At 48.7% G+C, this 230,686-nt stretch carries 134 protein-coding genes and 1 tRNA gene (2 of these 135 only partly in view); 52 read left to right on the top strand and 83 right to left on the bottom strand.

Annotated features, from left to right (window positions below; translation table 11 throughout):
• From ICL07_RS02000 to ICL07_RS02025, 6 genes are all read right to left on the bottom strand, one after another.
• Positions 1–1,193: the 5' portion of an early set domain-containing protein gene (locus ICL07_RS02000; RefSeq protein WP_188086274.1), read on the bottom strand. 751 nt of this gene lie to the left of the window's left edge; only the first 1,193 of its 1,944 coding nucleotides appear in the window; it begins with the start codon at positions 1,191–1,193; the stop codon falls past the left edge of the window.
• A gap of 9 nt (positions 1,194–1,202) precedes the next feature.
• On the bottom strand, positions 1,203–2,879 hold the full coding sequence (locus ICL07_RS02005) for an FAD-dependent oxidoreductase (protein WP_188086275.1): 1,677 nt from the start codon (positions 2,877–2,879) through the stop codon (positions 1,203–1,205).
• 11 nt (positions 2,880–2,890) lie between these two features.
• Positions 2,891–3,715: a sialate O-acetylesterase gene (locus ICL07_RS02010; RefSeq protein ID WP_188086276.1), complete on the bottom strand. Its 825-nt coding sequence runs from the start codon at positions 3,713–3,715 to the stop codon at positions 2,891–2,893.
• Positions 3,678–5,171 carry a RagB/SusD family nutrient uptake outer membrane protein gene (locus ICL07_RS02015; protein ID WP_188086277.1) on the bottom strand — a complete coding sequence of 498 codons (1,494 nt, stop codon included), beginning with the start codon at positions 5,169–5,171 and terminating at the stop codon, positions 3,678–3,680. The genes ICL07_RS02010 and ICL07_RS02015 overlap by 38 nt, the downstream gene beginning before the upstream one ends.
• A gap of 30 nt (positions 5,172–5,201) precedes the next feature.
• Entirely contained in the window at positions 5,202–8,198 is a 2,997-nt protein-coding gene (locus tag ICL07_RS02020) for a SusC/RagA family TonB-linked outer membrane protein (RefSeq protein WP_246484958.1), read from the bottom strand.
• Between the two features lie 281 nt (positions 8,199–8,479).
• Positions 8,480–9,328, bottom strand: coding sequence for a YwqG family protein (locus ICL07_RS02025; protein WP_188086279.1), 849 nt, complete (start codon positions 9,326–9,328; stop codon positions 8,480–8,482).
• 285 nt (positions 9,329–9,613) lie between these two features.
• Between ICL07_RS02025 and ICL07_RS02030 the strand changes: the two genes are divergently transcribed.
• Entirely contained in the window at positions 9,614–9,784 is a 171-nt protein-coding gene (locus ICL07_RS02030; protein WP_188086280.1) for a hypothetical protein, read from the top strand.
• 184 nt (positions 9,785–9,968) lie between these two features.
• Here the strand turns inward: ICL07_RS02030 and ICL07_RS02035 are convergent, their stop codons facing one another.
• Positions 9,969–11,975, bottom strand: coding sequence for a hypothetical protein (locus ICL07_RS02035; RefSeq protein WP_188086281.1), 2,007 nt, complete (start codon positions 11,973–11,975; stop codon positions 9,969–9,971).
• A gap of 131 nt (positions 11,976–12,106) precedes the next feature.
• Positions 12,107–12,493 (bottom strand): VOC family protein, encoded by a 387-nt coding sequence (locus tag ICL07_RS02040; RefSeq protein ID WP_188086282.1) that lies wholly within the window; start codon positions 12,491–12,493, stop codon positions 12,107–12,109.
• A 241-nt stretch (positions 12,494–12,734) separates the two neighbouring features.
• On the opposite strand from ICL07_RS02040, the gene ICL07_RS02045 reads away from it, so the two are divergent.
• Complete coding sequence (locus tag ICL07_RS02045) at positions 12,735–13,139, top strand: hypothetical protein (RefSeq protein ID WP_188086283.1); 405 nt, start codon at positions 12,735–12,737, stop codon at positions 13,137–13,139.
• Positions 13,140–13,208: 69 nt separating this feature from the next.
• Here ICL07_RS02045 and ICL07_RS02050 read toward each other — a convergent pair whose 3' ends face one another.
• Genes ICL07_RS02050 through ICL07_RS02060 form a run of 3 tightly spaced genes read right to left on the bottom strand, consistent with a single transcriptional unit; the run spans position 13,209 to position 22,029 of the window.
• Positions 13,209–13,847 carry a hypothetical protein gene (locus ICL07_RS02050; RefSeq protein WP_188086284.1) on the bottom strand — a complete coding sequence of 213 codons (639 nt, stop codon included), beginning with the start codon at positions 13,845–13,847 and terminating at the stop codon, positions 13,209–13,211.
• 17 nt (positions 13,848–13,864) lie between these two features.
• Positions 13,865–18,196, bottom strand: coding sequence for a DUF6443 domain-containing protein (locus ICL07_RS02055; protein ID WP_188086285.1), 4,332 nt, complete (start codon positions 18,194–18,196; stop codon positions 13,865–13,867).
• Positions 18,197–18,201: 5 nt separating this feature from the next.
• Positions 18,202–22,029, bottom strand: a complete 3,828-nt coding sequence (locus ICL07_RS02060) for a DUF5977 domain-containing protein (protein ID WP_188086286.1) — start codon at positions 22,027–22,029, stop codon at positions 18,202–18,204.
• Between the two features lie 387 nt (positions 22,030–22,416).
• Here ICL07_RS02060 and ICL07_RS02065 point away from each other — a divergent pair, with 387 nt between their 5' ends.
• From ICL07_RS02065 to ICL07_RS02085, 5 genes are all read left to right on the top strand, one after another.
• A complete protein-coding gene (locus ICL07_RS02065) occupies positions 22,417–24,471 on the top strand; it encodes a TonB-dependent receptor (protein WP_188086287.1) in 2,055 nt (684 codons plus the stop codon).
• A gap of 299 nt (positions 24,472–24,770) precedes the next feature.
• Complete coding sequence (locus tag ICL07_RS02070) at positions 24,771–26,354, top strand: ATP-binding cassette domain-containing protein (RefSeq protein ID WP_188086288.1); 1,584 nt, start codon at positions 24,771–24,773, stop codon at positions 26,352–26,354.
• A 5-nt stretch (positions 26,355–26,359) separates the two neighbouring features.
• Positions 26,360–26,953, top strand: a complete 594-nt coding sequence (locus ICL07_RS02075; RefSeq protein WP_188086289.1) for a TetR/AcrR family transcriptional regulator — start codon at positions 26,360–26,362, stop codon at positions 26,951–26,953.
• 358 nt (positions 26,954–27,311) lie between these two features.
• Positions 27,312–34,358, top strand: coding sequence for a T9SS type B sorting domain-containing protein (locus ICL07_RS02080; RefSeq protein ID WP_188086290.1), 7,047 nt, complete (start codon positions 27,312–27,314; stop codon positions 34,356–34,358).
• A gap of 5 nt (positions 34,359–34,363) precedes the next feature.
• Positions 34,364–35,272, top strand: a complete 909-nt coding sequence (locus tag ICL07_RS02085; RefSeq protein WP_188086291.1) for a PorP/SprF family type IX secretion system membrane protein — start codon at positions 34,364–34,366, stop codon at positions 35,270–35,272.
• A gap of 85 nt (positions 35,273–35,357) precedes the next feature.
• On the opposite strand, the gene ICL07_RS02090 is transcribed toward ICL07_RS02085, so the two are convergent.
• The 14 genes from ICL07_RS02090 to ICL07_RS02155 form a co-directional block, all read right to left on the bottom strand.
• On the bottom strand, positions 35,358–36,899 hold the full coding sequence (locus tag ICL07_RS02090) for a S8 family serine peptidase (protein ID WP_188086292.1): 1,542 nt from the start codon (positions 36,897–36,899) through the stop codon (positions 35,358–35,360).
• Positions 36,900–36,990: 91 nt separating this feature from the next.
• Positions 36,991–38,739 carry an ABC transporter ATP-binding protein gene (locus tag ICL07_RS02095; protein WP_188086293.1) on the bottom strand — a complete coding sequence of 583 codons (1,749 nt, stop codon included), beginning with the start codon at positions 38,737–38,739 and terminating at the stop codon, positions 36,991–36,993.
• A gap of 28 nt (positions 38,740–38,767) precedes the next feature.
• On the bottom strand, positions 38,768–53,863 hold the full coding sequence (locus ICL07_RS02100) for a non-ribosomal peptide synthetase (protein ID WP_188086294.1): 15,096 nt from the start codon (positions 53,861–53,863) through the stop codon (positions 38,768–38,770).
• 47 nt (positions 53,864–53,910) lie between these two features.
• Complete coding sequence (locus ICL07_RS02105) at positions 53,911–63,708, bottom strand: non-ribosomal peptide synthetase (protein WP_188086295.1); 9,798 nt, start codon at positions 63,706–63,708, stop codon at positions 53,911–53,913.
• A gap of 36 nt (positions 63,709–63,744) precedes the next feature.
• Positions 63,745–76,659, bottom strand: a complete 12,915-nt coding sequence (locus tag ICL07_RS02110) for a non-ribosomal peptide synthetase (RefSeq protein WP_188086296.1) — start codon at positions 76,657–76,659, stop codon at positions 63,745–63,747.
• Positions 76,660–76,687: 28 nt separating this feature from the next.
• Positions 76,688–94,387, bottom strand: a complete 17,700-nt coding sequence (locus ICL07_RS02115) for a non-ribosomal peptide synthetase/type I polyketide synthase (protein ID WP_188086297.1) — start codon at positions 94,385–94,387, stop codon at positions 76,688–76,690.
• Between the two features lie 153 nt (positions 94,388–94,540).
• Positions 94,541–96,166 carry an MBL fold metallo-hydrolase gene (locus ICL07_RS02120; RefSeq protein ID WP_188086298.1) on the bottom strand — a complete coding sequence of 542 codons (1,626 nt, stop codon included), beginning with the start codon at positions 96,164–96,166 and terminating at the stop codon, positions 94,541–94,543.
• Between the two features lie 270 nt (positions 96,167–96,436).
• Positions 96,437–97,723, bottom strand: a complete 1,287-nt coding sequence (gene ectB, locus ICL07_RS02125) for a diaminobutyrate--2-oxoglutarate transaminase (protein ID WP_223151727.1) — start codon at positions 97,721–97,723, stop codon at positions 96,437–96,439.
• A gap of 360 nt (positions 97,724–98,083) precedes the next feature.
• Positions 98,084–98,392 (bottom strand): RNA-binding protein, encoded by a 309-nt coding sequence (locus tag ICL07_RS02130; RefSeq protein ID WP_188086299.1) that lies wholly within the window; start codon positions 98,390–98,392, stop codon positions 98,084–98,086.
• Positions 98,393–98,922: 530 nt separating this feature from the next.
• Positions 98,923–101,478: an alpha/beta hydrolase family protein gene (locus ICL07_RS02135; RefSeq protein ID WP_188086300.1), complete on the bottom strand. Its 2,556-nt coding sequence runs from the start codon at positions 101,476–101,478 to the stop codon at positions 98,923–98,925.
• Entirely contained in the window at positions 101,468–102,844 is a 1,377-nt protein-coding gene (locus ICL07_RS02140; RefSeq protein ID WP_188086301.1) for a RagB/SusD family nutrient uptake outer membrane protein, read from the bottom strand. Before ICL07_RS02140 ends, ICL07_RS02135 begins: the two co-directional genes overlap by 11 nt.
• 17 nt (positions 102,845–102,861) lie before the next feature.
• Positions 102,862–106,206 carry a SusC/RagA family TonB-linked outer membrane protein gene (locus ICL07_RS02145; RefSeq protein WP_223151728.1) on the bottom strand — a complete coding sequence of 1,115 codons (3,345 nt, stop codon included), beginning with the start codon at positions 106,204–106,206 and terminating at the stop codon, positions 102,862–102,864.
• Between the two features lie 117 nt (positions 106,207–106,323).
• Positions 106,324–107,439 (bottom strand): FecR domain-containing protein, encoded by a 1,116-nt coding sequence (locus ICL07_RS02150; protein WP_188086302.1) that lies wholly within the window; start codon positions 107,437–107,439, stop codon positions 106,324–106,326.
• Positions 107,440–107,511: 72 nt separating this feature from the next.
• A complete protein-coding gene (locus ICL07_RS02155) occupies positions 107,512–108,099 on the bottom strand; it encodes an RNA polymerase sigma factor (RefSeq protein ID WP_188086303.1) in 588 nt (195 codons plus the stop codon).
• 145 nt (positions 108,100–108,244) lie between these two features.
• Between ICL07_RS02155 and ICL07_RS02160 the strand changes: the two genes are divergently transcribed.
• The 5 genes from ICL07_RS02160 to ICL07_RS02180 all read left to right on the top strand — a co-directional run bounded on the left by ICL07_RS02160 (position 108,245) and on the right by ICL07_RS02180 (position 113,080).
• Positions 108,245–109,093, top strand: coding sequence for a chromate resistance protein ChrB domain-containing protein (locus tag ICL07_RS02160; RefSeq protein ID WP_188086304.1), 849 nt, complete (start codon positions 108,245–108,247; stop codon positions 109,091–109,093).
• Between the two features lie 86 nt (positions 109,094–109,179).
• Positions 109,180–110,142: a DUF1259 domain-containing protein gene (locus ICL07_RS02165; RefSeq protein ID WP_246484959.1), complete on the top strand. Its 963-nt coding sequence runs from the start codon at positions 109,180–109,182 to the stop codon at positions 110,140–110,142.
• A 99-nt stretch (positions 110,143–110,241) separates the two neighbouring features.
• Positions 110,242–111,420 carry a chromate transporter gene (locus ICL07_RS02170; RefSeq protein WP_188086305.1) on the top strand — a complete coding sequence of 393 codons (1,179 nt, stop codon included), beginning with the start codon at positions 110,242–110,244 and terminating at the stop codon, positions 111,418–111,420.
• Between the two features lie 163 nt (positions 111,421–111,583).
• Positions 111,584–112,651 (top strand): ACR3 family arsenite efflux transporter, encoded by a 1,068-nt coding sequence (gene arsB, locus ICL07_RS02175; RefSeq protein ID WP_188086306.1) that lies wholly within the window; start codon positions 111,584–111,586, stop codon positions 112,649–112,651.
• Between the two features lie 15 nt (positions 112,652–112,666).
• Positions 112,667–113,080, top strand: a complete 414-nt coding sequence (locus tag ICL07_RS02180) for an arsenate reductase ArsC (protein ID WP_188086307.1) — start codon at positions 112,667–112,669, stop codon at positions 113,078–113,080.
• 128 nt (positions 113,081–113,208) lie between these two features.
• Here the strand turns inward: ICL07_RS02180 and ICL07_RS02185 are convergent, their stop codons facing one another.
• On the bottom strand, positions 113,209–113,814 hold the full coding sequence (locus tag ICL07_RS02185; protein ID WP_484484275.1) for a DUF8184 family protein: 606 nt from the start codon (positions 113,812–113,814) through the stop codon (positions 113,209–113,211).
• Between the two features lie 252 nt (positions 113,815–114,066).
• Between ICL07_RS02185 and ICL07_RS02190 the strand changes: the two genes are divergently transcribed.
• Complete coding sequence (locus ICL07_RS02190) at positions 114,067–114,420, top strand: hypothetical protein (protein WP_188086309.1); 354 nt, start codon at positions 114,067–114,069, stop codon at positions 114,418–114,420.
• Between the two features lie 64 nt (positions 114,421–114,484).
• Here the strand turns inward: ICL07_RS02190 and ICL07_RS02195 are convergent.
• Together ICL07_RS02195 and ICL07_RS02200 are read right to left on the bottom strand one after the other, a co-directional pair.
• Positions 114,485–114,568 (bottom strand) — tRNA-Leu (locus ICL07_RS02195).
• 96 nt (positions 114,569–114,664) lie between these two features.
• Positions 114,665–115,069, bottom strand: a complete 405-nt coding sequence (locus ICL07_RS02200; RefSeq protein ID WP_188086310.1) for a carbohydrate-binding protein — start codon at positions 115,067–115,069, stop codon at positions 114,665–114,667.
• Positions 115,070–115,205: 136 nt separating this feature from the next.
• On the opposite strand from ICL07_RS02200, the gene ICL07_RS02205 reads away from it, so the two are divergent.
• Positions 115,206–115,832 (top strand): TetR/AcrR family transcriptional regulator, encoded by a 627-nt coding sequence (locus ICL07_RS02205; RefSeq protein ID WP_188086311.1) that lies wholly within the window; start codon positions 115,206–115,208, stop codon positions 115,830–115,832.
• Between the two features lie 103 nt (positions 115,833–115,935).
• Entirely contained in the window at positions 115,936–116,988 is a 1,053-nt protein-coding gene (locus ICL07_RS02210) for a baeRF3 domain-containing protein (protein ID WP_188086312.1), read from the top strand.
• A gap of 51 nt (positions 116,989–117,039) precedes the next feature.
• On the opposite strand, the gene ICL07_RS02215 is transcribed toward ICL07_RS02210, so the two are convergent.
• Both ICL07_RS02215 and ICL07_RS02220 read right to left on the bottom strand, forming a co-directional pair.
• Positions 117,040–118,107, bottom strand: a complete 1,068-nt coding sequence (locus ICL07_RS02215) for a glycoside hydrolase family 76 protein (RefSeq protein ID WP_188086313.1) — start codon at positions 118,105–118,107, stop codon at positions 117,040–117,042.
• A gap of 41 nt (positions 118,108–118,148) precedes the next feature.
• On the bottom strand, positions 118,149–119,036 hold the full coding sequence (locus ICL07_RS02220) for a LysR family transcriptional regulator (RefSeq protein WP_188086314.1): 888 nt from the start codon (positions 119,034–119,036) through the stop codon (positions 118,149–118,151).
• A gap of 111 nt (positions 119,037–119,147) precedes the next feature.
• On the opposite strand from ICL07_RS02220, the gene ICL07_RS02225 reads away from it, so the two are divergent.
• The 3 genes from ICL07_RS02225 (at position 119,148) to ICL07_RS02235 (ending at position 122,703) form a co-directional block, all read left to right on the top strand.
• The gene (locus ICL07_RS02225) at positions 119,148–120,413 is read left to right on the top strand and encodes a serine hydrolase domain-containing protein (RefSeq protein WP_188086315.1); all 1,266 of its coding nucleotides are present in this window, start codon (positions 119,148–119,150) and stop codon (positions 120,411–120,413) included.
• 348 nt (positions 120,414–120,761) lie between these two features.
• Positions 120,762–121,883 (top strand): lipid II:glycine glycyltransferase FemX, encoded by a 1,122-nt coding sequence (locus ICL07_RS02230; protein WP_188086316.1) that lies wholly within the window; start codon positions 120,762–120,764, stop codon positions 121,881–121,883.
• Positions 121,884–121,950: 67 nt separating this feature from the next.
• A complete protein-coding gene (locus tag ICL07_RS02235) occupies positions 121,951–122,703 on the top strand; it encodes an XRE family transcriptional regulator (RefSeq protein ID WP_188086317.1) in 753 nt (250 codons plus the stop codon).
• Positions 122,704–122,864: 161 nt separating this feature from the next.
• On the opposite strand, the gene ICL07_RS02240 is transcribed toward ICL07_RS02235, so the two are convergent.
• The 7 genes from ICL07_RS02240 to ICL07_RS02270 form a co-directional block, all read right to left on the bottom strand.
• Positions 122,865–123,389 (bottom strand): DUF4402 domain-containing protein, encoded by a 525-nt coding sequence (locus tag ICL07_RS02240; RefSeq protein ID WP_188086318.1) that lies wholly within the window; start codon positions 123,387–123,389, stop codon positions 122,865–122,867.
• 70 nt (positions 123,390–123,459) lie between these two features.
• On the bottom strand, positions 123,460–126,093 hold the full coding sequence (locus ICL07_RS02245) for a carboxypeptidase-like regulatory domain-containing protein (RefSeq protein WP_188086319.1): 2,634 nt from the start codon (positions 126,091–126,093) through the stop codon (positions 123,460–123,462).
• Positions 126,094–126,123: 30 nt separating this feature from the next.
• Complete coding sequence (locus ICL07_RS02250; protein WP_188086320.1) at positions 126,124–126,606, bottom strand: DUF4402 domain-containing protein; 483 nt, start codon at positions 126,604–126,606, stop codon at positions 126,124–126,126.
• Positions 126,607–126,648: 42 nt separating this feature from the next.
• Positions 126,649–127,515 (bottom strand): fimbrial biogenesis chaperone, encoded by an 867-nt coding sequence (locus tag ICL07_RS02255; RefSeq protein WP_188086321.1) that lies wholly within the window; start codon positions 127,513–127,515, stop codon positions 126,649–126,651.
• Positions 127,516–127,626: 111 nt separating this feature from the next.
• Entirely contained in the window at positions 127,627–128,151 is a 525-nt protein-coding gene (locus ICL07_RS02260) for a DUF4402 domain-containing protein (RefSeq protein WP_188086322.1), read from the bottom strand.
• Between the two features lie 457 nt (positions 128,152–128,608).
• Complete coding sequence (locus ICL07_RS02265; protein WP_188086323.1) at positions 128,609–129,004, bottom strand: hypothetical protein; 396 nt, start codon at positions 129,002–129,004, stop codon at positions 128,609–128,611.
• A 40-nt stretch (positions 129,005–129,044) separates the two neighbouring features.
• Entirely contained in the window at positions 129,045–129,800 is a 756-nt protein-coding gene (locus tag ICL07_RS02270; RefSeq protein WP_188086324.1) for a hypothetical protein, read from the bottom strand.
• A 122-nt stretch (positions 129,801–129,922) separates the two neighbouring features.
• Between ICL07_RS02270 and ICL07_RS02275 the strand changes: the two genes are divergently transcribed.
• From ICL07_RS02275 to ICL07_RS02285, 3 genes are read left to right on the top strand one after another with little or no spacing between them, the layout of a single operon-like run.
• A complete protein-coding gene (locus tag ICL07_RS02275; RefSeq protein ID WP_188086325.1) occupies positions 129,923–130,264 on the top strand; it encodes an ArsR/SmtB family transcription factor in 342 nt (113 codons plus the stop codon).
• Positions 130,251–130,751: an SRPBCC domain-containing protein gene (locus ICL07_RS02280; protein WP_188086326.1), complete on the top strand. Its 501-nt coding sequence runs from the start codon at positions 130,251–130,253 to the stop codon at positions 130,749–130,751. Before ICL07_RS02275 ends, ICL07_RS02280 begins: the two co-directional genes overlap by 14 nt.
• 24 nt (positions 130,752–130,775) lie before the next feature.
• Positions 130,776–131,633 (top strand): alpha/beta fold hydrolase, encoded by an 858-nt coding sequence (locus tag ICL07_RS02285; RefSeq protein ID WP_188086327.1) that lies wholly within the window; start codon positions 130,776–130,778, stop codon positions 131,631–131,633.
• Between the two features lie 145 nt (positions 131,634–131,778).
• Here ICL07_RS02285 and ICL07_RS02290 read toward each other — a convergent pair whose 3' ends face one another.
• The 7 genes from ICL07_RS02290 to ICL07_RS02320 form a co-directional block, all read right to left on the bottom strand.
• Positions 131,779–132,285: an SRPBCC family protein gene (locus tag ICL07_RS02290; protein WP_188086328.1), complete on the bottom strand. Its 507-nt coding sequence runs from the start codon at positions 132,283–132,285 to the stop codon at positions 131,779–131,781.
• Positions 132,286–132,311: 26 nt separating this feature from the next.
• Complete coding sequence (locus ICL07_RS02295; protein WP_246484960.1) at positions 132,312–133,478, bottom strand: peroxiredoxin family protein; 1,167 nt, start codon at positions 133,476–133,478, stop codon at positions 132,312–132,314.
• 17 nt (positions 133,479–133,495) lie between these two features.
• Positions 133,496–134,698 carry a TlpA disulfide reductase family protein gene (locus tag ICL07_RS02300; RefSeq protein WP_188086329.1) on the bottom strand — a complete coding sequence of 401 codons (1,203 nt, stop codon included), beginning with the start codon at positions 134,696–134,698 and terminating at the stop codon, positions 133,496–133,498.
• A 23-nt stretch (positions 134,699–134,721) separates the two neighbouring features.
• On the bottom strand, positions 134,722–136,095 hold the full coding sequence (locus ICL07_RS02305) for a RagB/SusD family nutrient uptake outer membrane protein (protein WP_188086330.1): 1,374 nt from the start codon (positions 136,093–136,095) through the stop codon (positions 134,722–134,724).
• A 10-nt stretch (positions 136,096–136,105) separates the two neighbouring features.
• Positions 136,106–139,615 (bottom strand): SusC/RagA family TonB-linked outer membrane protein, encoded by a 3,510-nt coding sequence (locus ICL07_RS02310; RefSeq protein ID WP_188086331.1) that lies wholly within the window; start codon positions 139,613–139,615, stop codon positions 136,106–136,108.
• Positions 139,616–139,791: 176 nt separating this feature from the next.
• Positions 139,792–140,757, bottom strand: coding sequence for a FecR domain-containing protein (locus ICL07_RS02315; RefSeq protein ID WP_188086332.1), 966 nt, complete (start codon positions 140,755–140,757; stop codon positions 139,792–139,794).
• 78 nt (positions 140,758–140,835) lie between these two features.
• Positions 140,836–141,384: an RNA polymerase sigma factor gene (locus tag ICL07_RS02320; RefSeq protein ID WP_188086333.1), complete on the bottom strand. Its 549-nt coding sequence runs from the start codon at positions 141,382–141,384 to the stop codon at positions 140,836–140,838.
• A 103-nt stretch (positions 141,385–141,487) separates the two neighbouring features.
• On the opposite strand from ICL07_RS02320, the gene ICL07_RS02325 reads away from it, so the two are divergent.
• Positions 141,488–142,255 (top strand): APH(3') family aminoglycoside O-phosphotransferase, encoded by a 768-nt coding sequence (locus tag ICL07_RS02325; RefSeq protein ID WP_188086334.1) that lies wholly within the window; start codon positions 141,488–141,490, stop codon positions 142,253–142,255.
• A gap of 156 nt (positions 142,256–142,411) precedes the next feature.
• On the opposite strand, the gene ICL07_RS02330 is transcribed toward ICL07_RS02325, so the two are convergent.
• The 4 genes from ICL07_RS02330 to ICL07_RS02345 form a co-directional block, all read right to left on the bottom strand.
• Positions 142,412–142,942 carry an ORF6N domain-containing protein gene (locus ICL07_RS02330; protein ID WP_188086335.1) on the bottom strand — a complete coding sequence of 177 codons (531 nt, stop codon included), beginning with the start codon at positions 142,940–142,942 and terminating at the stop codon, positions 142,412–142,414.
• Between the two features lie 139 nt (positions 142,943–143,081).
• Positions 143,082–143,582, bottom strand: coding sequence for a DinB family protein (locus ICL07_RS02335; protein WP_188086336.1), 501 nt, complete (start codon positions 143,580–143,582; stop codon positions 143,082–143,084).
• A gap of 2 nt (positions 143,583–143,584) precedes the next feature.
• Positions 143,585–144,025: a PaaI family thioesterase gene (locus tag ICL07_RS02340; protein WP_188086337.1), complete on the bottom strand. Its 441-nt coding sequence runs from the start codon at positions 144,023–144,025 to the stop codon at positions 143,585–143,587.
• A gap of 10 nt (positions 144,026–144,035) precedes the next feature.
• Positions 144,036–144,731: a DUF2461 domain-containing protein gene (locus ICL07_RS02345; RefSeq protein WP_188086338.1), complete on the bottom strand. Its 696-nt coding sequence runs from the start codon at positions 144,729–144,731 to the stop codon at positions 144,036–144,038.
• Positions 144,732–144,946: 215 nt separating this feature from the next.
• Between ICL07_RS02345 and ICL07_RS02350 the strand changes: the two genes are divergently transcribed.
• From ICL07_RS02350 to ICL07_RS02370, 5 genes are all read left to right on the top strand, one after another.
• Complete coding sequence (locus ICL07_RS02350; protein WP_188086339.1) at positions 144,947–145,510, top strand: RNA polymerase sigma-70 factor; 564 nt, start codon at positions 144,947–144,949, stop codon at positions 145,508–145,510.
• Between the two features lie 66 nt (positions 145,511–145,576).
• Entirely contained in the window at positions 145,577–146,689 is a 1,113-nt protein-coding gene (locus tag ICL07_RS02355; RefSeq protein ID WP_188086340.1) for a FecR family protein, read from the top strand.
• A 218-nt stretch (positions 146,690–146,907) separates the two neighbouring features.
• The gene (locus ICL07_RS02360; RefSeq protein WP_188086341.1) at positions 146,908–150,363 is read left to right on the top strand and encodes a TonB-dependent receptor; all 3,456 of its coding nucleotides are present in this window, start codon (positions 146,908–146,910) and stop codon (positions 150,361–150,363) included.
• An 18-nt stretch (positions 150,364–150,381) separates the two neighbouring features.
• Entirely contained in the window at positions 150,382–151,872 is a 1,491-nt protein-coding gene (locus ICL07_RS02365) for a RagB/SusD family nutrient uptake outer membrane protein (protein ID WP_188086342.1), read from the top strand.
• A 5-nt stretch (positions 151,873–151,877) separates the two neighbouring features.
• A complete protein-coding gene (locus ICL07_RS02370) occupies positions 151,878–153,461 on the top strand; it encodes a fibronectin type III domain-containing protein (RefSeq protein WP_188086343.1) in 1,584 nt (527 codons plus the stop codon).
• Positions 153,462–153,511: 50 nt separating this feature from the next.
• Here ICL07_RS02370 and ICL07_RS02375 read toward each other — a convergent pair whose 3' ends face one another.
• On the bottom strand, positions 153,512–154,528 hold the full coding sequence (locus tag ICL07_RS02375; protein WP_188086344.1) for a zinc-dependent alcohol dehydrogenase family protein: 1,017 nt from the start codon (positions 154,526–154,528) through the stop codon (positions 153,512–153,514).
• Positions 154,529–154,661: 133 nt separating this feature from the next.
• Between ICL07_RS02375 and ICL07_RS02380 the strand changes: the two genes are divergently transcribed.
• The gene (locus tag ICL07_RS02380) at positions 154,662–155,513 is read left to right on the top strand and encodes a helix-turn-helix domain-containing protein (protein WP_188086345.1); all 852 of its coding nucleotides are present in this window, start codon (positions 154,662–154,664) and stop codon (positions 155,511–155,513) included.
• A gap of 2 nt (positions 155,514–155,515) precedes the next feature.
• On the opposite strand, the gene ICL07_RS02385 is transcribed toward ICL07_RS02380, so the two are convergent.
• Positions 155,516–156,055, bottom strand: a complete 540-nt coding sequence (locus ICL07_RS02385; RefSeq protein ID WP_188086346.1) for a GNAT family N-acetyltransferase — start codon at positions 156,053–156,055, stop codon at positions 155,516–155,518.
• 82 nt (positions 156,056–156,137) lie between these two features.
• The gene (locus tag ICL07_RS02390; protein WP_188086347.1) at positions 156,138–156,668 is read right to left on the bottom strand and encodes a DinB family protein; all 531 of its coding nucleotides are present in this window, start codon (positions 156,666–156,668) and stop codon (positions 156,138–156,140) included.
• Positions 156,669–156,737: 69 nt separating this feature from the next.
• On the opposite strand from ICL07_RS02390, the gene ICL07_RS02395 reads away from it, so the two are divergent.
• From ICL07_RS02395 to ICL07_RS02405, 3 genes are all read left to right on the top strand, one after another.
• A complete protein-coding gene (locus ICL07_RS02395) occupies positions 156,738–157,202 on the top strand; it encodes a hotdog fold thioesterase (RefSeq protein WP_188086348.1) in 465 nt (154 codons plus the stop codon).
• A gap of 148 nt (positions 157,203–157,350) precedes the next feature.
• Entirely contained in the window at positions 157,351–157,554 is a 204-nt protein-coding gene (locus ICL07_RS02400) for a CsbD family protein (RefSeq protein WP_188086349.1), read from the top strand.
• A gap of 329 nt (positions 157,555–157,883) precedes the next feature.
• Positions 157,884–158,399 (top strand): CinA family protein, encoded by a 516-nt coding sequence (locus tag ICL07_RS02405; RefSeq protein WP_188086350.1) that lies wholly within the window; start codon positions 157,884–157,886, stop codon positions 158,397–158,399.
• Here ICL07_RS02405 and ICL07_RS02410 read toward each other — a convergent pair.
• Together ICL07_RS02410 and ICL07_RS02415 are read right to left on the bottom strand one after the other, a co-directional pair.
• Entirely contained in the window at positions 158,392–159,309 is a 918-nt protein-coding gene (locus ICL07_RS02410; protein ID WP_188086351.1) for a PorP/SprF family type IX secretion system membrane protein, read from the bottom strand. The two genes, ICL07_RS02405 and ICL07_RS02410, sit on opposite strands and share 8 nt — an antisense overlap.
• A 17-nt stretch (positions 159,310–159,326) precedes the next feature.
• On the bottom strand, positions 159,327–165,446 hold the full coding sequence (locus tag ICL07_RS02415; RefSeq protein ID WP_188086352.1) for an Ig-like domain-containing protein: 6,120 nt from the start codon (positions 165,444–165,446) through the stop codon (positions 159,327–159,329).
• A gap of 668 nt (positions 165,447–166,114) precedes the next feature.
• Between ICL07_RS02415 and ICL07_RS02420 the strand changes: the two genes are divergently transcribed.
• Both ICL07_RS02420 and ICL07_RS02425 read left to right on the top strand, forming a co-directional pair.
• The gene (locus ICL07_RS02420; RefSeq protein WP_188086353.1) at positions 166,115–167,869 is read left to right on the top strand and encodes a hybrid sensor histidine kinase/response regulator; all 1,755 of its coding nucleotides are present in this window, start codon (positions 166,115–166,117) and stop codon (positions 167,867–167,869) included.
• Positions 167,870–167,940: 71 nt separating this feature from the next.
• Positions 167,941–168,924: a terpene synthase family protein gene (locus ICL07_RS02425; protein WP_188086354.1), complete on the top strand. Its 984-nt coding sequence runs from the start codon at positions 167,941–167,943 to the stop codon at positions 168,922–168,924.
• Here ICL07_RS02425 and ICL07_RS02430 read toward each other — a convergent pair.
• Entirely contained in the window at positions 168,910–170,070 is a 1,161-nt protein-coding gene (locus ICL07_RS02430; RefSeq protein ID WP_188086355.1) for a cytochrome P450, read from the bottom strand. The two genes, ICL07_RS02425 and ICL07_RS02430, sit on opposite strands and share 15 nt — an antisense overlap.
• Before the next feature lie 212 nt (positions 170,071–170,282).
• Between ICL07_RS02430 and ICL07_RS02435 the strand changes: the two genes are divergently transcribed.
• Entirely contained in the window at positions 170,283–172,079 is a 1,797-nt protein-coding gene (locus tag ICL07_RS02435) for a hybrid sensor histidine kinase/response regulator (RefSeq protein WP_188086356.1), read from the top strand.
• Between the two features lie 2 nt (positions 172,080–172,081).
• On the opposite strand, the gene ICL07_RS02440 is transcribed toward ICL07_RS02435, so the two are convergent.
• The 4 genes from ICL07_RS02440 to ICL07_RS02455 all read right to left on the bottom strand — a co-directional run bounded on the left by ICL07_RS02440 (position 172,082) and on the right by ICL07_RS02455 (position 175,663).
• Complete coding sequence (locus tag ICL07_RS02440) at positions 172,082–173,029, bottom strand: terpene synthase family protein (RefSeq protein WP_188086357.1); 948 nt, start codon at positions 173,027–173,029, stop codon at positions 172,082–172,084.
• A gap of 406 nt (positions 173,030–173,435) precedes the next feature.
• Positions 173,436–173,585, bottom strand: coding sequence for a hypothetical protein (locus ICL07_RS02445; protein WP_188086358.1), 150 nt, complete (start codon positions 173,583–173,585; stop codon positions 173,436–173,438).
• Positions 173,586–173,880: 295 nt separating this feature from the next.
• Positions 173,881–174,642 carry a LytR/AlgR family response regulator transcription factor gene (locus ICL07_RS02450; protein ID WP_188086359.1) on the bottom strand — a complete coding sequence of 254 codons (762 nt, stop codon included), beginning with the start codon at positions 174,640–174,642 and terminating at the stop codon, positions 173,881–173,883.
• Entirely contained in the window at positions 174,623–175,663 is a 1,041-nt protein-coding gene (locus tag ICL07_RS02455) for a sensor histidine kinase (protein ID WP_246484961.1), read from the bottom strand. The genes ICL07_RS02450 and ICL07_RS02455 overlap by 20 nt, the downstream gene beginning before the upstream one ends.
• 275 nt (positions 175,664–175,938) lie before the next feature.
• Here ICL07_RS02455 and ICL07_RS02460 point away from each other — a divergent pair, with 275 nt between their 5' ends.
• The 5 genes from ICL07_RS02460 (at position 175,939) to ICL07_RS02480 (ending at position 179,811) form a co-directional block, all read left to right on the top strand.
• Positions 175,939–176,370, top strand: a complete 432-nt coding sequence (locus tag ICL07_RS02460; RefSeq protein WP_188086360.1) for an organic hydroperoxide resistance protein — start codon at positions 175,939–175,941, stop codon at positions 176,368–176,370.
• Positions 176,371–176,409: 39 nt separating this feature from the next.
• Entirely contained in the window at positions 176,410–177,183 is a 774-nt protein-coding gene (locus ICL07_RS02465; RefSeq protein WP_188086361.1) for a DUF1223 domain-containing protein, read from the top strand.
• 17 nt (positions 177,184–177,200) lie between these two features.
• Positions 177,201–178,151 carry a heme-binding domain-containing protein gene (locus ICL07_RS02470; protein ID WP_188086362.1) on the top strand — a complete coding sequence of 317 codons (951 nt, stop codon included), beginning with the start codon at positions 177,201–177,203 and terminating at the stop codon, positions 178,149–178,151.
• Positions 178,148–178,576, top strand: coding sequence for a hypothetical protein (locus tag ICL07_RS02475; RefSeq protein WP_188086363.1), 429 nt, complete (start codon positions 178,148–178,150; stop codon positions 178,574–178,576). Before ICL07_RS02470 ends, ICL07_RS02475 begins: the two co-directional genes overlap by 4 nt.
• Positions 178,577–178,665: 89 nt before the next feature.
• On the top strand, positions 178,666–179,811 hold the full coding sequence (locus tag ICL07_RS02480; RefSeq protein ID WP_188086364.1) for a hypothetical protein: 1,146 nt from the start codon (positions 178,666–178,668) through the stop codon (positions 179,809–179,811).
• Positions 179,812–179,866: 55 nt separating this feature from the next.
• Here ICL07_RS02480 and ICL07_RS02485 read toward each other — a convergent pair whose 3' ends face one another.
• The 17 genes from ICL07_RS02485 to ICL07_RS02565 form a co-directional block, all read right to left on the bottom strand.
• Positions 179,867–181,378, bottom strand: coding sequence for a pyridoxal phosphate-dependent decarboxylase family protein (locus ICL07_RS02485; RefSeq protein ID WP_188086365.1), 1,512 nt, complete (start codon positions 181,376–181,378; stop codon positions 179,867–179,869).
• Between the two features lie 21 nt (positions 181,379–181,399).
• Entirely contained in the window at positions 181,400–182,515 is a 1,116-nt protein-coding gene (locus ICL07_RS02490; RefSeq protein WP_188086366.1) for a Fe(II)-2OG oxygenase family protein, read from the bottom strand.
• 29 nt (positions 182,516–182,544) lie between these two features.
• On the bottom strand, positions 182,545–184,425 hold the full coding sequence (locus ICL07_RS02495) for an IucA/IucC family protein (protein ID WP_246484962.1): 1,881 nt from the start codon (positions 184,423–184,425) through the stop codon (positions 182,545–182,547).
• A 2-nt stretch (positions 184,426–184,427) separates the two neighbouring features.
• A complete protein-coding gene (locus tag ICL07_RS02500; RefSeq protein ID WP_188086367.1) occupies positions 184,428–185,003 on the bottom strand; it encodes a GNAT family N-acetyltransferase in 576 nt (191 codons plus the stop codon).
• Positions 185,000–186,181, bottom strand: coding sequence for an MFS transporter (locus tag ICL07_RS02505; protein WP_223151729.1), 1,182 nt, complete (start codon positions 186,179–186,181; stop codon positions 185,000–185,002). Before ICL07_RS02505 ends, ICL07_RS02500 begins: the two co-directional genes overlap by 4 nt.
• A 1-nt stretch (position 186,182) precedes the next feature.
• Positions 186,183–187,496 carry a lysine N(6)-hydroxylase/L-ornithine N(5)-oxygenase family protein gene (locus ICL07_RS02510; protein ID WP_188086368.1) on the bottom strand — a complete coding sequence of 438 codons (1,314 nt, stop codon included), beginning with the start codon at positions 187,494–187,496 and terminating at the stop codon, positions 186,183–186,185.
• Between the two features lie 208 nt (positions 187,497–187,704).
• Positions 187,705–188,364 (bottom strand): response regulator transcription factor, encoded by a 660-nt coding sequence (locus tag ICL07_RS02515; RefSeq protein ID WP_188086369.1) that lies wholly within the window; start codon positions 188,362–188,364, stop codon positions 187,705–187,707.
• Positions 188,365–188,473: 109 nt separating this feature from the next.
• The gene (locus tag ICL07_RS32770) at positions 188,474–188,611 is read right to left on the bottom strand and encodes a PepSY domain-containing protein (protein WP_188086370.1); all 138 of its coding nucleotides are present in this window, start codon (positions 188,609–188,611) and stop codon (positions 188,474–188,476) included.
• A gap of 5 nt (positions 188,612–188,616) precedes the next feature.
• The gene (locus ICL07_RS02525; protein ID WP_188086371.1) at positions 188,617–189,321 is read right to left on the bottom strand and encodes a hypothetical protein; all 705 of its coding nucleotides are present in this window, start codon (positions 189,319–189,321) and stop codon (positions 188,617–188,619) included.
• Between the two features lie 18 nt (positions 189,322–189,339).
• Positions 189,340–191,748 carry a TonB-dependent receptor gene (locus ICL07_RS02530; protein ID WP_188086372.1) on the bottom strand — a complete coding sequence of 803 codons (2,409 nt, stop codon included), beginning with the start codon at positions 191,746–191,748 and terminating at the stop codon, positions 189,340–189,342.
• A 340-nt stretch (positions 191,749–192,088) separates the two neighbouring features.
• Positions 192,089–193,021: a DUF5007 domain-containing protein gene (locus ICL07_RS02535; RefSeq protein WP_188086373.1), complete on the bottom strand. Its 933-nt coding sequence runs from the start codon at positions 193,019–193,021 to the stop codon at positions 192,089–192,091.
• Positions 193,022–193,038: 17 nt separating this feature from the next.
• Positions 193,039–193,710 (bottom strand): fasciclin domain-containing protein, encoded by a 672-nt coding sequence (locus ICL07_RS02540; protein WP_188086374.1) that lies wholly within the window; start codon positions 193,708–193,710, stop codon positions 193,039–193,041.
• Between the two features lie 8 nt (positions 193,711–193,718).
• Entirely contained in the window at positions 193,719–195,185 is a 1,467-nt protein-coding gene (locus ICL07_RS02545) for a RagB/SusD family nutrient uptake outer membrane protein (RefSeq protein ID WP_188086375.1), read from the bottom strand.
• Between the two features lie 4 nt (positions 195,186–195,189).
• Positions 195,190–198,723 carry a SusC/RagA family TonB-linked outer membrane protein gene (locus ICL07_RS02550; protein ID WP_188086376.1) on the bottom strand — a complete coding sequence of 1,178 codons (3,534 nt, stop codon included), beginning with the start codon at positions 198,721–198,723 and terminating at the stop codon, positions 195,190–195,192.
• Positions 198,724–198,769: 46 nt separating this feature from the next.
• Positions 198,770–199,951, bottom strand: a complete 1,182-nt coding sequence (locus ICL07_RS02555; RefSeq protein WP_188086377.1) for a FecR family protein — start codon at positions 199,949–199,951, stop codon at positions 198,770–198,772.
• Positions 199,952–200,029: 78 nt separating this feature from the next.
• Positions 200,030–200,614 (bottom strand): RNA polymerase sigma factor, encoded by a 585-nt coding sequence (locus tag ICL07_RS02560; RefSeq protein WP_188086378.1) that lies wholly within the window; start codon positions 200,612–200,614, stop codon positions 200,030–200,032.
• A 135-nt stretch (positions 200,615–200,749) separates the two neighbouring features.
• Positions 200,750–201,406, bottom strand: coding sequence for an ATP-binding cassette domain-containing protein (locus tag ICL07_RS02565; protein ID WP_188086379.1), 657 nt, complete (start codon positions 201,404–201,406; stop codon positions 200,750–200,752).
• 567 nt (positions 201,407–201,973) lie between these two features.
• Between ICL07_RS02565 and ICL07_RS02570 the strand changes: the two genes are divergently transcribed.
• The 6 genes from ICL07_RS02570 (at position 201,974) to ICL07_RS02595 (ending at position 211,885) form a co-directional block, all read left to right on the top strand.
• Positions 201,974–202,555, top strand: coding sequence for an RNA polymerase sigma factor (locus tag ICL07_RS02570; protein WP_188086380.1), 582 nt, complete (start codon positions 201,974–201,976; stop codon positions 202,553–202,555).
• 92 nt (positions 202,556–202,647) lie between these two features.
• Positions 202,648–203,586 carry a FecR family protein gene (locus ICL07_RS02575; RefSeq protein WP_188086381.1) on the top strand — a complete coding sequence of 313 codons (939 nt, stop codon included), beginning with the start codon at positions 202,648–202,650 and terminating at the stop codon, positions 203,584–203,586.
• A 163-nt stretch (positions 203,587–203,749) separates the two neighbouring features.
• Positions 203,750–207,055 (top strand): TonB-dependent receptor, encoded by a 3,306-nt coding sequence (locus tag ICL07_RS02580; protein WP_188086382.1) that lies wholly within the window; start codon positions 203,750–203,752, stop codon positions 207,053–207,055.
• A gap of 18 nt (positions 207,056–207,073) precedes the next feature.
• Positions 207,074–208,618 carry a RagB/SusD family nutrient uptake outer membrane protein gene (locus tag ICL07_RS02585; RefSeq protein WP_188086383.1) on the top strand — a complete coding sequence of 515 codons (1,545 nt, stop codon included), beginning with the start codon at positions 207,074–207,076 and terminating at the stop codon, positions 208,616–208,618.
• Positions 208,619–208,635: 17 nt separating this feature from the next.
• Positions 208,636–209,487 carry a glycerophosphodiester phosphodiesterase family protein gene (locus ICL07_RS02590; protein ID WP_188086384.1) on the top strand — a complete coding sequence of 284 codons (852 nt, stop codon included), beginning with the start codon at positions 208,636–208,638 and terminating at the stop codon, positions 209,485–209,487.
• A 112-nt stretch (positions 209,488–209,599) separates the two neighbouring features.
• Entirely contained in the window at positions 209,600–211,885 is a 2,286-nt protein-coding gene (locus ICL07_RS02595) for a hypothetical protein (protein WP_188086385.1), read from the top strand.
• Here the strand turns inward: ICL07_RS02595 and ICL07_RS02600 are convergent.
• On the bottom strand, positions 211,882–212,904 hold the full coding sequence (locus ICL07_RS02600) for an LLM class flavin-dependent oxidoreductase (protein ID WP_188086386.1): 1,023 nt from the start codon (positions 212,902–212,904) through the stop codon (positions 211,882–211,884). The two genes, ICL07_RS02595 and ICL07_RS02600, sit on opposite strands and share 4 nt — an antisense overlap.
• A gap of 63 nt (positions 212,905–212,967) precedes the next feature.
• Positions 212,968–213,984 carry a DUF3667 domain-containing protein gene (locus ICL07_RS02605; protein WP_188086387.1) on the bottom strand — a complete coding sequence of 339 codons (1,017 nt, stop codon included), beginning with the start codon at positions 213,982–213,984 and terminating at the stop codon, positions 212,968–212,970.
• 221 nt (positions 213,985–214,205) lie between these two features.
• Between ICL07_RS02605 and ICL07_RS02610 the strand changes: the two genes are divergently transcribed.
• The 7 genes from ICL07_RS02610 (at position 214,206) to ICL07_RS02640 (ending at position 224,509) form a co-directional block, all read left to right on the top strand.
• On the top strand, positions 214,206–214,751 hold the full coding sequence (locus ICL07_RS02610) for a BON domain-containing protein (protein ID WP_223151730.1): 546 nt from the start codon (positions 214,206–214,208) through the stop codon (positions 214,749–214,751).
• Between the two features lie 27 nt (positions 214,752–214,778).
• Positions 214,779–215,198, top strand: a complete 420-nt coding sequence (locus tag ICL07_RS02615) for an SH3 domain-containing protein (protein WP_188086388.1) — start codon at positions 214,779–214,781, stop codon at positions 215,196–215,198.
• Between the two features lie 363 nt (positions 215,199–215,561).
• Positions 215,562–216,155, top strand: a complete 594-nt coding sequence (locus tag ICL07_RS02620) for an RNA polymerase sigma-70 factor (RefSeq protein ID WP_223151731.1) — start codon at positions 215,562–215,564, stop codon at positions 216,153–216,155.
• 72 nt (positions 216,156–216,227) lie between these two features.
• Positions 216,228–217,394 (top strand): FecR domain-containing protein, encoded by a 1,167-nt coding sequence (locus ICL07_RS02625; protein WP_188086389.1) that lies wholly within the window; start codon positions 216,228–216,230, stop codon positions 217,392–217,394.
• Positions 217,395–217,594: 200 nt separating this feature from the next.
• Complete coding sequence (locus tag ICL07_RS02630) at positions 217,595–221,011, top strand: TonB-dependent receptor (protein ID WP_188086390.1); 3,417 nt, start codon at positions 217,595–217,597, stop codon at positions 221,009–221,011.
• Between the two features lie 15 nt (positions 221,012–221,026).
• Complete coding sequence (locus tag ICL07_RS02635) at positions 221,027–222,715, top strand: RagB/SusD family nutrient uptake outer membrane protein (protein WP_188086391.1); 1,689 nt, start codon at positions 221,027–221,029, stop codon at positions 222,713–222,715.
• Between the two features lie 36 nt (positions 222,716–222,751).
• Entirely contained in the window at positions 222,752–224,509 is a 1,758-nt protein-coding gene (locus ICL07_RS02640; protein WP_188086392.1) for a DUF5018 domain-containing protein, read from the top strand.
• Positions 224,510–224,624: 115 nt separating this feature from the next.
• Here the strand turns inward: ICL07_RS02640 and ICL07_RS02645 are convergent, their stop codons facing one another.
• The 6 genes from ICL07_RS02645 to ICL07_RS02670 all read right to left on the bottom strand — a co-directional run.
• Positions 224,625–225,524 carry a glycosyltransferase family 2 protein gene (locus tag ICL07_RS02645; RefSeq protein ID WP_188086393.1) on the bottom strand — a complete coding sequence of 300 codons (900 nt, stop codon included), beginning with the start codon at positions 225,522–225,524 and terminating at the stop codon, positions 224,625–224,627.
• Positions 225,525–225,639: 115 nt separating this feature from the next.
• Positions 225,640–226,344, bottom strand: coding sequence for a LytR/AlgR family response regulator transcription factor (locus ICL07_RS02650; RefSeq protein WP_188086394.1), 705 nt, complete (start codon positions 226,342–226,344; stop codon positions 225,640–225,642).
• On the bottom strand, positions 226,345–227,388 hold the full coding sequence (locus ICL07_RS02655; RefSeq protein WP_188086395.1) for a sensor histidine kinase: 1,044 nt from the start codon (positions 227,386–227,388) through the stop codon (positions 226,345–226,347). It lies immediately after the preceding gene.
• A gap of 65 nt (positions 227,389–227,453) precedes the next feature.
• Complete coding sequence (locus tag ICL07_RS02660; RefSeq protein WP_188086396.1) at positions 227,454–227,873, bottom strand: lipocalin-like domain-containing protein; 420 nt, start codon at positions 227,871–227,873, stop codon at positions 227,454–227,456.
• Positions 227,874–228,003: 130 nt separating this feature from the next.
• Complete coding sequence (locus ICL07_RS02665; protein ID WP_188086397.1) at positions 228,004–229,053, bottom strand: glycosyltransferase family A protein; 1,050 nt, start codon at positions 229,051–229,053, stop codon at positions 228,004–228,006.
• Between the two features lie 74 nt (positions 229,054–229,127).
• Positions 229,128–230,686, bottom strand: the 3' end of a protein-coding gene (locus ICL07_RS02670) for a condensation domain-containing protein (protein WP_188086398.1). It continues 5,572 nt past the right edge of the window; only the last 1,559 of its 7,131 coding nucleotides appear in the window; the start codon falls outside the window, past its right edge; its stop codon occupies positions 229,128–229,130.

Below are 230,686 nucleotides of genomic sequence, written 5' to 3' on the forward strand. Positions count from 1 at the left end.
TGTTGCAGCCCGGCAGGTGCGCGGTCTTTGTAACGCAGCAGGTAAACAGCGATGCCGGACATCAGCATATGCTCGCTCATGCGCTGTCCTTTCGTTACCAGGGGGTCTTCGAAATTCAGCGAATCCACGATCCAGGCCACCTGTTTGTTGACCGCCTGCATATAAATAGCCGTATCGGCCCACCCTTCCCGTTTAGCCACTTCATACATCAGGAGATTGGGCAACACGGAAAATCCCGGCGCATGGCGGCCTTTGGAGCTACCTACTTCCCGCTGTACATCCAGCAGGCCCACCTTCGCCCAATTGCTGCGGGTGAACTGCCAGGCCTGCTGATACATCTCCTTTGAGAACCAGGTGTCCACATACGGGTACGCATATAGGAAAAATGCAAATTGTGCGAGCGTTTGCGGATGCAGTTGCCGGGGCAGCGGATCTCCGCTGGGGTCTTTCGTTTCCGGGTTCACCAGGTAATAACCGATACCCCAATGCAGGTTCATAAGCACATCCGGCACCTGGCTGCGCAGTGGTTTATCTATCGTTGTAAAATATTTACGGGCAGATGCGAGCGCAGTTTCATCGAGCCGGCCGGGAACCAGTTTGAAGCCAGGGTCCATCACCATTTTTTTCAGGCTATCGTAGGAAACGGTGGCCGGCATGGCGTTGTAGGCTGCGGGGTTGGACAGGTACATCCATACCAGGGAAGGCGCCTCGTAGGAATAGTAGGTACCATCCCGCCAGGGACAGCCACCATAGGCAGAATGATGCGTGCCTGTCACGCTGCGGCTATCATTCATGAACCATACAGAAGGCGCCAGTCCTTCTTTTTCTATCAGGAAAGGGGCAATCCGGAAAGGATAGGATACTCCCTCCGGTAAATTTCCGCCTTTAACATGGATCACATAGGACCGCTGCGGATCTGCCGGCCGGAAACCGGTAAAGTCACCGGTTCCTTTAAAGGTCTTTCCCTTATAGAGCGGCGTATTGACCCCTTCCGCGGTAATATAAAAATCTACACTGCCTTCCAGGGCAGTGGGTACGGTAAAACGTTTAGGCGCCCGGGTACTGTAGCCGGTCTGGTTGACGCATACCCAGTGCGCAGCGGGACGAAACCCGGCATCCTGCGCATCAGCCGGCGATACGGCGATTAATAACGTGGAAACGGCCAGCAATGCTGACCTGAGTTTTTGTATCATGTTTACTGATTAAATATCTGAAATAAGCTGTTTGTCTTTCAATAAACGTGCGCGCAGCAGGTCATACGGCACCTCTTGCACAGTCGTATGGAGGTCTATCGCCAGACTCGCCGCAGTAGCGGCAGACTGTCCCAGCACCATAAAAACCGGCTCCATCCGCACAGACCCATAGGCTGCGTGGGTAACGGAAACGCATATGGGTACCAGCAGGTTCCCGCATTCACCCCGCTTGGGTATGATAGCCCGATAGCTGATACCAAAAGGCGCCGGTATATGCACAAACATCCCACCCTCACTGGTGACGAAGCCTTTGGGCGATACAAACAGTTTTATCGCATGGGAATCCATATGATATGAACCCAGTCCCACCGGATCGGCCGCCACCTCCTTGCCCAACGCCGTATGCTCCGTAATCACCACATCGCTGATCATACGGCGTGCCTCGCGTATGTATAGCTGAAAAGGCCAATGCCCCGTATCGGTAAACTCATCTTTCGCTAAGCCCCAGGGCGCATATTGGCGACGCACCGCTTCCGGAATACGGGGATGATGCTGTAAGGTCCATATCAGTCCGCGTTGCCATTGTTCGTGCAGACGAGCCATCCGCTCCCGGGTAGCATAGTCTGCTTCCGGATAGGCCCAGTTCATACCTACAAAATCTGTGGAAATATAGCCGTTGTTGTTAGTATCGGTTTTACCGTTGGGCAGCAGGTCCAGCTTCAGGAAACTGCCTCCGAATGCGGTTTTAAAAAACTCCCCTTCCATGCCGCCCGCTTCAATAAAGCGGAAAAGGAGTTCATATTGTTCTTCGTGATAACCAGCTGGTTTTTCAATAAACACGCGGTTTTCAGGCACTTTCGTCAGGCATAGCCGGTAGTTGTAAGCCTGTACCCCTTTGTCGCCCTCGCCTACCTTTCCTCCCCAATCGGGGTATACACGGGGAAGCAAACCACTGGCAGGATCTCCCTTTACCCTATAAGGATCGATCCCTTCCGGGAAGCGGCCCGGCAGCGGTAAAGGACGGATACCGTTGTTCTTTTCCCCATACCGGCTGTTGGGCTCCCGGCCCACGGTATAGGATACTCCGGCAGCCGCCATCAGATCTCCCTCATAAGTAGCGTCGATAAACATCTTTGCCCGGAACATACGCCCCGATTCCATCCGGATACGGGTGATGTTTCGTTCCTTCATCTCCACTCCACTCCTGCAATTCAGTCTTTCGTTCCGCACGATAGTCACCTTTGCTTCCGCAGCCATCTGATCAAACAGGTGTTCAGCCACAGATGGCTCCACAATCCACATGGTTTGATCATCCGGTGCCAGGGGCGGATGTTGTTCGGCCATAGGGTGCTTTTGCTCCCATTTCCAGGCTTTATCTGCCTGGTAATGTTGCCAAACCCGGTGAAAATACTCGCGTGATAGTCCTCCTATCGTATGCGGATCACCTACATCCACCCAGCCAAGGCCGCCGCTGGTGAGGCCGCCCAGGTGTTTGCCCGGCTCAATCAACGCCACCTTTTTACCCATACGGGCAGCCTGGATGGCTGCCATTACGCCGCCACTGGTGCCGCCGTAAACAACGATGTCATAGTCGTCCGGGTTGATGGAAGACGTAAATGGAAAGACGGCACCCATTGCCAGGATGCCTGTCTTCCGTATAAAATTGCGTCTGTTGAGTTCATCCATTGGTAAAGCTGTTATTTTATCTCTTTCGCTATTACCCGCCCTATATCATTTAAGCCTTCCTGGTTGTAATGTATATCGTCCGTCATCCATTTTTTGGTGGGAAACGAAGGCGTATCACGGTATACGATCATCACTGCCGGCAATTTCCGGGCCACCGCCTGTTGTGCTTTTCTTACCTCCTCAAACCCCGCTACCGGATGGCCGGAGTAGTTGCCCGTCTGTACAATAAAAAACGGCACCTTATTTCCCAGTGAAGCGCGAAACCGCTGAATCAGGCCAATTAATGCGGACTGGTATTCCGCCGTTGTCAAGTTCCCGCTGTTGATGGCGTTGGCATCTCTTTCTCCCTGTAACCAGATAATACCTTTGAGTACGCCCTTACTTTTTTGCAGTACGGCGGTAGTTTTGCCGACTGCCGCTTCAAACAGCGAGCCGGTGGTATCCCAGGTGTCCATGGCGCCCAGCCTGGCTTTCGGGTGACAACTGGCCCCGCCCCTGGCCGCCGGCACGATTATCACGGTATCGCCTGTACGCTGATGCCATGCCGCTGCAAAGGCCGGCCATACACTGCCGGTGCCGGCTTGTTCCAACTGCCGGTAAGACTCGCCAACCGGATCTTTCAGTGATACTAATGTATCTGTTTTCCATTTATATTCATATGCCGTACCGGACTCACAGATGAGCGATCGTGCCTGGTCGCCTTTGCCCACAGCATTACTTTGCCCTGCCGCCAGGAACACGCTGCGGTGCTGCGCGCCGGCGTGTAAAGACGCCATACAACACCCGATCAGCAGCCACTTACCAGCCCGCATTCTGCTGCAGTTTATCGTTGGCATTGACCTCCGTTTGCGGAATCGGGAAATACCGGTTTCTCGCCTGCGGATTTCTTACCGGGAATACATCATTCACCGCACGCGGTATTACCTGGCGGTAGGTATCTGTACGGGATAAGTCATACCAGCGGTCGCCTTCGGCATACAATTCCCAGCTCCGCTCCTGTAAAACAGCGGCAATAAAGGCATCTGCCGCCAGTCCTGCCGTGAGGTTACCCAGCCCGGCACGATTGCGCACTTTATTGATATACGTATAGGCGTCACCGGTAGCACCGTTTAAACGGGCTTCTGCTTCGGCAGCAATCAGGTATACATCTGCCATCCGTAATATTTGAATATTGGTAGCATGAGCGCCGCCAACAGAATTGGGATCTGCGTATTTCCTTACCAGCACCGCTTTTTTGGTGACAGGCGTAATAGATGCCTGAGGGACCACCGATCCCTGTTTATTCACATAATTGGTATCCATCAGCTGGCGGCGTTTATCTCCCGGATCAAAAGAATCAAAAAACGCCTGGTAGGCAAAAGCAGAACCGAAAGAAGAATTACCATAAGCCGGCGCGGCACTGTTAGGAGGCCCGTACAGGCTCATCATCTGGGAAGTACGGCCATTGGCGACTGATTCCGCTTCATAGGCCCAGAGGTTTTCTTTCCGGGCAACGTCTTCTTTGGCTACATTAAACACATCGGTCACATCGTCCATCAGTCCCACACCGGTGGTACTGGTGATTACTTTCTGTGCCTGTTGCAAGGCCACTGACCAGTTCTCACCATACAACGCCGCTTTGGCGTATAAGGCCTGTGCCGCCTGTTTGCTGGGGCGACCTTTTACAAGCGAAGCGCTGTAGTCAGGAAGCCCTGCGATAGCTGCTTCCAGGTCGGCGTAAATTTGTTTATACACATCTGCTTTAGGGCTCTTGCCTACATAAGCATCTTCAATTGTTTGGCTGGGCTTAGTCCTGATCACGATATCACCAAAATTTTTGGTGAGGAACCAATGAAAAAAGGCACGCATAAAGTAAGCCTCCGCCAGTATTTCCTGCTTACGTTTCTCATTGGTCATTTTGGTATTCGGTACTTTCAGCAGTACCCAGTTAGCATTTTCTATACCGGCATAGGCATTGGACCATATATCGACGGGCGATTCCATGGTACGGCTAAAACTCACGGCTGCACTATATTCCGGGTCATAACTGAAGAGCGTGTAGGTATCCCTTCCCACCACCGGCCGGGGATATACCTGGTCGGCGCTAAAATCGGGCACAATCAACGTGGATGGCCCGGAGTACATATCCGCCAGTTTAGTGTATACGGCAGCCAGCGCAGCTTCCGCGTCTTCCGCTGTCTGGTAGAATTTTTCTGTGTAGATAGATGAATACGGCGTTTCATCCAGTTTGCTGCAAGATGCACCTGATACTGCCAGCAATCCTATAATACTATATCGAAAGAAACATTTCATGATTGACGAGATTTTTTAAGGATGAAAACATCATAACGACACCTGTACCCCTACGAGGAAAGAACGCGCGGTGGGATACACCAGGTTGTCCACCCCTATCTGTTTGTTGGAATTGCCGAACGTATTTACTTCCGGATCAAAGCCGGTATAGTTGGTGATGGTAAACAGGTTGTTGGCGCTCACATACACCCTGGCGCCGGAAAGGCTTTTCATCTTTGGCAAACGGTAACCGAGGGTGATATTTTTACAACGCAGGAAAGAACCATCTTCCATAAAACGGTCGGTGAGCGGTAACCGGCCTCCCTGGAAACCGCTTGCATATTCATTGGAAGGATTGGTAGGCGACCAGCGGTCGACCAGTGCGGCATACAGATTCCTGCTGCCCAATGGGTTTTCAAAGGAATAACGTACCAGGTTGTACACTTTATTACCCTGTATACCGGAGAAGAAGGCGCTGAAATCAAACTGTTTATAACTCAGATTGGTAGAGAACCCATAAGTGAAAGAAGGGTTGGCGTCTCCCACAATTGTCTGATCAGCGGCACTGATAATTTTATCATTATTAAGATCCCTTACCTTCACCCCGCCGATACGGCTACCAGAGCCATCCAATACGGTTTCACCGGTTTGATAGATACCATCAAACACATATGTTTTAAATAAACCCAGTGGCTTGCCGACCTGCATCACCTGGTAGTTGCTGACCGCATATTCAGTGAGACCGCCCGCCAATCCGGTGAGTTTATTCCGGTTGACAGAGATATTACCGGCTACCGACCATCTCAGGGGGCCATCCAATACAATCGCATCTATAGCCAGTTCTACGCCTTTGTTTTCCATGCTGGCGAAGTTACCGGTGATCTCACCGTATCCTGATGAAGCAGGCAGACTTCTCACAAACAGCAGGTCGTCTGTTTTCTTTTGATAGATATCAGCCGTCACATTTACCCGGTCTCTCCATAAGCCCAGATCAACGCCGAAGTTGGCCTGTACAGAGCGTTCCCATTTCAGGTCCTTATTCGCGATGCCGGTAGGCCTGATACCCGTCACCGGTCCGTGGTTGAAATAATATTGGCCCGAAGTACCCTGCAGGGACAGTGATTTATATGCATCGATAGCGCCGGCATTACCCGTAAGACCGTAGCTGAAACGGAATTTAAGGTTACTGACAGCTTCCCAGTTTTTCACAAAAGGTTCTTCCGAAGCCCGCCATGCAACTGCCGCTGCGGGGAAAAATCCGTATTTGTTGTTAGCGCCGAACTTCGTAGAGCCGTCGACACGAGCGATCAGGTCCAGCAGGTATTTATCCCGGAAGCTGTAGTTGATACGTCCCATATAGGAATCCAGCCGGTCTTTGGAGCGGCTGCTGCTCACATTCCTTTCTGTAGCCAGTTGCAGCGCTTCATTCAGCGTAGCATCGTTGGGGAACTTACTGGCTTCAATGGTATTGGAATTCGCCAAATTGGACTGAGTAGCGAATACGCCTGTGGCCTTGAGGTAATGTTCTTTACTGAAACGTGTTTCATAGGTAAGGATACTTTCATGCAGCAATACCACGTTACGGCCGTTTACTTTTTTGGCGCTGCCGCCACCGGCTGCCAGATCGCCACTGGCGATAATGGCGCGGGGTGAATAATAATCGTTCAGCGAAGCAGATAAGACAGGGTTGAAATTAGCGCGATAGGTCAGGCCTTTCAGCGGTGTAATTTCCGCGTACAGGTTTCCCAGTGTCCGGTTAATCTGGTCCCTGTTCAGGATCATGGCCATGCCCAGCGGGTTTACGGCTTCGCGGTAACGGCTGTTCATCTGATCACCGAAAGGCCACACGGTTCCATCTTTCGTATAGGGTTGCAAGGTAGGCGGCGCTGCCATAGCAGCCCCGAGGATACTCTGGCTCACCGCGCCCCCATCGATGCTGGAAGATCCGGTAGGGACGGTATTATTCACCACATAACTGGTCAAGATACTTGCACCCACTTTGGCCAGGTTGCTGATACGGTGATCAAAATTCAGGCGGAAAGAATAGCGTTTGAAACCAGAGCTGATTACCACCCCCTGTTGGTCGAAATAGTTAGCAGCCATGGCGAACTGTGTTTTTTCGTTGCCACCGGAGGCAGTCACCTGGTGGTTCTGCATCGGCGCATCGCGGAAGATAAGGTCCTGCCAGTTGACGCCTCCCCCCAGCGAAGCAGGATCGTCGTATACTTTTGATTTAAACACTTCATTTTCCAATGCCGCAAATTCCGATGCATTCAGCATCTTCATTCTTTTGGTAGTACGTTGTACCCCATAATAACCGTCGTAACTCACCGTTGTTTTACCCGGCTTGCCGCGTTTGGTGGTGATGAGCACCACCCCGTTGGCGCCGCGGGCGCCATATATCGCCGTAGAGGAAGCGTCTTTCAGCACCGCTACGGATTCAATATCCCCCGGGTTGATAATGGATAAAGCGCTGAGATCATTCACCCCGCCCGAGTTGGACAGTTGCACACCATCCACTACATATAATGGCTCTGAGGTACCATTAATAGAGTTGACCCCCCTGATACGCATACTGATGTTACCGCCGGGAGCCGCAGAGTTTTGTGTGATCTGCACACCCGCTACCCTGCCCTGCAGGCCTTGTACCACGTTGGAGATAGGCGTTTGTTTGAGGTCCGCCGTTTTTACAGAAGTGATACTGCCCGCCACATTGGCTTTCTGTTGGGTACCGTATCCTACTACCACTACTTCATCCAGGTCTTTATTACCTGTTTGCAGTACCACATTGATTACATTTCTGCCATTCACGGCTACTTCCTGTGTAGTATAACCGGTGAATGTAAATACCAGGGTAGCATCTGGTTGTTTTAACAACAGGGAATATATTCCGTCGGGTGTTGATACGGCGCCGCCGGTAGTTCCCTTTACCCGTACAGTTACGCCAGGCAGTGCCTCGCCGCTGCCGGCGCCGGTTATCCTGCCTTTTACCGTTAACTGCTGTGCCCAAACCAACACGGGGAGCATGACAATTGGGAAAATTCCCATGATTCTGAGAAGATGTTTATTCATAACTGTAGATCTTGGTATTAAACCCGGCCCAAATACCGGAATGCTGTTGGTGCTGGAATTGCCCCGAATTTTGCCAAAGAATCTGACGCAGCAAAATATTTCAGGCGCTATTTTTCATGGGAACGGTCCCATCTTTTTGGGACTGTTCCCAAAAAGATGTCTTTCTACCAGATATGGGGTAAATGCGGGCATCAAAAAAGAAAAGGGCCTGCAAGTTTTACACTTACAGACCCTTTTTATAGCGTGGATCGTATATGTTACATATCCTGCAACACACACCAACAGTTATCAAAATTCTTTTTCTCCAGATCCTGTTTCCTGATCCAGAAATATAAGCGGCCCATGTCTGCCCACATCATGTTAGCATGTTCCTGGTTGCTGTCTACCTGGAGTAATAACTGCCAATCGCCGGCGTTGGCTCTCAGTTCGTCATAGGCAGGATCTTCAAACATGCTAAAGTCGCCCGTATAATCTTCATGCGTTACGATCTGGCAAAACATTTCCATCTCGCTTTGGAGATTGTCTGCATGACCTAATGTTTTATTGGTTTCCTCATCTTTCCATACCTGTTCTCCGTACACATCTCTTTCTTCGCTGCTGAGGAAAGAGAAGGCTTTGCTCCATTTAAACGGCATGGATACCTGCGTTTCAAATGACAGTGCGCAAGGAGAAAAACAGGCTTCGTCGCTCAGTGATTCGGGGAAATCGGGGAAGCTTAGTTCAGCGGCGGTCCCATCGAAATAAATCACCCGGAACAGGTGCTTCTCTTCTTTGGAATATCCCCCCATACTTTGATTCGCATCGAAAAAGAAAAACAGATACCCGGTATCAGGGAGGATGTGATAGGTATCGAAAGGCTTGATTTCCGGCAGATGGAGTTGAGCGATAAACGACAGATAGTCGCCTTTATTATCAACGGGCCAGGCTATATGTTCCGGCAGATCGGGGGTACCTCCTATCCTGGAGCTGCCCGCCGGTACATCGTTATAGTCCTGGATCGGGGTGAGATGATACCGGATAGTATCTTTCATAAGGGCGTCCATCTGAGGCTTATGCTTATCCAGATTGCTGGCTGTCAGGGCGTTGTAAAACAACTGTTTATTCATGGTATAGTAATAAATCCGGTTAAAGATAAATGCTTTCGTCTTTTTTGGCTGGATAATTTTCTTTGTACTTTTTTTTATTATCCAGTTTGTTATTTTGAAATGTACCACAGCAGATTTTTTGCTGATATAATCTTTCCGATTTCCACTCCATATGTTTATCCAGTGGGGGGTTACATATTTTTTTCTCTCAACAGAATTTGATATATTCAATGGTATGAAGACGGATATTCCGTTTTAACATTTTCCTGCTACGTTATGTATTTTTCAACCATCAAAGTTTAATCCATGAAAAAGAAAACAATGCAAAAACTGAAGTTGGAGAAAATCAGGATCGCTGCGCTGCATCCCGCACAAGTGAAAACCCCTGCTGGCCGTACGGGTGAAACCTTCTTCTGCCCATCGCATCCGGGCAATTGTTATACGGATGAATGCCCTCCCACTTCGCAGATTATTTAACGAGGAATTTTTAACAAAGAGGGCGTCTTATTTATGATGTGCCCCCAAAAGTGTCTAACTTTTTGGGGGCACTTCTTTACTGTTGAGATGCCCTCTTATATTTTGGACATATTCCCCTTGGGTATAGTATGTCAGAAAAAGGAAGACCATATTTTTCCGGCCTTCCTCTTTTTATTCCACATGGTTACTCAATAATAGTGTAGCTATTGCCGACGGTAAACCTTGATCTTACATCTCCCATCAACAGGAGACTAACCCTGAGGGAGCCATCTCCGCCGTCGGTATAGCCGGCGCCGGTAGGCTGGAATACCTGAATCAATGATTTATCATCGGCTACTACCAGGCAAGGGAAATCAGGAGGCCGGTTGCCGGTCAGTTTGAACTGCCAGACCGTATTTGCTCCGGCTAGTCCCATGTTCTGCGTGCCGGTTACCTCAAACAGTCGCCGTAGCCTGTGTGTGATATAGCTGGCAGTAAGGTAACATCCTTTTAGAGTATCCGGGAAAGCCAGGAAATCAATCAGCGGACCGCCCGTTGGGTCCAGTAACGACAACAGCGGGCGCAGGGCGGTTCCATTGGCTACAATAGTGGCTTCACGCATGTTTAGCCGTACCCTGGTAAAAACGCCATCGGTTGATTTGGATTTCCAGTTTACCAGGCTGGTAGTAGCCGTAGGGGAAGTAACGCTAATGATGGTATTCGCTCCTATCAGCAAGCCTACATCCGGTGTATCTGCTGTAGCGGCGCCCCATCCATCGGAAGTGGCAATAAAATCGGTCACGGTTATCCTGCTGTTGTACAACCGGATTCCTCCATATATACCTTTGGTGTTGATGATCAGGTGTTGTGCGTTGCCGGTCACGATACAATTTCGTACTTCTGCATTAACGGCAATTGAGGTTTTCAGAATACCGAATACGGAGGATTCCCTGTATTCCTGTCTTACACCTGTAGGTTGTACCCTGTTGCTTGTAATGGTGATATTACAGTTTTGCAGGGTAAGGTTAACAGGTCCATAACTTTCTTCCCCGGTCAATACAGCCGACAATCCGATGTTGGTTGCGGTAATGCCGTCTACAACCGCCGTGGCAGCGTTGGCCGTGGAAGAAAACAGGTAAAGTACGGTGGCACAGTCGGCTACCATGCTATCATGTACAAACAATGAAGAAGCCCCGCAGGAAAAAGCATTGCCCAGGAAAAGGGCAGAACCGTTGGCCCACATGTTGGCATAGTATCCACCATTTACATAAGCGAAAACATCTATATCTTCAATCACCACGCCACCTTTCGCACAGTAGGTAGCAGAGCCTGTTCCCAGGTTTTCGGCATAGGCGGTACAGTTATTCAGATATACTTTAAAATCGGGGAAACCTGCCAATGCGGCGTCGCCACACCAGGCGTCTGCCGCGTAGGCAGCGTATCCCACGGAAGCCGGATTGGAGTGGCAATTTGATAATACTACTTCACTGGAAGAACTGACGTATAATGATCCGGTACTACCCGCCAGATAACAGCGGCAGTTGTTTGCGTAAATATGGGATGACCGGATGATGACCAGGGCATGACCACCATTTTGTGCCAGGAATTCCCTCCTTGCTTCCTTATCCAGGGCAACAGAAGCATCCGCATCTCCATAATGTTGTCCCTTCGCATAGAAAACCAGATCGTCCAGGTGTATATTGGAACAACCGTCTATCGCGAAAGTAGCAGGGAAGCGGCATTTAGCGGCAGCTTCACCAGGGTTGGCAGCGTATAGCCGTCCGTTTTTCAGCGTAATGTTTGTTTTCCCGCTTAACCGGATGGTTTTATCCAGGGAAATAGCATCGCCGGATGTAACGCCGGTAACCGTATTGTACACAGCGATCTTCTTCTGTTGAAAATCCAATACAGACCCATCCGGAAGCCATTTGAAAAGATCTGATACAAGGCTGGTCTCGTCGGTACCATCTCCTTTCAAACCAAACCAGGCCGCGAAGAGATCACCGCTGTACAGCCGTTTCCATCTGCCGGTGACAGCACTGCCTTTTACAATGGTGCCATTGTTATCATTTTCTGTGGAGGCCGCATCCCAATAAAAATCACCGCCGCCCCTATCACCTGGTGCATAATATCCCAACAACATACAGGTTTCATTTGGCAGTGGAGTGCCGGCATAGGCTCGCAGCGCCGCGAGCGATACAAAGGTCGTCATAGCATATATTTGAGGTTATTGCAACAATGCCTGCTAAAAATAATGTTGCACAACGCAATAGATATACGCAACGATACCGGCATAAAAAAGGCGCTTTAGAAGCGCCCTGTTTAACCTTTGACAAATCTTTACTACATCAGAAATATATTAAACTTATGTCCATCCGGATCAGTAAATACAAAGCCATAGAAACCGGGGCCGAATTCTTCCGGTTGGGTAACGAGCGTTCCTCCGGCCTGTTTGACCGCTATTGCCCATTCATCCACCTCCTGCCTGCTATCTGCAGAAAGTGTAAACACTATTTCATTCGCCTCTTTTGCTTCGATGATAGATCCATGCACGCCGGCTTCCAGCGCATCTTTCAGAAAGAAATGGATGATAAAGTTATCATCTCCAAAGAAAAAACTGGTCAGCTGCTCCTTTGCGCCGTTATGTTTAAATCCAAGTTGCTGGTAGAATTTAGTTGTTCGGTCTAAATCCGCTACGCCGAAATTGGCCCAGATTTTTTTTGCATTCATACAGGAAAGTTTTTATAGTGAATCATTTTACATGCATTTCAAAGATAGGATGTTCATTTATGAGAAAGGGTGGTATTTTGCGAACTTTCATGGGGGTATTTCTGACATCTGTCAACTGATCTCCGGATGACGGGTTCCAAGCGAACTCCGCTTAATTTCTTCATAAAATAACATCCTGTTTCCCGAAAAAAAACTAACTTAAACAGATCATCTAAACCCTTATTTTTTAAAAATTTTGACCATGAAAAAAGCACTCGTATTCAGTGGCCTGACTACCCTATTTTTTGTACATAGCGACCTTGCTACTGCCACAGAGAAAACCCCCAACCCCGTTTTTATCACTGCCGACAACATCACGACCACCTTTAGCGTCCGGATAACCCTGGTAGATATTCATGGAGCGCCAGTTAACGGCAGTACCGGTCTCCGTGGCTACTGGGCCCAAAATGTGGCTACCGGCGAGTATTTTTATCCGGGAGGCCAGGAAGATGAAGATAAATTTGAGAACCTTCCGGCAGGTACTTATACCTTCGGGGCCTATGCCGGTAACTGGGATGGCGCGGTATCTAAGACCGTAATGCTGAGCAGCGGAGATGTAGGTAGTGATGGGTATATTGCGGTGGCGTTGACGTATTGGGTGGAGTAGGTATGATATTAATAAAAAGACCGGTCGGAGGCCGGTCTTTTTATGTGCTTTTTATTTGCGTTATAAATATTAAATTTCAATCGGAGTTCGTTCCCTTAAGACAAAATCATCTGCTATAATGAAAGAGTTATTCAGAAACAAAATTTTTGGATGCTGAAAACCATCGGTATACTTGATACCATCCCATAATACTGGATCGGATATATTTGCCTGCGAGCAACTAATTCCTTCCTGCTCAAGACACCTGGCATATATATTCATTAATTTCTGAGGGCCTCTTCCAAACAGTCCGAATGGAGGCAAAAAATCACTCCGGTCTAGAAATGCTGTATTCAGATAGGCATCCAACGGCAATAAATCTCCATAGAGTTCTCTATGAACTCTATATAGTTTCCAAAAAAGCGTAGATGAATCTCCTTTTACATCTTTAAAGTACAATGACGATTGCAAATCATTGTACTTCCATAATAAGGGATGCTCTTTCACCAAATCAATATCAGAAAAACTGGTATCGCTCAGTTTAATTTCCTTGCATTGAGTCAAATCAAATATTACTCTTTCTGATCTGATCTGTTCCCCTTCGTCAAGACTAATATTTAAAGCTAAAAAGGGTTGACTAACATGAACATTTAGTGAAGAAACCTTGATATCCACTTCCTCGGGATCAAAATTCTTCTGAATATATTGGATAAAGTCCTCCAGTAACATATTGAAAATTTATAGTCTTAAAATTTTAACCACGGTAGAAATCTATTATTTCTTGGAAACTCATTACCTGTTGGAATACGAGCTCCTCCTGGAAGTTTTTTACCTTGGGCATCCTTCTTTTGATTCATATGTGGTGTTGGGAGCTTATTATGGTCGGTACCAGGGGTTCCTTCTTTCGTTCCTCCATCGAATCTTTTTTTGTTATCAAATCTATTTGGATTTCTAGGATTTTCCTTCCATTCCTCATATTTATAAACATTTCCATCCTTATCTCTTTGAAAGGTCGTATGGTCACCAGCTGCCCCTTGATCTGGTTCGAGTTTATTTGTTGACCTACCGACCTTTTTTTTATCGCCTCCCGGCCCATTTTCCTGCGGTGCAGCATTTGTTGGTTGATTTGAGCGAGGTGCGGACGCCCCATCTTTGGGTGCTTCTCCACTTTGAGCCTCCATTAATCTAGACCGTTGCATAGGAGAATAAGGGCCAAATGGTGAGCCTGGCATATAATCTACCCCGCCCAAGTCAGCACCTCTTAATTTATCAACCACCTTTGTCACCACGACGGTAATTCCTAAAGCAGCCCCAAGAGCACCCAAAGCTTCTCCGATTACAGGCAAAGCAGGCACCAAACATGCAGGGCATTTTCCATCGGGATCACTATATCGGATTGGATTATTATAGGAAAACTGATATGGCGTCAGCATTTCCTGTTTCCCCTCTTCAACCCATGGATCTATTTGTAAAAATCTTCCAACCTGCTGATCATATGTCCTGGCATTGAAGTCATATAATTCTAACCCTGCCCCATCTCCGAACTCGCCAGATTGTAATTCATTTCCATTGTATTTCTTGCGATTTTCTGGATAATCCAACCCCTTCAACACATTGGAACTAATCCCCGCCATCGTTAACCCAAACGGGTAATAATGCGTCACTTCCAGCAGCGGACCAGTGGCTTGTGTCACCACCAGGTTATCAAAGAACACATCCTGCGGGGTTTCATTACTGGTATAAACATACAGGAAACCGCTTTTAGTTACCGGTACCTTGTCTGTTGCCAGTGTCTGCAACTGGTCAGGTTCTTTTTTTACCTGTTTTACCCCGCTGTTATTGTCTACTAAGTTAAATTGTTCATCAAAGAATACAAAATTCAGATAAGCGCTGGGATTATCCGGCTTGGATTCTTTATTTTTTAGCTGCTGATAATGCTGATTATAAAATTCCGCATTAAACGACGTGGTATTTTCAGCTACGTCAAAACCATGCTGACCACCGCCTGAAGTACTGCCACGGAAAGCCTGCGCCAGGCTGGCAATCATGTCTTCCACCGGCGGAGGTGTATTATTTACCGGTTCCTGTGATTTATAAAATGCCTTTACACCAATCTGAATAGTATCGCCGGCCATCACTTTGAGTACCAGTGAAGGACCGATCTTATTCCCCCCGGCCTTTGCATTCAGTTTAGCGACGGAAGTATTTTCTCCGGTGCTGCCATCCTGTGGATAGCCGGCAGGTTTAGCTGCCCTGGTTTCATTGATATTACTGAACAATGCTGTTTCCTGTGGCGCCCGGGCGTTTTCCATTGTGGCCGTGTATACTGAGAGGTCCGTCTGTTCCGTGAGTACCACCCGGACATTCCCCAGGTGATCTTTTTCAAAGTAGTCATAGAAATACGCTGCGGGTTGACCAGCTTTGAACACCGGACGCACGCGCCCTTCTTCATGTGCCAGGAACTGCAAGGTATCATTCTTAAACTCCCCGGCAGCCATATAGTCGGTAACGGTGGTCTTTACGGGGGATTGTGTATTATCTGCAACTGTCTTGCGTAGCTTAGTCCCGGTAGCGTCATATTGATAGGATATGGTCCCTTTCCCGGTGATGGTGATCTGCTCTGGCAGATTCAGATGATTGTACTGTATACTGGCAATACCTTTGTTACGGTCCTGCATCAGGTTACCGTTGGCATCGTAGGTATAATCGGTATTCTCATCGGATACCGGCTCTTTAAAATCACCCAGGGTACTATTAGGGTTATTGACACGATCTGTTACAAACCGGAGTTTATTACTATTGGCCACATAGCCGTATTTAAGATCATCCACGGTAACAGATGCAGTTCCCGCCAGCCCTTCCTGCTTCATGAACAGGATATTGCCGTTTTCATCGTACTGCAGGTTACGAACGGAGAAGTTCACCTGGTCATTGGTCCAACTGCTGCTGCCGGCATTCTGTTGATTAAAATCCGCCTGGGTCAGGCGGTTAACCCGATCGTAACCGAAATCATACTTTCTGGAGATGTTATCATTTTTGCTTCGCCATATTGTTCCGGAGATATTGCCGTTGAATGCCGGTCCGGCATAAGCAGTGCCATCGATGACAGACGCAGACTGATCATAGCCCAACTCGTAGCCAAAATAGTTACCAGTAGCCTGCTTTACATAATCTCTGTTGGCGCCGAGCTGCCATCCCCGGATATTGTAATCGTAGTGTATATTGTCCAGGTTGTTGCCAAGGGTTTTATCAGTCAGCTGTCCCAGGGCGTTGTATTTGTTATCAGCGATGACTTTCAGCGTACCGGCATCGTTGAGCTGTTTGGCGACAGTCAATAGACGGTTGGTGTGGTCATAGGTATTGACCGTGAGCATACGCACATCCGGCGTGGTACCGCTGCGTGGGTTACGCTGCCTTACATAGGTACTGAGCACTTTACCGGAAAAATCATACAACGTACTGGCCACATCGCGACCATTGTTGTTATTTTCTGACACTGTTTGTATCGCACGGCCTTTCTCATCATAATAAGTGGTAGTAGTGAGATACTGGTCAGTACCGAGTACCAACTTTTTGATGCCTGTTACTTTGCCTGTTACAACGGTGGCAGGAGTAGTCACCTGTTCTGCTGTGCTACTGCTACCGGCATTTAACTTCGACAAGTCACCGGTTTCGGCAGGTAAAACCCCGGCATAACTATAATCATCATAAAAAGTATAAGTCAGTGCCTGCAATGCAGCTGCCGGGATACCGGGGAGCGGATTACTTACCGTAATGGTCTGCGATCCGGTGCTCAGGGAAGGGTCTATTTCCGCGACCACATCAGCACTATTACCGGTATCAAATCCATCTTCCAGGGTAACACTGTTGCGAGCCTGGTAAGCATTACGGTTATCATAGCTGGCAACTACCAGGTTATCCGGCCCCGGAAACGAGCGGGTAATGGTACCCTGGGTACCGGAAACGGTATTCATCGCGGCCTGCAGTGTAGCCCTGTTGTCGCCGGAAGTATAGAGAGCGGTCATCACAGGCCTGTTCTGACCATCATAAAAGTTGGCCATCCATTTACCCTGGGCTGCGAGATTACCATCCTGGCTAAACACCATCCTGTCCCGGACATCATACACCATGTTCATAGCAGCGGCGCCGGGTATTTTTTTGGTGATCATCCGCTGCCGCTCGTCGTATTCATATACAAAACAAAGCTCCGACACGATATCTGTCTGGCCCGAAAAGGACCAGCCTGTGGCTGCCAATGCTGCTACCGCCTTCGGCGGGATAACATAACGCAGGTTATTATAGTCGTCATATACGTAGTAAGTCGATAACCAGTCTGCATGAGGATTTGCCGGGTTACCAGCCAGCTGCATCCTTTTCAGCACCACTTTCCCTTCCCTATCGGTAAAGGTAATCGTCTGGTTCCCCTGCTCGTCTGCAGTGATATTTTTGAAAAGTTCACCGGCTTGATAGGTGGCTGCCACCGGTGTACCACCGGCACTGGCAGCTATAGTCCAGCGTTTTACATCATCAGCAGTGTTGTTGACAGCATAGGTGTTTTGTCCGGTATGACCATTGCCCGGTTGCCAGGTACGGCCTGGCGCCCCCTGCTGCAATAAACGGTTAAACGGAGAAAACTCCAACTGTTGCTGCTCAAAAGGCCGGTCATCCTTTGCTACGTTTGGTAAGGCGGTATTAGCCGGACTGTAAAAATTGAGCTGATCAGCAAAAGCGCCGGTACGAAAACTACCATAACCGGTGCTGTTCATATCTGTATAAGGCAGCACTTTTTTGACTGTCCGCCCGTAGTTATCATATTCCGTAGGTGTGATGATGTCTTTTTTTTCCGGACTGCCCTGTATGGCAATCACCTGCACCGGTCTTCCCAGGCCGTCGAAATAGGTAACGGTCCTATTGCCGCTTTCCGCAGGCAGCGCATTGACCTGTGCCTGGGTACCTACCCCTGGTACGTTGACAATCGTTTTGCCGACGAAGTTTTGCCCGGGACTTAACTGGCCTACCGTTTTAACAGCGATCAGCAGCAAAAAAAAGGCTATGGTGATGGTATAATTTTTTTTCATGGTAATCAGAGGCTAACACAGTTAATAGGGGATAATTTAGTGTATATCTGGCTCGTGGAGCCGTCGCTAAACTGGTATTGATAGGTGCAACGATACTTTCCATTCTCCGGTACGCTGGACAGGTAATACATGTTACCGGTTTCACAAACGCCATTGATGAATCGTTTTCCTTCAGCAGCACAGGAACAGGTACCATAAGTATTGGCTGCCGCCTGACCATTGGTATTGATATCATCCAATGCCAGCTGATCTGCCGCAGCCTGACTCACAGGGCTGGACCATTTCCGGGCCTCAACCTCGTATTTATATACCATCCCCTGACCGTTTTCCGGAGGGCAATCGTTCTTAAAGAAATTTCCGGACTGATAACCATTATAAAACAAACACTCTCCATGTGCATTGGCATAGGTCTGTCCCCTGGCGTTGATTTCAGCATTGGCCAATGCATCAGCATCCGCCTGGCCTACCGCCGAGGTGTGCGTACCATATTTCACCCTATAGTTTACGGTAGTTGGTTCTCCTAGCGTACAATCATTTTTAACAAATCCCCTGGAGACCTCCGCATTGTAAAACAACGTCTGTGCAGCAGGCGTCATCGGTGTTCCCGGTCCATAGTTATAAGTGTAGTTCTGTACAATATTCCCCTTATCATCCCTGACATTCAGCAACCTATTCAACGCATCATACTCGTAGCAGGTGGTAATGTTGTCCGGAGTGGTACTGCTGCTAATGCCCACGCCGGGCTCATAGGTATATGTTGTGGCCTGTGCATCCGCCGGGTATATCTGCACATCGTCTATCCATGCATCTGTACCGGATAACCGGAAAACACCGGCAATACCGGAGGTTCGATGCAGATAGAAAGTCCAGCCATTACGGGTGATACCAGTGGTTGACAAAGGTACACTAGTCGTACCCTCCTGTGTAACGGTCAACGGTCCGGTTTTAGACCAATAGCTTACTACCATCGGTTTGGTGACGCTGGCGCCAAGGTTGCATTGGAGGTACCCGGTAACCGGAATTTTCAGGGAGTACCTGCCGGTATGACCGCTATTCAAATCAAATACACCACCACTATTGGTCCAGTTTCCGCCATACATGCTCATTTGTTCAAAGCCTGTGTAGGCGATTTCCTCAAAAAGTGCATTATTAACTACCATCACAGGATACCGGTCAGGATACTCCCTGGCGAAGGCTTGCGGCGCATCGTTGTCTTTGCGTTGTTCCACGATCTGTCCAAAGGAATACTTATAACTGGCCAATGGTTTATACCGGCTGTCTGTTACCAGATTGTTGCCGCCCCAGGAAGAAGTCACCCAGGTATCAGGCGCTCCGGCAGCCTCCAGGCGAAAAGTACTAACTGGCTGGTATTGATCGTAATAGGTCAACAATCCACTGATGAGCCGTTTGTTACTACCATCCGTTTGCTGACGGTATTGGATACTCTCTATCTCTGTCCCATACATACCAGCGCTGGTCAACGCGGCAATACCCGCTGTGCTGCCATTGACGCCGATATAATCGCCGGCATATTTTTTCACGGTTACCACTTCTTCGTTATTGGTGGTCAAGTCATTGATCTGTGTCGGGAAAGTATGTTTATCGCTGCCATAGGTCATTTTACGAATGCTGGTCAGGTAATTGCCCGTCATGAGATCGAATGTTTTTTCCGTCTGTTGTACCAGCTGTTTCTGTTGCGCCCAGATTGTATAACCGTCGGAATACAGGATGTTTGTAAAAGTACGGACCTCCAAACAGTCACCCATGGATTTCCATACTCCTCTCCCTTCGTAAGTGAACATGCCATTGGCATCCTGTTTCTTACACCATTGGGTCAGATTGTCCTGTGCGGCTTTCAGCTTTACCCTTACTTGCGGTACATTACCTATGATCTGGTACGTATAGGTATTGGAGAGTTCACTCAATAACCGGTCATTGTTGTCATAGACCGATTTTTTTTCCAAATCTCCATTCCCCACATGATCATCAAACTGATCAATACTGCCTATATGATATTGATACACTGTTTTACCCAGCGGCTGGTAATTATTAAAATCGTATTGATATTCTGTTACCCGGCTATAGCCAATATGCGAGCCTTGTACAGCCCCCATTCCGTACACAGAATTGGCGGAAACGGTATAGTTAACAGTACTCTGCTCTTCTGATCCGCCAATCACAATAGGTGGTGGCCAGCGGTGCATGGAGGTAGTAACATCATAACGGGGGAAATTATTATCGCTCTTGCCGCTTGTTTTGCCGTTCTCCAACTGGTACTCATATCGTTTCACCGTTCCTTTTTTGCTGGCATAGGAATAATCGGTGATCTCCCGGATACGGATACCTCCTACATCGCGGGTAGAGGAGTCCTGCAGCAGCGCATCATGTTGTTCATAGGCAAATTCCGTATAGCCGCCAGTGGGATAGGTAATCCGGGATAATACTCCTGAAATCGACCCACTGAAATTAGGATTTCTGAGCGCGCCATCACCGACAGATCTTCCATTGGGGAAAGTGATAGCAGGTACCAGGCTGGAGTTACCATAACCATTATAAAAGCCCCAATGGTCCAGCCCAGCTGTAGACCGCTCCGGTGGGCTTCCCATCTCGTTGTAGGTAAACAAATACGGCGGAGGGGGTGTTTCACTGGCTGGCCACTGTAATACTTGTGCCAGCGTATCCAGGTGCATCCGTTTTTGGGAGGAAGTGCTGCCAGGCCCCCCAAAGAACCCATATCCCAGACTATATTGTTTCTGCAGCTTACCCTCGTAGATTTTGATGCTTTTCAGCTGCTTGTCCAGTGGAAAATTGGAGTCCGGACGGTTAGACACCGATTCCAGCTCTACACTCCCCACCCTGTCTCCGGCCCTGGAGTAGACAACACTCTTGAGAAATTTACGTTTGGCCCAAACGAAAGGCGGTGAAGTGGTGACAGCACTTCCCTGTTCGGAGTAGTCTGATCCTGACGGGCGTTTGTGTGTGGTAATCATACTTAGCGTGACAGACCTGTTTTGGGAAATCTCCTCTGAAATAGCACCTTCTATTGTGGACTCATAGGTAAAATCAATACGTTCCACATTATTAACAGATACCATACTGGTAAGATACCAGCTGGAATTATAACTATAGCTTCTACGGGGAGGCGCTTCTTCTTGTATATCATCCATTAACTGCATCCTGGTCTGTTCCGGGCTGGCAAAACGATAGGTAGTGCCATTTTCATCAGTGATAACAAATTCATCTGGATGGTTATAGGTGATGGTCAGGTTGTCCCGTTCTTTTTTCACAATGCTTTTATCCGGTAGTACCATGAATTTCCCGGATTTCCCGGCAAAATTATAATAGTACATATCTGGTTGCAGATCCCGGATTTCCATCTTCATCTGTTTGAGAAAATCCTGATAGGCAAATACATCGGAGCTGGGAGGCAACACGAGAGGGCCATTATCGTAATAGTTTTCGTTAATGTCAGGATTCCCCATTACCCCGCGGGTAATCACCCCGCCGGCATTCAACGACCAGCCCATGCCTACCCAGGGAGCCACCTCTCCGGGTTTGAACCCACCGTTATTGTAACTGAGGGAGATCGGCAAAGACAACATCTGCCCTTTAAATTCATGCAACGGGATACTGATCTGGGGAGTACCGGTAAACAAACTAACAGGCACATTACCATATTTCCCCAACTGGGCCGCCTCCGGCGCTACCGGCAGGGATTGCCGTGCCTTAAATTCCAATCGGGCCACTTCTGTTGGCAAAGATGTCTGCCGGGCACTCAGCTGGCCAATACCAGCCAACAAAACAAAGACGGGAACAAGAATCTTCTTTTTCATAGATATACCACAGTAAAAACAGAAAGAAAGCATAGCCACACAGGGCTGCAAATTTCACAAACGGGCTAATTTACCAGCGATGATATCAGGGATATGATCAACGGCATAGCAGGGAGTGTATAATTGATAAATGGTTACTCAGAACAAATAGTTAACAAAAAGCATCCAACACATCTGGTCGTTCTGCATGACTCTAAAGTAATCATAATTTCGGAAAAACAACCAACTATTAAAAACAGCCGCGCTTACCCCAACCTCCCCGGTATTTTTCCGCTTTTGATTATCCGCCTTCCCCTATTGCGATTACCTTTGCGGCCATATAGAACAAAGCAGACAGGGATAATGGCATATTCCGGTCACTTTTTAGCGTAACATTAATTTTATTTCATGAGATCAGGCTATATCCCGGTGCTTTTAGCATTGACGGTCGCCACCCATGCTTTCGGACAGGATAGTTCCAGACCAAAGCGTCTTACCGATACCACCAGCCAGCTGAAGGACGTTATCATTACAGCCAGCCGCGTAGCAGAACAGGTCAACGAAGTACCGTCATCCGTGACATTCATTTCGAGGAAGGAACTGGCTAAACAGGCGCAAATCAACAGCAATCTGCCCTATATCCTGATGCAGAAAATACCCGGAATATCTCCCAGCGAAGAAGGACAGAATAACTTTATCGGGAAATTGAGAGGCAGAAACTTCCTGGTACTCATTGATGGCATTCCGCAATCCACCCCATTACGAAATGGCGGGCGTGACCTTAAAACCATTGATGCCGGCGCCATAGATCATATTGAAGTTATCAACGGCGCTTCTTCCATGTATGGCAATGGCGGCGCCGGCGGCATCATCAACTATATTACCATCAAGCCGGAGAAAAACGTTCCCTTCAGCTCTTCTACCTACTTCAATAATAGCCTGAATCTTATCAAAGCCGATGAAACTTACGGCTACAATCTCTCGCAGGTATTCAAGGGAGGCACAGGGAAATTTGACTACGTCGTTCAGGGCAAAATGGCACATTCCGGTGTGGTAAGGTCTTCTGACGGTGTGGTAGTCAGTCCTTTTTACGGACTGGGAGAAACGAAGACCTATAATGCCCTCGTAAAACTCGGATATGATTTCTCTGCCCGTCATCGTATTGAAGTAATGGGGAATTATTACAATAGCATCCAGGACAGCAAATACATTGGCACCAAAGGCAACTTCGGTGTTTCTCCGGCCATCGGTGTCAGGGGTGACACCAATATCCTGGGAGGTACTCCCTATAATAAGACCCTGAATGTAAAATATACGGGGACCTATGGTAAAACAGCCGCCAACGTTGCGGTGTATTACAACGATATCAACTCCGTATTTGAAGCTTATAATCAAATATATTCCGATCACCGGGGCGGACGATTCAATTTCTCCACTCCTTTTGCATTACCAGCCAGCAACAGTGTGCAATTGATTTACGGTATCGACTTCCTGAAAGACCATACCATACAGAAAGATATGGCAGATAAGCTGGTCACCCCCGATATGAATATGAACAGCATAGCGCCTTACCTGCAATCCAAATTCATATTGGCTAAACACTGGATATTCAAAGCCGGAGCGCGTTATGAGAACCTGTTGTTTAAAGTCAGCGACTTTACCAAAGGCAACCAGCTTATCCCAGGTGCTACCAATACCTATAATGCTTTGGTGTTCAATACCGGCCTGCGATATAATCAGTTCTCCGCTATTCAGCCATTTGCCAGCTTCTCCCAGGGCTTTTCTATTGGAGATATCGGACTGGTGCTGAGGAACGGGGTTTCATTAAATGCCATTAATGTTGCGCCTGTGAAAGTGAACAATTTTGAGCTGGGGGTCAATGGAGATATACAGCGATTCCATTACGAGGTAACCGGCTATTACAGCACCAGTAAAAAAGGAGCCACCTTCAAGGAAATCACACCGGGGAACTTCGACCTTGTTCAGTTACCGCAACGCATATACGGAATAGAAGCGGTACTGGGATACAAGGCCGCCGATTGGCTAAGCCTGGGTGGGATACTGGGTTATATGGATGGAAAAGAAGATACCAAAAACGACGGCTCCTATGATGGGAAAGTAGACAACTCGACCATTTCACCTGTTAAAATCGGCGGAAATATCAACGTCAAACTCACTCCTCAATGGGACTTTTCCGTTCAGATGACAAAAATCGGCAGCCGCGATGTATTCCCCCAGGCGGTATGGAATTACGGGAAATATCCCGTCTCCGGTTATACCCTGTTTGATATGTATACCGCCTATCGATTCCGTTATGTAACATTGACCTTTGCCATCAATAACCTCTTTAACGCCAACTATTACCCTACCCATTCCGAAGTCCGCGGAGCAACCACAGAAGGGCGCTATTACGTTAAAGGCACCGGAACCGTCGCTAACCTGGGCGTAGTGATCAATTTATAATATTGTTGTGTTTGAGGAGATGATCGCTGGCAGATCATCTCCTCAAACTTTTTTCCGTTTTTGAACACCAACCTTCCTTATTTTTTCGTATATCCGCGGTTCAACCAAAAGAAAACAACCCCGGCGTTAAACTGATAACCTGCTCGTTCCAGGGTGGCAAAACATTTACATACAGTTATTTAAAAATTCATAATAAACTAATTGTCAATATATTAAAACCATTATTTTAATTTGACAATTTTGTCTAACAAAAAAAAATAATTAATACCATCTTTGTTTACTTAAAATCAAGGAATCCCGTGGGCTTAATTATAAAATCACTGCATTATGTTCATCCGGATAATACGGAGCTATTCCATGACCTGAACTTTATTCTAAACGACGGAGAAAAGGCCGCACTGGTAGGCATAAACGGCGCTGGTAAATCAACGCTGCTCCGTCTCCTTTCCCGGCAACTGGAATTAACATCGGGGGAAATTATCCATTCGGAGATACCCTGGTATGTACCCCAGCATCTGGGTGAGTATGACGGCTGCTCTGTTGCCCAGGTATTGGGCGCAGACAAAAAGCTTCGTGCATTGCAGGCTATTCTGAACGGAGATACGGATGCCCTGCACTTTACAGCCCTGGATGATGACTGGGAAATCGAAAACAAAGTTAAGCAGGTACTGGAGAAATGGGACCTGGGTAAGATAGATGAAAACCGGTTGCTGGGGAGCTTAAGCGGCGGTCAGAAAACGAAAGTTTTTCTTGCGGCCATGGATATGAACAGCCCCGATCTTATTTTGCTGGATGAGCCTTCCAATCATCTGGACATCAAAACCAGGATGAAACTGTATGCAATGATCCGGCAAAAAAAATCCACTATGCTGATCGTGAGTCATGACAGGACCTTGTTGAATCTCATGAACAAAACGCTGGAGCTGAGTGAAAAGGGAATAGAAACATTTGGGGGAAATTTCGACTTTTATCAGCAGAAAAAACAAGAGCAAGTCAGCGCCTTACGCGCCCGGCTAAACGAACAATCCAAAACGTTAAAGATATCTGAGAAAAAAGCCTCCGATATGGCCGGCCATCGGGCACAGCAGGAATCCAGGTCGGCAGCCATGAGCGGATCCATACCCCGTATTATCGCCGGTGGCTTAAAAAACAAGGCAGAACGCAGTACCGCGAGGATGTTGAACGCACACGAAGAAAAGATAGCCTCATTACTGCATAATATGGAAGAGACTAAAGCACAAATCCAGGAGTACGAAGTGCTTAAAATTGATATCACAAACCCCGAACCGAATCCGGGAAGTTTACTGATTGATATGGCTAATATTAACTTTAAGTACAGTGATCGCCTCTTATGGAATAATCTTAGCTTCCAACTTAAATCCGGTGAGCGGGTACAAATCCAGGGTGAGAATGGCAGCGGAAAAACCACCTTGCTCAAAATTATCACACGGGAGCTGCCGCCCGTTGAAGGCAGTTATCATAGTGCTGCATTTTCGTACTTTTATCTTGACCAGGACTATTCCATGATAAACCCGAAACGCAGTGTTTATGAACAAATTGAGGAATACAATAAACGCGGGCTGGACGAGCAGGAATTAAAAGAAATCTTGGTTCGTTGCCAGTTTACCCCGGCGGATTTCGATAAAAGATGTGCCGGGTTAAGTGGCGGAGAGCGCATGAAATTATCGCTGGCTTGTTTGTTGGTGAGTAACCAGGCGCCGGATTTACTGATCCTGGATGAACCCACCAATAACCTTGACATTAAGAGCCTGGAAGTGCTGACCCTGGCTGTAAAAAATTTCCGGGGTACCTTGCTGGTGATTTCGCATGACGATTATTTTATCGATGAAATCGGGATTGATTATCGTATCAGTTTAACTTAACACATATGCCTTTAAAAAATACAGGGACCGAACAGCTTATAAAAGACACGGCTAAACGTTTACTTTTCGCAGAAGGGAAACTGCATGCCACAACGCAGGAAATAGCCGATGCCGCCGGGGTTAACAGAACCGCCCTTCATTATTATTTCCGTTCGAGAGACCTGTTGATAGCCGCTATATTCCAGGATGCCATGCAGGACCTGAGCCGGCGCCTGGCCGAATGTATGACTGCCGACCTACCTTTTAAAGCCAAAACGGAAAATATTATTGCGGTTTTTCTCAAAGATATGATGGCCTTTCCCTATCAGGAAACCTTTTTGGTAACGGAGATCAATACACTCGGCAAACAACTGATCAACAACATCGAATCAGGTCCTGTAAAGTCCTATTTAAAAGAAGCTGCGGATGAAATGAAGAAAGGAACCATTGAACAAATGAACCCTGTTCATTTCCTGATGAACTTATTTTCTCTTTTGTCGTATCCCTTAATCATGGCTCCCCTTTACCAAAAGCTATTCCAGTTATCTGACAAGAATTTCAAGGCGTTGATAGCCGAGCGCGGCCAACTTATTATTGGCTTGTTATTTAGAGAACAATAAAGAAACCACTATTCTTATCTAGTAAAAGAAATAATCCCTGTCTTTTCGTATATCCGACAGGGTATGTCATACGGGGTTTTTCCCGGGGACCATTGAATAATTAAAAATATCTCTATCTTAGTACCCGATTACAGTATCGGCCCAATAGAATTTGCTGCCACCTTATACGTACAAGAAGACGGGTCGGACCAATACCTAATTACCAAAATCTTATTCATATCTATATAGAAGACCCTCGTTCGAACACACTTTTTTCAACACTACCACTGATTACCTATCCTCATCGGTAGTCCTACCTTTATTGTTATATATCCTTTATCCATGCATAAACAACAGTCAGTAACGCATAAATATATTTATGGAGGAATTTTACATTAAACCCAAATACCGTTGGGACATGCGGCGTATTGTCCAGGTGTACCGCCATTACTTGTTGTTATTAGTGATTACAGGCTTTTCTCAATGCCTGATGGCGCAGACTGGTAGTGCGAACGTACTCTCCGTTATGTCAACCGCTCTTGGCGATTTCAGCTATAACAGTATTAAGGCAATGCATCACAGGGGTATGAGCGATCATACTACGCTCCACCTCCAGGCGCCGCTCAACGTAGGACCTATCATTGCTAACCTCGGTGGCGACATGGTTTCCTACACAGAACAGGCAGCCCCTGTACACCTGGATTTAGCCGGCAATGCACAGGTCATTGATGCTGACTCTCCTAACTTTGAAGGTGGCAGCATCTCTGTTAGCATTGCCAATGGTTATACAACCGGTGACATCCTATCTGTACAAAATACCAGTCGCATATCAGTGAGTGGCAGCACGCTTAACTATAACAACGCTCCCATTGGCGTCATCTCCGGCGGAACGGCAGGTCAGGATTTGGTGATCACTTTCAACTCAACTTTTGTTACACCGGCTATTGCTGCAGAGATCATCACGACCATTGCCTACAGTTCTTCCTCCGATGATCCCACCAGAACGAGTCCCATGCGTCTTATACAGTTCACGGCAGCAGATGGCGATGGTGGCACCAGTGTTCCTTCCGTCGTAACTATAACTGTTGCAGCAGTCAATGACTCACCGGTCATCACCTTCTCATCATCCACCCGTAGTGGCGACGAGGACAGCCAGATATCGCTAACCGGTGCAGGTACCTTTACCGTAAACGACGAGGACAACGGCCCCAGTGACCTCACCATCAGTTTTGATGTAACAGCAGGCTTTCTCCAAACAACCATTCCTACCGGCAGCGGTATCAGCACAATAACCGGCAACAACACCAAATCACTGGCTATTACAGGTTCGACAAGCGCTATTAATAACTGGCTGAGCCAGCCTGACGCGATCACCTACAGAGCGCCAATCGACTTTAACGGCAGCCAGACCGTACAACTGACTCTGAGTGATAATGGCGCTACAGGCGGAGCTTCCACTCCCGATACAAAAAATCTTACTGTCAACGTTGCTGCGGTCAACGATCCCCCTGCACTCAGCTCCAATCCCAGCGTACTGACGGGCACCGAAGATGTACCCCTCTTCATTAATACCTATATAGCCAGGGATGTGGACAATGATGGCGGTGATGAAACACTGACCCTCACCAACACCGCTTCAGGTAAGTTTACTGCCGTCGACGGTGGTAACGTAGTCGTAACCGGTAGTAACACCACTGCATTGACACTGACTGGTTCCATTACAGCGCTGAATACCTTTATTGCAGGTAATAAAATAACCTTTACCCCTGCGCCAAACTACACCAGCCTGGCAGTAATCAAGGGGGTATTAAAGGATAATGGCCATACCGGCTCGGGCGGTATCCTGTCAACATCTCCGGTTGATCTCACCATCAACTTCTTACCGGTCAACGATGCCCCAACGGTCACCATCAATACAAACCCGCTCGGCGTGAATGAGGATAAGCCGATCTTTATTAACAATATCACGCTGGCAGATATTGATATCGCGAATACCGATGGCATTCTGACACTCAAAACAGATCATGGTACCTTCTCTGCTGCTGCCTCGTATCCGACGTTGCCTGTTACTATTGTATCCGGTAACAATACGAATACCCTGGTGTTAAGTGGCAAATTGTTTGAACTTAATCAGTATGCCGGCAAGAGTACCTTCGGGAATAAAATCACATTACTTCCGCAACTCAATTATAACGGTGCGGCTACCGTCACAGTCACCTTTGACGATAATGGCGGTAACGGTGCCGGCACCCACCTTACAGATACCAAAACCATTACGGTGAATTATACCGCTGTAAACGATGCGCCGAGCATTACCTACACCGCCAGCCTCGTTGGTACGGAAGATCAGCCGCTGACATTATCCGGCGTCACTTTCGCCGATGTGGATGCCGGCAGCGCGCCCGTAAAAGTCACGTACTCCGTTCCTTCCGGTACCATTGCAGGTGAAAGCGGAGGTGGTGTAACGGTAACGGGTAAAGGTACCGCCACACTGGTAATGGTAGGCAGCATCACAGACGTCAATACCTATATCAGCACAGGAAACCTGGTATACACGCCGGCTGCCAACAACACGGCAGACGTAGGCTTAACGATCAACGTCAACGACCAGGGCAACACCGGTATAGACCCGGGTACCAGTGGAGATGCCAGCAGCGAAAGCGCGCAGATTACCCAAACGCTGAGGTTTGCCGCTGTTAATGATGCACCCACCCTGTCTGTCCCCACATCAATCGACGTAACAGAAGACGTAACGACCATCATCAGGGGCATCACCGTAGCGGACGTAGATGCGGACCCCAATGACGTACGACTTACCTTCAAACTGCCCGCCGGTACAGGCACGCTCAATGCAGCGGTTTCAGGCACCGTCTCAGTAGGTACGGCGCCGAACTCCGTCAGCCTGACGGGTAAGCTGGCGGATATCAATAGTTATATTGCAGGTAACAATCTTACCTATTCACCCTTCCTGAATCTCAACGGCGATATAAACCTGGACGTTGAACTGAACGATCTGGGCAACACCGGCGCTGAAGGCTCTGAAGGCGCCAAAGCGGCCAACGCCACTATCGTATTACACATCCTCGCCGTAAACGATGCTGGTGCAGCACCCATTGTCCCGGTTTCTCCATTTACGGTACGGGAAGATGAACCCACCGCTATCACTCCGCTGGCCTTTGCAGATGCGGATGCCGGCAATGGCATCGTAGCGGTGACCATATCCGTACCCAACGGCTCCGGTACCATCAGCGCTACAGATGCTGGTGGCGTAAGTGTCAGCGGCAGCGGTACCAGCGCAGCTACGCTGTCCGGCACCATCACTGATATCAATGCCTTCTGCGCTGGCGGCCTTGTGTTCTACACTACAGCACTCAACAGCACAGGTACTGTTACCTGCAACGTGAGCTATAACGACAATGGTAATACAGGTACAGGTGGTTATATGATAAGCGGTTCAACGTTTAATATCATTATCACCCCGGTAAACGATGCGCCGGTCATCTCCGCTCCTGCTACTATCAGCGTGGATATGAACAGCACCCTGGTATTTAATATACCCAACAACATCAGCACCAGCGACGTAGACAACATCAGCGCTCCCATGCGCGTGAAACTGACGGCTACCAATGGTACGATGACATTGACCCCATTAGGAGGTATTACCTTTGTTTCCGGTGGGCCGGGTACCAATGTAACCTCCATGGAAATAGAAGGTACCCCTGCTAATGTCAACGCTGCTTTGTCAACGCTGACCTATAGACCCAATGGCAACTATTATGGCGCAGCTACCATCACCGTAGTGGCCGATGACCAGGGTAATACCGGTACAGGTGGTGCACTGGAAGATACAAAGGTGATTAATATCAACGTGAATCCCACCTTCCCGATACTCACCAATGTAACTTCCAACGCCCCCAACGGTTTCTATAAACCAGGCGACAACATTGATATCCAGGTAACCTTCCATATACCAGTAACGGTTACCGGCACACCACAACTCACGTTGGAAACGGGCGCTACTGATCGTACCATTAATTATGTAAGTGGCACCGGCACCAATACCATCACTTTCAGATACACCGTGCAGCCAGGAGATCAGTCAAGCGATCTGGATTATATTTCAACCACCGCACTCTCCCTGAATGGTGGCGCTATTAAGAGCGCTTCAGGCTTCGACGCACAGCTTACGCTGCCTGCGCCTGGCACCGCCGGTTCACTGGGCGCCAACAAAGCCATCATCGTCGATGGTATCATACCCACTGTATTGGGCGTAGCTGTTCCTGGCAACAAAACATATGTAGCGGGTGAAGTATTAACCTTCAGGATCACTACTTCTGAAATAGTAGCCATTGCGGGTAGTCCAACGCTCACCCTCAAAATTGGCGACAAGAACGTCAACGCTAATCTTTTAAGCGGCAATGGCGCTAATGTGCTTGTCTTTAGTTATACCGTAGTACCAGGTGACCTGGATAGCGACGGCATCCAGGTGATAGCACTGGCACTCAACAGCAGTGTCATCAAAGATGGAGCGGGTAATGATCTGGACCTCACCCTTAACAACGTAGCGCCTGCCATCAACGTAAAAGTAGATGCGGCAGCTCCAACAGTGACCAGTGTGACCGTTCCCCCCAACGCTACCTACGTATCAGGTCAGGCATTAAACTTCACCGTAAATACGGATGAAAATGTAATCGTAATAGGGCAACCCAGACTTACTTTGAAAATCGGCAGTAGGAATGTTGATGCAGTATTCATCGGTGGAACCGGCACCAGTGCTCTCACATTCAGCTATCTTGCCGGCACGGGTGATCTCGATACAGATGGCATCGATGTAGTAGCCCTGACATTGAATAACGGCACCATCAAAGATGCAGCAGGTAATAACCTGGTACTCACGCTCAACAACGTAGGGATAACGACCGACGTAAAAGTGGATGCTGTCAGCCCCGGAGTTATCAGCGTAGACGTTCCGGCCAGCAAGACTTACAAAGCAGGCGAAGCGCTCATCTTCACCGTTCACTTTTCCGAACCGGTACTGGTAACCGGTACACCTTACTTTCTTATAACGATAGGCGCCATCAACAGAGCCGTCGTCTATAGCGGCGGCAGCGGTACTGCTGATCTCACCTTCAGCTATACCACCGTCAATGGCGACGAGGACTACGACGGTATAGCCGTCGACTTTCTCATTTTACCGGGCACCGGCTTCATCCACGATGCCGCTGCCAACCGTGCTGACCCATCACTCCGTGGTGTTGGTAGCACCGCCAATGTGAAAGTAGATGCTGTTATTCCTACGGTAACATCCGTCAACGTTCCTGCCGTCAAAACCTATATTAGCGGCCAGGTATTGAACTTCTCTGTCAATATCTCTGAAAATGTAACTGTAACGGCAACGCCTATACTCTTACTGAAAATAGGCAATGCTATCGTTAATGCCGCCTACACCGGTGGTGGTGGCACCAACCAGCTCAACTTCGCGTACACCATTATGGACGACGACCTTGATATGGATGGCATCGAAATAACAGGTCTTTCCTTCAACGGTGGCAACATCACAGACGCAGCAGGTAATGCACTGCCACTTACGCTCAACAATGTTGGCAACACCAGCGCCGTACTCGTGGATGCCGTAATACCGGTAGTCACCAGTGTAGCCGTTCCGGTTGCTAAGATTTATACCGCAGGTGAAATACTCACGCTGACTGTCCACTATAACAAACCAGTACTGGTAACCGGTTCACCTGTCATTAATACCACTATAGGCGCTGCTACCAGGGCATTTACCTACAACGGTGGTACAGGTACCAGTGACCTCACCTTTAGTTATACTGTAGCAGCAGGCGACCTGGATAGAGATGGTATCACCATCCCGGGCAACATCACCCTGGGAACGGCTACTATTAAAGATGCCGCTACCAATAACGCAGTCCTTACACTCAACGGCATTGGCAACACCAGTGCGGTACTGGTAGACGCTGTACCACCTGTGGTTACGCCCGGCCAGTCCTTCAGCGTGAATGAGAATAGCGCTGCCGGTACTGTGGTAGGCGCCGTAACAGGCTCCGATCCCGGATCTACAGGTACTCTTCAGCAATGGAGCATCGTGGACAATGTAAACCCTGACGGTGACGCCAACCCTGCATTCGCCATCAATCCCGCTACCGGCGTGATCACGGTAAATGATGCCGGCGACCTGGATTATGAAAAGAATACCACTTTCATCATCCGCGTGAATGTGAGCGATGGTGCCAACACCAGCGCGACCGAAAACGTGGTCATCAACCTTAATAACCTGCCAGAACCACCGACCAGCATCAGTTTCGCAGCAAACACACTGACTGAAAACGGCGCAGCCGGCGATGTTGCAGGTTCCCTGTCTTCCACTTCCGATGAACCGGGTGCCACCTTCACCTATACGCTGACAGCCGGTGCCGGTAGTGAAGACAATAACGCTTTCACGATCGCGGGTACACAGGTATTAGCCAGCCAGGCATTTAACTATGAAGCAAAATCCAGCTATAACATCCGGGTACGTTCTACCGCACAAAATGGTGAGTTCCTGGAGAAAACCTTTGTAATCAGCATTACCGATGTAAACGAAGCGCCCACATTGGATGCCATCAGCCCGGTTACCTATTGCGCCACCGCCAACGAAATAGCTATCCCGCTGACCAATGTGACCGCCGGCCCTGAAACAGCACAGACGGTAACAGTTACAGCGACCAACACCAACAATGCGCTGTTCTCTTCTTTTGCGCTGACAGGTAATACCCTGGGTTTCAAATTCGCGCCTGGCGCCAACGGCACCGCTACGGTTACTGTTACCGTGAAAGACAATGGCGGCACCGCCAACGGCGGTACAGACCAGGTGCAGCAAACATTCGATATCTCCGTAACCAGTCTCTCTGCACCGGTTATTACCAGCAATAAAGGCGTACTGGTATCAAAAGGTGAAACGGTATTACTCACCGCCACCGGTGGTACCACCTACACCTGGACGGCGGATATGCCCGCCAGTATCATCAGTGGGGAACATACCCCTGTTGCTACGGTAAGACCACAGCAGAAAGTAGTGTACACCGTTACCGCCGCTAACGCTGCCGGATGTACGGCGCAACAGTCCATCACCATCGAGGTGAAAGACGACTACAAAGTCGACGCTACCAACATCATGTCACCCAATGGAGACGGTATCAACGATCGTTTCGTGATTAAAAACATCGACAGTTATCCCAATAATGAACTGAAGATTTTTGATCGCAGCGGACGCATGATCTATACGAAACGCAGCTATCAGAACGAATGGGACGCGACATTAAATGGCAGGCCACTGGAGGAGGGCACGTATTACTATATACTCGACTTCGGCCCTGGTTTACCTAAGGTGAAAGGCTTTATTACCATCATCAGAGATAAATTCTAATCAGGATGAAAAAGGTATTTTATATACTCCTGCTACTGGCAGGAACACAAAGTGTAAAAGCGCAACAGTGGGGTAACGCCACCACTTCTCAGGTGGACCCGCTGGGACCACAATATTTTCAAAATCAGTACCTGGGCAACCCCGCTTTTGCAGGGATTGACACCGGGCTTCACCTCAATGCCGCTTACAGAAAGCAGTTCAGGGATGATCCCGGCGTACCGGTTACCATGGCCGTTACCGCCGATTACGCCGCCGGTAAAAGAGTGGGCGTAGGTATGTCTTTTTATAATGACAAAGCCGGCCTGCTTTCCAACACCCGCGTAGCTGCTACCTATGCGTACCATTTGCCCCTTACGGCAGCTGGTACGCAACAGCTCCACTTCGGGCTGTCGGTTGGTTTCCGTACGGAATACATCGACCGGAAAGGCGTTAATGGCGATGCCACCGACCCTTCTATCGGCCGTTTTAACCGTCGGGATAATTACTTCGATGGAGACTTCGGTATCGCCTATACGGGTAACGGATGGAACCTCCAGGCAGCTTTGCCCAATATGGTCGGTTACTTTAAATCGGATAACAAAACCCAGGTCAACAGCGCTACATTTTATACGGCTGCCGGTTACAAAATCGCCATCGGCTCACAGCTCACTTCCATCGAACCCAAGGTATGTTTCCGTGGTGTGCGGGGCTTTGATAATATCGTAGACATGGGGGCTAATATCGCCTTTCTTGATAACCAGGCAAACCTGTACGGTATGTACCATACCTCCGGGAACTTCACAGTGGGCGCCGGTTACGAGATCGCCCGTACGGTGGGTATCCTGCTCAGCTACTCTTCCCAGACAGCGGGCCTGAGTAACTATCTCTCCGGTAATTTTACATTGGGTATCAGAGCAGACCTGTTCAACAAATAACACCATTATCAAAACAAAACGGGTGTCTCCTTGTGGAGACACCCGTTTTGTTTTTTTCCATCAACCAATAATCACGAACCAATGACTAGTTACCAACAGCGGTGGCAACATTTACGTAGCCCCATCCAAATTTAGGATCCCTGCCGGGATAATTGCTGGAAGCACGTTTTAATCTCGCTACGATACTGTCTTTCGGATAGCTGGGATATTTACTCCATACCAGTGCCGCAATACCTGCCGCACTCGCTGTTGCCACGGAAGAACCACCTACTGTATTGGGGTCGTTACCGGTAGCAGCAGTCGTCAGCGGATTTCTTTTAGTACCATTTTTTTCCATGATAACGGTAAAGGCTACCTGTGTACCGCTATGGCAGTCTTCACAAGCAGTATTAGGCGTTTCTGTAACACCTGTCACCGCCAGCACAGAAGGCAGATAAGCCGGATAAATTACGCCCAGCAACGGCCCAAAGAAGGAATTGGTCGTACCGGCAGCGCAGAATAACAGTTTGCCTTTGTTGCTGGCATAGTTCACCGCATCCGTAATCTGACCGGCTTCAAAGATGGTACCCATGCTCATGCTGATGATTTTCACAGAAGCATTATCACCACCCAACACATAAGCATCTGAAATACCCTGTGTTGATTCAGAAGAAGCGATCACCACATTATCTGCAGCGTGTACCGTGATCAGGTTACAGTTGTAGGCAATACCGGCACTGCTGCCGCTTACGCCTCTGGGCGCAGCGATAACGCCGGCCATTTTGGTACCGTGTCCGCATACATCTGCGGGTGTTCCACCAGGATAGGTGGCAATTTTTTCTATGGTTCTACCGCTGGAAACACCCTGGTTAAAAGCGCTGCCCAGGTTAGCCTGGTCAGGGCTAACACCTGTATCAATCAGCATCACCTTTACATTGGCGCCGGTAGATTGGGTCCATGCCTGCGGAATGCTCTGCAGTGCATAGTTCCAGGACTGTTTGGCAGCCGGTGTGATATTGATATAATCCACCCCTGCTACCAGGGATTTAGGCAGATTAGCATCACAGCCGAAAGTAAACAGATCGGATTCTGTAGACGCACCTGAGCGGCCTTTCGGCGACTCGGCGTCATACATGTATTTGGCGTAGCTGGAAGGCTCCGCATAACGTACCAGTCCGGACGCACGCAGTGCCTTTACGGTAGCGAGGTGGCTGGCTTTTACATAAAACACGGGCAGTTTGGAAGCCTCATAGGTAATGAGGGATTTTACCGCTGCACCAGTAACCTTTTCATTTTCGAGGATCAGGTTTAAAACATTTTGTCTCGCGGCTGTCCACGCATCGCTGTGGATGTCTATTTTATCGATGATGGCATCCAGGTTGCCTGTACCGGCAGCCTGGTAACCAACAGCCAAAATACTATCCCCCTGTACCAGGGCGCTCCACAGTGCGTTATCGTTTACCATTTTCCAGTTGAAACGGCTATTTTGACGAAGTTGTTCATTCACCAATGCATTGATAGCAGATTTTGGCATTACTTCTTTCGGGTTTTCCTGGGCGCCGCCAGGATTCAAAACCGTTTCCTGTCTGTTACAGGAAACTACGACAGCCACGAGGACAACGGCTGCCAATAAGTTGGAGATTTTCATGAATAAAATTTAAGGTAAACAAATTTTTAAGTGAATTAATCAGTGGTTCTTCAATTATGGCGTTAATGGAAATAAGTTGAGGGAAATATGATTATTGCGTGAACTGCATCTCACACAAATTCCGGTACAAACCTTCATCGATATTGACGAGTTCATGATGTGTACCCTCTTCTACAATACTACCCTTATCGATGACGATGATTTTATCGGCCTGCCGGATAGTAGCCAGCCGGTGTGCTATCACAATCGAGGTGCGGCCTTCCATTAATTTATTCAGCGCATCCTGTACCAGTTTTTCAGACTCCGCGTCCAGCGCAGAAGTGGCCTCATCCAGGATGAGGATACGCGGTTGTTTTAATACGGCCCGGGCAATGGCGATACGCTGACGCTGACCACCGGAGAGTTGCATCCCCCTTTCGCCAACGATGGTGTTCAGGCCCAGCGGGAGGCGTTCTATAAACTCCCAGGCATTGGCTTTCTGCGCAGCCTCGATGATTTCCTCTTCTGTAGCGTCTTCCCTGCCATAGGCTATATTCTCCAGGATGGTGCCGCCAAACAGAAACACATCCTGCGGTACGGTAGCCATTTGGGAACGCAGCGCCGACAAAGGAAACTGATGAATATCCTTGTTATCAAAGCTGATATGACCGCCGGTAGTATCGTACAGGCGTAACAGTAAGGAGACGATCGTACTCTTACCGGCTCCGCTGGGGCCTACCAGCGCTATTGTCTGATTTGCCCTCACCTGAAAGGATATCTTCCGCAGCACCGGCAGACTTTCCCTGCCGGGATAACTAAAGGACACGTTACTGAACCGGATATTTCCGTGCAGGGCATCTTCCGGGGCAATAGCAGTAACAGGCGATAGTGGCTCCGCCGGTTCATCCAGGATGGCAAAAAGATTTTCGGTAGCACCGATACTTTTTTGCAGGGAAGCATATATTTCTGTCAGGCTGCCGATAGAACTGCCTATGAAAACAGAATACAACACAAAGGAGAAAAGTTTGCCGGTATCCAGCCCGATAACGGCCCCTCTCCAGATAACCGCCACCAGTGCGCCGAAAATACCCATGATGATAAAAGACGACAGAGCCGCCCGGTATTTCCCGTTTTGAATGCCGATATTGGCTGCTTCATCCGTCCTTTCCCGGTACCGTTTCATCTCCCTGAATTCATTCGCAAAAGCTTTCACACTGAAGATTCCCTGTAAGGTTTCTTCCACAACGGTACTGGAAGAGGCCACCTGGTCCTGTACCTTTTGGGAGAAATGCCGGATAGAACGCCCGAAAACAACGGCGACGATCACCATGACCGGCAATATAGCCAGCATGAAGATGGTGAGGTTGATAGAAGTAAGCATCAGGAAGACAAGCCCGCCGACGATGGTCAGCAGCTGGCGGATAAATTCCGCCAGCGTGGTCGTAAAAGTTTCCTGCAACAGCATGACATCTGAAGATATCCTGCTGTTAAGCTCCCCTACCCGCCGGGTAAGAAAAAAATGCATCGGCAGCTGAATCAGGTGATTGTAAATCGTTTGCCGCAAAGAGGCCAGCGCCTTTTCCGCCGCCTTGACAAAAAGTACTGTCCTGAAAAAGGAGGCGGCAGACTGAACTGTCAACAGTCCTATCAATACGAGTCCTGTTATATGGATAGCCCGCATATTATCCTGCTTGCTGGCATCGATTAACCGGCCGAGCATCTCGGGGAATGCCAGTCCGGCCAGACTTGAAATGACCAGACATAACAGCCCCGCTGCGATGGTAGCCCAATACGGCTGCAGGTATTTAAACAGCTGCAGCGACCGGGAGATGTCTTTTTTATGATGATTGATTGCGGTCATGGATTAAGATTGATGATATAAAAGGGTTTCAGCTTAATTTTTCCTTCAGGTAGGCTGCCAGCACCAGGACGTTTTCACCTTCAATCATGGAACCGTGGTGTCCAGGAACGGTAGTTCCGGTTACCTGTGTTCCATAGGCAGACCATCCCAAATGTTCATCTGCTCCACTCCACTGGTTAGCGGCAGCCTTGACAACTGTCAGCGGCGTATGGACTTTTTCAGTGACGGTATAATCCATGGATAAATTATAACGATGTACATCCGTAAGTCTTAACACAAATTCTATATAATCATTACTCATCTTATCCTTAATGAATTCCAGCACAAAAGGAATTACCTCTTTGGGGTCTACTGTTTCCAGCGCTTTACCCAACTGGGCTACCCATTCCGGATGCGGTACGGAGATGATATTGTATTGTTCAAATATCCAGACCAGTGATTCAAATACTTCTCCGCCGATCAGTTCCTGTTGATGTACCTGTCGTCTCACCTCGGCCGTAGTATCCAGTATAGCCGCGAGCGTTACCTGTTCTCCCTGCGCTTCCAGCTGACGGGCCATTTCATGAACGATGTAGCCACCGAAAGAGTGTCCCATGAACCGGTAGGGACCTTCCGGCTGCACCTGTTTCATCCAGGTGATATTCTGCGCGGCTATATCGGCGAAGTTGTCTAATGGCGTTTCACCTTCAAAGATGCCCTGCATATACAAGCCATATACGGCGCAGGTATCATTGAGTGCAGCTGCCAGCTGTTCGTAGGCGTCGCAGAGGCCGATAGCACCGGGGAACAGGAAAACAGGGTATTCCTGCGGACCTTTGTTCATCAATACAATATGCTGGCTGGCCTTCGCGTCTGAAGCCGCGCCACTACCTGTGCTACGTTGCCATTTTCGTCTTTCTTCCAGCACGGCAGCGAGGGCCGCCACGGTAGGATAAGCAAAGATCTCCCGGTTGGTTATTTCTACCTGCAATACTTTTCTGATGGTCCATACCACCCGTACGACCAGTAATGAGTGTCCACCCAACTCAAAGAAATCATCGTATATACCTACCCGTTGTACCGCCAGCAATTCCTGCCATATATTCACGAGGGCCTGTTCCATCTCATTTCGTGGTGCGGCATACTTTCCACCCAGCAGTTCATCGGCGGCAGGATCAGGCAAAGCCCGTTTATTCACTTTACCGTTGATGGTCAGCGGCATGGATTCCATCTCAATGAGTATGGATGGAACCATGTATTCAGGCAACCTGCCTTTCAGGAATGCCATGATTTCGTCCCGGTCAAAAGTGGTTTCCGGTACCACATACCCAACGAGGCGTTTCATGCCGTTACTGTCAGACTTCGCCAGCACGACGGATTTTTGCACCAGCGGACACTGTTGCAGGATGCTTTCCACCTCGCCCAGTTCAATGCGATAACCGCGGATTTTTACCTGGTCATCCAGACGGCCCAGGTATTCAATATTGCCATCCGGCAGCCAGCGGCCTATATCTCCGGTTCTATAGTAGCGGCCGCCCGGCACTTTGCTGAAAGGATCCGGCAGGAATTTCTGTGCCGTCAGTTCCGGTTTGTTCAGGAACCCTTTGGCTACCTGCGCTCCTCCTATACATATCTCTCCCTGCACTCCTTTTCCGCACAGTTCACCGTTGGTATCGAGAATATAAATACTGGCATTGCAGATCGGTTTACCTACCGGTGGCAGGAAACGGGTATCAAAATCACGGTCCTCCACCAGATAGGAAGTACCCACATGCACCTCCGTAGGGCCGTAGTGGTTATATAGTACCGCACCGGTGTTACGCAATAAAGTCCTGATATCAGCATCCAGCCGCAACTGCTCCCCTGCCGTGTATATCGCCTTCAGCGAAGCCGGATACAGCGAGGCTATTTGGGCATATTCCGCGAGATTTTTCAATACCACATAAGGCAGGAACAGGTAGTGTATCTGTTGCCGGTCGATTAATCGCAGCAAAGCATCCGCGTCTCTTCGTATGTCTTCATTTATCAGGCAGATCGTGTTACCAAAGCATATTGCGCTGAATATTTCCTGGAAGCTCACATCAAAGTTCAGGCTGGCGAACTGCAGGATACGTTTGGGTTCACTGGTATCGAACTGTGTCTGTTGCCATTGCAGCAGGTTAATCACCGCTCCAGCCAGCATTTCAACCCCCTTCGGATTACCGGTGGTACCGGAGGTATAGATGATATACATCAGCGGAGAAGGTGCTGTTATCAACGGCGCTTTCCCCTGGCTTCCCTGTACTATCTGCGGCCAGTGCGTATCTATTTCAACAAAATCAGCTGCGGTATAGAAGCTCATTCTCTCTGCTCCCGTCCTGGTGGTAACCACTACCGACGCGCCGGTATCCTCCAGGATATAACGCAACCGGGCCTCCGGAAATGTTGCATCAATGGGTACATAGGTGCCGCCTGCCTTCAGGATGCCCAGTACCGCCACTACCATGTTCGGCGAACGCTCTACGCTGACAGGTACCCGTGATCCGGTGGTAACACCTTTACTATGCAGGTAATGCGCCAGCTGATCGGAACGCTGGTCCAGCTCCCGGTAGATAACCGTTTCTTCTCCGGCCATCACGGCGATGGCATCCGGACATAACGCTGCCCGCCGGGTAAAGAACGCAGGCAAGGATGGGATAGGATCAAAGGCCACTGCCGTATCATTGTAAGTATACAACAGCTCCTCCCGTTCCGCAGCTGTCAGCATGGAAAGCTTACCGATGGGCGTTTCCGGCGCGGCGACAATGGCGCCGAGCAGCTGTACAAAATGGGTGGTCAGCTGCCGGATGGTTTCAGGCACAAACAAATCAGCACAATACAATACGGTGCCCATCAGACCTTCCTCCCCTTCTTCCAGGCTTACCATCAAATCAAACTGCGCTGTTACGCGGGCTACGCCCTGTTGCTCCATCGGTACTTCACCGAGATTAAAGGACTGTACCTCCGGTGTGTTCTGTAAGATGAACATGACCTGGAACAGTGGATGACGACTTAGATCACGCTCTTTCACCACTTCTTCCACCACTTTCTCAAATGGTACTTCCTGATGTTCATAAGCACCCAATGTCGTTTCCCGTACCTGTTGCAGGAATGTCAGGAAAGAAGGATTATTGCCCAGGTCGGAACGCAGTGCCAGGGTGTTGATGAAGATGCCGATAAGCCCTTCCGTTTCCTGCTGGGTCCTGCCGGCAATGGGACTACCCACACAAATATCATCCTGACCGCTGTAGCGGTGTAATAACACATTATAGGCCGCCAGTAATGTCATGAAGAGGGTTACGCCTTCCTGCCTGGACAACGCGTGTAACCTGGCGGTTAAATCGGGCGGAATCAGGAAGCGGCTCGTAGCACCACGCAGGCTTTGCACCGGTGGCCGCGCAAAGTCAAGCGGCAGCTGCAGCGACTCCACGCCGGTAAGCTTGTTCTTCCAGTATTCGGTTTTTCGCTGTAATACCTCACCGGACAGGTATTTTCGCTGCCAGATAGCAAAATCGGCGTATTGCACCGGCATGTCCGGAAGATCATAGGCACGCTGACGTATATACGAATCGTATAGTTCTCCCAGTTCCCGTATAATGATGCTGACAGACCAGCCGTCAGAAACAATATGATGCCATACCACCACCAGCAGGTGTTCTTCCTCATTTAAAGCAATCAGGTGGGCCCGCAGCATATGATCAGCTGAAAGATTAAATGGCTTACTGATCAGGGATTGCACCAGTCCTTCCAGGGCGTCCCTGTCGTTGTCGTACTGTGCTCCATCCATCAACTGTAACTCCCAGCGGTCTTTATCTCCTATATGTTGATAAGCGACCCCTTCTTCCTGTATGATCACCGTACGTAGCACCTCATGACGGTTGATCAGGGTTTGGAAGGCAAAGGTCAGTGCAGCTGTATCCGGTGCGGATTTCAGCTGCAGTACCAATGGCACATGATAATGGGTACTGCCTTCAAACTGATCGATAAACCAGAAGCGTTCCTGACTGAAAGACAATGGAATGTGTGTATTGTCTGTTCTGGGTACAATCACCGGTATGGTAGACACTACGCTGTCCTGTATTTTCCGGGCCAGCTGCCGCAACGTCGGACTATCAAAGACATCACCGATCTGGATGGCGGCCTGCATTTCCTTTTTGATGGCAGACATGAGTCTGACTGCCAGCAGGGAATGCCCTCCCAGCTCAAAGAAATTATCGTGTATCCCTACCCGTTCTACTCCCAGCAATTGTTCCCATATAGCCGCCAGGTGTTGTTCCATACTGTTACGTGGCGCTACGTAAGTATCTGCATTCAGCAGCGCGGTATCATACGCAGGCAGGGCACGTTTATCTACTTTACCATTGGTGGTTAAGGGCAGCTGTTCCAATTCTACCAACACAGAAGGTACCATGTATTCCGGCAGGCGTTCATGGAGATAGGCGTTGATGGCTTCTTTCTCAAATACACCGGCAGGTACGATGTAGGCTATCAGGGAGCTGAAGGCGCCTTGTTCATCTTTAGCGGCAATAACCACCGCCTGTTTTACCTGTTCGCTGGTTAATAATACATTCTCAATTTCACCTGGTTCTATCCTGTAGCCACGTATCTTCACCTGGTCATCCGTGCGGCCCATGTAAACGATACTACCGTCCGGCAACCATCTACCCACATCTCCGGTACGATACAAACGGGTAGTCGTCCTGTTATCAAAGGAATGCTCCACAAATCTTTCGGTCGTCAGTTCCGGCCGGTCCAGGTATCCCCGGGAAAGCCCCGCCCCGCCAACATAAATCTCTCCCGGCACACCAATGGGGCATAAGTGACGCTGTTCATCGAGGATATAGGCCTGACGGTTACTCAGCGGCCGCCCGATAGGAATGGTGTGTTTCAGGGACTGATCATCTACCTGGTAGGTCAGCGAGAATGTAGTATTTTCCGTAGGACCGTAACCGTTAATAATCGTCAGGTCCGGGTAAGTTTTGTGTATTCTTTCGATATGTTGCTCAGAGAGTTTTTCTCCACCGGCCAGGATAGTATCCAATCCTTCAAACACCGTAATGTCGGTATCTGTCAGCTGATTGAGCCAGCTGGCGGTAAACCACATCTTTGTTACTTTCCGGTTACTGATTTCCGCTTTCAACAAAGTGTGGTCCAGCAATGTATGCAGCGGGCAAAGCACCAACAGTCCTCCATTGAGCAACATGCCCCAGTATTCCAGGGTGCTGGCATCGAAGGAAGGGGAACCGGTGGACAGCATGATATCAGCAGGTGTCAGGGAGATATAATCAGTTCCTTTCACCAGGCTGACAACGTTCTGGTGGGTAACCATCACCCCTTTAGGTCTGCCGGTAGAACCGGAGGTATAGATGACATAGGCGAGACTGTTGTATTGTATGTTGATGTCTGGCGCGGCGGTTGACTCATCATATAAAATGGTGGCCGCTTCATCCATATGGATGATTTCCAGGTCAGGCTTGGTGGATCGTAAAACAGCGCCGGCAGCGGTGTCGCTGATAGCGATAGCAGCATGGGTATCCGCCAGCATCAGGGCTATACGTTCCTCCGGATAGTCTGCATCCACCGGTACATAAGCTGCCCCGGCTTTCAGAATACCTAATATAGCAACGATCAGCTCAGGAGAGCGGTCCAGGCAAACAGGCACCATCTCTTCTTCCCGCACGCCTTTACGACGCAGGTAGTTGGCCAGCCTGTTGGCGCGTTGTTCCAATTCCTGGTAGGTCAATGTTTGTTCCCCGAAAACCAATGCCGGCGCCGTGGGAGTCAGTTTCGCCTGTTCGGAGAACAACGCCGGGATTGTTTTATCCTGCGGATAAGGTTTGGCAGTGTCGTTGAAGGCATGCTGCAGTTGGGCCTGTTCTTCTACCGACAACAGTGGCAGGTCCCGAATAGCAGCTGCAGGATTAGTGGTGGCGGCTTCCAGCAATTGTTTGAAATGCCGCATCATCCGGTCGATTGTTTCATCGGTAAACAGGTCGGCACAGAATACCACAAATCCGTTCAGTCCCTGCGGACCTTCCTGTAAGTAAACGGTCAGGTCAAATTTAGCCGCCACTTCTTCGGTACCCAGTGCAGACATCTGCACAGTTCCCATCTCCAGGGAATCCGCTTCCGGCATATTCTGCAATACAAACATTACCTGGAACAATGGATGACGGCTCATATCACGGTCTTTCACCACCAGTTCCACTATTTTTTCAAAAGGCACTTCCTGGTGTTCGTAAGCACTTAAAGTGGTTTGTTTCACTTGTTGCAACAGCGACACAAAAGACGGGTTATCGCTGAGATCCGCACGCAAGGCCAGGGTATTGATAAAGAAGCCTATCAGCCCCTCTGTTTCCTGTTGTGTTCTGCCCGCGATGGGTGTGCCGACACAGATATCATCGGCGCCGGTATAGCGGTACATCAGGATATTAAATACCGACAGGCAGGTCATAAACAAGGTAGCTCCTTCCTGCTGCGAGAGTTGTTGCAGGCGGTCCGACAAGGCTTTATCCAGTTCAAAGTGCCGGGTACGCCCGCGAATACTTTGTACCGCCGGCCTGCTATAATCGGTGGGTAACTGTAACGCTTCTACGTTGCTCAGTTGGGTTTTCCAGTAATCTGTTTTAGCGCCGAGCACTTCCGGTGTCAGATGGCTGCGTTGCCAGATGGCATAGTCGGCATATTGAATGGGCAGGGCCGGCAGCTGTACCGGGCGACCGGTAGAGAAAGCGGCATACCCTTCTTCCAGCTCGCTGACGAGAATACCGGTAGACCAGCCGTCGGAGGCAATATGATGCAGGGTTAATACCAGTACCTGTTCGGTATCACTGAATACCAGCAGGTGCGCGCGCAGCATATGGTCCCGTTGCAGGTCGAAAGGCAGGTCTATCAGTGATTTCACATAGGTATGGAAGGCAGGTGTATCCAGCGCGAAAGGCAGGTCTGTCAATATATTCAGCTGCCATTGATCTTTTTCCATGATCCGTTGCCATACATTTCCATCTTCCTGTACCATCACCGTACGCAGTATTTCATGCCGGTTCACTACCAGTTGCAATGCCTTTGACAAAGCCACATGGTCCAGCGTTCCGCTAAGCCGCAGTATATGCGGCGTATGGTAATGGGTACTACCTTCCAGCTGATCGATGAACCACAAACGTTCCTGGCTATACGATAAAGGTATATGCGCCGGTCTGGTGGCCGCCACCAGTTGCGGAGCGGTATTTTTCACGCCGCTGCCGGTGATTTTGGCAGCCAGTGCTTCGATGGTAGGATAGTCAAATACATCGCCGATTTTGATTTCCACATTCAGCTGTTTACGGACAGCGGACACCACGCGGATAGCCAGCAGGGAGTGACCTCCCAGGGCAAAGAAATCGTCGTGGACGCCTACTGATTCCACTTCCAGCAAGGCAGACCATATAGCGGCCAACGCTTGTTCCGTTTGAGTTACCGGCGCTGCTGTAATGCCCTCCTGTACTTCTCTTTCAGGGTCTGGCAATGATTTTCTGTCCACCTTACCATTGGCCAGCAAGGGGAATTTATCCATTACCACCAGCGCGGAAGGCACCATATAATCCGGCAGCACTTTTTTCAGTCCGGCTGTCAGCGCGGTAATATCTGTTTGTTCCGGCGAGATGATCACGTATCCCACCAGTCTGCGGTTACCACTGTCATCACCACGGGCCACTACCACTGCCTGCTGTACACCTTCCTGCTGCAATAACCCTCTTTCCACTTCTCCCAACTCCACGCGATAGCCGCGGATTTTCACCTGGTCGTCGGCTCTTCCGGCAAACAATATATTACCATCCGGCAACACCCTAACGACGTCGCCTGTACGGTATAAGATGCTGCCGTCGCCGGTAAACGGGTCCTCTACAAAGCGGCTGACTGTAAGCGCTTCGTTATTCAGATAACCGGCAGCCACCCCATCTCCCCCAATATATAGTTCACCTGCAACACCCACCGGACTTAGCTTTCCGGATTCGTTCAATACATATACGCGGGTATTTGAGAACGGTTTACCTACCGGAATATAATGACCATACGATACAATATCATCTACCACATGCAGCAGTTTTCCGATAGTCGTTTCCGTTGGGCCATAGTGATTCACGATCATGCCCTCCCAGCCGGATGCCCTGATATTGTGGATGATAGCTGTTTCCAGCGCTTCCCCGCCAAATATCAGCAACTTCTCCGGCAGCAATAATGTTCCGCCGGCAGACAATGCCTTCCAGTGGGACGCCACTATCTTGATACAATCTATCGGATGCGAAGAGAAATAACGGTTCAGTGATTCCCCATCGCTGATCATGTCTTTGGAGAATACATGGAGTGGACCACCGCTGAGCAATGACGGGAACAATACCGTGTTACCCAGATCCGTTGCGATGCTGGACAGCAGCGCAAATGACCGGCTGTCGGCAATTGGCAGGGCGGATTGCAGGCCAAAAATATAATCCAGCAGGTTCCGGTGCGTGACCAGCACGCCTTTAGGGTTACCGGTACTGCCGGAAGTATAAATAACATATACCGGATCTTGCGGGGCAGGCGCCGGCAATGGCGCCATAATATCCATGCTGCAGATCACCGGCATATCCTCGTCCAGCGCGATAATCAACCTACCTCCCGGCAAACGGCCTTTACCGGCCGCGCTGCTCACCACCACGGCGGCAGCCGTGTCGGCCAGGATAAAGGCGACACGGTCAGCCGGAAAATCAGGATCAATAGGCACATAAGCGGCGCCGGCTTTAAGGATACCTAATATCCCCACCACCATGAGGGCCGATCTTTCTATGTAAAGCGGTACCAGCGAACCTGATTTCACGCCCAGCAAGCGCAGATAATGCCCCAACTGCGTGGCGCGTTCATCCAGTTCGCGGTAGGTGAACTGAGTATCTTCAAACACCACGGCTACAGCATCCGGTGTGCGAAGCGCCTGGGCTGCAAACAGCACCGGGAATGTTTTGTCGTGCGGATAAGGTACCTGGTTGAAAGGCAATAACAACGCATGTTCTGCCGGAGTGAGCAGGTTAATATCCTGCAACTTTGTTACCTGCTGATCGATGAGCTGCAGCAGCACCTGCTTAAAGTGAGTGGCTATTTGCGCTGCATAAAAAGGATCGAGCAGATCGCTGTTATAACTAAATAGCAGGCTGGTTTCTCTACCGATACCAATGATGATAGTCAATGGGTAGTTGGTATGCGGATGGACTTCCACTGCTGTTACTTTCAGCTGCCATTCCCTGGAAGCTACTACTTCCCCTACCGGAAAGTTCTGGAAAGTGATGGAAGTGTCGAATAAATCGCCACCTGCCGGTGTCGATTGTAAAATTTCGTTCAATCCTGTATACTGGAATTCCCGGCTTTGCAATTGTGTGGTTTGCAGTTGCCGTAACCAATCGCCTGGTTCCCTGTCGGTCGCCACTTTCGCGTGAAGCGGCAGCGTATTGATATACAGCCCTACGCGTTGTTCCACGCCTGGCAGGTCTTCCGGCCTACCGGAAACAGTAACGCCAAAGGCTATATCCTTACGGCCGGTATAGGTCGATAACAGGAAACTCCAGATGCCCTGCATCAGGGTATTCGGCGTAATATGCTGTTGCTGTGTCCAGGTATTTATTTTTTGAGTGATGGATTCATCCAGGATGATTTTTTCTTCCCGGTAGGCGCCCACTCCTTTCGTACGGGCTGCGGTGGCGCTTACAAACGGCAGCAGGCAGCCCTCTTCCATATCCTGCAGGTAGCGTTGCCAGTAGGTAGCGGCAGCTTCTTTATCCTGTTGTTCCAGGTAACGGATATAATCTTCGTAGCGGTCTTCTGCTGCTTCCGGCAGCGTTTTGCCCGCCAGCAGCGCTTCGTAGGTTTCGAGCAGTTCACCAATGAGCACCGGCTGGGACCAGCCATCCAGCAGGATGTGATGCACTGTCCACAATAAACGGTAATGCTCTTCCGACAAACGTATCAGGGCGATTCTCATGAGAGGAGCTGCGGTAAAGTCGAATCCACGACGCAGGTCTTCCTGTTCATATTCCCGGAAAGCCTGCTCCTGCTCAATGCTGCTCATACCCCGGTAGTCCAGTTCCGTCACCGGCAGCAATGCTTCCTTGTAAATACACTGCACCGGTATATTAAACTCATCTGCATGGAAGGCGCTTCTCAAAATACTATGACGGCCTAACAGCTGCTGCCAGGCCTGTTTAAAGGCTTCCGACTGCAGGTTTTCCAGCTCACAGTTCATTTGCTCCACGTAAGTGCCGGCTTGTTCATTGTATAAACCGAGAAACAGCATCCCTTCCTGCAAGCCACTAAGGCGGCAGAGATTTGACAGCTGCGCTTTGCGTGGCGCGCCGTTGTAAGGCGCTTCCAGGAAGCGTTCCAGCGCCTCATACGATACTTCAGCGCTCAGTCCATAATCCGCCGGCGTATAGACGGCAGCAGGCCGCGCTACGCAATGCCGGATCAGTTGCTCCAGGTGGGATAAACAGGACTGTGCCAGTTTTTCAATGGTGCTTTCATCAAAATGCTGACGGCTGAAAGCCCAGTTAAATACCAGCTGTCCGCCTTCCGCCATACTATTGACCACTATCTTGTCATGAACGGGGAACTCCGCGCCCATGGGTATGCCTGTTGATTCGGGAGCGCCGGTGAACAAGCCTTCCCTGGATACGGTGTTGTCCAGCTGACCAAGGTAGTTGAACACTACATCCCAGGGCTGCTGCTGTTGCAGGAAATCCGCTTTGCTGATGTATTTGAGCACACCATACCCCAGTCCTTTGTCAGCCACTTTGCGCAGTTGCTCTTTGACAGATATGATCCGCCTTCCGTAATCTGTTGTATCCGGCAGCTCCAGCAGTACCGGGTACATATTGGTAAACCATCCAACGGTACGGCTGGTATCTACCTCTTTGGCGATCGCTTCGCGGCCGTGGCCCTCGAGGCCTATACGTACTTTGTTGTGCCCGTTCCACTCGGAGAGGGTCAGCGCCAGTGCGGCCAGCAGCAGGTCATTGATTTCAGTATGATAGGATGCTGCACTATCCTGCAACAGTTGCCTGGTTAGGGTAGTTTCCAATGCGGCACTGTACAGTTGCACATCCGCTACGGTAGTCTTTCCGGTATGCGGCCTGTCTGTTTTCAGCGGCAGATGATCTGCAGTTACCTGCCGCCAGTAAGCCTCTTGTCCCAGCAAACTACGGCGACGGGCATACGCAGTCAGCGCCCCGTACCACTGGCGGTAGGAACTGGTTTTAGGTCCCAGTACCTCTTCCGCTTTTTTCGCCGGATCATTATTCAGCAGTAATTGCAGATCTTCCAGGAGGATACGCCAGGAAACACCATCCACCACCAGGTGGTGAATGGTCAGCAACAATCTGTTGCCGGATACGGAGCCTGGTGTCAGTATCAGTACCGGGCAGATCATTCGGCCGGCCAGCACATCCGGCTTTTTCTGAAAACTTTCGCAGACAGCGGTGATACTGGTAGCTACCTGCTGCAGGTCCACTACCTGTAATGCTCCGCTGGCGGAGCCATATTCCTGTTTCCAGCCGGTGTCTGTATGTGTGTAGGTGAAACGTAATGCGTCATGATACTGCACCAGTTTTCTGATAGCGGTATCCAACACGGCAGCATCTACCTTTTTATCGATGCCCAGCAACACGCTCTGGTTAAAGTGTGCACTGGTATTATCTTCCACCAGATCAAAATACCATTGCTGTACCGGCAGCAACCCGCTTTCTCCGGACAATATGCCCTGTTCTCCCGTGGCAGCACTCTCCTTTCGCCCCTGCAATACAGCGGCCAGGCGTTCAATGGTTTGATGCGTGAAAAGATCCCGTGGCTGCAACACATAGCCGGAGCGCCGGATACGGGCGACCACCTGGATAGAGACAATGGAATCGCCCCCCAGTTCAAAGAAGTTATCGTATATGCCTACCTGTTGTATGCCGAGTAAGTCCTGCCAGATATCAGCCAGCGTACGCTCTGTTTCATTGGAAGGCGCCACGTGCCGGCGGCGGACTACCGCCGTATCATCCGGGGCAGGCAAGGCTTTTTTGTCTACCTTGCCATTTACGTTCAGCGGCAGCTCCTTCAGCTCCATCAATAGCGACGGCACCATATAATCCGGCAGCCTCTCCCGCAGGTAGGCGACTATTTTTTCTCTTTCAAATACACCTTCCGGTACGATGTATCCTATCAGTTTATTATGATGACTGTTCTGTTCCTTTTTGGCTATCACCACCGCCTGACTCACCCAGGCACAATCTTTCAATACGTTTTCTATCTCTCCCGGTTCTATGCGATAGCCGCGCACTTTCACCTGGTCATCCATGCGGCCTACATATACAATGGTACCGTTTGCCTGCCAGTGTACCAGGTCGCCGGTTTTATACCAGCGGCCGGGGTATTTATCCAGGGTAATGAATTTTTCAGCCGTCAGTGCATCATTGTTAACATAACCTATCGCTACACCGGCACCGCCTATATGCAATTCCCCGCTTACCCCGATGGGTACCGGTTGCCCTTGCTGATCCAATACCAGCAACTGCGTATTAGCCAACGGCGTGCCTATCGGGATAGTGCGTTTGCCCGCAGCGTCCCGGATAGGATAACTGGTGGCATATACCACAGTTTCAGTAGGACCGTACATGTGCACCATCACATCCGGACCAAGCTGTGACAGGGCGCGGCTTACATGCGGCACGGATACCAGCTCTCCGCCAAACAGCAGCCTGCGCAGCGATTGCAACCCTTCCAGCCTGCTATCCGTAAAATTATTGAACAACGCCGTCGTCATAAAACAGAAGGTGATCTGCTCCCGTTCCATAATGGCAGCCAGCTCATATACATCGGATGCTGCCGCATCCGGGATCATGAACAGCGAAGCGCCTTTCAGCAGCGTGCCGTATATATCGTAGGTAGCACCATCGAAGGCATAATTGGACCATTGCAATACTTTATCTTCCGGCAAAATGGCAATAGCACCGGGTTCATACACCAGCTTCACAATGTTCCGGTGGTTCACCGCAATACCTTTGGGTTTGCCGGTAGAACCCGAAGTATACATAATGTACACCGCATTACCGGGATTTACATCTACCATCAATCCATCGGCGGGGAAACTCCAGGCATTCGTTATCGGTAAACCTATAGCAGCAGGAAGTTCCAGCGCATTAAACAACGAACTGTCCGTATACAATACCTGCTGAATACCTGCGTCTTCCAATATGGCTTTTACCCTTTCCGCCGGATAGTCGATGTGAATGGGAACATAAGTGCCGCCGCTTTTCAGGATACCCCAGATGGCAACAATCATGTCCAGACCACGGTAGGATAACAGCCCTATGGCATCGCCGTGTTTGTTTCCGTTGTCCTTGAGATAATGCGCCACCTGGTTGGAGCGGTTATCCAGCTCCTGGTAAGTGAGATGCACACCCTCGTAGCTCACCGCCACCGCTGCCGGCGTTTTTTTCACCTGTTCTTCCAAAAGAGCCAGCACCGTTTTATTCGGATAGCCGGTAACGTTAGCGTTGAAAACCTCCAGCTGGCGCTGTTCTTCCCGGCTAACAACGGACAACCGGCTCACCGGCTGGGAAGGTGTTTGTACAATCGCTTCCAGCAATTGCTGATAATTAGCGACCATACGGGATATGGTGGCTGCACTGAATACATCCACCCCATATTCTATCACACCGGTGAGGCCATCCGCGCTTTCCCTCAGATTCAGGGTAAGGTCCAGTTTAGCCGTATCATGTTTGATTTCTTCCGGAATCAGTTCAATGTCATTCAATTCAAGACTACCTGCATCGGGGATATTCTGCAACGAAAACATTACCTGGAATACAGGCGTGCTGCTCATATCACGGGTTTTCACCACTGCTTCCACTATTTTTTCAAATGGCACATCCTGGTGTTCATAAGCAGACAAAGTGGTTTCTTTTACCTGTTGCAACAATTGCAGAAAAGACGGATCTGCGGACAAGTCGCTGCGTAGTGCGAGGGTATTGATGAAGAAGCCCACCAGACCGTTTATTTCGTGCTGCGTTCTGCCGGCCACCGGACTACCTACACAGATATCATGCTGACCGCTGTAGCGGTATAACAATACCTTGAACGCTGCCAGCAACGTCATAAACAACGTGGCATCCTGTTGTTGGGCCAGTGCTTTGAGTGCCGCCGCCAGTTTTCCATCCAGGTTAAATTCCAGTACCGCGCCGCGGATACTTTGTATAGCCGGGCGTTTGAAGTCGGCCGGTAATTGCAGGGTGGCCACACCGCCCAGTTGTTTTTTCCAGTAGTCCAGCTTTCTGTCCAGCACTTCGCCGGAGAGATAGTCCCGCTGCCAAAGCGCAAAATCGGCGTATTGTACCGGCAGTGGCGCCAGATCGGCCGCACGGCCTTCAGTCACCGCCCGGTAAAAAGCGGCCAGCTCCTGCACCAGGATACCCAGCGACCAGCCATCGGAGGCGATGTGGTGCATGGTAACCACCAGTACATATTCTTCTTCCGACAAAGTCAGCAGGTGTGCACGCAGCATATGGTCCGCAGACAAATCAAACGGTATGTCCGTCAGTGATTTGATGTGCTCCTGTAAGGCAGCGTGATGGTCCCGGAGATGTTGCACATCTTCCTGAATAAGCTCCCATCTGTCTTTCGGCTGTACCTGCTGATAAGCCACCCCGTCATTTTGCAGGATGACGGTGCGCAAAATTTCATGGCGGTTCACAACCAGCTGCAAAGCTTCGGCTAACGCGGGGCGGTTCAGGCGCCCCTTCAGCCGCAGCACTGCCGGAAGATGATATTGCACGCTACCTTCCAGCTGATCGATGAACCACAGGCGTTCCTGGTTAAAGGACAACGGTATAGTTGTAACAGCCTGACTATCTCTTGCCGTTATTTTTTTACGTCGGGCGGTAGTGGTTTTATGCTGGGTATACTTTTGAAAATATTCAACGAGGTTATCTTTATTCGCTTTCAGTTCAGCCAGCAGGGAGTTATTAACCGTCTTCTTCTTATCGGTTTTTACAATCAGTTTATCATTATCGAAAGATACATTAACCCCGTTATCATTTGCTTTTTCCAGCAGGTCAATAATATCTACCAGGTTAAATCCGGGCATGTTAAAGGAATTTAAGGATGAAAAAGAGTTTTCATAACAACAGCGCTTTACAGTTCTATGATGTCTGCATCATCATCTTCGGGCTGTTGTTGCAGCTGATGTAGTTTGATATATTTCGCAAGGGCTTCCACGGTCACCAGCTGGAAGATAGTCCTCACCGACAGTTCCACACCAAATACTTCGCTGACTTCCGCGATCAGTCGCATGGCCAGCAGTGAATGGCCACCCAGCGTAAAGAAGTTATCGTATGTGCCTATCCGTGATACACCCAGCAGCTCCTGCCAGATATCGACCAGCAGCTGTTCCGTTTCATTACGGGGAGCGACGTAGTCTTCTGCCGTCAGCGCTGTAGTGTCCGGAACAGGCAAGGCCTGTTTATCTATCTTTCCGTTGGTAGTGAGCGGAATCGCTTCCAGCTCAATCAGCAGCGATGGCGTCATATAGTCCGGTAATCTGGAAGACAGGTAGGTGAGTAATTCCTGTCTGTCGAATTTGTTACGGGGTACTACATAACCAATCAAACGGTACTGGTCTGTTACAGCGTTTTTCTGTGCTACCACTACTGCCTGGCTGACGGCATCATGGCCTTGCAGTACATTTTCAATCTCTCCCAGCTCTATACGATAACCACGGATTTTCACCTGATCATCGATGCGGCCTATGTATTCCAGGTTACCGTCAGGCTGCCATTTCACAAGGTCGCCGGTTTTGTAGCGTCTGGCGCCGTCCTGCTGGCTGAAAGTATCGGGTACAAATTTCTCCGCTGTCAGTTCCCGGCGATTGAGATAACCACGGGCCACCTGAATACCGCCAATATGCAGTTCCCCTATGCCGCCCGGCGGTACAATATTGCCGGACTTATCCAGCACATAGAGCCGGGTATTGGCGACCGGTTTGCCGATGGGCACTATTTCAATGTCCGCCCCGGTTTTAGGCGCCTGCCAGTAGGTCACGTCGATAGCGGCTTCCGTAGGTCCGTATAAGTTATACAGTTCCGGAACCGGCAGTTTCGTACGGAAAGTATTTACCTGCTGCGGTTTCAGGGCTTCGCCGCTGCATATCACACGGCGTAATGCTATATGTTCACCGGCCGTAACCTGTTCCAGGAAAAGGTCCAGCATGGAAGGCACAAAGTGGATAGTGGTAATACCTTCCTGCGCGATGATATTTTTCAGATAGGCCGGTTCTTTTTGTCCGCCCGGAGCGGCCAGTACTAACCGCGCTCCGACCAGCGAAGGCCATATCAGTTCCCATACAGAGACGTCGAAACAGAAGGTCGTTTTTTGCAAAACAGCGTCTTCGGCAGTAAGCGCAAAATACTCCTGCGCCCATAGCAGCCTGTTCACTACGCCGGCATGTTCATTCATCACACCTTTAGGAACACCGGTAGAACCGGAAGTATAAATCACATAAGCCAGTTGCTGCGGTTGTACGACTGTTTTCACCGGGGAGATAGGTTCTCCCGCGATCTGTGTCCATTCCGCATCGAGGAGGATGGTTTGCCGGGTACCGGTCGTGCCGTTGATGACAGCAGTATGCGCGGAAGTGCTGAGCAGCAGGTCGGCATTGATATCGGCGAGCATGAAGCGTATTCTTTCTGCCGGATATTCAGGATCAATCGGCACATAAGCACCGCCGGCTTTGAGGATGCCCCATATACCGATCACCATTTCAAAGGAACGATCGAGGCAGATGGGGACTAACGTCTCCGTACCTACGCCATGACGTACCAGGTAATGGGCCAGTTGGTTGGACCGTTCGTCCAATTCACGGTAACTGAGTTTATTACCTTCAAACACCAGTGCCACCGCATCCGGCGTGCGGGCTACCTGTTCCGCCAACAGTGTTGTCAGGGTTTTATTAGCCGGGTAATTTCTATAGGTGCTGTTAAAGCTATATAACAACTGCTGTGTTTCATCCTGGGAAAGCAGCGACAGCTGATGTATGTTCGTAGCAGGCGCTTGCACAATGGCTTCCAGCAACCGGCTGAAATGACGGGTCATCCTGCCGATCGTAGCGGCGTCAAACAAGTCGGCACAGTATACGATGCTACCGCTGAGTCCTTCCCCATCTTCCTGTACAGACAACGACAGGTCAAACTGAGCGAAGCTGTGTGCCACTTCTTCGGATTCGATGCTGACACTGCCCAGCTGCAAGGCTGCGGATTCCGGCAAATTCTGCAACACAAACATCACCTGGAACAGCGGTGTTCTGCTCAGGTCGCGCACTTTCATCACCCGCTCTACAATTTTTTCAAAGGGCACATCCTGGTTATCATAGGCGGTGAGCGTCGTTTCTTTTACGGTTTGCAGTAAATCAGTGAAGGACAGGTTATCACGCAGCTGACTGCGCAAGGCCAGGGTGTTGATGAAGAAACCTACCAGGCCTTCCAGCTCCTGCTGTGTTCTGCCGGCAACCGGGGTACCTATGCAAATATCTTCCTGCCCGCTGTAACGGTAGAGTAATACTTTAAACGCCGCCAGCAATGTCATAAACAAGGTAGTACCCTGCTGCTGCGACAATGTTTTCAACCGGGCCGATAATGTTTTGTCCAGCTTAAAATCAAAGCTGTCGCCCCGTACCGGCTGTACCGGCGGACGTTTATGGTCCGTTGGCAATTGCAGCGGCGTAGTAGCTGAGAGTTGCTGCTCCCAGTACGATAACTGTGTATCCAGTACTTCACCGGAGAGATAGTTCCGCTGCCAGAGCGCATAATCCGCATACTGCACGGGCAATGGCGGCAGTACAGCGGTATTGCCGGACACCAGTGCATTATACAATGCTACCAGTTCCCCCACAATAATTCCGGTAGACCATCCGTCTGCCGCAATATGATGCTGTGTTATCTGCAGGATATACTCTTCTTTATCCAGTACCAGCAAATGCGCTCTCAGCATATGATCGGCCGTCAGGCTAAACGGCACTTCAAAGAGGGCGTTGATGAGTTCCTTCAGCTTCGCCTCATTTTTATGCGCCGGCGCTACCAACCTTACATCCAGCTGCCAGGTATCCGGCGCCAGCACCAGTTGATAGGGTTTTCCTTTTTCTTCACGGATTACTGTTCTCAATACTTCATGCCTGTTGACGATCTGTTGAAAAGCATATTCCAGGGCGGATATATCCAGTGCGCCTTTCAACTTCAACACCGCTGGTATGTGGTATTGTATACTTCCCTCCAGGCGGTCAATGAACCAAAGTCTTTCCTGGCTGAATGAAAGCGGAATATGCGCAGGTCTTTCTATCACGGTAACCGCAGGGCGGGTGTTTTTGTCCTGTTGATGTAAACGTGCCGCCAGACTGGCTATGGTAGGATGCAGGAACAAATCGCGGATAGATAGTTCTGCCGCCAGCCTGTTTCTCAGTATAGAGATCAATCGGGTGGCAGATAAGGAGTGTCCGCCGCGCTCAAAGAAATTATCGTGTATGCCTACCTGTTCTACTCCCAGCAACTCTTTCCAGATGTCTGCCAGTTGCTGTTCGGATTCATTCCGGGGCGCCACGTATAAGCTGGCCAGCAGGGCCGCTTCATCCGGATCGGGTAAGGCTTTTTTATCGATTTTACCGTTGATGGTCAGCGGCAGATGATCCAGTTCCACCAGCAACGATGGTACCATATATTCCGGCAGCCGCTCTCTCAGGTAGGCCAGTATAGCATTTTTATCAAAGGTACCCTGCGGCACCACATATCCTACCAGTCGGCCATTGCCATTGCGATCGGGGCGGTTGAGTACAATCGCTTTGCTCACCGCTTCATATTCCAGTAAGGCGCTTTCAATCTCTCCCAGCTCAATACGGAAACCGCGGATCTTCACCTGGTCGTCGATACGGCCCAGGTATTCTATGGTACCATCCGGCAGCCAGCGACCGAGGTCACCGGTGCGGTAAAGCCTGTTGCCCGGAATAAACGGATCAGCAATAAACTTCCCGGCCGATAATGCCGGTCTGTTGAGATATTCCCTGGCTACGCCCATACCGCCTACATATAGCTCTCCTGCCACACCGACAGGTGTCAACGCCTGATATTTGTTCAGGATATAGGCGTATAAGGTAGGAATAGGTTTACCGATTACGCTGGTGCTGCTGTCCAGCTGATCATCCGTCAACTCCTGGAAGGTAACGTGCACGGTGGTTTCCGTGATACCATACATGTTAATCAGGCGGCAATCGGGGTATAATTGTCTCCACGGTTTAATACGGGAAGGATTCAACGCTTCGCCGCCAAAGACGACGATACGGATAGCGGTCGGATGTTGCCGGGCGGTCAGGTAATCCTGCAAGGCATAGAATGCCGACGGCGTCTGATTGAGGATGGTCACACCTTCCCTTATCAGCAGCTCTCCGAATTGCGCGGTATCTTTGGTCACCTCTTTCGGTACTACTACCAACCGTCCACCGTAGAACAAGGCTCCATATATCTCCCATACAGAAAAATCAAAAGAGAAGGAATGGAACATGGTCCATACATCCGCTTCCGTAAAATCAAACAAGGGAGCATCTGTTTTAAACAGGCGGACCACATTCACATGTTCTATCAGCACGCCTTTGGGTTTACCGGTAGAACCGGATGTATAAATCACATATGCCAGATGATGCGGATCGATGGTGATATCCAACGCTGCTGCGGATTCCCGGCTGATCATATCCCAGTCGGTATCCAGTGCCACCACATTCAGTCCCGCAGCGGCCTGATGACAAACTTCCGCACATTGACTGCTGCTGACAACGATTGTGGCCGCTGTATCTTCGAGGATATAACGGATACGGTCCAACGGATAGGAAGGATCTACCGGTACATAAGCTGCACCAGCTTTTAAGATACCCAATATTGCCACGATCATGTCCACACTCCTGTCAATACAAACCGGCACCAGCATTTCGGCTGTGACACCCTGTTGCCGCAGGTAGCGGGCCAGCTGGGAAGAACGTTCGTGTAACTCTCCGTACGTCAACGTCTGTTTTTCGTATACGACCGCAATGTTCAGCGGCGTACGGTTGGCCTGTTCGGTAAACAGGTCCACAATATTTTTCTGTTTCGGATACCCCACCGCCGGAGCCGGCATCAGTTGCTTCAGTTCAGCCGCTGTGTGGATAGCGTTCCTGTTGACCGGCGCTTCATATTGTTCCAGGTAGCCGGTCAGCACTGCATCAAAATAATGTTGCAGCGCTTCCAGGGAATCGCCGGACTTAAATTTACGTTTGAGGGAGTTGTTCACCACCAGCACGTCTCCGCTGATGCTGAGGTTGCAGGTCAGGTAAGTGTTCACCACACCATAACTCAGCACATTGTTCAATTCATGCGGACCTTCTTCTGCCAGTCCTTCTTCCATGTTTTTATACACATGGAAGTTGGTAAAGTTAAAGAGCACATCGAAGAAGGGGTTGCCTTCCAGGAATTGTTCACCGGTGATTTTAATGATTTCAGGCAGACTCACCCTGTCCCGTTTTTTCATTTCCACCAGTTTGTTTTCTATTTGTCTGAAGTAGGTTTTCCAGGTGAAGGCCAGTTTATCCTGCTGAAAACGGAAAGGCAGTGAATTCAGGAAACAGCCAATTACTTTTTCACCATCTTCTTTCGCCGGCCTGTTATTCGTTACCAGTCCAACCGTCACCTCATCTTCATGCGTCAGCATATTCAGGGCGAACAACATCGCACCAAAAAGCAAACCTTTTACAGTGAGCCCGTCTTCTTTGGTCCGTTGTTGCAACAATGCCAGATAAGCCGGTTCATAGGTTGTTACCAGCCTTTTATCTTCTGCTTCCTGGGTGAAGATGTTGAGCCGCTTGTATTCTGCCAGCTCCTGCTGCCAGAATTCGCGGTTCTCTGCGTTTCTTTTTTCGATGATCTGTTCAATCACATAGTCCCTGTAGGAGCATTTAAGCGGCTCCAATGGCGGCACCTCCTCTCCTGCTTTGAGTCTCAGGTAAAGGTTATTCAGTTCCGTATTAAAGGACGCATCGCTCCAGCCATCAATGATAGCGTGATGGCACTGGAAAAGGAAGGCAGAATGCTCTTTCAGATTAAACACCGTGGCACGCCAGGTAGGCGCCTTGTCCATTTGCAGCGGGCGTGTACGTTCTTCTTTCAGGTAGTTATCAATACGGATTTTTGCTTCTTCATCACTCAGGGTCCCGTAATCCAGGTATTCCACCTTCACAGGTATTTCCTTATGTACCAGCTGTAAACCTTCTTTATGGGAGTGCAGATCAAATGTCGTTCTCAGGATAGCGTGTTTTTGCGACAGCATGGAAAGCGCTTTCTCCATCACGACCGGGTCCAGTCCCTTTGCCAGCAGGTGTCCCATCTGATCATGATAGATACCCAGCTCGGGGTTTATCTGGGAAGCGTATACCATTCCGCTCTGTATATCACTCATCGGGTAAACATCTTCTATGAGTGCGGCATCTTCACGGCTGCTCAGCACTTGTTCCTTCAGGGCGGCGATTTCTTTTTCCAATTCCTGCACGGCAGTATCCACCGGTTCAGCAACTTCCCGGTTATCCAGCATACGGGCGATTTGCTCTACCGTAGGCGTACCGTATACTTCAAACAGTTTCACCTCCTGGTCAAATGCCTCCCGGATGCGGGTCACCAGTGTGATCACCATAATGGAGTCGCCACCGAGTTTAAAGAAATCATCATATACACCTACCCCTGACACTTCCAGCACCTCTTCAAAAATCTCCGCCACTTTCTTTTCTACAGGATTGCGGGGTTCCACATGGGTACCCGTTTGCAGCCCCATCACATCCGGGTCCGGCAGGGCTTTTCTGTCTACCTTACCGCCGGGTGTCATGGGCATTTGTTTCAGTTCCACCATCAGCGATGGCAGCATATATTCAGGCAACAGTGTTTTACCATAAGCCAGGATACCTTCCGGATCGTAGGCTCCTGCCGGTACGACGTAGGCCACCAGCCGTTTGTTGTTGTCTTCTCCTTTGGCTACGACAGCAATGCGGTCTACCAGGTCGGACTGTTGCAGGATATTTTCTATCTCTCCCAGTTCTATACGGAAGCCGCGGACTTTCACCTGGTCATCTGCTCTGCCCAGGTATTCGATATTACCGTCGGGCAGCCATTTGGCAAGATCGCCGGTTTTGTACATGAGCGTTCCCAGTTCCTGGCTGAAAGGGTTACTGACAAATTTCGCGGTGGTTAAATCCGAACGGTTCAGGTAACCACGGGTAAGACCAGCACCGCCAATGTGCAGCTCTCCCGTAACGCCCACGGGTACCGGGTTTCCGTGTGTATCCAGCAGATATACCTTCACGTTGGCCAGCGGGCGGCCGATAGGCAACGCCTCACCTGATCCGGCACTATCCGGCGTATAGCGGTATACGATAGCGGAGACCGTGGTTTCCGTAGGCCCGTAGATGTTATAAAAATCCACCAGTCCGGTCCATTTATCGGCAAATACTTTTCGGCACAACTCCCCTCCTGAAACAATCCTTTTTAGTCCGCCATAAGTACCTGGTCTTAGATTCATCAGGAAGCTGGGCGTGGCTTCCAGGTGGGTAATATGCTGATCGGTGAGGAATTTTTCAAATAATACCGTATCCAGTTGCGTAGTGGTATCTACCAATACCAACGCACAGCCATTCAGCAAGGCGAAAAATATTTGTTCTACCGAAGCGTCGAAAATATAGTTGGATACGAGCAATATTCTTTCATCGCGGCCGATATTGTATTCCCTGCTCTGGCAATGAATCAGGTTGACCAGCGATTTTTGCGTGGCTAATACACCCTTAGGCTGACCAGTAGAACCGGAAGTATAGATCACATAAGCCAGTTGCGTAGATTTGATATCCAGCTGCAACGGCGTTTTGGGGAAAGGCCCGATGATATCGTCGTTATCCAGTGTAACGATGCTAACGGCGTGGGTAGTGCTTCTTAGCTTGGCGATGATATTTTCGTTGGTCAGAATAATACCCGCGCCGGTATCAGCCAGTATATAGTTGATTCTTTCCAGCGGGTATTCCGGGTCAACGGGCACGTAGGCGCCACCTGCCTTGAGGATACCCAGTATACTGACGATCATCTCCGGAGAGCGGTCAATACAGATGGGTACCAGTGTTTCCGCCTTCACGCCTTTACCATGCAGGTAATGGGCCAGCTGGTTGGATCTTTCATCCAGCTGCCGGTAGGTCAGCGTAGTGTTGCCATGCACCAGGGCCGGCGCATCCGGGGTGGCAGTCACATGCTCCGCAAACAATGAAACGATGGAAGCATCGGTGGGATAAGGGGTTTCAGTATTGTTGAAAGTATGCAGCAACAGTTGTTCTTCCGCATTGTTTAACAGCAACAGCGAACCTATTCTCGTAGCAGGAGCAGCTACGACAGAACGCAGCAGTTGCTCAAAATGTCCCATCATACGGTCGATGGTGCCTTTGGTGAACAGGTCGATGCAATACTCCACTCCGATGAACAAACCATCCGGTCCTTCTTCCGTTGTTACAGTCATATCGTAACGGGCCATGTCCTGCGCTGTTTTTACAGAAGAGAACTCCACCTCACCCAGGTGGAGATCCGGCACTTCCGGCATGTTCTGCAACACAAAGGCTACCTGGAACAACGGCGGGCGGCTCTGGTCCCTGTTTTCAATAACAGCGTCCACAATTTTTTCAAACGGCACGTCCTGGTGTTCGTAAGCGTGAAGGGTGGTTTCTTTCACCTGTTGTAATAGCGTGGTGAAAGCAGGGTTGTTACCCAGGTCATCTCTCAATACCAGGGTATTGACGAAAAAGCCGATCAGCCCTTCTATTTCCTTACGCACCCTGCCGGCAATGGGACTGCCCACACAAATATCATCCTGACCGCTATAGCGGTGTAATAACACTTTAAAGGCAGCCAGTAAGGTCATGAATAAGGTAGTGCCTTGCTGGCGCGATAATGTGCGCAGCTGTTGCAGCAAGGCAAGATCCAGTTTATAGCTGGTAGCGGCGCCGCGGGGGCTTTGTATTGGCGGACGGGGGAAGTCCAGCGGCAGCTGTAAAGCCGCTACGCCGCCCAGTTTCTGTTTCCAGAAACTGAGTTGTTTTTCCAGTCCTTCCCCTGAAAGATTTTCCTGCTGCCAGATGGCAAAATCGGCATATTGCAATTCCAGCTCCGGCAGTTGCGGGGCGCGGTTTTCAATGTACGCCTTGTATAATTCCACCAGCTCCTGTACGATAATACCGGTAGACCATCCATCGGAAGCGATATGGTGTAGGGTCACTTCCAGGATATGCTCTTCTGCCCCCAGGATAATCAGATGCGCCCGCAACATATGATCTGCGGCCAGATCAAAGGGAGTATCGATCAGTTTTTTGATGAAGTCCTGCAAAGCAGCCTCGTTATTGACGTACAGGGGTTCGTCCACAATTTCCAGTTGCCAGGCGCCGGGCGCCAGTATGTGCTGGTAGGCGATACCGGACTGCTGACCGATGACCGTTCTCAACACTTCATGCCGGTTAACGATCGTTTGTAAGGCATGCTGCAACGCGTGGCGGTCCAGGCGGCCTTTCAGTCGTAACACCGTGGGGATATGATAAGGTACGCTACCTTCCAGCTGATCGATGAACCACAAACGTTCCTGGCTAAACGAAAGCGGGATACGGGTGACCGATTTTCTGCGTTCCGGATCTATCCTGTTGCCGGGTGTTTGATCGGAAGCAGGCTGCCGGGTAGTTTTCAGGTAGTCAATTAAATGAGTTTTGTGGTTTCTCAGCTCATCCAGGAATAAACCATCAATTTCTCTGTCCTTTTCGATCTGCACAACCAGTTCATTTTCTTCGAGGGATATTTTTATTCCATCCTCATTGGCGCGTTCCAGGAGCGCTAGTACATTGATAAATTTATGATCAGACATGTTTGATGAGTTTTAGATTGACAAACGGGCGCATGATTAGAGTTTAAAAGTTTTCACATCCTTAGCGGGTGTGAGTGTATCCTGTTGATGGAGTTGCAGATGCCTGCTTAACCCTTCAATGGTAGGGAGCTGGAAAATTAGTCCCACCGGCACTTCTATCTGCAATACCTCCCTGATTTCAGATATCAGGCGCATGGTGAGCAGGGAGTGTCCGCCGAGTTCAAAGAAGTTGTCTTTGATACCCACCCGTTCTACGTTGAGCAGTTGTTGCCAGATGTTCACCAACTGGCGTTCTTTCTCATTGCGGGGCGCGAGATATTCGGAGGTCAGCAGTTCATCTGCTGCCGGATCGGGCAATGCTCTTTTATTCACCTTACCATTCGCGGTCAGCGGCAGTTTGTCCAGCTTCACCAGCAGCGACGGTACCATATATTCCGGCAGCCTGCTGTTGAGGTAAAGCCTTATGGCGTCCTTATCAAAACTGCCTTCCGGCACGATATACGCTACCAGCCGCTTGAAGCCGTTATTATCCGCTTTAGCCAGTACCACGGCCTGGTTTACCAGCGGGCATTGTTGCAGGGCGCTTTCCACTTCACCCAGCTCTATCCGGTAACCACGGATTTTCACCTGGTCGTCTATACGGCCCAGGTATTCGATATTACCGTCCGGCAGCCAGCGGGCCAGGTCTCCTGTCCGGTACATCCGGGCTTTCGGATGGGCACTGAAAGGATCGGCCAGAAATTTTTTCGCCGTCAGTTCCGGCTGATGCAGGTATCCATTAGCCACCTGCACACCGCCGATATATAATTCGCCGGGGATGCCTCTGCCGCATAGCTCTCCGCGGCTATCGAGGATGTAAAGGGAGGTATTGCTGATGGGCTTGCCGATAGGTGGAAGCAACCTTTCCGCGAAGTCTGTTTCAGCGACTTCATAAGAGCTGACCACATGCGCCTCCGTAGGGCCGTAATGGTTATAGAGCGTAGCGCCCGTGTTATCCAGCAACGCCTTGATATCAGCGCTGAGCCTAAGTTGCTCCCCTGCCGTAAAGATGATTTCCAGCGAAGCGGGATAAAGGGAGATGGCTTTGGCATAATCCGCCAGGCTCTTGAGCACCACGTAAGGCAGGAAGAGATAATTGATCCGGTAGTGCCGGATCTGCCGCAACAGTTCACCCGCGTCGCGGCGCGTACTTTCTTCTATGAGGAACAAAGTATGTCCCAGACATAGAGCGGAGAATATTTCCTGGAAGCTCACATCAAAATTCAGACTGGCGAACTGCAGTATCCTTTTGCTGAGCGAAGTGTTCATCTGCCCCTGCTGCCATTGCAACAGGTTGATCATGGCGCTGGAAGGCATTTCCACGCCTTTGGGGTTACCGGTAGTACCGGAAGTGTAGATGACATAAGCTACCGGCGCCGTTACTGTTTCTTCGGCAGATAATACCGGTCCGGCACCGATAGTCGCCCATTCCTTATCTATTTCAATGATGTCTGCACCGGATGATAGTTTCACTTTCGCAGCGCAACTGCTGCTGCTCAATATAACCGGACCCGCCGTATCGGTGATCATATAACGGATACGCGCCTCCGGATATTCGGGGTCTACGGGAACATAAGCGCCACCCGCCTTGAGCACCCCCCATATACCGACGATCATGTTCAGTGACCTTTCAATACATACCGGTACTAATGTGCCGGCTGTGACGCCTTTGTTGCGCAGATAGGCCGCCAGTTTACCGGAACGTTCATCCAGTTCGCGGTAGCAGAGCTGCTCCCCTCCCAGCACCACGGCGATGCCACCCGGATTGCTGGCAACCTGCGCGGCGAACATGGCTGGCAGCGATTTCACTGCGGGATATTTAACAGCCGTATCGTTGAGCGAGGATAAAAGATAACGCCGTTCTTCTTCGCCAAACAGCGGCAACGTATCAATACGCTCTGCCGGTGATAAAGTGATGCTGCGCAGCAACTGTTCAAAGTGGGCAAACAACTGTCTGATGGTGTCTTCCCTGAACAAGTCGGTGCAGTATTCAATATTTACCTGCAAACCACCGTCGTTTTCCGATACAAAAAAGGTGAGATCAAATTTGGCGGAAGTGTGCTCCGATGCTTCCGGCGTCAGTTGTACTCCGGAGAGAGAAGGACTGCCGCTTTCTTTGGTTTCCCATACAAACATCACCTGGAAAACGGGGCTGCTGCTGAGGTCCCGATGTTTCACCACCGTTTCCACGATCTTCTCAAAGGGGACATCCTGGTGATCGTAGGCGCGGAGTAAAGTAGTTCTTACTTCCTGCAACAATGCAGTAAAAGAAGGATTGTCACTCAGATCACTGCGCAAGGCCAGTGTGTTGACAAAGAATCCTATCAGTCCTTCTACTTCCTGTTGTGTTCTGCCGGAAACAGGCGTACCCACGCAGATATCCGTTTGACCGGTGTACCGGTGCAGCAATACCTTGAACGCCGCCAGCAGTGTCATAAACAAGGTAGTTCCCTGTTCCTGGCTGAGTTGCAGTAAATGAGCCGTTGTTTCCTTTCCGATAGCGTAGGACCGGAGGGCTCCCCGGTTACTTTGCACCGCTGGCCTGGTGAAATCTGCCGGCAGATTCAGGACGGTCACGTCTTCCAGTTTTTCTTTCCAGTATGCCAGCTTGCGGGCCAATACTTCACCGCTGAGGTATTTCCGTTGCCAGATAGCATAATCCGCATACTGAACGGAGATATCCGGCAGCTGCGCTGTTGCACCCTGCACAAAGGCGGCGTAGTGTGCAAGAAACTCCTGTAACATAATACCATGCGACCATTCGTCGGATACCAGGTGATGCAGGGTTAATACCAGGATAAATTCCTGTTGGGGTAAAGTGATGAGCTGTGCGCGCAACAGATGGTCTGTTGTCAGATCAAACGGCCGGTCTGTCAGTGCGGTGATCAATGTCTTCAGCGCAGCAGGATCATCCGCATATTGTTCTCCGTCTATTATTCCGAGTTCCCACTTATCAGGCCCCATGATGTGCTGGTAAGGCGTTCCGTGTTGTTGAACGAAGACGGTACGTAATACTTCATGGCGGTTAATCGTCGTACGCAGCGCATAGGCCAGCGCTTCCGGTTGCAAAGCACCTTTCATTCTCAGCACCATCGGAACATGGTATTGCACGCTGCCTTCCAGCTGGTGAATGAACCACAAACGTTCCTGTCCGTACGAAAGCGGGATCAGCGCAGGTCTGGCGCCCGCCGCCAGTTGTGGTGTGCGCAGCATGTCCGTTTGTGCCGACAATCGGCCGGACAACAGTGCGATGGTAGGATAATCAAAGATGTCGCCGATCGCGACTTCTACTCCTAACTCTTTTCTGATAGCAGATACCACACGGATAGCCAGCAACGAATGTCCGCCGAGGGCAAAGAAATCGTCCTGGATACCCGGTTCTTCTACTTCGAGCAAATGCCCCCAGATTTTAGCCAATACTTGCTGTAAAGGCGTTTCCGGCGCCACATATCCATCTCCTGTTACAGTCAATGCCGGATCAGGCAGCGCTTTTCTGTCTACCTTACCATTGGCTAATAAGGGAAAACTATCCAGTACCACCAGGGCGGAAGGAATCATATAATCCGGCAAATGTTGCTCCAGCCAGGTATCGATGCTCTCCTGGTCGAAGGTATCTTCCACGGTGAGATAACCAATCAGCCGCTTGCTGTCACTGTCTTCCCCGCGTGCTACTACCACGGCCTGGGAGATACCTCCCCGCTGCAACAGCGCTTTCTCTACCTCACCCAGCTCTACCCGGTAACCACGGATTTTCACCTGGTCATCCGCACGACCGGCGAATAACAGGTTGCCGTCCGGCAATACCTTTACGAGATCGCCGGTGCGATATAGTTTACCACTGCCGGCGATGAACGGATCGTCCACAAAACGACCGGCAGTTAAGGTTTCATTGTACAAATAACCCGTTGCTACGCCGTCTCCGCCGATATACAGTTCCCCCGGAACACCCGCCGGGCATAACCTGCCGGCGTCATTCAGCACATATAAACGGGTGTTGGAGAAAGGCCTGCCAACGGGAATATAATGACCATAGGGGGTATCATCGTTCACTACGTGCAGCAGTTTTCCGATAGTCGTTTCCGTCGGACCATAGTGGTTCACAATCGTTCCTTTCCAACCCGCGGCACGAATAGTATGTATGGTGGCCGTTTCCAGCGCTTCGCCGCCAAATATCAGCAACTTCTCCGGCAACAATAATCTTCCGTCAGCAGACAATGCTCGCCAGTGGGAAGCTACGATCTTGATACAATCTATCGGATGGGCAGCGAAATAGTTACCCAGCAATTCACCATCACTGATCATTTCTTTGGAGAAGAGATGTAAACTACCTCCGCTCAACAGCGACGGGAACAGCACGGTATTACCCAGGTCCGTAGCGATACTGGACAATAATCCGAACGAACGGCTATGCTGTAGCGGCAATGCGGCTCTCAGGCCGAAGATATAATCCATCAGGTTGCGGTGTGTGACCGTAACGCCTTTGGGTTTGCCGGTACTGCCGGAAGTATAAATCACGTACACTACATCGTCCGGTGCGGGCAACGTCGCCGGCACACGCCCATCCGCAAGGGTGATGGCGGTCTCATCTCCATCCAGCGTTATCACCGGGATATCCACTGCAGATAGTTTCGCTTTGCAGGGCTTATCGCTGACCAATAGCTGTGCACGGGTATCTTCCAGTATAAACGCTACACGGTCCGCCGGGAAATCCGGATCTATCGGCACATAGGCCGCACCTGCCTTGATAATACCGAGTATACCCACTATCATCGCGGCAGATCTTTCCACGTATAAAGGCACCAGTGTTCCGGGTTGTACACCTTGCTGATGCAGGTAATGCGCGAGCTGATCAGCGCGTTCATTCAACTGCTGATAGGTAAGCCGTATATCTTCAAATACCAGCGCAGTCGCTTCCGGCGTAGCCGTTACCTGCGCATTAAACAGGTCAGCAAAGGTCTTATCCAGCGGATAAGGAACAGTGGTATGGAAAGCAGCCTGTAGTTCCTTTTCCTCCGCAGCAGACAACATCGGCAGTGCATCAATTGTTTGTGAAGGGTTGGCCACGATGGCCTGTAGCAGGGCTACATAGTGATCGCCCATGCGGGCAATGGTTTCTTCCTTAAACAGATCGCTTTTATAGACTGCATTTACGTGTAGCCCTGCGGGTTCGTCTGCTACGAAGAAAGTGAGGTCGAATTTGGCGGTGGTGATAGGCACGTCTTCTCCGGACCAGATCACCTCTCCCAGCTTCAGGTCTTCTTCGCCCGGCACATTCTGCATGACAAACATGGTCTGGAACAGCGGACTTCTCGAAGGATCGCGGTCTTTCACCACCGTTTCCACCACCTTTTCAAACGGCACATCCTGGTAGTTGTACGCATCCAGGGTAGTTTCCTTCACCTGTTGCAACAGTTTCCGGAAATCCGGACCATCACTCAGGTCGCTACGCAATGCCAGGGTATTAATAAAGAAGCCAATCAGGTTTTCTATTTCGGGTTGTGGACGGGCAGCAGCAGAGCAACCTACACTGATATCCGTTTGATGGCTGTAACGGTACAGCAACACTTTAAACGCTGCCAGCAAGGTCATATAGAGGGTAGCTCCTTCCTGCTGCGCCAGCTGTGAGAGCTGGTCTGACAGTGTTTTATCGATGCTGAAAAGAATACTGCTGCCACGGGTGGTTTGTGTGGCTGGCCGTGCAAAGTCTGTCGGCAGGTCCAGCGGCGCCACCCCGCTCAGTTTTTCTTTCCAGTAGGCCAGTTTATGCTCCAGCACATCGCCTGTCAGATAGTTGCGCTGCCAGATAGCATAGTCTGCAAATTGCAGGTGCATAGGCGGCAGCTGTGGCGTCCGTTCTTCCGTATAGGCGGCGTATAGCTCCATTACCTCATTGACAATAATACCAGCCGACCAGGCATCAGAAGCGATATGATGTATCACCAGCGCCAGCACATATTCGTTGTTGTCCTGCGCAATCAGGTGCGCACGCAGCATATGATCGGCTGACAGGTCGAAAGGTTTTTCTACCAGCGACTGTACATAGGCCTGCAAAGCGCCTTTATCTTTTTTATACAAGGGCTCATCTGTCACTGCCAGTTCCCAGGGACGATCGAGAATACGCTGATAAGGCACGCCTTTTTCCTCCCGGATAACGGTACGCAGCACCTCATGGCGTTGTACAATGGTCTGCAAGGCATACGCGAGTGCTTCCGTATTAAGATTTCCTTTCAGCCGCAGTACTTCCGTGATATGATAATGTATGCTTCCTTCCAGCTGGTCAATAAACCACAAACGTTCCTGGCTATACGACAACGGAACACGATGTGGCCTGGGTAGGGCTTCTACCACCGGCAGCTGCCGGCTTTTGTCCGGGGATTGCTGTTGTACATAGGCGGCCAGCTCTGCTACCGTAGGATATAAGAATAAACGTTTCACCGGCAGCTCTGTACCGGTTTCACGGAAAAGGACTGACATGAGGCGCATAGCCATCAGCGAGTGACCGCCCAGCTGGAAGAAGTTATCGTATATGCCTATCTGATGTACGCCCAGCAGTTCCTGCCAGCTGTTGATCAACACCTGTTCCAGCCGGTTGCGGGGCGCTACATACTGGTGCGCCAGCTGCCCGTCGGCAGCAGGTTCCGGCAGCGCGTGTTTGTCTATTTTACCATTCGGCGTCAGCGGAAGGGCATTCAGCTCTACCAGCACCGGCAGCATATATTCAGGTAATCTTTCCTTGAGGAAAGCCAGCATTTCTCCTTTATCGTAATCCGCATCCGGTACCAGGTAAGCCACCAGACGCTGTAATCCTTTATGATCAGGCTTGGCTACTGCCACTACCTGCTGCACCTGTCCGGATTCAGCGATCACACTTTCCACTTCTCCCAGTTCAATACGATGACCGCGGATCTTCACCTGGTCATCCATACGGCCCAGGAACTCAATATTACCATCCGGCAGCCACTTGCCAAGGTCGCCGGTTTTATACATTCTTTGTCCGCTGCGGAAAGGATCTGCTACAAACTTCTGTGCGGTCAGCTCCTCGAGGTTCAGGTAACCACGTGCTACGCCAATACCGGATACACAGATCTCCCCGGGTATGCCCAGCGGACATAACTGTCCCTGTTTATCGAGGATGTAAATCTGCAGGTTCTGAATAGGCGCTCCTACCGGGATATTGGCAGCGGCAGGCGCTTCGTACATGTAGTAGAAACTCACGTCATCGGAGGCTTCCGCAGGGCCATAGGCGTTTACTACCGGGATAGTACGGAACAACGGATGACTAAACCATTCCTGTAACAGCTGTCTGGTTACGGCTTCTCCGGTTACCAGCAGGTAACGTACGGAACGCAGCGTAACGTTGGCATGTTCATGCAATACCGCGGTAAGATAAGAAGGTACCAGCTGCAACAGGGTTACCTGTCGCCTGTCGGCATCTGCTATCAATGCTGCCGGATGCAGTATCAACTGCTGCGAATAAATAATCGTACGGCCGCCGCAGATAAATGCATTCAACATCTGCCAAACCGAAATATCAAAAGTATAGGAAGCGGTAAAGGCTACCACAGAGGTACTATTCATCTCAAATTCACTCACCATGGCCAGCAGGTGGTTGAGCATACCCAGATGTTCCACCAGTACGCCTTTAGGCCGTCCTGTAGATCCTGAAGTATAGATCATATAGGCCAGATGATGCGGGGCCGGTTGCACCGATGGTCTTGCAGACGATAAGGCTGCAATAGTGGCATCTTCCTCATCCAGGATCACAAAATCAGCGGCAGTAGCGGCAGGAATCCTTTCCCTGGCATAACGGCTGGTCACGATCAGCTTTGCATTACTGTCGGCCAGCATATAGCTGATGCGTCCGGCAGGCGATTCAGGATCGACCGGCACATAGGCACCCCCGGCTTTCAGTATGCCCAGCACCGCGACGATCATGTTGATGGAACGTTCTATACATACCGGTACCAGCGTATCCGGCACAACTCCCTTGCTGATAAGATAATGTGCCAGCCGGTTAGTTTGTTCATCCAGTTCCTGGTAGGTCAGCTGTCTGTCTTCAAATACCAGCGCAATTGCTTCCGGCGTAGCCGCTACCTGCGCTGCAAACAGGTCAACAAACGTTTTACCGGCAGGATAAGGAACAGCGGTATCATTGAAGTCATATAACAGCTGTTGCGTTTCCGCCGGTGTCAGTAAATTCAGCCCGCTTATCTGCGAAGCGGGTGAAGCAGCAACGGCACGCAGCAAAGTCTCATAATGCCTTATCATCCGGTCTATGGTAGCCTCGGTGAACAAATCCACACACCAGCTTACATCTCCGCTGATACCGGCTTCGCTATCGCTGATAGAAAAGTTCAGGTCAAATTGTGCCGTTGTACGCTCTGCCTGCTGCAAAACAACTTCCAGTTCATGCAAGTGCAGGTGCTGTTCTTCCGGTGTGCTCTGCAAGTCAAACATGACCTGGAACAGCGGTGTTCTGCTCAGTGATCTTTCCGCTACCACCACTTCCACCACTTTTTCAAAAGGCACTTCCTGGTGATCATAGGCGCTTAATGTGGTTTGTTTCACCTGTTCCAGCAATGTCAGGAAAGAAGGATCTCCACCCAGATAACTGCGTAGGGCCAGGGTATTGACGAAGAAGCCGATGAGCACTTCTGTTTCCCGTTGCGTTCTGCCGGCGATAGGGCTGCCTACGCAGATGTCTTCCTGGCCGCTGTAACGATAGAGTAATACTTTGAAAGCTGCCAGCAGGGTCATAAATAAAGTGGTGCCCTGCTGATAGGATAATGTTTTCAATTGTTCCGACAGCTCCCGGTCCAACACAAATTTTTTACCGGCGCCGCGGGTACTCTGAATCACCGGTCTTAGATGATCCGTAGGCAGGTTCAGCGTTGTTACGCCTGACAGTTTATCTTTCCAGTAAGCTAATTTTTTATCCAGTATATCGCCGGTCAGCCAGGTCCGTTCCCAAATGGCGTAGTCCGCATATTGCAATGGCAATGGTTCCTGTTGAAGGAAACGGTCTTCGGCGTAGGCGGCATAACGTTCTGTCAGTTCTTTGATGATGATACCGGCGGACCAGAGGTCAGATGCGATGTGATGAATAACCACCACCAGTATATGTTCTTCCTCTCCCAGCACAATAAGATTGGCCCTCAACATATAATCCGCGGCGAGATCAAAGGGAATATTGACCAATGTGGTAATCTTCGTTTGTATGGCGGCGGCATCTTGCTCATCTATGACAGGCATTTCCCAGCCGCTTGCCTCCAGGATACGCTGGTAGGGTACACCGCCTTCTGTATCTATCACCGTGCGTAACACCTCATGCCGGGCAATGATGCCCTGTATAGAAAATGCCAGCGCTGTTTTATTGAGTTTTCCTCTGAGATGCAGAATGGCTGGCAGATGATATTGGGTACTACCTTCTTCCAGCTGGTCTATGAACCACAAACGTTCCTGGCTATACGACAATGGGATATGTTCGGGCCTTTCTGCTGCTTCCACGGGTGGTAGCTGCAGCCCTTCGCCGGCAGCCTGCACCAGGTCTGCCAGTCCGGCGATAGTAGGATAAAGGAATAAGGACTTAATCGTTAGCTCCGTATTCATTTCCCGGCGAATAGCAGCTACCAGCCGCATGGCCAGCAGCGAGTGACCACCTATGTTAAAGAAATTATCGTATATCCCTACCCGTTCAAGGTTCAGCAATTGCTGCCAGATATCCGCCAGCTGCTTTTCTGTGGCGTTACGGGGCGCTACCCAGGTAGTAGTCAGCAACAGCGACATATCCGGGTCAGGCAATGCCTGCCGGTTGATTTTTCCGTTGGCGGTCAATGGCAGCTTTTCCATCTCCATCAGCAGCGAAGGGATCATAAACTCCGGCAGCTTATCTTCCAGGTAGTGAATGATATCATCACGCAGGAACGGGCCTTCCGGCACAATATATCCTACCAGTTTTTTAATTCCGTCCTTGTCTGCTTTCGCCAGCACCACGGCCTGATTCACCAGCGGGCATTGCAGCAACACACTTTCTATTTCACCCAGCTCTATACGGAAACCCCGGATCTTCACCTGTTCGTCTATCCTTCCCAGGTACTCGATGGTACCGTCGGGCAACCACCGGCCCAGGTCACCGGTGCGGTACATACGCATGGCGCCGTCCGGGTTGAAAGGATTCCGGATAAACTTCTCGGCTGTCAGCGCTTCCCTGTTCAGGTAACCACGCGATACGCCAATCCCCGACACGCAGATCTCACCGGCAACACCTACCGGACATAACTGCAGCGCAGTATTCAGTACATACAACTGCAGGTTCTGCACCGGTTTGCCCAATGGTACGTTCGCCCCGGCAGGAGCGCTGTGCATAATATGATGACAGATATCGTCTGACGCTTCCGTAGGGCCGTAAGCGTTCACCACGGGTATCTTGCTGAAATGCGGATGCTCAAACCATTGCTGCAGCAACGGCTGACTGACGGCCTCTCCTGTTACCATCAGGTATTCGAGGTGCGGCAAGGTAATACCGGTATCTTCCCGCAGCAAGGCTGCCAGGTAGGAAGGCACCAGCTCCAGGATAGTAATCCGGTCTTCATCGATATGCCGGATAAACTGTTCGGGCTGGAATATCAGTTCTTCCGGATAGATAATTGTTTGTCCACCGCATACCAGTGCGGCAAACATCTGCCACACAGAAATATCAAATGTATACGAAGCGGTAAAAGCCAGCTTTGTTCTTTCATTGATATGCAGGTCATTTATTTTGGCATACAGATGATTGAGCATACCACGATGCTCTACCATCACACCTTTCGGCTTGCCCGTGGATCCGGAGGTATAGATGACATAAGATAATTTCGGTTGCAATGGGGCCGTGACAGGGAAGTTTTTCTTCTGCTGGTTTAGTATCACCCGGCCACCATCGAGCGCAATGATATCTGTATCTGCCAGATGCGGTAATTTCTGCAACCCGTAGGTACTGGTCACCACGGCACGGGCACGGCAATCTTCCAGCATATAGCCGATACGGGCAGCCGGATACTCGGGATCTACCGGCACGTAGGCACCACCCGCTTTCCAGATTCCCAATATGCCGATAATCATTTCAGGACCGCGTTCGATGCAAAGCGGTACCAGCGTATCTTCCTTCACACCTACCGCCCGCAGGTAATGCGCCAGCTGATTGGAGCGTTCTTCCAGCTCCAGGAAACTAACAGCCGTATCCCCGGAAATAATGGCGGTCGCCTCCGGCGTTTGCCGGGAACGCACGCTGATCAGCGACGGGATCGTTTCTCCGGAAGGGTATGCCCGTTGGGTGTCGTTAAACTCCACCAGTAGCTCATAGGCTTCCTTGGAAGTAAGCATGTTCAACGCACCGACCTGTTGCGCCGGTGTCTCCACAATATCTTCCAGCAACAGTTCAAAATGTACCATCAGCCGTTCTATGGTGGCAGCATTGAACAAATCTGCACAATACACGATTTGGCCGCTCAGTCCTTCCGGCGTTTCTTCCATGGAAAGGGTGAGGTCGAAAGGCGCGGTGATATGTGCCGCCTCTTCCAGCGTCAGCTGCAGGTCTCCCAGCTGCAGCGCAGGTTCTTCCGGCACGTTCTGCAATACAAACTGTACCTGGTACAGCGGGTTCCGGCTCAGGTCCCGCTCTTTCACCACTGCTTCCACTACTTTTTCAAAGGGCACATCCTGGTTTTCATAAGCGCCCAGCGTGGTTTGTTTTACCTGTTCCAGTAATGATATAAAGGAAGGATTATCACTCAGGTCACTGCGTAAGGTGAGGGAGTTCAGAAAGAAACCAATTAACCCCTCCGTTTCCTGTTGTGTTCTGCCGGCGATCAATGTACCTACACAGATATCTTCCTGACCGCTGTAACGATACAGCAACACCTTGAAAGCGGCCAGCAACGTCATAAACAAAGTAGTTTCCTGTTTAAGGGAAAGTGCCTGTATTTTGTCTGACAGTTCCTTACTGAGCTGAAATCTTTTGCTGTCGCCGCGCGTGCTTTGTACCACCGGCCTGGTAAAATCCACCGGCAGTTGTAAGGTAGCCGCTCCTGTGAGTTTATCTTTCCAGTACCTTATTTTTTTGTCCAGTACCTCTTCTGATAAATAATTCCGTTGCCAGACTGCATAGTCTGCATACTGGATATCCAGTGACGGCAGCTGGGCCGGCCGGCGCTCCAGCGCTGCGCGGTATAGCTCCACCAGCTCCTGAACGATGATGCCGGTAGACCAGCCATCAGACGCGATATGGTGAATCACGATCACCAGCGTATGGTCTTCCACGCCTTGTACAATCAGCTGTGCCCGCAGCATATAGTCGTACTGCAAATCAAAGGGAGCAGCGACATAAGACTGTATATAGGATTGCAACAGGGGTTTGTTGTTTCGGTAGGCATCATCATCAACGGTCGTCAACTGCCAGGCATCTGCCGGTTGTATATGCTGATAGGCTATTCCCTCATGAGCGGTGATCACCGTACGTAACACCTCGTGACGGCTGACAATGGTATGCAGCGCATATTCCAGGGCGTCTTTCTCCAGGGCGCCTTTCAGGTGAAGGATGGCCGGCACATGATATTGTGCGCTGCTCCCTTCCAGCTGATCGATGAACCATAAACGTTCCTGGCTAAACGAAAGTGGTACGCGCAGCAGGCTTTCCCTGTCATACGGTTGAATACCGGCGAGCAGCGCCTTGTCTGCTTCACCGGCTTTATATGTTTTGAAATAGGCGATCAGGTATTCTTTGTTCTCTTTCAGTTTGTCCAGCAGCAGCTCATCTATCTCTTTCTCCTCATGCATATGCAGGAGGAGTTTATCATTATCCAAAGACAGTTTTATACCGCTATCGCTGGCTTCTTTGAGCAGATCTATTATACCGGCGAGATTAGAGTCTATCATAGTTAAAAATTTTGAAGCGGTGAGCTGATTACAACAGGATGGTTTTCTTGCCAAGCGCCGGTTCAGTCTCATGCTGGTTAACAACGATATATTTAGCCAGGGTGGCGATAGTCGCCAGCTGGAAGAACGTTCTTACGGACACCAGTAAACCGAATTCTTTCTGAACTGCCGCTGCCAGGCGCATCACCAGGAGGGAATGCATGCCTAGCTCAAACAGGTTATCGTGTATTCCTATCCGTTTGATGTTCATTAAATTTTCACAGATGGCAGCCAGCTGTTGTTCCACAGGGCTGTCCGGCGCTACATAGGCCGTAGAGGACAAAGCGCTGGCATCGGGTTCCGGTAACGCTTTCCGGTCTATTTTACCATTATCTGTCAGCGGGAGCTGATCGAGTGCAATCAGCATGGCAGGAATCATAAATTCCGGCAACCGCTCTCTCAGCCAGGTATAGATTTCATCCCGGTTAAAGGTGTCACGCGGTACGATATAGGCCACCAGCCTTTTGATGCCATCGTCGTCTGTCTTGGCAAGGACTACCGCCTGATGCACGGCAGGAGCCTGTTGCAGCACACTTTCAATTTCACCGAGCTCTATACGGAAACCGTTGATCTTCACCTGCTCGTCTATACGACCCAGGTACTCTACGGTGCCATCCGGCAGCCATCTGCCCAAATCGCCGGTGCGGTACATCCTTACCTGCTCGGTGGTGAAAGGGTCCCTTATGAACTTCTCCGCTGTCAGTGCTTCCCGGTTCAGGTACCCACGGGATACCCCTACACCGGATACGCAGATCTCTCCGGTCACACCCACAGGGCATAGCTGCAATGCGTTATCCACGATGTAGATATGCAGGTTCTGCACCGGTTTGCCCAGCGGTACGTTGGCGCTCACCGGCGCTTCCCGCATGATATGATGACAGATATCATCAGAGGCTTCCGTAGGACCATAAGCATTCACTACAGGGATGCGTCCCAGCTGCGGATGGCTAAACCATTGTTTCAGCAAGGACTGGCTTACCGCCTCTCCCGTTACCAGCAGGTATTGCAACGAAGGGAGATGTATTTCTCCGTCTTCCTGTAGCACCACCGCCAGATAGGAAGGAACGATTTCCAGGATCGTCACGCTGTCTTTATTGATGGACTGCAAAAATGCCGAAGGCTGGAAAATCAGTTCATTGGTATAGATCAGCGTAGTACCTCCACACACCAGCGCCGCAAACATCTGCCACACTGAAATGTCAAAAGTGTAGGAAGCAGTAAAGGCTAACCTGGTTTTATCATTGATCTGCAAATCATTTATTTTGGCATACAGGTGATTGAGCATGCCCCGGTGTTCTACCATCACGCCTTTAGGCTGACCGGTGGAGCCGGAAGTATAAATCACATAGGACAACTGATGTGGTTGCGGCCCCGCCACCGGCGCTGTTACCGGGGCTTTCAGCAATGCCTTGTTGCCTTTATCTGTTGTAATAATCGTTAAGCCTTTGCGGGCAGGAATACGCGGCTTTAGCTCCTGCGTACATACCAGGATGGTAGCGTTGCTATCATCCAGTAAGTAACCGATTCTTTCCGCCGGATAGTCGGGGTCCACCGGAATATAGGCGCCACCAGCCTTCCAGATACCCAGTATCGCCACTATCATTTCAGGACTGCGCTCCATGCATACCGGTATCAGGGTATCTTCCTGCACGCCCAGACTTTGCAGGTAGTTGGCCAGCTGATTGGAACGTTCGTCCAGTTGACGATAGGTCAGCTGTGCACCTTCGTATACCAGTGCGATAGCGTCGGGCGTTTGCGCCGCCTGAAGACTAAACAGCGCAGGCAATGTCTGATCCTCCGGATAGGCCACCTGGTTATCGTGAAAGCCAACCAGCAGCTGTTGCGTTTCTTCCGGTGTGAGTATAGGTAATGTACCGATTCTGGCAGCAGGAGCGTTTACAATAGCCTGCAACAGTTGTTCGTAATGCGTAATCAGGCGTTGAATGGAATCTTCCGTAAACAGATCGGCACAATACATGACAGATCCGGAGAGGCCGTTGCTGCTTTCTTCCAGGGAGAAGGTAAAGTCGAACTGTGTGGTAGCCGGATCTGTTTTTTCCAGCGTGAGTTCCAGCTCCTGTAATTGCAGTGCGGCATTGTCCGGTACATGTTGTAATTCAAACATCACCTGGAAAATTGGTGTGCGGCTGAGGTCCCGTTTTTTCACCACTGCTTCCACTACCCTTTCGAAGGGCACCTCCTGGTGTTCGTAAGCGTCCAGGGTGGTGCGTTTTACCTGTTGCAGCAACGTCACGAAGGACGGGTTGTTATGCAGGTTACTGCGAAGTGCGAGCGTATTCACGAAGAAACCTACCAGGTCTTCCGTTTCATGCTGCGATCTGCCGGCGATAGGCGTACCCACGCAGATATCATCCTGACCGGTATACCGGTACAGCAATACTTTAAAGGCCGTCAGCAGTGTCATAAACGACGTAGCGCCCTGTTGCTGCGCCAGCGCCTGCAAGCGGCCGGACAGGTCCTTATCCAGCCGGAAATGGCTGATTGCACCGCGTGTGCTTTGAATGGCCGGTCGTTGAAAATCGGTAGGCAACTGCAGCGTCACCACGCCCTGTAGTTTCTCTTTCCAGTAATTTACCTTTTTGTCCAGCAGCGTACCGGACAAATAGTTCCGTTGCCAGATGGCATAATCGGCGTATTGTATAGTTAATGGCGCCAAGCCCGCCTCCCTGTTCTCCACGGAAGCGGCATACAGTTCCGCCAGTTCTTTTACAATAATATTGGAAGACCACCCATCGGAGGCGATATGGTGAAGGGTGAATACCAGCAGATGTGTGGATTTACCGGTGACGATCAGATGCGCCCGCAGCATATGATCTGCATCCAGCTGGAAAGGTTGTACCAGCAAGGACTGCACATAATGTTGCAGGGCATGTTTATCTTTCCGGTATATTTTTTCATCCACCACGGTGAGCTGCCACTGGTCTTTGTCCAGTACCTGCTGATACGGAATGCCCGCTTCTTCTGCTATGATCGTCCGTAAAACTTCGTGGCGGTTAACAATTGTCTGTAAAGCCTGTTCAAGACTGGCTATTTGCAGGTTTCCCTTTAACGTCAGTACCGCGAGGGTATGGTATTGTACGCTGCCTTCCAGCCTGTCAATGAACCACAAACGTTCCTGGCTATACGAAAGCGGGACACGTTCCGGTCTTGTATAACGGACAATCGGCGGGATGGCCGCGGCTTCGGAATGTTGTCCCAAGCGGACCGCCAGCGTGGCAATGGTAGGATAATCGAATATATCACCGATCACCACTTCCACTCCCAGCGATTTACGAATGGCAGATACCAGCCGGATCGCAAGCAGGGAATGTCCGCCGAGTGCGAAAAAGTCGTCTTCCCTGCTTACCTGGTCTACTTCCAGCAAAGATGCCCAGATAGTAGCCAGTGTTTGTTCCGTTTCGCTGACGGGTGCCGTATATACCGTTGCGGTAGCAGCCTGGTCAGGGTCCGGCAGTGATTTTTTATCTACCTTACCGTTGGCCAGTAAGGGGAAACGTTCCAGTACCACCAGTGCAGAAGGCACCATATAATCCGGTAAATGCTGTTCCAGCCAGGTATTCACGCTATCCTGATGGTAAGTATCGTCAACAATAACATACCCGATAAGACGCTTACTGGCGCTATCTTCTCCGCGAGCCACCACTACCGCCTGGGTGATACCACTATTTTGCAGCAATGCCTTTTCCACCTCGCCCAGTTCCACACGGTAACCGCGGATTTTCACCTGGTCATCGGTACGGCCGGCGAATAGTATATTACCATCTGCCAGCAGTTTTACCAGGTCTCCGGTACGGTATAGTTTTCCGCCATCCTTAGTAAACGGATTATTAATAAAACGACTGGCGGTTAATGTCTCATTATGCAGATATCCTTTCGCTACACCATCCCCCCCGATCAACAACTCTCCGGGAACACCCGCCGGCACTATCTTCCCTGCTGCGTCCACGATGTAGAGCGCAGTATTTGAAAACGGTTTACCGATGGGAACATAATGACCGTAAGATGTCGTATCGTGTACCACATGCAGCAGTTTTCCGATAGTCGTTTCCGTTGGGCCATAGTGATTCACAATAGTACCTTCCCAGCCATATGTCCGGATATTATTGACTACTGCCGTTTCCAGGGCTTCCCCGCCAAATATCAACAGCTTCTCCGGCAATAGCAATCTTCCTGAAGCTGACAAGGCTTTCCAGTGAGAAGCTACTATCTTGATACAATCAATGCGATGGGCAGAGAAATAATCTCCCAGGAGTTCACCATCACTGATCAGTTTTTTGGAGAAGATATGTAAGCTACCTCCGCTCAACAGCGATGGGAACAGTACCGTATTACCCAAGTCAGTAGCAATGCTGGACAATAGTCCGAAGGAATGGCTGTTTTGCAGCGGCAAGGCAGCTTTCAGACCGAAGATATAATCCAGCAGGTTACGGTGGGTGACCGTAACGCCTTTGGGAGTACCGGTACTACCGGAAGTATAAATCACGTAAACACCATCTGTTGGCGCAGGACTTGCAGCAGGCGCCGTCACTGCCCCCTGGCTAATCTCCGCGGCTTCACCATCCAGCGATACCACGCGGATTTTTTCAGCAGACAGTTTCGCCTTGCAGGATTCATCACTGACCAATAATTGTGCGCCGGTATCTTCCAGGATAAACCGGACGCGGTCTGCCGGGAAATCCGGATCAATAGGCACATACGCCGCGCCCGCCTTGATAATGCCGAGTATACCGGTGATCATACCGGCAGATCTTTCTGTGTATAACGGTACCAGCGCGCCTTGTCGTATCCCCTGCTGTTGCAGGTAATGCGCCAGCTGATTGGCCCGTTCATCCAGTTCACGATAGGTAAGGCGGGTATCTTCAAATACCAGCGCTACCGCTTCCGGCGTTTGTAACACCTGTTCAGCAAACAGGTGAACAAAGGTTTTATCCTGCGGATAAACGATGCCTGTATTTGTCAGCGATGCCTGTAACTGCAAGGCGGCATCGGCTTTCAGCAATGACAACTGCTGCACCTGATTAATATCGCTGCCGGTTATCTGTTGTAAAACATATTCAAAATGGGCCGCTATTCCTTTTACGAACACCGTATCCAACAGCGCGGCATTATAGGCAAATTCAATATGCGCCTTTTTACCCGGCGTCACCATCACCACCAGCGGATAGTTGGTTTGTTCGCTGGTATTGAAGTTAGAGATGCGCAGCCGCCAATGACCGGCGAATACCTCATCACTGATCGGGTAGTTTTCAAACACCAGGATACTATCGAACATATCCCCTACAAACCCTACTGCCTGTTGGATTTGGTTAATAGCCATATATTGATGTTCCCTGCTCTGATGCTGGCTGTTTTGTAACTGCTGTAGCCAGTCGGTCACCGTAGCGGTGACTTCCACTTTCACATGCAAGGGAAGCGTGTTGATATATAACCCCACTCTTTTTTCCACGCCGGGCAGATCTTCCGGCCTGCTGGATACAATCACGCCATAGGTGACTTCGGGACGATTGGTATAATGATGTAACAGGTAAGCCCACACGCCCTGTACCAGGGTATTGACAGTAATGCGATGGTCAAGGGAGTAGCGTATCATCGCATCCGCTACAGGGCCTTCCAGGTGTAGTATTTCTTTTTTATAAGTACCTATTCCTTTGTTACGGTCAGCGCTGGTATCAATGAAAGGCAGCAGGGAACCTGTTTCCAGGGTATCCAGGTAATTGCGCCAGTAACCCAGTGACACTTCTTTATCGCGCTGCTCCATGTAACGGATATAATCTCCGTACTGATCTTCCGCCGACGGCGCCTGTTTGCCTGCTGCCAGCAATTCATAAGTTTGCAGCAGCTCCTCCACCAATACAGCCAGGGACCAGCCATCCAGCAGGATATGGTGGAACGTGCATACCAGCTTGTACTTTCCTTCGGCCAGGCGTATCAGTCCTATACGCAGCAGCGGGGCGGCTTCAAAATCAAACCCTTCATTTCTTTCTGCCGCTTCATAGGCAGCTACTGCCTGTTCCTGCTCTTCACCGCTCAGGTGCCGGTAATCATACACGTTAAAAGGTAAGGGTACTTCCTGGTACACACATTGTACCGGGATGATAAAATCATTATAATAGAATCCACTGCGCAGAATGCTGTGCTGGCGAAATAAATGCGCCCAGCTTTCTCTGAACAAACTGATCTCCATTTCCCCTACATTGCAGGTGAACTGATCAATGTATCCGCCGGTTGTTTTATCATACAGGCTGTGGAACAACATCCCTTCCTGCAATCCGCTGAGCCGGTAAAGTCCGGCTACCTGCTGTCTGCGGGGCAGACCTTTGTAAGGCGTGTCCAGGAATTTGTCCAGCGCCTCATTGCTGATTTCCGCTCCCAGTCCGAAATCGGATGGCGTGGCGATGGTCTCGGTTTGCGAGATACAATGGGTGATCAGCGCTTCCAGGTAGTGGAAATAATCACTTGCCAGGCTGGCGATAGCGGCGGCGGAGAAATGCGGCAGGCTATAGCCCCATTCCATCACCAGCTCTCCACCCTGCACAATACTGTTGATGAATATTCTTTCCTGTACCGGGAAAGCACTGCCCGTCATGCTGCCGGCTTCCTCAGCAGACATTTGCAGATATCCTTTCTCGTTAGTGATGTTATCTGCCTGCCCCAGGTAGTTAAAGGTAATATCCCAGGGTTCTTTGCCTTGCAGGATTTCCGCCCGGCTGATATATTTCAGTACGCCGTAGCCAATACCCTTATCTTTTACTTTGCGCAGCTGTTCCTTTATTTCCCTGAGTAACGTACCCGGATGATCACCTGCCGGTACTTTCAGCAGAACAGGATACAGGTTTGTAAACCAACCTACCGTGCGACTGGTATCGATGCCCAGCAGCGCGTCTTCGCGGCCGTGGCCTTCCAGGCCAACGGATATGGATGTTGTTTTGTTCCAGGCGGTCAATGTTTGTGCCAGCGCAGCTAATAACAAATCGTTGATATCTGTGTGATAAGCGCGGGACGCCTCTTTCAGCAGCCGTTGTGTTTGTTTGGCATTAAAGCGTGCCACATGCAGGCCGGTATCTGCCATGGTAATATTACCGCTGTGTGGCGTTTCGGTACGCAGCGGCGTATAGCCTTCCGCGATCTGCTGCCAGTAGTTTTGTTGCTGTAACAGGCGGTGCTGACTGCTGTATTGCACCAGCGCCTCATAGGCCTGGCGATAGGAACTGGTCTTTTTCCCGAGGTCTGTGTCGGAGCCATCCTGTAACAACAGCTGCAAATCGTCCAGCAAAATACGCCAGGAAACACCGTCTACCGCGAGGTGATGGATCACCAGCAACAGGCGGTTATGCGATTCAGCAGCGGGTGTCAGCAATAATCCGGCACGCAGCAATATACCCTCCAGTATATCCGGTTTAGCCTGCAGCTGTTCCCCGAAAGAACGGATACTTTCCGGTAATTCTTCCGGCTGTATTCCCTGTTGGTCCAGTATTTCCAGTATACCTTCTTTATGCCCGTATTGTTGTTCCCATACACCATTTTGCTGATGATAGGTAAACCGTAACGCGTCGTGGTAAGCCGTCAGGCTGCTAATTGCTGATGCTAACTGTGAAGGTTCTACGCTTTTATCGATATACAATACTACGCTCTGGTTATAAGGGGCGGTGGTATTGTTCTTTGCAAAATACCATTGCTGGATGGGGAACAGTCCCACACTCCCTCCCTGCACTACCGTAGCCGTTTCTTCCTGTTCATGTTGCTGTGCATCTATCAATAGCGTCAGCTTAGCAATGGTTTGATGGGTAAACAAATCTCCTACCTGTAACTGGTATCCCAGCCGTCTTGCCCGGCTCACCAGCTGAATAACGATAATAGAGTCTCCTCCCAGTTCAAAAAAGTTATCATGGATACCTACCTTTTCTACGCCCAGCAGTTCCTGCCAGATCCCGATCAGGTTGGCTTCCCGCTCATCGCGGGCAGCTTCGTATATACCTGCGCGTGATCCCGCAGTATCCGGGTCAGGTAAGGCCTTTCTGTCTATTTTTCCGTTGATGGTAATAGTGAAAGATTCCAGCGGGATCAGGATAGCGGGGATCATGTAATCCGGCAGCCATTCTTTCAGGTAGGCGACTATGCCTTCCTTATCAAAACTTCCCTCCGGTACAATGTAGCCAATGAGACGTTTGTTGCCCTGTTCATCGGCTTTCGCCAGCACCACTGCCTGGCTCACCAGCGGGCATTTCAGCAATACGGATTCTATTTCTCCCAGTTCTATACGGTAGCCTCGGATCTTCACCTGGTCATCTTTACGGCCCAGGTATTCTATATTGCCATCGGGCAGCCATCGGCCCAGGTCGCCGGTTCTGTACAAACGGGCGCCGGGGACTTTACTGAATGGGTCCGGAATAAATTTTTCTGCCGTCAGCTCATCCCGGTGGAGGTATCCACGGGCCAGGTTAGCGCCGCCTACACATATCTCACCGGTTACGCCCAAAGGCGCCAAACCATCATTGATATCGAGCAGGTACACCTGCACATTGGCTACCGGCGTACCAATCACCACCACATCGTTTTCACGGATAGGCTGGTCTGTCAGACTGGTACAAACAGTGTTCTCCGTAGGTCCGTAGGCGTTAATCAGTTTTATGCCTTTAGCCATGATTTCCTTTGCATCCTCCAGCATCAAGGCTTCGCCGGCGGATACAATCGTTTTTACCGGTCCCAGTACATCTTTGATAGTATGCTGGTAAGATGGCGGCAGCGTCACTACCTCTACCTGGTGTTTCTGTACCAGTGCGCCAAAATTTTCCGCGGAGCCCAGCTCCTCTTTGGTAGCCAGTACCAGCACGCCGCCACTTAAAAACGTATTAAATATTTCATAGCAGGAGGCATCAAAACCCAGGGATGCAAACTGTAACGAGCGAACACCTTCTTTCAGTCCCAGTGGCTGTTGCTGGCTCAGCGCCAGGTTTACCAGTCCCCGGTGTTCAATCATCACGCCTTTGGGCTTGCCGGTAGAACCGGAGGTATAGATGATATAAGCCAGGTCTGATGGCCGCAACACCGTAGCAGGGGCAGTTACCGGCTGCCGGTCTATTTTATCCTGTTCATCTTCCAGTACAATCGTTCCCAGGAATTCCTTCACCGGCAGATTAGCCACACAAGCGCGGGTAGTAACCAGCACGACTGCACGCGTATCTTCCAGCATATAACTGATACGGTCTATCGGATAATCAGGATCTACAGGCACATAGGCGGCTCCTGTTTTCATGATAGCCAGAATAGCCACGATCATATCAATGGAGCGTTCAAAACAGATGGGCACCAGTGCGCCTGCTTTCACGCCTCTTTTCAGCAAATGATGCGCGAGCTGGTTGGCACGTTCATCCAGTTCACGATAAGTCAGCTGCTCATCCTGGAACAATAAAGCGGTAGCCGCAGGCGTACGCGCCGCCTGCTCTTCAAAGAGCGCAATCGCGGTTTTATCTTTCGGATAATCTGCCCGGTGATGATTAAATCCGTTTGTCAGTAAGAGCTGTTCATCGATGCTGAGCATCGGTAAGGCGCCGATCCTTTCTTTCGGCCTGGTCGTTACCGCCCGCAACAGTTGCTGATAATGGAACAGCATACGGGAGATGGTTTCTTTCTTAAACAGGTCGGTGCAATATTCAATATTGGCAATCAGCGAGCCATCGGGGTTTTCCAGCACATAGAAGTTGATGTCTGCCATGGTAGTGGTACGTCCCAGCGGCATCTGTGCCAGCTGTGCGCCGCCCAGGCTGATCGTGGAAAAATCCGGTGTTTTCTCCAGACCGAAGATCACCTGCTGCAACAGGTTTCTATCCAGTTCCCGGTTCTTCACTACTGCGCCTACAATTTTTTCAAAGGGTACTTCCTGGTATTCGTAGGCGGATAACAATGTTTGTTTCACCTGTTGCAATACATCGGTGAAGGAAGGATTATTGCTCAGGTCACTGCGCAATACGAGCGTGTTTACGAAGAAGCCCATCAGTCCTTCTACTTCTTCCTGTAATCTGCCCGCTACCGGACTGCCAACGCAAAGATCTTCCTGGCCGGTATAACGGTATAACAACACCTTGAAAGTAGCCAGCAGCGTCATGTATAAGGTAACGCCCTGTTGCTGGCCGAGTTGCAGCACACGGTCTGTCAACTCGCTGTCAAGCGCCAACGTTACAATATCTCCCCTGGTGGACTGTACCGCCGGGCGTACATAATCCAGCGGCAAATTCACAGGCGCCACATCCGCCAGTTTCTCCTTCCAGTATTCCAGTTTTTCTTCCAGCAGCTGACTTATTTGCGGTGTGCGAAGCCAGATGGCATAATCCGCATACTGCAATGGCAGCGGGGGCAACTGTTGTTTTCTTCCGGTTGTATAGGCTTCGTATAATTCCAGTAATTCCGCCAACACGATATCGGCTGATAAACCATCAAAGGAAATATGATGGGCTGTCAGTATCAGCAGATAGTCATCCGGCGCCAGGTACAGCAATTCTCCCCGTAACATATGATCCCGTTGCAGGTCAAAGGGCTGATCTACGAGGTTGGTGATATAGGCAGTCAACGCCCTGTTATCTGCCGGATCAAAAGGCGCATCCGCCAGGGTAAGTTTCCAGCCGTTTTTATCGAGGATGCGTTGCGCCACGATATCTCCATCCGGATCTATGACGGTACGCAGTATTTCATGCCGGTTCACGATATCCTGCAAAGCATACTGCAACGCACTGGTGTTCAGCGTTCCCTTTATCTTCAGCAGCATGGGAACATGGTACTGTACACTACCTTCCAACAGGTGTACAAACCACAAACGTTCCTGGCTAAACGAAACAGGTATGCGGTCAGGCCGTTGCTGTGCTTCCAGCGGAGGCTGGCTGTTGTTCAGCATATCGGCGGATACACGCGCCGATACGGGCAACACTGTTGCCGGCTCAGGCTTGGGCAAAAAACCAGCCTGTTGCAGATCACGGATACTCTCCCTGATAGCGCTGCCAATAAAATCAATATCTTCTTCAGTATGGGCATCGGACAGGAAGCAGGTGCGTCCTTCCCAGATGTACACTCCTTTCTCCATCAGATGATAGAAGAAGAGGTCCATATTGGTGTTGATAGCAAAATAAAACAGTGACCCGAAACTATGTACCTGCATCGGCACCTTGTTTTCTTCAAAGAAGGCAGCGATGTCCTGTACCAGCCGTGTAGTGCGTACGTTCAGCTGCTCCTGCAGGGCAGGTCCGCGCCGGTCCAGCTCTTGCAACAGCGCCAATGCCGAAGCCATGCTCAGCGGATGCTTACAGAAAGTACCGGCAAAGAAGGTTGTATCTGTTGCGGGATAGGATTCATCGCCATACTGCCAGTAGCCGCCGTCCAGCGCGTCCATATATTTGCTGCTGCCGGCAATCACACCGATAGGCAAGCCACCGCCGATGATTTTACCATAGGTAGCCAGGTCCGCACGTACGCCGAAATGCGCCTGTGCGCCACCCGGATGAATCCTAAAGCCGGTGATCATTTCATCAAAGATGAGGGCTACATTTTCATCGATGGTCATTTGGCGCAAGGCCTGCAACAACGCTTTTGGTTGATAGCCGGGTTTGCGGCTCTGTACCGGTTCCACCAGTACCGCTGCCAGTTCGTGTGCATGCGCCCTGATGTGTTCCACTACATCCGGATGATGGTAGTCAAATACCAGTACATCGGCCACCATGTTGTACATGATACCCAGTGCCATCGGTACGCCGGCATGGGTTGTTTCCAGGTCTTCCGGCGCTGCGAGGGTACCATCGAAATGACCATGATAGGAGCCTGCGAATACAGCGATCTTCTTCCTGCCGGTCACCGTACGTGCCAGCCTGATGGCTGTCATCACCGCTTCTGTACCGGAGTTATGAAAACTGGCTCTTTCCATACCGGTGAACCTGGTCACCAGTTCGGCTACTTTTCCGGCCAGCGGTGTTTGTGGTCCCAGCTGGAACCCGTGCTGTATCTGCTCCTGCAACGCAGCCATGATAGCCGGCGGACAATGCCCCAGCAAGTCCACACCAAAGCCCATGGCCAGGTCTATGTATTTATTACCGTCAACATCGGTGATCGTAGCACCTGCTGAAGACGCCGCCAGGATAGGATATACCATCTCCTTGGTAGAGAAGCGGAACCCTGCAGAGGCACGGTTGTCGGCCAATACAGGCCTGTACTCCTGCGTGATCGATTTGGATGTTTTTGTTTTCTGATTATATCGTTTGATAAATGCGTCCAGGTAGGCCTGCTGTGTGGCACTGTAGCCTGTTTGCCCGGGTTTCTTTTCTCTTTCGGGGAAAATAGAAACGTGTTTTTTGGGCGCCACACTGATAGAAGCCTGCACGGGAGCTTGTTGCGGGAGTGCTACCGGTGCAGGGGATGAATAGGTTTGTACAGCGGCGGGAGCAGCCGGTAAAGCGACGGTGCCGCCCAACTGCTGAGATAATAATTGCAGTTGTTGTTCTACGATACCAAACAGCCGTTGTGTAAGGGAGGCATCTACCGGTTGGGCGTTGGCAGCAACGGGTATGTTTACCGTCTGTACCGGTACCGGCACCAATGCTGCTGCAACAGGTGCTGCCACCGGTACAGGCGCCGCCACCGGCGTACTGCCGGCGACAGGTTGCTGAATGGTGGCATTGGCTGCGATAAACCCTGCTATCAGATCCAGCGAAGTCAATGTTTCAAACAGCTGCCGTATAGAAAAATTAACCCCGTATTTTTTCTCTATTCTTCTTACCGCACTGGCGAGTATCAGCGAATCGGCGCCCAGCTCAAGGAAGCGGGCATGTACATTAATTTCTGCGGGAGGTATTTTAAGCAGGTTACCGAAGATAGCGGTTACATCGGTCAGTATCGCGGCCCGCTGATCTGTAGGCGCTTGTTGTGTTTCAGGCATAACCGGAGCATTAGAAGGATGAGGGAAGTGAGTAGATGGTTGTGTGTTGTGCTGCTCAATCCAATAGGACTGACGATGAAACGCATAGGTAGGCAGGGCTACCTTATGGTAAGTTGCAGGATGGTAAAAGGCCGGCCAGTTGATGGGGAATCCTTTGGTATACAGTGACAGCAGGCAGTGCATGGTAGTAGCCCAGGAAGACCTGTCCATATGCAGCGCTGGCAACAGGCAATCTTCTTCATAGGTAGCAGAGAGCTGTACCATCGACAGCAGATTGGGTTGCGGGCCTAACTCCATCAATACCTGTCCACCCAGTGTGCTGATGGTCTGAATACTTTTAGAGAACTGTACCGGCAATACGATGTGTTTGCACCAGTAAGCGGGGTCGGTCACCTCATGGGTGGCTACTTTGCCCGTAACGTTGGATATCAGTTGCAGCGTGGGTTGATGGTACTGTATACTTTCCGCTACCACCCTGAAATCTTCCAGCATAGGCTCCATCAGCGGAGAATGGGAAGCGTGTGCAATCAGCAGTTCCCTTCCGTTTACGCCAGTTTCCTGCAGCGATTGCAGGGCAGCGCCCACTGCTTTTTTCTTGCCGGAGATAACCGTCAGCGCAGGGCCATTTACTGCCGCTATAGACAAATCATTTTTATAAGGTTCAATAGCCTCGGTCACCAGTGCTTCTGCCGCGAAGATGGTCGCCATAGCGCCCGGTTCCCTGATAGACTGCATCAGGCGGGATCTTTCCGTCACCAGTTTCAGACCGTCGTCCAGGCTGAATACCCCCGCCACATAGGCGGCCGCATATTCACCTACGCTGTGGCCTGCTACGATATCGGGTTGGATACCCCAGGATTTCCATACTTCGGCCAGCGCACAGGAAACGGCGAAGATAGCCGGCTGGAAATAGGTCATCTCCAACAAGATCCTGTTCGCTTCTTCCTTATCCTTTTGATACAGCAGGTCTGTTAAAGACATACCCCAGGCTTTTTTCAGATAGGCGTCACAGTGATCGATGATATTTTTGAAGAGGGAATTGTTTTCATACAGATGACGGCCCATGCCCCAGTATTGGGAACCGCCACCGGTGAAGAGCCACACCAGCCGTCCCTGTGGCTGATAGGTGTTGCCCGTCACCACTTCGCTGGCATCCGGATACGTGAGGAAGGACTGTAACTGCCGCCGCGCCTGTTCTTTATCGGTGATGGCGAGCGCCGCGCGGTATGGGAAAGCATCCCGGGTGAAGGCCGAACTGTAGGCAATATCTTCCACCGCCGCCTCAGAAGAGGCTAAATAACGATCGTATTTAGCCACCATTTCCTGCAACGCCGCCGGTGATTTAGCCGACAACAACAGCGGATACGCAGGCCAGGTTTGTTTTTTGTCCTGCTCCGGCTGCTCCTGTCCGCTTGAAGGCGCTTCTTCCAGGATGACATGCACATTGGTGCCACTCAGCCCGAAAGAGCTCACCGCAGCCCTTCTGCCGGTGCTTCCTGCCTGCCAGGCAGTGGGCTTATCCACTACTTTCACCGCAATATCCTTCCAGGGGATAAAGCGGTTGGGAGTATGATAATTCAGCACAGCAGGCAGCTGCTGATGTTGCAGACTTAGCACGGTTTTAATAAATCCGGCAATGCCGGCAGCAGCTTCCAGGTGACCGATATTTGTTTTTACAGCCCCTACCAGTAATGGCTGATCCGCCGGGCGGGAACGGCCGTAGACGGCATTCAGCGCCTGCACTTCCACCGGATCGCCCAGTTTGGTACCGGTACCGTGCGCTTCCACGTACTGCACCATATCCGGACTAACACCCGCCGCCTCCAGCGCCTTTTCTATCAGCAGCTGTTGAGCGATACCGTTGGGTGCCGTTAATCCGTTGCTGGCGCCATCATGATTCACCGCCGACCCGCTGATCACCGCAAGGATATCATCTCCATCTGCCAGGGCTTTGTCCAGGCGCTTCAACACCACTATACCGGCGCCCTCCCCTCTCACATAGCCGTCGGCGTTATCGTCGAAGGTCTTGCACCGGCCGTCCGGCGATAATGCTTTCATGCGGCATAAGCGGATAGTGGTATCCGGCGTCAGCATCAGGTTTACGCCACCAGCCAGCGCCAGGGAGCATTCTCCCAGGAGCAGGTGCTGACAAGCCTGATGTATGCTCAATAAAGAAGAAGAACAGGCCGTATCCGATTGTACCACCGGACCGTGGAAATCCAGCACATAAGCCAGGCGGCCGGCCGCGATACTCCTTTCCAGTCCGAGTGAACTGAAAGCGTCTTCAAACTGAGCGGGTGGTGTTTGCTGATGTACCAGCTGCTGATAGTCGTCTGTGCCCATTCCGATGAAAATACCGCTGTCGCTTCCTTTCAGCTCAGAAGGTTTAATACCGGCATGCTCCAGCGCTTCCCAGCATACTTCCAGCAGCAGCCGTTGCTGCGGGTCCATACCGATAGCTTCCCGCGGGGATATACCAAAAAACAGGGGATCAAACTGGTCCACCTGATCTATGAATCCGCCTTTGCGGGTGTACATCTTCCCTATCTCGTCTTCATCGGCACTGAAATAGGCATCCGCGTTCCAGCGTTCCTGCGGGGTAACGGTGATGCCACTACGCTGATCCTTCAGCAATTGCCAGAATGTTTCCGGCGACTGTACGCCGCCAGGGAAACGGCATCCGATACCAACAACAGCGATTCTGTTGTCTGCCGTGCGATGTGTGGCATTACCAGTCTGCTTGCCAGCCGTTGTGCCGGCGGACAGGTGATTCGACAGCGCTGCGATATTGGAATAATTATAGATAACGGTCTTATCCACCGGTACCTGTAACAAGGCTTCCAGGTCTGCAGCCAGCAGCACTGCCTGCATAGAAGTGACGCCAAATTCTGCGAAAGACCTGTCAGCCTGTATATCTGAGGGGGTTAGTTTTAATCTGTTTTGCAACCACTGTGTCAGCCATTGACGCAGCATAGCCGCCTGTTGAGGATTGGCGGCGGGAGGCGCTGGTGCCGCAGCAGGCGCTACCACCACCGGCGCCGGAGCATCATCGCTCTCCTGCGCTATTTCCCGGATGATGTTATCGTATACTCCTTTACGGTAGTCTTCCGCAAACAGGTAACGTTTGACTTTACCACTGGTCGTTTTGGGGACTTTTCTCACCGGCAGCACGTGTTTCACTTCCAGTCCCAGTTTACCGATACATCTTTTTACCGCTTTAATAACCGGTAAAAATTTCTTCACAGTAGATTTAAATAGTACAAATACAACAATGGATTCCGATCCGGTATCTTCGTCCGGAACGCCGCAGGCCACTACCTTTCCCGTTTCCAGGCCATCCAGTTGCTCCAGCGTATGTTCAATATCATGCGGATAAACATTCCCTCCGTTGATAAAAATGATGTCTTTCACACGGCCCACCACAAACAGGTTTCCGTCCTTCATAAAGCCCGTATCGCCGGTATTCAGCCATCCGTCTTTTCTGATGACAGCCTGGGTGGCCACTTCATTGTTATAATAACGACTGGTAACTGCATCTCCCTTAATCCATATAATACCCATATGGCCATCCGGCAATGATTTTTCCTGCTCGTTGCGGATGTCTACCGTCACCCCATCAATTACATAGCCCAGGTCCACTATCTCTACACTTTCCCTGATATTCTCTTCTGATCGTATACCCGTTACCGGTTGCCCGATAGAAAGTGCATCACGAGGCACCGTGATACTGTTGAATGGCCGGTGAATACCGTAAAACGTCACTTCCAGCGTAGCTTCCGCCAGTCCGTATCCCGCACACATAGCCTGCGGATGTAATCCGAACCGGCCCATGGTATGCGTAAACTCCCGGCAAAGATTGGCAGAAACAGGTTCTGCGCCGTTCAGGATAATCCTGACACTGGAGAGATCCAATCCGGCCCCTTTTTCCGGCGTAAACTGGTTGAGATAATATTTATACCCGAAATTGGGAGAACAGATAACAGTAGCCCGGTGTTCGGATACCTTCTGCATCCATAACAGGGGGTTTCTGATAAAGAGATCGGTTGGTATCAGGTATTGATTAACACCGGCGCCAGCAGGAAAGAGATGGAAGCCGATCAGTCCCATATCGTGGGTTAGCGGCATCCAGCTCAGATAACTATCTTTTTCCGTGCACTGGTGTGCCGAGGTAGCTGCATAAATATTGGTGATCAGGTTGCGATGTGTAAGCACCACACCTTTGGGATTACCCGTAGAACCCGAAGAGAACTGCAGGAAGGCAAGCGTTTCAGGGGTAGCGGGATAAATAGTACCTGTGCCGGAGAAGCCTTCCAGTTCTTCAATAAACAATACATTTTCAAACCGCGGCGCGTCTGTGTTATCAGCGAAGGCTGCATTGGTGATTTTCTCATGATGGGCACCGCTGACGCACAAAGTAGGGTTTTGAAGGAAAGCGCGTATTTTCAGCAGCTTCTGTGCGTTTTCACCCTGGTAGGTAACAGCCACCGGCACGGGTATGATACCACCCAGTATACAAGCCCAGAAAATCTGTATGAATGTTCTGTAATCTTCTACCTGTAATACCAGTTCATCGCCGGGCTTCAGTCCTTTGTCCTGCAGCAATCCCAGCCATCTCACAGCAATAGTATACAGCTGGTGGTAGGACAAAAAGTCTTCTTTATTGCTGGCAGTAATAAAAGTGATCCCTTTGTCCTCCGTTTCCTTCATCCGCAGCAGTATTTCGGATAGTGTTTGGGGATGCGGTTTCGTTCTCATAAAGTATGGACGTTTATGTTTTTTGGATGATGTATTTTCCCGTCACGGCAAAGTCGTAGCCGGCGTAAGCAGGGGCAGCTTACGCCTTGCAATAGCATATCATATCTGTTTATCCGGCAGGAAAACAATTAATCTGGATAGTAACCGGACGGGTTATTGTAATTCGTTTATCAGGGCTTCCTTACGTTCGTATAACAGTTCTTTTTCTCCATATAATCTCTCCGCCACAATTCCTTTCTCCTGACAGAGTTTTACCAGTCTGTTGGATTGAATAATGGGGTTTGATTCATCCGTGTACTGTATGCTGCTGATGAATTCCAGCCAGGGTTCCATCCCCATCGCATATACGTAGGCTTCTTTGGGATTAAAAATATCCACCAGCGCCATGCCTTTTGCGCAGTCCGACCCGGCGAGCCGGCGGCTTCCATCCTGTTCGCGGGAAATCTTTTTTGTCATCAGCGGGCCATACAGCCAGGTGAGTGGCGCACCGTCGCATTCCATGCCCAGGAACATCACATCCACATCTCCTGTTTGTGTATGGATGTATTTGTACAAGGCGGACTCCACGATCCTGGAATCGGCCAGGAATAACAGTTTGAATCCACCGATCTGCACCAGGTAGCAGGCTTTGGTCAGAATGCAAAGATCACTGTGCTCACCGGTAAAAGGCAGACTGGTAACGGTACTGTCGGCAAACTCAATAGTTTCCATTTCTTCCATAGCCACCACATTGTTGAACCCTACGTTGTTGAACATCAATTTCAGGTCCGGATCTTCGAGACGGCCCGTGTTGGTGCGGGGCACAATCAGGTGCTTGATTTTATGGCGCAGCGGCAGCAGTGTTTCAAACAATACATGGTCCTGGTGATTATGGGTGATCAGCACATAATCGATCACATCCGGCAGATCTGCATCCGAGAAGTGTTCCAGGTCTGAATCATAGCCATAGTAGCTCACCAGCGGATCTACCAGTATACTCACATCTTTTGTTTCCACCAGTATACAAGCGTGTCCGAAGTAGCGCATCCGGATTTTGTCGCCGGTATATTTTTTATACACCGGTGGCGGTGTTTCCGTAAAAAAGGTATCAAACAAGGGTTCCTGTTCCGGTGTGATATCCAGCAATTGTTTGATATAGGACAGCGTTTGCGGCGTGCGCTTCATGCTGGCCAGTGTATCAATAGCAGGATTTTCGAATCTCAGTGGCAGATGTAATACATGTTCATCATCCAGGCGGGGCGTACTCAGGCAAAACGGGCGATGGTCGTTGTTCGTAATCCAGAATGCCATACTCTGGGCTGATTTGTTATAGTATTTACTCTTGTATAACAGGGATTCAAAGAAGCGGAAATCTGCGTTGTTATTCCGATCGTAATACAATTCCACCAATCCTTTCAGCTCATTGGGTACTTTATCATACAGGGTTTCGAGGCCGAAGCCCGTGGCTTCCGTCGCCAGCATTTTATCCAGTTCTTTGATGGCTTTGGCAAAGCGTAATACTTCTTCCTGACGGCTGAGCGTTTCCGCTTTCAGCACTTTTACGGCTTCCAGTTTTTCCGCCGGTATATCCATGAAAGGGCCGCCTTTCATTTTGGGATTGGCTACCGCTTCCACATGTATAGCCGGAGCCATAATAAAGGATTCGATGATGGTCAGGTGTCTTCCCAACACATTCATGGCAGTGGTAGCCGGAGAAATCAAATGGCTCCAGGCATACCATCTGTCCACTAATGGTTCAAAAACCACATTGGGTTTCAGGTAAACTTTTTTTTCACTCATGACTAATAAGGTTTTGCTGTTTATCGCTCTGTGAGAAAGCGGTATGATAACGAGAACGTATATATTCAAATTGACGCAACAGTGCAGGCATACCTTCGCTATTCCCGGTTACAAATCGTAGCCGGATGAATTTTTTTAGTAATCGGTAATGAATCTGCGGGTGATACCCTACGGGCCTTGCTGGCGGGTTCTCAGGGTCTTAGGGTTATTCTATGAAGCTTTGTCTGGTTGATGCGCAGACTGGGGGTCCCGGGGTAACGATGGTCACTACTACGCCTGATGACTTACTACCTTACCGGTAGTGCTAACACATTGTACTACAGATTTTCTGATGACATCCAGTGCCTCATCCAGCACTTCTTCCTCGATAGTTAATGCCGGTAGCAGTTTCAGCACTCTGTCTTCTCTGCCTACACATTCAATGATCAGTTGATCTTCAAAACACTTTTTAGCTATTTTCTTCGCCAGCAGTTTGTCTTCAAATGCCGAGAAGTCTATCCCCCACATCATCCCTAGTCCGCGAATATGGATTCTTTCATCGATAGCCGCGAGTTTACCGAGGAAGCTGCGGATATAGGCAGACTTACGCTTAACCGCTATATCCAGGTCTGTCGACCGTCTGAATTCCAGTGCCGCTTTACCACCCGCAAAGGCAAGCTGGTAGCCACGGAATGTACCGTTATGCTCACCCGGCTGCCAGATATCCAGGTCTGGTCTGATGAGCAGCATCGCCATCGGCAGTCCGTAGCCGCTTAAGGATTTAGACAGGACAACAATGTCCGGCGTAATCTCCGCGCGTTGAAAAGAGAAAAAGTCACCGGAACGGCCACATCCGATCTGAATATCATCGCAGATAAAGAGGATATCATGCTGTTCGCAGATAGTTTTCAGGGCACGCAGCCATTGCGGAGAAGCCACATTTACACCGCCTTCCGCCTGAACAGTTTCGAGGATAACAGCGGCAGGTTTTTCGATACCGGAGTGGGTATCTTCCAGGATCATGCTCAGATAAGCCAGGCTGTCGGTGTCGTTCGGTTTATTGCTTTCGTAGGGGATAAAAGTGACGTTATGCAGTCCGATACCAGCAGCTTTACGGTGATATTCATTGCTGGTGATTGCCAGGCTACCCTGAGACAACCCATGGTATCCTCCCATAAAAGAGATGATGTTGGAACGGCCGGTATAGTTACGCGCCAGCTTCAGCGCCGCTTCCACCGCATTGGTACCGGTAGGGCCACAGAACTGGAACTTATAGGGAAGTCCCAGCGGCTTCAGCAAATGGTCATTGAACGCAGTAATAAACTCACTTTTGGCCACGGTAAACATATCCAGTCCCTGCATGATATAATCTTCTTCCATATATGTCAGCAGTCTGGATTTAATATAGTCGTTATTATGACCATAATTTAATGCGCCGGCGCCCATCAGGAAATCAATATAAGGCTTTCCGTCATCCGTATACAGCATCGCATTTTTGGCTTTATGAAACACTACCGGATAAGATCGCGAATAACTGCGCACATTTGATTCATAGGATTCAAATACATTAATTGACATATGCTTGTTTTTAATAAATAAATGGTTTGACAAAACAAGAGGCTAACCCTCCACATCACAAAGTGGAAAATACTGGTTGGGAAACGATTTGTGCGGGTTGGGTGTACTATGAACATGGCTGTCGCCATGGCTAACTACGTTTAGCACTACCACAATGAAAATCAGACAGATAAATGTGTGGGGGCAGATCAAGATTACTATAGATCTGATATCGGCAAAAGTAAAAGTTAATATTGCAATAAAACCGCAGTCCGGATTTAAATAACAAAAACGCAATATTGGGGCAGTGAGGCGGGGCGGCAGGGAGTGAAACCTTACCCGCCCTTCATATCTCTCAGCAAATAAAGATGCAGACGCCTGTTAGTATCTGGGTCTAAATCCAGTTCCCGGTCGTGATCTGGAGAAACGGTTGTTTTCTGGTCTTTCAGGTTTGGGACGAGCTTCATGCACGACTATGGTCTGGCCGTCAACTACCGAATTATTCAGTCCCTTAATTGCCTGTTCTCCACTGGAATGATCCTCCATTTCAACGAATGCAAAACCTTTAGAGCGGCCGCTGAACTTGTCATAAGCCACATTAATACTAAATACTACTCCAAATGGGTCAAATAAAGACCAAATCTCAACTTCAGTTGTTCTGTCACTGATATTGCCTATAAAAATATTCACGAATACAGTTTTTTTTGTTTAACACATTATGATACCGGGAAACAGAACTGAGGAAGAAAAGGGGATGCCCAAACTAAATCAGAAGATGTCAAGTAACCGCAATAACAATAAAGGTAGGTCAATAAATTGGATATCACAGGATTGTTTTATGAAAAAACTGTCGATTTCAACAAAAAAGCCTGCACGCGATAGCGTTATTTCATTAAGTGCGTAATCGTCAGCCCGATCGCTCCCGGAAGCGCAGAGGAAAGCCGGGAATTATGACCGGAGGCGCAATAAGTATCAATAATGATACAATATTAAAAACAAAAACATACATAAACACCTCAATACAAATTGTAAAGTAGCATTTTCTTTTAATAAAACCGAAAAAAAATACCAGTACAAAAATATACTATGTAGTTAATAAGCCGACAAAGAGCCCGTGGCCTGGAAGATATCCTGATAACGGCCACGGGCTGTCTTAATACTTGACAAGTACCTCTTCCAGGCCTCATGCCATTTCTTTGCATTCAGAGACGATCATGGGACTAAAACTGGGGAAATTTATCTTTTTTCATTTGTTGATTTATCCAGGGCACATTCGTCCTGCCCTTTAAGAAATAATCCCACCAATCCTGTATCCTTAACGCCAGGTCTCTCTCCGCCCGTGAACCAGTGGTAAAAACATGCGCCTGCCCCGGATAAAAGAGCGCTACTACGTCTTTTTTATTCCTTTTTAGCCCAATATAAAACTCCATCGTTTGGTCCCATACAATCCTTTTATCCTCCATCCCAGTCCATAAAAGCATGGGCGCATTTACTTTATGAACGTTTTCAATCGGATTATTTTCCCTATAGATTTTCTTGTTCTCTGCATATGAAGCATGCATATTATACTGCCCTTCTTCGAACTGCCAGTAAAAAGGAGTGAATGATGTCTCATTATAGGAAAAATACATTCTTGTCAGATCACAGGCTCCTGCTCCCGAAATATAGGTTTTAAAACGGCTGGAGTGCCCCGCGATAAAATCAGTGCGGAATCCTCCAAAAGAATGGCCTATCAACCCTACATTCGCAAGATCAACTCCCCTATGTTCCTGTAAAGCATCCAGTGAACTTTCAACACAGTCTAATGCTGATCTTGCTACCCCGGCAGAATCATTCACAATATCCGGCAGATACACAAAATAGCCTTCTTCAAGAAGCTTCTTTATACTGAATCCTAAAGGGAAATTATTCAAAGGGGATAAATACTGATTTGAATTCCTGCTCTGCACTTCATAAATATGAACTACCATCGGGTACTTTTTGCCAGTGTCATAACCAATAGGATAATACAACAGTCCCTTTAAAGATGTTCCTTTTTTATTTTTAAAACTAATCACATCCCTTCTTATCAAAGCTGATGTTTTATCCTGTGTATTACTCTGAAATACAACATTCCCTTTTTCTTTTCCAATCTCTTTATAGACAATCCTTGGCGGGTAATGAAGACTTTCTTCTACATACAAAGCCTTTTTTAAAGATTCATCGGTGTCATACCATGTTATATTGGAGGAAGAAGAAGCCATGAGCTTTTCAAATCTGCCTTTATCCCATTTCAAATAGGTTTTCTCCATACTTCCTTTCTGAGTCACCGACAACAGCACCGGAACATGGAGATCCAGTACATTTCTCCTAAAATTATAACCCGACTCAGGATATAAATCTATTTCATCTCTAGTTATAATCTTTACTTCATTTTCCTGATCGATCTTCAATGCTGTAAACCGATCCATCTCTATCTCATATTTCCAAAGGTCATTATGGCTTTCAAAAAAAATCATTTTGCCATCCGGACTGAAATACGCTTTTTTCAGATGCTGCTTAGTTAATATGACTTTGTTTAAGGTTTTTATATCTACCAGCACCCATAAGTCCTCCATATTTTTATATACAAATTGATTTCCACAATCTGATACCGAAACTTCCGCCTGTATTATACCAAGGTCTTCATAGGCATCTTTTTTAAGATCGTATATAAACCCATGTATAGGAGGGAACAGTGTTGAGTAATGCTGTAGTTCATCCTTGTTAAACATCAAAAAATAATCGGGGTTATTCAGGCTTACCACGGTTGAAAAACGACCAGAGGCTATTCTTTTGGTCTTATCTTCTTCTTTTTTCCATATCCAATGCCTTGTCCGGAATGAACCTTCCTGCTTGGCCTCAAGATTACCATCATTGCCATACCAGATATCAACCGTTCCCTTTTCTACCGGAATATGGGTAATTACAGTAATCATTATGGCCTTTCCGCGCTGTATTTCTGTAAAACGCAGGTATTCATGCCGCCCAACTTCACCAATGTCGGGCAACATCAGCCCTCCTCCCCTTGTATCGACAAATACTGCTTTCTGAGATGGTCTATCCGAATCTCCGGCTCCTTTTATTTCTTCCTTAAGGATCAGAAAATTCCCGGAAGGCGTTTCCTCCATGCTTCGGATAACATGCTGCGTGGCATACACGATATTTACTTTATTACCGGAATACTTTACCAGCTGCGTCTCTCTACCTGTTTTTTTTACGATATACAATGCAGATCCGGTACTGCTCACCTTAAAGTACTGTACCCCTGCTACGCTCTCCAGCAGCTCCGATCCCGCACTATAGATATGCAAAACACTGTCGCTAGTCTGCAGGAAATATTTCTGCCCTTTTTCCATCATCCCGCTCTGCGTAATATTTCCAGGTTCATTGCCATCCGAACCTACCTTCAGTTCTTTCTGAATTCCTGTATACAGATTCCACAAAATCGCTTTCCCCTGTCCCAATGCCAGTAGCTGTCCGCCTTTTACAAACGAATACTGGTACTTTTTCGTCAGCGTACCTACCAGTGATTTCACTCCTGGCCTCCCTGAAGCCAGTACCAGCGCAGTATCATAATTATGTCTGTAGACCTTTGTTGCCACAATCCACTTCCCGTCATCAGACACCTTATTAACGGCAATATTGTAAAAATTTGAACTTTCATCTGTAAGCGAATCCTGACGAACCTGTCCATAACAAACCATTCCCGGAAGCATCAAAAAGAGGACCAGCAGTTTATTGATATTAATAGCCATTATTCTGGGGTTTTAGATTTGGATTAAGCAGCAGTTCTTTTTGAGGAACAGGCCACTCGCTGTGAAAAAGTTTCCAGTTCGGTTTGGTAGCGGTCAACAGATGTAGCTTTTTCATTCTTTTCATATCAAAAAAACGATGTCCCATTTCTGTAAAAAACTCCCTCCTGTTTTCAGCAAGCACCTCATCCAGAAAATCATCTTTCGACATTGGCATTTCAATTTCAGGAAGATTAGATCTTATCCTTGTAGCATTCAAAAAAGGGGCAGCCAAGGCGACTTTATCCTGATTCCCCAGGGCCTCCGCCAATAAAAGATATACTTCCTCAATTCTGAACACAACAGCATATTCATCCAAATTATCAGAAAGGTTTTTATACTTATTCGCCCTGTACCAGGTAGTACCGTCAACAGTGACCGGCAGGGTCCAGTGTTGTTTTCTAAGATCAGAAGATGAAAACGAATTCATTAGATCATTGGACAAAGCATAACTATAGGGCGGGATAAAATCAAAATAATAGATGATCGCTTCTTTGGTAGCATCACCATTACTCATTGGTTTCAGCTGCCATATAATATTATTGCCCGATTTTTTAAAGGTACTGGCAACATCGTTCCGTATCTGATAAAGATCGCTGCCGATAATGTTTTCACAAAGCGTTGCGGCATCTGTCCATCGCTGCTGAAGCATATACACTCTGGCCAACATGAGCTGCGCCGCCTTTTTATTGAGGTAAATACGCTCAGGGTTCCTGTATGCATCCTGGAGAAGCGCAGATGCTTCAGACAACTGATTTTCCAGCAGTTGAAGAACATGGGGGGATGTCATTCTGCTTAAAGATTGATTAATTTTGTAATCTGTCGATAAGGGACAGGGAATATCGCCATATAACTGTTGCAGATAATAGAATAATATTGAACGTATCAAGAGGGCTTCCCCTTTAATCGTCTTCATGTCTTCAGCTCCGGCCGCCGCCGGATGATCGCAACCTTCAATTATTGCATTACAGGAATAAATAAGTTGGTAAGCCGTTGACCATTGATTATGCACCACCTGGTTACCAGCAGTCAACTGGTTGGTATACAGCTCCATCATGCCTCCTGGCGTAGCCGTCGTATAAAAGTCAAGATCATCTGTGTAAACTCCTAAAACCGGTCCGAGTGCATCTCCGGAAAGAAGCGAATTATCACGCAACCCGGCATACAGCGCTGCCAATGCAGCATTAGCGGTCTGAACATCCGTAAATACCTTATCTTTTCCTATTTGGTTGGCGGGTGTTTTTACATCCAGCATCTTCTCGCAGGAGGAAAGTATTACCAATAATAACACCAGTACGCCAATAACTTTATATTGTACAAGAAATTTCATTGTTACTTTTTTAGTGCTTAAAGTGAGATTAAAATTCCCAGTAACCACGTTCTCAAAGGTGGCAGGTATCCTATGTTCCTGAACTCAGGGTCCATCCCGAAATAATTGGTGAAGGTCAGCAGGTTCTGTCCCTGGAAATAGACTTTCGCGCGCCTTAACACACTTCTTTTAACCGGTACCTGATAACTGAGTTCCAGATTTTTTAACCGGATAAAGGAAGCATCAGAAACCGCTGAAGTACTGTTCATCAGTAAGACATGCAACTGGTTCTTCGTACCATTGCTTCCTGAAGAATAGGGCATATAAACTCCATCAGGATTATCCGCAGACCATACATTCAGTACTTCTTTCGGCTGGTTGTTCATGCTTCCTGGTATCGGCATGATATTATGGTAATTCCAGTTCTTCTGCCTGACAAACTGAAACAAAAAAGACAGGCTCCAGTGTTTGTATCGAAATGTATTATTCCAGCCACCGAAATACCGTACACCAATATTTTCAATGGTTTGCCGGTCGTCAGGACTTGATATGATACCATCTCTGTTAAAATCCGTGAACTTATATAACCCTGTTGCAGCATTGATCCCTTCGTACTGATAGAGCTTAACAATGGTGATCGGTTGCCCTATCACATAACTATTAGCGTAGGTTGAACCGTCCAGTCCTGGAAAAGAGCGTAGTTTATTTTTAGGGAAACTGACATTCAAGCCCCATTCCCATTGGAATCCTTTCCGGGAATAGGGTTTTGCGGCGAGTTCAATTTCCCAGCCGGTATTCTCCACTTTCGCATTTAAGTTAGCCTGCACACTTGAAAATCCTGTGGTGGCAGGCAGCTGGTACCCTACCAGCTGGTTTGAAGAGCGGTTCTTATACCAGGCGGCTGTCAGGTTAAGCCTGTTTTCCAGCATTCCTAATTCCAGGGCCGCTTCAAATTTTACTGTTTTTTCCCAGCTGTAATTGGGATTATATAACTTTGAAGGGCTTAGGCCCACAACATCGTTATACCGCAGTTCTGAAATATCATAGGTATCCAGATAACCGTAATCACCAATATTATCACTTCCTGTACTTCCATAGCTGGTTCGAAGCTTTCCAAAGCTCAGCCAGTCGCTATTTTTCAGAAAAGACTCTTCCGAGAATATCCAGGCGGCACCCGCCGCCCCAAAACCGGCAAATTTGTTATCAGGGCCAAAACGACTGCTTCCATCCCTTCTTCCCGTAAGATTCAGGATATATCTTTCAGCAAACTGATAATTGACCCTTCCAAAAAAAGCAGCATACCGGTATTCCGCCCTGACCTGATCGGTAATGATCTTAGTCCTGGCCGTTCCGGTATTCTCTATAAAAGCGTTGCTTTCAAATCCGAAGCCCTGCAGCGATCCCCGTGTATTCACTTCACGTTGATAGGTCGCTCCTGCCAGTACATCCACCGTATGACGGTTTCGTTTAAGCCTCCAGTTAAGCTGCGGTTCCAGGATAAATGAAAAACGGTCCTGATTACCTTTATATGACTGAGAATAGGCACTGGACTGCCCCTGAGTGGTTGCAGGATTGTATATCGTATTAGGTTTCAGAGAGCGCTCATCGAAAGCCTGGTAATTAATTCCCCCGCCAAGTTTAAAAACCAGATTTTTCAACAGTTCATACTGCATATTCATATTGGTCAGAAACTGTATATTTTCATAAGAATAGGAACTGTTATATAAAGCAGCCGGATTGTTAAAAGTATTGTTATGCCAGTTGATACTACCATCTTCACGATAAAGGTCCGGGGCATTGGGAGGCAGGATCACCGACTGCTTTGTGATATCATCACTAATGACATTATTTTTCTGCGAGGAAAACATATTGGAGATACTGAGCTGAAAACGCTTATCTGCAGAGCTATGACTGATATTAGAAGAAACATTATCAGTAGTATATTTAAAATCTCTTGAAAAAACGGTAGACTGGTCATTATGTCCATAACTCAGCAAAAAACTTGTTTTCTCACTCCCACCACTTAAAGAGAGATTCGTATTCAGTGTATTAGCAGTATGGCCGATCAAAACTTTTCGCCAATTAACGGATTTGTTCAGATCCCAGTTTCCATTGATATCGTAAGCATTTACCGGGTAGGTGGAAATTCCATCATTTTGATATGCCTGTTTCCGCATACTGCTGTATGCAGCCGTATTCATCATATGGAGGTTACTAATTACAGTACTCAACGAATAAGATGTTCCGAAATTAAGTTCCGGCTTTCCGGATTTACCTTTTTTGGTGGCAATCAGGACCACTCCGTTTGCCCCCCTTGATCCGTAAATTGCCGTAGCATCTGCATCTTTTAGCACCTCAATACTTTCTATATCCGATGGATTGATACTATTAAGTTGATTAATGCTGCCAGCAGGTAAGATGGCCCCGGAAAACTGAGTGGTCACTTCAGCACCTACCGGTACTCCGTCAATCACATACAAAGGAGCATTTGCTAAACTGCGAAGACTATTTCTACCTCTGACCTGTACCTCAAAACCACCGCCTGGCAAGCCGCTGTTCTGCACAATATTAACGCCGGCCATTCTTCCCTGCACCGCCGAAAGCACATTCGTCACCGGCTGGTTTTCAATATTCTTCGCCGTTATCCGTGCAATACTTCCTGTCCGCTCCTTATTCTTTACCGTATAATACCCGGCATTCAGTATGACTTCTTCTAATTTGATTACAGCTGGCTTGAGAGAGATGGCTACTTCACCGCTATGGTCATTTATCATAATGGTTTGGGAGATAAAACCGATAAAAGAGATTTCTATGATATCTCCCCTGTTGGCATTCAGGTTCCATATACCATCAGTACCGGTAATTCCTGACTGCCTGTTTGTTTTGTTAGTAACTGACGCTCCCACAAGCGGATGACCGGTTGTATCCACTACCCTGATTTTTAATGGCATCCCCGTCTGTTCAAAGGACACTTTCTCCACATCTCCCAAGGCAGCAGCCGGCTGTTTTCGTGTAATAAAAATGGTTTTATCGGCAATTTCGTACTTGAGCGGTCGATGCTTTAAAAGCATCGTCAGCAATTCACGTAGTGGAAGATTATTGACAGCCAGTGAGATGGTTCCTGTGCCGGAAAGTAATTCCTGGTCGTACATCACCACATAGCCTGTTTGTTTTTTAATAGCGGCAAAGACCTCTTTATAGGTCAGCGCTTTGCCCGAAATAGTGACAGACTGGGCTATACCGGTGGCGGGAGCTGACAGGCAGACAGTGAACAGTAAAAAGGCGAGCCATCTCATCACGCATAATAGTTGATTGGGAGGCCGGTTTGCGCAGCGGCCAGGCAGGGCATGGCAAAACGAGCCACCCTTTGCAGTTTTTTGCATAAATTGCAGTTGTTTGGTTGAGAAAATGGATTCCAGTCTATAGATTCAACCCAAACGTCACCGGGAGTGTTTCGAGCGCTTCCGGTTTGTTTTTAGCGGGATTGAACCTTGTTTTTATTATGGTAACACGGTCAATGTTCTATCATTCAATTTATAGTGTATTCCCAGTTCACCTAATTGTTTCAGCAGATCATTCAGCGAAACGCCTCTCGTCATTTCACCTGCCAGCTGTTTGTTGGGAATGATATTATTTTCATAGACAATCTTAATATCATACCAACGCCCCAGTTGCCGCATTATCTCCTCAAAACTCAGCCCGTTAAAATCAAACAGTCCATTTTTCCAGGCCAGGACCTGCCCCGGATCTACAGATTGAACGATGATAGGCTCCCCCTCTCCTTTCATAGGCTTTACGACGGCTTGCTGCCCCGGCCGTAAAGGCCTGCTATGTCCCGCCATGGAGATTTTTACCGCTCCTGTTACAAGCGTTGTTTTAAGTACCGCTTCATCTTCATATGCATTGATGTTAAAGCTGGTCCCCAGTACCTGGATTTCAGCGCCCCCCGCGTTTACAATAAAAGGCTGCCTTGGGTTTTGCGCTACTTCCAGGTATACTTCTCCTGTTACTTCCACCTTTCTTTCTTTATGATTAAATGATGAAGGGAATTTGATACCCGATGCTGCGTTCAGCCAAACCTTTGATCCATCAGGCAATACGGCCTGGTATTGCCCTCCGTTAGGTGTGGTTAACAGTACTGCATCCGCTTGTAAAGGCAGGCCGTTATCGGCCGTACCAAGTTCTTTTTGGGTACCATTTGCCAGGGTTAAGATGGCTTTGCTGGTACCGGGAAGAATTTCCCGTACCACGTTTGTCTGTTGACTGATTGGCAATATTTTTTTTGATTGGTGCCGGAAGATATAAATACCCGAGCCAATGACAAGAACAATAATGGCCGCCGCTATATTTTTCCAGCGCAGCAGCAATGGTGTACGGCGAACGGAGTTACCCTGTTGTATCTGCGTGTCAAGGGATTGCAGGATACGTTCCAGACTACTCCCGGGAGGCGCATCCAAATCCAGTGTTTGTTGATGCAACTGCGTATGGAGCAACTCTTTAAAAGACAGCTGATACGCCGGCTGCTGAAGCATTTTCGCCAGTTCAACCCCCTCCTCTGCAGAAAGGGTATCCGTTATATAAGCTTCGGTTAAACGCTGTAGTTTTTGAATATCCATTGAACAGTACCTGGTATTTTGTATAAAGACACATCTGAACCGGCTCAATAGAGTAGCGAGGGAAAAATTTTTTTAAGAAAGTCCGCCGAAGAGAATGATCAGCAGTATAGGGTCGCTACTATGCTCTTTCATATACACTTTCAGGAAGCTCACGGCTTTAGCGAGGTATTGGTAAACGGTATCTTTATGCATTCCCAAAGCGGCCGCAATTTGTTCGTTGCTCATACCACCGAAGCGGCTCATGGTGAAGACTTTTTTTCGTTGTTCGGGAAGCAGCTCCACCCCTTTTAACAGTAATTGATAGGTCAACCGGTACTCGGTGTATTGATCAGGGGTAGCCGCATCAGCTTCCAGGTCATCAGAAGGAATATATAATTGCTGAATTTTTTTACGGGCTTCGTTATAGATCTGATTACGGGCTACGATAAAGAGATAATCCTTCAGGCTCTTAACGGAGCCCAGTTTTTCACGGGTTTTCCAAAGGCGCATGAAGATATCCTGTGTAACTTCTTCGGCTTTCTCCACGGTTTTCAAATAGGCGATTGCGTGGGAGAAAATCGTATTCCAATGGGCTCTTACAAAAAGTGTAAAAGCCTGCTCCTCTCCCCTGGCAATACGGGAGAGCAGATCATTTTCGTTGTATAAAAGAGGCTCCGGCAATTAAGCTGTTTTGTAATATTCACTTGCAATCAGAGGGTAAAGATAACAGGAAATTGGAGACGGGATTGAAAAAATTGTAACGGCAGGTTGCCGGGAAAATTACTAAAACAGCACTAAATTACAGTCCTTATCATGTATCAACCATATGAAATGGATCACCCGTGAGCGCCCTAAAATAGACAGGCTGGCCTGTCCGTGGCTAATCAAAAGGTTTGTAGATGCCGAGGCTGTATTTATGTATGTCCCCGCTGACCAGGTGATGTCAAGGGCAGCGGCCGAAGGTGCCACGCCCTTTGATATGGTCGGAGTTGAGTATACACACTATGATGATCAGTGTACTTTCGATTATGTGATCAAAAAGCATCATATAGAAGACCCGGCTGTTCACATCATGGCCCCTATTGTACGCGGAGCAGATACTGACCGCCATGACCTGGCAAGCCAGGCATCAGGCCTGTGGGCGTTATCTGCCGGGCTGGCTTACAATGAACCCGACGACCAGGCCTTGCTTGAAAAAGGTATGATGCTATATGATGCGCTTTATAGCTGGGCCAAATACCTCCAGCATGTCAAGCACACACAGCAGCCGGTTGAAAACCAGCTGATCGATATTTTTAAACAATTCCTCCAACAGGAAAAAGACAACAAAAAAATACCCTCCTGGGCCAGAGAACTAAAAGAGATCATCCAGGACCAGGTAGACACCAACCTCAACCTAAGCCTGAAAGGTTTATCAGAAACGCTTCAGGTACATCCGGCATACTTATCGCGGGAGTTTTCAAAGTATTTTGATGATTTATCTTTTGGCGAATATATCCGTAAACTCCGGATCGATAAAGCCGTTCAACTGCTCAGCAGTACGGATCACTCCCTCACTGAGATCGCGTATCTTACAGGGTTCTCGGATCAAAGCCATTTTACCCGGATTTTTAAGAAATTCACCGGCAAAAGTCCCTCCGCTTATAAAAAGGATATGATAAAAAGTAAAAAATAGACTAAACCTTATTTTTCATTCTATTTTTTGGTGTTCGGGAGCTGGAAATTGCAGTTTTTATATAACAAACCTGTAATACATCTGTTATGAAATGCACTATTTCGTGTTTTCTGTCCTCCATATCTTTTATGCTGATCCTGACAGCAGCCTGCAACAATTCTTCACAACCCGCTACCAGGGCAGACAGCAGCAAACGGAATAATATCCTGTGTCCGCCGGGAAGCAGTAAACTCGATATTCAGAAAATTGAAGCGGTGACCGGCATGAAAGGCATAGCCAAAAATGGCGAGTACAAAATAACCGTTCCCCAAAATGACCTGAATGTAGTAGTGGATGGATTTAAGATCATCCCTCCTATGGGATTGGGCAGCTGGGCAGCATTCACTCCTTGTTCAGACAGCGTGATGGTAATGGGTGATATTATTGTTACAGAAACTGATCTGGCCCCGGTTCAACAGGAAGTGATCCGCCAGGGCTTTACCATCACCGCTATTCATAACCACTTTGTCCGAAATCACCCTAATGTGATGTACATGCACATAGATGGCCGGGGCAAGGCAGAAAAGGTGGCTGCCGGCGCCAAAGCCATTTTTGACAAGGTAAAGGAAGTCAGAGGTAAAGACCCCAAAGAAGGCAAAGCCGACAGCGTTCAAAACACCATTAACATTACCCGCCTCGACAGTATTATCGGTCATAAGGGAGAGATGGCCAAAGGAGTATATAAATATACCATTGACCGGCCGGATGTGGCTTTGCAGGAACACGGCATCCCGGTCAGTAGTTTTATGGGCTTTAACACCTGGGCCGCCTGGCAGGGCACAGATGAAAAAGCGGCGGTAGCAGGCGATTTCACCATGCTTGAAAATGAAGTGGAGCCTGTTATTAAAGCACTGATCGAAAATGGTATCGAAGTGGTGGCCGTACATAACCATATGGTGCATGAGCAACCCCGTATCTTCTTTCTCCACTACTGGGGCGTAGGTCCGGCGGAAAAACTGGCAAAAGGCTTCAAAGCCGCATTGGACCAGACGGCAGGCAGCCACCAATAATAATCGCCTAAAAGTAAAAAACAGACCAAACCTTATTATTCGTTCTATTTTTTGGGTTGCAGTTATCTGAACTTGCATCAGGACGCAAACCCTTTAGAAATGGAAAACAACCGGACAACGGCCTCTTACAGCCTGCGGGATCTTATCATTTATTTTTTAAAGCTGGGTACATGGGGCTTTGGAGGCCCCGTGGCCTTAGCTGGCTACATGCACCGTGATCTTGTTGAAAACAAACAGTGGATCAGTGAGGAAGACTACAAAGAAGGGCTGGCATTGGCCCAATTGGCCCCCGGACCTTTAGCGGCTCAATTGGGGATTTACATGGGTTACGTGCATTACCGGCTGTTAGGCGCCACCCTTGCCGGGCTTGCATTTGTACTGCCTTCTTTTCTGATGGTGCTGGCACTTGGTTTTATTTACGTGCAATGGCAGGGCATTCCCTGGATGCAGGCTGTCTTCTATGGCGTAGGCGCCGCTGTTATCGGTATTATCGCAACAAGCGCATGGAAGCTGACCCGAAAATCAGTCGGTAGTAACAAGGTGCTTACAGGTATTTACTTAATCACTGCCGCATACACCGTGTGGCAGGAAAACGAAAATATCTGGTTGTTCCTCGGCGCAGGAATCCTTTATTGGCTCTTCACAGCTCCTCCAACCAGCTTGTCTTTCCTCCGCAAAATATCAACAGCGCCTAAACTCTTCATTCCTTCCCTGCTATTGAATGTCACAGGCCCCGCCTCAGGGAAAACGCTCTGGCAAATACTGCTGTACTTTACCAAAGCAGGGGCATTTGTTTTTGGCAGTGGACTCGCCATCGTACCTTTTCTGTATGGAGGCGTGGTGAAGGAATATGGCTGGCTGAATGAACATCAATTTATGGACGCCGTTGCGGTGGCGATGATTACACCAGGTCCGGTTGTCATCACAGTAGCGTTCATAGGATTTCTGACAGCGGGATTTTCCGGCGCCAGCCTGGCTGCATTGGGTACTTTCTTTCCTTGTTATCTTTTCACCGTATTACCGGCGCCTTATTTCAGGAAATATGGCAAACACCCCGGCATAAAGGCATTTGTTGACGGTGTTACTGCCGCAGCCATCGGCGCGATAACCGGCGCCGTGATCGTGTTGGCAAGGCGGTCACTTACAGATGTATACACCATTGCTATTGCATTAACAACCGTGGCCGTTCTCTGGCGATTCAAAAAAATACCGGAACCGCTTATTATTTTAATTGCTGCCGTTATAGGGTTATTACTGAAAATGCTTTTGGTTTCCTGAAAAATACATCGTAATATTGCGATATATTAAAAATTACATTCGTCTGAAAGCTTCGAAGCAGTACAAGGAACTGTTTGACGCATTCTTTACAGCACCCTTAATACTAAATATATTTCTGCTTTAATACATCGTAATATTGCAATAATACAATGAATATAATATCATGCAAAACTGTCATCCTGCCCAGCGTAAGCAATTAAGCTTTCCGGACCGCTACCTTACCTTGTGGATATTTCTGGCAATGGCCATTGGGGTGAGTATCGGATATTTCGTTCCCTCCTCCTCCGGGTTCATCAATTCCTTTTCATCCGGCACTACCAATATACCGCTGGCAATAGGTTTGATCCTGATGATGTACCCGCCACTGGCGAAAGTGAAATATGAAAACATGGGCGAGGTATTCAGGAATACAAAAGTATTAACCGTTTCCCTGGTGCTAAACTGGATAGTTGGTCCCATCCTGATGTTCGTGTTGGCAGTACTGTTTCTGCACGGCTATCCGGAATATATGACCGGTCTTATCCTGATTGGGCTGGCCAGGTGTATCGCCATGGTGATCGTATGGAATGAGCTGGCAGACGGCAACCGCGAATACGCCGCCGGACTGGTTGCATTAAACAGCATCTTCCAGGTGTTACTGTATAGTGTGTACGCCTACATCTTCATTACCTGGCTACCGACCGTTTTCGGCATGAAAGGGCTGACGGTAGCTATCTCCATTGGTGAAATCGCCAAAAGCGTTGGTATCTATCTGGGCATCCCTTTTGCAGCCGGTATTATCAGCCGTTACGCTCTTATCGCCTGGAAAGGAGAGCAATGGTACCAGGAAAAATATATACCCTTCATTTCACCGGTTACATTAATAGCGCTGCTGTTTACCATCGTCGTGATGTTCAGCCTTAAAGGAGGACTGATGGTGCAGATACCGTTTGATGTTATCAGAATAGCGATCCCGCTGGTGATCTATTTCGCCATTATGTTTTTGGTCAGTTTCCTGCTGGGCAAAACAATGGGCGCCGATTATTCCCGGAATACTGCTATTGCCTTCACTGCAACCGGCAACAATTTTGAACTGGCCATTGCAGTTGCCATTGGTGTATTTGGCATCAATTCCGGTCAGGCTTTCGTGGGCGTAATAGGACCACTGGTAGAAGTACCAGCTCTTATTGCACTGGTAAACGTGGCCTTCCGGCTCCGAAAAAAATGGTACAATACTCCTGTAAAAGCATAAATCTTCACACAGCACATGAAAAAAATCCTTGTCCTTTGTACCGGCAACAGCTGCCGCAGCCAGATCGCAGAAGGCTATTTAAGATATTTCGCCGGAGATAAGGCTGAAGTATATAGCGCCGGCGTAGAAACGCATGGCGTCAACCCACGGGCCATCGCTACCATGGCGGAAGACGGCATCGATATTTCCGGGCATACTTCCAACAACATCACGGAGTATCAGGACATACCTTTCGACTTCGTTATCACCGTTTGCGATAACGCAAAGGAAAGATGTCCGTTCTTTCCCACCACTGCGAAGAAATTCCATGAAAATTTTCCTGATCCTGCAAAAGCTACGGGCACTGAAGAAACGATCATGCAGCAGTTCAGGACAGTGCGCCAGCTCATTAAAGATTATACAAAATCCTTTGTAGCAGCGCACCTGTAATACAACTGCCGATTAAGTTCATCATTCATGACAATCCCTGTGAACTACTAACAACAATAGTTCGGTAAGTTTTTTTTTTACAAAAAAGTACGAAAAAACTATTGCCACATAAATATGCAAACCTTGCTTTATAATCGTACCCCTCCGCTCTCTATCATCTTTTTGATAGTATCAAAAATAAATGCCTGCATATCCAGGTGGTATGTGAACTGCCGATCACCCGATTGGCTGATAATGTTACTGCTCTCCAGCAACAACTTGTCTAGTTTTAATTTCTCCCAGGGGTCCCGTCGCATCAGTGTTAGCGCTCCTCCTTCGGTAAAAATGTCCAGGCTATCTATCAGCTGGTACTCCTTTGTATTTTTATAAATGGTGATAGAAAACAATAATCCATTTTTAAATACGAGCTGGGTGTCATCCAGGTCGCTTTCAGATATAGAGAAGCCATTTTCGTTCACATGAGCAAAGAAGGCCAGGATGGCTCGTTCACATGGATTGGCGGCGGAGATACTGAAACTGGTTTCCCGCCTGCGGTATTCGGCATCAAAAGTAAGTAGCGAAAAATCGCGCTTCAGTACAATGTTCTTTAAAGGCTTTGTATCGGGCTCGCCAAACGGCTGTTGGTTGATCTCAAATTTTTGTGTCCGCATATTAAAATGCAACTGGACATCCAATGATATACGTAATTGTCTCGCATGGGGGTTGTAACGGAAAGCTGAAAGAATTACCGGCAATTGGTCGTCAGACTCAAATCGCTGGCATGTATACTGAACCTGAACGGGGAAAGATGGCTAATTGCCTTTTTTCCCCGTTACTATTTTGAAATTTAGTTTCAAGCCATTTTTTATTTTGCGCCTTGGAGCCAAGGATGAATAATGTGAATGAAAGCTTGCAGCAGTTGCGTATAATATCTTTAAAGTGACAAATCATCAATCCTTGTTTACCCTGATGAGGAATATTCTTCACTCATTTTAACCTTCATTTGTATGAAAAAAGTATGTTGTTTTATCCTTCTTCTTTTTACAATCCTCCTTGTTCAAAAGCCGGTTGCAGAAGCTACTGACGGAGCGAAAGTAAACAAAAGTACTTTCAGGACGCGTACCCATCAGTCGGTAGGACTCCAGCCACTTGCCACGACTTTTCCATTAAACACCAAAACATATAAGGTGATAAACAATAACACCGGTGCTGTCGGTGTAACTAAGAATATCTGGTATAAAGATGTAGAGGTACAGGCAGGTGACGTGTTAACATTTACCCATGCGGTTACAGGAGATGTTATTATTGTTTATAAAGTTGTTCCCGAAGATCTGGATGGATCCTTCCTGGTAGTCTGGTAAAATATTTTTCGATATTTGTAAAAACAAAAAAGGTTGTAAGCCAAAGACTTACAACCTTCCTGTGTGCCCAGAACTGGATTCGAACCAGCACACCCTTGCAGGCGCTGCGACCTGAACACAGTGCGTCTACCAATTTCGCCATCTGGGCAACTGATATTGTGATCAGGGAGCGCAAAGATAAGCACTCATTTCATTTCTCCAAACAAAAAGTCAATTTTTTTTCAGACTAACGGGAAAGTATATACTAATAATTGTGGATAAACCGGAAGGAGGTAACACTGAAAGCCACGCCCCCTTTGGCTACGAGGTATAAATCGTGTACACCTTCTGCATGGCGCAGGTTACCGGTCAGTTTGAGGGCGTAAGTACTATCGCCGGTGTAAGGGATGTCGAGTGTACCGATAATTTTGCCTTTGGGTTTGTCTATACGGAACTCTAGTTTGGAACCACTTTTTTTATGCTCACAGGCGACTTCCACCTGGAAACCGATTTCTCCCATACTCAGGTTCACCTGTGCAAAGGCCAGGTAACTCCCCGCTTTCATCTGGAACTCCGTAGCACGGTTCCCCTTTTTTGCCGTCGGCGGCGCCGACTGTCCACAGACAGTCAGCTGCACAAAGGCAAATAGTAGGAACAACAACAGCCGCATAGGCAAATAGGATAGTTTATACACCGACGGAAATATCTCCCGTCCCTGAAAAATAATGAAAAACTTAAAATTAAGGAATTATGTAATATTAAGTCATAATGAATAGATAAAATAATAAAATAGTACATTTGTACTAATGATAGATACAAAAGAAAAAATACGGAACGCAGCCCTTAAACTGTTCAACGAACAGGGCATCGATACCATCACCATACGGCATATCGCCAAGGAACTGGATATCAGCCATGGTAACCTCCAATACCACTATAAAAACACCAATGAAATTATTCTGGTATTGTTCAAAGAGCTGAACGAAGGCTTTTCCCGCCTTTTTGCGCAACAGGAAAATATGGAACACATCACCTTCCATCATTTTCGCACCTGGGTAGAAGTACTCATCGAACAGATCTGGCATTACCGCTTTATTTTCCTCCAATTCGTGGAAGTCACCCGCCGCGTACCGGAAGTGAAAATATTTTATAACAGCTGGGATAAAAGCCGGGAGGAACAACTCCTTTTGGTATTCAACACCCTCATCAAAGAAGGCATCTTCCGCGATGACATTCCTCCCTATATCTGGAAAAACCTCGTCACGCAGCAATATATTATGGCCGACTTTGCCCTGTCGCACAATGAAATAAAAATGGGCCTCAAAGGCAAAAAAGCCGTGCAGTACTACGGCCAGGTGCTGTTTAACCAGTTCTACCCTTACCTTACCGCCAAAGGACGTCAGCAAGCTGACGAACATCAGACGGCCAACTGATCCTTGTCATTTTTCAGGTGACTTTTTCCTTGCACTTTTGTATGGTGATGCGATAAACATTACCCATCAACGAGTGTTTAAACACCAGAAAAACGAGGACACTATGGAACAAGCACTGATCAAACTAAGCCAGTACACCGGCGCGCCGGCCGTTACCATCCTGCTATCTACGCATCGCACTTTTCCGGATAACAAGCAGGACAGTATCCACCTCAAGAACCTTATCACAACGGTGGAAAAGCAACTCTACGAACAATATGAAAAACGGACTGTATGGCCCGTACTCAATAAAATCAGAGAGCTGGAAAGCACCATCAATCATGATTACAACCTCGATACCCTGGCTATTTTCGCCAGCGGCGATTTTATTGAGGTATACCGGCTGCCCATTGCTACTACCGACCGCTACGTGGTGGGCGACCGCTTCGAGATACGCCCCTTGCTCAAAGCCATTCAACAAAGCGAACACTACTTCATACTCTCTGTTTCCCGCCACCTCATACGGCTGCTGGAAGCATTTAATGATAAAATACTATACGAAGTCAAAAACGCTGACTTCCCCTATCACAACAGCTTTTATACCACCGATCCCATGCGCCTGCAACAGGACCTGGTCATGGATAACCTGCTGAAAGAATTTTTCAACACGGCGGATAAACGATTTAAAAAATATTACGAAGAGAATCCCCTGCCGGTGGTTTTACTGGGGGAAGAACGAAATCTTGTCTTCTATCAGGAACAGATGGATATAAAAGGATTGGTGGTAGGTACCCATCATGGCAGTTTTGATGACACCTCCGATCCGGAGATCGCTAAAATTACGTTCCCCCTGATTCAACAACACATCGCAGGTAAACAGGACACTGCCTTGCAGGCCATCAGCAGCGCACAGTCTGCACAACGCCTGCTGGTAGACCTGAACGATATTTATACAGCGGCTGAAAACGGGCAGGCAGACACGCTCTACCTGGAGCAAACCTACCTCCCTGTCGGTCACATCGATAACGGCACCATTAGCCTGAGTAACGGCAACGGCTCTACGGACATAACCCTGCCCGTGATCGACACCGTACTCAACAAAGGCGGTAACGTGGTGTTCCTCGATGAAAATGCCCTGAATGAATACCAGGGCATCGCTTTAGTCACCAGATTTTAATCATACAACAACAACAGGGAAAGCCGCGCCGGTGTTTACCGGTGCGGCTTATTATTGAATAGTGGCCAACCGGGCATAAATCTCCATCATACCGGCCTGGCCCAGCAACTCCTTCTCCGGCCGTTTGCCCAGCATCTGGGTAGCCCGGTCCCGGTCTTCTTCCCAAACTTTATCGGCATAGGCCTGCATGGCATCCACATACTTCCGGACCTTATCTTCTTTATACAACGCCAGATATCCCCGCAGTAACACGGCATTAAACCAATACGAGGAATGAAACCGCCCTTCCCGGTAGAAATGCTGATAGGCACCGGCAGCAATCTGCTGCGCTTCCTTCAGGTACTGCGGTTGTTTGGTGATACGATACAGTTTCACATTGGCTTCGAGCATGGTACCACTGTTATAGGTATACGTAGCAGAATCGATGCGGTTGTTCTGCTGCGGTTTGATGGCATCCCAATATACACCATCAGCATTCCGCAGATGCCGGTTGGTCCACTGATACAACAGCAAAGCCGTATCCAGATAGTCTTTGCGCTGCGTGGCTTCATACAGCTGCAATGCCAGCAAAATGCCCGGTCCGTTGGAACAGGTATTTTTGGTGCGCTTATCCCCTTCTTTCCAATATAATCCGCCACCACTGATCGTATCGTAGCCGGTCATCATAAAACGATAGATCTCCGTACCCTTATCCAGGTATGAACGCTGTTTGGTACGGGCCCACGCATCCAGGTAGGCGATACCGATCCATTGGTTGTCGTCATAATAACGGTCCTCCCTCCGCTCTTTAACCACATATGAAGCATACCCCGGCGCCGGCGGTATCGGATCATAATACTGATCAATAGCAGCTACAACCGGCTTCAGGTATCTTTTCTGCGGATGCAGCTGCTCCATCTCATTGGCCGCCTGCACCAGCGCGCAAAGCCCCCACAGGTCTGCATGCAGATTATGATTTTTTGCGGGATCGCTGGTCTGGATATAAAGACCGGTACGCGGCTCATACAGATGCCGGTCCACGGCTGCCTGTAACAAATCCGCCCGCTGTGCATTTGTTTGGGCAAAGGAAGTAACGGAAAACAGTATATACGCCACCGTTAGCCATAAAAGACGGTACATAAGCATATTGTTTGATGGTCATTAAACATAACCATTCCGTTTTACAATTGCAACAGGTCCCGTACCTGCTTTAATTGCGGTGTAGTAACACGTGTTTTATCATAGGCCAGGTAAATCATATTACCAGGCGCTTTCGCATCTGCCCACAGTTGTTTTAATTCTTTTTTTTGCAGATAGCCTTTCGCCAGATAATCTGCTACGATCGCCACCCCTTCGCCGGCAGCCAGGGACTTGAGAACACTGTCATCATCCGGAATCACAAAGCGGGGCTTTATCTGCGGACGCTTCTGGAAATTCTCCTGCCAGAAACGGCGGCCGGCAGCCAGATCACTGCTGTAGGCATACCAGGTTTGCCCCTGCAGCCAGGCTTCTGCTGCTGCCATATCCTTTTTACGGATGGCTTTACGGAGAGAAGTATCATCCAATCCAATATTAGCCACCAATATATACTGCTCGGCTAACACCGGCTCATATACGATATTCTTTTCCTGCCCGACAGTGGTGGTCAGCGTAAAATACATATCTCCCCTGATCACCTTCTCCAGCAAGGGTTTGGCATGATCAAACTCGAAGATAAAATTAGCCTCCGACTGACTGATGCGCGGTGCTATCAACGCCTGAAAAAACGCTTTCGGCGCACCAATGCAGGTCAACGGAACATCCTGTGCACAGGCATTGCGGAAATCTGTTTCCACACTTTCCAGTTTCTCTACCGCTTCTATGATTTGTGTATACAACAGCTTACCGTAATCGGTAGGTACCATGCGCCGGGGCTGCCTTTCAAATAACGGATGACAGATATAGGCTTCCAGTCCCGCCAGGTGCTGACTAACATTAGGCTGCGAAATCAACAGTTCCTGCGCGGCCCCCGTCAGGGTGCCCGTCTGATAAATCGCTTTAAAAGTGCGAAACCATTCAAAATTAACCATACCCAAATTTATAAAAATATTTATAGTTTGATATAATTTATCCTATTTTATTTATACCAACAACTGCCTCATCTTTGTGTCATCAAACACAAAAAGTAACAATCTACCATCATGAAAAAGTATATATTGAGTGTTATTGCCATCCTGGCAATGACCGGTACAACCTATGCCCGGCAAGGCCTGGATACCCAAAGAACTTCCCGCATCGACGACGTTATCAACCGCCATATCCACGCAGGACATATACCCGGAGCTACCGTACTGGTAATGCGCCACGGACAGATCGTATACAATAAAGCCTATGGCTATGCCGACGTGGCTTCGCACAAACCCATGCAAACAGACAATATCTTCCGCATCGCTTCCCAGACCAAAGCTGTTACCAGCCTGGGAGTGATGATACTGTGGGAAGAAGGGAAATTCCAGCTGGATGATCCGGTGTCCATGTACATCCCGGCTTTCAAAACCCCTCGGGTGAAAGTGTCTTTCAACCCACAGGACAGTAGCTATACTACCCGTCCGGCCAGCCGGGAAATCACCGTGCGCGACCTGCTGCGTCATACCTCCGGCATCGCCTACGCTGCTGTATTCAGCGATCCGCAAATGCAGGCGATCTACGCGAAAGCCGGTGTGGTAAGCGGTATCGGCACCATGGCGTCTGACCTGAAAACGAAGATGACACTGCTGGCGCAGCAACCACTCATGCACGACCCCGGACAAGCTTTTACCTATGGGCTTAACACCGATCTGCTGGGCTATCTCATCGAAATATGGAGCGGCCAGCCACTCGATGTATTCCTGCAACAACGGGTATTTAAACCGCTGGATATGCAGGACACCTATTTCCATCTGCCGGCAGCCAAACAACAAAAGTTAGTAACACTTTATGAAGAGGTGAACGGAAAAATGCTGCCGGTAACGCATCCGCTGTATGAAGGCGTAGACCCGCTGTTCCCAAACCGGCAAGGGACTTACCTCTCCGGCGGCGCCGGACTGGTGTCCACCACCGCAGATTATGCCAAATTCCTGTCTGTTTTTATGAACAAAGGCAAGTATAATAAACGGACGATTATCAGTCCCGCTACCGTAGCGCTGATGCTGACCAACCAGCTGGAAGCGGGCGTACGCCCTTCTCCCCTTCCTGCACAACCGGAACCGTTCCAATTTGGACTGGGGTTTGCCCTGGAAACAGCTGTCAACGATCACCTGATGCCTTACAGAATTGGCACCTTCAGCTGGGGCGGTGCCTTTAATACGCATTACTGGGCCGATCCGCAGGAAGGGCTGATAGGACTGGTATTTACACAGGAGTATCTATCGCCTTACTGGAGCATTGGCGACGAATTTAAAACAGCCGTGTATCAGGCGTTGGATTGATAATAGCTAAGCCCGGGGTTTGCTGCTCCGGGCTTATTCATGCATCGGCTTTTCCTTCCCCCGAAAATGTTGTAACTTTGCATCCGTCATGTTACAGTTTTTATCATACAACACCCGGCAGCATCGTGCTTTTTCCGCTCCTGTAGCGGCTGCAGCTACGACTATCTCCTTTTGCTGCTTCTGTAAAAAACTGTACTTCATTTCCAATTTCAAGGACTTTCATACACTGACCCCGCGCTGCTGACAGCCACATCGGGGACCTTCTACTTTATAACGTTATTATTTATTCGTTTCATTTCCGGCAGGAGATGAAGCGCTTTCTTTTTTTACACTTAACCATGATGCATCATGTATCTTGACATTTGCAAAAAAGAGATCAGACAGGTAAACAAAACAGCTATTTTGCAGCAGACCGCCTACTGGTCGGAGGTAAAGCGCCGCCAGGGCTGGGAAACCTATGCTTTCGATTTTAAGGTGCAGCGGCAGGACTTATTTGCCGGCGCCGATAGCGCTCATTATACAGCGAGCGACGTACTCGTCATCCTCCGTCAGATCAACGATGAACACTCTATCGCCTACGTTCCCTACGGCCCGGAGATAGAACCGGATGCTGACTGCCAGGGTGTTTTCCTGGAAGAGCTGTCGGAGAGCCTGCGACCATTGCTACCGCAGAAATGTATCATGATCCGTTATGATCTGGCCTGGCAATCGCACTGGTCAGGTGATGAACGGTATTTCGATGAAACCGGCAGCTGGCTGGGTCCTCCGGCTAAACAGATGCAGGAACTGCGTTTTAATTATAATACCCGCAACTGGAACCTGAAGAAGTCCAACACCGACATACTGCCCTCTAATACCATTTTTATGGACCTGCGGAAAGATGATCAGCTGTTGCTGGACCGCATGAAAACCAAGACCCGGTACAATATCCAGCTGGCCAACCGTAAAGGCGTTACCGTAAAGGCAGCGGGACTGGAAAATATAGACACCTGGTATGACCTGTACGCACAAACGTGCGCCCGCAATGGTATTGTACAGGAAGATATCAATTATTTCAGGACAGTGCTGACGGCTCGTGCCAATCAAAGCACCTCTCCTGCCGATGTGGAAATGTTACTCGCAGAGGCAGATGGAATACCGCTGGCAGCAATGTTCCTGGTGGTAGCCGGTAACCGGGGAACCTATTTATATGGGGCTTCTTCCAATTCGCACCGCAACTATATGGGCACCTATCTGCTGCAATGGGAAGCCATACGCCGGGCTAAACGTAAGGGCTGTACGGAGTATGATTTCTTTGGCGTATCTCCTAATCCTGATCCGCAACATCCCCTCTATGGCCTCTATAAGTTCAAAAACGGTTTCGGCGGAGAACTGTACCACCGCATGGGTTGCTGGGATTATCCGCTGCTGGAAGCGCCTTACGCTGCTTATACCGCGGCAGAATTAAGTAACGGCCGTTATCACCGTTGAGCAATAATGATTACATTTGTCTCCATTTGTTATAAATATAAATTATTTTAAATATAACGGAAAGAAAATGAAGAAGCCAACTTTCTGGGCAGGGAACCTAAGGACATTACGTACACGGAAAAAGCTGTCACAGCAGCATCTGGCCGATCTGCTGGGTATCAACAGAAATAAAATCACAGCACAGGAAAGCGGCAAAACACGAAATCCACGGTTGGAAGACCTGGTCCTGATCTCCGATTTTTTCCGGGTAGATCTTGATACGTTTATCAGAACAGACCTGCAACAAGCCAGCGAAGAACAACTAACGGAACTGGAAGCCGGTAATACCATCGACTTAACAGGCAGGCATATACGTATTTTACCGATCACCGTGGACCAATCCAACGAAGAGAATATGGAATACGTGCCCGCGAGGGCCAAGGCCGGCTATCGCAGCGGATTTGCAGACCCGGAATTTATCGCCGGCCTGCCAAAGTTCTCGCTGCCGGAACTGCCACGCGGCAAAACCATCCGTATGTTCCCTATCTCCGGCGACTCTATGCAGCCTATCCCCGATGGCAGCCATATCATCGCCCAATACCTGGAAGACTGGTCACACCTGAAAGACAATACGGCCTGTGTGCTCGTACTGAAAGGCGGAGAAGAAGATATCATCTTTAAACTCGTGAGCAGCCGTATCAAACAAAAAGGCACACTGTTGCTGCGTTCCCTCAATGAGGAATATGATGACTTTGAAGTACCTATCAATGAAGTAATGGAAATCTGGACATTTATCGGTTACCTGAGCAAGCAGCTACCGGAAGTGACAGCGATGCAATAATCTTCCATCTCAACCCCGTGTGGAAGGAGAAGACACCCCATAATTCCCCAGGGCTATAAAGCGCCCTGGGCCAATAACCCCTCCGGGCCGCCTGATAAAAATAAAGAGGCTGCCCTGTTATCCAGGACAACCCCTTTTTCTAGCAACCGCAACAAAATTGCTTAGTTATAGTTTACTGTAACGGGGAACGGCAGAAGGCTGTTGTACTGACCAGGAGTCTGGTTGGCACCTACATACAGGGTAGCACCCACGTTCAGCGCCTGAGTACCACCAGTCAGCAATCCACCGGTGATCACTGAAGGAGAGCTGGCAAAATTGGTGGCCAGCATAAATGCGCCAACATGTGTAGTATTATTCAATACTACAGGAATGAGCGGCAGGGTGATGGCGTAAGAATAACCATCTTCACCTGCTACGGAAAAAAGAGCAGGTGTAACAGTACCTGTTGTCGGTAAAGTAGAAACACCGCCTGTTGTGCTACGCACACCGGCTGGAGTAATTTTCAGGGTACCGGGAGTGGCAGAAGCGGCCAGGATACCGAAATTCAGGTCCAGTGTTTTGGTCAGGGTAATAGGAGTGATAACAGTGGCGAATGCATTGGCTGTTGCGGTAGCGGATGTTTGTGCAACTGCTTTACCAGCGAAAATGGCTGATGCGATAACGATTAATGATAACACCTTTTTCATAAAAATTGGATTTAAAAAATGAACAAATAATTAAAATGATTAAATAATTGATTGACTAAATGAAAAGCTATTATTTCGAAGGGTTAGAGGATAGAATCGGAATTATTTTAAACAACAACCCGTCAACAACATCACCATCCGGGTTTCGTTTAATAGAGACGGTTACCTCAGCGGGTTGGGCTGTCATATGCAGGCGCTGCAGCTGCGCCGGGTCCAGGCTTAAGGTATAGGCTCCCGGACGGAGACCAAGGTAGCTGAAGTAACCGTCAGATTCTGTGAGCACAGAGGCCACAGTTTGACAGTCCTTATCCAGGATATTCACCCGGATACGGGACATGCCTTGTTTTTGATCGTTCCTGACCATGCCGGATACTTCTCCGGAAACGGTCACCGGTATCTCTACCGGCTTGAACTGGTTGGGTAGGGCCGTTACACCGATGGCAGTATGTTTGAGCTGCCAGGCAATGGAACTGAAGCCGTCGGGGTTAACACGTATCAGATATTTACGATAGGGTTCCAGATTAAAAATACGATAGAGGGTATCCTGTTTACTGAAGACGGACATGCCACCGTTGATCTGTATAGAAAGTCCATCCAGCTTGGGTTCCCCGGCATCTCTTTTCCCATTTCCATTGAGGTCCAGAAACGCCAGCACCGTCAACTGCGCACGTCCTACACTACCCAGGTTGCTGGTCATCAGGTAATTGCTGGCCCGGTCATACATCAGACTGCCGCCGGCAGCAACAGATACGGAAGAGTTACGGCCTGCCAGTACAGTGCTCATGCTGGCTTTGGCGAAATTAAAATCGTAACGTAATGTTAGTCCCGTCAGAAACTGCTGACCAATAAAGTCCCTCTCCACGGAAAGCCGCACATACGTACGTTGCCGGATATTACGTTCCACTTCCACGCGGGCATTGGTAAACTGATGACTGTCATAGGAATACTGCAGCCGTGGCATGAGAAACATATTGGAGAAAACCCGGTAAGTCTGCGCCAGAGTGGTATACGCCATCAGTGGCGCATCTTTCCGGAAGTTACAGAAGGTGGTCAGGTTGGTATTCACGCCACCAATAGTGCCGGAAGTAACCCATTCCGCCGTTGTATATTTCATCAATGGTATAGGGATATCCATCGGTATTTTTTCGTACGTGGGTGCCTGTTGTTCCGCCGGCGGCATGGTGATCTGGTCAACTGTCAGCCGGGAGAACAAGGAAAAATTGGGTTTCCGGATAGGCAGCATCAGCGACAGTTTCCGCTCTTCCAGGTAGTTAAATTTTACGGCATGCTGATCTGAGGAATAACGTTGATACATGGCTTCTACTTCCAGATCAAAAGGCAGCCGCCAGAAAAGAGAGGCTTTACTTCTCACCTGGTAAGCGTATTCACCGCTGAAGATGAGATTGTCTGTCAGCCGCCAGGCTGCGTGCGCGAAAGGAATCGGTTTCCCTCCCGGAATGGAAGACAGGTATTCCGTACCGGCGCCCACTGTGATACGTTTGGTGATGCCGTAATGCACAACACCCATCGCGTAACGACTGCTTTGTCCATCGAGTACCACGCCGCTGGTAAGGGTATATTCCATTTCACCGCCAGGCAGAAAATTAAAGGGCACCATAATTTCCCGTTGTTCGGTACGTACTTCCCCCCAGGGGCCATAAAAGCGCAGGGTAACAGTGGTATTGCCGTAAATGATGGGCACATTGAAGGCAAAGAAACCCGAAGCATCTGCCTGCTGGTAGTCGATCAGTTCATGATTGATGTACAGCTCTACTTTCCAGCCAGGCGTAGTGATGTCGGTCAACCGGTAGGTACCGAAGGCTGTCCTGTTGAGCGTGGGTGCGTTGGTAAACTGCACGCCGGCCAACGGATACAATACGGAGGCAATAGCCATACTATTGATTTTACCTACGGTAACCTGCCGTAACAATGGATGATCATTGTTCACATAATGCCACATAAATTGCTGGTTGCGCAGATCCAGGTTACCATCTGTATAATTCAGTTGCAGGTTGGTTTCGCCACCGGCTGTCTGTCCGCCGAGTGACAGGCTGACATTGGTGGTATTGGCATTCTGCTGCCGGGTCGTCATCACCGACCAGTCGGCTGCATTCACGCTGAAAGCCTTCGCTTTGTTGCGGACGATAGTATCGGCCACCTCCTCTCCTTTCAACCGGTTAATATTATCACGGAGCTTTTGCTGTTTCATCTCCCGGATGACGGGCAAGTCGCGTTTAGTCGTCAGCGTTACAAACAGATCCCGGAAACGGAAAACACAGTTCAACCCGAACACTTCGCTCCAGCTGTTGGCGCGGAGGTAGAACCCCGAGGGTGTGCAGACAAGTGTTTGTGTGTTCATGGTGAAAGTTTTTTTGTTATAGGTAATCGTGTTCGTCGCTTTTTCGATCAGGTATTCATCGGCTGTTCCGGTAATAAATCCCGACAGGGTATCATACTGAGGGGAGATATTGTTTTTGATATGCAGGAAATCGAACAGGTCGCTCACTGACAGGTAAACATCCTGGTTACGGATGATGGCGGATATCTCAGCGGTTCCCAATTCCTGCATCCCCACGGTCACTACCAGTTCTTCGTCGGTCGCTGCGCTTTGTGCAGCGCACCGGCCCGGGCATCCCGCGATAGTGGAGGCGATGCAGAGCACGCCGAGCAGAACGGGCATGAGCATATCGTGAAGATGTTTCATGATGCATGGTTTCTCAATACAGCAGGGGGGTTATTCTCCTGCTAAAAAAGTGATAAAAACCTGTCCGTTATATTTTCCTGAAGCCGTTTGTCCGGATTTGTTAACAGTCAATGTGCCGCCGATATGGATATTGGTCCGGGGTGTTTTCGTAATAAAAGGCATGACCGGGTCTGAGCCTTTGATACGGAGTGACATCGTGTTACCGTTGCTGCCTTTCAGCAGGGAGTTCGTTTCCAGGATGGCAATCCTGCTGCCTACAGGCGCCTGCAGTTCTATGACTGCCGGCGTGGCCATCCCTCCTCTCCCGATCTGGATCACATCTCCGGTGGTGGTGGTCATACCGTCGGCGTTGACGGTGATAGAACCGCCGCCCTGGCCGGTGCTAAACGTACCGAAATTCAGTTGCTGGATGATAGTGGGGGTTACCTGTGCCTGGGCTGGCAAACAGTGTAACAGACAGAGCATGCCCGTTACAGCCCACCCTACCGGGCGCTGTACAATATGCATACACATGATCGGGAAATTACAAACGGGGTTAAGCGAAGAGGGTTATATTCATCTCAGTACCAGTTCCTGTTTGGCGAGCATGACCGGTTTTCCGTTTCCAGTCTCGTAATTCACTTCCAGTTTGCCCTGATGGTAGTTCAGTTTGGAAGTGTTGTCCAGGTCTATTTTGACTTTTCTTTTGTTCAGCGGTGTGTACACCGCCACTCCTTTAGCCATGGCGGCGCGCGTTCGCTGGCCGGAAGGCGAAATATAATCGATCGTCAGATCTCCATAGGCCGACATGTTGCCGTTGCGATTCAATGCAAACGACACCTGGGGCTGTTTAGGGTTGTTGAAATCCATACCCATTTCTGTAATGGTAGTGGTAGTGGAATCAGCACCCACGCGGATGATGACGGGAATGGTGACACCGAAGACCGGCACCAGTTTTACCTCGATGTTACTGGTATCTTTGGGCCGGAGAGGTGCTTCACCGAGAGGTATGGGACGAGGGACAGCCCTGAAATAGACATGAGATCTGTATTCGCCGGGAGGAAGACTACCGGTGTTGATGACCTGTAGTTTCACCGCTTGTGATTCTTTGGGAGCGATGGTAACGGTACGGGGAAAAATACGGAGATTGTTGCTCGCGAAGCTTTGCCCGGAATCAGGTTGTTCGATGTTTTCAAAAGAACCGTCTTCCTTCATCCTGATCTGTACAAACGATACCTGGTAGGTGGCCGTGTCTGTCCCGGTATTGGCCAGGCCCAGGTCCTGCGTTCTTTTGGTACCATCAAATACCACCCTTTTAGGATAGATCATCAGGTCTCCCTGCGCATGCACAATGGCCGCATACATCAAAAAAGTGGATACAATTAAGGCGGTGCGAAAGACTATCTCATATCTCCGCTGCACACGCAGGGTTAGTAGCTTCATAAGCATGGTTGCATACATCTCTCAAATAATTTGCGGGTTACCGATAGGGATACCAAAGGCCCCTCCCCCAGGTGAAGTACGGGGCCTTTTTGGTTTTACTGGAATTGCCGATCAGTTATAGTTGACGGTTACCGTAAACGGGGTAGCCGTACTGTAAACACCTGGTACAGCCTGTGCTGTCAATTGAAGGGTGGCGCCTACCAGCAGCGTTTGCACACCGCCTGTCAGGACACCGGTTCCCGACGGATTGCTGACAAAATTAGTAGCCAGCAGTACCTCATGACCACCACTGGTGGTATTGATCATTGGTACCGACACCGGCAAGGTAATCGCATAAGAGTAACCACTTTCGCCTGTAACCTGGAACACTGCCGCGTTGACAGTACCTGGTCCCGGAAGTGCGGATACTCCGCCTGCAAAAGAACGGGTTCCGTTGGGCGCCAGCATTACAGCACCAGCTGTCCCGGAAGGTGCTATAGGGCCAAAACTCAGACTACCCGTAATCCTCAGGAGCGAGACCGGCGCCGCGACTGTCGCGGAAACGTTGGCAGTGGCCGTTGCCGGCGACTGCGCAGCAGTCTTCCCCATCCACGAGACCATGGCCAGCATGGTCACAGAAAGGACTTTCTTCTTCATAAGAAGTCTTTTTAGATGATGAGCTAATTACTGAACTTGGAAGAACACGAGGAGTGCGGCCAGGGATAAGCACGATAGTTCCGTTACGTGTAATCATACATTACACAAGATTGTCACATGCACTCGATACTTTTTTCGGATACTGACACCAGTAACCATAGCGGAGGGATATTTTTCGGAAAAAACCTATGGAAATAAAACTTCAGGATATAGCTAGTTTAAGTATAGTATTTAGGGGTACAATGCTATTTAAACTTTTTGGGACAACTGTTTCACAGACTGTTTGGATAAAGTTCAGCGAAGATAAATAAGATTTTCATTTCACCAAATTTTTTTCAAAAAAAATTTAAAAGATTAACAAATAACCTGTTTAAAACAAGGGAAACAAGCCACCAATAAGGATCTCAATAGAATAAATAAAATAAAAGCATAATTAGTTCTCCTGACTATTATAAAATTACCGGCTAATCGGTTCATCCATTTTATCTCGTATATCCTTTACCGTTATATCCGCGTGACGGGTCATACATGTAATAACCATTACCTCTGTCAACGATGTTCCTCCACGACGCAATGTTACCATCAACAGCTCGCGCCAGGTAACAAATGGCTCAGGAAAATCTGCGTCCTCATATTCAATACCCAGCTCCTCTTCCATCGCAAAAATCAAATCCAGGAAATCCGCATACCATCTATCTTCCGCCAATAGCTTCCGCACACGTTCCTGCCTTTCGGGCGGATTAGAGGTTGATTGCCCACATCCCCGGCAACGGATTTCCGGTTGTAACATCGCCGATACCGGCAGATAATTTTTAGCGCCGCATTGCGCACACTGAAACACCCATGGTCCCATCCTGCAAAACAATTTGACGCAAAGATAACCTGAAAAACAATCAGGGCTCCGGCTTCTCCAGCGTCCAGCCATCTTCTATCCATGGCACCAGCACAGGATGCAACGCCAGCACTTCATTTGTGGCAGGTCGTACAATATCGTCTTTCATTATCCGGCCGCCGACCAGCTTAGTAGCTACCCAACCGGCGCCAAAACCCAACGCCGCCATGATAAGGATGGCATGCATAAAGTAACCAATGACAACAAACAATACCAATGTGCCTAAAAACGCTAATCCGGTACGCCCTTCGTCTTTGGAGTGAAAACCTTCACAACGCTGACAACGGGGTACTTCCACCTTCATCTTCTTAAAGTCCACCACCCGCGCCGATCGGGCCGTCTCCAGGTACAAGGGCTGAAAAATACTGCTCTTCCGATGGTGCGGGGCCGCGGCGCAGAAATGACAGATATCGATGCCTACATGTTTCTTATACAGGTCTTTCAGCTGTTCTTCGTATATCCATACCTGTTTGCGTTTGTCTACCGATATATTCAGCGCCAGTGCCCAGGTAACGGCCTGCATCGCGCTATTCAGGTCACGGTCGGTATTCCAGGATACCTGCGCAAAATCGCACAGTACAGTGGCAATGGCATCTTTGGCTTCTTCATTGTCCGCCAATTCCTGGTTTAATTGATCCACAAAAAAATAACGCTTCATGGCGGCGACAGCCTCCCGGGCCAGGATGGTTCTTTGCGCGGTTTGTTCCTTAGCTGTTTGTATACTGGGAGCTACAGGGTGATAAAGGGCAAGGTTCATAGGGATAATAAATACTTTTAATGCGTTAAAAATAAAAAAAACTCCTGGTAATTCCCAGTAGCTAAAAAATATTTGTAAGCATTTACTTACATTTCCTATATTTGTAAGTAAATACTTACATAATGGAGAAAAGAAGGGACATATATCAGGCGATTGCAGACCCTACCCGGCGGGAAATCATCAGCCTGATCGCCCGACAGTCAATGAACCTGAACGCTATCGCGGATAACTTCGACGCCAGCAGGCCGGCTATCTCCCAGCATATTAAAGTGCTGACGGAATGCGGGCTGATCATGATCAAAAAACAAGGCCGGGAACGTTATTGCGAACTGAAGATTGACAGGTTGATAGAAGTCACCTCCTGGGTGGAACAATGCCGCAAATACTGGAATGAAACCATTGACTCCATGGAAAATTATCTACAGGAATTACAAACTAAAAATAAAAAAAATGGCAAACAGTAATAGTCAGGATACGTTTATCTCCCGTATCATCAACGCGCCGCAGGAACTGGTATTCGAAGCATGGACCAGCGAAGAACATCTACAGCACTGGTACGCGCCGAAAGGTTGCACAGTACATTTTGCACAGGTGGACATCCGCCCGGGCGGAGGCTTCCTCTCCTGCATCCGCAATCCAACCGGCAACTATAAAGATTGCTGGTGTAAGACCACTTTCCTGGAAATCACCCGTCCGGAGAAAATCGTCTGCACGCTACAGGTCGCAGATGCCAACGGCAACCTGCTCACTTCCCGGGAAGCAGGTATGGACCCCGATTGGCCGGATCAAACCACCCTAACGGTAACGTTTACACCGCAAGGCGATAAAACATTATTCACCCTGCACCAGACCGTCAGCACGGTATTGGCTAAACGAACCGGCGCAGAGCCCAGCTGGCTGCAAATGCTCGATATCCTGGAAGAACACCTGCAACCCGCAGGCGCCCGTTAATCTACCTGATTCAAACAACAATTTATGCTACAAAACATATTCCTGGCCATGGCCATAGGCCTTGCCATGCCCGGCAGCGCCATGTCCTTACCAACAACAGACTCTGTCAGTAACTATGCTACCGTAAACGGTATCAACATGTATTATGAAATACATGGCAGCGGAACGCCATTAGTACTGATCCATGGCGGCGGCTCCACCATCCGTACCACCTTTGGCAATGTACTGCATGATTTTGCGCAACATCACCAGGTGATTGCGGTAGAACTGCAAGGTCACGGGCATACCAGCGGACGCCCCGGCCCTACTACATTTGAACAGGATGCCGACGATGTAGCGGCACTGCTGGAGAAGCTGCATATTCCACCCGCAGACATCCTTGGCTTCAGCAATGGCGGCTCTACCGCTTTACAGATAGCCATCCGCCATCCGCAGCTGGTGCGCCGCATTGTGGCGATTTCCACTTTTTATAAACGTGCCGGGTTACCTCCGGCTTTCTGGGATATGATGCAGAAAGCCAATTTCAACAGTATGCCCCAACAACTGAAAGACGCTTACCTGGCTATCCGCCACGATTCCGCCGGACTGCTGGCCATGCATCACCAGGACCGCAACCGGGTACTGGCCTTTAAAGACTGGCCAGACAGCGCCATCCGTGCTATACAGGCCCCTACCCTGCTGATCATCAGCGAAAAGGATGTGGTACTGCCCGAACATGCTATCGCGATGAGCAGAATGCTGCCTAAAGGACGGCTGGCTATACTTCCCGGCTTTCATGGCGCCTTCCTTGGAGAGGTAGTCACCACCAAACCTGGTAGTAAAGTACCACAGCTCTCTGTTGCCATGATAGATGAATTTCTCAATGAACCCATTTCTATTTAGGGATTTTTTGATTTACGGATTTTGGAATTTCGGGGATCATGAAATCGGATAAAAAAGGGAAGACCGAAGCGGATGTTTGCTTCGGTCTTCTCTTTTATTCACGAAATTCCAAAATCCGTAAATCAAAAAATCCCTAAATGAAAGTCTATTCCAGCATCTTTTTTAATCCCGCTTCATAATTGGCTATTTCGGCGGAGAGGGTTTCTACCAGCGGCTTGCGGCCGGATTTATCTCCCTCTAAAATAATGCTCCAACGAACAACCGATACATCGTCCTTGTCCGGCAGCGACTCTACCAGCGCCGTTACAACGGCTTTGCGGATGCCCGCAGGCAAAGGGTCCTGTACATGGAACACAAAAAACTTGTATTGATCATGTACCTGCTCGATCTCATCGGTACGTTTACGGCCATCGCTGAAAACGAGGTCGCGGAACTTTGTATCGTTCACCGTCCGGATATTCACCTCGCGGATCATGCCATTGGAATATTCTTTTACCTGCGGCAGATCACGAATCACACGCCATATCTTCACCGGCGTGCTTTTGACCTGGGTTTCATGCGTATAGTCAGGTATGATTTTCTGCGCCGCCTGCATCTGCGCCATGGACACTGAACTCCAGCAGATAAGTACCAATAATAACAATCGTTTCATAACATGCTTACTGTTTAATTTGAACACTATTTACCAAATATCTCTTCCAGTTTTTTTGTCAGCGCTTCTCCCCGCAGATTTACCGCTACAATTTTCCCTTCTTTGTCTATCAGGAAATTGCTGGGCACCGCGCGGATATTGTATTCTTTCGCTACCTCGTTTTTCCAGCCTTTCAGATCGCTGACATGTTCCCAGGTAAGGCCGTCGTCTTTGATGGCTTTTACCCAGGCATCCTTTTTATCATCCAGTGATACGGCCAGTATTTCCAATCCTTTGCCGTGGTACTTCTCGTAGTTATCCAGCACGTTCGGATTTTCCTGCCGGCAGGGACCGCACCAGCTGGCCCAGAAATCAAGCAACACGTATTTACCACGATAATCCTTCAGCTGTACTGCTTTACCGCTCACGTTGTTCTGGGTGAAGTTCATCGCCGTGGCGCCAATACCGGTTTTGCGGGCTATCTCTTCTGCTTTTACAAGATCCGCCTGTTTTCGTTTAGCCTCTTCGAGATAGGGGTATTTTTTTACCAGCTTCGCCAGTTCCGTATTGATCAACTCCTTATCCTTCCGGGGATGCAGGTAGTCCAGTGCATATAACAACACCGGCGTATTGGGATACATTTTGACGAGCAGTTTTATCCGCTCTCCCATATCATCGCTCAGCCAGTCGTATTGGCCCTGCAACACACGCTCCAATGCGGTATCTTTCGCCAGGGAAGCCTGGTATTGCAAACGGCCGTTTTGTATCATCTGCTGGTAATTACGATAGGAAATAAAATTCACCTGGTTGACCAGGTTATTCTCCTCGCTGCCATGGATGTATACGTACGGCGGATTTTTGATTTTCATGACCGCGGTATCTATTCCCCTGAAATCGATCTGCAGGTTTTCTTTATTCGCCCAAAAAGTCAGGCGGTCTTCTTCAAATTCGTTCAGGATATAGAACTGTGGCCGGGTAGCGTCTACCTTGATGCTATAGGAACCATCCGGTTTCAGGTGAATAGTGTCTATGGTGATACGGTCGTCTCCTACCTGTTTTTGTACGCGGAAAGGAAATTTCTCCTGCTGCTCTTTTGACGGAGGAAATTTAATTTTCCCGCTCACGGTGATATACCGTTTTGTTTGCGCTGCCGCCGGCAGTGCGATGGAAGCGGCAAGTAAGGCCAACAACCATGGATGTTGCTTTTTTCTCATACAGATGGTTTATGATATTATTGCATAGGTAACATGGGAACTGCTTTGGTGGCAGTACCCACGGCTGCTTTCTTTTCTTCCTTTTTAGGCATTGCACTACCGAACAGCGATGCCAGTTTCTTTTCGATATGACCGTTACCGCTCTCATCGAAACCAATTTCCTTCATGAGGATTTTCCCTTCGGGAGAAATCAGGTAAGTGGTGGGTACGCCTGTGATCGCAAATCCGCTACCAGCGATATTGATATTATCCAGCGCCTGTTGCCAGGGATTGTTCTCCTCTCCCACGGCTTTTAACCAGTCGGCTTTGCTTTTATCGATGGAGATGCTGTAGATGACAAAGTTCTGGTCTTTGTACTGCTGGTATACTTCGCGCATATGCGGGAAAGACTTACGGCAGGGCGCGCACCAGCTGGCCCAAAAATCGATCAGCACGTATTTCCCTTTCAGGCTGCTGAAGGACACCATCTTCCCCTGCGGGTCAGGCAAATTGAAATCCTTTACCTGTTTGCCTACGGCAGAATTACGGATACCATCGGTGAACTGATGGAATTCTTTTGCCTCTTTAGTCGACTTCATCTCTTTGGAGAGCATAGCGTATAGCCGGTCCTGTTGCTCCACCGTGGCGATCTGCCGGGCATCGTTCAGGCTGAATGCGGACGCATAAGAGTTCGGATGGCCCTTTATCAGTTTTTGCAGCAAAGGCAGCAGGTGCTGTTGTTGCAGCTCGCCTTGTCTTTTCTCAAAGGCTTCGTACTGTGGATTTTTTTCATCCATCCATACAGTACCGAATTCCTTTTTCAGCGTTTCACTGATAATTTTCCAGGTACCCGCTTTCTCCCTGTTATAGGTCTGGTATAACTCCGGCGCTTCAGAACCTTTGACGGTAGAGGCGTTCATCCCTTTGCTGATATCACTGGTAACGGTATACGTAGTGGGTTTATCCATCAACACACCATAGGGCACATACATCTGGCGTTCGGCCTGTACATACTGCGGCAGGAGCATCATGAATACCGGACCTTCAAAAGGAATTTTAAATGTATAATGCCCGTTTTCAATGACGGTGGAGTCTTTGTAGGTACGGGTATAGATGAACATTTTGTTGTGTCCTTTCAGGTCTCCGCTGATGTCGCCCCGCAGGGTGATCTGCTGTCCCGATTGGGCCAGAGCGCCGAGTGCCAGGCAGGCTCCTGAAAGGGTGATGATGATTTTTTTCATGGTTTATCGTTTAATCGTTGATGTTATTGCACATATCCGGGGTTCTGCACAATCAGGCCGCCGGTGATATCGATTTCCCGTTGAGGTATCGGCATGGCATAGCGGTTGGCCGGCAGTTGCGGATTAGGCTGTTTACCGCTGCGGATGGCATCGAAGCGGGCAAAACCTTCAAAGGCCAGTTCCCGTTTGCGTTCCAGCAGGATGCGGTCTACCAGTTGTTGTTTGCTGGTGAAATCTGCCACGGTGTATACTTTGGGTACCGGGTTTTTCGTATAGGCCCTGGCGTATACTTTGTTGAGCAGGTCTACGGAAGCAGGGTTCACGCCGGAAGTCTGCGCCAGCGCCTCTGCTGCGGTCAGCATCACTTCCGGAAGGCGGATGATGTTCACGTTGTCCATGTTTTTAGGATCGGTGAATTTGCGCATTTTGCCGGTAGCGGTTTTTAAATCCGTGAGCCGTTCGTCTTTAGCTTCATAAATCGCCAGGAAGTCCGGCAGTGGCGGATAGTAGGCATAAAATATACCGTGATCACCGTAAATGGTCGCATTCCAGCTTTCCGGGAAGGCGAATATGATTTCGCTGCTGAGTGCGTATTTACCATTGCCGGTGGCATTGTCGGGCCACAAGGCCAGGAAAGAAGGCTGGAGGTTGTAACGTTGTCCGGACAGGACTACGTTTGCATAAACGGCAGCTTTTGCATAGTCTTGTTTATACATACATGCCCTGGCAGCCAGTGCAGCGGCCGCGCCTTTGGTAGCGCGGCTGGCCTGGTCTACCGGGTTGGTTCTGGTTTCGGGCAACACCGCGATGGCCTCATCGAGGTCTTTGAGTATCTGCGTATATACTTCCTCGTTGGTATTACGGGCTTTGTCCTGGGAGCCGTCATATCCATCGAAGGATTGCATCATCAGGGGAATGCCCATATTATTGGGTTTTCCCTGCAGGGCGCCATCACCATATAGCTGCAGCAGGGTCAGGTGCCCGAGGGCACGGATAAACTTTGCTTCTGCGATGAATTGTTGCTGTATGGCTATATCAAATTCAGCATATTTCTGCAGTTGTGTGATGATCACATTCGCCTGGTTAATAGTGGCATAAGGAACAGACCACATTGCGTCATAGTTGCCGTCACGCGGATCTATCGTGCCTTTGATCAGGTTCTGGTTGGAGCTGCTCACCACATTGCCGGTCACATCTCCGAAAAGATAAGTATTGCCGGCGCAGGACTTCATCAGTTGCAGATAAGTGCCTGCCAGGAAATTTTCGGTGGTCTGTTTATTTTTCAACAGGTCAGCTTCCACCATGGTGCCTTCCGGTTTCAGGTCCAGTTGCCGGTTACAGGCTGCAGATATCATCAACAGCAAACAGGCATATATATAACAGGAATATCTTTTCATAAACCTCATTTTAAAAAGATGCTTTAATACCTACTCTCCAGGTCCGTGGCGATGGCATGGTCAACTCATCGTAGCCCATATTCAGCGCAGAAGAACCATAGGCGCTCACTTCAGGGTCCAGACCGGAGTAGTTGGTCAGGATCAGCAGGTTATTACCCTCTACGAATACACGCAGTGATTTCACGGTCTGCAAATGTTTCAGCATACGGGTGAAATTATAGGCGAGCGTAAGACTTCTCAGCTTGATAAACGACGCATCTTCGAGGAAGCGGGAACTCTGGCGGCTGAGGGTATAATCGTAAGAAGTGCCGAAACCGGCGGATGCCATGTTGGACTTGTTGATCAACGCCGGGATATCCGTTTGCTGACCGGGATACTGCCAGTAATTCAACAGCTCCGGGGAAAGGTTGTACACGTTAGCGCCAGCCGATGAACTGCCCAGGTAACTGAATTGGGCTGCTTTAGCGCCGTTGAACATTTTATTGCCGGCGGAGAATGAAAAGAAGCAGTTCAGCTCCAGGTCTTTATAGGCAATAGTGTTACCCATGCCACCGAATACAGTCGGCATAGCGTCGCCCATGTAGGCGCGGTGTACGAACGGTGTACCCGGGTACTGTTGCTGTATAGGTGTTTCAGACGTTTTGCCGGCATTGTCGCGCCAGAGCGGCTGACCATTATCCGGGTTCACACCCGCCCAATCATAGAGGTAAAAGGCCGTTGCAGAGTGTCCTACGCGCCAGAAGCGGCCACCATCAATTTCATTCTGGTAAGCCAGCTGGTCCTCGCTGATTTTATGCAGCCGGATGATTTTATTCCTGTTACCGGAGATGTTGAAGTTGGTGGTCCAGCTGAAATCTCTCCGGACGATATTCTGGCTGGTGAAGCTGAATTCCACGCCGTTATTGCTGAGATCGGCCAGGTTTTGTTTCTGCAGGGAGAAGCCCATAAAATACGGCAGCATGGAGTTCAGGATCGCATTGGAAGTCTGTCTCCTGTAATAGTCCAGTGTGGCCGTTATGCGGCCTTTCAGCAGACTGATGTCCATACCGGCGTTCCAGGTGGTGGTGCGTTCCCATTGCAGGTTAGGGTTGGCTGGTTGTTTTACGTTGATAGCGGACACGCTGCCGTAAGAGGCTCCGTACACATCTATTACATACTGGCCCTGGTTACCGTAGTAGCCGTTGCCACCGTCACTACCGGTGAAGCCTACACTACCCCGTATTTTCAGTTGTTCTATCAGTTTGCTGCCTTTCAGGAAAGATTCTTCACTGGGTATCCAGCCCAGCGCGAAGGAAGGGAAGCCTACATAACGGTGGTTGGCGGAGAAACGGGAAGAGCCATCCATACGATAGGTAACACCTACCAGGTAACGATGCATGTATTCATAGTTGATCCTTCCCAGGAAGGACACCTGTGCCCATTGCTGCGTCAGGGAGCTCCCTACTTTTTTATTTTTGGCGGTAGAAATACTAAGCATTTCATTGTTCAGGAAACCATCACCGGAGATAGTGGTAGCGTCTTCCACCGATGTTTCGTAGCTCTGGCCCAGCATAGCACTGATCGCATGACCGCCATCAAACGCTTTGTTGATGTCGAGGCGGTTGTTGGTCACCCATTTACGGAGTTGTTGCTGTGTTTCGGTAGCGTTGCCACCGGGCATTTTGGGCCGGTCTATTGAACGGCTGTAAGCGCGGGAGTTAATCCAATCTACGCCAAAATCGGAGTGCAAACTAAGCCAGGAACGCAGTTTCAGATCGGCAAAAGCATTGCCCAGCACACGGTTATCGATGGAGTAGTTTTTACCGGTAGTGGCTTTGGCTACCGGGTTAAAGACATCTTCCGGCCCGGTAGGGTTATTACCGAAACGCCAGTTGTAGCCGCCGGTGCTGTCGTAGATACCGATATTAGGCGCTTTCTGTATAGCGCCACGATACACTTCCTGCGCGTTGAGCGAGTTATTGTTAGCCTGGTTTAAAGACATACTCACGCCCACTTTCAGGGATTTGGTCATCTGGTTATCGAAGTTCACGCGGCCCTGGTAGCGGGTGAAATCGTTATTAACGATATAGGACTGTTGTTTATCATATCCCAGGCTGACAAAATAGTTGCTTTTTTCCGTACCACCGCTTAAAGCGATGTTGGCATCGCTACCGGTAGCATTCCTGACTACATTATCCAGCCAGTTGGTATTGACACCTTTCGGGAATGTATAATTAAGCGGACGGTAAAAAGGGTTACCGATCGCGCTGATGGAGTCTTTCACTTTGAACACCCGGTTGTAGAAATCTGCATACTGGTCTCCCGTCAACAACGACGGCAGTTTGCGGGGGGCGCTGGTAGAAGCGCCCAGCTGTACATCAACACGGGCATTGCCTCTTTTACCTTTTTTCGTGGTGATGAGGATCACGCCACCAGAACCACGGGAGCCGTAGATAGCAGTAGAATAGGCATCTTTCAGCACTTCGATGGATTCAATATCATCCGGGTTCAGGGTGGCCAGCGGATTTTTTTCAAAAGTGGTAGGCTGCCGGTAGTCGTTTGCTACCTGGTTGCCACCGAAGGCTACGCCCTGGGAGGAGCCTTTATTATAATCCACCGTATTCACGTTGGGGTCTATACCATAAATAGGTACCCCATCCACCACGATCAACGGCGTGTTGCCGTTGGCGTTAAGCGTACTGATACCCCGGATGGTGATATTGCTGGCAGCGCCCGGCACACCGCTGGAGGGCGCGATGAAAACGCCCGGCAGTTTGCCTACCATCGCTTCATCCACAGAAAGCGGTTGCTGGCCGGGCAACTCACTCACCTTGAGGCTGGACACTGAGCCCAGCAAACTACGGCGTTCCTGTACACCGTAGCCGATGACTACGGTCTCGGTTAAACGCGAAGCTTTCACTATCAGTTTTACGGGCACTGCTGCTACGGTAGCGGGAACTACCTTTACAGCCGGTTTTACTTCTTCCTGGTAGCCGATAAAAGAATATTGAAGGGAATAATCACCGGGAGGCAATACCAGTTCGTATTCGCCTTCGGGGTTGGAGACGGCATAATATTTATGTCCCGCTACGCGAACGGTTACACCTGGTACCGGTGTATTGGTCGTTGCATCGGTAATACGGCCGCGGATCTTACCGGTCGACGGCGTAAGTGCTGCCTGCATCGTCGCTTGTTTAACGATCAGGTAAACGCCGTTTTTAGCTTGATAAACAAATCCTGTTTTTTTGAGCAGTGTGGTTAAAACCTTATCCAGTGGCTCGTTGGTAAATTGTTGTTTCTCGATCCGGTATTGGGATAGTTCCTGGCTATCATATCCGAAAGACAGGTGGTGACTGCGTTCCAGCTTTTTGAGACAGGAGGCGAGCGTTTCATTTTCAAAAGCAGCGGTAATAACCGGCTGAGTAGACTGACTATATACCTGTGGAGCAAGGAAGCTGATATTTCCCAGTGAGACCACTGAGAACGCAACGCTCCATTTCACTAAGCTCCGTATATACGTTAGCGAAAGCAATTTTTGCATATCTTTGGTTGATTTTTAGTGTTTTACTAAATGCATACAAATACTGTATGATTCAAACCGTGTCTGCTGCAACAGGCGCGGTTTTTTTGTACACATATGGTCATAGCGGTCCCAGGGATGATTCCGCTTCGTTCATCCCGGTTGTCAAAGGCAAGTGCATCCTCCTTGGTGCTACATTAATTTTTACGGTGAATGGTAATATCGTTGTCTTTTATATCATATTGTATCGGATGTATGCTGCTGATGATGTCCAGCACCTGTATTACCGACAGTTGCTTGCTGCATCTCAGCGTATATTCATAGGCCTTCATTTCTGCCGGGTTGTACCGGATGCGCACCCCATACTGGTTTTCCAGTGTTAGCGCCACTTCCGCGAAGCTGGCTTGTGAGAGGCTGATCATACCGCTGGCCCATTCATTGATCTGGTCGTTTTCGACCTTCGACTTCATATATTGTTGCGCAGCGCGGCTATAGGTCAATTGATCGTTGGCACTTAATACATCGAGTCCTGTTTGATGATGTAATACCTTTACCATGCCCGTTTTCACGGTTACCTGTGTTTCATCCAGCGTATTATACGCTTTCACATCGAATGAGGTACCCAATACCTGTACATTCAGTTCCTGTGTATGTACTTCAAACGGGCGGCGTGTGTCCGGTTGTATATCAAAGAACCCTTCTCCTTCCAGTTCCACCGTTCTCACCTTTCCGAAACTGCGGGGATAGCGGAGTTTTGCGCCTGCGTTAAGCCACACGGTGGAGCTATCCGGCAGGGTAAGTTGCTGTTGCTGGCCGGGACCGACTTCCACCAGCAGCAGGGTATGTTGCTGTTGATAGTCGTGCCATAACCAGGCAGCAGCTGTAGTAATGACCAGCAGTAGGCTGGCGGCGGCCCACCACTTTTTATAGAAAGGCACGACCTTCTCTTCCGTAGCCACAGCAGGAACCGCATCCAACTGATCGTGGATGTGTTGCAACATGTCCGTCCGGAGTTGCTGCCGGTGGGCTTCATTACGGAACGCTGTGGCAGCGTGCATTTCCTGGGATTGATACCATTCATGCAGCCATTCCAGTTCTTGTGGAGTACAGGTGCCGGTTTCGAGCCGTGTGATGATCTGTTTTATTTTTTCCTGATCGTGCACGTTTAACCGTTTTCTGATATAATGACACCGGTCAAAAAGGATGGTACTAAAGCGGGGAGAAATTTTTTTTGGATGAGTTTATTTAAACCGCTGAAGGGCTTCTTTGAGGCGTTTGAGTGCCGTGGTAAGCTGGTTTTTGACCGTTTGCTGGGAAACACCCAGCTGGTCGGCCATTTCGCGGACGGTCAGCTCTTCCTGCCGGCTCAGCACATATACCTGACGCGTTTTTTCCGGCAGGGCAGCAATGGTTTGTTCAATGATCTGCTGGATTTCAGCCAATGCCAGCCGGTCATCCGCCCGGTCAAATATCGCCGGTGGAATAGCAGAAAGGATATCGAGGTGTTTCTGGTAATTATGATGACTACGGAGATGATTGAGTACCCGGTATTTCAGCGCTACGTGCAAGTATGGCCCCAATGGACCCTGGATCCGTAGTTCCCGGCGTTTATGCCATAGGGAAACGAAAACTTCCTGCAGACAATCTTTGGCATCTGCATCCTGCTGTAATCTGGCATATGCGGCCACATAAAGCTGTTCCCAGTACCGGTGATACAGTTCATCAAAGGCGGCTCTGTCATTATATGCCTGCATACGCTCCAACAACGCGGTATCCGGCAACTGCTTCAAACATGAAAGGTTTAGCCATAAAAATAAAGAAAAGCCTTCTACATATCCAAGCGCAGGGCAAAATATTAATTCCTATTTTTATAGCAACATCAAAAAGGAACCCATGCCCAACCTCCCTACAGCACTGGCTCATCTGCTGACAGACATGCAACCCGAGACCGTCACCATTGGTTATTCGGCTGCCGGCGTATACCGGTATACCAGCGACCACAGCGTGTTTTACCTGAAAACACAACCCAGCGGACAAGGACTGCACGGCGAATACGCAGTCCTTACCTGGCTCCAGGATAAGCTGCCCGTTCCCGCTATCCTGTATTTCGGCACTCACGATGATACTGATTACCTCCTCACCACCGCCATGGAAGGAGACATGCTCTGCGCCGCTCACTTCCTCGATAATCCGGAGCTTACCGTCAAATTGCTGGCCGATGGAATTAAATTATTATCCGCTGTTCCCATCGCAGACTGCCCTTTCGACAACCGGCTGGAACACAAACTGGAAGCCGCCGCACGTAATATACAACAGGGCCTCGTTGATACCTCCGACTGGGAAACCAATCACCGCTTTACGGCTCCGCAGGCGCTGCTGGATTATCTCATCGCTCACCAACCCGCACAGTTCACACCGGTGTTTACACATGGCGATTATTGTCTGCCGAATATTTTTGGGAACCAGGGCAGGGTCAGTGGCTTCATTGATATAGGCGGAGCAGGTATTGCAGACGCCTATCAGGACATCGCTTTATGCGTACGATCGTTGAAGCATAATTTTGGATCAGATGATTATGCCGGGTTGTTTTTTGACATGCTGGGGATAGAAAGGGATGAGGAAAGGGTGGAGTATTATGTGCTGCTGGATGAGTTGTTTTGAAAGGAAAAAAGATGGCGGTATTTGATTCTCTTCTTATTATTAAAAGAGCTATTCCCCAACGCCACACCTGCCGGAAAACTCAATTACCAGTCCTGGGCCAGGGACAGAACCCAAAACGGCTTTAAACTGTGGATGGTACCATCGACCCAGAGGGGACTAATGCCGGGTAAACCCTATCTTTACACGTGGTTCTTGCGGAGAGCTCAGCAACTGTTTCACATATTCAAAAACAAGTGCCATCTGTTCGTCATGGTCGGAAACTCGTTTTTCTATCTGCTCAATCTTTAATAGTATGTCTTTATGTGTTAGTATCATTTCCCGCATACGGATGAAAATACGGACAATCTGAATGTTAACTGCGATAGCCCGATCACTATTCAATGCACTGGCTAACATTACCGCTCCATGCTCAGTAAAAGCATATGGCATGTTAGGCGAGAATTTCAACGCATGGAGGTGGTCGCATTTTGCGACCACCTCCTCTTTTTCTTCCACTGTCAACTGAAACATAAAATCTTCCGGGAAACGTTTTAGATTACGTTTTACCTGTTCATTTAATCGTTTGGTCGGAACACAATACAAATCTGCCAGGTCTTTATCAATCATTACTCTCTTTCCTCTGATTAACAATATTTTGCTCATCACAGTTTCATCTGGTAACAGTACCTCTTTTCCCTTTTTATTCATACCCTTTATTTATAGTAGTCATTTAATAAGATGGGACACTCGTAACTTTCTGCAAACCCATCCGGCGTATCATCTTTTATGCTACTATAACGTACATATGCCTTCTTAGGTACCTGATTTTTTCAAAATTATATTTGCTTTACTTAACACTTTGCGCCGCCACTTCTTCTGCACTCAACCCAAACATCGGCGGTGTTTTCACTCCGATCATATTCAGGTAAATATACAACTGCGCCCGGTGATGGATTTCATGTTCCACCATGGCACGCAACCATTTCCATACCGGCATGGTGGCATTACCCGGTGTGGTGCATTTCCGTTGCAGGTCTTCCTCACTCAGCGCCCTGAAAATGTTCATCGATTCTTCATGCAACTGATCGAAGTAAGCCATCACGGCATCGTATCCGTCGGCCAGATCTTTACCACAGCCGCTGTAACTACTGGGACGGCCAGCTACTGTTTCAGCGAACATATACCGTTCTATCGTAGCAATATGCCGGATTTCATCGCCGATAGTGAACTTACCGGGCATATAGGCCCAGTCCAGCGAATCGGGGGGCACCACGGCGAGCAGCCTTTTGGTACGTTCGCGGATCTTATCGTAATAAGGAATGAAAGTGCCGATAGTAGTGATTTCCATGGTTAACGTTTATTAATCTTCATCATAGTAACCAGTGCGGTGGCTACGTGGAGTTCGCGCTCACCGGTACGGGTATAGATATCTGTTTGTACGATCGTGAGGGTAGCGCCGGCTTTGATCGTTTTCCCCTGCCCTACCAGCAGTTCACCTTTGGCCTGGTTGAGGAAGTTGATCTTAAATTCCACCGTTACAAAATAGGGATCTTCTACCGGGATAGTGGCGGCGCAATACCCTGCCACCACATCGGTCAATCCTGCGATAGCGCTGCCATGAAAGATGCCCGATGGCCGGAGCGCAATATCGCTGGGCGGCATACTGATTTCGACATAGCCTTTACCGATACCGGTCATGGTGGCGCCATACAGGGCCATCATTTTCTGGCGGACGAAGCTGTCGCGCACCCGTTGTTCGATCTCCGGTGCTAATGGTTCAATGTTGTGCATAAACGACTTGTTATAATCCGTTGGAATCTGTAGATAATACTTCGCTCATATAATCGAAGAAAGGACGCATCGCGGCAAAAGTTTTGCCCGCCTCCTTGCGGAACTGCGGCGACAGGACTTCTTCGTCGGTAAAGCGCCGGATCAGCAGGAACTGTTTGAAACGCAGCAGGTCCACCCCTTCATGCTCAGGATCGTAGCCACGGGGCGCTTTTTTAAGCTGTTCCCCTTCCAGGGCACCAAAGGTGGACTTAAAAGATTTACTGTTGAGGATTTTGCGTAGCGGCGCCGGGTCAAAAGCAATGTCATCGCGGATCTTTTTAAGATCGTCGGCTACCGGTGCGAAGAAACCGCCGCCAATCATGCTGGCGCCCTGCTCTATATGGAAATAGTAACCACCCCGGCGATATTGGGTAGCGCGCCGGAAGCTGCCGCTCCAATAGGTTTTGTAAGGTGTTTTATCTGCGGAAAAACGGGTATCGCGGTAAATGCGGTAAAGACTTTGTTTACCGGAAGCGGTTTCAATCACGTCGTGGGTGGAGAGGTCTGCCAGTAATCCGTCGGCAAAGGTTTCCATTTGTTTCAGCTCCAGGAGATAATCTTCCTTGTGGGCGTTGAACCATTCCCGGTTATTATGCTTTTTTAAAGCTTGCAGGAAATCAAAACCGGACTGTTGTATACCTGCCCCTCCTGTTGTTGTTTTGGCCATTTTGCTGTTATTTTTCGCTGGATGAAATAAAGAGCAACAAATATAATTTAAATTTTACCGTCAGATTCTAACCTCATTTTCCTGAAAAAATCCTGATCGCTGTAAATCCAATATCAAAATTTCAAAATATCTAAATATCTAAATACCCCCGTTTGCTCCATTCGTAAAAAAAACGCAAATTTGGCGTTGGGCACTGCCGGAGGTTTTATTACGATATGAGGGACTATAACGCGTTTAGTGATGCAGCATTGCTACCTTTATTAAAGGAAGGAAAGGTACAGGCTTTTAACGAGGTATACACCCGGTATTTCCGGTTATTGTACCAATACGCCTGGAATATCCTGAACAATGAAGAAGAGTGCAGTGATGCCGTGCAGGAGATATTTGTATGGTTGTGGGAAAACCGCGCCACCCTTGAAATCACCTCCCTGAAAGGATACCTGATGGCTGCCGTTAAATACCGGCTGGCCCGTATTATCCAGACTTCCCGCCGCCGCGCCGCCATCCTGGCCGCTCATGTGGAGTTACCCGCTATTACCTGTATAGAGGAAGATTTTGAGGCCAAAGAACTAAAAAGGGTGATCAATGAATTTACCGAAACCCTCCCTGACCGTGCCCGGGAAATATTCCAGCTGAGCCGGGTACAACACCTCTCCAACAAAGAGATTGCCGCCCGTATGGGCATCTCCGAAAAAACGGTCGAAAACCAGATCACCATCGCACTGAAAAAACTCCGGTCAGACCTGAGCAAAAAAATGCTCTCTTTCCTGTTGTTATAATTTTTTTTTATCCGCTTTGGGGGGAAGCCTTCCCTCATGTCCCTTAATAGATTGAACAAGTATTCCATGGACCAATCACGTATCGCAGATATTGTAGAACGAATAGCGGCCAATACCGCCACAGATGAAGATCTCGCGGTGTACAGCGCCTGGTGCGACGCCCGGCAGGCCGGTCAGCCGGATATCGGCGACGTGTCTGCCCGGGAGGCCCGGATACTGAAAAATATCCACCGGCAAACGGGTATGTCCCGGCAAAACCTCTTTCCCTGGCGCCTGGCAGCAGCTGCAGCCCTGACCGGCATTCTGGCCGGCGGCTTTTTCCTGTACCAGCAAAACTACCGCCCTCAGATACCGGTAGCCATGCAGGCAAAGCCCGCTAACGACGCCACGGCAGGCAAAAACTCGGCAACCCTTACGCTGGCCAACGGCAAAAAGATACTGCTCTCCGATACCCAGGCCGGTAAACTGGCAGACCAGGACGGCGCAGAAGTGACCAAAACGGCCGACGGCTCCCTGGCATACCACGGGGGAAACGACGCCGTCACGGTACAATATAACACCCTCAGCACAGCCCGGGGCGAACAATACCAGATCACCCTGTCGGACGGAACAAAGGTATGGCTCAACGCCGCTACCACCCTCACCTTCCCGGCATCCTTTGCCCAACGGGGCGAACGCAGCGTGGAAGTGAACGGGGAAGCCTACTTTGAAGTAGCCGGCGATCCGGCCCGCCCCTTTAAAGTACGCACCAACAACCAGCAAATACAGGTACTTGGTACCAGCTTTAATGTCAACAACTACGCTGACGAGCCGCTGGCTAAAACCACCCTGCTGCAGGGCGCTGTTAAGATCAACGACGCACAGGTACTGAAGCCCGGACAACAAGCGATCAGCGGTAAAAACAGCCCGCTGAAGGTAGTGACGGTAAATACTGACGGCATCATCGCCTGGAAAAACGGATACTTCGAATTCAACGATGAAAACATCTACCAGGTTATGCGGAAAATAGCCCGCTGGTATGATATGGAAGTAGTATATGAAGGAGATATTCCGACCAACGAAATGGAAGGCACCATCTCCCGGTTTGAAAACGTGTCGAAAGTATTAAGTACAATAGAAAAAGCAGGATTATTAAAATTCCATATAGCCAACAAAAAAATATATGTAAGCAAGTATTGACCACGATTGTGAACAATGACGAGACAGTAACGAGAACAACTATTTAACAGTGAACTTTAAATCCACGCCAATGAAGTAAACACGTTTGCTCCAACCTTACATAAAAAACGTGAAAGTGATGCAACACTTCCACGTTCGGATGTCAGGTTTCAATCAAAATCATTTTTTCGCGCACCGAAAAAACAAACATCAAACTTAAAACCAAACCCAGTAAAGGTATGATATTAAACCTTCTTCACAAAGGAGGCAGGGCGTCCTATTGCCGGCCTTCCAAAATCTTCGTTGTCATGCGGATTGCGACCACATTACTGCTTACGGCATTTATCAGCTTTAGTGCTGCCGCCAACGCGCAGAAAGTAAATCTTTCTGAGAAAAACGCTTCATTGGTGACGGTCATCCATAAACTGAGAAGTCAGACAGGCTACAACTTTTTCTACGTTAAAGATCATATTAACACCGCCAAACCGGTGAATGTCAATCTCACGGATGTTCCCCTGGCGGAAGCGCTGAAAATTATTTTTGAAGACCAACCCCTCTCCTACGTAATCGATGGCAAGGAAGTAACGGTACGCAAAAAAGCGGTGACAGCACCTGTCAATCCGCTGACCGACGTAACCGGTAAAATCCTCGATAGCGACGGTACCCCGCTGCCTTTCGTGAGCATAGTGGTAAAAGGTACCCAGAAAGGCGCCATCACCAAAGCCGATGGCAGCTTCTCCCTCAGCCTCAACAAAGGCGATGTGATCCTCGTTCGTTCTATCGGTTTTGAAACACAGGAAATCACCTATACCGGTCAAACCAGCCTGGACATCCGCCTGAAAAAGGCTACCAACAGCCTGTCAGACGTAGTAGTAATTGGTTATGGCGCAGTAAAACAAAAGAACCTGACCGGCGCTGTCACCAGCGTAAAAGGTAAAGACCTCGACATCACCGCCAGTTCCAACTTCCAGAGCGCTTTACAGGGTAAGGCTTCCGGCGTACAGGTAGTACAAACGACCGGTCAGCCCGGCGCCGGTATCAAAGTACAGATCAGAAGCAACCCTTCTTTCGCCAATGCCGGCGTACTGTACGTGATAGATGGCGTGCCGATTATGGATGCGGCCACTCCTCCGGTATCCGGTTCTAAATACGGTGTAAACGATCAGGGTGGCGTGGATAAATCTCCGCTCAACTTCATCAATCCAAACGATATTGCCTCCATCGAGTTCCTGAAAGACGCGAGTGCGGCCTCCATCTACGGTGCCCGTGCCGGCGCCGGGGTAGTGCTGATCACCACCAAAAAAGGAACCAGCGGCAAACCTAAAGTGGAATATACTGGTTCCTATGGTTTCCAGAACGTAGACAAAATGTACCCGGTGTATGGTGCTGCGGACTACATGAAACAACGCAACCTGTTTAATGAAGAATTATGGGTTCGTAAAAATAAGGTCGCACCTTACTACGGTACTGTTGATCGTGCTACCGTAACCGATCCGCTCATTCCTATCTATTCCCAGCGTCAGATCGACTCTGCCTATTCCAACACCGAAAAGGCTACCGATGCGATCACTCGTGGCGGCTATACCCAACAACATAACGTAGCCGTGTCCGGTGGCAATGGTAAAACCACCTACTATGCTTCCGGTAACTACTACGATCAGAAAGGAGTGATCATAGGTACCGACTTTAAACGTTATAACGGCCGCCTGAGCCTCGACCAGGTGATCTCCGATAAGATTAAAATAGGCGGAAGCATGATCCTGTCCAATTCTGCGGCACACAATACCTTCACTGGTGGCGCCAATGAAAATGGTGGTATCATCACTTCTGCGATTTACTGGGCCCCGGTACAACCACTGCAACTGCCCGATGGCAGCTACCCTACCAGTCCTTATTATCCCAGTATTCCTAACCCATTGTCTTACGGTACCATCACTGACCTGACTAAAAACACCCGCGTACTTACCAGCGCTTACGGAGAATGGACCATCATCCCGGAACTGAAAGCCAATGTACGTTTCAGCTATGATAACGCTAATACTAAACGCTCTACCTACCTGCCCCGGACATTTTCTTTCGGCAACCAGGTAAATGGCTCAGCGAACATCGCCCAATCAGATGCTACTTCCAGCCTGCTGGAATATACCCTGGCCTATAATAAAACATTCTCGGAAAAACATAACCTGAGCGCAGTTGCTGGCTACAGCTACCAGAAATCAGGTTCGGAAAATTTAGTGGCTGGCAATCAGGGCTTCCTCTCTGACATCTCCCAATATTATAACCTGAATGGCGGGCAGGCGGCGAAACCGCTCGTAGGTTCCGGTAAAGCGGAAACCGTTTGGGCATCCTACTTTGCACGTGCCATCTATACCTACAGAGGCAACATTACCTTGCAGGCATCTATCCGCCGCGATGGTTCTTCTGTATTTGCGCCTAATAAAAAATGGGGATATTTCCCTGGTGTATCTGCCGGCTGGGTACTCTCTGATGAAGCTTTCCTGAAAGGATTCACTCCGCTCTCCTTCCTGAAAATACGGGCAGGTTACGGTGAAACCGGTAACAGTGCTTTCGGCGCTGCGGCCAACGAAGTATACAGCTCCGCCTTAAGCCCTTATTTTGGCGCGGGTAACGTCAACTCAGGCCTCATCATGACTCGCTCTGCCAATCCTAATCTTACCTGGGAAACAGCAGGAGAACTGAATGCAGGCATCGACTTCGGATTCTTTAACAACCGCCTCTCCGGCTCTGTGGACTACTTCCGTAAAGACATCCGTAACCTGATCGCCTACGTAAGAAATCCCACCGGCTTCATTCTGGACAGCTCCATCACGAATGCCGGACAGACCCGGTCTACCGGTTATGAGATCTCCCTGCACAGCAAAAACATTGTTACCAAAAACTTCTCCTGGTCTACCAGCGTAAACTTCTCCCATTACCTCAACTACTGGGTGAAGCGTTCGCCGGCAGCTATGGCGGTATTACCACGTTATGAAAATGCAACCGGCGGCGGTGCGCTGTTTAATCCTATCTTTGGTTACATCGCTACTGGTTTCTACAAAGGAGATAAAGGTTCCGCTCCTGCCCATATGCCTGGTATGCTCCCCGGCGGTCTTATCCTGGAAGATATCCATGGCTACGATAGTAACGGCAATCTCACCAGCCCCGATGGTACTATCACAGATGCCGACAAAACGTACCTGGCTAACGGTGATCCCCGCTTTAACTTTGGTATCGGTAATCAGTTTACCTACAAAAACTTTGACCTGAGCATTTTCTTCTCCGGACTGGTACAGAAAAAATGGTCTCCTTACCTCTCCGGCAGAATCAACGAAGCGGTTACCGGCCAGTTTGGTTTCAACGCGATGCCCGTGTCATCTGACCGCTGGTCATTCCAGAATCCCAATGGCAACTTCCCCACTGCTTTGACAGACGGCTCCTATTCCCGGTACCAGAATGCCTCCAGCTACTGGCTGGCAGACGCTTCCTTCCTGCGTTGCCGCAACATTACCCTGGGATATGCCTTGCCGGAAAAAGTACTGGAAAAACAAAAGGTATTCTCTGGTGTAAGGTTCTCCTTCGATGTACAAAATCCGTTTACGATCACCAAATACCCAGGTCTGGACCCGGAACTGAATCCCGACAACTTCTACCCGCTGGTAAAAAGTTATGTCTTTGGTGTCAACGTATCCTTTTAATCATTTAACCGGACAATCATGAGAAACATATATCATAAACTCATTTTGCTGGGCGGCCTTGCGGCTTTCAGCGCATGTGAAAAAGATCTGCAATACACTACCTACGGCAACCTCGCCGATGTGGTAAATACTACAGAAGGCGCCGTGGCCCTCGTTAACGCCGCTTATACCGGTCTGGCCGGCGGCCCCGACTGGCAAGGCGGCTGGGATGCCGGCACCTACGCCTGGCGCACACAGGCCATGATGACCACCGACGAAGGCGTTTGCTCCTGGGGTGGCGACTGGATTCCCCTGCGTAATCTCAACTATACGCCGGATTTCGGCTGGGTAACACATAACTACGAACGTTATACGCCTTTTATCTCCCGCATCACCATTGCCCTTGACAAGATGCAAACCCTGAACGTTCAGGAGGATATGCGGAAAAGATATATCGGTGAACTCAAAGCACTGAGAGCACACTATGCACAATTGCTCTACTTTAACTATGGCCCTTTTACCATCATCACCGATGCTAAAGTAGCCCTCGATCCGAATGCGCCTTATGTTCCCCGCCCTACGAAAGACGTAGTGGTAGCGCAGATTGAAAAGGACTATAAAGAAGCAGCCGCTGTATTGCCCGACAAATTTACCGGTACTGATTATGGCCGCTTCTCCAAAGCAGCGGCTCTCACCGGTCTCATGAAACTGTATATGCATGAGAAAAGATGGACCGATGCGGTGACTACCGGTCAACAGCTGACACAGATGGGTTACTCCCTGTTACCCAACTACGAAAACAACTTCACTACCGCCAGCAAAGGCGGCGCCTCTACGGAGATGATTCTGGCAGTTGTTTGCTCGGCTTTTGGCGGCGATCAGTACTCCAACATGTGGCTGGCACACGCCCTGCCAGCAGATTACCAGGACTCTACCGGTATTCCGCTGACTGCCTGGGGCGGTTATAAAATGCCCTGGTCCAGCTACGATAAATTTGATAAAAGCGATAAAAGGCTGAAAGTACTGCTGGAATCCTATCCTGTTGGCAAAGATGCCACTGGTAAAGTGATCTATAAAAACGCCCGCACCTCCGGCGCACTGGGCGCTATCCCGGTGAAATTCGGTCCGGACCCGTCCCGCACCAACGCACAAAACAGCGCGGTGGATTTCCCGATCTACCGGTATGCGGACGTACTGCTGATGCTGGCTGAAAGCATCAACGAAGCCAACGGCGCCCCCAACCAGCAGGCTTATGACGCGATCAATGCGGTAAGAGCCAGAGCAGGATTAGCTCCCCTCGCTAACCTCTCCAAAGCTGACTTCCTCGCCAAAATACAGGACGAACGCCTGTTTGAACTCTGGGGCGAAGGCTGGAGAAAAGATGACCTGATCCGCTGGAACCTCTACATCCAACGCGCTGTCAACGACGGTTCCACTACCGCACAACCATACAAAGTATTGCTGCCGTTGCCGAGATCGGTGATCACCCAAAGTGGTGGTGTCATCAAACAAAACGAAGGATATAACTAAGGACCATGAAGCGATTGTTTTATTTATTGTTTTTAACATCCACCGGTTTGCAGGCGCAACATTTAACAGCGCCTGCAAATCTCCGGCTAACCGGTACCCGCAGCTGGATCAGGGTGGACTGGCAGGATAGAGCCGGTAATGAAACAGGGTACCAGGTGTATTGGTCAGGCAACAACCACAAACCCGCTACACCGGGGGCCACCCTTCCTGCCAACAGCACCCGCTTTTATATTCAGCAGGTAAAAGCCGATACCCGTTACTATGTATGGGTAGAAGCTATCGATGCCCACCAGCACAGCAAAGCATTGTCAGGCGACGTGACCACGGCTACGCAGTGGACGCTGGATACCGCAGAAGCCCGTCAGCTGGATATCCCCAGCTCCGCCGCCGTTCCGGAAGGCATGGCTATCTTCTGGCACGATGAATTCAACGACTCCCTGCTGGACCGCAACAAATGGCACACGACCTATTATTCTAACATCGATTTCCTGAAGAAAGACAACCTGGAAGCGATGCGTAACGGTACGCTACCCGAAGCGGCCTACACGCTGAACGGCCATAGCATCAACATCTTCACCAACGACTCCTTGCCGGCAAAGCCCTACTACCCCAATGGCAGAAAAATTTCTTCCATCCAGACGTACGACTGGCGCACCAACGAAAACCTGCTGGACAACAGCCGTGGCGGATATTTTGAAGTAAGGGTTAAACGCAGCTTCACCGGTAAACCACAGGGACTGAATACCGCCTACTGGTTTGATTCTCCGGGCCCGGACCTGAAGTACTACCTGCAGGAAGGCACCACCCTCGATGGCGTTAGCGGCATCCGCCCTAAAGGACAGGTGTTTGAGATCGATGTGTTTGAGAACCTGGACGCACAATTTGTACTGCACGGCCACGTAGATGACAAAGGCCAGTTTGTACATAATCTGAATACCCACATCGCCAAAGGTTTTGAGCATAAGGACCAATGGGTGACGCACGGTATCCTCTGGACACCCAACAGCATCAAACACTATATCAACGGCCAGCTGATTAAAGCCTACACCGACAAACACCAGATCTATTCACCGAACCACATCATGAACGTGTTCCTGGGTTCCTATGGTGGCGGCGGTTCCGTGAGCATGGAAGTGGACTATATCCGTGGGTACCAGTGGCCGCTGGAAGGCAATAACGAACTGCCCAATCCCGGCTTTGACGCCAATAACAAAGCCCTCCCCTGGGAAGGTAACGGCACGCTCACCGCTGGCCGCAATGGCAGTCGTGGCCTGCTGCTGAAGCCCGGGCAGGAAATGGAACAATATGTCTATCTGAACAATCATACCAACTACCAGTTGACTTACTGGCAAAATGGCAACAGCCCATTGTACACCACCGTGGAAAACATGAAACTGGTCACCGGTGAATTACAACAGGCTGCTGCGCAAACACAAAGCGGAAAAGCCGATTTCACCCGCCAGCAACTGCATTTCCAGACGGGTAAAGAGTATGGCAACAATATGAAAACGGTTCGTATCTGCTTTAAAAATACCGGTCAACAGGATATTGTCCTGGATGATGTTACTATCAGTAAATCTGGTAAATAACAAGTACACCGTTAAAAAACACAGAGAGCTGCCCTTCGGGGCAGTTTTTTTCAGGAAAGCGTGATCACGATCTTCCCCACATGTTTACCCGATGCCAGCCGTAAATAGGCTTCCCTCGTCTGTTCCAGCGGATACACGCTATCTATTACCGGGTGAATATCATTCACTTCTATGGCGCGGTTCATGGCTGCAAACGCACTGACGCTGCCCACCGCCAGCCCTTGTATACGAATAAAGTTCAGGTTGATGCGATGCCGGTGAATATCCAGCGGCAGTTCCGGTCCGGCTATAAAACCAGCGGTGCCAACAAAACCATTTTCTTTCACGGACAGCAGCGACTCCCCTATGGTGGCCGATCCAACGACATCCATGGTGATATCCACCCCTTCGCCGCCGTTGAGCGCTTTTACCTGTTCATGCCAGGCAGGATATTGGTTGTAGTTGATAACAGCGTCCGCACCGAGTGCTTTTAGTTGTGCAGCTTTGGCTTCGCTACTGGTGGTTGCGATCACTTTGGCGCCTGCGGCTTTGGCTATTTGCAGCGCAAACAGGGAAACGCCGCCGGTGCCTTGTGTCAGCACGGTTTGTCCGGGCCGCAGTCCGGCCTGTTCTATTAACCCGTACCAGGCTGTCAATGCGGCGATCGGCAAAGTAGCCGCTTCTTCAAAACTCAGATTGGCCGGCATTTTTACGAGGCCATGCTCCGGTACTGCGGTATATTCCGATAAAACACCCGGTGTTTGCCAGGCCACCCGTACGGCATTACCCGCAGCGTCTATGCTACCGTGGGTCCAGTTTTGAACGTACTGGATCACGACTTTATCTCCCGGTTTCCAGCGGCTTACATCCGCTCCCACAGCGGTTACTACGCCCGCGCCGTCCGACGCGGGGATATAGGGAAACACCAAATCCCCGTTGAAAGTACCATTCAGCAAAATCAGGTCGAGGTAGTTTAAGGATACTGCTTTAATATTCACCAATACTTCATTGGCTTTAAGGGAGGGGGTGGCCACATCGGCGATCACCAGGTTATCTGCCCCAAAGGCAGTCAGTTGCATTGCTTTCATCTTTTTTTAGGTTGATGTGTAATGATGCAAAGGTGTCCCGGCAACCCGGAAAACGCCGGTACGCTTCGTTGAAAAAACAGTAAAATCCTTGGATAGCGGATTTCCCGGCAGTGCATTTCCGTAATTTTACAACATGGATTTTTTACATGATTCTTTTGCAGTAGAAATCGCAGAATACGATGAATGGAGGGAAAGAAGCCGGAAAAGCAACTTCTTTGAACTGGTGTACGTGTTAAACGGATCAGGATACCAGGGGGTTAACCACATGCAATATCCCTACACCCAAAATGGTATTTTTCTGTTACCCACCGCCAAGTGCCATTATTATAAAGTGAAGGAACGGACCCGTTTTCTCTTCGTGCGGTTTACCGGCAACTATTTTATGCCCGGTCCCCATGATGCGGTGGACTACAGCAGCTGGTTCAGCCGGCTGAATTTTATTTTCGGCCATCACGATTATCATCCTGGCGAACTGGTGGAAGATCCGGCCGATAAAGCACAATTAAAAAGCCTGCTGGACATCATCTTACAGGAGTATAAAAGGCAGGACATTTGCTCCGCTTTTATCATACAAAATACGCTGGTAGCGGTACTGGCTGTGATTTGCCGCAATATCCAGAAGAAAAAACTGGGTAGTCACCGCTTTACCGATAGCCGGTTTGCGGACCTGATTAATTTTATCAGCTTCCACATTACGGACCTGGAGAAACTGAGCGTATCCTATCTGTCACAAAACTTCCATATCGCCGAAACCTACTTCAGCGAATACTTCCGGCGTAATGCCAACGAACGTTTCCAGGATTATGTGATGAAACTACGGTTAAAGATTGCCGAATCCCGTGCCATATATACCGATGCAGCCATGCAGGATATTGCACTGGAGCTGGGGTTTACGGACAGCAGTCATATGAACCGTATGATGAAAAAGTATTACGGCAAAGGGATGCGTGAGATCAGGGGCGCAAATAAAATGGCAGACCGGTAGCCTCAGCGGTGCTGCGCCTGCCAGTCTGCCTTATTTAATTCGTAGACAAAATTTAGCCGGGAAGGTTCGCCGAAATACGCTACTTCCTCCTCTTTTACCTTATGGGCGCCCAGCCTGGTCACCGCTATCTGGGAACGGATGTTCACGCCCCCTACATGGAAGATTACCTTGTCTACGTACTGGAAAATGTAGTCCAGCATTAGTTTTTTTACGGAAGGATTAAACCCTTTTCCCCAGCTCTCCCGTCCATAAAACGTATAGCCGATGAGGATACTGTTTTCGGATGGGTTGTAATCGTAGAAACGGCTGCTGCCGGCTGTTTTACCGGTGGCCTTGTCTACAATCCGGAAAGCACCGCCACTTTGCATGGCCCCTTCGAAATAGTTCTGAAACGCAGGACGTTGCCAGCGGGTTTTATTGGGGTGTTGTTCCCACACCAGCGGATCTGACGCCACTTCATACAGTGCTTCAAAATCGGTTTGCTGCAAAGGATAAAGGATGGCCCGCTCGTTCTCCAGCGTAGGTTGTATTGAAAAGTCCATTTGTGTGTTTTTGTCCTTTACAAAGTAACAACTATCGGCTGGCACCGGCATCGTCCAATTGCCACAAACCGGATAGTCCGGCTTAGAACAGTTTCTCCTGTGGTGGTTTAGCGCCGGCGAGACGGATGTATACCGTTGTCTGTCCGCGGTGATGTGTCTGGTGTTCAAAATCCTTGTTCAGCGCTTCGCCACGGGTCATTTCAAAGCGGCCAAAGACTTTGATTTTCTCTGCCAGCTGTGCATCGGTCAGGCCTTTGATTTTGTCCATCACGTAGTCGTAGCTGTCCATCACGGTTTTGGTCACCGCCGCTTTGGATTTGTCGCTGTTTTTTTCCATGTCGCCCGGTTTTCCAGGCAGGGTGCTGCCACTGGCCGCCGCTGCAAAGCCGTAATTGGCTTCTGCCAGGTGTAACATCTGTTCTGCAAATGAACGCATTTCCGGGGTCGGTTTCAGATCATAAGATTTATCCGGCATCACATCCAGATATTCTTTGGTGTATTCCTTTGCCCTTTCCCAGTCTTTGAGCATATTACCGGTGATTTGCTGGGCGTAGATCTGGAGAGACAGGCATATCGCAACGCCTGTAGCGAATAATAATTTGTGAGGTTTCATATTGGTGGGAGTTATGTAAGAGCCGAAATTACTATATTTCCGGTTTGCAAAAAAAATGTTATGACTGATATGGCAACAACTATCTGGCACACCACCGTTACACCAGCAGACCTGAATGCAAGAGGCAAATCCACCATGAATGAGCAGCTGGGCATGGAATTCACCGAAGTTGGCGATAACTACCTGCGTATCCGGATGCCGGTAGACCACCGTACGGTGCAGACCTATGGTATCCTCCATGGCGGCGCTTCGGTAGCACTGGCCGAAACAGCAGGCAGCGTAGCCTCTACCCTCGTCATTGATCCCGCTACAGAAATATGCGTGGGCATGGAAATCAACGCCAATCACGTTCGCAGCGCCCGCGAAGGATATGTGCATGGCACCGCCACGCCTATACACCTGGGCCGCCGCAGCCATATCTGGGAAATCAGGATCACAGACGATGAACAACGGCTTATCTGCATCTGCCGGCATACCGTAGCGGTATTGGACCGGTCCGGTTTTCTCTCCGGTTCAGCCCGCACACAAGGGTAAGCAGATTGTCTACAAATCACCGCGTTTGCGCATATTTTTCCCCGCTTTGCCACACGACAAGGCCCTAAAACAGGCCTCTCAGCCAGTGGAGTAATATTTGACAGATATCGTCAGAAGAACATTACTCACCCACAAAAACTGTTTTACTATGGACACTCAAAACAACAGCTTTCTCCTTAAAGTAAAAGGCAACTGGAATGAATTAAAAGGAAAGATCAAACAACAATATGCTGATCTTACAGATGATGACCTGTTATATGTAGAAGGCAAGGAAGATGAGCTGCTGGGGCGCATCCAGCAGAAAACAGGGAAAACAAAGGAGGAAGTGAAAACGTGGATCGACAGATTATGAGGTGGAGATAGCAGCGCTATAACACGCTAAATAAAAGAGGATTGATCTTTTAAATCAATCCTCTTTTATTTTTAACATCGCTTTCAGCAACACATTGGCACTATGTTCTTCCAGGTGTTCAATAATATCACCAACCGTATCTATTTTCCGACTGGGAGATATGCGGGAAACCGGTATGTATTTTCACTTTTTTTAACAGCGACGGCACACCTTCCTGTAATATTCTTCCGGTGGTAAGCTGGGACGGCTATACCTTCGGATAGCTTTTTGACGACCTGCTGTAAACGCCGTGCCAAACGCTGGCACGGGATTAGAAACAGGCAACTGTTATGAGTACAATCAATCTTGACAGCGTTAACCAAATCAGGGCTATCCTGATCAACCGCCGGCAGTCACTGGCGGTAGCTGAAAGCGTGACCGCCGGCATCTTACAGGTGGCGTTTTCATCCGCGGACAAAGCAGCGGAATATTTCCAGGGCGGCATCACTGCCTATAATCTCGGCCAAAAGGCACGGCATCTGGGTTTGGACCCGATTCACGGCGAACAGTCCAACTGCGTATCCCCTCAAACAGCCCGCACACTTGCTGAAAATTGCTGTTCCTTTTTTTCATCACATTGGGGAATAGGTGTTACCGGTTACGCCTCTACGGTTCCCGAGCAGGGCATCACGGAACTTTACGCTTACTATAGCATTGCTTCAGACCGTGAAGAAATGAAGTCAGCCCGTATTACGCCCCCACCCGGCTTGCAGGACCCGATAGCCGTCCGGTACTATTACACCAATGAGGTGATCAATGTTTTGCTGGAGGTGCTCACCCATGGCGTACAGAAAAAGACTATTTAAACAGATGAATACCTGCTCCTATTTCGTAGGTGCCATTGTTATAAGTGTTGTAACCGCCTGTTTGAGCATGATATAACGCCTGTATCAGAACGGTCTTTTTCACATCCACGCCAAACCCGGCAGTAAAGCTGCGGGAGCTGTGGTACAACGCCATTACGTTGAGTACGTTATCCAGGAAGGCGGCATTTACGCCAATATCCAGGATATTGTTGTACCCCCGTACCCCCCGGTAACACACTTTGGGCGTGATGCTTTCCAGGGCTCCTTCAAATGCAAACCTATATTCCGCAGCGGAATAAAAGATAGTACCGCCATTCACGGTCTTATCATTGGTGAACATGCTCCTGATATTCGGCAAAGCTGCCTGCACGGTCAATGCTCCGTTCGTATAGGCCATACCGTATTCCCCTTCAAAATAGTTATCGCGGCGGTTAAATGCTCCCACAGTGGGATCGTTGGGGTCGCCGTTCAGATGCGACAGGTCCAGCCGCTGGAAGTTCATCGCCAGAGAGAGACCGAAGTGCAACTGTTGTCCTTCTTTCCCAATCGGGAGATGATAAGCATAACTCATGGCCACCCGGGTACGGTTGATTAATCCCGCTACGTCGTTCATGACGTTCAGCCCCGCTCCCACTCTTTTACCCAACAGTCCATCTACCGTAAGGAAACGGGTTTCCGGCGCGCCGGTCATTTGTTTCGCCTGGCGGCGGTAGGCGGCGTTTATATGCAGGCCGGTATCTATACCAGCCATTGCAGCGTTCGCCAGGTAAGCATTCTGAAAATATTGGGTCCCGGAAGGTTCCAATAACGCCGGCACATCACTAAGCGTTTGTGCGGCGGCGTTACCTGCTGCTATGGTTAATAGCAGCAGGCTTATACACTTTGTCAGGGATAAAAATATACGCTTCATAAATCAGGTTAATAAGGTTATTGATCGGCCCGGATAATGGTGATGAATCCTTTCCATACACGGGTGCTGCCATTGACGGTGAGCACATAATAATAGGTACCTTCTGCCAGCGGATGGCCATTCAGCGTGCCATCCCAGTCATTGCTGTAGTTACGGCGCTGGTATACTATTCTGCCGGAACGGTCAAATATTTTCACCTCGTTGTCCGGGTAGCTGTCCAGGTTGCGGATCACCCAGCGGTCGTTGATACCGTCACCGTTAGGTGTGAGCATATTGGTAGCATCCAGCTTATAGTCTGTTGTTGCCGCGATCGTGATGGCAGCGCTGGCGCTGCAACCTGCAGCGTTGGTACCGGTTACGGTATAGGTAGCATTGTCCTGTGGTCTTACGCGGAGAGAAGCCTGTTGCAGCTCTCCGGTCACGCCGGCAGCGGGTGCCCAGCTATACGCTATGGCGCCTTCGGCCGTCAGCGTCACCAGGTCGCCTTTGGAAACCGCATTGCCTTTATCGCTGCTGATAGTAATCAACGGCAGCGGATTGACCGTGAGATAGAAGGTTTGACTGAAGCTGTCTTTACCACCATTGTCGGTGCCGCCATCGTCCTGCAGGGTAACGGTGATAGCCGCCGTACCGCTGCTAACGCCGGGTTTCAGCTGATAACGGACAGTGTTGGTGGCCACATCAGCGGTGAGTACATCGAAGTAAGGCTGGTTAGCGGTTACCTTGATAGTATAGTGCTGATCCGCCTCTACCGGTGATACACCGGTGAGCTGTATCTTTTGCGGAGCGGTGGTGGCGCAAAGCTGTACATCGGCCACGGGGTTCATTACCGGTGGTTTGTTGACGAATGAAACCAGCACTTTCACACTAACGGTAGCGGCTACACTGGTATTAAGTCCGTCGCTGACGGTTACACGCAGCGCAATGGTTTTACCGGCGAGGGTCCGTAGCAGGGCGTTGTCTTTTACTGTCACACGACCGTTGGCATCGAGCGATAAGGCGCCGCCGGAGCCGTCTGTCACCAGTTTCCAGTCCTGTATAACGCCCGAAGCGTCTGTAGCAGTCATCTGCCCGGCAAGGGCGCCCGCCGGACTGTTATCGTATACTTCGATTGCCTGTTGAGCGATCACCGGTGCGGTGGCATCAGACACCACACTGATGCTGTTGGAAACCTGGTTACCGTTACCTGCTTTATCGAATGCGGCGCCTGCCGGCAGCTGTACGGTTACACTGCCGTCGGCAACAGGTGTGATCAGCGTATTATAATGAACGTTATCTGTTGTTTGTAATGGTCCGGCAGTACCGTTATTTACCTGTAACGCGGTAGCAGAGAAGTTTTTCATCTCTTCATTGAAGGTCAGCTGTACCATAAACGAGGTATTGGTACGTGCCGGGCTGGCAGTAGCCAGTATTACCGTAGGCGGCGTCATATCCGCCTGGAGGGTGATAACATTGGAGGCTTTGTTGCCATTACCGGCGTTGTTCATTGCCTTGCCGGCAGACAGGGATATACTGATGGTACCTTCCGTTGTTGGGGTAATCAATACCGTATAGGTAGTATTGTCCGCCGTTTGCAGGCTACCGGCATTACCACCGGTGACCACAAAATCACTGGCTGTCAACCCGGTTACCTTTTCAGAAAATATAGCCGTTACCGTGAAGGCCCCCATTACCGGCGATGAAGCACTGGTACTGAGTGTGACGGCAGGCTCCTGCCCGGACACCTTAATTCCGGCAGTAGCAGGAACACCATTTAACGTCAGTCTGGCATCGTTCTCTGCCTGGTCGATGATCGTACCGCCATCCAGGTTGATAGGGTTTGTCAGCCCAATGCCACCAGGGGCCATATCTCCGGGTTGTACCGTATAGGAGAACGTTAAATCAGCCATGCCGGAACCACCCGCATAAACGGCTTTTACCTGGGCTGTTCCCAGCGTCACCGGCAGAAAGGGGGTACCGGATACACGGACATTCTCATTGAAATTCAGTTTAAACGTCAGCACATCCCCGATTTTATAGTTGCCCGGCGCCGGTGCAGTTACGCCCATCACGAATGGCCTGGTGCCATCATAAAAATAAGGCAGGGGGTCAGCAGCCTTGTTGCCGGTACCGGCATTGTTTATGGCTGCACCTGCGGACACCACCACATTCCCTATGCCATCAGTTCCCGGGGTAATGGTGGCCGTGTAAGTCCTGTCATCCACTTTTACCAGGTTGCTGGCTGAACCGGTGCTTACGACGATCTTATTAAGATCGAGGTTATCAACAGGCTCGGTAAAGGAGATCGTTACCTCAAAGGCTTTATTCGTCAGGTAAACCGGGGCGGACAATGTTACTTCCGGCGTACCGGTATTAACGATGATTCCTGTAGTGGATGGAATGTTATGGAGTGTGAGATCAGCTGCGTTGCCGGCGGCATCTTTGATAGTACTGCCATTCAGCTGGATAGGACCAGACAGCTGGATACCGTTGGGCGCCATCTCACCGGGTTGCACCTCGTAGGTGAAAGACAGGGTATTTCCACCTATTACCCCCTGGTAGGTTGCCTGTACGGCTTTACTGCCGATGGTAACCGGCAGTGTAGGTGTCCCGGTTACCACGACCGGTTCGTTGAAGCTAACCTTGAAATTCAGTTGCTGCCCAATTGCGTAAGCTTTGGAACCAGGCACCACCACCGATGTTGTCTGTGGCGGGTTGGTATCGTATATCAGGCTTAATATATTAGACGCATTGTTACCATTACCGATAGCGTTCGTCACCTTACCGGCCGGCAGGGATATACTGACGGTGCCGTCCGTAACCGGGGTTACCAAAACGGTAAAGGTGATATTATCTGTGGTTTGCGGCGTACTGATGTTACCGTTAGTCACGCTAAAATCAGCAGCAGACAATGTACTTACCTTTTCGGAAAACTCAGCGGTGACGGTAAAGGCGCTACCCACCGGCGATACAGCACTGGTACGAAGTGTAACGGTCGCACCCCTGGTATCCACTTTTACACCGGTAGTACTGGCCACATTATTCAATGCCAGCAGCGCGGCGTTACCCACTTCATCTTTTATGGCGCCACCATTCAGGTTGATACGGGGGCCTACTGTCACGCCATCCAGGTCAATATCACCATCCTGCACCGTGTAAACGAAAACCAGTGTTTTGTCGTTCGTGCTGCTGGTATAGTTCGCCTGTACTGTTTTTGCACCTATCGTCAGATCAAAGGAAGGCGTACCGGTAACGGTTACCGGTTCAGAAAAAATAACACTGAAAGCCAGTTCTTTTCCAATGCCATAGATTTTATTGACAGGCGCCGTCACACTGCTCACCGCCGGCGGTGTAACATCTACGGTAAAGTTTAATGTATTGGACACCTGGTTACCATTACCGGTACGGGCACTTTTCGCAGCGCCGGCAGGCATATAAACGGTGCATGCCCCATCCAGGACGCCGGGAGTAACCAGGAAGGTATAGGTGATGTTGTCTGATGTTGCCAGGTTACTAAGGCTGACGTTTCCGCTTACCACCATGCTACTAAGGAGGAGTCCTGTCACCTTTTCACCGAAGGTGGCCGTTACCGTAAAAGCGTTATTCACTTTCACGGGGCCGCTCATGGAAAGCGTTACGGTTGGCAATTGAGTATTCACTAAAACACCGGTCGTACTTCCTATATTCTTTAACGTTATATCGGCAATATTCCCTGCCAGATCGCGGATGGTTGCGTTATTGAGATTCATCGTCCCTATGCTGATACCGTCATTGTCATCGTCGCCGCTGGCTACTTTATACCCGAAACGTAAAGTGGTGGGTGAAACGGTGGACTGATAAACAGCTTGTTTTATCTGCGAACCAACGGTTACATTAATATAAGGAATACCCGCAGTCGTGTTAAGTGCCACCGCTTCATTAAAAACAACATCAAACAGGAGATCGCTGTTGGCATTGTAATAACCATTCGCAGGAACGTCCACCCGGAGTACCTGCGGCGCCGTTATATCTGCCGTACGGTAAAACGGACCGGAAACACTATTGGGGGTGTTCGCCACGTTCTTTACCGCATTGGTTGGAACAGATATATTGATTCCTCCGTCTTTAGTGGGGGTTACCAGTACTTTATAGTGCTGCGCATCCGTCTTTACAAAATTGCTGAGCGTGGCGCCGCCCACCAGTATCTGTTCCACGAGCAGTTCAGTTACATCTTCGCTAAACGCTATATCCACGGTAAATGGCCCGTTTACGGTTGCCGGCGCAGCGGAAGTAAGCGTCACCGCAGGTATCGCCGTGTGTACCTTGATGCCACCAGTAGCGGGCATATTGTCCAGGGTTAGTTGGGCTCTCTGGTTACCGGGGTCCAGGATATTTCCATTATTCAACTCGATGGCGGAGCCTGGTACGATACCATCCATCGCTTCGTCTCCCAGCCGTACAGTATAACTAAATACCAGTGTATTGGTACCGGTGCCGGCCGTGTAAAAGGCGTTCTGGGTGATGTTACCGATCGTTATGGGTATCAAAGGGATATTGGGTGGTATGGCGTTTACGGTCACCGGCGATGAATAGGTAACGGTAAAATTCAGGGAGCTGCCGGCTACATAGTAGTTGTTACCGGGTACACCTATACTGGTGATGGCCGTTATGACCGACCATTGGTACTGCGCTGTTTTCGTATTGCCCGCCCCGTCTTTGGCGGTTACTTCAAAAGTATGCTGGCCCATAGAAAGGCCTGTCAGCTGGCATTTACCGTCGGAGGCAAGCGTTACCGGGGCGCCATCCAGTGTAGCCGTTACCGTACTACCCGTTTCGTTGACGCTAACTTCAAAAGCGGCGGTGGTACTGGTCGTTGTGAGTGCCGGTTTGGTAACCCATGTTATCACAGGCGCCGTTTTATCGATCGTATATACCTGTGCGTTAAAACCCGGATTGTTAACCGGGTTCGGCCTTCCGCCGGACATCGACAGGGCGAGTGTGCCATCTCCGGTACCGGTATTCACTTCTACATAGAAATAATTGTAGTTACTGAAATCACGGGTAACTTTGGTGATGGCTGCGCCGGTAATACCTCCGGTAGTAATGAGTGAGAAGGCATCGATCGCCGGCATATCCACCCTGGTTTCATTGAAGCCGACTTTATAATTTACTGTCTGCGCATTGGTCAGCGTCGGATTCTGTGCCGACATTTCCTTGATCGTTATCGGCGACGCCGTCAGCAGAGATACCCCGGCGGGAAATTGTTGGTTAAAATAAACTTTGGAGCCATTTCCGTTGACCGTCAACCCAAGGGTATACATATCCCAGGTATTCGATTTCGTCATGCCATAAATCCAATCCACGGATGTATTGTTCCCAAACGTGAATTTGCGTATCGAGGAATTTGTCGTGCTGCCCGCCATATTTACCTCCATAGCATATAGTGAACCGTAGTCGTCACACGCCAGCGCGGTGAAGTTTCCGTTTATAATCGTTGAAATGGTCCCGTTCTTCCACTGTTTGAGATACGATTGTCCCATTGTGTTGGGGCCTGTGTTGTAATAAATCGTATTATCCTTGTCCACCGCCAGTCCCCAGGGATAAATTCCCTCCGACTGGTTCTCCAGATTATTGACCAAAGTCTGACCAGCGGCACCGGACAAATCGTTTGCCGGGTAGCGCATGAGTTTGGCTTTACCCGCCATCATGTCAAACTCCATCGTCAACAGGTTATCCTGCTGATCAAAGGCCAGGGAAAGGTATTGCTCTCCATTTCTGATGCGGACTGCACTGCCGTAACTGGTACCGTCAAAAGGTATTTTCAGTATTTCTCCGTTGACATCACTTTGCGTGGAGGTTACAAAAACATCTCCCGTGGAATTTACCGCGAGCCCCCAGGGATAAAGATCGTACCCGGACAATTGGCGTTGCGGGCTTACATAGATGATAGTAGCCATATTTGCATTACCGCCAGGGTATTTCCAGACTAAAAATTTCTGTCCGCTGTCGTTATAGGAAACCATATAAATATTATTGTTCCGGTCACGGGTAAGTGCGGTGGCGCCGGTTATGGAGTAAAAAGAAGATTCCGTGAATTGGGCAGCTGCCGGCAAAGCGGTCAATAGCAGACACCACAACACATAACACCATCCATAGCGGATCATAGCAGGGATATTCATACAAATCAGTGAATTAACGGGAAACAGGTATCTATTCACAGCGTTATTGCTGTCACCTGTTCCTCCGGAGAATTTTTTAAGGAAACAATTAAACAGTTACAGTGTACTTACCTCAATGGCTATACGATGTTATTACAGACGGTGGCGAAAGAGGTACATGGTGCATGAGGCCCAGGTGGTAGCAGTGGGCATTGTTTTCAGGTACAAGGCAGATGACAATGCAGCAGGCATGTCGGCTTCGAATTTGGTTCATACTATCGGACGCGATTTAATTGGGTTGCGCTGGAATGGACAAAAGGGGTTGCAGCTGATCAATGGAGATATGGGTTAAAATTATTGCGCGCAAAGATATTTAAAATTTCGACATATACAGTTACATTTTAAGGGAAGCGATGCCGGCATTTCTATCAGCCATCAGGTAAAACCGGCTCCCCGTCGGACATCTCCCCCAAAACTTATCCTGTAAACGATTATCTTCTCTCTAAATAAATAACATAAGATAATTTTATCAATTTTGTACCTTTAAGCCAAGACTTACTACAACGATGTACGACTGTCAGAAAACCAGGTGTCAGATAGCATACTGATATCCTGCTAAGTATAGGCATCTTTGCAATGAAGACCCTCAACGGAAAATTTTGTCCTGGCAAAAACCCACAACGAATTGTATGCGTAGATTCTGGCGCCTGCTGAAAACTCTTCCATTCCTTGGTACGGATGGTGCACCACTTCCATTAAACAGCAAGCGGGTGATCATCATGCTTAATTCCCTGGCTTTACTCACCTCCTTCCTGTGTTTGCTGATATCAACCGCATTGTGGCATGCCATGCATGAAATACGTATATCCGGTGTAGGTTATGCCATGGCGCTGATTTACCTGAGTGTGCCCCTGTTCAATAAAGCCGGTAAAACCAACACCGCGCTGTTAACGATCTTTTTGCTGCAGTCCTTCAGTGCCATGTATTATGGCGCCCTGCTGGGACCAGCTATCAACATAGAAGCCCTGGCCGTTTTTCTCTGTGGCGCCGCTCTGCTGATCATCAAATCCAGGGGGTATAAATGGTCCGCCATCAGTTTCGTACTGGCGGTAACGGTAGCCCTGAAAATAATCTGGTATAGTAATCTGGTTGAACCACTGCAGCTAAGCAACAGTCATAGCCGGCTGGTGTATTTTTTTGCAGCAGGCGCCGTACTGCTCATGAATGCCCTGCTGCTCTATTTCTATGAAAGGGCGGTGAACAAAAGCAGCCGGGAACTGGAAACACTGGTAGAAGAACGGACCCTGGCACTGGACCAGGCCAACCGCTATAAAACCACCTATCTTAATTCGTTGTCGCACGACTACCGAACCCAGCTCAATCCTATCTATGGGCTGGCGCGGGAGCTGGTATTACAGGCGGAAGACGAAGGTATGCCCGGGCAGATACAGGTATCCACCGATGTGATCCGTGCCCTGTACGCCTCTTCGCGGAATATGCTGGATATGACCAATGTGGTGCTGGACACTGCCCGTATTGAGGCTGGTATTTACGACGTTCCCGAACTGGCAGCATTCTCTGTCAGGCAGTGGCTTTACCAGCAGCTGGACTGTTATCAGTACGTATCGCCGGTTCCGCTGCAACTGAAGCTGGCCGGTATCCCCGGCCGGATCGTTTCCGACGCCGCCCTGCTCACGAGGATACTCAGCAACCTGCTCACCAACGCCATCAAGTTCTCCCATGCCGGTGGCACTATTACCGTTACCGCCAGGGCCGGCGAACAACAGTTCATCCTGGAAGTCAGCGATGAAGGCAAAGGTATTCCCGCAGCTGAGCTGGAAAAAGTATTCGATTTATATATCACCGGGTCCAAGCCGGGCGAGGGCACCGGGCTGGGACTGCCTATCTCCCGGAAGATAGCCGAAACGCTGGGTGGCACGCTCACCGCTACCAGTGTAGTGGGCAGCGGCAGCACTTTCCGCCTCTGTATTCCCATGGTGGCCGATCCCAGCCAACAAACCCCATCGCAGCAACCGGCTGCGTTTGAAAAATTTGGTGGCGCTGCCGTGCTTTGTGTGGACGACGACCCTGCCAACAGGCTCCTGGCTGAGCTGCAATTAAAACGGCTGGGATGTAATGCCGCTTTTGCCGCCACTTCCGGCGAAGCGCTGGAAAAAGCCAGGGAGGTGACACCCGATGTGATCCTGCTCGATTATTATCTGCCTGAAATATCCGGTATGGCCCTGCTGGAAAAGATCCGTAAAGAAGCCCTGCTGCGTCATGTACCCGTAATTTTCATCAGTGGAAATACAAATACCGCCGACATCGCGGCTGCCAGGGCCAAAGGCGACGGCTTCCTGTCCAAGCCCATTATGCTGGAACAACTCTATCATGCGCTGCTGCCATTCCTGTCCAGCAACATCGTAATGGAAAACGAAGAGTGATAACCGTCCGCGGATAAACATTTTAATATTGCTACAGATTAGGTGTATATTATATTGTTAAAATATGTGATATGAATGCAATTATGCTCCCTCTCCTTTACTGTCCTATCGAGCCAGCGATTAATCCACACTACCAACATGCCATCGACCACACCAATGCGTGGGTAAAGAGATTTGCGCTGCATAGCGATAACAGTTACGAAAAATACCTGGACGACAACTTCGGTATGATGACCGCCAGGTTTTATCCGGAATGCGGACCGGATCAGCTAAAACTTGCCAACGATGCCAACGTACTGTTGTTTGTCATGGACGACGCCATGGACAACCAGATTGACCGCGATGAGCTGATACAGTCCCGGATGAATTTTGAAATGTTTGTGGGCGCCTGCAAACAGATTCTGGCCAACCCGCAACCGCCGGAAAGCGGTGAAACCGGTGTTATGGCTGCTTTAGCGGATGTATGGATTCGTTTTAAAGCGATGAGCAACGCCGAATGGCAACAACGTTTTGTGGACAGCCTGCATAAAATGTTTGCCGCCGGGCTATGGGAGTACGGCAACGTACAATCCGGTAACCTCCCGTCTGTAGCTGAGTTTTATAAGAGAAGGCAATATCTCGGCGCAGCACATGTGAGTACCGACATGATTGAAGTAATTGAAGAGATATCGCTGCCGGCAGACATCCTTCAGCATCCGGCTGTGATGCAGCTGGTGGTACTGGCCCGTAACCTGGTATGCTGGGCCAATGATCTGTTTTCTTTGTCGAAGGAACTGGACCATGGCGACCAGCACAACATGGTGTTGGTGATGAAAGCAGAAAGACAGCTCCCGCTGGAAGCTGCCATTCTGCAGGCAGCGGAGCTGCACGACCAGGAAATGCGCCAGTTCGAGCAGCTGTCTGCCCAGCTACCGGCTTTTGGTATCCACGACGCTGCCGTCAGGAAATATGTACGTATACTGGGCGCCATCCTCCGCGGCAATATGGATTGGAGTTACCGGGAAACCGCCCGCTATCACTTTGAATACGGCCATGTAGCCCTAGATCTTGTCTAATGCCAACGGTAAACTTTTTAAACTGTATACCAGGGCACTGATCTCTGGTTCCGGTGCGGCAGGGGTAGCCAGCCTTACCCGCGCATGACTGAAAATCGTTTCAAATGCAATGCGGGTCTCCACTCTCGCCAAAGGCGCTCCCAGGCAATAATGGATACCATGCCCGAAACTCAGCGCCTGGTTCAGGTTGGGACGGTCCATATCAAAAGCGTCCGGATGAGCGAATACCGATTCATCTTTATTAGCCGTGCTGACAGAGACATTCACCAGGTCACCTTTTTTAATGGCTGCGGAGGAAACCATCGTATCCTTCGCAGCTATTCTTGGAAATCCTTTCACCGGTGATAACACCCGCAACGCTTCCGTTACTGCCTTTGGCACATCTTCCGGATGTTTGGCCAGGTGTTCCTGTATGTCGGGCATCTGCGCAAAAATATACAAGGCGTTGGCCAGGGAACTTTTAGTGGTTTCATATCCTCCCAGGAAAATGGCGACACACATGGCAATCACGTCCATCGTTTCCAGGCGGCTGCCTTCCACTTCTGAAAAAATCAGCTGGGAAATCAGGTCGGCTTCCGGTTGTGCCGTACGTTGTTTGATCAGCTCCGAGAAAAAGATGCTCATCTCCTGCATAGACCGGCCAAAGATCTCCACACCAATCACCCGCGGATCTCCGGCAACGGCGATGATCCATTGTTTTACCTGTTCAACATTTGCATCCGGCACCCCTAACAACCGGGAAATTACACGGTGCGGTAGTTGTAATGCGAAATCGCGTACAAACTCGATAGACCCCGAGGCCAGGTGTGGCTGCAATAACTCCTCGCACTGCCGCCGGATCCATCCTTCAGATTCTGCAATGATGGCAGGCGAAAAGGCCTTGGTGGCTAATGCCCGCAGGTGCTTGTGTTTAGGAGGATCGGTAACATTCAGGTTACGGGTGAATACGTTGTCATCAGTTTTGGGAATGTACTCACTGGAGAAAGTGGCATAATCGCTCAATACAGCCACTACATCCTGATAACTGGTAATCTGCCAGGCGCCGGGAATATGATCGGAAAAATAAGGCGTGAAGTTGTTGTCAAAAAATGGTTGGGCAGCCTGCATACGTGGATGCAAGGGATGTTGGCTCAAAGGCGTTTTCATGTTTGATAGTGGATTAGAAAATATGGAACAATCACTTTTGCGGGTAATTTACATTAGAAATCCGATAATTTTATTTATCTTACCCACAAAAGATCGCACCCTGATTACTGAACCCAAAACTGAAGCTAAGTCCTTTGAAAAACACCTACTTTTACGTGCAGCAAGGAGCTAGTTCAGCCTGTTCTTATTAAGGCCCTCAATATATCCAAAACATGAAACCAGAACATATTACAATGGCGGATGTAACCCGGCAAATGTTGTTAAAACCAATGGCAATAAGTGTTGACGGTGACGAGAGAGAAGTGGAAAAACGATCCACCAGCCAATTAAATGTAATGGCGCTCGTTTTGTTTTTACTGGTTGTTGGCGTTGGAGGATATTTCTACTCGCTTAAGCGTAGTTTGTTTTTTCTGGGGGTTCCTGTGGAAGCCCTTTGTTTTTTGGGAGTGATTTTCCTGAATAACAGGAAACAGTTTTTCAATGCCAATCTACTGATGCTGATTACGAATGTAATTTTCATTGGTTACTGGTCTACAATATTAGGCGAAGGTATTTCTATAGAGATGTTATTGGTGTTTATGACGGTCATAACATTTCATTTAACATCGTCTTTCGTACTGTATAAAAAAACGAAGATCCTCCTCTATGGGATAATAGGATGTGGCCTGATGGTCATCTATATTATCCTGAATTCTTACCTGCGATTTATCACCCCGCTGGAACTCAGCAAAAGCGTAACGGCTGTTATGCGCTGGGCTACGAGTATTGCGCTGCTAGTTTTTATTTTAGGTGTTTTAACTTCTTATGCCACTCAAATAAATGGCTTATTGATCGAATCCCGCCGACTGCAGATGGCATCGGAAAGGAAGACAGCCTATCTTTCTGAAGTATTTCATGAAGTAAGAACCCCCTTAAATGTGGTATACAGCATCGCTCAGGTGTTTCTGTTAAAGAAAGACAAGCTGTCCACTATGGAAGATGATTCATGTGAAGAATACCAATTGCCCAACGGCGCCGAAATGGCAGATCAGCTATACACTTCCACGGCGCTTACCCGCAACATCATTAATCATGTGCTGGAAATTGCCAAAATCGAAAGCGGGAAGTTCATCGAAATCAATAAAGAAGATTTTTCCCTGTTTGGCCTGGTCAATTCTACTATCGCCGCCCACTCCTATCTGGCCAGCCCTAAAGGGATCAAAATAGAACTCAGTATTGAAGATTCCCTGAAACAGGCCATCTACAGCGACCGGATGATCCTCACCAAGATCTTCAACAACCTGTTATCAAATAGCATTAAATATTCCACCAACAATACCGTGGTACGGGTAACCCTGAAGAAGACCGGTGAATGGTGGACACTTGAAATAACTAATACCGGTAAAATTGATCCAAAGATTGCCCGTGCTGTGTTTGAACGTTTCGTAGGCAAGAGTGAAGGCGACTCCAGCAGTGGGCTGGGACTGGCCATTACCAAACACCTGGTAGAGGTACTGGGTGGGGAAATATCCATTGTACCCACACCTGATCCGGAGTTGACGACCCTCTTTGTAAAATTGCCCTACGAAGCCGGGGTAAAACCGGTCATCCAGCTAAATAAAGTGGCAGACGGGAAAAACATTTTCTGGAAATCTAAAGTACTGCTGTTTGAAGATGATCAAATGGGAGCCGGATGGGTAATGCGTTTCCTAAAAAAATGGGGGATCGATGCCAAACTTTTTAGAGATGAAAATGAAGATAGTGCTATTACAAGTATTGAAGCAGAAAGCCCCAACCTGGTCATTGCAGATTTAAATATGCCTGGACTATCAGGGGAGATGCTTTTAAAGAGAATGAAACAACATCCCACTTTAAAAAGCATCCCCGTTTTAATTGTTAGTGCCAGCGAGTCATTTACGGAAAGTCATGCTATAGCGCTCGGTGCGGCCGGATTCTTAAAAAAGCCAATCGATTTTGGTGAATTGTGTTTGGCACTGGCTAAACATTTGCCCTATCGGGCAATCATGTAATCTCAACTGTAACGTCCCGTATCGAGTACCGCCCAATCATCATACCCCCTTACTATCTGATATAAACCTGCTATATATACCGCCAGGTCTTTATTGATACTTTCTCCGAAATCAGGAAGTACAGCGCGGGTTTTCTCAAATATCTCCAAATGCCGTGTATGCTCATCGGTCACAAAACTAACGGCATCATCGAGCGTAAGGTTGTTTTCCCGCTTTGAAATCAGAATCAGATTAAATCCGGCTTCTTCCAGCGCTGCCTCCCGACCAATAGAATGCAGGTCATTGGACAAACAGCCCAACAAATTTAACTCCAACTCAAGGCTCTTAACTACCGGATGCGTATATACGCGTTTGGGAATTCTGAGTCCCGAAAACATGGCAACCAAAGGAAACATAATGTAGAATCCTGTAAAAGGCCGTTCACGATAGTAATCTTCAATACTCATCTGATGTTGCAGGAGCTGCATTTTAGTCTCCAGTTTACACTCCCTCAGATAGTCCGCCACATGGGTGCAGAACTGCCAGTAAAGAAAAGGCCTGTCGTGGCTGATAACCTGAAACTTGTTAAGTATATTGACCAATGCCAACTCCAGATGTCCATTGCCTTCGTAAAACTTCCCTTCCAGAATATCGATGAGTACATCCAATTGGGTGGTCATTTCCCACGCCAGCGCTTTATTTTCCGATCCCCTGTCACAGCTGTCATCTACGGTAAAGAGCCATGTCAGCAACTCTCCGGCTAATGTTATGTGCTCCAGGCTGGCAAAAGGATATTCGCGGGCTGCCTGCAATCCAAAGCGGGCATGATTATACCATTTCAAAGGCTTGTAAACGGGAGATAAATTAAACTCCTGTGCCCAGTTAACGGTATTTGTTTGAACGGTGGCACTAAAGTCACTGATTTTAACGTCACCAGGGATGGTGATCATTGCATACTGTCGATTTAACATAACAATTTGAATTTAAAAGTGAAGAGAAAGATAAAAGCATTCTATAGTATAGATCTTACCAATCGCTAAGGGCTAAGCTGATGGTGTCTGGTTATTTTAAAGTGATGAGTATCGTTGCCTTATATCGTTATAATCATACATTCTCTAAATTGGTCAGTACTGCCGCCGTCAAACAGCAAAAAAGCCCAAAGTAATGGAATACCCGGGCTAAACATACATCATCAAAAACGTTAACCTAAAATTACGAAGGTCCCTGCCTGTTGCTGTGACAGTTTGTTGCTATAGTTGACAAAGCAGGGATTTCCATTGCCGGCGCAAGGTAAAACGCCGGCCGGCTGTCCTTCACAGGCAAAATTACTTGCTGGCTATTTCTCTTATCATTCGTTTGCTAGTTGTTTTCAGTGCTTCAACATACATCCTCTTCCAGGTGCAGACGGTATCGCTTATTATAGTCTACCCCCTTTACCAGTTGGCCCTGCCCATTAAACTCGTACCAGCGACTAAACAATACGGAATCAAATTTTTCGAAGTCTTTTGCTACAACAGGAGGGTTCATGGTATAGCCTTTTGGCGGTATGGGCCGGGCTGTCGCATATGTAGCATACATCGTTTTTGTCGTTAGCAAAAGTAGCGGCTGCCGGTCCATACAAAAGGGTTTTATGCCTAAGGGGGTAATAGAAAATAATACGTATAAATGAATTTACACTAAAATCCAGTCATGGACAAGATATAGTTTTGAGAACGGTGGAAGAAAGGTAGCTCCGGCAGCCAGGGACATATAAAGACCCTCAGGGTGACGAATTCGCGTACCCTTTCATGCTTTTTGCGACAGATACCAGCTATAAAGCAGCCTATCTTTCCTCCAGCCATTGTAAAAACAAGGCTGTCTTCTCCTTCCCTATCAGCAATTTCTCCGGGGTAGCCACCTGTAAACTCACCAGTAACTTCCGGGCAAAATAGTGCTCCACCTCCCGGATGGCGGTAAAATTGATCAGGTATTGGCGGTTTAAGCGATAGAACTGCCGGGCCGACAACTGGTTTTGTACCTGGTCCAGCGATTGGTTAATGATATACTCTTCTCCCTTAAAAGTAACGATAGCCGGGGAAGTGTATTTAATATAGATATAGGCTATCTGATCGGTGGGCACCGTCAGGTATTTGTTGTTTTTAAATACCAGGAAACTCTTCTTACCTTCATCTACACTGATTTTCCGGATCAGGTCTTCTAATCCGTTGCCGGTATGCTGCTGAAAGAAATTCCGGAACCCCTCTACCTTTTCAAAGGCGGCCCGGAGATCATCTTCAGAGAAAGGCTTCAGCAGATAGTCCACCCCGTTGGCTTTGATGGCCTCCAGCGCGTATTCCCCATAAGCCGTACAGAAAATAACCGGGCAGGTGATCTTCACCGACTTAAAAATGTCAAAACAAAGTCCGTCCGATAACTGAATATCCATGAAAATCAATTCCGGCATGCCGTTATCAGATAAATAGCTGATCGCCGCTTCCACACTTTGTAACTTAGCCTTTACGCTCACCGAAGGGCGCAACTTTGTGATCAGGTTCTCCAGCGACCTGGCAGCTTTTATTTCATCTTCAATGATCAGCGCGTTCATATATAACCGGTAATTTAATCGTAAACTTTTCAGCGGTAACGTCAATGACTATATCTTTTTCCAACAAATGCTGATATCGCTGGTTGATATTCTCCAAACCTATTCCAGTGGAGGATTCCGGCACCCTTTTTAGTTGGATATTGTTCTCCACCACAATCGCTGTCCCGTTGGAATAAAGATCGATAAATAATGGTTTATCCAGCGAAACAATATTGTGTTTGATACAGTTTTCAACCAGCAGCTGCAGCGTAAAAGGGGGTATCCTGGAGGAATACACTTCTGCCGCTATGTCTATTTTTAGTTCGATACCATTTTCAAACCGGGCTTTTAATAAATACATATAGGCACCGAGTATTTCCAGTTCTTCCGAAAGCGGTATCAGCTGCAGCTTCCGGCTTTCCAGCGTATAGCGGTAAAAATCCGACAACTTCAGAATAAAGTCGATGGCCTGCCGGTCATTACTTTCCACCATGTACTTCAGCGTATTCAGGCTATTGAACAGGAAATGCGGATTGACCTGCTGTTTCAGCAGTTCATACTGTGCCCACAGGTTAGCAGAGGTAGTACGCTCCAGTTCCAGCGACACCTGCTGGTTAAGATATCCCTGGTACAACAGGTGTATGAACAGGTAGAAGGTCAGGTTGATCAATATACCCCTTACTTCAAACATCAGCATCACCGGCCCGAAGTTCAGATGAGACAACAGATACTGCTGGATACACGATAGCAGGAACATCAGCACCAGGCCCACGGCCAGGTTCCGCAGCAACCGCTTAGTTCCAAAACCGCTACCCCCACGCTTCGCGGTATATGCCGGTAACGTATATACGTTGTAGTACCATATCAGCAGGGAAAAGGAAGCTGTTACCCCGGCATCCACCAGCGCTTCATACAATACAAAATGATGGTCGGCTATTTTGGGTATAGCCGTCAATATCCCCAGGGAAAGGGAACTTAACCATATCATCCGGTTGGATATCTTAAACGCCGGCGGCTGTTGCATCGCGGTTGTTTTATTCATTCGCAAAGGTATATATACTGGCGGGAAAGCCGCTGTTCCGATGGCCCGGCCGGACATTTCCGCCCCTGAACCGGGCAATAATGCTGCCGACGTGGACAAGACCGCTACCATAGCCGTTTAACATGCACTCCCCATCAAGGTCCGAATTGTCTGTTTCAACTGCCGGGATGCCGGATTCAGCATGTTTCTCCTATGCCCTTCCTGCCGTTTGTGTTCTATTTGTACTGTAATCGTTGCCCACAGGACAACAAAATATCAATAAAAAACCTAAAACAATGAACAGCCACACTTCCACCACTATCGAAAAAGTATTATATACCGCTAAAACCCGCACCACCGGCGGCCGGGAAGGCAAAGCCCAAAGCAACGACGGTAAACTCGATATTTTACTCTCCCCTCCCGGTACCAGCGGCGCCGGCACCAATCCCGAACAACTTTTCGCCGCCGGATGGTCCGCCTGTTATATCGGCGCATTGGGACTGGCAGCCAAAACCCTGGGAACAGCTTTGCCGAAGGACACCCTGGTAGATGCGGAAGTGGACCTCGGCATGACCGACGGCGCCTTTTTCCTGCAAGCCCGCCTCCAGGTGCAGCTGCCGGGCATCGCCCCCGAACTGGCGCAACAGCTGGTAGACCTGGCCCATCAAACCTGCCCTTATTCCAAGGCCGTCCATGGGAACATCGCTGTCACTACCCATCTTATATAATACCCGGAGGGCGCAAGCCCTCCGCTTAAAACAATCATCATGAAACCGCTTAAAGAACTCGCCTGCTATATCAGCCTCCCACTCGCCCTGGCCGCCAGCGTAGCTTTTAAAACCATTAACACCCAACATACGCTGAAAGCTATTCAACAGGATAACCCTGCCCCCGGCTTTGCCGTGGTGGAACTCTTTACCTCCGAAGGATGCTCCAGTTGCCCGCCGGCAGATGAAATCATCGCTCAACTCCAACAGAGCGCCGGCAAACAGCTTTACATCATGGCTTTTCATGTGGACTACTGGGACCATCAGGGCTGGAAAGACCGCTTCAGTCAACACACCTTCAGCGAACGGCAACAACAATACTCCCGCTGGTTAAGGCTTCCCAACATCTACACGCCGCAACTGATCGTTAACGGCACCACCCAAATGATCGGCTCGGATGAAGGGGCCGTATTCGGTTCCATTCAAAACGCCCTGCAAACCGCTACCACTACTCCTTTGTCTTTAAAAGCCGAACAACACGCCCGTGAAATAACGGTATCCTGGTCCGGTGGCGCTGCCCCTAAAAAAGCGCAGATGCTGATGGCCCTGGTGCAGAAAAGTGCCGGTTCACGGGTAGTAGCGGGGGAAAATGCCGGCAGACAGCTGTCCCATGTACAGATCGTCCGTCAGCTGCAACAGCAGGAGATGAAAGAACAGGGCGCCCTGTCCCTGAAACTGCCGGACGATTTTCAGAAAAATGACTGGGAAATCATCGCCTTTGTACAGGAGAAAACCAGCGGCAAAGTGATTCAGGCATCTAAAGTAGTATGGTAACCTAAACATCCACCCACATGAAAAGAAAACGCATTTATATAGTACCCGCTGCGCTGGTAGCCGTATTGCTGGTGCTGCAGCTGTTTACCCAACCCATCGCCTCTAAACCGGTCACCGGCCATATGGAAGGAGTGCCCGAAGAAGTACTGGCCATCCTGCAGAGGTCCTGCTATAACTGCCATTCCAACGAGCAGCATTTAAGCTGGTTCGATAAACTGGCGCCCGCCGCCTGGGCCGTCAAAAAAGATGTAGAACGCGCCCGGGAAGTGATGAACTTCTCCGAATGGAATAAACTCTCCCCTGCCGATCATACCGGTAAAATGTATGCTATATTGAATATGCTGCAAGCCGGCAAAATGCCGTTGCCTGAGTATCTGCTGCTGCATCCGGAGGCTAAAATCTCCGATCGTGATATTGCGGTAGTGAAAAAATATACGCTGTCCCTTTCGGGAGAAGATACCGGTCATCATGATGCGCAGCCGGTAACCGGCGGCCCCAGGCCCACCGCGCCCGTATCTCCCAATGGCGTTCAATACACGGATGCATTTAAACAATGGCCTGTCATCAGTATGAGTACCCTGTTCGACCATTCCATCCGGGTGATCTATGGTAATGATATCGCGGTAAAAGCCGTGCGGGAAGAAAATTTCTTTCCATGGCCTGATGGCGCCATTGTGGTGAAAGCTGTATGGAAGCAGGAAACGCAGCCTAATGGCGAGATAAGGCCCGGCGAATTTGTCAACGCGCAGTTCATGGAAAAGGACGCACAAAAATACAAAACCACCGAAGGCTGGGGTTTCGCCAAATTCAGCGGGCCGCAGTTAAAACCCACCGGCAAGGATGCTTTGTTTGCGCAACAGTCCTGCATTGGCTGTCATCGCCAGCTGTCGGCAGCTACCGGCTACCTCTTCGATGTACCCATGAAAGTAAACCCACCTTCTTTAACCGATAAAATCCTTTCCAGATGAACCGTATACTGTTGCTATTGCTGACCACCGTCTTGTTCACCGCCTGCCGGCAAAAACCCGCTTCTAACGGTAACGCCCGTATTGTATTCGATGCCGGGGGGCTCAACTTTATTGCCTCCTCCCTGCATCCCGGACAGGAAACCATGTCTGCCTTGTACGGCAACGACAGCGCCCGTCAGTCCCTGTTAAAAGGCGGCCAGCCTGCGGCCGGAAGCGTCATAAAACTGGTCACCTGGCGCTTCCATGATAACCCCCAATACACGGGGAGCAAGATAAACGGGGAGCTGCTAAGCGTGGAAAGCATTCATACCGAAGCAGCAGGCTCCATTGCCTACCAGCTGGATTTCGGCGCTTTGTCGCAGCCTGCACCGGCAACAACCAGGATACAGTATATCCTCGGCTATAAGCCGGTCAGCTTTCCTTAACACTTTCGCCCGTGGACACTTGATGTCGGAAAAAACTGTATTTTCGCCCACATGTTTAACCCATCAATCAATCCACAACATACCCGAGTATGCAAAAACTAATCACCGTATTACTGCTGGCAGCCAGCAGCAGTGCGTTTGCCCAGGACAAACTGTACCCGTTCCGTATCGATGGTAAGTTTGGTATTACGGATACTACCGGCAATGAGGTCGTAAAACCTATTCATGGACGCTGCAGGCTGCTCCCTGGCAACCATGAAATCGCGCTGTACAACTTTGACGATAAAATAAAAGATGTGATTGCGAACGCCCAAACCGGCCAGATACAGACGTTTGGCTATATCGTTCCGGAAGAGGTAACGGTCAACAAGATCTCCTATACCGCTATCGAGGATAAAGGCAAAAAATATCTCCGCAGTGAAGCAGGCAACAAAATCCTGCAACCGAAAGGAGATTATTATGATTATAAGAATGTAGGGAAATATATTGTCGCCAAATATATGCCACCTCCACCACCGGCACCACCGGCGCCTGCATATAAGGTGATTAAAGACTCCAAAGGCAATCCGATTCCGCCGCCACCATTACCACCACCACCCATGCGCAAGTTTGGAGAAGATGGTTATGCGCTCATCGCAGAGAATGACGAGACTTTTAAACCAATCATGAAAGGCGTGTTCGAAAAATACCAGGTGTTGTATAAAGCCGGGGGCAGCGAGCCTGTGGACAAACCCCTGGTGATAGAAAAAACCTACGCAATAGATCGGGACCCGGCATTTTATGTCATCATCTTTAGCAGGGAAAACACGCATAGCGTGTACGACGCCGATTTGAAGCTCGTTAAAAAATTTGAGCTAAAAAAAGCGGAGCCGGGGCAATTGACGGAAAAAGCGGAAGAGATCATGAAGGTTAGTTTATCAGAATTCAGTAATAGCGCATACGGCACACCACCGATGGCGGCCGGCCCCAGCAAATATCCTACGACCAAACCAGCAATCGTATACCCGGTTTATGAAGTAGAGAAAACCGCAGATGGCGGTAGCCGGCTGTTGTTGAAACAAAGCGAAACGGATACGAAAGTCCTGTTGGAATGCAGCAAAAAAATACACTGGGATGAAGACGACAACCTGGTAACAGTATCAGATCCTGATATTCAGTTCAATATTGATCCGCAAACCGGGAAAATATATTTACCCAAAAAATATTGGGCAACAGCCGGACTGGCCGCCAGATAACAGCTCCACCAACATTGTTCCCGGAACAATTATTCCGGGAACAATGTTACCTCTCTCAACCAGCAGTATACCCTGTGGATTTAATGGCTTCCAGTATTTCACGTATATGCGATAACGTAGTAACCGGGTTAAGGATTGTAAATTTCAGGTAGAACTCCCCTTCCACTTTAGTACTGGCCAAAATATACGTACCCTCAAAAAACAACGATTGTTTAATCCGGAGATTCAGCGCCGACAAGTCCGTATCTATGCCCGCCGGCCGGAATCGAAATACCAGCACGCCCAGGTCTGAACTACTCAGCAGGTCAAAATCGGGGTCCTGTTGTAATAAGGCCGCTGTAGCGGCGGCAGTATCAATCATCATATCCGTGTATATGCCCAGCTTCTGTTTCCCCATCAACCGCAGCGTACACCAAAGTTTCAGCGCATCAAAGCGGCGGGTGCTCTGGGTAATGGACTTATTGATCTGCGCCGGCAGTTCATCGTAATCCTGTTCCGGCGGATTCAGATAGTCGGCATGGTGTTTCACCAGTTGCAGCGTGGATTTATCTTTCACGAGGAAAGCGCTGCTGCTGATAGGCTGAAAGAAAGACTTATGATAATCCACCGTCACAGAATCCGCCCGTTCTATTCCACCCAGCAGATGCCGGTATTTATCAGATAACAACAACCCGCAGCCATAGGCAGCATCCACATGCATCCAAAGGTTATACGCCGATGCAATATCTGCAATGGGTTCCAGCGGATCTATGTTGCCAAAATCCGTTGTACCGGCAGTGGCCACAATCGCGATAGGGATATTACCCTGCGCCAATGCCTCTTCTACGGCAGATTTAAGGGCTGCCACATCCATACGGAAACGGCTATCTGTTTTTACCTTCACCATGGCCTGCTCCCCCAATCCCAGCAGCCAGGTATTTTTTTCATTGCTGAAGTGCGCTTTATCAGATACAAAAATTCTGAACCGGCGGGCCTGTTCTGATAGTCCGTCCCGTTTAACATCATGTCCTAACACCTGCAGGGCGAAGTAGTCCCGGGCCAGGAGTAATCCCATCAGGTTGGATTGGGAGCCACCGGCGGTAAATACGCCGTCTGCGTTCGTGTAGCCGATCTCGTTAGCCGTCCAGTCTATCAGCCTTCTTTCGATAAACGTACCACCGGCACTTTGATCGTAGGTATCCTGCGAAGAATTGATCGCACTGATGATCACCTCAGCCGCCAGGGCGGGTATTACCACCGGGCAATTGAGGTGCGCGATGTATTGGGGCAGATGGAAAGCGGTAGCATGGCGGATATATAGCGCATGCACCTCTGCCAGCAGCGCGTCATAATCCGCCAGCGGTCGGTTCAGATCAGTACTGTAAACGGCCTCGCGGATCACCGCAGGACGGATGCCGCTAAAGGGTTGTTCTGTATCGCGCAGAAAACCCAGCACAGCATCCCTGGCCTTATCTATGGCCTGCTGATACCCACCGGCCGTTTCTTCATAAAAGATGTCTTTCAGTAATTTTCCGCCCCTGTTGTTGGGTTGAACAGGAGTAGCCAAGGTAATCTGGTCTGTATGCATATCTGTTTTTTTAGATGGTGATTAACGGGCGATACTGCCATAATGCTCCTCCATAATAAAATAAGGGTCATCCGTTTTGGTAACCGCCCGGATATTGATCAAACTCACCTTACTCATCATCCGCAACATCATTCTGCGTTCGCAGGGTACCATGACGCCTCTTTCTTCTCTATAACCCGCCACAAAAGCATTTCTGCCATGTGCGCAAAGATGATTGTTGACGAAAATAAGGTCCCCGGCTTCCGGCACAAAGTCGCGGTAGATATGTGTCCGGGCTTCCGCCCAGAATGTTTCGAGATAATGTATGGCCGCTGCGCTCTGGCCGGCCTGTGGGTTGTACAGCTGTTCCGCCGCATCAAAACGAATAAACGGGTACACCTCATTACCATACAATACGGCGGTGGTCACCTCCTCTCCGGCAGCGGCGTCCTCTGTGTAATTGGCGTCTTTCGGGCATTTAAACAGTGGCTGGAACAAAGGTTTCATCACCTCGTCGGTAGCACCATGAGAGCGGATGGAATACAGCATGGAGGGTACCTGTTCTTCGTTCCTGACAAACAGGAAACTGAGAAAATCAGCCTGATGAAAAAGGAAAGCATCTTCCGTATGTACAAACAGGTCGGTCCGGGAACCGCTGCCTGTCTGGGTATGGCTCATTTTTTCCTCTGGTATGATCGCATGCAATAACCCGCCACCTTTACGCTGCGCATAATACTGTACCGGTTTGCTGGGTGTTGCACCATGCAACAGGCTACTGATAAATCCATACGCCTGTAATTTGGTATCATCCATTTCCTTCCAACTGGCGGGTGTTGGCCCCAGCTCATCCTGGTCAACCTGTATCAATCCCCGGAAAACAATTGCGCCATATTGGGCAGCGGAATAATCGGCCCCAAAGTGGCTAAGTATGCGTGTAATACGTTCCGGCAACAACTGGTAGGCATTCAGGTGAAGTGTATCTATGAAGGCAGGGTTTTCGTAGCTGCCATATTCCCGGATCAGTTTCTGCGCGATAAAATACATAGCAGCAGATTCCCGCGCGGTGATATCTACGATCAATGGAGCGGCAGGCGGGGCGATAAACGTATCTTTCCCGGCTACCGCAGTATTAGCTGTTTCCAACGTTACGTTTTTCATGTTGAAGGTTTAAATGGATCAATGGTTTTTTATGTGTTTGTTGCCGTAGGGCATTCCAACTCTCTGCCCGGTAGACGGCGGCCAGCCACCGGAGCGGCACGTTTAAAAGGAGCGATCGGGTTCTGTAACATTCCTGCCAGTTGCAGACTGCCGGCGGGGTCTGCCAGATCCACCATTTGCTGGTGATTGCGCAGTTGTAAGCGGTTCAGGCACGATAAAATAAATTCCGGTGCGAACATATCGTACTGCTCAAATTTGGCGGCATGCTGCGGCTGATCATCCTGGTAGGCGTATACACAGGCAGCCACCTGTTGCCAGAAGGCCGATTCTGCATAATCACAGCGGGTGACCAGGATATTGGACAAAAACCGGAAGAAACAATCAAATACATCGGTGAGTATGCTGAGTATACGCAGCTCATCGGGTACGGTAACACATATACGCCGTCCCTTCTCCGCGATGTCTGTATTCATGCGGAACACTCCTATCTCCTCCGTAATGTCTTTCATAATGGCCTTCACCGGTACATGGTTCTCCAATACCAGGATCAGGTTTTCTCCATGCGGCATAAACACCAGGTCATGTTCATAAAAACAATGCAGCAATGGCGTCAGGTAAGCCCGCAGATAACGCTCCAGCCAATCGTGTATGGACAACCCCGAGGCTTCAATCAGTACGGGCAACAAGGCATTACCCTCAAAATCAGTATGCAGCAGGGCGGCCATGGTCATCAACTGCTGGCCGGGTTGCAGCACTTTAGCGGGGCTTTCCCGCCACAAGCCTGCCAGCATCTTGTTGTAGGCCACCTGCTTCCCAAAGGGTTCATAATAAAAGTTCCGGTAACCAACGGTCGCTACTTCGCACAGCAGTGTAAAGCCCTGCTGCCGGAGATAGGGATCAGCGCCCACATATTGCCGTATCCATTCAGTAACAGGCGGGGTACTGTCCATGTAATAAGGGGTCAGTCCGCGTACAAAGCCCATATTCAAAATAGACAGGGCCGTTTTAGTATAGTGTTTCTCCGGGTGCGTGAGGTTATAAAACGTGCGGATGGATTGCTGCACATTAAACTGATCGGGGCTGTATCCCAAACACACCAGGTGTTGGTTAGCCAGGTCCGGTGCGCAGATAATAGCCAGTTTATTAAACCACTGCCAGGGATGTACCGGTATAAAAAAATAATCATCCGGCGAAAGACCTTTGTCGGTAAGTTTCCTATTAAAATCCGCCAGCACAGCAGCTCCCAGCTCAGCAGCGATCAGCTGCCGATAAGGTAACTCTTCCACCGCGTTGTAGGCCGTACGGCTTTTGTGGCCGGCCAGCCAGATCAGTTGAATGGGCCGGTCAGCCTCGGGCGCATATTGGCGGTAATCGTTCGCATCAAAACCAATACGCCCGTTATTGGCCACAAAACAAGGGTGACCGGAAGTCATGGCATGTTCAATGGTTTGATATCCGGAGCGCACCAATTCCTGCAATGGCAACTGCGGTCGGCTCATCATATAGCCGCTGCCGTTAAGTGTGCTGATGATCTCCTCCAGGTAACCTGGCAGGTGCTCCTGGCTGATGTTCAACTGGCTTTGAAACTCCTGTATCAACAGGATACTGTCCAGCGGCATCTCCTCCCCGTTCCGTACTTTCCGGATACTGTCCGCATCCACTGACCAATGATTCAAACACAGTACACGGGCGCGGAAAGTATAGGTCACTCCCACGGCATCAGAGGCCGGCAACCGGTAGTGAAGCCACTCACCGGCAGTGCCGGTATACTCCGGCTGCAACAGCAGCTCATGGGCAAATTCACTGATGATTTTGGCTACATGCAAACGATTAGCCTTTGCCCAGATGGCGGGCTGTAAATGTGCAACGACCTGTTCAGGGGTATTCATGATAGTATGCTCTGTATACATTGTCAATTGTTTTGTTTTGAAAAAATATATTGTTGCCTGGTGCAGAATGCCAGGGCTGCGGTTTTGTGCGGTAACTGTACTGTTTGCTGATAAATAAATCCCGCCTTCCGGTTCAGGCGATGAATTTTTTCATTGTTGATATCCGGTTCCACCACTACCCGCTGATACCGGGAGTTTTCAAACAAATAATCCATCACGAACGTGAAGACTTCCCAGGTGAAACCGGCAATAGGCGTTTCCGGTGGCCCCATCAGTATATGCATACCCACATCGCCTGGTTCTGCCTTGTAATAGTGACCGATGAGGTCATGCGCAGGATCATAACATTCGCAGAGGAAAGCCATCTTACCGTTGACGCTCCCTATCAATGCGCAGGCATGCTCCTGATGATGGATAAGCGCATACTCCGCCAGCACCGCCTCACAGGTCTTATCCATCATGCCCCAGTAACGGGCGTATGGTTGCGTTACCCAGCGGTAGATCTCCGGGGTATCCTGCTGTGGGTCCATAGGCCGGAGCGTTAGCCGACCTAATAGCGGACTTGTTTTTTGATAAACAGTTGCTATGGTGATGCTCATGAGGATGACGTTTGAATGGGTTGCACATGAGGGCGTGCCAACTGGTAATACATACCGGCTACCAGCAGGTAACCCGCAAACGCCGCTATAAAAGGGACATTCAGCGGAAATTGCTCCACCAGTACACCCGCGGAGAAGGAAGCGGCCAGCACACCCAGGTTTTGAAAGAAGTGTATCTTGCTGTATTCGACAGCATAGGAAGCCGGATCAGTGATGTGAAACAACAGGGCGTCAAAGCGGACAGCCGACTGAAAAAACGCCCAGCCATACAAGCATCTGCCTGCAATAACGGCCGCCGTCGAAGGAACAGCCTGTAGCGCCATTCCCGCTAACGCCAGTAGCAATGCCGGCAGGATAGCCTGCCAGGGAGAAGCAACCGCCGGGCGGCGACGGTTTATCCAAAGTGCTGCCACTGCTACTGCCGCAGGGATGGCATACACCGCGCCGGAGAGTGTTCGTATATCCATCCCCGATACCGTTTCCCAGTACCTCACAAAAAAAGGACGGATAATAAAATCGCCGCCATAGAAAAACAGGGTGATCACACTCAACCGCAGCACCGTGCCGGTAGGTAGCCATGTTGTGCTACTACGTGCAGCCGGTTCCGTTATCGCAGCCCCTGGTATGTCGGCCCGGCGGGCTGCCAGGAGATATGCACTCAGGCCGGCCTGGAAAAGATCACCGGCAGCCATGCCCAAGTAGATATACTGTGGCTGCATCCAGTCAATGATCATACCGCCGAATACCGCTCCCAGCACACTACCCAGATGTATGATAACAGACAACACGCTGATAACGCCCAAATGTTTATCCTTCTCCGTTATCCGGAGGATAAATGGATACACTAACAAATAGCTGCCTTTAAAAATGATAATGACCAGGGATACTACCCAGAACAGGGCATAGTGGGTGATAAAGGCGCAACACACTGCTAATATGCCGGCGATACACTGGGTATATACCAATATCCTCAGTTCCGGCACACGGCGCGAAACCAGGGCCCATACCGGAAAGGCGATCATCACCGTAGCGCATACGGCGCTAAAATAGGCGCCGGTGATCTGCGGGTCCTGTATACCAAAGCGGGCCGCAAAAAATAGCGGGTAAAACGGGTGCATCATGTAATCGCTGACCACCGCCACCAGGGTCATTATTATCAGATAAAATCGTAGTGACATATTATATCAGGTGTGGTGTGGATACAATTTCTTCACCGGCGCTCACGCCAAACTGCTGAAACGCAATGCGCTGCTCGATAGGATAAACTTCCCGGCCCAGCATCTCCCGGATAATACAGGCATTACGGTAACAACCCATGCCCAGATCAGGAGTAACAAAGCCATGTGTATGCAGTTCGGCATTTTGTACAAATATGGACCCGGCAACATCAATGGTGTAATTGCGGTTTACGGCGAAGCGGCCCTGATCGTCCAGTTGTATCTTGTGCAGCACCGGCTCCAAAAAATCGGGTACATGGCTGGTATACCCGGTCGCCAATACCAGACCAGCTGTTTGGTGCCGGTAGTATTTCTCCTGCTCCTCCTGGTAAAACGTCAGCCGGAAATGATTGTCCTCATAGGAGACCTCCTGCAGGTTGGCATTGGTACGCAGGGAAACATCGATGTCCGCCACCAGCTTTTTGGTGTAAATGGTATCAAAGATGGCGGCTATCAGCTCATTGTTGATGCCTTTGTACAGGTGCTTTTGTTGCTGTAGCAGCGCATCCCGTTTGTATGCCGGCAGGTGATAGAAATAATCGACATATTCGGGAGAGGTCATCTCCAGCGTCAGTTTGCTGTATTCCAATGGATAAAAACGGGGAGACCGTGTGATCCAGTGCAGGGAATAACCATAGGTGTCAATATCCTGCAACAGATCGTAATAAATTTCCGCGGCACTTTGTCCGCTGCCTACAATGGTGATGGAAGACAGTGATTGCAGCCGGTGTTTATGTTGCAGGTAATGGGCGGAATGCAGGGCATTATTCATAAATTCCCTGCAATGTGCAGGAATATAAGGTTGCGTTCCGGTACCCAGCACCAGTTTCCGTGCGTGTATGAACAGCTGTTCGTTGCCAGGTATAGTACATTGTAACCGGTACACTTGTTTGCGCTCATCGTATTCAATCTTTTTTACGGCAGTGTTAAAATGTATTTCAGGTAACTGTGTGATAACCCAGCGGCAATACTGGTTATATTCATTTCGCAACATTTTGAATTGTTCGCGGATATAAAAAGCGTATATGCGTCCCTGTTGTTTGAGATAATTGAGGAAACTGAACGGGTTGGTAGGATCGGCCAGGGTTACATGGTCCGCCAGGAAGGGCACCTGCAGCGTGGTATCCTGCATCAGCATGCCCGGGTGCCAGTTAAACTCCGGCCTTTTATCGAGAAAGATACCATCCAGGTCAGCAATACCAGTGGTGAGACAGGCCAGTCCGAGGTTAAAAGGTCCAACGCCAACCGCTGCAAAGTCATAAATCTTTTTGTCCATAGCATTTTCATTTTTGATAGCAATCCTTAAAAGTACGAGCTACGAAGCCCTTCATCAATCGCTCCGGAAGGGTAAAAAGAAGGTAGTGCCGGGGTAGCGGCGCTACCATCGGGGTGGTATAAAAATGCGGACAAGCAGCAGTCGTATTAAACACAAAGGGCAACCGCGTAATACGGTCGCCCTTTGTAGGTCAGCGTCAGCAGTTGTTCTACGTGGCGAGTTTTACAATGCCTGCTTCCAGTGCGTAGTTACATAATTCAACGGCAGAGTGTAGTTGCAGTTTACGCATAATATTCCGGCGATGGGTATGAATGGTATGTTGACTTAAATGCATGGTTCCTGCGATTTCCTTGTTGGACTTTCCGGCGGCTATCTGGCGCACGATTTCTATTTCCCGTATGGATAACCCTTCGGGAGGGAAACGGGGAACAACCGTTATTTTTTTTCTGTCTTCAAGCAATAAGTCCAGGGCGAAGGAGCAAAAGAATTTTTCTCCCCGCAGGGTACTATTGATGGCCTGGTGTACATCTCTTTTCCGGCATTCTTTCGTGAGTATGCAATATACGTTACTATCGAGGAACCGGAAGATGTCCACTTTTTTTTGTTGGCTGGAAATGAGTATCACTCTGCATTCCGGAATAACAGACAAGGCCTGGAGCAGTTTGTCGGCATCAAAATGGCCAGGATCGTAATCCAATACGAGAATATCCGGCTGAAAAGTAAGTAAAGCAGGCTGCAGCTCATCGCCGTTGCCTGCTTCTTTTATCTGGTAGTTATTTTGATGATCCGCTAACAAACTTTTGATTCCTTCTCTGTAAACAGGTTGCGCATCCGCCAGTATTATACGGGTGGTGACTGTATTGTTCATTATGCTGATAACTCTTTACAATGACCTGTTTCGACCAGGAAGATAAATGGTTAATGTTACTTCAGGGTTACCGGTTTTTCTTGTCGTATATTTTTGGGCCGATGGATATTTACTGCCGGTATGCAATAGGTTTCACTTCATCTATGAAGGCGTAAATACACCCTGTAATGCCCAGTATGAAAACAACCAGCCCGGACATCAGCCCGAGCCAGCTATGTATTCGCAGGATAGTTTTCTTAAGGGGCATATGGCTTATTTAGTTACATCGTTACAATAGGTAACACAATGCCATACACGTTCAAATGGTTTACCTTCATGCTCTCCTTTCTCCTCTTCTGTAAAAGTACCTTCCAGCAGGTATCTTCCACTCCATACAGGCACATAGCTAAACACACTTTCGCCGCTTTTTATTTTTTTGGTCCAGCCATCCGGAGATTGTACCACCAGCTCGGCTTTAGGCAGATTGGTTTTGGTTTTATGCAGCAGGGAAACTTTCTCCGGCACATTGATTTTTTTCACCGGACTACTGGTGAGCAATACAAAGTCATTTTGTTTCAGGTTGTCCGATCCTTTGGTATTATTGACGTTCACCAGGCCTTGTGCATAGTAACGGATCTTGCTGCCACTGTATACTTCCTGTACGGTATGGTCTATATACAACACATAAGCCCCATCTGTGGCCGGTGTAAAAGAGGCTTTAAAATGATTGCCGGCAGGCGTGCATGCCAGTTGTTGTTTTTTCCCGGCAGGATCGATGACATACAGTTTAAAGTCCCGCATATTGCTAAACCAGTGTTGTACGGAATCCCGTTCATTGTCGGCATATTCACCCAGGAAAACTTTCACTTCCTGTGCCTGTCCTTTTTTACCGTTAACAATAGTTTCGATCCAGAGGGCATGTCCGAAAGCGGTTGCCATGCAGCAGCACAATAAGGCTGAGAATAATAACTTCTTCATAATATATCAGGTATTAAATTAAAAACGATATCCCATGCTCAATCTCACATTACGGCCAGGTTCCGTTTGCCAGTAATAGATTTTGTTATTGTAATTGTCTGTACCCGGTCCTCCGGTATACAGGTATTTATTCAGCACATTATTCACCAGTACGTTTACATTGAATTTATGGATGCTATAACCGAGGCCTGCATCTATCCTGAAATAATCCGGCAGGAAGTTCTCGCTCTTGTCATACACCTGGCCTGCAACGCGGCCTCCCTGGTACTGGTAGCCCGCATTGGCACGGAGACCTTTTAGCAAACCTTTTCCCAGGGTATAGGTTACCCAGCTGTTTTGTGTGTGTTTGGCAATACCGGGCACATAGTTTCCTACCAACTCAGCTTTGGCATCTTTGGAAACAATACCATCGGTATAAGCGTAGTTGACCACGAGGTTAAGTCCTTTCACCGGTTCCCCCTGGAGATCCACTTCCAGTCCTTTGATGCGCTGTTGGCCATTCTGGCGGCTATAGACGGGTTGACCGGATACCCGGTCCAGGTGTTCCAGGTCGGTAGTCAACACATTATTCTTCATGATGCGGTATACTGCCAGGGTGGAAGTAAAACGGCTGTTGAACCAGTTGCGTTTAATACCGAATTCTATGTTGTCGCCGGTCATAGCATCGAAAGGTTTTTGCTGCCAGTCGAGCCCGGGGTTCTGAATAAAACTGACATCATACACGCCATATACGGAACTGTTACTGTCGAAAGAATAACTTACACCGAAACGGGGCGTGAATTTGCTGTCTTTATTGGTACCATCGTACGGGCTTACTACCTGGTTAGTGGTATAACGGCCGGCCAGTGTTACCCGCAGGCGGTCCTGGAAGAACCCTATCTGGTCCTGCAGGTAAACGGCGCTGTAACCATAGTTATACTGTACCCCACGGGTACGTATATCCGCGGTGCGGTCCCACCGGGGTTGTATGATGGAAGTATGTTTGGGTTGGTAGATATTAAAGGTAGAATCGCCGAAGTTCGCAGCCTGGCTCCAATCGGCGTAGTAATTACTGTATTTCATATCTACCCCGCCCAGGATGTTATGCACCAGCGCCCCGGTATGGAAAGTACCATTCAGAAATACCTGTGCCGTTTTATTGAGACCCAGTGCATCCCATATATTCATGCCCCGTTGTAGCAGGCTGTCATTACCAGGCGTGGAAAATCCTTTAGGCCACATGCTCTGCCCGGTTTGTTTGTAATGGAAGAAACCAAATTGTGCCGTCAGTTTCCAGTCCTGGTTGAACCGATGCTCATAAAAAGCCATCACACTGTTATCATGTATCCGGGTAGGGTCCATATTTCCTTCAATGGTGGTGAAGTTAACAGGTAAATCGCCATAACCACGTTTGGAGAAGGAGTAGTTACCCCCGATAACGGGGAGCTGCATGTATTGCAGGTTGTATTCCAGCGTCAGCGTATTTTTTTCATCCACCAGGTATTTCAGCACAGGAGAAATGCTGTAACGGTTGGTATAATCGAAGTCGCGCCATCCGTTTTTGAGTTCACCTGCCAGGTTAAGGCGGTATAACAGTTTACCATTTTTCGACAGTTTACCATCCAGGTCCAGTGTAGCCCGGTAGTTATCGAAACTGCCGAGCGACAGGGTTACTTCCCCCTGATCGGCGCCGGTAGGTTTTTTCGTTACCACGTTATACATCCCCCCGGGTTCTCCGTTAGACATCATGAAACCGGCCGGGCCTTTGATGAACTCAATACGGTCCACCATGCTCATATCCTCTGTAAGCGGGCTCCAGGAGCTGATGTATACATTCATTCCGTTACGAAGCGCGCTGGCGCGGGAGCCACGTACCTGGATGTTGGAGTACATGTCCCAGTGCCCCTGCCGGGAGGCTCCGCTTACGTTACGGGTCACCCCTTCGTGCATGTTGTAAATCTGCTGATCGGCCAGTACTTCCCGGGATACCTCCGCAATGCTTTGCGGGATCTCCACCAACGGAGTGTTGAGCCGAAGCGAGTTGGAAGGCGTTAATACAGTGTATTTACTGTATTCCCCCACTACTGTTACCTCTTTCATCTGCTGACCGGAAGCGCCCAACCGAATGGTCACCCGGGCAATCTTATCCGTTTCTACCGTTACTTCCTGTAGTACTTTTTCATATCCCACAAGTGACACAACAAGGGTATAATTGCCGGGTTTTACCCGTTTAATGACAAAATCGCCGTTCACATCTGTCAGTGCGCCATGATTGGATTTTTCTATCCTGATGGTGACGTACGGTGCGGGCAAGCCATCCGAAGTAATCACTTTTCCTTTGATGGCTGATAAAAGTTCTTCTGCAATTGTAGGTTTCGCTATGGCACATAGTAATGCCAGCAGTGCAAGGCTCCGTTTTAACGGGTTGCACAGGTAAAATAACTTCATCGTTTTAAACTTGTTGCGTGCAAAAGTACCGGTTGCCCTAACGGGAACGGCTACGTATCGGGAAATTGATTTTCGCAATCAGGAAAAATCGTCAAGAGTCCTGATATATATTGATAATCAGCATACTAATACAAACAGCAACGGCCGCCTTTCGGCAGCCGTTGTTATTCTTCATTCTGGCCATAAAAGCCTCCCTAAAAAAACCGGAGTAATAATACTCCGGTTTTTTTAGGGAGGCCATGTATCGCCACTTCCCCCACTATTGAAAGGAAAAAAGAGGGGCATCTCAAATTTTTTTTGAGACACCCCTGCAGGGCTCTCATCAAATTTACCGCCTATGCTAACCGTTGTATTTTAACTTAATGGTCACTACCCATACGCCTTCTTTCAGTATAGCCATGTTAAACCAGTAGTTAAAATATTTCCCGTTGATTTCACCATTGTTATACATGTCAATCGTCAATACCTGTCCCGCTACAAAAGGCAACGGGAACCCAGCTATTTCCAGCTCCAGGTGGTCGGGAAAAGCCGTGTATTTCGTGGGATTGTTCAATCCCAGGTTGTGCCAGTCTTTCAGGTCCACTACGCCGGGAGTATTGGAGTAGTCATATCCGGTCAGTAATTTCGGATCTACCGGTGAACCGTCTTTCTTCTGTACATATACCAGTATTTTATTCCCAGTGGGTTGCTGTCTGTCGAATGTTACATCAATGCCTGTGAGGTTGCCGTCAACACCGGAGAACTTGTAATAGTAGGGCAACGCATAACTCACATCTATTGTCAGCGCCGACTTTATAAGGACTTCTCCCCCGCTGTTTTTGACTTTTACATCGATAATATATTTCCCTTTCGTTAGCTGTGTCGTATCAGACGCTTCCGGGTATATGACGATGTTCCCGTTTTCCGGGTTAATATCAATCGCAGGGCGGTTTACCTTTGTGCGTTTTTTATTGATCTCTTCCACTGTTTTTTCCTTTCCGGTATATTCCGCCTGCCAGAAGTAGGTATCGACCTTATAGGCCATTACCTTATCAGCCACTTTCCCATCTTCCGTGCGAATGGCTTCTATACTGAACACCAGTGGCTTTGTGGATTCGTCGGTTACCATAGCACCTGATTGAATAAGAGAAGCGCCTACCGCCACCTTTATGGACGGGTTGGTATACTTGAGCGCCGGGCTCAGAAAACCGTCGGTGCTGTCTTTCTTACAGGATACCGCCAATACCGCTATCAATAGCCACCATTTATTTTTTAGACGCATGAATGTTTTCATAATAAAAATGATTAAGACTATCTGTAATATTTCTGTTTCATACCTGACGCGAAACTGGCGCCATTATTCAGCACATGCACAATGGCATTGGCAGTTATCAGGTTGTGCGTTTGAATAGAACCGGTATATTTTATAGAATCCAGTCCGGGTATTTTTATATGCACGTATTCCAGGTAGTAAGCGGAAGTTTGGATGGAGCTGGTTACCCCTGTGCCTCCTCCTTTACCGTTGATATATACGCTATCCCCGTTACTGGATTTATAAAATTTGGATTTATCCGCTACGGCCTGTTCCAGCGAAATCCTGCCATCCGTAATGATAAACCGTTTCAGCAGGTTTAACAGTGTATCTTTCCCGATAGCCTCCAGGGGCACGGGCGCCTGGCGGTCGTCAGGAGTATAGTTTAATTGTAATCTTCTCACCGCGGTATTGGGGGCTGCAAAAAAGGTAATGCCGGGTTTATTGACCAGCTCTTTTGCATTGGTGAGATCGATGATCTTTATGAGAGAATCGAACATATGATTCGGTCTGCTCGCCAAAAAATCATACAACGGCATTCTCATTTCCGCTTCGGACTGGCCGGATAAACCGCCATCCATATAATAATCGTTCTTTCTGCAGGCGGTAACCATAAGGACCGAAACAACCGCCAGGAGGGCAGCTTTCTTCCATGAAATATTTTTCTTCATACAATTAGTTATTTCCAGAACTCATTCTGAGTGATCACAAAATTACTTTTGGCAATAATGGTCTGATTGATCGGCAGCAACCAGGCTCCTTTCTGGTACCAGTCGCCCGCTGTTATCTTCGAATCCTTGTCCAGTTTACGGTTACGTACCAGGTCAAAAAAGTATTGTCCTTCTCCTATCAGTTCCTTCTTCCGTTCCAGCAGGATGGTATCCTGGATATTACCGCCGCCGGTATAGGGAGCCGCAAAAGCGCGTTTTCTCACCATATTCAGTAATACGGCCGCCTCTCCTGCCCTTCCTACCGCATTGCTGGCCAGCGCTTCTGCCCGCAGCAGCATGATATCCGGTAAACGGGTGATAATGATATTGGACTCGTTGATATTTTGGGAAGAAGTATCGCCTTTGAGTTGAAGGCTTCTGTATTTACCGAAGAAAATACGGTCTTCGTTTACCCCTTGCAAATAGGTTTCTTTAATAAACCAGGTAAACAACCGGGCATCTACTGCACCCGGAGGGAACATGGTATTTATCTGGTCGCGGGTGGGACAAAGCAGGTATCTGTCAGATCCGCCGCCACCGTCTGAAACATCTTTATACCAGGGTCTGCCCAGGGTCCTGTTATAGACACGGTTCTTTTGCAGCTCTCTGGCATTGGCATCAAAGTTCAGCTCAAAAATACCTTCCTTCGATTTTCCAACGAAAATGCTGATCAGGTTCATGGTATCTGTCACCAGGCTATAAGGTCCCTGGGTGATAACGCTGTCGCACAATTTTTCACAGCCGGCATAATCCTGCATCCATCCCAACAGGTGGGCTTTAATGGCCCAGGCCGCGCCTTTGCTGGCCCTTACGGCTCTTTCACCATCACCATAATCCAGGTCGAGGTTGGCAATAGCTACGTCCAGGTCGGCCTTGATCTGTGCAAACACTTCCGCCTGCGGCGCTCTTGGCAGATTCTCCACTTCCACGCTTTTCAGGTTCAGCGGCACATCTCCCCAGAACCTCACCAGGTAGAAGTAAGTAAGCGCCCTGATAAAGCTGGCTTCGCCCACATGTCTGCGCCGGAGCAACTCATCATAGCCTTTTATCTGGGGTATTTTTTCCAGTATAAGGTTACACTGGGCAATTACCGTATAAAACTGGTTCCAGTTGCCGCCATCATTATTCAGTAAAGCTACGGCAGTGTTAGTAGCAATCGCCGTTTCTACACGAACATTGGAACTCTGGGAATAGCTGGAAAATAAATTGGCCCGCATATCTCCCATCAGAAAAACTTTATCCGGTACTACTGCCCGGAGAAAAGAATAGGCCGCCGCAATACCTTTCTCCACGTCTGACGGCATCGTGATAGCATTCACCGCGGTAGGCAGTTCTATCACGTCAGGGTCCAGTATTTTTTTACAGGAAAACACACATGCGCAGAACAACAGGATGGCGCATAACAGGCTATTTTTCCGGTTTGTAAATATCTTCATATGTTTAAAATTCAAAGTTGAAGCCGCAGTTAAATTTGTGTGGGATCGGGTAACCGTTACCCAGGTCATATCCGTAAGGATCTACGTTTTCAGGATCTACCCCGGTATACTTTTTAATGATAAATACGTTGGCCATACCGGCATATACCCGGAGACGCCTGATCTTAAAGCGACTGAGCCCGGCCGGTGAAAAATCATAACCCAGATTAACGTTATTCAGGCGTATAAAACTGCCATCTTCCAGGAAGAGGTCCGTGTTAGTTTCATAGTTACCAATAAAATCATAGCTGGACGTGCCATAATATCTCCACGGGTTCAGCACCGGGAATTTAGCATTGATATGCTCCGGCGTCCATACATCCAGATTCGAAACATCCAGCAGGTTCCTTTGCCCGGAGGGGTAGTTTACGTTTTCACTGGCAGTCCAGCTTACACCTTTGAAACGATCGGCCAATACTTTGTTGAAGACTTTATTTCCAATAGAATAGTTGAAAAACAGGTCCAGCGAAAGCGTTGCATTGTTTTTGAACCTGTAGCTGAAGTTCTGGGATATGCTACCGGTAAATTTAGGGTTGGGATCACCGCAATACACCCTGTCGGAATTATCCAGCACCCCTATCCTGCCATCGCCGTTCACATCCAGCAACATAATATCGCCGGCCCTGTAGGGGTCCTGTGAAGTAAATCCGCTGGTATTGGGGTATAGTTTTTTACCGGTATATTTATTTACCGGCACTGCATCATCTGTGGGATAAACGCCCAGGTATTTCATGAGGTAAAACCCGTTAAGCGGACGGCCGATCTGCAGGTATGGCTGGCCTACGGCATAGTTTCCCCTGGATACGCTTCTGCCAAAATCGGGCAGTTTGGTGAGTTCATTGCGGTTAACAGCACCGATTAACGTGATGGAATACTGGAAATTCTTTCCCGGTTTGGTAAGATAACCGGTAATAGCCGCTTCATAACCATAGTTACGGACCGCCCCACTGTTGACATACCGGTAGGCATAACCACTGGTACCGTTCAGGGCATCAGGAAACAGGAAACCATCGGTGTTCTTATTGTAATAATCGAGCACCATGGTCAACCGGCTGTTGAAAAACTCCAGGTCCAGCCCAACGCCCTGGTCCCTGGTGGTCTGCCAGGTAAGGTTAGGTAACATCAGACCATTGCTGCCACCGTAGTTGGGCGCCAGCAAAGGGACACCGTTATAGGTAGCGTTATCCCCGCTCTTGGTTGGGTAGGCGCCTACTGCCAGGTAATCGTCTTCATACTGCGATCCTGATTTACCGCTGCTTACCCGGATTTTACCGAAATTAAGCCAACGGCCTATGTTACGGCGCACAAACTTCTCTTCCGTAAACACCCATCCTGCGGACAATGAAGGGAAGTATCCCCACTGGTTATCCTTACCAAACTTGGAAGAAGCATCTGCACGCATCACGCCCTGCAACAGGTATTTTTTGTTGAAGTTGTAGGATAACCGGGAATAGTAGGAAAGTAATCCATACCGGATATTATGCGTTTCCAGTTTCAGGTTGGCCTGCGGATACCCCAGTATTACCTGTTGTGCATCGCTGGGACCTCCAAAGGCCGACCCAAAGATGTTGTTCTTTTCGCTGGTGTTGATGGTATTACCGAGTACCAGGTCAAAATTGTGTTTTTCGTTGAAGGTGTGATACAGTCTTAAAAAAGTTTCGCTCAGCAGGTTCACTTTTTCCTGTGAATAATAAGATGCTGCCGCCATCTTATCGTTACGGGTGGCAGAAGGTTCAAAAGAACGCGTGCGGTAAAACTCATAGTTGCCGGAAGCCCTGGACGTAATATTCAGGAACTTAAATACATCGTAGCTCACTTCCATTTGGGCCAGCACCCTCCGTGTCAGATCGAGGTTTACGCCTTTCTTATAGGATTCCAGGAAACTGTCAAAGAAACCACTGTTGGGACCTGGCCGGAAAGAAGAGGAAAAGTTGTTGCCTACCACGGCAGCATTATATGTATCCCCTCTTTTCTGGCTGGCGTCCGTTTGGCTAAGGTTAGCACGGCCGGTAATCGTTAATTTGGAACTGGGTTTGAATACCCCGTTATAGGTCAGGGCAAAACGGGTAAAACCGGACCCTAACACAATCCCTTTCTCATTATAGTAGTCAACACCCAGCCGGTAGCTCGCATTTTCCGAAGCTCCGCTCACACTCAGGTTCACATTCTTCAGATCTGCATCGCGGAAATACAGCCTTTGCCAGTCCGTAGAGTTGTTGTAGAAACTATTCAGGCTGTCTGTCAGTTCAATCGGCATGTCTGTAGATCCGCCCCCTACCTTGGATGACTTATACTTGTTATACAAATCGATTTTAAAATCCCGTTCGGCTTTACCACCTAATGTTTTACGCAAGGCAGGATAAAGACTCAACCCATACTGGCTATTCAGGGTAACGATCGGCTTTCCTATTCTACCGCGCTTGGTATTGATGATAATAACACCATTGGCGCCTCTGGAACCATATATAGCCGTAGCGGAAGCATCTTTCAATACATCCACCGACTCCAGGTCGAACGGGCTAAATCCAGCCAATACGCTGGTAATAGCCTGACGGGGATCTGAGGGATTAAATACATCCTGCTCCAACGGCACGCCGTCAATAATAAAGAGCGGCGTACTCACTACGTTGGAGTTAGCGGAGTTGGAAAACGATGCCAGTCCTCTTATTTGCACCATACTTCTTCCGCCGGGCATACCGGAATTATTTTGTACCACCAGTCCGGGAGCAAGCCCCTGCAGCAATCCTTCGATTGAACCGGCAGGTTTATTCTGCAGTTGCGATCCTTTGATGGTAGAGATGGCGGCTGTCGTCTCTCTTCTTTTCTGGGTACCATATCCCACCGTTACATTCACTTCCTGCAGTTGTGAGGAAGAAGGCTGTAATACGATCAGGAGGTTTTGTAAATTATTTTTGACGAGTTGGCCCCTGAATTCTTTTGCGGTGGTTAACACACCATTGTTCAGGTGCAGTGACAGGGAATTGAAACCGATAGAGGTAATGACGATGTTGGCATCTTCCGGAACGTTGGTCAATGTAAAATTGCCGTTCTGATCAGCAGAAGCGCCCCGCTTAGAGCCCTGTACCACGATAGTAGCGCCGATGATAGGCTGGTTATCGGGACCGAGGATTTTTCCCGAAAGTGTAACCAGTGACTGAATGGGCTTAGGTCGCGCTGTTACCGTAACAATTTTGTCATTCACTTCAAAAGTAAATGGTTGACCTTTAAAGACTTCTTCCAGGGCATTTTGCAGGGGTTCATTCCGGAGATTCACGGTTACCGGTAATGCATTTTTCGCATAGCCCGCATCAAAAATAAACGCATAGCCTGTCTGGGACCTGATTGACTCCAGTACCTGTTCCAATTTGGCGCCGGTAAATTTTAAGCTGACCTGTTGGGCATAGGCGGCTGCAGTTGCCAGAAAATGCGAGGTCATTAGCATTATGCAGCAAGCATAACGCCTCCAATGGCCGCCGGTGCGGCCACGTAAAATTCTCATAACTGTTGATTTTAGGTAAGAAAAGATTGTTGGTTGATAATTCCCGCTATTCGACGGCTAATAACCGATTGTTCACTAGTTCTAATTTTATATTACTTGTTTTTTCAATGGCGCGTAACAACTGTGGGAGCGGCGTACTCCTGGGCAACTGCCCATATAGCTTTTTGGATGGCAACGTCGAAAAATCCACCTCGATATCATACCAGCGCTGTAACTGGTGAGCTACTACCTGTAGGTCTGTATTGGAGAAATGAAACAAATCTGATTTCCAGGAAATTTCCTGTTGTATATCCACACTTCTAACCTGCAGCTGGTTATGCTCCAGAGTGGCCTGCTCTCCGGGCTGGAGCAATTGGGCCCTGGCGCTATTTCCCGGATCTACTTTAATGCTACCCTCCACCAGGGTGGTGCTGATATAGGCTTCGTCCGTATATGCCTTTACGTTAAAGGCCGTTCCCAATACGGCGATGGACTGTTTTCCCGCTACTACGACAAATGGTTTTCCGGCATCTTTGACGATATCAAAATAGGCCTCTCCGGTTAGCTCTACCTTACGCTCCTTTCCGGAAAACAACGTCGGGTAATGCAGAGCAGAAGCGGCATTCAACCAAACCCGGCTGCCATCCGGCAACACCACTTTATATGTTTTACCTCTTGGCGTGCTGAGGGTGTTAAAAGTAATGACCGGTGTAGCGGGCACCCCCTTTCCTTCTTCATACACGAGCACGCCTGTGTTGTTGTTAACCGCATGGGCTCCCGGTTGTGTAAATACCTGGGAGCGGCCGCTGCTGTCAAGCGTAACCTGCTTACCATCAGATAAAGTAAGCGTTACTGCTGCTGGGGATTGGATGAAAGGCGCTTCATCGATATGTTTTTCCGTTTTGACAATGGTGGTCCCTGGCTCCGCATCCTTCACGAGAAAGTTATAGGATAAAAAAGATACAGCAGCTATACTAGCCGCAGCCGACCATGCCAGCACAGCTTTCAACCGGAATGTTTTTTTCGTGTTTTCTGTCTGGACCCTGCCCCATAAAGCGGTGGCCTCCTGTTCGGAGAATAGATTTTCCGGCCCGCTGTCCCGGTTTGCCAGTTCGTTGAACAGCTCTTCATATACCTGGTTGGCTCCAGGGTCTGCCAGTAGTCGCAATAATTCCGTTCTTTCCTCTTCTGTGATATTGTTGGCTATCACTTTTTGCGTCAGGAAATTTAACCTCCTTTGGTCCTGCATATACCGTTACTTAAGTGTATCTGATATATAAGACAGTGGAAGGGGTAAAAAAGGAGATATGCAGGCCAAAAATTTTTTTTAATTCAAAAAACGGGTGGCGAGGATTGCCAGGGAAACACTGACATGCACCTTCATAAAACGATGAATAGACTTAATCGCCAGTTGGTTATATTTTTTTACAGAATCGGTGGATAGGTTCATACGGAGGGCGATTTCGGGATTTCTGTATCCCTGCGAACGGAGTAAAAAAACGGTTTTTTGTTGTACGGGTAAAGCATCAATGGCTTTGTCGAGTATATCCAGACGGCCATCCGGTTGGGGGCTTTCCGGCTGTTCTTCGCTGGTAACGAACTTCACATATGCTTGTTGCCGCTTCCTTTCCGCCACCATCTTCATTAAATGATTCAAGGTGTGGTTACGCAGCAGGATAAAAAAGTAGGCATTAAACTCCTTGATATGAATGAGCTGCAACCTGTTTTTCCAAAGTTTCACAAACAGGTCCTGCATAATTTCCTCTGTTTGTTCCTTTGAACCTACCAGGGAGAAAACAATTCTGGCGGCTTGATTCAGATAACCATGAAATAGTTTGGAAAATGCTTCTTCATTGCCACCAGCAATCTGCTCCAGTATTTGCTGCTCATTATCGATACATTTTAACCCCATGTTTAGAAATTGGTTGACATATTTTTAGGTTAGATAGATGGTGGGATTAAAACAATATTAAGTATAGTGCACAACATTTCCTCATATTTTTTTCACAAAAATATATGCTAAATTAACCTGGAATAAAACTTCTTACTATCGATACATCCCAAAAGTATCCACTAATATCGCTGCATCAGTCTGGGTAACAATACCCGCCCGCAGATAATAAAAACTGTCACTCAACGCCAACACCTGCTGCAGCTGATGATCGGCTATCAAAAAACCTTTACGCTGCTTTTCAGCGGTAATAACTTCCATTAACCGCTCAACATGAACCGGCATCAGGTGCGTAAAAGGTTCATCCAGTATCGTAAACAATGTGGGCGCCTTAATCACCAGGAAAGCCTCCAGCAACCGCTGCTCACCACCCGACAAATCCCCGAATCGCTGTTTCTCCCGATATCTGAACTCCGGAAAAAAGGCCAACAAATCATCCATCGGCACGGAAAAGAGATTAAATACCGCGGCTATGCGAAGATAACCGGGAATAAAGGAAACCTGCGGCAGAAAACTGATCAGGCCTTCGATTTTATAAGCCTGCTTAGATAAACGTACCTTATTTGAAAAAACAGCGCCCGTTTCCGGAACTAAGGTGCCATACATAATCCTGAATAAGCTGGTTTTACCTTCCCCATTCCGTCCCGCTAATGCGGTTACCTTTCCTGTTTCCATCTTCAGGTATACATCCGACAGGATCTTTCTTCCGTTGATCTCATATCGTACGCTCTCCAGCTCCAGTGTATTCATCATGATTGTGCCAGTTTAGCCGTAATGAAAACCAGGATGCTGAAAAGGACCATGTCGAAAACAAATATCCCAATACCTAATAAAAACGGGCTAAGATGAAGATTATAAAAGAAATAGTGTTCATTTCGCTTGTACTCTCTCAACAAATAAAAGATCACAGCATTACTGAGCAACTTAAACCAAATGAGCGGGGTCAATATAGTCCCTATCCCTATCTTCCATAACAAATAACAACTGATGCCAGTAAGGAGCATCATGGGCAACAGCAATCGCCGGTAAAAAACCAGGATCAGCTTAAGTCTTTTTATTGCGGAGGTTTTAAAGGTCTTACTTCCGGACATAGGGAATAATGGAATGGACAAGATGTAGAACCAAATATAATTACTTTCCTTATAAAAGAGGGACCTGCATCCACCGTTTTCTTTTTGGGTTAGAATGACTATATTTATTTACATATTCCATGTTCTATCCGCAGGGCGACTGCTTACAATTATTTAATATACAATGTCTGCCCGTCGTCTTAATTTTGAGCGGTATGTCAGACAGCCAGTCTGCCTTAAAAAGGCCTGTATGCACCAATCTACTTATACCGACCAGCTCGATAACTTTACTGACGAAGTACTGTTGGAACAGTTCCGGCAGGGCAATACCGCTGCGTTTGAAGTACTCTATAAAAGATTCTGGGGAGTGCTTTATCTCCAGGCATACCGTATATTAATACACGAAGAAGATGCACAGGATATCGTGCAGGAAGTATTCACCGCACTCTGGACTAAAGCCGCTGACATCGAGCTTTCCGGCGCATTAGCCGCTTACCTGTATGTAGCCACGCGAAACAGGGTACTGAATATGCTGGCTTCCAAACGGACCTACCGTCACCACCTGTCCTCCCTGAAACAATCCCTCTCCGCTGCCGATAATAATTCCCTGCAATACATTACTGAAAAAGAAATCGCCGCCCGTATGGAGCGGGAAATCCGCGCACTGCCTGCCAAAATGAGGGAAGTATTTGAGCTAAGCCGGAAATCGGCACTTACCCATAAAGAAATAGCCCAGCAGCTGCAACTGTCGCAGGAAACCGTTAAGAAGCAGATCAGTAACGCTATCCGTACCCTCCGGCATAAAATGGCCCATTTCTCCTTTTTCTGTTAATGTCAAAATAATTTCGCCGGCCTCTACCCCCCTTTTTAATTCCAACTGTCTTATAGAAAAGGTACATGCCTTTTAATATGCCCATGCATGACATGAAAAAGCTACTGAAAAAATATGTAGCCGGAAAATGTACACCGGAAGAACAGCTATTGATAGAACAGTGGTATCAGCAGGAAAGCGATAACAGTAAAGCGGATACCACCGGTCTCCCTTTTGATCAGCTGGAAAAAACGATATGGCGACAGGTACAGCAACAAACATCCCCGTCTGCCAAACGAGTCACCATGCACCGGTATACCCTGCTGAAAATAGCGGCATCCCTGTTGCTGATAGCAGGCATAGGCACGCTGATGTGGCTGCGCCGGCCGGTCAGGGAAAACTGGCAGGAAGTATTTGCTTCCTCTACGCAGCAGCTGGTACTCGATGATGGCACACGGGTATGGCTAAACGCAGGCGGTAAACTGCGGTACCCCGCTCATTTCACAGGCGCCGAGAGAAAGATAGAATTGTTGTCAGGCGAAATATGCCTGGATGTAAAACAGGACCCGGCACACCCGTTCATCGTAAAATCAGGTCATGTGAACACACGGGTACTGGGCACGGTGTTTAATGTGCGGAATTATCCGCAACTGGCTTTGCTCCAGGTAACCGTTCAACAGGGTAAGGTAGCCGTTCAGGGCGACCAACCTGCCGGAGAGGAAGTCGTAGTGCTCCCTGATGAACAGGTAACCATCAATACCGGTTCTCCCGCATTCAGCAAAACCAGGGTAGATGGAACAACGGTAAACAGCTGGACAACCGGCAAATTGCTCTTTAACAATGAAAGACTGGACATAATCGCTTTACTGCTCCAAAACAGGTACAATAAACAAATTTCCTTTGCCGACAGCAGCCTGGGAGCCTATAGGATTACCGCCGGTATTGAGACAGCGGATTCTTTATCCTCCATACTGGATATGCTGTGCCTGGCCAACAAACTAACCTATTCCATCCATGGTCAGCATATTATGCTTCGTAAACAAACACACTAAAATATATGCCTATGCCTGTCACATAAGGTCAGCAAAAAGCCGGTAAGGATGTCCCTACCGGCCGTTCAAAAGAAAAGATCAATGCGTAACGCCAATCACTTATTGATCTTTCTCCCTGGATTCTATTAACGATTAAATCAATTATTAAAACCCGTATAAAGGTATGAAAATTTATACCAGAATTGTTGTGTCCCTACTGCAACAACGCAGGAAAGCAGGCCACAGACTATTTATCCTTATACTCATCTGTTCGCAGCTGTTGCCGGGTGCCGTTTCCCAGGGCCAATCACACACTGGCGGGGAAACCATCGATTACGCTTTTTCCGGACAATCACTAAAAGAAGCGTTTGCTGTTATCCAACAGCAAACGCATTATCTGTTTGTGTATAATGAACAGTTGATTGCACCCTACCAAACAACCTCCCTGCACGCCAGGCAAAAAACAGTCGCCTGGACCCTCCAGGAATTGCTACGTAATACCAGCCTGACCTATAAAATACAAAACAACAAAATTATCATCCTGGAAAAAACACCCACAGCACCAGCTCCGGCTACCCCTTCCATCGCCCCGGCACAAAAAATAAAGGGGAAAGTCACCGATGAAAAAGGGATGCCTTTACCCGGTGTAACCGTTGCCGTTAAAAACGCTAACCGGGGTGATATCACCAACAGTGAAGGCGCCTTCTCCGTAGATGCCGCTGCCGGCGATATCCTGCTCTTTTCTATGTCGGGCTATATGCGTAAGGAAGTAACCATTGTTACCCATCAGCTGCCCACTATCATACTACAGGAAAATGTAAAAGGCCTGGAGGAAGTAGTAGTGGTAGGATACGGTACCCAAAAGAAACGGGATATCACCGGCGCCATTTCTTCTGTAAAAGGAAGCGAAATAGCGGAGCAGCCCACTACCAATGCCGCACAAGCGCTGAAGGGCAAAGTAGCCGGCCTGGATGTATTCAGCAGCGGCAATGAACCCGGCGCCGGCGCTAATATCCTCCTGCGCGGACAACGGTCCATCAAAAATGATAACAGTCCTTTGATCGTATTGGACGGCATCCCCATGGTAGGCGGTTTCAATGAAATCAACCCTAATGATATTGCCTCCGTGGAAGTGTTGAAAGATGCCTCTTCCACCGCTATCTATGGCTCCCGCGCAGCGAATGGCGTATTAATTATCACCACCAAAAGAGGGAAAGCAGGCAAAACAAACGTTGCCTACGATGCTTACTACGGCGTGACAGCCATCACCAAAAAACTGGACCTGATGAACGGTACGCAGTTCGCCCAACTACGCCGGGAAGCAGCCAGAACTGCCGATGCTAATAACAACTACCCCAATGATGCCACCCTTTTCGATGATATTGCCCTGCGGTCACTCGCCATGGGCAGGTCTACCGACTGGCAGGACCTTATCTATCACCATGGCGCTAAACAAAATCACCAATTGTCATTGACCGGTGGTAAGGAAAAAACACAGTTTGCGGTTTCCTTTAATTATTTCAAAGAAAAAGGCATCGTAGATAAAACAGACTTTACACGGGGCGCCCTACGCATCAATCTCGACCACCAGGTGAACAACCGTATACGCATGGGCGTATCCACACTGGCCAGCATGTCTACCCAGAATGTAACGGATAATACGGTATTTGATAACGCCTTACGTTTAAACCCACTCGGTATTCCCTACGACAGCACCGGCAAACTGCTTTTCCGTCCCAATAACGATGAAGGCCAACGCGTAAACCCGCTCTCCGTCATTCAAAACACGATCAACCAGCGTTATAAAACACGGGTATTCGCCAGTATGTATGGTGAATGGGATATCTACAAAGACCTTACTTACCGGCTGAACATAGGACCGGAAATGGAAGCATCGAAAGAGGGCTATTTTAAAGGCAGCGAAACGGACGATAACCAGGGCGGCAATGCCAGCGCCGGCTCCAGTAATACAGATATGTTTTCTATAACGGTAGAGAATATATTAAAATACACCAGACAGCTGTCAAAGTCGCAACGCCTGGGCGTCACCCTGCTGCAAAGCTCCCAGCAGCAAACCATCAACAGCTCCGCTATCAAGGCCAATAAACTGCCCTACGAGTCCCAAAGCTATCACAACCTGGAGACAGCAGGCGAAGTAACCGGTATCACCAGCGATTATCGTAAGTCATTGTTGCTGTCTTATATGGCCCGCGTCAACTACGACTATAAAAACCGCTACCTCTTTACCATTACCGGCAGAGCAGATGGGTCCTCCGTTTTTGCCCCCGGTCATAAATGGGGGTACTTCCCTTCCGCTGCCGTTGCCTGGCGTGTAGATGCAGAGCCATTTATGCGGTCCCTGCGCAGCATCAACAACTTAAAACTGCGGCTTAGCTATGGAAGCACCGGCTTTAACGGCATTCTGCCCTATGGTACTTTCAGCACGCTTAAAAAAAGCAGCTATGCTTTCGGAGAAACAGGTATGAACGGCTTCCAACCCGCTACCATCGCTAATCCTAATCTCAAATGGGAATCCACTACTTCGCTGAATACCGGAATCGATATCGGTTTATTCAATGATCGTATTACTGCCACCGTTGAACATTATATTTCCAATACAAAAAATATCCTGCTGAGAAGAAGTATCCCTGGCAGTACCGGCTATACGGAAATACTGCAAAACATTGGGGCTACCCGCAACAGAGGCTGGGAAGTCACGCTGTCAACTGTCAACATCCATAACGACAACGGTTTTCAATGGACCACCGACCTGAACTTCTCTACCAACAAAAATGAAATTGTACAATTATATGGAGATGGAAAAGATGATGTCGGCAACCAGTGGTTTATTGGTCGGCCCATCAAAGTGTTCTATGACTACCAGAAAACAGGCATCTGGCAAACCAGTGAAGCGGAACTGGCGAAACAATACGGCGCCAAACCCGGTCAGATAAAGCTGCTGGATAAAAACAACGATAAACAATACAGTGATCAGGACCGCATGATCCTCGGCTCCGAGTTCCCCGGCTGGATCGGTGGTATGACCAACCGTTTCTCCTACAAAGGTCTTGAGTTAAACATCATCATCAATACCCGCCAACATTACCTGATCAATTCCAGGTGGTTCGAAAACAACAACCGTCTGGCTGGCAGGTACAATAATATCAACGTCAATTACTGGACGCCGGAAAATCCCACCAACGATAATCCCCGTCCCGATAAAAACCAGGAAAGCGTGTACATGGGCTCCACGCTGGCTTACAAAGATGCCAGCTTCATCAGGGTAAAAAACCTGGCGCTTGCTTATTCGTTACCGCCTTTATGGTTACAACGCGCCTCTATTAAAAGCATAAAAATCACCTTAAGCGCCGAAAATCCATTTACCATCACCGGATACAAAGGACAAGACCCGGAATTCGAATCAGACGGCGCCCGTGCCATGTATCCTACCGTGAAAATGTATGCCATCGGCCTTAATGCCGCTTTCTAACGATTTAAAAAACAGGTTATGTTATTCAATAAACCGCTGCATATACTTACTGTAATAACCTTGGGCTGCTCCGTGTTCACTTCCTGCAGCCTGGAGGAAAAGGATCTGTACAAACCCGTACCGGAGGCCATATACAGCAATCCCGCCGGCATCGCCAACGGCGTTACCGGCGTATATAACAAACTGAGAGGACTATACGGCTCCCAGAAAGGATTTACCGTCACTACCATGGGTACTGATCTTTTTCAGCACGGAAAAGACGGAGGATATAAATTCATGGACGACTATTCCGCCGCCCTCAATCCCGCTGATGATTACCTCAACGCTATCTGGAACGACTGTTATGCCGGTATCAACGCCGCTAATACCGTTCTCGACAGGATCGACAAGGTACCTATGGACGACAAACTCAAAAATCAGTATAAAGCAGAAACCCGCTTCCTGCGGGCGCATTATTACTACTGGCTGACACTGCAGTTTGGCGACGTAGTGTATTCCGCCCATGAAACCAAAGGCGTGGTAACCGATGCCGGCAGAACGCCGAAAGAAGAGATATGGAAAAGCATGCTGGAAGATACCCAATTTGCTGCCGATCAGCTGAACTGGACCTCTCCGGACTATGGACGGATCACCAAAGGCGCCGCCCTTCACCAGCTGGCAAAAATCAAACTGCTGCTGAAAGACAATGAGGGCGCCGCCGCTGCCGCTATCAAAGTGATTAAGGAAGGGCCCTATCAGCTGGTAAAAACTTATGGGGGTGTATTTGACTACAACAATCAGCGAAACACAGAAATCGTATTTGCCGTACAATACATCAACAACGCCCTGTTCAACGACGACGGTAACCAGGGACACGCCTTCTTTACCCCGGCCTATGACCAGTTCGCCGGTCTGAAACGCGACCTGGAACAAGGCGGACGCCCTTATACCCGGTTCAGGCCTACCGCGTTTTTCAGGGAACTGTTTGATCAAAATGACGCCCGCTTCGACGTCACTTTCCGTTATACCTGGACCTACAACAATAGTGCTACCCTGCCGCCCGGAAAAAAGATAGGCGACACCGTAGTGTGGCAGATCTCACCGGGTGTTACCTCGCTGACCGCACCCAATAACGACAATATGCACTGGGGCATCAAAAAACACGATGATCCCACCCGCGCCAGTGTACAAGCCCTCAATGGTTTCCGCGACTTTTTTGTATTCCGTCTTTCAGAAACCTACCTGCTGGCTGCCGAAGCACTCGTACTGGCAGGAAAACCCGATGAGGCGCTACCCTACTTCAACGCCGTTAGAGCAAGAGCGGCCAAACCAGGAAAACAGTTGCCGGACATCACCACCGCTCAACTGAATATAGACCAGCTGCTCGATGAGCGTGCAAGGGAACTGGGGGGTGAAAGCATGCGCTGGATGGACCTTGTCCGCACCGGCAAACTAATAGAAAGAGTGAGAAAATACAATCCTAATGCGGTGAACATAAAGGACTATCATATATTACGCCCTATTCCACAGGCGCAGATAGACCTCTCCACCGTTAAATTCCCACAGAACAACGGATATTTTTAACTTAAAAATACGCATGAATGAAACGCTGTTTTTTTATTGTACTGATGTTGTGCGCTACCTGGGGATCTCTCCACGCACAAACAATTGATCGTATTCTGGAAGACTTCCACCAGCATCCCAACCGCATCCTGGTAGCCGCTCACCGCGCTGCACACACCCGCTACCCGGAAAACTCCCTGGCTGCGCTCAAAGAAGCGATCCGCCAGGGTATCGACATCGCGGAAATTGATGTACGGCTGACCAAAGACAGCGTACTGGTACTCATGCACGATAAAACCATCACCCGTACTACCGGCCGCAAAGGGAAAGTGAACAGCTATACCTACGCAGAACTGCAACAATTCCCCCTGCTGCATAACGGGCAACCCACCACCGAAAAAATACCCACTTTCAAAGATGCCTTGCTGCTGGCCAAAGGGAAGATCATGATAGACATTGACTTCAAGGCAGAAGAGCCCGGAGCCGCCCGGCAGGCGTGCGGGGAGATACAAGCTACCGGCACGGCCAAACAGGTGCTGTTCTTCCTTTATGATCCTCAACAGATACCGGCTCTGCAAAGCATCGATAAACAAATACCCATTATGCCCCGAGCGCATGACGCTGCAGAAACGGCTACCATACTGGCTATGGGTAAGTTCCCCGTTATTCATGTAGATGAGTCCTTTACAGAAAAGGTCATGAACGATATCCGCTCGGCAGGATCACGGGTATGGATCAACGCTTTGGGCGATTTTGACGACATGGAAAGAAAAACCGAAAATACAGGGTTTGACTTGTTACTGTCAAAGTATAAGGTAGCCAATGTTATCCAGACGGATCTACCGGAGCAACTGCTGCGGTATTTAAAGGGAAAGGGATTACATCAGTAGATGATTAACCACGACTTCATCCGGCAATGCCAGATGAAGTCGTGGTTATTTCAAAGAAATACCTATCTATCAACGGTTATACTTTTCATTAAACCAGAAAAAAAATAATATCTTGCAGCCCCAAAACCCTACCATCAAAACAATGGAAAGACCCGTTACCGTACCTGAAGGCGCCATCTATAATGAAGCAGATAAAGAATGGTTGTTTGGCGAAACCAATGAAAACAACCAACGTATCGGCCGTTGGGATATATGGCATATAGAAGGCTACCACTGGGTTACCATTGACTACCGGGATGGAACCCCTCCCTACCCCACCCAACGTTTTCACCCCGATGGTACGGTGGCGCAAAATGGGGAATGGTATGGCGGGGATAAATATATTGGCCCTCTCCGCCTGATAAAATGTGATCATCCTACTCCTGAATATTTTCCTCCCAACAATGGCGATAATGTGTGGATAGCGGAATTTGACTATGTAGATGAATTTATATACAATGCCCAGCGCTACTTCGACAGAGAAGGTAATGCAGTGAGTTCTGATGGAGCCCCATTGCCTGCAAGACCCGACAATGTGCCTGCACGCGCACATTTCATGAGAGCGCCTTATGCCGCCACCAACTGGGTAATGGGTAGCGTCGATACCCGTATCGCTAATTATGTCGGTGAATATTTCGAATGGGATCTGGCCGGTAATCCGGTCGCACAAAGACTTTACAGCACTTCCGGCCGGGTACTGGAAGACTATCGGTATGAATCCGGCACGTTAAGCAGTTCCTATCTGTATGATAAAGAAGATCCGGCAAAATCCGAGAGCTTTTTCTATTACAGCGGTATGGCTTCACCGGTAGTAAAAATCCACAAACTCCATCGCAACAAGGAAAAAGATGTGACCAACACGTACTTTAATAAAACAGGACAGGAACTATACTCCATACGCCGGGAAGAGCGCTCTCCCATTCATAAGCGAAGATATTTTAACGGCAAACTGATTTGCGAAGGACATCTCTCCCCCGATAAAGGCAGCCTCCCGGAAAGGGCCGTCTATTATGCTTCCGGCGGCAGCATACTCATTGATCTCACCAATAATGGTGATAGCACTGGCACCTGGCGCCTATACGATGACTCCACAGGACAAACAATACAACAATTTACGGTGTCGGAAGAACTGGATGATCATTTCCAGCTGACAAGATGGGATGTTTTTATTCCATCCTGGGGTGGTTATGATGTAAATACCGCCCGCACTGATTGGGAAAGTGCAGTAATCCTGTTCAACCGCCACTACAATGAGCTGAATGCAAAACTTAAACTGCATACACTGGAAGTACCCGTACACCTGCAAAAAGAACTGGATACTATTGATTGGCAAACCATCGACACCTACCATAGTGATGGCGGCGCCGGGCTACCCACCGGTATCAATGGCATGCTTTCGGAAGATGAAGCCGTAGCCAATATAGCAGGCAACCTACTCTGGGCGGAGATTGAACAACAAGGCGCTGTGTATACATCCACATACAAAGTAGCTGAAATTCTGGCACGCATGATCCCCCACTATCAACACCTACCTGCAGTACAACTGCGATTGGGGAAATTTCTATATATCATCCTCGGCTTAAATTATATCCATGAGCAAGCGGATTTATATACGGAGATGATCGGGGTAATAGCGCCATTGGAGCCAATGCTGCTGCAGTGGGCAGCGAGTGATGATGCCGACATTGCATCTATGGCGAAATACATACTGGTTTACACTGGTAAAAACGCTACCGAACAATTCCTGCTCAACGAATGGAAAAACACGGGGTACAACAGTACCACGAGGGGGTACGCTATTTTTTTACTGACGGATTTCTATGTCATCAGAAACCAAAGCGACAAACTTCTCACCACATACGCCACGGCCCTTCCCACTGAAGCAGATCCATTCGTTCGTTTTGTGATGGCCGCTCAGTTGGTACTACTCACCAGGACAACAGCCCAGGAGACCTGGCTGACAGAATTATTGCATGCATTGGCCCGTCATGAATCACTCGATGAAGACTTCGGTAACATGGCCCCCTTCATCGGTGACTTCAATAACGTACATGAATATATTTTAGTAGTGCTGAGTAACGCCAGACCTGACATGCTGGAAAAGGAAATAGAATCCATCATCGATACACTGCCTGCGATGTCCCCGTTGAATCAGGTCAGTTACCTGCAAATCATATTCGCGGTGTTGTTCGATAATGAAACGGCGTTAGATGAGCTAACCCCCATCAGAAAGAGCACCTTACTGGCAGCTGCAGCGGTGGTTACAAAGAATCCGGGCTTTGTCAATCTGATGGAGGTATTCAAGACATATGATTTGCCATATGACGCCTATACACTAAGACAATTGGCAGAAGGCTAACGCCAACCTAACCCTGGTGCAACATATTTTAGAATAGAAGACAGCAAATGCACATTGTACGCAACGCCCAATGTATTAGGTATGGTTAGCAGTACCGTGTCTGCTTCCTGGATAGCTTCGTCTTCCGCCAATTCCCTGATGAGTTGATCTGGTTCCGCAGCATAACTCCTTCCGAAAATGGCTCGTTTACCTGGTTCGATCATGCCGAGCTGATCACGGCTTTTTCCGTCCCGGCCGAAGATCTGACGGTCCTCATCGGTGACCAATGCGAAAATAGACCGGCTCACGGATACCCTGGCTTCGCGCTGGTGACCTGCTTTCTTCCAGGCCTCCTTATACAACCGGATCTGTTCGGCCTGTTGTACGTGGAAAGGTTTACCACTTTCATCAAACTTCAGGGTAGAGCTCTGGAGGTGCATACCGTTTTCAGCTGCCCAAACGGCGGTTGCATTGGAGGCGGCTCCCCACCAGATACGCTCCCGTAATCCAGCGGAGTATGGTTCCAAACGCAGCAGTCCGGGGGGATTGGGAAACATAGGATTCGGATTGGGTGTTGCAAAGCCCACTCCATTCAGCTTATCCAGGAATTCCAGCGTTTTACGGCGGCCCATATCCTGTTCACTTTCTCCTTCTTTAGGCTCATAACCGAAATAACGCCACCCATCGATGACCTGTTCCGGTGAACCTCTGCTGACACCTAATTGTAACCGCCCCTCTGAAATTAAATCAGCAGCGCCGGCATCTTCCACCATATACAGTGGATTTTCATAACGCATGTCAATCACGCCGGTACCAATTTCTATCTTGCTGGTTTTGGCGCCAATGGCCGACAGCAAAGGAAATGGGGAACCTAATTGAGCCGCAAAGTGATGCACCCTGAAATAAGCGCCGTCCAGCCCTATTTCTTCAGCAGCAACAGCCAGATCAATAGACTGCAGCAGCGTGTCCCCGGCTGTACGGGTGGCATAACCCGGATGGTTGGCCCAATGTCCGAATGATAAAAACCCTATTTTCTTCATCTTGTTTACAGCAATTTGCGTTTTAACGATATGGTAAAGCGGCGGGCTTTTAGCCCCCGTTCCCTAAAAGTACGCAGAATATGTGGCTAATAACAAGTTTACGATCATCAATACTGCCCACAGAAGAGTTAAATAGCCGGCATATAGCGTTACTCCTTTTATACCAGATATCAGGATAGACTGCCCATAATTCTTACGCAGCGCAATAATCAGATAACCTGCAACAATACAGGAGAATATTTTATAGAATAACAAAGGATGATGGAAGTATCGCATCAGGGGTAGCATCACCGACAACAGTATGAATGCAAAGACATGGATGTGTAATGTAAAAATGGCATGATCAGCATAAAGCCATTGTTTATTCCTGAAATAAAGCAGCTTCAGAAAGTAAGCAAATAAAGGCAGACACAAGAGCATTATTTTAGGGAAATTATGGTAGTACTTTTCCTCATAATACCGCACCCTTTCTTCATTGGAACGATAGTGTTTCAAGGAACCCGCTTCAGCCCGGACAACTAATCTCGTCAGGAGAGAAAATTTCAGTGAATCGGGAAGTTGGCGATATACATCATCGAATTCTTCCGTTGATGTTGATGCTGCTATCTTTTCCAGCAGGTGAAGATTTCTGATAGCCGCCGGGTCGTTTCTTTTGACCCCGGCATCGAGCTTTTTTTCCTGTATCACCAGTTCATCGAAGTAACCCAGTCGAACAGCTTCCTTGCTATCTTCGGCATTATGTGGTTCTGCATGTCTGTCCGGATGAGATAACCCGGCTAAATAGATAAAGAAAAATATGAACGACGTGAAAACATATAGTTTGATAGGATTTACATATCGTACCCGCCTGCCTTCACGGTATTCGCGGGAAAGAAAGCCTGGTCTGGTAAAGAGATATTTTAAAGTCAGCAAAAACTGGGAATCATAATGAAAAATATCGGCGACAAAGTGTTTTACAAGGTGACCGAAAGTTTCATGAGGAACGACATTTTCTTGTCCGCAATAGCCGCAGAATCTGTTAGGTACATCATTTCCGCAGTTCAGACAATCTTTTTTCCGGCGTAAGGGTTGTGTTTTCAAGGTGACAGAGGTTAAGGGGGCTAAAGATAATAGTTTTTTTTCCGGAAAGAAAAATTATCAACGCCGGCCAAGGTCATTCAACCGGCCCCGGAACCGATGTAACAACTATAGTGATTTGAATCCCGGTCCATCCCCGCATTAATACTCTGCATGCATCATCCGGCTATTCATAACATTTTTAATGTTAAATCATAAGTAATTGACTGCAGTTATATTGCAATATGAAAAAAGATACTTATCTTTTAACGAAATTTATCAACTTTAAAACTGTAGAAACTATGAAACTAAGGTATCTGACGACTTCCATCATGGCAATGGGGTTATTTTTCATGATTGCTTGTAAGAGCAAACCGAAAGATTCGGAAATCATGAAAACTGCCACTACCGCAGTTCAAACTATTCCGGGAGTAACTGCCGATGTAAAAGAAGGGGTAGTAACATTATCTGGCACCGTAAGTACCGAGGCAGAAAAAACAGCTGCTGAAACAGCAGTTAAGGCTGTAAAAGATGTTAAGAGCGTGGTTAATAACATCACGGTTACGCCTCCTGCTCCGCCTGCGGCCCCTGTAGCAGTAACAGCAGACGATTCACTCAAAACAGCCGTAGCTGCTGTAGTGAAAGATTTCCCCGGCGTAACAGTAGACGTAAAAGATGGCGTATTAACGGTTACCGGCGAAGCGAAAGCAGATCGTTGGAAAACCTTAAAGATGGCATTAGATGCATTACACCCTAAAAAGGTAGATGCAAAAGGTCTGAAAGTAAAATAAGTCATTCCACTTTAAACTAGAACATTTATGGCATTACAGGATAAATACAAAGAACTGCTGGATACAGCAAATGCATCTGGCGTTCCAGATCTGCAGGTGGCGGAACTGGATGGAGTATTGCATATTAATGGCACTGCTCCCAGCGGCGATGTTAAAGATAAACTCTGGAACATCTACGGGCAGATAGATCCGAATTTCCTTTCCGGAGACGTTGTAATGGATATTCAGGTTGCTACCGCAGTTGCCGGGGCAAAAGTGAAAGTAGTCACTGAATCAACCAATCTCAATATTCGTAAAGGGCCGGGAACAGATCAGCCAATTGTTGGAAAAGCCGCACATGGTGAAATTGTTACACTCATCAGTAAAATGAATGAGCAATGGTGGCTGATTCGTACAGATGGTGGTGCTGAGGGGTATTCTTATGCACAATATTTACAACCTGAATGATGAAAAATTAAAATCTGATGTCGAAATCATTTTCTCGGCAATGAGCTGAATGATGGCATCAATCAACAAAAACAGCGGGCGCACTACCGACACAAGTAGTGCGCTCGCTGTTTTTTTTATTTCGGGCAATAATTAAACTTTCTAAAGAATATAAATGTCTGAACAATAAAGCAGCCATTCTCACTGCCATTAAAAGAATGTGCAATATATCAATAGCTCGTAGTTTTTTAAGCGCCATATAGCTACTACTTTTCGGAAATAATTCCTATCTTGTTGAAATAGTCCCGTATCTGTTACAAGTCATGTGCGTACGTTAAGGTCACCAATATCTAATTAACGATGATGAAAAATTCCATGTTCTAAATGATGGCTTCTGCAAGATATCCTGATAGTGAACTATTGCTTCAGATAGCAGGCGCAGACCAACAGGCGTTCAACGAATTGTTTGAGCGATACAGGGATCGACTGTTTGCGTATCTGTTTAGTGTTACGAAAGACAGGGAAGCATCGGAAGAACTGGTGCTGGATACTTTTCTTAAGATCTGGCAGAACAGAGCAACATTGCCGGAGCTGGATCATTTTGAGGCCTTCCTTTTTCATATTGCGCGTAACAAGTCGCTGGATTTTTTCAGGCAGTTGCAGCGGAACCGCGAGCGGCAAACAGCGCTCTGGAATATCATGTATGAGCGGCAAACAGGGCTATCCGCGGATCAGGCATTGCTGAAAGAGGAAGTGTTGAAAGCGATACGGATGCTGGTAGCAGAAATGCCGCCGCAGCGCAGGATGGTGTTCCGCCTGAGCCGCGAGCAGGGACTAACCTATGAACAGATTGCACAGCGCATGAACATTTCTCCTCATACTGTCAGAAATCATCTGGCCGTATCCCTCCGGCAGATACGTGCCGGGCTAAATTCAAAATATCACCTCATAGCACTCATTTTCCTGCTTGGAAAATAATTTTTCATACCCACTAGTATACCCTTCTTTTTTTGACGTCTTCTGTCAGGTACCACCATTTAAAATAGCTATATGGAAGATTCCGAAAAACGGATGCAATACCTTTTTCATCGCTACCTGGATGACCAGCTTAGCATGGAAGAGTTTGAAGAATTCTGTGAACTGGCAGGAAATGGCCCGGAAGAGCTCCGGGAAGCACTCGCCAATTTATGGGAAGGAACGGCAAATGCCAGTCCATTGCTCACTGCGGCAGAATGGAATGCTGTTATGCCTTCCCTGATAGCAAACGAAGCACCAGGCAGGAAAAGAAGCAGCCGGCTTTTCAGCTGGCGGGCAGCCGCTGCCGCCGTAGTAATAACTGGTCTTGGCCTGCTTTATCTCTCTGTCAGAAAAGATGCAACTAACGAACAACTGACCAGCAGACAACAGATTCCGGAAGATATAAAACCAGGCGGTAATAAAGCCATCCTCACCCTTGCCGACGGTACTACTATTAACCTGGACAGCGCCGGAACCGGCAATATTGCACGCCAGGGCAACACACAGATACTAAAATCAGACAGCAACAGCCTTAGCTACCAGGCAACGCAGGGTAATACTGCTACCGCCTATAATACACTTACCACTCCCCCCGGTGGGCAGTATACCCTCACCCTGTCGGATGGAAGCAGGGTATGGCTGAACGCTGGTTCCTCCATCCGCTTCCCTGCCACCTTTAATGGGCAGGAAAGGGAAGTGGAACTTACAGGAGAAGCCTATTTCGAAGTAGCTAAGGACGCTGCGCACATTTTTCGCGTATCCGTTAATGGTACACAGGTAGAAGTGCTGGGTACCAGTTTCAATATTATGGCATATAACAACGAAGCAGCAATAAAAACCACCTTACTGGAAGGCTCCATACGCGTGGAATATAACGGAACGCCATTACAGCTTAAACCCGGGCAGCAGGCACAGGTAAATAAACAGAAGGGGATAAAACTGATAGAAAACACCGATATACAGGAAGCCATTGCCTGGAAAAACCATCTCTTCTGGTTCAACAATGCAGATATACCATCCGTTATGCGGGAAATAGCCCGCTGGTATAATATCGACATCATTATCACGGGAGATATCTCCTGGCATTTTACGGGTTCTATTCCACGCGAAGCCACTATTTCAGAAGTATTCGGCATCCTGCAGGAAGCAGGTAAAATCCACATCGTTACCCGCGACAGAAAAATAATTGTTTCACCTTAAACTTAATAACATGCAGATCTGATTCCACGTATAAGGCATAAATAAGGGGCGCGGGTACCGCCCCTTATAATATAGCCGGACAACACAGCACCTGAAAAATGATGACCTGATTATCTAACCAAAACAAATGTATGTATTTGCACACGCTTTTCAAAAGCAGGGGCTTGCTATGCCTGTATATTTCCAAAATCAAACGCGTTATGAAACTGAAAAGCATCCTGTTACTGGGCCTGTGTTTGCAGGTAAGCGCCACAGCTGTAGCACAGGGAATAACAATCATCGGGAAAAACATTACGCTGGACAAGGTATTCAACAGCATCCGGCAACAAACCGGATACAATTTTGCATACTCCAATGAACTCCTGAAACTGGCCCATCCGGTAACACTTCATATCAAAGATGGCAGCCTGCAACAGGTACTGGACAGCAGTTTTACCAGTCAGCCACTAACTTATCAGATCAATAACAACGTTATCATTGTAAAACAGATGAGTGCCCAAACCGGCAACCAGGCCACTCCTCCACAGCTTACCCGGTTCGGTAAAATAAAAGATGCCGTAAAAGGACAGGCGCTACCCGGCGTTACCATACAGGTAAAGGGAAGTAAACATGGCACTGTAACAGATGCGGAAGGTAACTTCCAGCTAACGGCACCCGACGGCGCTACATTGGTAATATCTTATCTCGGCTATGAAAAAACAGAGATCCCCGTACAGGGGCGCACCACCCTCGATATTGCATTACGGCCGCTCAACAGCGGCCTGAATGAAGTAGTAGTAGTCGGATACGGCACCCAGAAAAAGCTGGCGCTTACCGGCTCTGTAGCCTCCATCAGTACAAAAGATCTGACCACTGCACCGGCTATGAACATCTCTAATGTGCTGGCAGGGAAACTTCCCGGGTTGATAGCGGTGCAACAGTCCGGCAGGCCAGGCTATGATAATGCCACATTGCGGATACGCGGCCTGAGCACTTACGGTGATAACTCACCCGCCGTAATTGTAGACGGTGTACAGCGTACCTTCGAGCAACTGGACCCTAACGAGATCGCCAGTATTTCTATACTGAAAGATGCCGCTGCAGCAGCCACCTATGGCGTACAGGGCGCCAACGGCGTAATATTGGTCACTACCAGAAAAGGCAGTGCCAGAAAAGCGACCGTATCCTATAACGGAGAGCTCAGCATCAACTCCTTCACACGCTTTCCAAAATTCCTGAACGGGCCTGATTATATGGAATGGTACCACAAAGCAGAAGAAGTGGATAATGATTACCTCAAAGCCATAGGTGCCAACCAGGTGCCTTATACCTATAAAGAAGAGGATATTGCAGCGCTCCGTAACGGTACCAATACCAATCCTTTCTATGCCAACACCGACTGGATAGGGCAATTCCTGGACAGAAAAAGCGCCAGCCAGCATCATAACCTCTCGGTAAGCGGTGGTACAGAAAAGGTAAAATACTTTTCTTCACTGGGATATCTTAAACAGGATGGGGTGATCAGGAATACATCGTTTGAGCGTTTTAATTTCCGCACCAACCTGGATTATACTTTCAGCAAACTGTTCGATGCCAATATCAACCTCGGTATACGTAAGGAGAACAGGCGTAATCCGGGGTTGCCGGCAGATAACGCCGGCTGGATGAATCCTTTCTTTCAGGCCATCCGCGCCCTGCCTAATATGCCTGCGTACACCGACAAGGGAGTACCTGTAGCGAGTCTTTCAGAAGCCGGTATTGTAAATCCCATCGCATCTGTCGACGGGCCTTCTTATCAACGTGCGGAAACCTTCAGCATGCAGGGTAACCTGCAATTAAACCTTCACGTACCTTTTGTACCCGGGCTGGATGTAACTACGCTACTGGCGTACGACCGTTCTAATCAGCAGTCCTGGAACTGGCAACAGGCATACGACCTCATGGTAAGGATGATGGGCGGCAGCTGGTACTGGCTACCTGCCAGATCACCAGGTTTGTTGAATAGTGGCTTGTTTCAATCGTACGACCAGGGCACACGCAGTACCTTTCAGCCTGCCATCCGCTATAGCCGGGATTTTGACGCACACAATATAAGCGGCCTGCTGTTATATGAATACGCTCAGTATGATGGAAACGGCTTCTGGGCAGGCGCAAAGAACTTTCCACTACCCGATATCAAGGAACTGACTTTCGGCGGAAAAGGCAGCGCTGATTTTATTTATCCCAGTGGTAGCAGCAACACTACCAAAAGGGCAGGATATGTAGGGCGACTGAATTACGGCTACCGGAACAAATACTTTGCGGAAGTGGTAAGTCGTTATGACGGCTCCATGAATTTTCCGGCCGGTAAACGCTGGGGCTTTTTCCCTGCGGCTTCCGCCGGGTGGGTAGTAAGTGAAGAACCTTTCTTCCAACGGCTGACACCATTGATAAGCTTGCTCAAAATAAAGGCTTCGGCCGGTAAACTGGGAAATGACCGCACCGGTGCATTCCAATACCTGCAGACGTTTTCGCTGAGCAACGCACCCACCGGCGTTTTTGGGAATCAGGCGGTATCTACACTTTATACAGGAGCACCGGCAAATCCCAATATCACCTGGGAAAAGGCCACTACCTATAACGTGGGGTTTGAAACCGCTATAAAAGGTGAACTGCTGGGTATTCAGGCAGAATACTTCTACAAGATCACTACCGATATCCTGATGGGGCAAAGCGGACTTTTTCCTCCTTCTATGGGTGGCAACTATCTTTCCACTGTTAACGCCGGAAGAGTACAGAACCGCGGGGTAGATCTGCAAATAACACACGCCAATAAGATCGGCAAAAAATTCCACTATAACGTGCAGGGAAATTTCACCTGGGCAAGGAACAAGATATTGCGGATTGATGATCCCGCTGGTATTCCCTCCTGGCAGCACCGTGTAGGACATCAGATAGATGCCAAGATAGGATATGTTGCAGAAGGGCTTTTCAAAGACTGGGACGAAGTAAAGAAATGGCCTTCTTCGCCGGTTGGCGCCACTGTACCAGGTTTTATTAAATACAAAGACCTGAACGGCGATGGCAAAATCACACCGGAAGATATGACCTTCACAGGCAAAGCCAATTTACCCGAGATCATATATGGCATCAATATCGGCGCCAGTTACGGGCCACTGGACCTTTCACTCGTATTCCAGGGCGCCGGACGCTGCGACGTTGCGTTGGCGGGTACCTATGAAGGTTCTGCCGGCAATAGCTACGTACAGGATAACACCCCCTTCTCCCGTACGTTCTACGGGAATGGGAACTCTCCCTACTACCTCGTGGAAAACGCCTGGCGGCCGGATCACACGGATGCACGTTATCCCCGCCTCACTGCAGATAAAGCAGGATACCCTCAACACAACGGCCTGGCCAGCTCCTTCTGGATAGTGGATGGATCTTATCTGCGCCTGAAATCGGCGCAACTGGGTATATCTCTCGGACCCAAGGCCCTGGCCCGGTTGAAGATACAACAGTGCCGGCTATACGTTGCAGGATTCAACCTGTTTACCATGGATCATCTGAAATACCTCGACCCTGAAATGCCCAATGTGAATAACGGCTTTTATCCACAACAACGGATGACGACACTCGGTACCAACATCACTTTTTAATTCATGCTTCAAACTATGCGAAGGAAAATATTTTTTGCCATCGCGGGCTTCGTGCTATTGACACTATACACCGGCTGCAAGCTGGATGTAGTGCCACAAGACCGCTATACGGATGCGTTGATATGGAAGAATCCGGAAAACATTGATCGTTACATTGAAGATCAATACCAGGTATTCAAAACTTTTGCCTTTGGCAGATTTCCCATCGGCTATAACAATGCTACGGATGCACTTACAGACATCATGAAATTCACTTCCGACCTCCCGGGTAACGGCACTGTAAATCGCCTGGCATTTGAACCCGGCAGTGTAAACCCTTCCAGTCCGGGCCTCGACTATTGGTCTGCCGGGTATACACAGATCAGGCGTATTAACGAGTTCCTCTCGGGGCTGCAACAGTACGCCACAGTGGACGACACCAAACGCCGGACCTTCGAAGCAGAAGCCCGTTTTATCAGGGGGTATGTTTATTTCTGGCTGGTAAAATTGCATGGAAGCGTAATACTGTTAGATAAACCCGCCACCAGCAAGGAGAATAGCCGCTCTTCAGAAGACGAGTGCTGGAACTTTATTGCCACCGATTTTGCTTTTGCTGCGGAACATTTACCAGTGAAACGCGACGATGGCCAACAGGGAAGAGTAACAAATGCGGCGGCTTATGGCATGCTGGCCAAAACCTGGTTATATGCAGCATCCATAGCCGAATATGATAAAAAACAATTCAACAAGGATGCACTCACCGGTGTGCCCGCAGCAAAAAAGGATAGCTACTACCGGAATGCCGTGCAGGCCGCTGCTGCGGTAATAAAGCTGGCAGAAGGTGGCGCCTGCGGACTGGAAGACGACTATGCCCAACTGTTTTCCAGTCGCAACAGCAAAGAATCATTGCTAACAATCAACTATCTGCGCCCTTCGGTAGTACACGACTTCGACAGGGATTTTTGCCCGCCTGCCGACGTGCCGGGAGCTGCGGTAGCCGGTGTACCCACCGCCGAATTAGCAGATGAATTTGAAATGGCAGACGGCCACCCGTTTTCATGGAGTGATCCTGCAATGGCAGCCAACCCGTATGCCGGCCGGGAACCACGGTTTGCAGCCACCATTCTTTATAACGGTGCGCAATGGAAGGGCAGAACACTCAATACCACCACTGCCGATACACGCGAAGGGTTTGTAGAATATAAAAGTGTTCCGGAACCCAAACGAACAGTTACCGGCTATTATCTGCGTAAAATGCTGGACGCAGCCAACACCAACATCTTTGACAATAAAAGTGATCAGCCCTGGATGGTGATGCGTTATGCAGAAGTACTACTCATACATGCCGAAGCAACCACGAAAACCGGCGACCTGGGAAGTGCCCGCAACTCCCTGAACCAATTACGCAACCGGGTAAAATTACCTCCTGTTACTGCTACCAATGAAGCACAGCTGATGAATGCTATTGAACACGAACGTAAAGTAGAACTGGCTTTCGAAGGAGAACGCTACTGGGATCTGCGCCGCTGGAGAAAAGCACATATTGTACTAAATAATGTACGCTTTCATGGGCATAAAATCTCACCGGATGGCAACGGACTGCGATATGAAACGGTAGACTGTGACAAGCAAAACCGGTTCTTTCCCACCACATTCTATTACATGCCTATCCCTTTGCAGGAAATTGTCAATAATACATCGATAGAACAGATACAAGGCTGGTAGCTATTTCATCAATCAAAAATATTAAAAATCGTCGTTATGAAAATTGCTTCTCTATTGCTAATACAATTATGCACCATTCTTACATTTAACGCGTGCGAAAAGCCGGATGCTATACCATCCGGCGCTGCCAATCAGCTTTCAGATATCTGGATTTCCATTCCGAACAAGGGGGCTGCAGAAACAAAGTACAATGGCATCTTCAACGAAACAGGCGATACCATCTTTTTTAAACTCCCTGCAGAATTTCCGGCAGGATCCGGCACCAAACCGGATCTGACACAGCTGATGATAAGGGCCAACATTCCGGTGAATGCCCGCGTAAACCCATCGCTTTCCGGCCCACAGGATCTCAGCAAGCCACTTCAACTGAGTGTGACTGCTGGCAACGGCACTACACGTAATGTAGTACTGGCAGTGGCGCAAACACAAACAACTACACCAGCTGCAGATCTCCGCTGCAACGCACTTCATGGCCGCGCTGCCAAAATAGACCCTTCTTATTCCTACTACAAGAACCGGTCGGCCGAAAGCATTGCTGATGAATTGTCGCTGGCTGGCTACAAAGCCGTGCATTATATGGTGGTGAATGAATTGGATGTACGAGCCGATCTGGTAGATGCACTGCATCAAAAGGGCATAGCAGTTTGGCTGATGGTATTTGCAAACGGCACCTATTCGGCATGGGGATTTCCGGCAGGCTGGGAAAACTGGAAGATGGGCGTACTGAATCCGGGTACCGTGGCAGCTGGATTTACTTACTTCTCTCCTTTTAGCAGCTCCTACGTCAGCTGGAAAAAACAGACCCTGGCGTCAATCGTTTCTACCATTCCCTTTGATGGCGTCGAATTGTTTGAAGCCTTCTTTCCGGAATTTGCATGGAATGGCATTGCCAACAGTCACTATGGCGATATAGGCCCGAATGCACAGGCAGCCTTCCAGCAAAAATACAATCTGCCTATACCCAACTTCACCAATTCCTCCGATCCTAACTATTATCAAACCAACAGCACCCTGTACAACAAATGGATGCAGTTCAGGGTTGACGGACTAAAAGATATGCACAACGAGATATTCAACGGCGCCAATGGAATCCGTTCTGTGCGTCCGGATATCCTGGTGGGCGCCTGGGCACTCGGCATCAACTGGGGCGGCGCAGTGCCTTTGCTGCGGGAGCTGCAAGGGCAGGATGTAGCCTCCATTATTCAGGCCATCAATCCGGATATTTATTTCCTGGAAACACATTGGCCCGATTGGACAAAAGCAAATCTTCAGCCGGACTATATACAAACCTATCAGCCGGTTGTAGATGCCATACGTGCTGCCGCGCCTCTGATACCTGTTGGGATACAAACAGACTATGGTTCGCAACGGCAGATGATTCGCTCCAAAGCCTGGATGGATCAGTTCGACATTGCAGCAGTGCAAAAGGGATACTCCTCCTATATGGGCTACGAATACCATATCGGAGGTAATATGTACCAGGTAAAACCCGGTCCGTTGAAAGCTGTGCGTCAAAGCAACACTTCCATAATAATCTCGTTCAACAAAAGGATAGATTCCACTACGGCGACTAACGCTTCCAATTATGTGTTCCGTCAGAATGGGGCCAGCCTGTCGATTCAACCGACTGCTATTTCGGTAGATGGCAACCGCGTTATACTGCAGGCAGGTAATTTCCCAACCGGTTCATTCCAGGTGGCAGTAAGTAATATACAGGATACGCCACCATTGTGGTTATTCACTGATTTTCCGGCCAACGTAGTGGTTCCTCAAAGTGAGGTAACGGTACCCTAAAACTAAAAGAGCAGCTGTCGCCAGCTGCTCTTTTCTTATCGCCTTTTCTATTCTACCTTCTACAAACTTTTGAAGAAACATTACTTTTGGCAATTAAAGCAGGAAGGCAAGTCTTTTATAATAAACTAAGAACATGCTCGCTAAACAGTTTCCGGAGCAGCTTCTTGTCATATATGCCGAAATTATCATTGTGGTCTACTATGTGCCTGCAAACCGTCACACAGCGAGCGACTTCTCTTCGGGAGAAGGAAGCAGCATCTCCTTTAAGTAATTTCAGATACACCTTCTGTTCTACGGGTGTCAACCGGATTTGCAGCCTTTCCAACTGGGTCAGCCTGATCATATCTGCATATTTTACTTGCTCTTTGTGTTTGGCAGATGATATCTGATTTGGATGTACCCGGTATTGCATCAGTCTTTCGCCAATATTTAAAACCTGAAACCGGCTAATACAACTGCTGACAAGCGCAAAATCCGCTGCATACCTGTACTTCTCATTATAGAAAAGGTCATGTTTCAGTATAGCGCTTCTGCGAAACATCAGTGACGGATGAATAGTGTAATTGTTTATGAGAAAATAAACCGCCATTTCAGCACTGGTAGCACCCGGATAATTGATCCATCCGATTTTTGCATTGTTTTCATCTATATAGGTACCCTGGGTACCTATACAGCCGGTATTCAAATGACGGTCGAGATACCGAACCTGTGTCATTAGCCGGTCGCTCTCGGAGATATCGTCTGCATCCATCACTGCTATATATTTTCCAGTGGCCATACGCATTCCGATGTTTCTGGCAGGATAGTTCCCTTTATTGGCAGGCAATGACACATATTTTATCCGGGAGTCGTCATATGTGCGAATAATATTCCCGGTATTGTCTGAAGAGCCATCGTTGATAATAATCAGCTCCAGTTCTTGATAGGACTGTGATAGGACACTATCTATCGCCATGGAAATGTAACGTTCCATGTTATAGCATGGCATCACCACAGATACTAACTTGTTTTTCATTGTTTTTATTTTTACAACGGCCGTTCAGGAGGCTAATTCTTTTTAAACGGCCCGTTCTTCAATCTGGGCTACCAGGCAGGAATACAGGGCAAATTGGCGGGAGGGCACAGAAAAATCATGACGTTGATTTACCATCTTTAAATCCCAGGAGAGCGTAAAAGGCACTACGGTATGTTTCACTGACCGGCAACAATCTTTCACGGATCATCACATGGCCACGCTCAATGAACGCTACTTTATCGACGGCTATCATAAATGACTTGTGTATTCTGCATAGTTTTTCACGGGCAACAATTGATTCCAGTTCATTGAAAGTCTGTAAGGTAAGTATCTTCTCTTTTTCCGTATATACACAGCGGTAATCTCTCATTCCTTCTATGTATAAAACATCGTTGTAAAAAATCCTGATATTACGGTACCCAGCCTGTATGAAAAAAAAGTCTCTTGACTCTGGTTGTCTGGCCTGAGCCTGTTCATGTATTCTTTCCACCGTTTTCAGAAAACGGGAAAAATCAAATGGCTTCAACAGATAATCTGCCACATTCAGCTCATATCCTTTTAGTGCATATTGTTCATAAGCCGTAGTGATAACAGTATAGGGTATATTTTTCAGGGAGGCGATCAGCTCAAGCCCATTCAGTCCTTCCATTTCTATATCAACGAATGCCAGGGTAACAGGATGCTCTTTCAGGTACAGGAAAGCTTCCATACTGCTATAAAACTCCCCTACCAGGTTCAGGTAGGGAACCTTTTGAATAAAACCGGCTGTTTTTTTCAATGCCAGGGGTTCATCTTCTATAATAATGCAATCTATCAGCATCTAAAATAACTTTAACCGTACATCGTAATACATTCCATCTTTATTAACCTCCAACTGGTAATGGCCGCCATACTGAAGATCCAGCCGTTGCCTGATCAATCCCCAACCGAGGCCGCCATTTTCACTTTTCCTGTATTTTACGGCATTGTAAATGTTACGGCATCTGAATAGTATTTCATCCGCTTTAATGTTGAGGTCTAATACAATTGCATCGGTTGTAGTCCTGCTTCCCACATGCTTAAAGGCATTTTCAAGGATAGGGATCAGGACCATCGGTGCAATCATATGGCCGTTGATACTTCCCTCAATATTGAATTTAACAAAATCCTGGTTAATAGACCTGATCTTTTCCAGATTAATATATTCCGTAATATAGTTGACCTCCGACCGCAAGGGGATTTTCTCATTGGTTGAAGATTCATAAAGTATAAACCGCAGCAGGCCGGAAAGTTTGTTGAGGTACACCGATGCGGCAGCAGGATCATCTGATAGCAGGGAATCAATATTATTGATGGTATTAAACAGGAAATGAGGATCCGTTTTTGACTTCACCAACTCCAACTGTGCCATCACATTGGCTTTTTCCAGTAACAACATTTCTCCCTTCGTTCTTATCAGTTTCTTCAGTACGAAGGATAATATACCCATTAACGCAAATGGGATGACGGACAGGTAAGCAGTAAGCAGAAAATATTTAAACGACCATGCAACAGCGAAGGAAACATAACTGAGCAATATGACAATTAATGCCGGCCAGGCCGACAACAGTAATATTTTAAACGGTATCCCCCATTTTTTGTGGGTACCGGCGGCCATTGAGAAGCAAATAGATTCGATAGTGTAAAAGGTAACAGTTCCTACTAACAGGACAACAGCATTCAGCAGCAACGTTTCATAAAGCACCTGTGCATAACTACGTATTGCCCCCCCCTTCACAGGAACAAATGCCGTGAACTGATAGGACCAGCTGACGAAGGTTAGCATAAATGGTACCGATACCCAAAAGAGGATATGTAGTATAATGATATATTTCTTCCGCTCCATGCAGGATCTTTTTAACAAAAAAAGAGCGGAAATGCGCTGTGACCTGCAACTTTCCGCCCCTGTTTTTATTTCTTGACATACTGATAATAGATAACTCCGCCTGATTTATTGCCTGATGCCGCATACGCTTGTTCCAACACCATTTCATTTTCATTCAACCGGGCAACTTTCAAGGTTGTTTGCCTGCCAGAGCTGAAACTCAATGATAAGCTGTTATCCTGCCGATTCCATTTACCATTGTCTTTGCCTGCAGCGCTGAAGCTGCCGTCTCCATTGAGATTAAGCACCGGATAATTAATAGTTTCAAGCCCTTCCATCTGACGGGGCGTTCCTTTTTGATCATTCACCAGTGTGAGGTCCGACAACTCCCAGTTACCTTTCATTCCGTCCAGCTTGGTACGGGTACCATCTGACTTATCGCAGGCGCTTAATACGGCTATTCCCATTACCAGGGTAAAAATGGATTTACAAAAAACTGTTTTCATAAAGTATAATTTTTGTTCAATCCAAAATTAAATCATGTAATTACCGCATGTAAGAGCGATTTGTCACGGACTGATATTTATCCGCCAAATCAAATATAACCCCTGCAAAAGGATTTTTGTTCCTTCATTTTTAACCAATTAAACCCAGATCAATCGGTATCTGCCTGTCGAAATTCTGATATACCACTCCTCTGCCAAACCCATTTTGATTAATAATCAAATTTTTATTATTTATATTTTTTTGATATATTTCTTGATTGGCAGCCATACGGTACATCATAATGGCCTTACCTACATCTTCCATGTTTGTAACCCGCATTAGATATATCGACTCTTCCGGGCCTGACAGCTCATAGTGTTCCTGGCCATCGATCGCCTGTAAGCATAACAGGTTGTTGTCATCATTTTTCAAGCTGATAGAACCATCCGGATTGGACGTCCATTCGCCGGCAGGACCTTCATCATAGCCAAATGTGAAGTGCTCCCCCTTGTAGCGGGTGGTAACAACTGTTCCCCGGATATAACGTTTATCACTGGTAAGTATCAGTAATTCATAATCTACCCCTTTTTCGCGGATAAATAACGCATAATATGCCTGCACCAGCCAATCGTTTAGTACCCGTTCCTTGTCGTCGTGTTGAAGAACTGCTACCAGGTTTATATTATCCATTACACATTTTTCCCTCCCCAACCTGATAATGCGGCGATAGAGGTCCTGATCTTCAAATCCATATCCCACTATGCTTTCATCATACCCGCTGACCAACAGAAAGTCGCGCTTCAGGCAACAGAATCGGCCCATGATGTCATGCATCTGGTACTTTTGATTGGTGAAATCTGCAATGATTATTACATCCGGATTGGTTTGGTATTGCCGGAGCACATACTCGGTAAATTCGGTATACACGATGTTATCGGCATCCACATTGCATATGATATCATTTTTTGCCAGCTGGAAGAGCATGTTCCGGGAGTGCGCACCGTTAAAAGATGTAGCACCGGAATAATGATAATAGGTGAGCCTTCCGGACACTATATACTCATTCAGGTTATCACGTACCCATTCTTCGAGGCCATCTGACGAACTATAATCCAGCAATAGGAATTCAACATTGGGAAATTTTTCGTTTTCATGCAGATTGAGCGGTAACGTAATTTTAACATGTTCTGTCCTATTCATGCTTACGGTGCAGTAAGAGATACTAGGAATGTCATTCATTGGGGAAGTCATTGGTAAATGAATTTTAGTGAAACTTATATAGTCTGTAACTGGTTCCTCAACAAACAATAATGGGCGACCTCATTCTTTATGAGATGTAGCAGGTCCATTATTTCCTCCACAGAGAAAATCTCATATGGATAAAAAACAGATAATTGCAACCTCCCTCTTATGACAATGCCCGACACTTTCAGCAGGTAAGGCCGCTCGATATTCCGGCTTAGTATTTCACCATAGTTTTCAAACGAAAGCTCCACCTGATTTTGGGTTTCGATCTCATCAAACTGTCCAAGGTAACTGACAGTGATCTGTGGGTCTGTTTTCCATTTATCATCATTGGGGTGCTGCAGGTACCTGAATATTCCATACCCGATACCTTTATTGGGAATGGTCCTTATAAGTCTGCGTACCTCCTGTAGGTGCAAAAGGGCATCTTCCTCCTCTTTTACGGTGATGTTCACAGGATACATGTTGGCAAACCAGCCAACAGTACGGCTTACGTTCATATCTTCCCAGGGGGATTCCCTGCCATGTCCTTCCATCGCAATCAATATTTCGCGCATTTCCTTCCATTTATACAATGCCCTTGTCACGATGCTGATGATCATTTCATCAGGACCGCAGCCAAACTGCGTACCCAGGTCCGTTATAAGCGCATTGGTTTCCGATTCATCGAGATGTACGGCTTCCATACGGATTTCCTGTTCTGAGAAACGCTTGCCTGCCGGGGATTGCAGCAAATCAAATGGTTTGGCCAGCATGTTTTCCCAGAGGATACGCTCTTCCTCCCAGGTATCCAGGGAAGTATATGTACTTAGCCGGTGTGACCAGTCGCCATACGAATCGCTTTGTTCGGGCAACATTAACTGGCTGCCTTCCATATAAGCAGCATATAATGTTTGAAAATCTTCCATCAGCAGACGCCAACTGAAGCCGTCCATCAACAGGTGATGGATCAGCACCAGTATCCTGTCCCGATCCGGGAACCTGAATCGGCAAACAGTGAACAGTGGCCCGAGTTCGAGGGTGGTATGCTGTTGCAGGCCTGCCACCAGCCGCTGTAACTCATTTACCGGCGCCGCAGATTCCCGGAGATCAAAATCCCTTATCAACAGTGGCTCTCCACTGTTATCGATTTGCTGAAAGCGAACACCTTTCTCATTCATCGGAAAAGTGCTTCTCAATGTTGCATGGTGATTGAACATGGCGTTAAAAATAGCCTCCAGGCCTTCCAGTGGAAGATCTTCTGCTGTTGCAAACATAAGCGCGGTATTAAACTGATGCTGGTCTGTGTGGTAGTTCTCAAAGAACCAGTATTGTATGGGCGTAAGCGGTATCCTGCCATCATCTGATGCGACCGGCACCTGCCGCCTTTGCTTTGTATCGATGATACCCGCCAGCATAGCAACGGTATCATGATTGAACACATTCCTGACTGCGGTGTGATATCCTGCCTGATTAAGTTTTGCGATCATGCGCAACACTTTCAGGGAGTCTCCGCCTAGATGGAAAAAAGAATCATGTATCCCTATTTCCTCTTTTCCCAAAACTGTTTTCCAGATATCCAGTAACAGGGATTGCTTTTGGCTATCCA

The sequence above is a fragment of the Chitinophaga qingshengii genome, assembly GCF_014529935.1.
GTDB classification, from domain to species: Bacteria; Bacteroidota; Bacteroidia; order Chitinophagales; family Chitinophagaceae; genus Chitinophaga; species Chitinophaga qingshengii.

Coding starts and splice junctions, on each gene's coding strand:
- ICL07_RS02005 (WP_188086275.1), bottom strand. CDS start 2,879: ATGGATGAACTCAACAGACGCAATTTTATACGGAAGACAGGCATCCTG.
- ICL07_RS02010 (WP_188086276.1), bottom strand. CDS start 3,715: ATGCCAACGATAAACTGCAGCAGAATGCGGGCTGGTAAGTGGCTGCTG.
- ICL07_RS02015 (WP_188086277.1), bottom strand. CDS start 5,171: ATGAAATGTTTCTTTCGATATAGTATTATAGGATTGCTGGCAGTATCA.
- ICL07_RS02020 (WP_246484958.1), bottom strand. CDS start 8,198: ATGGGAATTTTCCCAATTGTCATGCTCCCCGTGTTGGTTTGGGCACAG.
- ICL07_RS02025 (WP_188086279.1), bottom strand. CDS start 9,328: ATGAATAAACAGTTGTTTTACAACGCCCTGACAGCCAGCAATCTGGAT.
- ICL07_RS02030 (WP_188086280.1), top strand. CDS start 9,614: ATGAAAAAGAAAACAATGCAAAAACTGAAGTTGGAGAAAATCAGGATC.
- ICL07_RS02035 (WP_188086281.1), bottom strand. CDS start 11,975: ATGACGACCTTTGTATCGCTCGCGGCGCTGCGAGCCTATGCCGGCACT.
- ICL07_RS02040 (WP_188086282.1), bottom strand. CDS start 12,493: ATGAATGCAAAAAAAATCTGGGCCAATTTCGGCGTAGCGGATTTAGAC.
- ICL07_RS02045 (WP_188086283.1), top strand. CDS start 12,735: ATGAAAAAAGCACTCGTATTCAGTGGCCTGACTACCCTATTTTTTGTA.
- ICL07_RS02050 (WP_188086284.1), bottom strand. CDS start 13,847: ATGTTACTGGAGGACTTTATCCAATATATTCAGAAGAATTTTGATCCC.
- ICL07_RS02055 (WP_188086285.1), bottom strand. CDS start 18,196: ATGAAAAAAAATTATACCATCACCATAGCCTTTTTTTTGCTGCTGATC.
- ICL07_RS02060 (WP_188086286.1), bottom strand. CDS start 22,029: ATGAAAAAGAAGATTCTTGTTCCCGTCTTTGTTTTGTTGGCTGGTATT.
- ICL07_RS02065 (WP_188086287.1), top strand. CDS start 22,417: ATGAGATCAGGCTATATCCCGGTGCTTTTAGCATTGACGGTCGCCACC.
- ICL07_RS02075 (WP_188086289.1), top strand. CDS start 26,360: ATGCCTTTAAAAAATACAGGGACCGAACAGCTTATAAAAGACACGGCT.
- ICL07_RS02080 (WP_188086290.1), top strand. CDS start 27,312: ATGGAGGAATTTTACATTAAACCCAAATACCGTTGGGACATGCGGCGT.
- ICL07_RS02085 (WP_188086291.1), top strand. CDS start 34,364: ATGAAAAAGGTATTTTATATACTCCTGCTACTGGCAGGAACACAAAGT.
- ICL07_RS02090 (WP_188086292.1), bottom strand. CDS start 36,899: ATGAAAATCTCCAACTTATTGGCAGCCGTTGTCCTCGTGGCTGTCGTA.
- ICL07_RS02095 (WP_188086293.1), bottom strand. CDS start 38,739: ATGACCGCAATCAATCATCATAAAAAAGACATCTCCCGGTCGCTGCAG.
- ICL07_RS02100 (WP_188086294.1), bottom strand. CDS start 53,863: ATGCCCGGATTTAACCTGGTAGATATTATTGACCTGCTGGAAAAAGCA.
- ICL07_RS02105 (WP_188086295.1), bottom strand. CDS start 63,708: ATGTCTGATCATAAATTTATCAATGTACTAGCGCTCCTGGAACGCGCC.
- ICL07_RS02110 (WP_188086296.1), bottom strand. CDS start 76,659: ATGATAGACTCTAATCTCGCCGGTATAATAGATCTGCTCAAAGAAGCC.
- ICL07_RS02115 (WP_188086297.1), bottom strand. CDS start 94,387: ATGAGAACGAAACCGCATCCCCAAACACTATCCGAAATACTGCTGCGG.
- ICL07_RS02120 (WP_188086298.1), bottom strand. CDS start 96,166: ATGAGTGAAAAAAAAGTTTACCTGAAACCCAATGTGGTTTTTGAACCA.
- ectB (WP_223151727.1), bottom strand. CDS start 97,723: ATGTCAATTAATGTATTTGAATCCTATGAATCAAATGTGCGCAGTTAT.
- ICL07_RS02135 (WP_188086300.1), bottom strand. CDS start 101,478: ATGGCTATTAATATCAATAAACTGCTGGTCCTCTTTTTGATGCTTCCG.
- ICL07_RS02140 (WP_188086301.1), bottom strand. CDS start 102,844: ATGAAATTTCTTGTACAATATAAAGTTATTGGCGTACTGGTGTTATTA.
- ICL07_RS02145 (WP_223151728.1), bottom strand. CDS start 106,206: ATGCAAAAAACTGCAAAGGGTGGCTCGTTTTGCCATGCCCTGCCTGGC.
- ICL07_RS02150 (WP_188086302.1), bottom strand. CDS start 107,439: ATGGATATTCAAAAACTACAGCGTTTAACCGAAGCTTATATAACGGAT.
- ICL07_RS02160 (WP_188086304.1), top strand. CDS start 108,245: ATGAAATGGATCACCCGTGAGCGCCCTAAAATAGACAGGCTGGCCTGT.
- ICL07_RS02165 (WP_246484959.1), top strand. CDS start 109,180: ATGAAATGCACTATTTCGTGTTTTCTGTCCTCCATATCTTTTATGCTG.
- ICL07_RS02170 (WP_188086305.1), top strand. CDS start 110,242: ATGGAAAACAACCGGACAACGGCCTCTTACAGCCTGCGGGATCTTATC.
- arsB (WP_188086306.1), top strand. CDS start 111,584: ATGCAAAACTGTCATCCTGCCCAGCGTAAGCAATTAAGCTTTCCGGAC.
- ICL07_RS02180 (WP_188086307.1), top strand. CDS start 112,667: ATGAAAAAAATCCTTGTCCTTTGTACCGGCAACAGCTGCCGCAGCCAG.
- ICL07_RS02190 (WP_188086309.1), top strand. CDS start 114,067: ATGAAAAAAGTATGTTGTTTTATCCTTCTTCTTTTTACAATCCTCCTT.
- ICL07_RS02200 (WP_188086310.1), bottom strand. CDS start 115,069: ATGCGGCTGTTGTTGTTCCTACTATTTGCCTTTGTGCAGCTGACTGTC.
- ICL07_RS02205 (WP_188086311.1), top strand. CDS start 115,206: ATGATAGATACAAAAGAAAAAATACGGAACGCAGCCCTTAAACTGTTC.
- ICL07_RS02210 (WP_188086312.1), top strand. CDS start 115,936: ATGGAACAAGCACTGATCAAACTAAGCCAGTACACCGGCGCGCCGGCC.
- ICL07_RS02215 (WP_188086313.1), bottom strand. CDS start 118,107: ATGTACCGTCTTTTATGGCTAACGGTGGCGTATATACTGTTTTCCGTT.
- ICL07_RS02220 (WP_188086314.1), bottom strand. CDS start 119,036: ATGGTTAATTTTGAATGGTTTCGCACTTTTAAAGCGATTTATCAGACG.
- ICL07_RS02225 (WP_188086315.1), top strand. CDS start 119,148: ATGAAAAAGTATATATTGAGTGTTATTGCCATCCTGGCAATGACCGGT.
- ICL07_RS02230 (WP_188086316.1), top strand. CDS start 120,762: ATGTATCTTGACATTTGCAAAAAAGAGATCAGACAGGTAAACAAAACA.
- ICL07_RS02235 (WP_188086317.1), top strand. CDS start 121,951: ATGAAGAAGCCAACTTTCTGGGCAGGGAACCTAAGGACATTACGTACA.
- ICL07_RS02240 (WP_188086318.1), bottom strand. CDS start 123,389: ATGAAAAAGGTGTTATCATTAATCGTTATCGCATCAGCCATTTTCGCT.
- ICL07_RS02245 (WP_188086319.1), bottom strand. CDS start 126,093: ATGAAACATCTTCACGATATGCTCATGCCCGTTCTGCTCGGCGTGCTC.
- ICL07_RS02250 (WP_188086320.1), bottom strand. CDS start 126,606: ATGTGTATGCATATTGTACAGCGCCCGGTAGGGTGGGCTGTAACGGGC.
- ICL07_RS02255 (WP_188086321.1), bottom strand. CDS start 127,515: ATGAAGCTACTAACCCTGCGTGTGCAGCGGAGATATGAGATAGTCTTT.
- ICL07_RS02260 (WP_188086322.1), bottom strand. CDS start 128,151: ATGAAGAAGAAAGTCCTTTCTGTGACCATGCTGGCCATGGTCTCGTGG.
- ICL07_RS02265 (WP_188086323.1), bottom strand. CDS start 129,004: ATGGGACCATGGGTGTTTCAGTGTGCGCAATGCGGCGCTAAAAATTAT.
- ICL07_RS02270 (WP_188086324.1), bottom strand. CDS start 129,800: ATGAACCTTGCCCTTTATCACCCTGTAGCTCCCAGTATACAAACAGCT.
- ICL07_RS02275 (WP_188086325.1), top strand. CDS start 129,923: ATGGAGAAAAGAAGGGACATATATCAGGCGATTGCAGACCCTACCCGG.
- ICL07_RS02280 (WP_188086326.1), top strand. CDS start 130,251: ATGGCAAACAGTAATAGTCAGGATACGTTTATCTCCCGTATCATCAAC.
- ICL07_RS02285 (WP_188086327.1), top strand. CDS start 130,776: ATGCTACAAAACATATTCCTGGCCATGGCCATAGGCCTTGCCATGCCC.
- ICL07_RS02290 (WP_188086328.1), bottom strand. CDS start 132,285: ATGAAACGATTGTTATTATTGGTACTTATCTGCTGGAGTTCAGTGTCC.
- ICL07_RS02295 (WP_246484960.1), bottom strand. CDS start 133,478: ATGAGAAAAAAGCAACATCCATGGTTGTTGGCCTTACTTGCCGCTTCC.
- ICL07_RS02300 (WP_188086329.1), bottom strand. CDS start 134,698: ATGAAAAAAATCATCATCACCCTTTCAGGAGCCTGCCTGGCACTCGGC.
- ICL07_RS02305 (WP_188086330.1), bottom strand. CDS start 136,095: ATGAAAAGATATTCCTGTTATATATATGCCTGTTTGCTGTTGATGATA.
- ICL07_RS02310 (WP_188086331.1), bottom strand. CDS start 139,615: ATGCAAAAATTGCTTTCGCTAACGTATATACGGAGCTTAGTGAAATGG.
- ICL07_RS02325 (WP_188086334.1), top strand. CDS start 141,488: ATGCCCAACCTCCCTACAGCACTGGCTCATCTGCTGACAGACATGCAA.
- ICL07_RS02330 (WP_188086335.1), bottom strand. CDS start 142,942: ATGAATAAAAAGGGAAAAGAGGTACTGTTACCAGATGAAACTGTGATG.
- ICL07_RS02335 (WP_188086336.1), bottom strand. CDS start 143,582: ATGGAAATCACTACTATCGGCACTTTCATTCCTTATTACGATAAGATC.
- ICL07_RS02340 (WP_188086337.1), bottom strand. CDS start 144,025: ATGCACAACATTGAACCATTAGCACCGGAGATCGAACAACGGGTGCGC.
- ICL07_RS02345 (WP_188086338.1), bottom strand. CDS start 144,731: ATGGCCAAAACAACAACAGGAGGGGCAGGTATACAACAGTCCGGTTTT.
- ICL07_RS02350 (WP_188086339.1), top strand. CDS start 144,947: ATGAGGGACTATAACGCGTTTAGTGATGCAGCATTGCTACCTTTATTA.
- ICL07_RS02355 (WP_188086340.1), top strand. CDS start 145,577: ATGGACCAATCACGTATCGCAGATATTGTAGAACGAATAGCGGCCAAT.
- ICL07_RS02360 (WP_188086341.1), top strand. CDS start 146,908: ATGATATTAAACCTTCTTCACAAAGGAGGCAGGGCGTCCTATTGCCGG.
- ICL07_RS02365 (WP_188086342.1), top strand. CDS start 150,382: ATGAGAAACATATATCATAAACTCATTTTGCTGGGCGGCCTTGCGGCT.
- ICL07_RS02370 (WP_188086343.1), top strand. CDS start 151,878: ATGAAGCGATTGTTTTATTTATTGTTTTTAACATCCACCGGTTTGCAG.
- ICL07_RS02375 (WP_188086344.1), bottom strand. CDS start 154,528: ATGAAAGCAATGCAACTGACTGCCTTTGGGGCAGATAACCTGGTGATC.
- ICL07_RS02380 (WP_188086345.1), top strand. CDS start 154,662: ATGGATTTTTTACATGATTCTTTTGCAGTAGAAATCGCAGAATACGAT.
- ICL07_RS02385 (WP_188086346.1), bottom strand. CDS start 156,055: ATGGACTTTTCAATACAACCTACGCTGGAGAACGAGCGGGCCATCCTT.
- ICL07_RS02390 (WP_188086347.1), bottom strand. CDS start 156,668: ATGAAACCTCACAAATTATTATTCGCTACAGGCGTTGCGATATGCCTG.
- ICL07_RS02395 (WP_188086348.1), top strand. CDS start 156,738: ATGGCAACAACTATCTGGCACACCACCGTTACACCAGCAGACCTGAAT.
- ICL07_RS02400 (WP_188086349.1), top strand. CDS start 157,351: ATGGACACTCAAAACAACAGCTTTCTCCTTAAAGTAAAAGGCAACTGG.
- ICL07_RS02405 (WP_188086350.1), top strand. CDS start 157,884: ATGAGTACAATCAATCTTGACAGCGTTAACCAAATCAGGGCTATCCTG.
- ICL07_RS02410 (WP_188086351.1), bottom strand. CDS start 159,309: ATGAAGCGTATATTTTTATCCCTGACAAAGTGTATAAGCCTGCTGCTA.
- ICL07_RS02415 (WP_188086352.1), bottom strand. CDS start 165,446: ATGAATATCCCTGCTATGATCCGCTATGGATGGTGTTATGTGTTGTGG.
- ICL07_RS02420 (WP_188086353.1), top strand. CDS start 166,115: ATGCGTAGATTCTGGCGCCTGCTGAAAACTCTTCCATTCCTTGGTACG.
- ICL07_RS02425 (WP_188086354.1), top strand. CDS start 167,941: ATGAATGCAATTATGCTCCCTCTCCTTTACTGTCCTATCGAGCCAGCG.
- ICL07_RS02430 (WP_188086355.1), bottom strand. CDS start 170,070: ATGAAAACGCCTTTGAGCCAACATCCCTTGCATCCACGTATGCAGGCT.
- ICL07_RS02435 (WP_188086356.1), top strand. CDS start 170,283: ATGAAACCAGAACATATTACAATGGCGGATGTAACCCGGCAAATGTTG.
- ICL07_RS02440 (WP_188086357.1), bottom strand. CDS start 173,029: ATGTTAAATCGACAGTATGCAATGATCACCATCCCTGGTGACGTTAAA.
- ICL07_RS02445 (WP_188086358.1), bottom strand. CDS start 173,585: ATGAACCCTCCTGTTGTAGCAAAAGACTTCGAAAAATTTGATTCCGTA.
- ICL07_RS02450 (WP_188086359.1), bottom strand. CDS start 174,642: ATGAACGCGCTGATCATTGAAGATGAAATAAAAGCTGCCAGGTCGCTG.
- ICL07_RS02455 (WP_246484961.1), bottom strand. CDS start 175,663: ATGAATAAAACAACCGCGATGCAACAGCCGCCGGCGTTTAAGATATCC.
- ICL07_RS02460 (WP_188086360.1), top strand. CDS start 175,939: ATGAACAGCCACACTTCCACCACTATCGAAAAAGTATTATATACCGCT.
- ICL07_RS02465 (WP_188086361.1), top strand. CDS start 176,410: ATGAAACCGCTTAAAGAACTCGCCTGCTATATCAGCCTCCCACTCGCC.
- ICL07_RS02470 (WP_188086362.1), top strand. CDS start 177,201: ATGAAAAGAAAACGCATTTATATAGTACCCGCTGCGCTGGTAGCCGTA.
- ICL07_RS02475 (WP_188086363.1), top strand. CDS start 178,148: ATGAACCGTATACTGTTGCTATTGCTGACCACCGTCTTGTTCACCGCC.
- ICL07_RS02480 (WP_188086364.1), top strand. CDS start 178,666: ATGCAAAAACTAATCACCGTATTACTGCTGGCAGCCAGCAGCAGTGCG.
- ICL07_RS02485 (WP_188086365.1), bottom strand. CDS start 181,378: ATGCATACAGACCAGATTACCTTGGCTACTCCTGTTCAACCCAACAAC.
- ICL07_RS02490 (WP_188086366.1), bottom strand. CDS start 182,515: ATGAAAAACGTAACGTTGGAAACAGCTAATACTGCGGTAGCCGGGAAA.
- ICL07_RS02495 (WP_246484962.1), bottom strand. CDS start 184,425: ATGTATACAGAGCATACTATCATGAATACCCCTGAACAGGTCGTTGCA.
- ICL07_RS02500 (WP_188086367.1), bottom strand. CDS start 185,003: ATGAGCATCACCATAGCAACTGTTTATCAAAAAACAAGTCCGCTATTA.
- ICL07_RS02505 (WP_223151729.1), bottom strand. CDS start 186,181: ATGTCACTACGATTTTATCTGATAATAATGACCCTGGTGGCGGTGGTC.
- ICL07_RS02510 (WP_188086368.1), bottom strand. CDS start 187,496: ATGGACAAAAAGATTTATGACTTTGCAGCGGTTGGCGTTGGACCTTTT.
- ICL07_RS02515 (WP_188086369.1), bottom strand. CDS start 188,364: ATGAACAATACAGTCACCACCCGTATAATACTGGCGGATGCGCAACCT.
- ICL07_RS32770 (WP_188086370.1), bottom strand. CDS start 188,611: ATGCCCCTTAAGAAAACTATCCTGCGAATACATAGCTGGCTCGGGCTG.
- ICL07_RS02525 (WP_188086371.1), bottom strand. CDS start 189,321: ATGAAGAAGTTATTATTCTCAGCCTTATTGTGCTGCTGCATGGCAACC.
- ICL07_RS02530 (WP_188086372.1), bottom strand. CDS start 191,748: ATGAAGTTATTTTACCTGTGCAACCCGTTAAAACGGAGCCTTGCACTG.
- ICL07_RS02535 (WP_188086373.1), bottom strand. CDS start 193,021: ATGAAAACATTCATGCGTCTAAAAAATAAATGGTGGCTATTGATAGCG.
- ICL07_RS02540 (WP_188086374.1), bottom strand. CDS start 193,710: ATGAAGAAAAATATTTCATGGAAGAAAGCTGCCCTCCTGGCGGTTGTT.
- ICL07_RS02545 (WP_188086375.1), bottom strand. CDS start 195,185: ATGAAGATATTTACAAACCGGAAAAATAGCCTGTTATGCGCCATCCTG.
- ICL07_RS02550 (WP_188086376.1), bottom strand. CDS start 198,723: ATGAGAATTTTACGTGGCCGCACCGGCGGCCATTGGAGGCGTTATGCT.
- ICL07_RS02555 (WP_188086377.1), bottom strand. CDS start 199,951: ATGCAGGACCAAAGGAGGTTAAATTTCCTGACGCAAAAAGTGATAGCC.
- ICL07_RS02560 (WP_188086378.1), bottom strand. CDS start 200,614: ATGGGGTTAAAATGTATCGATAATGAGCAGCAAATACTGGAGCAGATT.
- ICL07_RS02565 (WP_188086379.1), bottom strand. CDS start 201,406: ATGATGAATACACTGGAGCTGGAGAGCGTACGATATGAGATCAACGGA.
- ICL07_RS02570 (WP_188086380.1), top strand. CDS start 201,974: ATGCACCAATCTACTTATACCGACCAGCTCGATAACTTTACTGACGAA.
- ICL07_RS02575 (WP_188086381.1), top strand. CDS start 202,648: ATGAAAAAGCTACTGAAAAAATATGTAGCCGGAAAATGTACACCGGAA.
- ICL07_RS02580 (WP_188086382.1), top strand. CDS start 203,750: ATGAAAATTTATACCAGAATTGTTGTGTCCCTACTGCAACAACGCAGG.
- ICL07_RS02585 (WP_188086383.1), top strand. CDS start 207,074: ATGTTATTCAATAAACCGCTGCATATACTTACTGTAATAACCTTGGGC.
- ICL07_RS02590 (WP_188086384.1), top strand. CDS start 208,636: ATGAAACGCTGTTTTTTTATTGTACTGATGTTGTGCGCTACCTGGGGA.
- ICL07_RS02600 (WP_188086386.1), bottom strand. CDS start 212,904: ATGAAGAAAATAGGGTTTTTATCATTCGGACATTGGGCCAACCATCCG.
- ICL07_RS02610 (WP_223151730.1), top strand. CDS start 214,206: ATGAAAAAAGATACTTATCTTTTAACGAAATTTATCAACTTTAAAACT.
- ICL07_RS02615 (WP_188086388.1), top strand. CDS start 214,779: ATGGCATTACAGGATAAATACAAAGAACTGCTGGATACAGCAAATGCA.
- ICL07_RS02620 (WP_223151731.1), top strand. CDS start 215,562: ATGATGGCTTCTGCAAGATATCCTGATAGTGAACTATTGCTTCAGATA.
- ICL07_RS02625 (WP_188086389.1), top strand. CDS start 216,228: ATGGAAGATTCCGAAAAACGGATGCAATACCTTTTTCATCGCTACCTG.
- ICL07_RS02630 (WP_188086390.1), top strand. CDS start 217,595: ATGAAACTGAAAAGCATCCTGTTACTGGGCCTGTGTTTGCAGGTAAGC.
- ICL07_RS02635 (WP_188086391.1), top strand. CDS start 221,027: ATGCGAAGGAAAATATTTTTTGCCATCGCGGGCTTCGTGCTATTGACA.
- ICL07_RS02640 (WP_188086392.1), top strand. CDS start 222,752: ATGAAAATTGCTTCTCTATTGCTAATACAATTATGCACCATTCTTACA.
- ICL07_RS02645 (WP_188086393.1), bottom strand. CDS start 225,524: ATGAAAAACAAGTTAGTATCTGTGGTGATGCCATGCTATAACATGGAA.
- ICL07_RS02650 (WP_188086394.1), bottom strand. CDS start 226,344: ATGCTGATAGATTGCATTATTATAGAAGATGAACCCCTGGCATTGAAA.
- ICL07_RS02655 (WP_188086395.1), bottom strand. CDS start 227,388: ATGGAGCGGAAGAAATATATCATTATACTACATATCCTCTTTTGGGTA.
- ICL07_RS02660 (WP_188086396.1), bottom strand. CDS start 227,873: ATGAAAACAGTTTTTTGTAAATCCATTTTTACCCTGGTAATGGGAATA.
- ICL07_RS02665 (WP_188086397.1), bottom strand. CDS start 229,053: ATGAATAGGACAGAACATGTTAAAATTACGTTACCGCTCAATCTGCAT.